Here is a 230686-nt window from a genome sequence, read left to right as displayed (position 1 = left end):
TGGGAATAAAGTCTGGATTGGCTTCATAGCCGAGCGAGTGGCGGCCCAAGTTTCTGGCGGCCAACGAAGTGGTGCCGCTACCGAGGAAGGGGTCAAGCACCACATCGCCCACGAAGGCGAACATTTTGATGAGCCGGTGCGGCAATTCTTCGGGAAACATTGCCAAATGATTGTCCTGCTTCGCGCCGCTGAAATTCCAGTGACCGCTGAAAAACTCGTTCCATTCTTCGACGGTCATTTTGGAAAGCTCTTTTTTCTCCCGGTCGGGTTTGGGCGCGTCGCCGTGTTTTTTGAAAATGAGGATAAACTCGTAGTCAATTTTCAAAATGCCGTTGCGCGGGTATGGAAAACTGCCCATAATCGTCGCGCCGCCGGTGGTGTTCGTGGTGGCGACTTTTTGCCAAATCACCGCGCCCATGTAGTCGAACCCGATGGACTCGCAGAATTTTATGATTTCCGTGCGAATCGGGATGACTTTGTAGCGACCATAATAGACCGAGCGCGCAAACTGGTCGCCAATATTGATGCACAGGCGGCAGCCTTTGTGCAACACACGATGACATTCTTTCCAAACCAAATTCAGGTGATTGATGTACGTCTCATAGTCGTCGTGAAAGCCGATTTGATTGTCCGTGCCGTAGTCTTTCAACTGCCAATATGGCGGCGAGGTGACGACAAGGTGAACACTCTCGTCGCGTACTTCCTTCATGTGGCGGCTGTCGCCCCGAACGATTTTGTGGTAGGTTTTGGTCATCTTTTGCCGTTTTCGAGGCGAAAATAAGGCATTTTAAATACCCTGATGAATTATTCGCGCGCCCTATGGAACGCGGCTTAATTCGCAAAAATCATCTGCCGCACATCCACCACCTGACCATCCACCACGAGCGCGTAGGCAAACGTGCCGCGCACGCCGTAGCCATGCGTGTACATAGTCTCGTTCAGCCCTTGCTTCAGCACGACGGGTATTTTTTCAATGACTCTGCCCTGCAAATCCACAATCTGCACCCATGCCGAGCGGTAGGTCGGCACCTCGTTCACCCAAAAAGAAATCCAAGTCGCCTCGTCGAAAGGATTGGGGCGGTTCTGAAACAATTGAATGTTGGGTGTCGGCTCTTCGTTTGGCTCATTGGTGGACACACTGGGCGCCACGAGTTTTTCTTCTGAAAAAAGACTTTCCACGCCGTGTAAGTCGAACGATGCCACGCTTGCGAACAGCCCCCCCGTGGGATTGCAGGGAAAAACGCCCGTCGTGGTGCCTATGAGGGTAAAAATAGAATCCCAGTCGTTCGTGGAGGTGCGCAAAGCCACGCGATACGCCCCTGTGCTAGTGGGGGTGATGTTCACGGTGAGTTGGTTGCCAACACGAGTGGCGGTGAAATCCGAGGGGGTGGGCACGTTGCGGGCAGCCATGGCAGCGGCATTGGCATTGATGACGGCATTGCGGGCCAAATAGTTGAAATCCACATAGAAAGAATCCACCTCTCCGTCGCCGTCCGTGTCGGCCCCCAACACATCGCCGGAGGTGTGCTGGCGGTCGGCGTAGTTGGCGTTGTTGCTCGCGTCGCCGTGTTCGTTGGCAGAAGTGAAACGCATGGCCGCGTAGTTGCGCTCACGGAATGGGATGTGGTCGCCGCCGCGCCCGGTGCGGTCTTCGGGCGACATGATGCGCACATTCATCGGCACGGATGCCTGCGGCAGGATGTTTTTCTGATATTGCAATTTGATGAATCGGGCGAGTTGCTTGTGTTTGGAATTGAATGCGCCAAACGAGAACAGCCGCACGCTCGTGGAGTCAACTTGGTCAAGTCCCGGGCAGGAGGGCGGCGACGACGTTTGGCCACATATAATGCCCCCTATGATGTCGTTGTTCAGCACCGCCCGCAGGGGGATATTTTTTTGCTGGATGTATGCGGCAAAAGCATTGGCCCCCAACAGCCCTTGCTCCTCGCCGATGGTCGCCATGAAAACGATGGTGTTTTCAAACGTGTAGGCCGACATGACGCGGGCCAGTTCCATTACCAGCGCGGTGCCGGTGGCATTGTCTTCGATGCCCTCTGCCACGCAAGCCGTGTCGCAAAGGACGTTGCATCGGCTGTCGAGGTGGCCCTCTATCAAGATGACACCGTTGTTCGATGGATTAGCCCCCGGCAACACGGCCATGATGTTGCGATGCTGCCCTACCCCGCAAATCGTTTGGTTGAATTGCAGGTAGGACACCACGAGCCGGTCTTCGTTTTCGGCTGAGAATGTCTCGAACTGCTCATGCACCCAACGCCGCGCGGCGCCAATGCCCGTGACGGGCGAAAGCGTGTCGGAGCCAGTGTTGCGGGTTTTGAACGTGCTCATTTTCAGAATGTATGACTTCAAACTATCCGGCGAGATGCGGGTGTTGAGCTCCGCCGCGATGATGGAGGGGACATTCACGATGGTCGAGGCCGCATAGTCGGCGGGGTCGTAGTTGCCCAATAGGATTTGCTCGGCGAGCGGGTTGGTCGTGAGAATGTTGGTTTGGGCGAAACAAAAATGCGTCCCGGCCATGAGGCAAAGGCAGGTGTGTATCAGACGGACCATGTGCGGAGATATTTTTTGACAAATGTAGCCATTTTCAAACTCTGACCGCTTGGCCGGGCAAGCCCTCGACCAATCCTAACCCTTAAAGTCAACCTTCCGATGCGAGCCGTCGCAGTAAGGCTTGTTGCTGGAAGCCCCGCAGCGGCAAAAGGCGGTGACTTTGTGCTTGCTCGTTTCGTTGCCTTCCGCATCCTTCACTTTGATATTGCCATAGACCATGAGCGGGCCGTTGGGGGTGGCTTCCACGATGGTTTCTACTTCCACGCGCGTTGGCTCGACTTCTTCCGCTTGATTGCGATGCCAACTGAGCGCCCCAGAGGGGCATTTTTCCACTTGAGCGATGATGGCTTCGGTATCGGCCCCGTCCATGTCAATCCAGGGGCGTCTGCGGGGGTCGAAAACCTTTATCAGACCGCGCCAACAGAGCGTGGAGTGAATGCACACGTCCGGCTTCCAGACGACGGTGATGTCATTGTTGGTGTAGTGTTTTTCCATGTTTTGTGCGCTATACAGAATTTTTTCAAAAATTATCTCCGAATGCAAAATCCGGCTGGCGCTCCGTCCATCTGCCGCGGGTGAAATCCGGGAACATTTGCGGGCTGCTGCCTGTGGCGATGCTGGCTTCGGAGAGCGGTGTGATGGCGAGCCATGTGGCCGCGTCGTAAACATCTATTTGTGGGGCGATGTTGCGTTTGGCGCACTCCACGAAATGGTGAAAAACGAAGAAGTCCATGCCGCCGTGCCCGGCGGTTTTGGCATCGTTGCCGTAGCGTTTCCACAGCGGGTGGTCGTAGCGGTCGAGCCAAGTTTTGGCTTCCTCCCAAGCGTGTGCTTTGGTGTGGCCGTCGAGCATGAGGCTTTTGTTCACGTCCATCCAGATTCCTTTGGTGCCTTGCACGCGGAACCCAAGCGAATAGGGGCGCGGCAGGTTGGTGTCGTGAGAGAGCAGCATGGTTTCGCCGTTGGAAGTTTTTATGAGGGTGGTCACCACGTCGCCGAGGTTGAATCGGGTTTTGGCGTTCGGGTGGCTGGGGCCGCCTTTGGGATGATTGACAATGTACTCGTGCAGCCCGCGTGGTTTGGAGGCGATGGAGGTGAGGAAGAGGAAGCGGTTGCCGCGATTGATATTGGTCATCATGGCCACCGGGCCGATGCCGTGTGTGGGATAGAGGTCGCCGTTGCGGTGCACGGAGTGTTTGGTGCGCCAACGGGCTTCGCTGAATGCCTTGTCGCCAAACTCCACGCCGGAATTGTAGGGTGTTTGGCCATCGTTGAATTTCACCCCGCGCAGGTCGTGTTGGTAGCCGCCTTCGAGGTGCATGAGCTCGCCGAACAATCCTTCGCGCACCATTTGCAACACGGCCATCACGTCGCGGCGGTAACAGACATTCTCCAAAAACATGAGGTGTCTGCCAGTGGCCTCGTGGGTGTTGACGAGTTGCCAGCACTCGTCGAGCGAGAATCCTCCCCCCACTTCGGTGGCCACATATTTGCCTGCTTGCATGGCGGCCACGCACTGCTGGGTGTGCCATTCCCAAGGGGTGGAAATGACCACCGCGTCAATGTTTTTGTCGTTCAGCAAATTGAGGTAATCATGGTCGCCTTTGTCATAGACGGCGGGTTTCTTTTTGCCTTTGTTGGCAATCATTTTCAGGGTATCGGCCACCATGCGCGGGTCGGGGTCGGCGATGGCGGCCACCTCGCAGTCGTCGCGCAGCAGGGCGAGTTCGACGTGGTTTTGCCCACGCAGACCGGTGCCGATGAAGCCGATGCGCAGACGCTCGTTGAGGATGGCTGTTCGGGGTTTGACAGTTTGGGGAGATTGCGCAAGGGAAATGTTCGGCACGGTGAGCGCGGCGCTGGCGAGGGTGGCATTTCGGAGAAAGGAGCGGCGGTCGAGTTGTTTTGCCATTGTAAAAAAAAATAAAAAATGTTCGGGGGGGAAAGGTCTGAAAAGTCTCCGCGTTTTTGTGCGAAAAAACTATTCTGACATGTCACGTCCGAACATTCTTTTGCTGCTGCTGCCGTTGTTGTGCCAACTGGCTTGCACCCCTCCCAGCCATTTTCCACGCGAACAAGGCGGCCCTGTACTGACCGAATCGCTCTTCGATTACAAGGAGCGCACCCTGAGCGAGGAGGACATTCGCCGCATCCTCGACGGCCACATCGAGCTGCGGGACACGCTGCGTTTGGCGGTGTTCAACTTTGGCGGGGCCATGTCGCGCCACAGCAATGTGTGGGGCGGCGCGTGGCGGTGGCACGATGAGGAAAGCATGAAGAGTCAACAGAGACTGATGGACACCTTGACGTACGCGCTGACGCGCTCGCCGCGCGTGCAGGAGGTGATGCTGTTGCCCATGATGGTGACGGGAGCGAAGCCCAACATTCATCAATTGCGGGAATCGGCGGTGCGGGTGCAGGCCGATATGTTGCTGATTTTTAGCTTGCACAGCGATATTTTTCAAAAATACCGCGCCTTCAAGAAGGATGAGGCGAAGGCTTTTGCCACTTGTGAGGTGGTGTTGATGGACATTCGCACGGGCGTGATTCCGCACACGAGCGTCGTGACCCGAAGTGCTCACACGAAGAAGGTGAAAGAAGATTATTCGGAGGTGGATATGCAAAACCGGGCGTTGCACGAAGCGGCGCTGACGACGCTGCTGGAGGCTGGCAACAAGGTGACGGCTTACTTGAACGGGCAGAAATAGTGTTCAGTCTTGTTGCCTGCCGTTGGGGGCCCATCGGCGGCTGGCTTTCTTCTCTGCGTGTTGTCGTTTTGCTTGGAGCCGGGCTGCTTTGGCGCCCTGAGGTATGCGGGTGACGATGCGTTTTTTTTGCTGATGCAGGGCTTTGGCAATGAGTTGCAGGAGTTTGGATTCGGCCAGTTGTTTGTTGGCCCATTGCGAGCGGGCGGTCTGGTCTGTGACGGAGAGGATGCCCTCGGCGGATATTTTGCTTGCCAATTTTTCCAAGACGAGGTGTTTTTCTGCCTCGCTCAAGGCTTCGGAGGCGGCCACGTCGAGCCGGGCTTCCACTTTGGTCTCCACTTTATTCACGTTTTGCCCGCCTTTGCCGCCGGAGCGGGCGGTTCGGTAGGCGATTTCGGATTTGAGCAGTTCGATGTCCATGACGCAAAATTGCTCCAAAGGTGCGCAAGGGGCCGATAAGTTCCATTGACCAAAAGAAAAACAATTTTCACTCCACCGCAGCCAGCTCCACCATTGGCAACGCCACCGTGTAATACTGTTGCGAGGTGATGACTCGCACCTCTTTGTCGGTCAACATTCGGTAGCGGTCTTTGATGTTTTGAAGGCCAACTCCCGTGGAGTCCATCACCTGATTTTTCTTTTGCAAGTTGTTGCGTACCACGAGGTGGCCGTTTTCGGCAAAAACCTCGATGTGAAGTGGCTTGTCGTTGGAAATGACGTTGTGCTTGATGGCGTTTTCAAACAACATCTGCAAGGCTAGGGGCACTACGACGGCCTCCCTTCTGTCGTCGAGCGGCTCGATTTCCACTTGTAGGTTTTCGCCAAAACGCTCTTTAAGCAGAAAGATATATGCCTGCAGGTAGTCGAGTTCTTCTGAAAGGGGGATAAGTTTGGCATCGCGGCTTTCCAGCACATATCGGTACACCTTGCTGAGCTGCTGCACGAAGCGCACGGCTTTTTCCGAATCTTCTGGGATGAGGTAGATGAGCGTGTTGAGGCTGTTGAAGAGGAAATGCGGATTCACCTGATTGCGCAAGCCTTCGAGCTGCGATTCGATGTTTTGGCGCTCGAGCTCGGCTTTTTCGGCGACGGTTCTTTGCAGTTGCACATAAAAGGAGGTCGCTTCGTAGAGCGTCATCACCAGTGCCGCCATGATGAGCGAAGAGATATAGGCCAACAATGGTTCCGGCTCATGGCCATCGTTTGGCTCGAATCCGTGCAGTATGGTTTTGAGGCTGAAGCTAATCAAAAAATAAAACAGATTGAAGGCCAAAAACACAATCACGAGCCGTTTGCCAATGTCTTTGGGCGCGGGAAAGCGCAATTTGAGATGTTTGTAGGTCCATCGCAGCGCGGACCAGTAGAGGGCCGTGTAGAGAAAAGATATAGGGATGCAAGTCCCCACCGTAGCCCAGTCGCCTTGTGCATACGACTCGCCGAAGAGCATCAGCGAAATCAAGATGCTCGCCAAGGGCAAGCCCACCAAAATGAGGTGGCGGTCGTTGAAACCGGCGATGTCTTGGAAACACGGGTGTTTTTTCATGGCTGCGAAGGTATAATTTGGTTGATGAGGGTTGATGAAAGTTGATAGCGTACGCTATCAACTTTCATCAACCCTCATCCACTCTTATTCTCAAAACTCAATTCTGTAGAGCAAATCCGGGAAAAACCCGATTTGGTCAATGCGGCCCACGTTGCCCCGCACCTCGTTGTAGCGCATGGCGAAGATATTGGCCTTGTTGGTGACGTTTTGGAAATCAAGGAAAAAAGTCTGCGACAGTTTGCGTTTGGCACTGTTGAGGCGGAAACCAACTTTCACGTCCCAGCGGAAGTAGTCGTCGAGGCGCAAGCTGAACGCTTGGTCGTCGTAGAGCACTTCTTCGCCTGCCGCTTGGCTGGCTTCGAGGTTGATGGGGGTGTAAGGGCGGCCTCCGGCGGCGGTCAGTTTGGTGTCCAGAGTCAGGAAGCGGCGGCCCGAATCGCCGAGCTTGAATTCCTTGCCCGCCAGCGCATTGAGCACATAGCCGCCGTCGAAGGCTGTGCTGCGCTCCACGCCGTCGGAGCCTTTGTATGTTGATTCAAAAAGGCTCACTGTCAGGAGGCTATACCAGCCTTGCGAGAAGAATTTTTCCACCGTCAATTCGGCACCTATGTTCCTGCCCGTGCCATTGTTCACGAGATTGTTTTTTTCTGGGAAAATAAAATCCGCGCCAGTGTTCAAAATCGAGAAGCTGGAAGATATGCTTTCCACGGGCACTTTTGAAAGGTCTTGGTAATAGGCTTCGGCTTTCACGCGCCACGAGGGGGCGGGTTTGAAATCATAGCCCAACACGAAATGCTGGTTGCGCGTGAAGCCGAGGTTGCTATTGGTCTCCACGAAAGAGCCGTCGGCTTGGCGCTCGCGGAAAAGGAACACGGGCAGGGGCTGCGTCTGGTTGTGCATGCCATAGCCGAGACTCAGGGTGTGCTTGGGGGCGAATTGCCAGTTGAGCGCGGCGCGAGGCTCCAACGCGAAGTCTTCGGTCTTGGCAAAATAAAGGGTGTGCAGCCCGGCGTTGAGCGTGAGCGTTTTGGTGAGGCGATATTGCGCCTGCGCGTATGCCTCCGATTGGTGGAACCACCCGTCGAAGTCGCGCTCGGTGAACCAATCGGGCAGCCCGTCGTCATCGAGGTCGGGTGTGTTGTTGCGGGTGCGCACTTGGGTGTTGAGTTGCTGCTGTTGCACAAGGATGCCCGAGCGGAGGGTCAATCGGCTGCTGGCTTTGAGATTGTAGTAGGAGGAGAGGCGATAGGTGTTGCCTGCGTCGCGCACGTCCCATATTTGGAAGGGCGTGCCGTTGTCGTCAATGGAGAGGTCGTCCGCCGTGTAGGTGTTCCCAGAATGAGAGGCCGACAATACGGTGCGGACGTATGAGCGGTCGTTGAGCAAAAGGTTGTGTTTTAGGCCGACGACGCCGAATTTTGAGACATTATAGGCGTTCTCGTTGGGGTTGGCAAACAAGTCGGTCGTGTCAATTTCAGCACCCAAGAAATCAATGGCGCTATGGCCGCCGATGCCGAATAGCGACCATTTGCCCGCCTTTCCGTTGCCAAAGTCAACGTTGAAGCTAAGGTCTTTGTAGCGTGGCGTGGCGGTGGTGCCGATATTCAGCCCGGCGGCGGATGCCAGTTCGGTGAATGAGTGGCGATAAGCCACCACGAATGAGCCATCGTGCTGTTTGTTGAGCGGCCCTTCCACCAAGGCTTCCAAGCCGGAGAAAGCGCCGAGTTGCACCATGTATTCCGGGCGCTCTTTGTTGCCCGTGCGCAGGTTGATGTCGAACACGCCCGCCAGCGCATTGCCGTATTCGGCGGGAAAAGCGCCGGTGAGAAAATCGGAATTGGCAATCATATTGGGGTTGAGCGCGGATACGGGGCCGCCCGTAGTGCCGAGCGTGCTAAAATGGTTGGGATTGGGAATGGGGATGCCTTCCAGCCGCCACAGCACGCCAGTGGGCGAGTTGCCGCGAATGACGATGTCGTTGCGGGCATCGTTGTTGGCTGCCACGCCCGCGAAGTTGGCCACGAGTTTGGCCACGTCGTTGCGGCCACCTGAGTAGCGCATCACCTCTTCGGTGTTGAACTGGCGTGCGGAAATAGTGGCCAAGTCGTTCATAGGCTTGTCTTTGTTAACTTGAGCAGTGATGACCACCTCGCCCATTTTGGTGAACGATTCTTCCAAGCGCACGTCCAATTGAGCTTCTTTGCCTGCCGTCACGAGGATATTAGGGATGGTTTGGGGTTCGTAGCCGAGATAGGTGACGCGCAGGGTCTGGCGTCCTACCGGGACGTTGGCGATGGTGAATTTGCCGTTCACATCGGTTGTCGCGCCCAAAGGGGCATCAGCTTCTGAGGTGGCGGCGCTGGCGAGCAGCACCACCGTGGCGCCGATGAGCGGGGTTTCGGCCTGTTTGTCGAGCACGACACCCCGCAGCGTGGAAGTTTGAGCGAAAATGGATGCGGTAGTGAGGAGGAGCATCAATGGGAGCAAAAAAGGATGTATTGATTTCATCGTCTCTTATTTTTTTAGTTGAAAAAATTTTTGACGATGCAAACATCTCGGCTCGCCCTCTGCGCCGAAAGTCGAAAGCCCTGAGCTGCCAACTGAAATCGGTGAATGGAAAAAATCGGGGCATGAACCGTCGTGCCTTTTTGTGGCTTGCGCCAAATTTTTACAATTAAACCCGCACCCTCTCCTCAACATCTTACGTTTGTTTGGTGTCTATACGGACTTCTTGGAAAACCGCTCATCAACTGATTTTTTCACACCAACCACTCACACAGACATGAAACTCCGCCTTGTTTACACTGCTTTTGTAGGCTTGCTCTTGCTCCTCGTTTCGCTTGGCAACAAAAATGGCCGCGCCTCCTCGCCCCCCGGCGCGGGCAACACCGGCGCTCCCGGCGACGAAGCCCTGCCTAACGGCACCCCGATTCTTTGTGTCAGCTGCCACACACCCAGCAACATTGTCTCCACGACTTCTATCAACATTCTCAATTCGGAAGGAGAAGCCGTGCTCCAATATATTCCCGGCCAGCAATACACTGCCCGCGTCACCGTCAACACGGTTCAGGGCAACCCGGTACGCTGGGGCTTTCAGATGATTGCGCTGAGAAACAACGGCAACACCGACCTCAAAGGCTTTTCTGACCAAAACCCCAACAACTACAAGCTAGCTACGGTCAACTCCACCAGCCGAACCTACGCCGAACACGACAACGCTTCCACCTCTAACGTCTTCAACGTGACATGGACGGCCCCCGCCGCAGGCACTGGCAACGTCACTTTCTATGCGGCTGGCAATGCGGTCAACAACAACGGCCTCAACAACGGCGACGGCGCTTCGGCCACCAGCCTTCAATTGACCGAGGGGGCTGCCTCTTCCGTCCAGAATCCCGATGCGGCACGCATCAGCCTACAAGTGTGGCCCAACCCAATCGGTTCGGTCGCCTACCTTTCGGCCACCTTGCCAGCGGCGGGCGAGTATCGCCTCATGGTGCATGATTTGTCGGGCCGACTGGTGTGGGAAACCACGCGGCAGCTGCCTGCCGGCGACTTCCGCCTCGATGTGCCTGCCGAAGATTGGTCGGCAGGCGTTCATTTCGTCAGCCTTTCGGGAGCAGGAATTTGGGCAAACATCAAGGCCATAAAATTTTAATGCACTCAAACGGCGCTGCCTCGAAAAAACGGGTTTAACTTCGCCCTAACACTAAAAAACTCATTTTGACAGTTACATTGGAAAGGAACGGCGTTACAATTGCGAACACATTGTTCCGAAGGCAATCAAACTCGACTTTAAAAATGAGAAATCTGTTTTTTCTGCTTCTGTTCGTCCCGGCCATTTCCTTTGGCCAGACCAACGCGAACCTCGAAGCCATCACCAGTGCCCTGAATACCGGCGATGCCGACGCGCTCTCCAAGTTCTTCTCTGCCAACGTGGAGATTTCCATTCAGGACAAAGAACAGGTGTATGCGAAAGCCAAAGCCCTTGAAGTGGTACGCAACTTCTTCGACGCGAACAAGCCCAAGGCGTTCAGCCAGATGCACAAGGGAACCAGCCGCGAAAACAGCGACCAGTACTGTATCGGCAACCTGAGTTCCGCCAACGGCAATTATCGGGTTTACCTTTACCTGAAGGTCAGCGGCAGCAACCTGAGCATCCAGGAAATGAGATTTGACAAAGAATAATCGGCCACTCGCCACAAAAAACATCAGCGACTCCGCGCTCACCGCGCGGGGTCGTTTTTATTTTCATCGAAATCGTACCTTTGCCCCTCTTTCGTTTCACTCATTTTCTCAACCAACATCTACCGAAATAATGGGTAAAGGTGATTTCAAAACCAAGCGCGGCAAAATCAGACGCGGTTCGCATGGCAACAACCGTCCGAAACTCAAAAAACTGAAAACTGTGCTGAAAAATCAGGCGGAAAACAAAACAACCGCCGCCTAACAACAACATGAGTCACCCCGATTGTTCGGTGGTGACTCATGCTGTTTCTTGCCAAAGGGAAGGATTGATACGAGTTGACAAACTGCTTACCGCCCCCCCCGTATCAGCTCGATGTAGCCGCTCAGGATGTCGGGCCGCAACACTTCCCCTCCCACACGACTTTCGTACACTTTGCAAACGTATAGATAGGTGCCTTCGGCCAAGTCTTTGCCGTCGAGGCTTTTGCCTTTCCATAAAATGGCGGGGTCTTGTGTGGCAAAGACAAGGTTGCCCCAGCGATTGAATATCTGCATATCCACGCGGCTGATGAATCGCCAGCCGGGGAAGGGGCGAAACTCGTCGTTGTGACCATCATCGTTGGGGGTGAATGCGTTGGGCAGTTCGTAATTGGGGCAGTTGTCCTTGCAAACGATGTTGCTGTAGGCGCTTTCATTGCCTACCGAATCCACCGCCGTCACGGCATAGCAGCCCGCCAAGCCAGTGTTGAGATTGTGTATGTACGAAGTGTTGTTGGCTCCTTCGAGCACCTCGACCAATGCAAATGGCTCATCCTCGTCGGGGGCATACCACACGCGATAGGTCGTCACATCGTCCGTTTCTGTGCACGCCACGTTGGGGTTCGACCACGAGAGGTTGTTCTTGAACGGAGGGCCGGGGTCGGCGCCTCCGATGCCATCACAAAGATTGTTGGCTGTCAGCACCGGCGGGCAGGGCGGAATCGTGTCGAGCGGGATGCCGCATTTTTCCTGCGAGTTGTTGAAAATGGGGTTCAGCACCCCACCAATGCTATAGGTGCCGACGCTCTTGATATAGTAGCAGTATTCCTCACCGTTGACGAGGCCCTTGTCGGCGTAGTTTCGAGCGGTGGTTTGCGCGATGGAATCAAACACGCCAGCGTCGTTTTTTCGATAGACAACGTAACTGTAATTGTTCCACGGCACGTTTTCCTCCCATGAGAGCAAGTTGGCCTCGTCAGTTGATTTGATGGAAAGAAAAACGGACGAGCCATTGTTCGTGGAGCCAAGAGGTGTGCTCAAGCCTTTCACATAAAAGTCAATCCGGTAGTGGTAAGGCTGGCCTTGCGTGTTTAGCCCTACATCGGTGAAGCAGGTGTCGTTGGCCTCCCAAAAATCATCGGCGACAAACGACGCGCCGGGTACCTCCTGCAAATTGCCGCCCGTCAAGCCAGGCGCGCGCAACACTTGATAACGATAAGGGCCATGATTGATGATGGTGTCGAGGTCTTCGGCAACAGGCTTTGACCAGCACACGCGCATTTCCCCCACGATTGGGCTGGTGACTTCGACGGAGGCATTGGTGATGAGTGGCAAATCGCGTGGCAACTGCACGCACACTTCCTCAGAGGGCAGGCTTTCCACCAGATTGTACGGGTAGCCCCCTGCGGATAAGCGAGCAAATTTTGCGATTACCCTGTAGCAATACGTTCGCCCTCGCTCCACATTGACATCCCGGAAAAAATAGCGCCCATTTTGCTCTTGTTTGGTCACAAAGGTCAATTCGGTATATCCCCTGCCAGCCAGTCCCGGCGTGCAGGAGTCGGGCATGAACGGGTTGCTGCCCTCGCGGCGCCACACCGAAAATCCATAGAAGTAGTTTTCCGCCGCGTTGTCGCACGAGTATGGTTTTTCCCATGAGACATCCACTTCGCCAAAGTTGGCATCTGCCTGCACATCCTTTGGCGGAGGCCCCACCACTTTTATTCTTACGGTCTTCAAATCAGCGAGTTGAGGCATGGTTTTGCTGATGGAGTCCACGGCCTTGAACACCACCGAATAAGGTTGGTTGGAGATGTGCTCGCACACGGTAGCCCAGCGGAAAGTGCCTTCCACGGGGGGCAAAGCCCAATCGCTTGGGCCATCGAATGTGGCAGGGCTATAAAGCGTGCTCATAGGCCCGCCCAAAGCGGTCACCCGCACAAAGTCGCCCGTATCGGGGTCAGTCGCTGTCACTTTGAATTCTACTGTGTCGCCCGCCACGACACATATATTGTCAATGGTGGCCACCCTTGGCGGGTTGTTTTCGCAAGTGGCCACAAAAATCTGCATATCGCGTATAGTAGTGTCAATAGGCACTCCTCCGCGCCATGAGACGATGATGAAGGCGAGGTTGTATTCACCTGCCGCCTGAGGGGTTTGCCAAAGAATGTCGCCCGTCACGGGGTTGAGCGACAATTGGTTGTTGATGCCGGGCAGCACTTGGTCGGGATAGCTGTAGTTGGGCACCTGAACGCCCAACGATTGCATGGGGACGATGAGTTGATACGAGAGACTGTCGCCGTCGGGGTCATAAGCGTTCGGGTTGTGTTTGAATGGCTTGCCCACGCAGGCGTTGTCAACAGGCGGTTGGAGTAGATAGGGGGTAGTGTTGACACCGCCGAACTGCGAGTTTTGAAACTCGTAAATCGTCTCGATGTGAAAAGGCACGTTGTCCGAGGAAGGCGGATTGAGATTCACGATGCCCGCGTTGCGGTTGGGGTCGGTCATTGAGATTCGGTAGCGGGCGGGCGCACCGTACTGATGCACTGCAACGTAGGTATTGTACTTGATATCGTTGGGCAGCACGATTCCTTTCGGGGGGCTGCCGGGGCCGTTGTTGCGGGCCACCTGTTGGCGAGTGCCATCGCCCCAGTCAAGCGTAAGCGTGTCGCGGTCGGCGTTCACGCTGCTCGCCTTCGTCCAAGTGATGATGGTGACGCGGATGGTCAGCGGGCCTATTTGCTCTACATGGATTTCCCCTGCGCGGTTGTGGGTGGAGAAAAGCACTAAGGGGCCACACAAAAACGCAAGGCTGGATAAGAGTAAGCGTAAGCGGAGTTTCATGCTAAATGTGTTTGGGCTAAATAATCGCAGTTCGGGAACGGGGTACAAGGTTAAATTATTTTTGCTGTAAAACGCCAAAAAACTTTGGTGTTTTGCCACATTTGCCAAAAAAGGAAAGAACCATGCTACTCTACAACGTCACCATCACCATTGACCTCGACATACACGAAGATTGGGTGCGCTGGATGCGCGAGACCCATATCCCCGATGTCATGTCCACCGGGATGTTTCTTTCCTATCGAATGTCGCGCCTTATGGGGCACGAGCATGTGGATTCCGAAATATACTCGATGCAATATCTGGTGAGAGACATGGCGCATCTGCGCCGCTATCAGGAAGAATTTGCGCCCGAACTCCAACGACAACACCGAGAGCGGTACGAGGGCAAATTCGCCGCTTTTCGCACGATGATGGAGGTAATAGACCACAACGAGAAAATGTGAATCAAAAAAAACATCCGGCCAGCCCTTGCGCGTTCGGATGTTTTTTTGAAATATTTGCATCACCGTACCGATACGATATTGCAAGCCTGAACGAAGAACTAACAACCATCAACCCCGTCCGAACGGATATTCGTCCGGGCGGGCCACAACTAAGAATATGCACACCGCCACCATCCGACTGCCCTACACCGATGCCCTGCACATATATCGCCAATTAAAGGGCGCGGCACCCTCGTGTTTGTTCGAGTCCGCCTCGCCGACCGACAAATCGAGCCGGATGTCGGTCGTTGGTTTTGAGCCGCCGTTGGAACTCGTCGGCAAAGAGGAGCGCCTCACCCTGCGCTTGCTTCACCCACGCGGCGCGGTTTTTTATGATTTTGTAAAAACGGAATTTGCCCAGTTTATCGAGCATGAAAAAGATGGGCGCCTTGTGCTGAACATCCCCAAACCACCATTTTTTGGCCCCGAAGACGAGCGCCTCGAACGGCAAAACATCGCCCAACCACTTCGTCGGCTGTTGGCCCATTTCAAAACGAGCGACAAAAACTTCATGGGTCTCTACGGAGCGTTGGGCTACCGATTCGTCTATCTGTTCGAGGACATACTCCACGAAAAGCCGTGCACAACGCCGGATTTCCACCTTTTTTTATTCGACAATCTTTTGTTGTTCAATCATTTGACCCAAGACCTGACTTTGTATGTCACGCGGGATAACGAGCATTTGGCTCGTACGGATTTGGAAGAAATAAAAGAACGAACAGCGACCTCGTCCGAACGAAGACTCGCCCGGGCAGGCGACACCCCTCAACCAACCATCGTCGGCCCATTCATTCAATCCCCCGACGACGAAACGTTCAAAAAGCAGGTGGAGCGCGGCATCCAACTTTGCAACGAGGGCGAACTCTTGGAAATCGTCCTGAGCCGCAAGCTCGTCGCTCCCGTTTCCGGCGACCTGCTGCCGCTCTATGAGAAATACAAGTCTATCAATCCCTCGCCCTACCTTTTTTACTTCGATTTCGGCGACGAGACTTTGCTCGGCGCAAGCCCCGAACTGATGCTCCGCCACGAAAATGGCCGCGCCACCCTGCGCCCCATCTCAGGTAGCGTTCGCCGCTCCGGCGACCCCATCGAAGACCACCACCTGATGATGGAACTGCTGAACTCGCCCAAGGAAAATTCCGAATTGGATATGCTCATTGACTTGGGGCGCAACGACTTGGCACGCATTTGCAAGCCCGGCATTCAGATTGACGACTACCGCATCATCGAAAAATACTCACACGTCACGCACACGGTCGCGCAGGTGAGCGGGGAGTTGGAGGCGCGTTATTCCGGCTTCGATGCGCTCATCGCAAGCCTCAATGCAGGCACGCTCACCGGTGCGCCAAAAATCGCCGCCATGCAACACATCGAACAAATCGAAACCCACACGCGCGGCTATTACGGCGGCTGCATCGGCTGGCTGCTCCTGAACGGCGACGTGAACACGGCCATCACCATCCGCACGGCCCATGTCCGCGACGGGCTGCTATCGTTCTCCGCCGGGGCGACACTGCTCTACGAGTCGGTGCCGGAGAGTGAGTTGAAGGAGACGCGGATAAAGGCTGGGGCGTTTTTGGCGGCGGTGGGGGAGTTGGGATGAGTACCCATGGGTTCATCGGTGGGAGGTAGCTATGTTCCATCCCTCTTCAATTGCCCTTTTGGCATCCAATTCCGCAGCCTCTTTTGCCCCGCCGATGAGGTGGGCCTTTATGCCTGCTTGCACGAGCGGCTCGTACAAATCGCGCAAGGGATTTTGCCCTGCGCAAATCACAACGTTTTCCACGTCAAGGGTTTGCGGCACGCCTTTCACGGTGATGTGCAGCCCTGCGTCGTCAATTTTCAGGTAGTTGACTTCCGACCACATTTGTACGCCTCGGTTTTTCAGGGTCAGGCGGTGCGCCCAGCCCGTCGTTTTGCCGAGCCGTGCGCCGATTTTGCCTTTGGAGCGTTGGAGCAGCCAGACTTGGCGGGGCGAGTGTTCGGGCTGAGGCTGGGTGATGCCGCCGCGGTGGGCGTAGGTCGGGTCAATGCCCCATTCGTGCCAATAGGTTGTTAGTTGTTGCCCGCCTGGACGAATATCCGTTCGGACGGGGTTATTGGTTGGTTGTTCGCTCGCACGGCTATCTGCCGTCAAAAAAGTCGCCACGTCGAACCCAATCCCCCCCGCGCCGATGATGGCGACCGTTTTTCCGACAGGTTTTTGGCGGAGCAAAACATCTATGTACGACAGCACTTTCGGGTGTTCGATGCCCTCGATGTTTGGCGTTCTGGGGGAAACGCCCGTTGCGACGACGACTTCCTCAAATTCTTCATTCTGTAAAAATCTTGCGTCAACGCGGGTGTTCAAATGAAGCCTAACCCCGTGTTTTTCTATCATTTTTCCAAAATAACGCAGCGTCTCGTAAAACTCCTCCTTGCCCGGAATCAGTTTGGCCATGTTGAATTGGCCGCCGATTTCGCCCGAAGCCTCGAACAGGTGAACCTCGTGCCCCAACGCCGCCAATTCCGTCGCGGCGGAAAGCCCGGCTGGCCCTGCGCCGACGACGGCGATTTTTCGTTGTTGGTTGTTCGCTGTTTGTTGTTCGTTGTTTGTTGTTCGTTGTTGGTTGGCAACAAGTAAAATTTCCCGACATGCGCGTGGATTCACGAGACACGACGCATCTTTTTTCTTGAAAACATGGTCGAGGCAAGCCTGATTGCAAGCGATGCAGGTGTTGATTTCCTCGGCCCGTTGCTCGAAAGCCTTTTGCATAAAATCCGGGTCGGCGAGGAAGGGTCGCGCCATGGAGACCATGTTGGCGAAGCCGTCGCGGAGGAGTTCCTCAGCTTTTTCAGGGGTATTGATGCGGTTGGTCGTGATGAGCGGGATGCGGAGCTTGCCCATGAGCCGCTTTGTCACCCAAGTGAATGCGCCGCGTGGCACGAGCGTGGCGATGGTCGGCACGGGGGCTTCGTGCCAACCGATGCCAGTGTTGAGCATGGTCGCGCCAGCGTCTTCGAGGGCAATGGCGAGTTGCTCCACTTCGTCCCAAGTGGAGCCTTCTTCCACGAGGTCGAGCATGGAAACCCGGAAGATGACGATGAAATCCGCGCCCGCTTTTTCCCGAACTTTTTGCATGATTTCGATTGGGAATCGAATGCGGTTCTCAAAAGAGCCGCCCCATTCGTCGGTGCGCTTGTTGGTGCGCGGCGCGATGAATTGGTTGATGAGATAGCCCTCGCTACCCATGATTTCCACCCCGTCGTATCCCGATTCGCGGGCGAGCGCGGCGCTTGAGGCAAAGTCGTTGATGGTGGCGCGTATGAGTCGTTGGCTCATTTCCCAGGGGCGGAATGGGGAGATGGGCGCTCGCAACGGCGAGGGGGCCACCAAGAAGGGGTGCATCCCGTAGCGCCCGGCGTGGAGGATTTGAAGACAAATTTTTCCGTCTTCGGCATGAACGGCCTCTGTCAAGTTGCGGTGTTTCGCGGCTTCACTGCGAGTTGCCAGTTTTGCCCCGAATGGTGCGAGCCAGCCCTGTCGATTGGGGGCGATGCCGCCCGTGACCATCAAACCCGCCCCGCCTCTGGCACGGGCCGCAAAGTAGGCCGCCAATGCTTTGAGGCCGTCCTTGCGTTCTTCCAGCCCGGTGTGCATAGAGCCCATGAGCGAGCGGTTTTTCAGGGTGGTGAATCCCAAATCGAGTGGGGAGAACAAATGGGGGTAAAGTGGGTGTGCGGACATGGCGTGTGAGTGCGGCAGTAAGAGACTTATTGCGGTGGAGGGCTTTGGCGAAGGGAAAGCCCTTTTTCCGACTGGCTTCGTTAAATTTTTCGCCGAATATACCCGATTTCGACTGCAAAATTTGCCTTGCCAGTCGAAAAAATGACAATCCCCTTCACTCAAAGCCCTCCACCGCAACAAGTCTAAGGAACTTGGACGGAGCTAGCTGAAAAACAACGGGGCGGCTTTGGTAGCCGCCCCGCCTAAATCAAGGAAGATTGTGCGCAAGTACTGGAATTAGAATTGCAAGACAGGGCTGCCCGACATTATTGGCGACTATTTCAGAACGCTTTGATTGAAGGACAAATAGGCTGCAAACATACAGGAAAAAATCGTTGGTTGTAGCTTATTACTGAAAAGCAGTATGGTATGGTAATTGCGGTTCGAACACCCAAATAACACACTTATCCCGCCATGCGATTCTTAAATATTTTGGTAGCCGACGACCATCCCATCTTTGTGGAAGGCCTGCAGTCCGTTTTGTCCCACTCCGGCGGGAAGTTTTCCTACCACATCAAGGGGGTGGCACGCACTGGCACTCAGGTGTCAAAACTGCTGAGCGAAAGCAAAGCGGATTTACTGCTCATGGATTTGAATTTGCCGGAAGCAGATGGGCTGAAGATTCTTCCGTCGGTAAAACAAGACTCCGCCAATACCCGTGTATTGGTGATGACCGTTTACGACGACCCGCGTCTGGTGAAGGCTGCTTTCAAAGCCGGAGCCGATGGTTATATGCTCAAATCAGGCACTAAGGACGAGCTTTTCGATGCTATCGAGAAAGTGATTGATGGACAGACGTATTTGGGCAGCGGCCTTGCGTTGGTAGAAAACCGGCACAGCAACGGCGCTGACGGCATCTCGCCCGACAAACGATTTGCCCGCAAATACGGGCTTACTCGCCGAGAAATGGAAGTGATGCGCCTTATTGGTCAGGCAATGAACAACAAAGAGATTGCCGAAAAACTATTTATCAGCGACCAAACCGTGAGCGTGCATCGCAAAAACATCATGCGCAAATTGGGGGTGAACAATACCGCCACCATGATTAAAATCGCCTTCGAGAACAATCTTGTTTGAGTGACAAAAGCAGACCGTGTCTTTAAAATACTGTATATAAGGTAACGCAAGGCTTGCAAAAGACCCTACTTTTGTGGGGTTTTGTGCCGCTATGTCACGGCCTTATCTTTTCTCTTGAAATGTTTGGGCATATATGCGGCACATTATACCTTTGAGGCGACTTCTGAACGAGTGTTTTAATCCAAATGGTAGTACTGTTTGTCTGATTGAACTACAAAAGGTACACCTCCGGCCAAATTCCGATTTTATCCCTGCCGAGAGAAAAGGTTCGTCGTTTGATGAACCTGCATTTCAATCCTCTTGTATTTCACTCCATTTTCAAGGTTGATATGGCAAACAGTTGGGATGTTTTTCCCTCCACTGCACTAATTTCATGCATTGTTGAAAACAAAAAAAATTAGCTCTTGAAGACCACCGCTTTTCGTTTTTGATTCACCACACATTTCGTTCAATCAAACTTTTTTTGTAATCTCATGAAAATAACGAATTCTACTTTATTTTCGATTCGATGGACTTGGCTTGCAATGTTGGTTTTTCTACTGGCCGCAAATGTGGAAACATCTGCCCAGTGTTCGATGGTTTGTAACAACCTCGTTCAGGTTTCTCTCAACCAAGATTGCGCCACCGAAATTCTCCCCGACATGATTCTGGAAGGCAACGGTTGCCCGAACGGCAACTTCCAAGTGCAAGCCAGAGTCAACAACGTATGGGTGCCTGCCAACGGCAACTTCGTGGCAACCTCTGCCCACATCAATCAAACGCTGCAAGTGCGGGTGCGCGACCTCATTTCCGGCAATATGTGCTGGGGCTACATCCATGTGGAGGACAAGCTGGCCCCAGTGCTTACTTGTCAGGACATCACCTTGTCGTGCGCTATCACTACCTACACGCCCGACTATCTTTTAAATGAGTTGGGCATTGGTGCTGCATATCCCGATGTGTATGAGAATTGCACCAATACCACCCAGACATACATTGACACTTGGTACGATTTGACATGTAGTGGCACTATCAATGGCCTGTCGAACATCAGTGCATACGTTCGGCGCATTTGGACGGTGGTGGATGCCAGCGGCAACGTGGCCAGCTGCACCCAATTCATCTATTTTGCTCGTCGCAACGTGTCGAGTGTGCTTTTCCCTCCCGATGTCACGGTCAGTTGCGAAAACCCTGTCTCCAACCCTTCCGCGACAGGAGTTCCTTATGTGTTGGACTTCGGCATCCAGTTTCCGATTTTCCCTGCGAATACTTTTTGCGAGCTGAATGCCACTTATACCGACCAGTTGCTGCCCATCTGCGATGGTTCTTACAAAATACTGCGCAAATGGACGGTTTATGACTGGTGTTTGCCGACCGTGCTGGGTTCCAATCCGAGGGAACACATCCAACTTATCAAGATTGAAGACAGCCAAGGGCCTGAGATAGAATGTCCTGAAGATATCACGGTAGGCACCAATCCCAATAATTGCTCCCGCGACCTCAATTTGCCTGATGTCATTGTGACCGATAATTGTTCAAGGCTCAAAACGATAGAGGCCGTGTGGCAGGTAGATGGCATTTGGAAATCGCTTTTCGGGCATTTCAGCAACTTTCCCGGCAACAACCTGTGGAATCCAGACACGCTGGGCGTGTTGGGCATAGCGAACAACCTGCCCATCGGTACCACCCTGATGACCTACATCATCACCGATGACTGCGGCAACAGCACGACTTGCACGTTCAATATCACGGTGGAAGACGATACGCCCCCAACAGTGGCCTGCACAGCCTATACACAAGTCTCGTTGGGCGTTGACGGCATGGTTTTCATCAATGCTTCCACGTTCAATCAAGGCTCTTACGACAATTGCTCCCCGATTTTCTTCAAAGTGCGGAGGATGGACCCCAACGCCTGCCAAGCAGTTGACCGCTTCTTTGACCAAGTCAAATTCTGCTGCGAAGACATTGGCGATACCATCACGGTCATCCTGCGCGTGTACGACGTGCCCGTGCAGCCGGGAGAAGTATCGCTCGACTATGAGGAATGGCACTCCAATGACTGCATGGTGCGTGTTTTTGTGGACGACAAGTTGAAACCCACCTGCACCCCCCCCAACAACGTGACGGTAAGCTGCGAGAACTTCGACCCTTCACTCTGGGCTTACGGGCAAGCAACCGCTACGGACAACTGCTGCATTGACACCATTATCACGACGGTCAACTACGCACTCTTCGACACGCTCTGCAACAGAGGTACCATCACGCGCACTTTCCGTGCGGTGGATTGCGGCGGGCAGACCAGCACCTGCACTCAGCGCATCGTGGTGAACTACAACCAGAACTACTTCATCAAGTTCCCCAACGATGTCATCGTGACACAATGCGACGGCAGTGGCAACTATGGTCAGCCAGTGTTCTTCGGTGGCCAAGATTGCGAGTTGCTCGGCATCTCGCATGAAGACCAAGTTTTCACAGTAGTGCCGGATGCGTGCTTTAAGATAGAGCGCACATGGACCATCATAAACTGGTGCACTTACAACCCGAACGGCGACTGCATCATAGTGCCCAACCCCGAACCCAACCCGAACTCTCTTAGTCCTCTAAACTTGCCCGGCCCAGTGGTGTCCGCTTGTGGCACTCCATCGCCGTGGAACGCTACCATCGTATCCGTAGCGCCTGGCCAGCCCGCTACGAACTTCTGCACTTTCTGGCAAGCCAATGCCAATTGCTACAAGTACAAGCAGATTATCAAAATCATTGACAATCAAAAGCCTGTCATCAGCAATTGCCCTGCCAGCCCAGTAGAATTTTGCGACTTGACGGCCAACAACCCGCAATTGTGGAACCAGTCATACTGGTGGGATGCGGTACACAGCCTCCACGATTTGTGCGAAGGCCCTGCCGACCTGACCATCACGGCTACCGATTCCTGCTCAGGAGCTAACATCAAATTCAGTTACCTGCTCTTCCTCGACCTCGACGGCGATGGCTCGATGGAAACGGTAGTGAACAGCAACGACCTTCCCACCACGCCAGGCATCGTCAATTTTGGCAATGCGGGCAACATCAACTATTCGGGTGGCACGCAGCGCGTTTTTGATGGCCGTCCTGTATCGGATAACCTCAAATATCGCTTTGCTTTGCACCAGACTGTGAGCGGCAACTCCCGCACAGCCAGTGTGCAGTGGAAAACGCAAGGGCAGCTGCCCACGCCCGCCAACCCATTTGGCCAGCCGGGCATCGCGCCAGAGCTGCCTTACGGCACCCACAAAATCAAGTGGCAAGTGTCGGATGGCTGCGGCAATGAACAGACCTGCGAATATATTTTCACCATCAAAGACTGCAAGGCTCCTACTGTGGTGTGCATACATGGACTGAGCGTGAATATCATGCCGACAGGCATGATTACGCTTTGGGCAACGGATTTCCTCCAATATGCCGAGGACAACTGCACACCACCCACCCCGACGGTGCCGGGGCCGAATCAACTGAAATTTGCCATTCGCAAAGCAGGGCAAGGCTCCGGCTTCCCGGTGGATGCTCTAGGCAACCCCATCGCGGACGTGACTTTCACTTGTGCAGAGTTGGGTAGCCAATTTGTTGAGTTGTGGGCGCAAGACGCAGCGGGCAACGCTGATTACTGCCTGACGGAAATCATTGTGCAAGACAACAACGACAATTGCTCGCCGGGGTCCCCCAAGATTGCAGGCTTCCTGAAAACAGAAATGAACGAGCCTTTGGAAGGAGCAACCGTCAATTTGCAAGGGCTCCCGCCCAACGGTGGAGCGCCGGTTGACATGACCTATATGACTGACGACTCCGGCCTCTTCTCCTTCAACAATATGTTGCCAATGGGGTCGGACTACACGCTCACGCCACTCATGGACGATAACCCGCTCAACGGTGTCTCGACTTTCGACCTCGTGCTCATCTCTAGACACATTCTTGGCTTGGAGCCTTTCAATAGCCCGTACAAAACGATAGCTGCCGACGCGAACAAATCCAACTCCGTCACGACGTTCGACATTGTGGAAATCCGCAAGCTGATTCTTGGCCTTTACGACGAGTTGCCCAACAACACCTCGTGGCGTTTTGTGGACAAAAAATATACGTTCCCCAATCCTGCCAACCCGTTCCAAGAGCAGTTTCCCGAAATCGTTTCGGTGTCGAATATGCAGACCAGCAGCTTCAACCACGACTTTGTCTCCATCAAAGTTGGCGACGTGAACGCCTCGGCTATTGCCAATAGCTTGATGTCGGCTGACGACCGCACCAACAGCACCCTCTACTTCGACGTGGACGACCGCTGGGTGAACGTTGGAGAGGAAATCGAAGTGAACTTCAAGGCTGCCGAGAGAATGGCAGGCTACCAATTCACGCTGAACACGCGCGGCCTAGATGTGGTGGCGGTAGTTCCGGGCGACCGCATGACGGCCAACAATTTCGCAGTATTCCACGACGCACTCACAGCTTCGGTGGATGGCGATGCTGGCGCGTTCGGCGTGAGATTCCGCGCAACGCAGTCGGGGACATTGAGCCAGATGCTTGCGTTCAGTCACCGCATCACCCGCGCCGAGGCATACAACGAGCAAGGCGAGCGCAGCGAGGTGGCACTTCGGTTAAACGGCCAGCAAGGAAGTGTGGTGGCAGGTGCCGAGTTTGAGTTGCTGCAAAACGTGCCGAACCCGGTGAGCAGCACGACCTACATTTCGTTCAACTTGCCGGAGGCTGCCGAAGCGACGCTGACCATCAGCAACGCCGAGGGCCGCATCGTGAAAATGGTGAAAGGTGCTTTTGCGAAGGGTCTCAACACGGTGGCACTCCATCGCGCAGACCTCACAGCAGGCATCCTTTTCTACCAACTCGACACACCCACGCACAGCGCCACGAAAAAAATGGTGGTCGTGGAATGACGTTTTTTCATGTAGTATAACGAAAACAGGCGAGCGGCCTTAAGAACCGCTCGCCTGTGTTTTTTGGGAGAAAAATAAATTTTCCCGGCTTAACCTTTGATTTTCAGACGGTTCAGGTAAAAAATTTACTCATTTAATGTGATGAGGCGTTTTTGGCCTGCTTTTTGAAAAATTGTTGGTACACTTTAATTGGCTGTCAAAAGCAGCCATTTTTTTTAATCCGCGACATCCACAAGGTTTTACATCTTACAAGTAATCCAAACCAATTGTTTCCATGAATCTTTGTGTACGCATTGCATTCATCAGCCTTTGGCTATTCCCAACATCTGCTCTTTCCGCACAAATTGGCCTCCTGCTTCCGGTAATCAACAACATAGAACCGAACGAAGTAGCCATTTTCAATGTCAGAGTGACGGGTTTCGACAGCATAGTGGGCATGCAGTTCAAGCTGCGCTGGGACCCTGAGGTGTTTGAATTCGTATCCACCAGCGGCTACAATCTCCCCGAATTGGGTGGCGAGGATTTTGGGACATCCGAGGCACAGGACAGTGGCTGGATTCGTTTGCTGTGGGACAACAGCAACTTGCTGGGCGGGGTGACGGTGGCTGATTCCACCGTGATTTTCAGGTTGCGATTGAGGGCGATTGGCCAAGTGAACGACGGCTCTCAAGTTTATTTCTCGCAAGATTTCCTCACGCCTTTTGATATAGTGAAAGCCAACAGCGATAGCTCGTTGACCTCATACAACATCCATCAAGTGGCCTTGGCTCAAGGCTTCGGTGCCATTGGCTACACGGTGGCCGCCGATGAACCATCCGCCCTTGATGATGATTCGCTCAAGATTTTTCCAAATCCTTTTTCCGAAAAAACAACGGTCAGTTTCGACCTGAAAATAAGCTCCGACGTAACCCTGCTCGTGACGGATGCCACGGGCCGCATTTTGCTTGAAAATAAGATGCCGCAGTTGCCTCCGGGTCACTATGGCACAGAAATTGCCTCCCCGCAAGTGCGGCAAAAAGGCACCTATTTCTTCACAATACGCGCCGGGATGCACACCTACACCCGGCTTCTTTCTGTGTTTTGACTGAAAAAAAATTCTTTCACCCTCATCCCTTTTCCGTGTTAAAGATGAAACCGATTATCTACACCTTTACAGCAGCGATGCTGCTTGTTGCTTCTCAGGTTTTCGGCCAGGCTGTTGTGACGAACTTTACACCCGCCACGGTAGACGCCCCTGTGGGCAGTACGGTTGACCTTCAATTGAGGGTCACGAACTTCACCAACATCAACTCGATTCAATTTCCCATTACCTACAACTCAACAGTGTTGAAATTCGACTCCATTTTCAACGCTGCGTTGCCGGGATTCAACAATGGAAACTACAATGTTCCCAACGCTGGTGCGATAAGGGTTACATGGTTCCCAGACCCCGGTTCTTATCCCAATGGTGTCACGGTTCCCGACAACTCCTCTATTTTCACTGTGCGTTTCAGTGTGCTGACCAATGGCACCTCTGCGGTGAACCTCGCCAATGTGGCACCGGGAATAGAAGTGATTAAGAACAATGCGCCCGTTAGCGTCAATTTCCAAAATGGCGGCTCCCAGGTGACGGCCAGCGGCGGCAGCGGCAACCCCATACAAGGGTTTGCCATCATCGCCAACACAATCTACATCCCGCAAGGCACCACAGGTTGTATGCCCGTGACGGTGAACGATTTTAACAGCATCGTCTCCATGCAATATGCCACGCACTGGGACCCCACTATCTTGGAGTTTCAAAACACAGCGGCATACAATCTGCCCGACTTGACGGCTGCCAGCTTTGGAGGCACACCGCTTTCGGGTCTTCAACTGGTTGGTTGGACAGACCCAAGTGCCGCAGGCGTGACACGCGCCAACGGCACCAAGATCTACGACGTGTGTTTCAAAGGCATTGGCCCGGTTGGCAGCAGCTCGTTGGTCACCATAGATGGGGTTGGCTTTCCGGCAGGCAGCGGCTCTGCGGAGGCTATCAACTCTTCCAGCCAAAATGTGTGGACAAGTACTTCTGGCGTAAAGGATACCATTTTCATCGTGGTGGGTGCTCCGCCACCCGGCGCGTTGATTTTTGCTGGCGGCACCGATACTGTCGGCACTGGCGAGCAAGCTTGTATTGAAGTTACAACCGAGAATTTTAATAGCATCATTTCGATGCAGTTTGGTGTTCTTTACGATGCCACCAAACTGGTGAATGCCGTCATCACGCACAATCCGGCTATACCCGGTTTGTCGGCGGCCAATTTTAACGCGAACACACCCGGCGAAATCAAGTTTTCATGGAGCGACCCGAACGTGGTCGGTTTGACATTGCCCTCTCCGACATGGTTGTTCACGGTTTGTTTTACTGTGGCTGCCCCAATGGGTGCGCTTCTTCCTATCAACTTTGGCAGCATCACCACATTCCCGCCCTTGACGGTGGAAGTCGTGAAGGAGCCTGATGGGCCAGTCAATCCCTTCTTCATTCCCGGACATGTGTTTGTAGGCACCCCCGTTGGGGTGAGCGCCTCCATTAATACCATTCAAAAGGCTTGCGGGGGCAGCACTGGCTCTCTGGATGCCAGCGGAACGGGTGGCGTGCCGAACAACTACAATTGGAGTGGCCCGGGTGGGTTTACCTCCAATCAGAAGACGATTACGAACTTGGCGGCAGGCACTTACACCGTCACGGTGACTTTCGTGGGCGGGCAAACGGCCACCTCAACCGAGACCCTGCAAGGCTCACCAGCCATCACCTTCACGCAGGAAAATGTTCAAAACATCAAGTGTCATGGCGAAACCAACGGCTCCATCTCCTTGACAACGGGTGGCGGCACGCCCTCGCTCACGCTTGCGTGGAGTGGCCCGGGTGGTTTCCAGAGCAGCAGCGAAGACATCACAGGGCTTGGTGCGGGTATCTATACCTTGCTTGTGACGGACAACATAGGCTGCACGTCTTCCAAGTCATACTCCATAGTTGACCCGCCCCAATTGAATTTAAACGTTGCGTCTTCTCAGAATGTCAAGTGCTTCGGTGCATCGGATGGTCAAATCAATATCAACTTGAATGGGGGTACCCCGACATTTACCTACAGATGGTACGATGCACAAGGAGAGCTGGTTTCAACGGTACCCAACCCCACCAATTTGCCTCCCGGAACTTACACCCCCACCATCACAGACATCAACGGTTGCACAGCGACCATACCCAACCCAGTCACCATCCAAGGCCCGAACAGCGCACTCACTTTTGCCACGCCGATTCAAAAAAATGACTTGTTGTGCTGGGGCAGTTCAGCAGGCTCTATCAACGTCAATATCAGTGGCGGGTGGGGCAGCTACGAAGTCGTATGGAACCCGCAACCCTACACGGGCGCAAACTTGACCAACATCCCTGGAGGCACTTACAACGGCACCATCACCGATGCTGGCGGATGCGCGGTCACGCTTCCTCCGGTGCAAGTAATTGAGCCATCTGCCGTTATTTTGCAAGGCGTGCAGGTAGTGAACAACATTTGCGCGAACGACGGTATTGGCAGCATCTCCGTTCAGTCAGTATCTGGCGGCAACGGTGGCCCGTATCAAGTGACGTGGACGGGAGGACTATCAGGCTTGAGCATCAACAACCTCGCTGGCGGTCTTTACATCCCGACCGTCACGGAACTGAATAGCACGGGTTGCACAGCGGTGCTGCCGGGTATTCAGGTGACCGAACCGGCACCGATTGACACGAGCAATGTTTTCGTCATCGCCCCGACCACGGGCATGAACGATGGCGCCATATTCCTGAATCTCGGCGGCGGCACCGCGCCATTGACCATTCAATGGTCAGGGCCGGGCGGATTTGTGGCGAACACGAAAGACATCGCCAGCCTCGCGCCGGGCTTGTATGTGCTCACCGTGAAAGATGCCAACAATTGCACCTTCACAGCAACCTTCACGGTAGGCGACGGATTGGTTGCGACTGCCTCCACCACGCCCTCATGTGGCGACGATGGTTGCATCAAACTACAAATCGGTTCGGGTATCCCGCCGTTCATCATTTCTTGGACAGGTCAAAGCAGCGGTTCAGCCGTCAATAGTAGCCTCTCTCCAGAAATATGCAATTTCGCACCCGGCTTCTACACGCTGACGATTGCGGACAATGCAGGCAATGTGTTCACATTCCCATCGCCGGTTCAGGTGGAGCAAAAGCAACCCGCAATTGTATTTAGCAACAAAAATGACCCCACTCAGGATTTGAGCAACGGCAACATTGGCCTTACGCCAGTGCCTGATAATATCCCCATGAGCTACAACTGGACGGGGCCTAATGGATTCACGTCCACTTCGAACATGATTACGGGGCTTGATTCAGGGCTTTACGTTGTTACTGTCACCAACCTGAACTCCGGTTGCACGTCCGTCATTCCGTTTACGCTCGTGAGACAGTGGCCGCCCCTTGTGTTCTCAACGCCCACGACGGTCAAGCCCAATTGCAACAACACGCTCGACGGCAGCATTGCTCCCGTCATCAACGGCGGCAATCCGCCCTACATCTATGCTTGGTCAGGCCCCAATGGGTACACGGCCAACACGAAAGACATCACGGGACTTTTGCCGGGCACCTACTCTCTGACCGTCACGGATGAAAATGGCACTACTTCAGTAGACCAGTACATTTTGGTCGCCAATTCGCAATTGGCCATATCCAACGTCAATGAAACCTCCAACTATGGCGGCTATCAGGTAAGTGGCGCCAATCAGTGCAATGGTGTGGCCAACGTGGTCATCTCGAATGCAGTCGGCGCACCCTCCATTTTGTGGAGCAACAACGTCACCACTATCCAAAACACCACCCTCTGCGCCGGCGCCTATTCGGTGACGGTAACAGATGGTCTGGGCTGCACAGCGGTATGGTCGGATAGCCTCACGTTCCCACCTGCCGTGACGCTCACTTCCACTGCGGTGAATGAGATTAGCTGCCACGGCGAGTGCGACGGGATTATTCGCGCCTTTGTAAACGGTGGCTTGGCACCCTACACAGTCAGGTGGTCAACGGGTCAAGTGGACCAATTGACCGTACAAGGCGGCTTCTCGCAGGCAGTCAACCTCTGTGGTGGCAACTACTCCGTGACGGTGACGGACAATCTCGGTGCGACCTACCAATTCGCCGTGCCGCTGCCGGAGCCGCCTCCATTGGAAGTGATTTTTGCGAGAATCACACCCACCACGTTCAATTCCTGCGATGGCGAGCTGCTCGTCGAAACACCGGGCGCCGTAGAACCCATCACTTACACTTGGTCGGGCAATCTGGGCCACAGCGGCAACACCCAACGCGCAGAGCGCCTTTGCGCAGGTGAAATCGTTCAATTCGTGGTGTACGATGGCAATGGTTGCATAGCCATCGCCACAGACACCGTCGCATATCCACCCGAAGATTGCTTCATGGTGCGACCAGTCATCACGCCGGGTCAGCAAGATGGCAAGAATGACTTTGTCATCATCACCTGCATCGAGGTGGACCCGAACAATTCCATTGAAATTTACAATCGTTGGGGGCAATTGGTGTTCCAAACGAAGGGATACGACAACGCCTCAAATGTGTGGCGCGGCACCAGCAAAAATGGTCAGCCACTTGCCGAAGGGGTTTATTTTTATGTGCTCAACGTCACCAGCCCGGTTTTGGGGCCATTGCAGAAAAAAGGACACATCAATTTGCTACGCTAATTTTTCAAGGTAGAAGTGGTTAGCGGGTTGGTTGCTTGGCGTTGTGTTCGTCGCCACCAACCTGCTAATCCGAAACCTTGCCCCGTCCGCGGGGTAAATGCAAGCCGAAACACATTCTCTTGTCAACCTTTACCACCTTCACGCCCAACTTTTCGATTACGATGAAAAAGACATTACTCTCCATCATATTCGGCGTTATCACCATCGCCGCCTTTGCTCAAGAACAAGCGGTTTACACGCACTACCAAGTGTTCCCCATTCTGGTGAACCCAGGTTACACTGGCTTCGAGGACGAACACCAATTTCTCGGCAACGCCCGCACCACTTGGACGGGATTCCCAGGCCGACCAGTCAATTTCACGGCCATCTATCATGGGCCTGTGGGCGAAAAACTCGCCCTCGGTGGCGGGCTTTTCTCTGAAAAAGTCGGTGATATGAACACCGTGAAGCTGAACTTCAACTATGCCTTCCGTTTTCGTATCCAAAAAGCGCGCATCGGCATTGGTCTTTCCACCGACTTCATCAACCGCCGCGTCAACCCTGACCTGCTGGGCAACCCGCTCGTGCAACCCAACGATGACGTGTTGGAAAACCTGAGCGACGGCCAGCAAATTTTTGATGCCTCGGCTGGAACGCACATCCTCTACGACGAGCGTTTCTTTGTCAGCATCACGCTGCCCAACATCGTGCGCGCTCGCCTCGACGAGGTGCCGATTGACCAGCGCTCGCAGCAGACTTCTCTGTTTGAGCACTATATTTTCCAAGTAGGGTACATCGTGGACGTGCCAAGTCAGAACTTCAAAATTATGCCCTCGCTGGCTTTCCGTCAAATCCGCGATACGCCCTTCCAAGTGGATGTGAACGTGCAAGGCCGCTTTCTCGATGAAAAACTCATCACCGGCCTCACTTATCGCCCCAGCAACAACGGTTCGGTGGGGTTCCTCATCGGCACCAAATACAAAGCATTGCAATTGGCTTACTCCTACGATGTGTCGTTCTCGAAGTTCCAACAGTTCAACACAGGCTCGCATGAATTGACCGCAGCCTTCAACCTGCCGCGCAAGACGCCCAAGCCTGTCTCTACCGACACCTCGGACTTGTATCAATAAAAAAGCAGGATTTTTAAAAAAGAAGAGCTCTGAATGTGCGCGCATCGCACACGTTAACCAATGTTGTTCCGGCCCTTGATTTGTGGCCAGAACAACACTTGGTTGAGAAATCGCTAGGGCGAGGGCTCTTGCGACCAAAGGGGTGCGAGTGCGCATTATAGCGTGCTTCGTCGCTTGCACTGTTTTTCAAAGTGGTTTTTTCAAAAAGTTGCTTTCCAGCCTCGAACGAGGTTTTTGGACGGGCTTTTGTGTTCGAACATCGCGCTCCGATGCTTTGGGGCGACGAACGATAGATGTCTTTAACAATTGGTTTTTGGGATGGCCTCTCTCCTCAAGTTGGAGGGGGGCTTTTTTGTTTTTGGCTATCCCCCTCAGCCAACCCTGATTTCCAGCCGATACCCTACACCGTGCACGTTGGCGATTTTCACCGTGTCGTCTTCTTTTAGGAGCTTCCGCAGACGCGACACAAACACATCCACGCTGCGTCCGACGATGATGCCTTCGTCTTCCCACACCGATTTCAAAATCACATCGCGTTCGAGCAGCTGATTGGCGTGTCGGCAAAACATTTGAAGCAACTTGGTTTCGCGGTAGGTGAGGTCTTTCGTCACACCATTGCATACAAGTTTCTGGTTGTCCACCCGGAGTGTCGAGTTGCCAAATCGAATGGGCGTTTGACCGTTTGGCGAAGATGTTGGAGCAGGCACTTCTGTTGCCAAGTGTTTCTTTTTCAAGAAAATAAAAAAATGATACGCGGAGAAAATCAGCAAGGCGGCAAAAACGGCGGCGAGTGAAACCCAACCGCTTTCATGCGGGAAAAACGAGGTTGCAGGGTCGGTAAAGGTGACTCGCAAATTGTAGCATCCCTTCGTTTGTTTGCGTCCTCCGCAGGGAATGTCGTGGCTTGGTTCAAGCGGATTGAACAAGTAACCCAGCATCAGCTCGCCCTTTTCGCAATCCACTACCGCTACGTTGTACGCTCCCCCGATGTGATGATTGGAAAAGGCTTTTTGCAACACGGACGGGAGGCCATCGTAGTCGAAATCGCGCTCCAAGCGCACGAGCCAAGCACCTTTTCCCACCCGTTGCACGGGAGCGATGGTGCTGATGCTGTCGCCCGCAATCACAAGCAGTTGGTGAGCGGTCTGTCGCAGGGCAAGGTTAACACGTTCTGCAAATTCGTGCTCGTTTTCCTTGAATGAGGGCAGGTGCCACGTCAGACGCGCAGCCATCAAGACCAGCAACACGAGCACCGTTGGAAAGACTATGCTAAGTTTCAATGTTCGGCTCATAGCCCCAAAAGTAAGAGGGCCGATTCATCCCAAAACACGTTTTACACTTCTTTTACACTGTTTTACAAGAGTTTAGCCTTGCCCTTTCCGCACGGACATAGTTTTGTATTCGATTCGAATCATCCCTATTTTTCATTTCACTAAGAGAATTCAAAAACATGAAGAAACAGCATCCTTTGCTTATCGCCTGCATCTGGCTCGTCGGCGCAACAAGCGCGACCGCCCAAGACAACGATTTCAACAACTGCGCAGCAGCGTTTTTAGGCAACCACATGATTGTCAACGAGTACTCTACGGAGGGAAAATGTGTGCTGGCGGCCACCTCGACTGGCGAACTGACGCTGCGCCCCGTCTTTCTGTCTGAAGGCAAAGCGCCACAGGCCAGCCCAAAAATTCCATTCAAAATCGCCATCCGGGATGGCGGCAGCAAAACGCTGATGCTTTTCTCGGACAAAACGCACACGGAGATTGACATTCAAAAAATTCTCCCGTCGTGCAAAAAGGACGACCGCATCGTGTTGCTCACGATGGAGCGAAATTGGGCGGTGCCGCACGGAGAGATTTTGGTGGAGTGAGCGCGATTTCGGTCAAAAGAAAAAAGTAGTTGGAGCATGGAAGTGTGCAGTTGTCGCCCTCTGTGCTCCAGATTTCCCCAATCGGGGGCATCCTATTGCAAAAGAACTTTAAAACCTGTTTGTTTTTTCGGCCTCGTCGAAGTACCTTTGCCCGCCTTTTTCAGGAAAGGTGTTCTTTTTTCATCAAAAATTTGATTTTCAATATGTTCGCAATTGTTTCCATTGCCGGTCAACAATTCAAAGTTGAGGAAGGTCAGCAGATCTTCGTCCACCGGCTGGCAGCCAATGAAGGCGACAAGGTCTCCTTCGATGCCGTGCATCTCATTGAGAACAACGGCAGCGTCACTATCGGCACCCCCAACATCTCAGGGGCAGGCATTCGCGCCAGTGTGCTGGGCCATGTAAAAGGCGATAAAGTCATCGTGTTTCACAAGAAGCGCCGCAAAGGCTATCGCAAGAAAAATGGTCACCGTCAGTCGTTCACGAAACTCCAAATTGACTCCATCGTCGGCTGACACCCCAAACCCCGCCTGTTCCGCTTGACCGGGCAATCCCTCAAACTCCTCAAACCATCCATTCACCATTCATCACACTCTTGAATCATGGCACACAAAAAAGGTGTAGGTAGTTCAGATAACGGCCGCGACAGTAAAAGTAAGCGTCTCGGCGTAAAACTCTACGGCGGCCAAATGGCCGTAGCAGGCAACGTGCTCGTGCGTCAGCGCGGCACAAGGTTTCACCCCGGCAACAATGTTTATATGGGGCGCGACCACACACTGCACGCAGCCATTGACGGCATCGTCGTGTTTACACGCGGCAGAAAAGACCGCAACTTTGTCAACATCGAGCCATACCGGAAAGAAGAGCCGCCCGTGACACCGCCGCCGCCCACCAAGCCGAGACCCGGCAGCGTGAAAAGCAAGCCCAACCCTTCTGACCTCGCGCAAGCTGATGCCCCCGCTACGAAAAAAGCCGCAGTGATGGAAGAAGCGCCCGTGGCAGTAGTCGAAGCAGCACCCGAAGTGATTGTCGAAGCGGAAACGAAGCCCGCTGAGAAAAAAAACACAGCGCCCAAAAAGGAAAAAGCGCCCAAGCTCGATGACCTGAAAATCATCGAAGGGGTGGGGCCTAAAATCGAGTCGCTGCTCAAAGAAGGCGGTATAAGCACTTGGTCGGCGCTCGCCGAGGCACCAGTGGAGCGTTTGAAAGAAATCCTCGACGCGGCAGGCTCCCGCTATCAAATGCACGACCCAAGCACTTGGCCTGCACAAGCCAAACTCGCCGCCGAAGGCAACTGGGACGAATTGAAATCGTACCAAGAGGCGCTTTCAGGTGGCCGCGAAGTGGCAGATTAAGTCTATATTGCGACAAAAAGAAAATGCCGTCTTGCACAGACGGCATTTTCTTTTTACACTTGCCCCGTGAAACGATGAAAGATGTTACGCTTGGGATTTTTGCCGTCATAACGACGCATCCCCACCAGTTTTGACAAAAGAAGTTTTTGTTTTCATAGCTTAATTTTTTAGTTGTTGCCCCGGCTGTAATGAGTCGGGGTTTTTTTGTGCCCCGCCGAAAAGCGTAGGGACATAAAGCAAGAGAGGCCGCCTCGCTCTTTCGCGGGCCGCCTCTCTTCGTTTGTTTTGTTTAATAAAAGTTTTCTGGTTTCAGGTTAGGATTTTACAGTTGTGGCAGAATTACCTTGTCAATAGCGTGCACCACACCGTTGGCGCTTTGCACATCGGTGACGACGATATTGGAAGTGCGGCCTTGTGCATCCACGATTTTCGCGCCGCCTGTCAAGTTGATAGTGAAGGTGCCGCCTTGGAAGGTGGTCACTTGCTGTCCGTTGGTGAGTTGGCTGGCGCGGACATTGGCACCACTCACCACATGGTATTGGAGCACTTTATTGAGCACATCAGCAGAAATGTCGTTGAGACCGCTTGCGCCGAGCTCGGTCAATAGGGCAGCGAAGGCCGCATTGGTGGGGGCAAACACCGTGAAGGGGCCGGCACCCGACAACACGTTCACATAGTCAACGCCGAGGTCGGAGCGCGTGAGGGCGGCCACGAGGATGCTGAAGTTGGGATTGTTGAGCGCTTGATTCACCACCGTGGGCGGCACAATCACTTTGTCAATGATATGTACCACGCCGTTTGAGGCAGCCACGTCGGCAGTGGTGACGCTGGAGCCACCCACTTTCACTCCGCTTGTGAGGTCCACATAATTGCTCAGATAGTTGGTCGAGTTGCCAAACGGGAGCAGGGTGTTCACATAGCCAGTGGTCAGGTCGGTCGAGCGCACATTGCCGCTGACGACATGGTTGAGCAAAATGTCGCGCAATGCGCTCACGGGCACATCCTCCAATTTGGAGAACCCAAGCGCGGCAAGCAGGTCGTTGAAGGCTTGGTTGGTGGGTGCAAACACGGTGAGGGGGCCGGGAGCCGAGAGTGCATCCACCAAACCGGCGCGTTGCACGGCAGCTACAAGGGTGCTGAGGTTGGTGTTGCCTTGCGCGAGTTGCACGATGTTTTGCTGCACCTGCGCGTCGTCATCGTTGTCTTTGCAGGCGGTGAATACAGTAGCAGCGCTCAATGCGATGAAAAGGCCAAGAACTAAGTTTTTCATGTTTAAATGTGTGTGTTTGAATTACAGTTTTGATTTGAAAACATGACCATAACGCTCGCTCTTTGGTTTTGTTTATCTTTTTTAAGTTTGAGTTTTGTAAAAATTAAACAAAATTGAAAAAACATAGTCTTCGGCACCAATTCTTTTTCTCCGAACATGGCTCTCATGGGCGGAGAGGCATAACCCAAAATGCCGAGCGCGGTGTTTGAAAATTGTCTCAAAAAAAATTTTAAAAATGCAAAAGCCGGAATCGTCCAAAAACGATTCCGGCTTTTCTACATTTGGCCGTTCTTCATTTCAATTCGAAATTCAACTTATCGCACACATGAGCAACATCAACCCTTCCCGACTTTTCAATGCCTCTTGCATGGCCTTGACGGTCACTTCCATGACTTTTGCCATTCGCGCCGGGATGCTGGTGCCCTTGGGGAAAGAGTTTAATTTGACAGACACGCAACTCGGCTGGATTGCGGGCATCGCTTTTTTTGGCTTCCCTGTGGCTACCACACTGGGTGGTTTTGTGGTGGACCAATTCGGCATGAAAAAACTGATGTGGGTCGCCTTTCTCTCACACTTAATCGGTCTGCTGCTGACCATTTTTGCCGGCGATTTTTGGACGCTGTTGATTTCCACATTTTTGGTGGGTTTTGCCAACGGTATGGTGGAGGCGGTGTGCAACCCGCTCGTGGCATCCATGTACCCCAAAAACAAAACCGTGATGCTCAACAAATTCCACGTTTGGTTTCCCGGCGGCTTGGTCATAGGGGCCTTGCTGGCGGCGGGCATGAAGTCACTGGATTGGGGCTGGCAGTGGCAGGTGGCTTTGATTCTGATTCCGACGCTCATCTACGGCTGGATGTTTTGGGGACAGCATTTCCCGCGCACCGAGCGGGTGGAGTCTGGAGTCTCGACGGCAGATATGTTCAAGTCGGTGTTGTCGCCACTGTTCCTTTTCATGGCTGTGTGTATGTTTTTCACGGCCAACACCGAGTTGAGCACGGGCCAATGGATTGACAAACTGTTGGGTAAGGCGGGCGCCAATGCCTTGCTGATTCTGGCTTTGGTGAATGGCATCATGGCCGTTGGGCGCTATTTTGGCGGGCCGCTCATTCATCGGCTCAACCCAACGGGCATTCTCTTGGGTTCGGCTATTGTGTCTGTTGCAGGGGTTTATTTGCTCCGCACCACCGAAGGCCCGGCGCTCTATGCGGCGGCGGTGGTTTTTGCGGTGGGCGTTTGCTATTTCTGGCCGACCATGCTGGGCTTCGTCAACGAGTACATCCCAAAAAGCGGCGCTCTGGGGCTGTCGCTCATGGGTGGCGTTGGGATGTTGGGCAACTGGGCGTTTCAGACGTTTTTCATCGGCCCAAGGCTTGATGCCGAAAAAGCGGCACTCGCTACCAGCGGCCTGCCTTCCGACGAGATTGAGCTGTTGGCCGGGCAGAGCGTGTTGAGCAGCATCAATTTGCTGCCTGTGTTTCTGGTGCTGGCGTTTGGGGCGCTGTGGTTTTATATGCGCGGTCGGAACAAGGAAGGTGGCGTGAGTCATTAGTGCCTCGTCCGGTCAATGGCCCATGAATGTGGCGGCCCAATTTTTCCTTCCTCTGCGTTGCTCGTCGGTTACAATATCCCGTATTGCGCCCTCCTCACGCCTTGATGAAGGAAATATTTGACTCCCCAATTCACGGGCCATTGACCGGACGAGGCACTAGGAATCTTGTGGGGCATTTCGCAACAATCTCCGCCCTGCTTGGTGAGAAGGCCAAGCGGGGCGGAGGTTGTTTATTGGGCGCAGCAGTCCGAGAGAACAGCGGCGTTTGAGGTGGCCATCGTGTACACTTTCCTACTGATGCTCGGTAGTCAAAGGCTTGTGGTGGATGAGCAAGGGCTCACAGTCTCAACCATGGGCCGATGGCGCTCTTGGGCGGCGATTCAAGTCGGATGTGATAAACACCCGGCGCCAAATGCCCCAATTGAAGAGTATGCAGCGATGACTTGCTTACATGGCGGTTGTAAACCTCACGGCCATTCAAATCAAACAAGCGAACCGTCCCCTCAAATGCGTCTTCGCCTTGAATGTGAAGCAACCCATCAACCGACGGATTGGGCCAAAATCGAAAACCCGTCTCATCACCCATCTCGAATGTGCCAACCATTGCGCAAGAGTCCTGCTGTTCGTACGCGCCCATGTCAACCGTGCCATAGCGTATCCGCGTGTTGCCGTCCAAATCGCTGGTCAGTCCGGCGGCAAGTGCAGCGGCGTTGTTTCCCTTGTTCACGGCGGGCGAGCAGGGCTTGAGCCTGAAATCGTGGCTTGCGGTATCCGCGAATTCCGGGTATTGACCAAAAATTAGCCCATCTTCAAACGCCTCCAGACTTCCCGGTATGCCGGTGCTGTCGCTCAGGCTCAGCAAGGTGTGGTTGATGTGGAAGCCATACATGGTAAAGTTGTCGGGGTTGTTGTTGTAAAACATTTTCACCATATCGGTCTCTGTTTCCCAAACAACGCAGTTGTCAATGAAAAAGTCGTTGTGATAGCTGTTAGGCTGACTGTACAGCGTGTCCCAACTCTTTAAGAAAATATACTCGTTGTTGTTATAGAATGTGCAATTAGTGACATTCGTTATGATATAATTCATTCGTCCGCCCTGCACTGCTATTCCGCCACCATTGTTGCTAAAAAGGCAGTTGTTGATTCGTGTCGTTACTTTATTGACTGCGCTTCCGCCGGAGGCTCCGCTATGTATCGCCAAGCATATTTTATCGTCCGAAATCCTGCTATGATTATTGAAAAATAAGCATTTTTCAAATGATACTTCCGTTTCACTACTAGAAACAGCGGCTACCGAAGTTGTAAAATTGCCCGATAATTCATTTTTAAAGACGCAATCGCTCACTTCTGTAGTCACCTTTCCTCCATAAGTTGCCAGCATAAGATAAGCCGAGCCGCTGGCAGAGGTGGCTTTGTTGCCATCAAAAACGCAATGTCGCATCCGACAATAAAATTGGACGCCCACTACTGAGGGGGTCAGGGGCCCGACGTAAAAAATGCCGCCGCCCTCCGGCGACACGTTGCTGCGAAAAACACATGAATCCAACACTAGTGTGGTGATGTTCATGGCGGGCGGAAGTCCCTGATAGTAGATGCCGCCGCCCAATTGCCCGGTGTCGCGCTCGAAAACACAAGAGGTCATGCGCGTATTGGAGTTGGCCGTTTGGTTGAAATAAATCCCGCCGCCCTCACCCAACAGGGCATTGTTGTCGGATATAATGCAACGTTCCAAGGTGAATGTGTCTGTCGTCGCACCGGAAGGGCTGTTGATGTACATGGCTCCACCATACAAATATGAGCGGTTGTGGCTGAACGTGCAGTTGCGGAGCACAGGGTTCACCGGGTTTTTCCCTTGAGCAGGGAACAAGGGGTCTTCCCAAGTCGTGCAGAGCGCTCCGCCCAGATAAGCGTAGTTGCGTTCAAAGCGACAGTTGGCAATGATAGGGCGCGAGTTGGCAAGTCCGGCCGAGCCTTCGAGCAGGATGCCCGCGCCCAATCCATCCAACGGGTTGGGGGTGAACTCTCCAAATGAATATCCCCCCGTGACGACGAACCCATCGAACACCGTGCTGTGGTCAAGTCCCTTTCCGCGCACCACATGGTACGAATTGTCGGTGCTCACCCCTGAGATGCCTATGTCGCCGCTCAACACGGTCTCATTTGTCATGGGATTGCGCTGAGCCAGCATCGTTTCCACACCCAAAAAACCGCCATATAGTTGAGTTCCGTTCACAAGGCTGAAGGATATGCCTCGATTGGTACCAGAGGTGGGTTTGTATGTGCCTTTTGCGACCCATATCGCGTCGCCAGACGACGCTATGGTAAGTGCCTGCTGGAGCTCGGGAAAGGCATTGGCCCAACTTGTTCCGTTTTGAGCACCTCCCGACACGTTCTGGTTCACATACCAAGTCGTTTGTGCGGATGCCGCATCGGGTAAGATTGGGCATAGCATGAAAAATAAGGCGTAGCGCATGGGATGTATGTTTTTGTGTTAAATAAAAGCCCCGTCCCGACAACGCCATTTGCCGCCGGGACGGGAATAGGAAAACTCATCAATTCTTTGTGATTTTGCCAGATGCTTGCTGCTGGCCTGCTTTTAAAGAATACCAGTACAGTCCGGATGGATAGCCCTTTGCTTCAGGTATATTTATCTGGTGGTAGCCTGCTGGCAAAGCGATATTTGTCTCAAAAAGAAGTTTGCCGGTAGGGTCGAATAGCGAAAGATTGGCCGTTTCTTTATCAGGCAATTCGAACGCAAAGATGATTTCAGAATTAAACGGAACGGGATAGACAAGTGCCTTGAAATCCGTTCTTGATTTCACTCGGTCCGATTCGGCTCTTTCGGAGGATGCTTCCTCCAGCCGTAGTGTGAGACCAACGCTGTCAATTACTTGGCCAGATTCATCGTAGAACCTCATATCCAATGCCCGGCTGTCCAACTTGAACACATCCTTTATGTCTCCAATGCTGATATTCGCTTCTACCAGAACTTCAAACAGCACTTTGCCATTAAGATTAACTGCATTTCCGTCAGTAGCATACCAAATGCTCCGGAGTATCCCATCATTGTTTCCGGCCAATGTCGGCGTTGAATAATAATAGTTTTCCTCGTCGAATGTGGTGCCAGTGTTTCCGGGCAGCACATTCAAAATGGTGAGAGAGTCCGATGCAAAGCGTGTTGCGAATTGCCAGGCAATCACCTCATTTGCAACAGATGCCACCACTTGTATTTTCTTGACATTACCCACGGCAATGCTTGTGGTTGAACCAGGTACTCTGAGATGCTGCTTGTGGCAATTGTTGGATGATTGCAACACGCTCAGCCGGAGAAAGTCCTGGCGGGCCACACTCAATCGTTTGTGCCTGCATGGCACTTGCCATCAGCAACAATAAAAATGCAAGTGTGTGTGTGTGTGTACAGTATCTTTTACTGCTACATTGAGAATTGGTTCCATGCGTAAATCGTGTTAGAAGATGAAAAAAGAGGGTGAGATATTACCGAAAAATAGTAAACCAATCAGCAACACAACGATAGAAATGCGCAAATTGAGTTCGGGGAGTATGAAATGTTAAAATTGGACACTTTGACTTTTTCCTTCCTTATTGGTAACATACGTCAATCGAGCCAGAAAGAGGTAAGCACATCCACTTTTAATCCACTTTTTATCGCTGCTTTTTGCGCCAATCCCGCATCTTAGCTTCGATATTTAAAAACCAAACTGACATGGCCAATCCTACCACTTACCCCAAGTCTTTTTTCCAATTCCTCGCGGCGCCATTTTCCGACCTTTCATTCGACAAAGCAGGTGGTTTTGTGCGCGGCAATCTTGTGTTCCTCATCTGGATTTTGATAGTGCCCCTGCTCATGTTTGGGGTGAAACAGGGCTGGGAACTCCTCTATGGCTTATTTGATGACAGGGGGCTGTACCCCGGCTTCCGTGCAGCCGCCATGCTGTTCATCTACTACTTGTTAGCCAAGGCTATCTGGCTGTTGCCGCTGCCTTTCTTTCGGAAAATCAATCCTGACACGGTGGAAGGCTTGGCAGAGCTCAACAAATTGCGCCCCGTGACGGCCAACAACCCCTACCGCGGCTTGCTGGTGAGTGCGCTGCCCATGATTTTCTACAGCGTGGCGATGATATGGGTGCAGTCCAAGCGCGATTTCAATGGCTGGTATTTTGCGCTCACGATGGCCACCATTTTGGGCGGCATCGGCTTGATGTGGTGGGTGATGGAGCGAAGCAAACTCAAACTGGGGCGTTTGCAGGAATTGATGTGCGCGAATTGGGGTTTGGTGTGCGTGCTGGTGTGGGTTGCAAAGGAAAACGACACCGTGTTCTGGAACTACTATTTTGTCGGAATCGGTATGTTGGTGCAAATGGCGTTGTTGGGCGGCATCATAAAGCACTTGGAGGAACGGCTTGACCCGGTGAACAAGCCCGGGCTTAACAAAACTCATCGGCGCTATTATCGGCTGGTGTTTGGGACCGTCGTCATCGGCACCTTGGTATTGTCTCTGCTCAGCAACCTGAATGTGCTGTCGCCCACCTTTGTCTTACTCGTCATCATCACTTTTTATGTGCTGCTCAATGATTTGTTGGTGGCCGTCTATGTGTTGAAAAAAGGCAAGTGGCTCAAATACGGCCTCACGACTGGGCTGGTACTGTTGGGTTGGTTCATATTTGTTCGCCCTTCCCCGATACACAACATCAATTACGTCCCTTCCGATTTGCGGGCGGCAGATGACCGTGTTGGGTTCGATGCCTATTTCGCTCTATGGTATCGCAACAACATCGCGCCGCACATTGACACTGCCAGCACCGATACCATTCCCATTTATTTGGTGGCTGCGCAGGGCGGAGGCAGCCGCGCAGGATTGTGGACGAGTGAGTTGCTCAACCGTCTGGAGATTAAGCACGGCTACCAGTTTCATCGCCATTTGTTCGCTATCACCTCCGCCTCCGGAGGCTCGGTGGGCACTGGCTCGACGCTGTCGCTGTGGCGCTATGTGCAGGACCATCCAACGCTCGATGACAGCACCAAAAAAAGCCTGCACCAGCATTTTGCCCCCCAGATGTTTGAGCGCAACTACCTGAGTTCGCAGTTCATGCAATTGTTTGTCAACGAAGTGGGCAAACGCTTCGTCTCCTTGTTCAAAAAAGAAGGGGTGCACGACCGGAATTTGGAACACCAACGGCATGAGGCATTGGGATTTGCCAACGCGGTTCGCTACGGCTTCGAGCAGAGCCATAAAAGCGACCTAAACCCGCTCAACCGCGTTGCCCAAACCTTTGTCAGCGGTGGCGGCGACAGCCTGCGCATCGGAAGCAAGCGCCCCAAAATCCCCAACTATCCCATGCAGCCCTATCTTTCCTATTGGTATTCGGCACCAAAACAAGCGGACACAAGGCTGCCGCTATATTTCCCCATCACGCTCAATATCCAAACGGGCAAACCGGGCTATGCCAGCCCCGTTGCGTGGGATTCGACGCTCTTCGTGGATGCCATTGACATCGTGCGCGACGCAGAGAAAAACTATCCCGGCAAAACACTCGCTATGGTGACGGCCACCAATCTGAGCCAACTGTTCCCTATCATGAATGCCTACACCTATATCAAAGACGTGGGCAACTTCATGGACGGCGGGCTTTTTGAAAATATGGGCTTGACCCTGATGAGCCGCATCCAAGAGCGCCTGAACGCACACATCGCTCAATCGCCCGACATTCCTGCATCGGTGAAACAGCGGCTCAAAATCAAAGTGTTCTTCTTCATCAACGACGACATCTCGACCCCCGAAGGAAAAAACTTCGAACGCCTCAACCAGACTACAGCGACCCTGAAAGCAGTGGCATCCTCTTCCATTCAGGGCAGAAATACTTGGTGGACAGCGTATTTCAACGATGTTTTGGTGAACGAAAAAAAGGAGGCCCTGCCCACTGTGTTGTTGCTGCAAGGCCACGAAACCAAACCAAAGGACAAAGTGCCACTGGGTCGCTGGCTCTCAAAACGCTCGGTGGAGTGGGTATGCGGAAGAGCCGAGGAGGAGATGAAAAAAGGTGGGGACTAAATTTTACACGAATAATGGGTTGAAATAGCCCCAGCGGGGCGGAATGTTGGAGTCCCCGCCAACAGGGGCAGAATAAATGCCGGAACAGCGTTCCGGCGTACGATAGCCACGATTTGAAATGTCCCTCTAACAACTTGCTATTCAAGCGGCCTGATATTGCAGTTCCAGATGGTGCAGCATATCCTTTGTCATCGCGTCGAGGTCGAATTCCGGCTTCCAGCCCCAGTCTTTGCGAGCGGCGGAGTCGTCAATGGAGGCTGGCCAGGAGTCGGCGATGGCTTGGCGAAAATCGGGCTTGTAGGTGATTTTGAAATTGGGCATCCTTTTTTTGATGCTCGCAGCCACCTCTGCCGGAGTGAAACTCATGCCCGCCAGATTGTAGCTGGTGCGCACCGAGAGGCGGTTGGCAGGAGCCTCCATCAATTCCAGCGTGGCGCGAATCGCGTCGGGCATATAGAGCATGGGCAAGCTCGTGTCCTGACTTAGGAAGCACTCGTAAGGTTTGGACTGGACGGCATAGTGATAAATATCCACCGCATAGTCGGTGGTGCCGCCGCCGGGCATGCTTTGGTAGCCGATGATGCCGGGGTAGCGCAGCGAGCGCACATCCACCCCATAGCGGCGATAGTAGTAGTTGGCCCAGTTCTCGCCCGCCACTTTGCTGATGCCATACACCGTTTCGGGAATCAGCACTTCGTATTGCGGCGTGTTGAGGTGTGCGGCCTCGCGGCCAAACACCGCGATGGACGAGGGAAAATAGACCTTCGCCAGATTGCGCTGCCGACTGATTTCGAGCACGTTGAACAGGCTGCGCATATTGATGTCCCACGCCTTCATCGGGTCTTTTTCCCCCGTGGCGCTCAGGATGGCGGCGAGGTGGTAGATTTGATTGACCCTCCATTTTTTCACCACTTCTTCCAGCGCGGCGGCATCGAGCGCATTGAGGACTTCAACTGGGCCATCTTGCGGGCCGAGGTCGCGCAAGTCGGATGCGATGACATTGTCGGCCTGATACACCTCGCGGAGTGCATCGGTAAGCACCGCGCCGATTTGTCCGCCGGCGCCTATGACGAGAATTCGGTCTTGCTTCATCAAACTACTTTGGTTAGGTACACATTGAGTTGACCCGCGAATGTAGAGCGAATGTTCAAACTGCTGGTTTCGGCCAAATTGTTTTTTTCTTGCGCTGCCAAAATCTGATTTTCCCGACAATTGTTTTCCCGTAAAAACACCTCATCGGGCAACCCGTGCTCCTCGCCCTGCGCCAATTTGCCCGAATCGCCAATCGTATTCTGACGGCTTATGAAGAATCCAATTTTTGCCCTTTTGCTTGCTTGTTTTGGTAGCTCCGCGCTGTTGGCACAGAGCTCCTTCACCATTCAGCGCGCCATCGAATGGGATGCCGTGCCCACCAAACATATTCTCTCCGGTGGCGGCGAACTCGAGTTCTGGCATTTCAAAGGCAGCATTTTTCACGACGATGCGCCTACCTTGCCCGTGTTCGCCGAACAATTCCCGCTCGCTGGTTTTTCCAAAATAGAGGTGGAAGTGGCGACGGTGCAATGGGAAACATTTCCCAAAAAGCCCTCGCCGGACGATGCGGCCTTGCGCAACGACCTCGCCTTGCAAACGTCGGTAGAGCAGGAACGTTCCAAATTCGTAGGCCGGGTGGCTTTCATCCCCATCCGACGCGCGGGCAGCGGCTTTGAACGGGCGGTGTCCGTCACGCTCAACGTGCGCGTCACCCCGGAGGCCCAGCCCGTGAAAGAGCGCGGCGGGCCATTCACGTACACCTCCGCCCTGAGCACAGGCACCGTCTATAAGTTCGGGGTCGCCAATTCGGGTGTTTACAGGCTTGACTATAATTTTTTGAAAACAACGCTGGGCATCACGAATCTGGACAACATAGACCCCCGCACCATTCGACTCTTCGGGAATGGCGGCGCTATGGTGCCGGAGCGCAACAGCGACCCGCGCCCCGACGATTTAATCGAGAATGCCATCCAAGTGGTGGGCGAGGCAGATGGAAAGTTCGACGCGGGCGACTACATCCTGTTTTACGCTGTCGGGCCCCGTCCTTGGAACTTTCGCGCCAACGCCAACGACCCCGAACTTACCGTGACCCAACACCTCTATGACCACCACGCATGGTATTTTATCAAAGTAGGCGACGGCAATGGCCTCCGTGTTACTGAACAAAGCCGCGTGAACGCTTCGTTTGTGACGGAGGAGTTCGACGATTTTCAACGACTTGAAGAAGACCGCGTGAACCTGTTGGACAATTTCGTGTCGGCGCAGGGGTCGGGCAAAAAATGGTTCGGCGATTATTTCCTGCAAACAAGGGCAAGGGATTATTCCTTCAGCTTCCCCAACCTCGTGCCGGGCAGCTCGGCGCGGTTGCGAGCGGAGTTTGCTGGCCGCTGCGCCGTTGGCACCACCGTGCGCCTCATCGTGGATGGCAACACGCTCACGCGCAACATCAACGGAGTGCAAGTGAGCGACAATGAAGCGACTTACGCGGCATTGGCGGTTTTTCAGACAAATTTCCAACCTACCGGCACCGACAGGGTAGGGGTCAGAATCGAATACCCGGAAATTGGTCAACAAAGCGAGGGCTGGCTCGACTTCATCGAAATCAACGCACGCCGCCGCTTGCAGATGACCGGGCAATTCATGGAATTCCGCGACAAACAAACCATCACGCAAGATGCCGCCACTTTCCGCATTTCGGGCGTGAACGGCAACCTATTGGTGTGGGACATCAGCAACCCTCAACGACCCTTTTTGCAACAAACACTCAAAAGCGGCAGCACGGTTGAATTCGGAGTCAACACCCTGTTCACCCTGCGGAATTTTGTCGCTTTTTATGAAAATGCCACCTTCCCCCGGCCAGAAGCGGTGGCCGGCAAAATAGCCACCCAAAACTTGCACGGCATCGACAACGTGCATTTAGCCATCGTGTATCACCCCGATTTGCAGGCCGATGCCGCTCGATTGGCCGAGCACCGCCGTCAATACAGCGGCCTCGATGTGGCACTGGTGGACGTGTTGCAGCTCTACAACGAATTTTCGTCCGGCGCGAAAGACCCCGGAGCCATCCGCGACTTCGCCGTCATGCTGCTGGAGCGCAACCCCAACAAGTTCAAATGGCTGTTGCTCTTCGGCGACGGCTCCTTCGACCCGCGCAACATCACCAATAGCCCGAACAACAAAGACCTCATCCCTGTGTACGAGACCGCCGAATCGTTCAACCCGATTCGCGCCTATCCTGCCGACGATTTCTTTGCCCTGCTCAGCCCGGAAGACGGCGGTTCGCTGAGCGGCAAACTCGACCTTGCCGTGGGGCGCATCACCGCGCGGTCGCCGCAAGAAGCGCAAGCGGTGGTGGATAAAATCATCGCCTACGACAGCGACCCTGCCACTTTGGGCGACTGGCAATTGCGCAACCTTTTCATCGCTGACGACGAGGATGCCAACGCGCACATCAATCAGACAGAAAATTTGGCAGCCATGACCGCCGCCGCCGCGCGTTTTTTTAACATCGAAAAAGTTTATTTCGACGCATACCAACAGGTGGCCACCTCCGCAGGCGACCGCTTCCCCGATGCCAAGGCGGCCATCAATGCCAACATTTTCAGAGGAAACCTCGTGACACAGTACATCGGTCACGGTGGCCCGCGAGGGTGGGCACAGGAGCGCGTGGTGGACAACAACGACATCGCAGGCTGGGACAACCCCAACCGCTATCCGCTTATCATCACCGCCACCTGCTCTTTTGGCGGCTACGACGACTACAAAACGCTCACTGGAGGCGAGCAGGCACTCATCAAAGTCAAGTCGGGCGCAATTGGGCTGTTCACCACCACGCGAGCCGTTTATATTTCCGATAACAACACGCTGACCAACGCCGTGCAAACATTCCTGTATCGCCGGGAAAACGGCCAATACCTGACCATCGGCGAAATACTGAGCGCGGCCAAAAACAGCATTTCCAGTGGGTTCGACAATTCGAGGAGATTCACCCTCCTCGGCGACCCCGCCATGTACCTCGCGCTGCCAGAATATCGCGTCGCCACCACCAAAATCAACGACAAGGATGTGGCGGACGGCCAGCCGGACACGCTCAAAGCCCTCATGCCCGTCAAACTCGAAGGCGTCGTGACTGACACATTGGGCAATCTCCTGAGCAACTTCAATGGAAGGGTGTTCGTGTCTGTGTACGACAAGGCGCAAAACCTTCAAACCCTCGGACAAGACCCGGGCAGTTTTGTGCGCTCGTTCAGCGTGCAGCGCAACATCATCTTCAAAGGAAGCGCCACCGTGCGGAACGGCCAGTTCCAAATTGAATTTGTGGTGCCAAAAGACATCAACTACACCTACGGCTTTGGCAAAATCAGCTATTACGCAGAAAACGGGACACCGCTCGACGCAGCGGGCGCCGACGAGAATATCGTGATTGGGGGCAACGCCAACTTGATTCAGGACGACCAGCCGCCCATCGTGACCCCCTACCTCAACACCGATGCCTTCGTGTTCGGTGGCATCACAGACAACTCCCCAAAAATACTCGTGAAATGCTCCGATGACTACGGCATGAACGTCAGCGGCGTGAGCCTTGGCCACGACCTCACCGCCGTGCTCGACGGCAACTTGCTGGAGACCATCGTCCTCAACGATTTTTACGAAAGCGAACTGGACAACTTCCGCAAAGGGCAAGCCATCTATCCGCTGCGCAACCTCAGCGTAGGCCGCCATACCCTGCATGTGAAAGGTTGGGACATCGCCAACAATTCGGGCGAGGGCTACACCGAATTTGTGGTGGCCGAAGACGGCAAAGCCGCGCTCGCCCATGTACTCAACTATCCCAACCCATTCACCACGAACACCTGGTTCCAATTCGAGCACAACCTCGCGGGTCAAGTGCTCGATGTGCAGATAAGCATCTTCACCGTGTCGGGCAAGCTGGTCAAGACCATCATCCACTCCACCCCCGCCGACGGCTACCGGGTGAACGACATCAACTGGAACGGCAAAGACGATTATGGCGACCAATTGGCGCGTGGCGTGTACCTTTACCGCGTGAAAGTACGCGGCACCGATGTGCTTGGCGCGCAAGTGACCGCCGAAAGCGATTTTGAAAAATTGGTGATTTTGAAATAGGCGCCGCCAACGCCCATGACCCATGCTCGACAAACTGCAAGCCCTTCGCGAGAAGTACATTTATCTTGAAGAACAACTCTCCGACCCCGGCATCGTGGCCGATATGGAGAAATCCAAAAAAGTCAACAAGGAGTACAAAAAACTCCAACCCATCGTGCAAGTGGCCGACCAATATGAAAAAGTATTGGCTGACCTCGACAGCGCCCGCGCCGTATTAAGCACCGAAACAGATGCCGAGATGCGCGAACTGGCCAAAGAAGAAATAGCCACGCTCGAACCCGAACTTGATACGTTGGAAACGGCGCTCAAAACCCTGCTCACTCCCAAAGACCCGGAAGATGAAAAGGACGTGATTTTTGAAATCCGCTCCGGCACCGGGGGCGACGAGGCCGCACTCTTCGCTGGCGACCTCTACCGAATGTACTCCAAGTATTTTGCCGAACAAGGCTGGGAAGTGGAAGTGGTGGATGAAAACCCCGGCACCGTGGGAGGCTACGCCAAAATCGTGCTCGAAGTGACAGGCGAAAACGTGTACGGCAAACTCAAGTTCGAGTCAGGCGCTCACCGAGTGCAGCGTGTGCCCGACACCGAAACCAAAGGCCGCGTCCACACCTCTGCCGCCACCGTAGCCGTGTTGCCCATCATGGAGCCAGAGGATATTGACATTCGCAAAGAAGACATCCGAACCGATGTGTTCCGCGCATCGGGGGCGGGCGGCCAGCACGTCAACCGAACCGAATCAGGGGTGCGTTTCACCCACTTGCCCACCGGAGTAGTAGCTGAGAGCACCGAAAGCCGCTCGCAACACAAAAACCGCGAAATCGCCATGGGGCGCCTCATCCAGCAAATACGAGAGGCCCAGCTCCAAAAAGAGGCTTCCGCGCTCGCGTCCGCTCGCAGGAGCCTCGTCGGCTCCGGCGACCGTTCCGAAAAAATACGCACCTACAACTGGCCACAAAATCGCGTGACCGACCACCGCTTGGAAGGCGACCACAAGAACTTCAACCTCGACAAGGTCATCGAAGGAGACTTGGCGCCGCTCATCGAGGCGCTCACTATCGCGGACAACGCCGCGAAATTGCAGGAGGGGTGAGGGTAAATGCCCTATGTCTATTTCGTGCGAGCAATGCCGATATCAGTTGTTGGGTATTGAAATGGGGCATCCATCTGCACTCATGCTAACCCCGCAGACCGACGTCTCGTGTCGTGCTGCCACGATGTACGGGTGGGAATAAAGTCTACGCAATCAACTCGGTTCGCTTATTTTTGCGTGAAACATTTTCTACCCGATGGATATGCCTGAAATTGGAATTCCGCAGATTGAATATCTGAAAGTAAAAAACTACCGGGCGCTTCAAAATATCGAGTTGAAGGCTATCACGCCACTTACAGTATTCTTAGGGCCAAATGGAAGCGGGAAGTCAACGATATTCGATGTGTTCGCCTTTTTGTCCGAATGTTTCAATACCGGGCTGAGAAAGGCTTGGGATAAACGAGGGAGGTTTAGAGAACTGCGCAGCCGGGGACAAAACGGCCCCATCGAATTTATGATAAAGTACCGGGAATATCGGGGTTCGCCGCTTATTACATACCACCTTGCCATAGACGAAGGGCCAAAGGGCCCACTTGTCTCTTCCGAATCACTTCGATGGAAACGAAGAGAAAAAAGCCAGCCCTTTTATTTTCTCCGTTTTCAAAATGGGAAAGGCGAAGTCGTCAGCGGCGATATGCCCGACGAGCACGACGAGCGCGTACGCGAAGAATTGTCGTCGCCCGATATGTTGGCAGTCAACACGCTGGGGCAATTGGCCAAACATCCCCGTGTCGGTGCGCTTCGCCGGTTTATCAGCGATTGGTACTTGTCCTACCTGTCGGCGGACAACACACGGGGCATCACCGAAGCTGGCCCTGTGGAACGGCTGTCACAAACTGGTGACAATCTGCCCAACGTCATTCAATTCCTGAAAGAAGAACACCCGGAACGTTTGGACGAGATACTGGCCACATTAAGTGACCGAATCCCGCGCTTAGAAAAAGTAGATGTGGGCATGATGCAGGACGGACGCCTACTGATGCAAATTAAGGATGCGCCATTCGAGCAGCCAGTGCTCGCCAAGTTCGCCTCTGACGGCACCCTTAAGATGCTGGCCTACCTCACCGTGCTGTACGACCCCAGCCCCCCCCAACTTATTGGCATAGAAGAACCGGAAAACCAGCTGCACCCACGCTTGCTTCCCGAACTCGCCGAAGAATGTCGCAAAGCATCCGGCAACTCACAACTGCTCGTCACGACACACTCGCCCTTTTTTGTAAACGGACTGAAACCTGAAGAAGTCTGGGTTATTTACCGCGATGTGGATGGATTTTCCAAGATGAGACGCTGCTCAGATATGCCCAGAATCAAAGAATTTATCAAACAGGGAGCACTGCTCGGCCACTTGTGGATGGAAGGACATTTTGACGTTGGCGACCCATTAAACCAAAAATAGACTATGACAAAAAGACATCTGGAAATCCTCACCGAGGAGCCTTCGGCTGAAGCCGCCCTGCGCTTGCTGCTTCCCCAAATCGTCGGCAACAGAGCGACTTGGAAAATCATCACCCACCAGGGCAAATACGACTTACTCAAACAGCTGCCTTTTCGCCTAAATGCTTACAAAAAAAGTTTGGCGGACAATGAGCGAATCATCATTTTGGTGGACAGAGATAAAGATGACTGCTTGCAACTCAAACAGCAAATGGAAACAGCTGCCGCACGGGCCGGACTGACCACCAAATCGGTTGCACAGGCCACAACCTTTCATTTGGTAAACCGGATTGCCATTGAGGAAATAGAATCTTGGTTTTTAGGTGATGAAGCGGCCATTTGCACTTCTTACCCCGCTTTGCGAGCCTTTCCGGGCTCGCTTCAAAAACGGATGCCCGATAACATCGCCAATAGTTGGGAAACGCTTGAAAAAACACTCAAAAACGCCGGGTATCGGTCTATTGGCGGCAAAATCGAGGTAGCCAAAAAAATTGCCCGGAATATGAACCCCAAGGCCAACCGCTCCAAAAGTTTTCGTGTGTTCGTAGAAGGTATTACTGCCTGCATTTCATGAATTTATGCCCTGATTCGCCAAGATTTATCGGATGCGCATGACCAATGTTCCCGATTTTGAATGAATCAGGACTTCGCTTCTGCTGAAAACTTGACTATGCGAAGCATATAGTCAACGCAAACCAGCCCCATCCGCTTCACTTGGCCGGGCAAGCCCCTGAGAACGGAGCCTGACAAGATGGTTTTGAACGAACGGCACTCGCAATCCTTTGAAAATCAAACAAATCAATCAAGTGCATCCCTGCCTTGCCAACGGGCAGGTCCAAATCCTCTTTAATCGGGGTACAAACTCGTTTTTCCTGCAAAAAATACCGGAAAACTATTCAACCAATCAGAGTAGGCTGATTGCCCCCAAAAGCTGTATTTCCCACGAATTCGCCACCATTCGCACCAAACCCCCACCGATTTCGTTCTTTTTGCCCAAACGGAAAAAACATGAATCGGAATTCTCTGCTGCTGTCGGTAGCCCTCTGCTTTTGCGTCGCCGCTGCGTTCGCCCAACCCACCTCCGTCCCTCCCTATTTCACAGTGGAAAGTGCGCCCAACAAAGCCAAAAACGCCTACAACGATGGGGTGAGCGAAGCTCGCAAAGGCAACACAGCCATCGCCATCGGTTTTTTTGAACGCGCCTTGAAAGAATCCCCCACCTTCATTGACGCGCAGCTGATGTGGGCTGATGCGCAGTACGAAAGCATGGATTTCGAGCGAGCGCGAGAAGGCTACAAAAAAGTGCTGGCCCTGGACGCCAGCTATGCCCCACGCGCACATTTTTATCTGGCCAACTGCTATTGGGGAGAAGACAGCTTTGAGAACGCCGCTTTTCACGCCGAGCAATACCTCGCTTCCAATCCACAAAACCCAAAGTCGCTGCGCGAGGCACGGCGTTTGGCGGAAAACGCCCGGTTCGCCGCCCATGCCGTCAAAAATCCGGTTCCATTCAAGCCCTTGTCAGTAGGCCCCGGCATCAATTCGCCCGCCGACGAATATCTCCCCTCGCTCACCGCCGACGGCCTCACCATGATATTCACACGGCGCGACGGCTACGACGAGAATTTTTACCAAAGCGAATGGAAAAACAATGCGTGGCAGAAAGCCGTGCCGCTGGTAGGGGTCAATACACCCATGAATGAAGGAGCGCAGCACATTAGCCCCGACGGCTCGTGGCTCGTGTTCACAGCCTGCAATCGCCGCGACGACGGCTCGCAGGGCAGTTGCGACCTCTATTGGTCGCAGTTCAAAAACTCGGCGTGGACCAAGCCCATGCCTTTCAGCGCGGCTATCAACTCGCGCGATTGGGAAGCCCAACCCTGCATCAGCGCCGACGGCAAGACCCTCTTTTTCAGCAGCACCCGACCCGGCGGCAAAGGCGGCAAAGACCTGTGGAGCACCACCCGCCAACCAAATGGTAAATGGAGCAAACCCGAAAACCTCGGAGACAACATCAACACGGAAGGCGACGAACAGACCCCCTTCCTGCACCCCGACGGCCAAACACTCTACTTCACCTCCGACGGGCTGCCCGGCATGGGACAAAACGACCTCTATTTCGCCCGCCGCCAACCCGACGGCACTTGGGGCAAGCCGCAGAATCTGGGTTTCCCCATCAACACAAAGGCCAGCGAAGGCACCCTGACCGTCAGCCTTGATGGGCGCACCGCTTATTTTGCGGCCAATCGGCCCGGAGGTCAGGGCGGCATTGATATCTACCAATTCGATTTGCCCGAACACGCTCGCCCACGCCCCGTCACCTACGCCCGCGCCCGCGTGAGAGATGCCGCGACGGGCAAACCCTTGGTGGCCAAAGTAGATTTCGTGGACTTGAAAACAGGACAATCCTATGTCTCCTCTTTTACCAAGAGCGACGGGGCCACACTGGTCTGTTTGCCCGCAGGCATGAACTACGCGCTCAATGTGAGCAAGGAGAAGTACCTGTTTTACTCCGAGAATTTCAACTTGGTAGATACTGCTACCTTCGCCGAGCCTTTTTTGCTAAACATTGACTTGCAACCCATTCCCCCCGATTCGGCAGCCCCCAGTGCTCAGCCCGTGGTGCTTCGAAACGTCTTCTTCGAAACAGGTTCCGCATCGCTGCGCCCCGAATCCTTCACGGAACTCGATCACCTCGTCGCCTTGCTCAACGAGGTGTCCACGCTGCGCATTCAGATCGGAGGGCACACCGACAACGTCGGCGACGATGCCAGCAACCAGCGCCTTTCGGAGGCGCGAGCCAAAGCGGTCTATGACTACCTGATTTCCAAAAGCATCGCACGCGAGCGCCTCCAATACAAGGGCTTCGGAAAAAACCATCCGCTAGCCCCCAACGATACGCCCGAAGGCAGGGCGAAAAATCGCCGCACGGAGTTTGTGGTGTGGTGAAAGCAGCCGTTGTCCGCAAATTTTTAGCAGCATAAATGGGCCATCGGCCAACCCGAAACACTCTACTTTTGTTTTTCCAAAAAAAATCGTAAAAACATAGTCAGCCTCCAAACGCAGAGGACTCGGACGACAGCCTTATATGTTTTTGACAGGATTTGCAGGATTTTTCGCAGCGAAGCCTCCTCATCTATCCTGTAAATCTTGTGAATCCTGTCAAAATTCAATGTCTGTTGTCCCGCCTAAGTTTTTCCAAAAAATTGCAGCACTTCCAATCAATCGGCTCATGGTCCCAACAAAAACTGTCAATCAGACGGGAGCGTGAGCCAACAAATCAACAAACGCCATGACAGCTACCCTTGCCTCTGCCACCCAAAAACTCGACCGACTGGGCTATCTCGACCTCGAAGTGGGCCCCGAACTTGACCTCGTGGCCGAAATCAACCGCCTGAAAAAAGAGAAAAACGCCATCATCCTGGCGCACTACTATCAAGAATCGGAAATTCAGGACGTGGCCGACTTCATCGGGGACTCGCTCGGCCTTTCGCAAAAAGCCGCCGCCACCGATGCCGACATCATCGTGTTCGCCGGGGTGCACTTCATGGCCGAGACCGCCAAAATGCTTTCGCCGCACAAAAAAGTGCTGCTGCCCGACCTTAAAGCAGGCTGTTCGTTGGCCGACTCCTGCCCGCCGCATTTGTTCAAAAAATTCAAGGAGAAATATCCCGACCATATCGTGGTGTCGTACATCAACTGCACGGCCGAACTCAAAACGCTGACCGACATTTGTTGCACTAGCACCAATGCGGTCGCCATCATCGAAAGCATCCCGAAAGACCAGCCCATCATTTTTGCGCCCGACAAAAACCTCGGCGCTTACCTCATCAAAAAAACCGGACGCGACATGGTGTTATGGAATGGGGCCTGCATGGTGCACGAGATATTCAGCCATGAGCGCATCGTCAAACTGAAAAACCGCCACCCCAACGCAAAATTTATCGCCCACCCCGAATGTGAGGCGCACATTCTCGACATGGCCGATTTTATCGGCAGCACCACCGGACTGCTCAAATACACCATCAACGATTCCGCACAAGAATACATCGTCGCCACCGAGTCGGGCATTTTGCATCAAATGCAGAAGGCCAGCCCGCACAAGACTTTCATCCCGGCACCGCCCAACAACAATTGCGCATGCAACGACTGCCCACACATGAAGCGCAACACGATGGAAAAACTCTACCTCTGCATGGAACACGAAATGCCCGAAATCACCCTGCCCCAATGGGTGATAGAGCAAGGGGTGAAGTCCATTGACCGGATGATGGAGATTTCGGAAAAAGCGGGGTTGGGGTTGAAGTAGGTGGCTCTTATGGGTTTTCAGCCAAACAAATCGTCCAAAAGGTCAGCACCTCTTCCACCAAGCCGATACTGTGGCTGTTGTGTTTAAGCCCGAAGGTGGTAAGCAAGGTGAGCATGAGATATTTTGAGCGTGTTCAGAAAGCTGTGTCATCCCAATGGAGACGATAAGAAAACACAGAGGCACGAAGGGCACAGAGTTTTGGTTTTCAATAATTTACATTCCTTTAAGCGCGGCGTGTATTGCGTAAAAAGAAAACACCCGGTATGGTTTGACACACTTTTCTGAACACTCTCGATATTTTTTTCGGGTATTCGTGACGGCTTGGAACACCGACATTTAGTGCCGCAATGCTTGGGCATCTGCCGCAGTCAGCGTGTATTCCGTATTTTAGAACTTGATTTCAAAAAGATTGATAATCTGGTCGTTGTGGTCAAGGACAAGGTCAATTTGCGCACCCTCCTCCGTCGTGTCCCCCCTTTGGATGAAAGCCGACGATGAGGCATAAACCCCCGAAATATCCAGTGCCTTTTTCACTTGCGGCAGGTGCTCGAAGCATACATTTTCACAGACATACCCAGCCCATATCTTGGCGGTCTGTGTTTGGCTGATGTGTTGCCATACGTTGTCTCTCTCGTTTTTGTTTTTTTTCTATGAAGCGCAGGTAGAAGTATGAGTATTCATCTGTCAGACGGAAAAGCATATCTTTCTTTTTTTGCCAAAAGGATAGTAAGAGGTCACAAATCCCGATTGTTCCAGTTCCTCCAACACACGCGAAGTGTTGCCGCCCTCAGGGAGCTTTCCTTTGCGCGCAATGTCGGCGCGACCCATGCCTTGACGTGATTGGGCCAGCATTCTCACTATCGCAGTGTGATTGTCGGCATTCGCAAAAAGCGATGGGTAGAGTCTCGGAAACGCGTCGCTGAGCAGTCCATTGGGCGCGAAACAATTATCCTTGATGTTCTGAACGGCACTTTTCCCTGCTTCCACTTCTTTGAGATAATGGGGGATGCCTCCCATTGCCATGTATGCCTTGATTCGCTAGGATTTGTTAGATGAACATGATTGATGTTCTTGATTTTTAGCAGATTGCGATTGCAGCCATGCTCAAAACCTAACGGCGCAAAGTATAAATCTGCACCATTTGATAATGGTTGTTCAGAAGGATTTGCTGCTCTTCAACACACCCAATAAGTAGTGCCTCGCTCATGCCCCAAATATATTATTGGCGAAATCGGGGGTAAATCTGCCAGATTCCGCCAGCAATACCTTCAAAAAAACGCACGGGGGGCGGAGCAACTCGCCTCCCATGCGCGAACGAAGAGTCATTGTGTTATTTGAAAAAATCTAGGAGGAGCAAGGTGTCAATGACTTGGGGCGGTCACTTTATCCGCTTGCCCTCAATTTCTTGGCCACCTTGAAACAGCGTCATCTTGTCCACTTTCCCATGCTCGTCGGGATAAAACTCGATGTCGGCTTGCACCACTTTTAGGAAAAAACGAGTAGGTGAAGCGGCAAATACCTCGAAGCGGGGTTGTCCCGTCGCTTGGCAAAACAGTTGAGCGCCCTCTCGCGTTACCGCGATATTGAAGCCGGGCATCAACTGGTACTCTCCGACGAACTTGTCGAGGTCTTGTTCCGACAACGTTATTTCGAGACGAGCGGCAGGCAGCGGCTTGTCTGTTCTTACCCAAAGGTTGTCAGCCGCCGTGCGGTCATTCACAATCGCCCTCGACACTTTTTTTTCGCCGCCTTTTTCGCGCTCGAAAGTGATGCGGGCAAATGACTCCTCGAAGAAAAACTGGTCAGTGCCATAAGGCACGATTTTGTACTTCTTTCCACCGGAACGTTGGGAGTGCAACTGCCCATTTTCCACAGTGATGAGGCGCTGTTCCTTTTTTTCATTTTCGTAGACACCCACATACTGCTCCAATGCATTGGTTTCCATGGCGATAGCGGTGGGTTGAAAGGGTTTTCCGACTGTTAGTGCCGCCAATTTAGCGGTCAAATCGTGCGGAGGCTCACAATCGCAATTAGTCAGAATCGCCACGCAAACTTCCTCTTTGGGCAAATAGACCAAATCGCTCAGGAAGCCGTGAATGCCGCCGCTGTGCTCCACCGTTGGGCTGCCGAGCAGGTTGCCCATTTGCAACCCATAGCCATAGTGCGTGTTGGTGCCGTCGGGCAGTATGTATGATTGGGTCATTTTTTTCAGTGATTCAGGTTTCACCACTTTACCGCCGTGCAAGGCTCTGGTCCAGATATGCAAATCCTCCACCGTGGAAAGCAGCGACCCCGCGGCGTAGGGCTGCGTCATGCTCAGGTAAGGTGCGTTTTGGTAGGTGCCTGCCACGTCGCTCTCCGAATAGCCCGCCGCTCGGTTTTTTATGACGGGTGCCACATCGCCGTAGTAGGAGTTGTTCATGCCGAGTGGCTTGAAAAAATGTTCGGTCACATACTCCGTGTAGGTTTGACCCGATGCCTTTTCGATGATGTAGCCGAGCAGGATGTAGCCGGAGTTGTTGTATTCCCACTTGGCATCCGGGTCAAAATCCATCGGCTGGTTTTTGAAATAATCAATCAACTCGCTGACCGTGAAATCCTTTCGGTGCACTTCGGGTGTCCATTCCTTCATGCCAGTGTAGCTTTTGATGCCCGATGTGTGGGTGAGCAAATGCTCCACGGTGATTTTTTTTCCGTGTGTGGGATAATCGGGGATGAACTTCGTCAAGTCATCCCGCAACGACAATTTGCCTTGCTCGGCCAGTCGCATGATGGCCGCGCCAGTGAACTGCTTGGTGACAGAGCCGATGCGAAAAACATGGTCGGTGCGCAGTGGTACCCCGAGTTCGAGGTTGGCCATGCCAAAAGCCTTGTGATAAATGATTTGACCTTTTTCCGACACCAATACCGCGGCTCCGGGGCCATCGGCTTTGAAGGCTTGGCCGAGCAGGTTGTCGAATGATTCAGTGAGATTTTGAGAAAAAACGTGAATGGAAAGGCTGAGGAATAAGCAAAAAAACAGACGGGATTTTAGTTTGACCATTATGTGGAGGTAGTTGCAATGATGAACGATTGGCGAAGAAGATAGGTCTTTTTGCGCGTTTGGCGAAAAGACATCAATCTGGCGGCACACGTTACATCGTTCCAAAAAAAAGATGCACGAAACGCTGCCCTTTCACCACGCGCCAAGGCAGGTGAATGGCGGGTTTTTCGATGTGGGCGGTATTGAGGGTGGGTTCGCCCGGTTTGGGCAGCGAGGGTCTCCGGCACCCGAGGAGCAGAAGACCCAAAAGCGAAAGCAGGATGAGCTTTGTTTTCATAGCAAGCAATTTTAATTGTTTATAGCCTAATTAACGGTCGTATTGGTGCAGGTCGTATCGCTCTATGATGCCGATGATTTTTTCGGCATAGCCTCGGTCGGTTGCGTAACCGATTGACTTCAAGCCATAAGCCCATTTCCGGTAATCTTTACCATGTCTTTTCAGACTGGCATAACGACCGGATGCCAGCAATTCGCTGTGTGCTCGCCAACTTTCCCATGGCGATTTGAATTTTCTGAAAAAATCCTTGTGCGAATCGTCGGTAAAGTTGGTGCAGTGCCCCTTCCTGCAATTGCGAGAGAAGCACTTGATACCAAAGTGGTTGTTGTTGTTCACGGCTAGTTTGCTGGTGCCGGCGCGGCTTTCTATCAACCCCTGCGCGAGGCTGATGGAAGCAGGAATGCCAAACTTCTGCATCTCACCAATCGCTATTTTGTGATACCGCTGGATGTAGTCGTTGGCTTGCTTGGCGAATAGCTCCGAGTGGCCGACCGGTGCGGCGCTGCTTTTTGGCTTGGTGGCAGGCTCGGCAGGTGCCGCCGATTTGGTGGGTTTGGGCTTGATGGCTGGCGCTTCGAGCGGCATTTTTTCCTCCTCGAGCGCGGTGATGACGGGTTCGTCCATGTATGTTTCGGGGGTTGAGGCCGATTGGCCCAAGTCGGTGAGCAGAAGCAGGTAAGCGCCGACGGCGAGCACACCGATTTTGATAAGGGTGTTGCGCTCGAAAACGCCCATAGTGTAGCGGTGTGCCTGAAACTTGAAGGCCACCCAAAAGCGCCTAAGTCTGTGCAGGACGAGTCGCCATTTGTTGACCCGTTGTCGCTTGTGGGTTGGTTCATCCACTATGCGCCCCGGAAGGTTTGTGCCTTGTCTGCGGCGCTGAGCAGTGGTGTTGGCCCGGCTTTTATGCTGCGGTTTATATGCTTCCGGTTCGGTGTAGTAACCTTTAGCGATACTCATGGCGGAAAGAGGAATAAGTGAAAAAAATGTTTGTTTGCATACCATCTGATTGGGCGGACAAATGTAAAACAAGAATTTTAATTTTAAAACAAGAAGTTTTTAAAAAGTTTTAAATTTGTCGTTTTTAATCGTTTTTATGAAATAAAATAAACAACGTTAAAAACGATTTTTAAAACAATTTTATGTCAATCAATGGCACCTCGAATGAGAAATTTGAGGTGTTGGCGCGACGCAGGCATCCTCGAAGAGCCTTTTCTCGCCAATAGGCAGCGTTTGACCGCGAACACTCGTTTCTACTGCACACGGGTGTCCGGTTTTGCCGAACAAACAAAACACAATAACTTTCCAACGGAAATCAACTCATGGATTTCGCCCTTAATTTGGAACGTGCCGAACATAACCTCGTCGCTGCGCTTGCCCGTCAGGAACGCTGGGCCCAACAAAAATTGTACGAAGAGCACTACGGCAAAATGATGGGTATCTGCTTGCGCTATGCAGGGTCGCGCGATGAGGCGCTTGACCTGCTGCACGAGGGTTTCATCAAGGTTTTTCAGAACATCGGACGATACCGCCCCGGCACCTCTCTACCCGCGTGGATTCGCACCATCATCGTGAACACTTGCATTGACTACTATCGCAAGACGATTCGCCGCCGCACCGAAGACCTCAACGATGCGCACTACCTTTCCGACGATGCGCCTGATGTGTTGAGCAATCTCACGGAACAGGAAATCCTCGCCGCCGTGCAAGAACTTTCACCTGCTTACAGGGCGGTTTTCAACCTCTATGTGGTGGAGGGCTACTCGCACAAGGAAATTGGCGATGCGTTGCAAATCACTGAAAGCACCTCGCGCAGCAACCTCGTGAAAGCAAGATTGAAACTTCAAGAGTATTTCGCCGCCCGACGTATGGAATTTGAGAAAGGGGAGGAATGAAACGGGGCGAAATGGATTCTAACTTTTTGAAATTAAGGCATTTGTGCCATGAACGATAATTTTTTTGATAAGCAAATAAAGACCACGCTCGACAATTTGGAGGCTCCATACGATGCCTCCACTTGGGCGATGCTGGAGCAACGACTGAACGCGCCGTTTGTGGAAGAACAGCCCGCAGCGGTGGATGCAGTGGACAAAGCAGTGTTCAGAACGTTGGAACGGTTGGAAGCGCCTTATCAGCCTGCGCACTGGAATATGCTCGCCAACCGAATGCAACAAACTTCGCTGGCCCGCAGGCGTGTGTGGGTGGCCAAGTTGCTTGAGGCGGCTATTTTCCTGTTGTTGTTGGCCAATTTAGAGGGCTTTTTGGGCAGCGGAGCATCGCGGCCACAGCGCCAACCAGAGAAACGGGCTTTGCCCCCCTCCGACCGTCCGCAAGCAGACAGGAATATGCCGCGTGGCAAACACAAAGCCGCGATGCACACGGTTGATGCGTTGAGCAACGCGCACGCAGCCTCTCGACTGTTGGATGCGGCGGCGATTCAGCACTTCGACGAGACGATTGCCGGTGCGCTTGGCTCGCCATCAGAAGAACAGCGCCATCAAAATTTGTTGGAATCGCTACCTACTCATTGGGCATCCATGAAGGATATGATGAGCCTTCCTGTGTTGCCGACCCACTCTGTGCGGCACTCGCAGTCCAGCCCAGTCGCGTTTGCAAAAGTCAAGGTGAAAGCACCCAAACAGCATCGTTTTTATGCGGCGACGTTCGCCCATTTTGAAAACAACAAGGTGAGGAGTGGCGACTACTCCAACACTTCAACGGGTCACGGTGGCGGCATGGCTATCGGCTACCGCATCGGGCAGTGGGGGGTGGAGGCGGGCCTCTCGTACAGCCGCCGACAGTTTGAGCCTAAGAAGCAAATTGAGATTTACGCTGGCAGCACAGTGCAGGGTTTTCATGGCTCTTTTGCCACCAATGTGGAGGCTGATGTGGTTGCTGTGCCGGTAAAAGTGACACGCCGCGTGGCAAAATTGGGTCAGGCAACTGCACATGCCGTGGGGGGCGTCACCACGAATTTTGCCGTGACCAAAAACTTCGATTACGGCTCCGTTTTTTACCCCGCGCCCTCGTCGTCGTCCGACCCCAATCCGCCTACCCAAGCGCCTAAATTGCGCAAGGATGGCAAAGGTGTGTTAGAAGGAGGGGGCTTGCGTGAAAATGTCTATGCCTCAGCCGACGTGGGTTTGCGCGTGGAGCATCCCATCGGCCAACGTTTTGCGGCGTTTGTGGAGCCAGCCTATCGAATGGCGCTCGGCAGCAAGGGCATTGGGCCTAACCCTGCTCGGCTTAACACGTTTGCGGTGCAAGCGGGCGTGTTGGCGACACTTTGAAAAAGACTGAGTTGGTTGATGCGTAAAAATGGGTTGAGGAGACAGCCTCCTCAACCCATTTTTCATGTAATTTGTAAAAACTTGGACAGGGCAGCCCTTGCGTAGATTTTTACTCTAAACCTCAGAAATCCATCCTCACTCGCAGGTTGATGCGCCGTCCCGTCAGGTAGTTGGGGATGGCGTATTGCACGTTCGTAATGGCTTTTATCCAAGTGTTGGAAGCCTCGTTTGCTACTTTCATGAGGTTGAAGACTTCGAGGCTTGCCCATGTGTTGCGGGTGAAGCGCAGAAAGTGCTGGGGGCGGCGTTCGAGCCATTCCTTTTTCCAGAGTTGAAACCCGAACCCGATGTCCACGCGGTGATAGGGGGTGAAGCGATATGGGTTCCGATACTCGATGTTGTTGTCGGGGATGCCAAAGGGCAGGCTCGTGCCCACCGTGAAATTGAGCTGCATCGTGATGTTTTTGTTTTTCCGAAGATAGTCTTGGAAATAGGTAGAGAGCGTGAAAAAGCGGTCGGTCGGGCGCGGCACGTCCTTTATGTCGCGCCCCTCGCGGTCGCCCAGTTTGCGGATTTTATGCTGCACGCCCGTGATGGCTTCGCGGGTGCGCAGTAGCGAGATGTTTATCCAGCTCTCTGCACCTTCCACGAATTCGCCGTTAAGCCTGATGTCAATGCCTGTGGCATAGCCGGTCGAGTTGTTCTCGCCTGCATATCGGATGCGCACGTTGTCGAGGTCGTAGGAGACCAAATCCCACAGCGACTTGTAATAAGCCTCCGTGATGAGGCGCATTTTCACGGGGCGGTATTTGCCCCAAAGAAAGTCGTAGGTGAAACCGGCTACCAGATGAGCCGATTTCTGTGCGGCCAAGTTGGTGTTCACGGTGCCGTCGGGTCTGCGCATTTCGCGGTAAAATGCGGGTTGGTAGTACAAGCCACTGGCCACCCGATAAGATATGTCGCGCTTGGTGTTAAGGGGTTTGTAGAGAAATTGCGCGCGAGGGGTGATGAACCAATCGCGATTCAAGGTCCAATACTGCCCCCGAAGGCCGCCGCTGAGTTGCAATTCGCGCTTGCCGTCTTTTCTCCATGTCCAAGTATCCTGAAAAAAGATGCTGAATCGGTCGCTTTGCAAGTTGTTGCGGGTTTTCAGCACGTTGCGGACGAATAAAAAATTGGTGTCGTAGGGCAGGGAGTAAAGCGCCGAGTCGAGGCGCTCCCACTCGTTGATTTTGTCGTTGATGCGTTCGTTTTGCCATTTGGCCGACCATTGCAAAAAGTGGCTTCGGGTCAATCCTTCGTCCGTCAAATCGCGCTGGAATTCGATGCCCCCCCGATATTCGGCGTTGAGCACATCGGCGGTGAGGTAGTTGCGAATCCAAGTCTGTTGGGTACCAGTGCCGAGTATGTTGACGATTTCGCCGAAGTTGTCGGAGCCGAGGTTTGATTCCAGTTCGCCCAAAATATAGTTGCCGATGATGTCGAATCGTTCGTTTTCCTGACTTCGCCAAGTGGAGGCCATGAACTTGTGGTAGAGTGGGTTGCGCTCGCGGTCGGGCAGGTAAGTGAGTGAGATGCCCCCCATGGCTTGCGTGAAATCATCCACTTCCTGTCCCTCGAAGGCTGTTCGGATTTGCAGGGCGTAGTCAATGAGGCCAAATGCTCGCACGAGACTTTCCGGTACATAGTTGTAGCGCGCTCGGTTGTAATTGCCGATGACCCCCAATTGCCAATCGCGGCTCAGGTCGTAAGTGAGGTAGGCCTGCACATCGGTGAAGTTGGGCACATATTCTCCCACCACATCGAGGCTGCCGAGCAGGAGGCGAGTTGTCTTGTAGCGTGTGCCCACGAGGTAGCGAAACGCGCGATACGAGTCTTTTTTTGATTTGACACTGCCCTCTATGTGCGCGGACGCGCCCAACAAACTACCGCTCGCACTGGCTCGCAGGCTATCGGGACGCTTGTATTTCACATCCAGCACGGACGATAGTTTGTCGCCGTATTTTGTCTGAAACCCACCACTGGAGAAGGACAAGTCGCGCACGAGGTCAATGTTGGGGAAGGTCAAGCCTTCTTGTTGGCCGGCGCGAATCAATTGTGGGCGATATATCTCAAAGTCATTGACATAGACAAGGTTTTCGTCGTAGTTGCCACCGCGCACTTGATATTGAGAGCTCAGTTCGCCGCCTGTGCCCATGTTGGTGCCCAGTGCGATATGGGGCAGCACGCTCTCCAAGTTGCCCGTCGTGCTGGGCAGCAGCTTGAGCGCCTCTAGATTTCTTTCTCGCACCATGCCGCCGTCGTCGAGCCTTCGTTCGCTGATGACCACTTCCAGGTTCGACTCGGTAGGTGCCAGCCGCACATCCAGCGCAAAACGCGCACCTGCCGGAAGGGGCAGTATGTCGGCGCTGCTTTCCTTGTAGGCCACGCGACGAAAACCCAGCGTGACGCGCTCGTTGGCAGGCACTTGAATGGCGAAGTTGCCGCGCTCGTCGGAGGTGACTGCCGTTCTGCCGCCTTTCACAAAAACGGTGACGAGTTCCACGGGTTGAGCGGTGGCGGCATCGGTGAGGCGACCGAAGACGGTGGCTGTTTGTTGCGCCCGAATCAAACACGGTGCAATGAGAAGCAAGATTAAGAGGAGTGTCTTTTGTTGGGACATGTATCAGTACATCCTTAGCAAGGTGCAAAATATACCCTGATTCGCCAAGATTTATCGAATGCTCAGGATTGAGGTCTCTGATTTTGAACGAACCAGAACTTTGCCCTTGCTGAAAACTTGACAACGCGAAGTATAACCGCAACTTCGTTTAAGAAAACTTCCACGAACGTTAAACAAACGAAGCGGCAAAGGCGTTACCGTGCATATTTTTTGTTTGTTTATAGTTCAGGGGGTGTTCTGCGCAATGCAGAGCGCCCCTATTCTGTCTTGCAGCAATGGAAAGGTGTTTTTCAGAAAGACCGACAGGCTACCTTCTTGCCTTTGCCGCGAGGCCAAAATTGGGAGGGCGAAGGTATCGCCCTTTTCTGAATGGTGATGTGCCAATGGGAAGTACGGTCGAATGCTGACACAATCATCCTGAAATATGGTAAGAATGTTCGGAGGTGAGAGGCGTGCTCCTATTCTGATGCGGCAGCCCATCAATCGTCGAAATCAAAAATTTCGGCCAGATACCCCTTGTTGTTTTTATCCGGGTAGCGAGGGGAGGCTTGTTGCCCTTTGGTGCTGTCGAATTGTGGAAAGTCGCTGTCTCGGTAGGCGTTTTGGGTGTAGTGTTGCGCGGCGCGGGCGATGATTTTGTCCAGTTCGCCACGGTCGAGCCAAACGCCTCTGCATTGTAGGCAATAGTCTATCTCAACGCCGTGGCGCTCAGCTGCTTGGAGCGGGATTTTGCAAAGTGGGCACAGCATAGTCTTGTGTTTTTAGTTTTTGCGATACACCAGCATGGGCACGTTGGTGGCGAAGGTGAACGCTTCGGAGCGGCTGGTGCTGAATAGTTTGTCGAACCAAGTTTGGTTGGTGTGCGTGAAGAAAACGACGAGCGAGGGTTTCGCTTGGTCAATCAGATTGCCCAACTGGTGCGCGAACCCATCCCCCACGTTGAATCGCTCCAGATAGACCCTGCCAACTTGCGGGTATTTTTTTTGCCACATCTCGGCCAACACCACGGGGTCCAATTTTATCTCGCTCGGATAGTAGAAATGCGCCAAATCCGACTTGATGCCTGCTGCTTGGGCAAAAGCGGTCACGATGGCCATTTCCTTGTCCAGATTCTCCAAGTCAGAGGCATAGAGCATCTTTTTGATGGGCTGTCTGCGCCAATTGTGTGGCACGACCAATACGGGCACCGCCGATTTGACGACGATGGTGCTTGTGTTGGTGCCGATGATTTTCCGCAAGGTGCCAGCGCCTCGTGTGCTGATGCACACATAGTCTATCTGATGCTGGTGCGCGTAGTCAAGTATCCCGGTGGTGGGGTTCAATTCTTCCACCGCCACGAAGGAGTGCGCGCCGGGTGTCACCTTCATGGATTTGTAGATGTCCGCAACGAACTTTTCCAGTTTGCTCCTGAATTTTTGTGTTTGCTCCACCAAAGCGTTGTCAATGCGTTCCCGATGAATCGTGGTGGGGATGAGTGCCTGAAAACAATGGATGAAAATCAGTTCGGCCCCTGTCTGCGATGCGAGTTGGATGGCAAAGCGAACGCCTGCCTTCGAGTGTGTGGAAAAATCGGTAGTGACGAGAATCTTTTTCATGAAGATGGTTTAGTGAAATGAGATATTGAGGCAATGTGCTGATTATCACATTGACGTGTTTGCCACAAAAGTCGCAGCATGGGGATGCCATGACCAATGACTTTCGTTAAGGGTGGCCATGACTTTTGCCAGTTGGTTCATTGGGGCATTCGTCAGCGACTATTCCATCAATTGGTACACGCCCGGCAGGTTGCGTCCTAAGCCTTCATAGTCGAGTCCATAGCCTACCACGAATTGATTTTCGATGTCGAAGCCCACCAAATCTACCGCTACGGGATATTCCGCTGCTTCGGGTTTTCTCAAAAATGCCACCGTGCAGATGGAGGCGGGGTTTTGCTGTCGAAGCAAATCAAGGAAAAAATGAAGCGTTCGGCCCGTGTCCACTATATCTTCCACCACGACGACGTGTCGCCCAGTCAGTTGCTTCTCAAGTCCCATCACGGTCTGAATGGAGCCGGAGGACTGAGTGCCTTGATAGGAGGCAAGCTTGACGAAACCTACCTCGCAGTCGTCGTCGTAGGCCCGAATCAAGTCGGAGGCAAACACGAATGCGCCACTCAAAATACTGATGAATAGAGGTGTTTGGCCCTCATATCGCGCCAACAGCGCCGCGCCGAGCTCGCCGACGCGCGTTTGTATCTGCTGCTCGGAAAGCAAGGGGACAAAAGTCAGGTCGTGGATGGCGACGGTTTGGGATGGCTGCATGGTTGAGCGACGTTTGCGGCAAAAGTAACCTGAAAGTCTGCTTACTTTTACCCCGATATGTCACTCTTGCCTTTTTATCATCCCGATTTGTTGGAAGCAGGCTGCGACGAGGCGGGGCGCGGTTGTTTGGCAGGGCCAGTGTTTGCGGCGGCGGTCGTGTTGCCCAAAGACTTTGGGCATCCAATGCTCAACGATTCCAAGCAATTGTCGGAATACCAGCGACTTGCCCTGCGCTCCGTCATTGAGCGGGAATCGGTGGTGTGGTCGGTGGCTTGGGTGGACGCGCCGGAGATTGACAGGGTCAACATCCTGAAAGCCTCGTTTCTCGCCATGCACCGGGCGCTCGACGGCCTACGCCAGCGCCCAGAGTTTATTCTGGTGGATGGCAATCGTTTTTTCCAATATGCAGCCGTGCCACACCTGTGCGTGGTGAAAGGCGACGGCAAATATGCCTCTATCGCCGCTGCCTCCATTTTGGCAAAGACGGCCCGCGACGAGTATATGTATCGGCTGCACGAAGAATGTCCGCAGTACGATTGGCGCTCTAACAAGGGATATCCGACCGAGGCCCACCGCGCCGCCATTCGCCGACACGGCATCAGCCCCTACCATAGGCGGTCGTTCCAGTTGTTGCCGCATGGGGAACAGTTGGAGTTGTTTTAGGGACGGGGCGATGTGTTAAATTTTGTGCGTGTTGAAAAAAAATTCCCTTGTTTTTTCTCGCAAAAGGAAGGGGCTGCAAGGCCTGTGACGCGGCGCGTCAAGCGTTCGTTTTTCCCAGTAAATGCGTTACCATTAGCTCGTGCAATCGCCTCGTTTGCTCATGGCTGTATGCCGTTCCCTCGCAAGCCCGCACCCATCGGATGCCTCGCGCGGCATTGGTGAAAAAGACCTCCCTAGCCTCCAGAATGGTGTCGCAATTGGCTGATTTTTCGGTGATTGCAAGACCCGATGCCTTAGTTAAGGCCAGCAATAAATCGCGGAGCACCCCTGTTACACAGCCGTCGGCAAGCGGGGGGGTGCAAAGTGTGCCGTCGCTCTCGAGCCAAAATATGTTGCTGCTGGTCGCTTCGCACACGCGCTCGTGCGCGTTGAGCAACACCGCATCGTCCCAGCCCCGAATCCTTGCCTCTTGCGCAGCCGCCACATATCGGGCGGCGTTGAGGGTTTTCCACCCCGACCACGCATCTATCGGCAATCTGACCGATTGACAAAAACCAACTTGAAGCCCCTCATCAGACCATTCGTACATACCTGATTCCAAAGGCTGCGCGGCTATGAGGAATTGGGGTTCATTGTTTTCTGGCAAATACAGCCCCCCCGGCGCTCGCCAAACGCTCAGCCGAACACGGGCGTTGGGCGGTGCCACGCGCAGGATTTCTTGTTCAAAAAAAACTGCCGACCAAAAGGAGGGGAGCGCATAACCCATCTGGCTCAAACCCTGCGAAAGCCGCTCCCAATGTGCCGCCATCAAAGGGATTTTCCCTTCAAAAACCCGAATGGTCTCGAACAAGGAATCCGCATAGAAAAGTCCCCGTTGTGCGAGCCACAAGCCTTCGGGAAGTTCTTTGATAAGTTGAGCATTCAGGTTGAACATTTGACAATTTCCGATTTTTCACTTTTTAATTTCTCTTGCACACTATGACCAGATTTTCTTTAATCGTACTTCGTTCCTTCGGCATAGCCTCTGTGCTTTGCTTGGTTTTTGCCTCCGCACTGCAAGGCCAGCAGGCGGGAAAGGTGGCAGAATGGCTGGAAAGTTACCGCCTTTCGGGAGATTTCCAGACAGTGCAGCCGCTCGTTGCCACAACTGACCGCAGCGCCCTGCAAACCGTGGTGGACAATGCCACCATCCTCGAAGCCGACTTGACCGCCCTGAACCAATTGCTGAAAACGGCCCCACTCACCCTCACTTTTTCTATCCCGAATGCTCATGGGGCAAATTTTGAACTCGAACTCGTAAAAGTTGACCTGCTTGCGCCCGATTTCAGCCTCGGCACGTTGGGTGCCAACGCTCAGGAAAACCACCCTTACCAACAGGGTGTTCATTATCGCGGCATCGCGCGCGGTAATCCTTATTCGCTGGCGGCCTTGAGCGTGTTCGACGACGGCATCATGGCTATGGTAAGCGACGAAAGCGGCACCTTTCAAGTCGGAAAAATGGAGGACGGCTCCGGTCAGCACATCCTCTACCGCAAAGAAGATTTGAAAGCCGACGTGCCTTTCGGCTGCTTTGCCGACGACGACGCGCTCATCCCCGACGACGAACCCAGTGCCGGGGATAGGGGCGTGGGCTGCAAGACCGTGCAAGTCTATTTTGAATGTGACTACAAGCTCTACACCGACAAAGGCTCCAACCTTGCCAACGCGACAAACTATGTGACTGGGCTTTTCAATCAAGTAGCCACCCTCTATGCCAACGAAAACGTGGGCATCGCCATTTCCCAAATATACATTTGGACTTCTCCCGACCCTTATCAGGGCTACAGCAGCACCAGCGCCGTGCTCAATGCTTTTCGCAACAACCGAGGCACCAATTTCAACGGCAATCTGGCGCATTTTCTTTCCACGCGCAACCTCGGCGGCGGTATCGCCTATCTTGATGTGATTTGTTTCAAAAGTTATGCTTATGGCGTGAGCGGCATCAGTGCCTCTTATCAAAACGTGCCCACCTACTCTTGGACGGTGGAAGTCGTGACCCATGAATTGGGGCACAATCTCGGCTCTTGGCACACGCACTCCTGCAACTGGCCCAATGGTGCGCTCGACAATTGCTATTCGCCCGAAGGCAACTGCTCCCCGGGCCCAGCCCCGAGCAATGGAGGCACTATCATGAGCTACTGCCACCTAAAAAGTTATGGCATCAATTTCAACAACGGCTTCGGCCCCGTGCCGGGCAATCGTATCCGCGACCGTGTGCTGGCAGCCACCTGCTTGCCATCGTCTGGCGCCATCCCCACTGGCCTCAACGCCACCAACATCACCGCTACTTCTGCCTCGTTGACTTGGGGGGGCGTAGCTGGTGCGACCAACTACACCGTGCAATACAAGACCTCCGCCTCCTCCACATGGCTCACCGCAGGCACTTCCACCACGCCAGCATACAACTTGACGGGGCTAACCGCCAACACGGCCTACAACTGGCGCGTGAAAACGGATTGCTCCGACTATTCCGCCACGGCCAATTTCACAACCAACAACAGTAGCGGCGGGGGCAATTCGTGTAGTGCTCCCACCGGACTGACAACTACCAACATCACCAGCTCTTCCGCCAAGCTCAATTGGAATGCCTCCGCGAGCGCCACGAGCTATACCGTGCAATTCAAAAGAAGCAGCGTGACAACTTGGTCAACCGCAGGCACCACCTCCTCCACGACATTCAACTTGAATAGCCTGCTTTCGGGAACCACCTACAACTGGCGGGTAAAAGCCAATTGCTCGGCGGACTACTCCGCACAGGCCACCTTTTCCACACTCAGCGGCGACGGTGGCGGCGGCACTGGCGCTTGCAACCCTCCCACCGTGTTGAACAACGTCAAAATCGGCCCTAACTCGGCACTCATCAACTGGACAGCGGTCAACGGGGCGAGCAGCTATACCTTGCAAATCAAATTTGCTACTTCCAACACATGGTACACACTCGGCACCGTGAGCGTGACACAGGTGACCATCAGCGGCTTGCAGCCCTCCACATCGTATCACTGGCGCGTAAAGGCCAACTGTTCGGGCTACTCGGCACAAAAACTACTGACCACCCCTGCGGGCATACAAGCGCCGGACGACACGGAGGCAATGCCCAACATGACGCTGACCTATTTCCAGCTTTATCCCAACCCGGTGGCGGAATCTCTTACGGTGAACTATACCGGCGACATTTTCTCTCAAAGCGAAATCACAGTGTCCGACATGGCGGGGCGCGTCGTGCTCAAACAATCGCTCACGCAGCCGCAGCAGCTGCTTGACGTGTCGCGCTTGCAAGCGGGAACGTATGTGCTTTCGCTGATGGAAGGGGAAACTCGAATCACGACCGAGCGGTTTGTGAAGATGTAGGGAGTTGAAGCAAATTTTAACACAGGGTCACAGAGCTCACAGAGTTTTATTCATCTAAAAATCAAACTTTATTTCTCTGTGCTCTCTGTGACTCTGTGTTAAAACAAATTTGTCTCACCATCCACGACAGACAGCCGAATCGTTGAAAAGCATCCGAATCAAGGATGCTCCAGATTTTTCTCAGCAAGCACAACAACCTCCGCCAGCCAGAAAAAAACTCTATCAAACCACCCCATCTTCAAACCACGCAAGCTTCCTACCTTTGCGACCATGAATGAAATACGCACCCTCAAACTCTACAACACCCTAAGCGGTAAGAAGGAAACATTTAAGTCCATCGTGCCCGGCCATGTCGGAATGTATGTGTGCGGCCCCACCGTCTATTACGATGCGCATTTGGGCAACTGCCGCACCTTCGTCAGTTTTGATGTGATATACCGCTACCTGCTCCACCTCGGCTACAAAGTCCGCTATGTGCGCAACATCACAGATGTGGGCCACTTGACCGACGACGGCGAAGACCGCATGGCAAAAGGTGCCAAAATCGCGCAATTGGAGCCTATGGAAGTGGCGCAGAAATTCACCGTTGGGTTCCATGAGATGATGCGGGTTTTCAACACCCTGCCGCCGAGCATAGAGCCGCGTGCCACAGGTCACATTCCAGAACAAATCGAGATGGTGCAGTCCATCCTCAGCCGTGGGTATGCCTATGAGCGCAACGGCTCGGTCTATTTCGACGTGCCAAAATTTGTCAATGAAAACCCCGGTGTTTATGGCTCAGTCAGCGGGCGAGTCTTGGAAGACCTCTATGCGGAAACCCGCGAACTCAAAAATCAGGACGAGAAAAATCACCCCGCCGATTTTGCTATATGGATGAAGGCCCGCCCGCAAGACCTGATGGTTTGGAAAAGCCCATGGTCGGTTGGCTTCCCCGGGTGGCATTTGGAGTGCAGCGCCATGAGCACCAAGTATTTGGGAAAAACCTTCGACATACACGGCGGCGGCAATGACTTGAAATTCCCACACCACGAAAACGAGGTGGCTCAAAATCACGGCTCCTGCGGCTGCTCCCCCGCCAACTATTGGCTTCACACCAATATGCTGCTTCTCAACGGCAAAAAGATGAGCAAATCGGACGGCAACTTCATCACCGCTGCCGAGTTGTTCAGCGGCGATAGCCCCTTGGTGTCGAAAGGCTACTCACCGATGGCGGTGAAATTTTTCATGCTCATGGCACACTACCGCAGCACCCTCGACATCACCGACGATGCCTTGCTCGCCGCCGAGAAAGGCTTCCGCAAACTGATGGAGACCCACAAGCTCCTCCAAAATATGCCTGTGGACCCACGCAACTTCGATGGCTCCGAGACGGACACCGACCGCGCCATACTCGCGCTCATCGAGAACGCCTATCAGGGCATGGACGACGACTTTAACACCGCAGTCGCCATCGCGGCGCTCAACGAGCTGGGTGGCTATGTGAACAAATTGGCCAACCAGCAACTTTCGCACAGCGAAGTGGCCCCGTGGGTGTTGGAGCGCCTGAAAACGGTGTTCACGACCTTCATCCACGATGTTTTTGGCCTAAAAGAAGAAGATGCCAACGAGGACAATAGCACCCTGGAAGGCTTGATGGAACTGCTCCTCGACATCAGAGCACAAGCACGCCAGCAAAAGGACTGGGCAACGAGCGATAAAATTCGAGACGCGCTCGCTGTGGTGGGCATCCAAGTAAAGGATGGGAAAGAAGGCGCTACTTGGAGCAAAACTTGACAACAGATTGAAAACCCCAAACTAAACGACAAAATATGCTTTCGGGCTTGACGCGACCCCGCGCTTTAGGAATGAGCCGTCGGGCGATACCGTGAGATATCCTGTCATCCGTTTGGGGTTTTTAGAGAATGGCGAATGAATTGCTATGAAGCAATCATTTGTAACTTGCCACGACACTGCCGCCCGAAGTCAGATGCAGTTGGTTGTCCGCAACTTTCCAACCGTCAATTTTCGACAGAACAGGCAAGTACTTGTCCTCCCATTCCATGTTCGGACACATTTTTTTGGTAGCTGCGCCATTGCCCAAGCTGAGGGATTTGCCTTTCAGCGTGAACTGGCCATTGTAATTGTTGCACGAAGCGGAGCCTCTGTAACGGGTGTTGTTCTGGTCGAACACAATCGTGATACGAGTGCCGGCAGGCACTTGTTGGCCATTGAGTTCGGTGAGTTCCCATTCTTTGCTGAACGGGAATTTTGATTTGCAGCTTTGGAGGCTTGTCAGCGCGACCAGCACGCACAGGGGAAGAAGGAATTGTTTCATGTGAAATTAGTTTTGTTTTGTGAAGAAAATGCGTCAAAATACGGAAGCAAAGATTGCAATAAACTGGTATTGAGATGCTTTTGGGCGAAAAAAATTATTGTGCTTGCTCGACATTGTTCACCCTTGGTTCTTCGGCGGGCGGAAATGCCATTTTGAAAATAGTACCTCCTTGTGCCGGGCTTTCCACTGACAGGCTCACTTGATGCAGTGTCAGGATGCTCTGTACCAACGAAAGGCCGATGCCCGTGCCTTTCAACTTTCGGTGGCGCGGGCTGCGGAAAAATGGCTCGAAGATGAGAGGCATCTCATCTGCCGGAATGCCCGGGCCGTTGTCGGCGACGATGATTTCATGCATGCCGCCGGAGCGGAAAGTAGTGGACACCTTTGCGCGATGGTCGGGCGAATACTTGCAGGCATTGTCCATGAGATTGAGAAACGCCGTGCGGAGCAATGCTTCGTTGGCGCGAACGAACAGCACCTGCTCGTCTTCGGGCATTTCGCCAAAATCAAGCCCCACCTTAAATGACGGGCGGCGTTTCCTCAATTGTTCTTTGGCCTGCCAGAGCAGCTCGTCTAAGCGCACGAGGGCAAAAGGGATGGCGGAGGGGTCGTTGTGTATGCGTGCCAATTGATGCAATTTTTCCTCTACTTCGGTCATGGCATCCACATCTTCGAGCACACTCCGAAGGGCAGCGCGGTAGGCTTCCGAGTCGCGCTCGCGCGAAAGGGACACGTCGAGTTGGGAGCGTATGGCTTGCAGTGGGTTTTTGAGTTCGTGGGAGACGTTGGACAAAAACATGCGCTGCATTCTGAACGCCTGCTCCACGCGGTCGAGCAGCCGATTGAACGTCGCGGCGAGGTGGGCAAGCTCGTCGCGGCTGTCGCCAATGTTCACCCGACGGCTGAGGTCGGAGGGCTGTATGCTTTCCACTTCTCGCACGATGCCCGACATGGGGGCGAGTGCCTGCCCTGCAAAGTACCAGCCTGACGCGGCAATGAGGGCCATGCCTAGGAAGAAGCCCACCAGCAGGATTTGGCGAAGTCGTTTTAATTGTGTTGGGTCGCAGTAGCCCTCCACCACCACCACGAAAGGACGGCCTTCCGCGCTGTTCACGACCTTGCCCAGCGCGTGCAGGTTGTAATGTCGGAAACGAGTCTCGCGCTGCGTGTAGATGTCCTGCAAGTCTTTTACCGATATGGGAGGCAGGTCTGAATGCATCGAAAAGACGCGCTCGTAGGCATCGTTGAACAGGCTGATATTGTCGCGGTAGGGGAGTGTGTCGGCATCGGGTGGCACCCAGTTGGGCGGCAAGGGGACGAGGCTGTTGGGGTTGCGCAGGGCTGTTTGCGCGGTCATTTCCGCTTTCGATTGCAAACCCTCGAAGAAAGCTTCCTTCGTGTTTTTTTCAAAAAGGAAGTAAACCGCGAGCAGCACTCCCGCCAAAATGCTCGCAGCGTTGAAAAGAAAAAGAAGGGTGAGCCGGGTTCGGATTTGCATGGCTTGATTGGGCGCCCTCATAACGAAAAAGCCGCCGATACTTGCGCATCGACGGCTAATAAACCCCAAAAAACCAAATGAAAACTGGGACAAATAACGGAACACTTCCTGAAAAGTTGTAGCTATCTGCCCAAAAAAATTTTGACTTTTTACCAACAATGATGCGTTGAGCCTTTGCAAAGGCTGGGTTTTTGAAGGCGCTACCGGCGAGCAATGGGTATGCATTTCCTTGAAAATGAACTATTCACAATAGCGCGTTTTTGACCACTCAACCACTATTCAGGCAGGGGTAGCGCCAAGAAATATGTTTTTCGGGGCGAAACCCCTCCACGAGATAATACCCAGCATCTCCTGCCGATTTTTCGGGGCGCTGCCCCTGCCTAAGTTTTTACCATATTTCTATAAATCTTTCGGGGACCTACCGCTGCCTGAATAGTGACGCCAATCAGAACTTTGCGCACCGCAAAAAAAATCGCCCCGTCCGGCATCCCGGATGGGGCGATTGAGAGAGGGTGTGATGCCTCGCTTAGGTCAATTATTCTTGGTCGGGTGTGGCCGCCGTGGAAGATGTTTTGGAAGCGCAGCAGGCTTTGCCGGAGGCGGCGGCGCCAGCGCATGCTTTTTTCTCAGAGGGGGAGCAGGAGGCTGCTTTTTTCGTGGATGCCTCTTTGTCTTCAACAGCGATAGTGGCTGATTTCGGAGCAACATTCACGAAGGTGCTGGAGGCCTCGTCGTACTGAACGCTGACAAATTTCACGTTGCCCTGAGTGTCGGTCTCTTTGCGCACATAAGATACGGTGCCGTCCTCTGCTTGGCGCTTTTCGATGGTGGCATCAGCGGCGGCGGCTTTAGCGGCTTTGTTGGCGCAGCAGGATTTGGAAGCGGAAGCGGCGCTGGAGCATGATTGAGCATTGGCAGCAGCGATACCGAGCACAAAGAAGAAAGACAGGAAGAAAATAGCTTTTTTCATGAGTGTCAAAATGTTTTGCGAGTGAAAAAATATCTGTTTTTAAAAGCAGCTTCAAATGTAGGCAGCGATTTTCGTATGGCGCATGATTTTGGGAAATCTTAACAAGGTGCCCTCCCGATTTATCGGCGCATAATCATTCTGAACCCTGGGCGCCCCGGTCCGCCCGGCCCGCCAAAGCTGTTGAGACTGTAGGTTAGTTTCAGCAATCCGTATCGCCCGAGCGATGCGATGCGGCGGTCTTCGATGAAGTTGAGGTTGGCGGTGCGGCGTATGCCTATGTTTCGGTTGAGCAAATCGCGCACGGAAAGGGTGAGTTGGAGGCGCTTGTTTTTCATCAAAAACTTGGAGACTGAGGCGTTCCAAATTGGGACGGCTTGGTCGTAGCCTTCCGAGAGGCCGCCGTTTACGGTCACGTCGAGGGCGGTATTGATGGAAAAATCGAGGGGCAGTTGCACATCCATTTCGGCATTGTAGGTCTGTATGAGGTAGTCTTGGTTGAAAGCCTTATCGAGGGAGTAGCGAGCGGTGTTCCAAGCAAGTTCGGCTCCGGCGTTGAACAAGAGCCAGTCTTTAGGGGTGAAATCCCACGAGGCGGACTGAGCGATTTGGAGGTTGGTGGTGAAGTTTTCCCGTTCGTTGATAAAATTCTGACCTCGCGCAAGGCCCGTCTCGGTGCGCAGGTTGAATCGGCTCTTGAGTTTTTTCCATGGCAAACCGAAAGCAAAGGTGCCGTTGAGGCGGTAGTCGGTGTCCACATTCAGAGGTTGGTAGATGCGCCGGAAGAGGGAATCCACCGTTTGCGCGTTCACGATACGGTCTTGTGTGTAGGTGAACGACAGGCCAGAGAAGAAGCTGCGCATGGTTTCTGGATGGAACGAGACGTAGTTCAATTGTAGGTTGTGGCCGTATTCGGGGCGCAAGTCGGGATTGCCCAACACGATATTCAGCGGGTCGCTCACATCGGGCACGGGTTGGAGTTGCTGCACGCTTGGGGCGTTGACATTGGAGGTGTAGTTGAAGCGGAGGTTGCGCGTGGGGCGGAACTGGTAGGCAAAATCCGCACGCGGCAGCAGGTGCCGGAAGGTTTGGCGCACGGGCTGTCCGGTGCCGGAAGTGACCTCGCCCTGCAAAGTGGCGGCCTGTGCGTCAATGCCCACGCTGCCGTTCCATGCCTTGCGGTTGAGGCGAAAGCCTACTCCCCCGCGGTGGTAGTTGAAGTTGTTGACGAAGGCGTTGGACAGTTGTGGGTTGAAATTGCTTTCGCCGCCCGACACGTCGTACACGTCTTTGTCCGCGCGATTTTCATTGGCGAAGTAGCCGTAGCTGACTTCCAAATAGCGCCGCTCACCCAGCGGCTCGGTGTAGGTGGCTTTTGCGCCCCAGTTGAGGATGTCGTTTTTGAAAAATTGGTTTTGGGCCACCGTGTCGGTCCGATTGGGTTGCTGGCTGTCGCCGAAAAAGCGGTTTTCCGAAAAACTGTTGCTTTCGGATTGGTTGTTGTTTAGGCCAAGATTGATGTTGGTGCTGAAAGTGCGGCCTTTTTTGGGGAATTTGTGGCGGTATAGGAGGTTGCTTGTCCAGTTGGCTGCGGTTGCGTCGGAGCGATAGTCGCGCCTGCCATCGTTTTGCAACAGTCCTTCGGCATCGAGATTTTGCGAAAAGGTATTGGAGGCGGTGCCTCGTTGGGTGTGGACGAAGGCCGAGGTAAGTTGCACAGTGTTGAATGAGTCAATCTTTTGGTCTAAGGTGACATTGAGCCGGTGGTTGTCGGTGAGATTCTCTTGTGCGGAACGGCTAAGGGTCGTGAAGGTGCCGTTGGGCAAAAACGATTGGGTGGCGCTTTCCGTCGCGTAGTCCTTGTCGGCGTTGCTGTAAAAATAACTGGTGTTGAGGTCGGTTTTGGTGCCGATTTCTTGATTGAAATTCAGCCCGCCTGCCCAAGTCCGCAGGAATCCTTCGTTGTTGCCCCCAAAGTCGAGCGGAATGTCGTTGTTGTCGGCATTGAATTGGAGCGTGACGCGCCCGCCCCCGCCGCTCATCATTTGGCGCATCGCGCCTGAGAAGGCCATGTAGTCGTCCACTGAGAAACCGGGTTGGTTGGCGTTGTTGCCCATGCCGAGCAATGAGATTTGCTGCTTGGGCTTGAATCGGTTGGCGCTTGCTTTGTTTTCGTAGCGAAACCCGCCGTTTTGCCCTGTCGTGAGGTTGGGATTGAGGTCGGAGCCTGCAGCGCCCGACAATCGGCCAAACCACCCGTTTTTCTTTTCGTCTTTTAGTTCGAGGTTGATGGATTTTTCGCGTTGTCCGTCGTCAATGCCGCTGAAGGTGGCCTGTTCTGATTTCTTGTCGAACACCTGTACTTTTTTCACCGCGTCGGCGGGCAGGTTTTGTGTGGCGAGTTTGGGGTCGTTGCCGAAGAATTTTTTTCCGTCAACGGTCACGTTTTTGACGGTTTCCCCTTGGGCGCGCACTGTGCCGTCGCGCTCCACCTCCACGCCGGGCAGCTTTTTCAGCAAATCCTCTACCATCGCGTTGTCCTTCACTTTGAACGATGCGGCGTTGAACTCGATGGTGTCGTTTTTGATGGTCACGGGATTGGCTTGTCCCGTTATTTCCACCGCGTCAAGCAGTTGCGATTTGGGTGTCATGGGCAAGATGCCCAAATCCACCTCCGTCGCGGTGCCTTCGAGGCGAATGTGTCGTTGAAAATTCTGATAGCCGAAGTAGGTGCAACGCAGCAGATATTCGCCCGCCGTTTGATTTTTGAGTTCAAAAACGCCGTCCTCGTTGGAGCGCGTGAAGGCCAGCAGCGAGCTGTCGGTAGGGGAGAGGAGCATGACGGTGCTGCCTGCCAAGGGGGCCGAGGTGGAGTCGGCCAACGCGCCGCGCAGGGTATATTTTTGAGAAAAAAGTAGGGCGGGCAAAAAGAGCGTCAAGAAAAAGGGAAAGAGGATTTTTGTCTTCATAATCAAATGCTGATGAATGATGGGGCAAAGGTATCGGGCGCGTTGGCGGGGGCAGGTTAACCGACCTTGAAGGAAGGTTAAAAAAGGTTAATGCGCTTGATGGTGCACTGTGCCGACGCTACCCTTTTTCGGCATATTTATTGACTGACGGATTCAGCAACTTTGTGCGTGATTCATACTGCCCCAAACCTGTTCCCGGCGAGCGATGCAGTTGGGTATGTCAACGAGTTGGTTTGGCCAAAAACAGGCGATATTTCGTCGGTATAGATTGTCCCATTAGCACATTACACTTATGAGTATCAAACAAAGGATTGCCATGCTTCGGGCGTTGCGCGTCGTCTTTATCTGCCTTATGATAGGGACTGGGTTCCTCCTGATAAAAAGTCTCTCTGCCTACTTTGGCTTCTCGGGCGATGGCCCCTTCATCAATGGTTGGGTGACGATGATAACGGAAGTGGAGCCTGTCAGCACTCGTCACCCTGACGGCACCTCCACTGTCACTTTGATTCACACGAACCACCATAAGTGGGTCAAGATAGAGTTTGATGAGATGGGGCTGATTTTTAAGGAAAAGTACTTGGCTTACATCGTCTTTCACATTTTGGCGTGGGTGCTGGGGGTTTTCATCCTTTACAGGATGTATCTGATAATCCGCAACATCGAGCAAGGGCAGATTTTTCAGCAGACAACGGTGCGCCATATCCGGCGCATTGCACTGGCTTTGCTGGGCATTCCATTGTTGCTGTATGTGTCCAGTTGGGCGTTGCAAGGCATAGCCTACACTTTTCATGGCCACCAATACGTCACGGAAATCCCAGACCTGCACCGCGAGCGCGTGATAATTGGTGCCTTCGCGGCGCTTTTGGTGTTTGCGCTGGGCGAGATATTTCGCACGGGTATGCATCTGAAAGAAGAACAGGAGGTGCCACAGTAGAGAGAGGTATGTTCCAAGCTACGTTTAAAAAAAGCGGGCTGCGCGACGTTCGATGTCGCGCAGCCCGCTCGATTTTTAGGGAAAAAACGATTCACGCATCAATCCGCGCATATTTCGCGTTCGCCTCGATGAAGGCGCGGCGCGGCGGCACTTCGTCGCCCATGAGCATGGAGAACATACGGTCGGCTTCGGCGGCATCGTCAATGGTCGCTTGTTTGAGGATGCGATTGACGGGGTCCATGGTGGTTTCCCAGAGCTGCTCGGCGTTCATTTCACCCAAGCCTTTGTAGCGTTGCACTTTCACGGAGTCGTCGTCTTCGCGGCCACCTGAGAATTCGAGTTGGGCTTCTTTGCGTTGTTTGTCGTTCCAAGCATAACGCTGGTTTTTGCCTTTTTTCACCAAATAAAGTGGTGGTTGGGCGATATAGACGTGACCTTTTTCAATCAGCTCGCGCATGTAGCGGAAAAAGAAGGTCAGGATGAGCGTGGTGATGTGCGAGCCATCCACGTCGGCATCGCACATGATGACGATTTTGTGGTAGCGCAGTTTGTCGGTCACGAGCACGCGGTGGCCTTCCTCGTTTTCACCGACTGACACGCCGAGGGCGGTGAAGATGTTTTTGATTTCCTCGTTCTCGTAGATTTTGTGTTCCAATGCCTTTTCCACGTTGAGGATTTTGCCGCGCAGGGGCAGGATGGCTTGCGTGTTGCGGTCGCGGCCTTGCTTGGCGGTGCCGCCGGCGGAGTCGCCCTCCACGAGGAAGATTTCGCTGTCCTCAGGATTGCGGCTTGCGCAGTCGGCCAATTTGCCGGGTAATCCTCCGCCCGAAAAAGCGCCTTTGCGCTGCACCATCTCACGGGCTTTGCGGGCGGCGTTGCGGGCGGTGGCGGCCAGCACCACTTTCTCGATGATGCGTTTTGATTGGTTGGGGTTTTCCTCCAAAAATACTTTGAGGGCATCGCCCACGCAGCGGCTCACGATGCCGAGCACTTCGGAGTTGCCCAGTTCGCCTTTTGTTTGGCCCTTGAACTGCGGCTCTGGCACTTTTACCGACACGATGGCGGTGAGGCCCTCCATGAAGTCTTCGCCCGAGATGGAAAAGTTGAGTTTTTTGAAAAAACCGCCGTCTTCACCATATTTTTTGAATTCGCGGGTGAGCGCCCTGCGGAAACCGCTGACGTGTGTGCCGCCGTCGCGGGTCGAGATGTTGTTGACGAACGAAATGACATTCTCGGAATAGGAAGTGTTGTAGCTCATCGCTACTTCTACCTCTACTCCTTCTTCTTTGGCTGTGATATGGATGGGTTTGTCAATGAGTTTTTGTTTGGCTTCGTCGAGCCAAAGCACGAATTCTTGAAGGCCCCCCTCGGAGTAGAATTCCTCTTGTTTGAAGCTGCCATTCTCTGGTTCGCGCTCGTCGGTAAGACGGAGGGTAAGCCCCCTGTTGAGGAAGGCCAGTTCGCGCAGACGATGTGCCAGCACGTCGAATTTGTACTCGTCCGTCTCGAAAATTTCCGGGTCGGGCAAGAAAGTGATGATAGTGCCGCGGTCGTCGGTGGTGCCGATTTCGCGCACATCGTAGAGCGGTTTGCCTTGTTTGTATTCCTGCTCGAACTTTTTGCCCTCGCGGTGTACCTCGGCGCGGAGGTGGATGGAGAGCGCGTTGACGCAGGAAACACCCACCCCGTGGAGGCCACCCGACACCTTGTAGGAGTCTTTGTCAAATTTGCCGCCTGCGTGCAACACGGTCATTACCACCTCAAGGGCGGATTTTTTGAGTTTGGGGTGCATGCCGGTGGGGATGCCGCGCCCGTCGTCTTTGACGGTGATGCTGTTGTTGGCATGGATGGTGACCTCCACATAAGTGCAGTGTCCAGCAAGGTGTTCGTCAATGGAGTTGTCCACCACTTCCCACACAAGGTGGTGCAGGCCTTTGGTGTCGGTGCTGCCAATATACATGCCGGGGCGCTTGCGCACAGCCTCCAGCCCTTCGAGCGCGGTGATGCTATCAGCCCCATACTCATTGTTGTTGGGGAGGTTTTCAGCCTGGTAATCTTGTGGGTCGAGGTTTTTTTCGTCTTTTTCTTCTTTCATCTTAGCTATTTCCTTGTGCATGGGCGCGGCGTGTGGCACCGCATTTTCAATCCTTCAAAAAAGTGTGCAAAGATACGATTTAATACTCGCTTAAAGAAGGAAATCCAGCCCCTTCTTCGAGGCTTTTGCCATGCGCGGGTCTTGTGACCTCGCAAACGATACTCCGCAACATTGCCGTGCCAAACCACCCACTGCCATGTGGGGTCATAAGACCCGTTCACGGCAGAAATCCCACAGGCGGCGGATGTTTTGAAAACTCGGAAAGTCTTGCGAGCCATCTTTGCGCCTTTGTGTCAAAAATCGAATCGCCGCATTGTCGCTATCATTTGCATCAATGGTCGGTTCAAGACAATCAAACCACCTGCGGGCAGGTGCGACAAAAATGCGAAGGCAGCTGGGCGTACTTCCCGCACCGCTTTTTCGTTAACTTTGCACGTCGTTTTTCAAAAACTCCCGCGCTATGAACCTGACAAAAAATGTACGTATGCTCTTGGTTGCCAACCTCTGCATGATGGGCGGTTTGGCGCTCCTTTTCGTTTCTTCTTTCAAAGGCGACGACGACAAGAACAGTCGCCCCGCGTACCCTCCGCAAACGGTACGTTCCATCAACCTCGACAAAGACTTTAGCTTTTGTGGGGAAAAATTCCCGATGGACAACTGGGATGTGCGCCAGCGCCTCGATGCCGAGTTGTTGCGCAATGTCTATTTTCATTCGCAGACCATATTGGCCATCAAAAGAGCCAACGCGCTTTTTCCCGTGATAGAGCCGATATTGAAGGAAGAGGGTGTGCCGAACGACTTGAAGTATCTGGCAGTGGCAGAAAGCGCCCTTTCCAACGCCGTGTCGCCAGCCGGCGCGCGGGGGGTGTGGCAATTCATGAAAAGTGCCGCCGACGGCTACGGCTTGGAGGTAAACAGCGAGGTGGACGAGCGGTATCATCTGGAAAAAGCCACCCGCGCTGCGTGCAAATACCTGAAAAGAGAAAAGGAGCGTCTTGGCTCATGGGTGCTTGCCGCCGCCGCTTACAACGGCGGCCCTGGGCGCATCGCCGAGGAAATGGAAAAACAACGCGCCAAATCATTCTTCGACCTCAACCTTGCTGCCGACGAGACGATGCGCTACCCCTTCCGCATCGTGGCCATCAAAGAGGTGATGTCGAACCCCGCACAATACGAATACGTCATCGAAGACGACCACCTCTATCCACCACTCTCCGAAGCCCGCGTCGTGGAGGTCAGCGGCGCTGTGGCCAACTGGGGCGATTTCGCCCGCCAGAACGGAACCAGTTACCGGATGCTCAAACTCTACAATCCGTGGCTGGTGGATAGCAAACTCACCAACAAGACTGGCAAGACCTACAAGATTCGACTGCCGAAGTAGTGCTTGGCGGGTGCGGCTTCGCCCTGCTAATATGCGGCGAACGGCCCGTCGAATTTGGGTTTCCAAGTCTCGGCTATTGCCCAAGCGCGGAATTTGGCATCGTCGGCCACTGGACCAGTGAAATGTTCGTCCACCGTGGCCTGAAAGAGCGACAACCAACGGTCGAAGTGTTCGGCTTTTAGCGGATGCTTTTGGTGCAAATCAACATGCTTTTGAATCGGGTTGCCGCGATAAGCATCGGCATTGCCCAGCAGCAGAAATTCCCAGAAGGCATACATGATGGGCAAGTGGTGTGGCCAATTCACCTGTGCCACCTCGTTGAAAATATGCCCCAACACATCGTCGGCTTGCACCTTGGCGTAGAAGGCATCAATGAGTGTCTTGATATCGGCAGGCGAGGAAATATCCATTCCTTGGGTTTGAAGGTTTGAGGGTTTGAAGGGGGCTCATTGTGTTTGTCATGCTGTAAACATCCGTGCGCTATAAGTGCGAGTACACCGCGATTTTTCCCCGTAGTGCGGACGGATAGAGGGTGCCCACAAAACTGTGTCGCCCCAATTGGGGCGATGAGAAAACACAGAGACACGGGGGCACAGAGTTTGGGTTTTCACTAATTTATACTCCTTTGAGTGCAGCGTTCGCCGTGTAAAAAAACATACAGGAAGGTTTGACACGCTTTTCTAAGCAGTCTCAAAGTCTCTCTGTCCAGTAGGGTGGGCCGCCAAGCACATACCCCCAAACCCCGTCCGTTCCGCTTGGCCGGCCAAGCCTTCACCCCCCCCCCAAACTCAATACTTCACCACCATTTCCTGAAACAATTCGTTCTGAGGGCCGCGTATTTGCATGGTGACGACGGGTTTGTCGTTCACCCAATAAATTTTCAGGATGCCAAAATTGCGCTTCAAAATCATGTCGCCCACCCGATAGCGATTGGCTTCGCTGGTGCCGCTGCGAATATGGGTGAGGCCGCTTGAGGTGAAGTCATAAAGCGGATAGGGCAATCCTTGGATTTCCATTTTCGAGATTTCGGCCATGTGGCGGTCGCCGGAAAGAATCATCAAATTTTTTGGCTTGGTTTGGGCGATGAGGTTGAGCAAGCGTTTGCGTTCGTTGGGGAAGTTGCCCCATTTTTCGTGAGGGTGCTCGTCAGAAAGCACTTGCACGCTGGAACAGAGGAAATTGAGGTTGGCTTTAGTGGTGCGGAGTTCGTTTTCAAGCCATTTCCACTGCTCCTCTCCCAAGATAGTGCCTTCCAAGTTTGGGACGTAGCGCCTTTTCTTTTCCGGGTCAGGCTCGAGCGCGTCGCGGAAATAGCGCGTGTCCAGCATGATAATTTTGATGCGTTGCTCGCCCTTGCCAAAAGTGTACGACGTGTAGGCACCCTCGCGTTTGCGCACCGGACTGTTCATCGGAACATCGAGAAAATCCATGAGACATTTTTTAGCGCCCTTTTTGGTTGGGTGGTCTTTTCCGCCGTCGTTTAGCCCGTAGTCGTGGTCGTCGTAGATGCCGATAATTTGCGCTTTGGAGCGAAGTTTTTTGTATTCGGGGTTGGTTTTTAGGCGTTTGTAGTGCGCAGCAAGTGCCTTCGTGTCGGTGGTGTCAGCGTAGATGATGTCGCCGAGCCAAATCCACAGATTGGGATTGTTGGCGTTTATTTCGGTCCAAAGCTGAGGCATGTGTATCTTGTTGCAGGAGCCGAAAGCGATGGTGGCCAAGCCTTGCATGGTATCGAGCGGTCGGGGCGAGTACGCCTCTCTGTCAAGCACTTCGATATCTTCCGCGATGTCGGGGATGACTTTGCCTGTTTTTTCTTGCAACACATCATTTTTAGGGTGTTGTCCGGGTTTGTCTTGTTGTGAAAACACCGGGCAGGCAAAAACGGCCCCTGCTAAGAACATGACCAGCAAACGTGCTTTTCTCATAAGTTGGGAAAAAGAAATTTTAGAGGATTGAAAGAAAGGAAGTTCGTTTCAAACGCCGCTATTACGAAAATCGTACAGACATTGGGCACGAGAGCCGAAAATCCGCGCCGCGTTGCTGTCCAAATACGGGGCGAAATGCTCGCTTCTGACGCGCAAAATGTCGCCAGGTTTCAAAAACAAATCGCAATACAACTGCAAATGCCACATTTGCGCCACTATATTTACCAAAACAAAAAAACAGGGCATGAACACAAAACTGCCATCCATACTGCTACTCTTGTTGTTTGCTGCTTGCAATTATACCATCAAGATAAAAGACGGCCCCACCGCCTTCGACCGCAAGCAATACGCCGTCGCCATACCGTTGCTGCAAAAGGAATTTGAAAAAGCCAAAACACGCACCGAAAAAGGCAAAATCGCTTTCCAACTCGCCGAATCGCTGCGGCAGACCGGGCAAGACGAAAAATCGCTCCAGTGGTACAGAACCGCCTACGACAACAACTACGGCGCGGATGCCCTGCAAGGCTATGCCTACACCCTGAAAAAATTGGAGCGATACGCGGAAGCCCGCGAGGCTTTCAAAAACCTCGGCATCGAAATTGGCTCGCCCTACGAATATCGAAAAGAAATAACCGCCTGCACCGTGTCGGAGGGATGGCTCAAAGAAGCCCCCAGCAACGGGTGGAAAACAGAGCCGGCAGCCTTCAACAGCCCGCAAAACGACTTTGCCCCCGTGTTCTACCGCGATGGGCGGCTCGTGTTCACCAGCGACCGCGCCATGAGCAAAAGCGAAGGCTCCTACGCATGGACGGGACACAAATTCATGGACATCTTCATCGTGGAGCCAGACGGAGCCAGCGCCCAAGTGTTCGACAACTTTCTCAACTCCAACGACAACGAAGGCACGCCCTCTTTCAACAGCCTCGGCACAGAGATTTTTTTCGTGCGTGCCAGAGGAGCCTACAAAGGCGACGATGCCTTTTGCAAAATCTACGTTTCCGAAAAATATGTGGCCGATGGCACATGGAGCGAGCCGAAACCACTGCCTTTTCAAAGAGAAAAAATCAACTACCTGCACCCCGCCCTGAGTGCCGACGGCAACACGCTCTACTTCTCCTGCAACGACCCCGAAGGCTGGGGCGGCTACGACCTCTATGCCGTGCAGCGCAACACCCGCACCGAAAGTGGCTGGGACGACCCCAAGCTGCTCAGCCGGAACATCAACACGCCGGGCAACGAAGCCTTCCCAACCCTCGATGCCGATACCCTCTACTTTGCTTCCGATGGATTGCCGGGCATGGGCGGTTTCGATATTTTCCGCACCTACAAATCCGAGCGCAACGCATGGGCACCCCCTATCAACCTCAAGTCGCCCATCAACAGTGGCGCGGATGATTTTGGGTTCATCATAGACCGCCGCGCCACCGCCAACAATGGCTCCAAGCCCAACAACCCCGGCGACCTCATCAAGTCAGGCTTTTTCACCAGCAATCGCCCCGGCAGCCGGGGCGACGACATATACCGCTTCGAACAGCGTGTGCCACCGCCCGCCCCGCCCAAACTCGATACCACACCTGCCCAGACAGTAGCGCACAAACTCGTGCTCGAAGGATATGTGCTGGAAAAAATCTTCTCCAATCCCGCCGACCCGAATAGCAAGATATTGGGTAGGAAACCACTCGCCGGCGCTGCGGTACAAGCTGCTTTTGGCAACAAAAAACAACCCTTCACAGTAAAAGACGACGGCTATTTCAGCATGGAACTGGAAGAAAACATGGACTACAATTTCGTCGCTTCGATGAGCGGCTACCTCTCCAACAGCGCGAAATTCTCCACACGGGGCATCGCCAAAGACCCCGCAAACCCTGTGCAGACCTTTGAAATCGAAATCGTGCTCGACAAGATATTCCGCGACCGCGAAATCGTGCTCGAAAACATCTACTACGATTACGACAAGTGGGACATCCGCCCCGATGCCGAGCCAACGCTCAACCGATTGGCCGAAGTGCTCAAACAAAACCCCGCCATTCGTATCCAAATGGGTAGCCATACCGACTGCCGGGGCAACGACAACTACAACGAGAGCCTCTCCCAGCGACGCGCCCAAAGCGCCGTCAACTACCTGATAACGCGCGGCATCGAGGCCGACCGCCTGTCTGCTTTGGGCTATGGCGAGCGCCAACCCGCCGTCAACTGCCCGTGTTCGCGCTGCACCGAGGCCGAGCATCAGGCCAACCGCCGCACCACCTTCAAAATCCTTGAGTAAGTTTTTTAGTTAAAACCAACCATTGAAACCGCAGATGCGTCTTAACCATTGTTAAATTTTTAGTAAAGTAGGCGGCGACCGAAGCGCATCACTTGGGGCACGCTCTAACTTTCGGAGGTCTTTCCCTCGCCACACTCAAGAAAAAGAATTTTGTTTTTGACAAAAAACGCTAAACCAGACAGCGCGAAAGCCATTACATTTGTTCTACTGATTGCCCCGCTGCCGAATGAGACGAAAAACACTTCATACTTTCACCCATCACAAAAAGACTTGGAGCCATGAAAAAAATCAGAACTGCTCTTGCTTTTTTCGGCGCTTTGATGCTGGCGGCAGCGTGCAACAAAAAAGCTGATTTCGACTTCTACTACTATGACCCGGAAGATTACGCATTGCTACAGCAATACCTTAGCTTGCCTGACCTCCCAGACGACTACACGGCCAATTTCCCTACTCACCTGCGCAACGCGGGGCTATTCCCGCGCCCAGTGGAGCGCGACAAAGCGGTGTTGGGCCGTGTGTTGTTCTATGACAAATCACTTTCAAAGGATGGAACCGTGTCCTGCGCGAGCTGCCACAAGCAAGAACTTGGCTTCGGCGACGACGTGGCCTTCAGCCGGGGCGTTTTCGACCGCTCCACCGAGCGCAACTCCATCGCACTGACCTCGGTCTCCAACTTCTCCGCCTACTATGGCACCGACCTCAACGGCTCGCAGGCCATCCGGTTCTTCTGGGACAACCGCGCCGAGACCGCAGCCGAACAAAGCCAAGCATCGCTCACCAACCCCAGAGAGATGAACATGCACATGGACGAAGTGGTATCCGCGGTGCAATCGCAGCCCTACTACGCGCCGCTGTTCAAAAAAGCCTACGGCGATGATTTCGTGACTGCCAACCGCGTGAAAGAATCCATTTCCAACTTCGTGAACGCGATGGGTTCCTATCAAAGCAAATTCGACGCGGAGGCAGCGAAAGTAACAGGCTTTGGCGCCACTTCTTACGCAAACTTCGCAGGCTTCAATGTCCAACAAAATCGCGGCTTGCAAATTTACCAAGCCAATTGCGCCTCTTGCCACAGCCCCATCATGGGTCGCCCCATGCTCTTTAACGCCAGCAACGGCCTCGACGCAGTGACGCACCCCGACGACCGAGGCGTGGGGCCCGTGACCAACATTCCTGCCGACGAAGGCACCTTCAAAGTGCCTACGCTGCGCAACATCGCACTCTCGGCACCCTATATGCACGATGGCCGCTTCCAGACTTTGGAAGAAGTCGTGGACTTTTACAGCACCGGTATTCAGGCGCACCCGAACCTGCACAGCAACCTGAAAAGCAACGGGCAGCCCAGACGCTTCAACTATTCCAACGAGGACAAACAGGCGCTTATCGCCTTCTTGCACACTCTCACCGACGACCAAGCTCGCAAAGACCAGCGGTTTGCCAACCCGTTCAAACGGTAATGCCTGCCGCCTCGAAGAAGTAGTCATATCGTCATTTGTTCATTGAAAATTGGACATTGCTCATTGAGCATTCAAGTTTTGAATTTCAAATTCAGAAATGATTGTCAGTAACGTGCAATGTTCAATTTTCAATCAGCAATGCTCAATGAATCGTGAGAAGCGCTCTTTGTCATCCATCCCCACCAAAATCCTGTGCTACACCATGCTGCGACTTGCCCTGCTTCTGTTTGCCTTTGTCTTCTATGCTGGCCAACACGCTTGCGCTCAGCATTTCTACTATGCTCCCAACAGCGTACATATCCCAGTTTTGGGACAAAAAGGCGACGGCGACGCTGGCATAGGGATGTCGTGGGGCAGCAATTATTTTGCAATGGAGGCAGTGGGGGTTTACAGCCCTAAGCAACATTGGGCGCTCATGGTCAACGCCCTGACCACAATGACAGGCGAGGTGCGTCGGAAAGAGGATGTGGGGACGGTGATACGGTTCTTGGAATTGGGCTTGGGGGCATATCAATCATTTGAGCGCGGTGCCGGCAGTATTTTCGCCGGGGTAGGGCAGGGCAACCTTTTCAGCCACTACGGGGGGGGCAATTTCTCGCAATTCACCATCCGTCGCTATTTCGTGCAGCCGGGTCTGATGTATGAAGACCAAATGTTTCGCTGCGGCCTCGCATTGCGTTTGTCGCGTCTTTCCTACCCCAAGGGCGAGTCGTCGTTCGATATTGACGTGAACGAATTGAATGCCATTCGCAAAATCGAGGCAGATGCCCCGTTTTTCTTGCCAGAACTGGGTCTTACCGGGGGCATCGTAATAGCGCCTTGTGTGCTGGCAATTCAACTTGCCTCCGTTTTCCCCGATGTGCCCGGCCTCAATTTTTCCCGATTCAACATGAACCTGACCCTGACCTATGATTTCGGATTGGTGCGGCGCGTGCCAAGCAAATCGAAATGATAACCCGCTGCAAATCGCTGGCGGAGTTTCGGAGGGTGGGGCAGAGCCTTCATTCCGCCGCACCAATCTTGAAAACCAGCCCACCCGCATTGCGCGGTTTTGCATCGCCCGGGCATTTGATGCGAATGTCGTCAATAAACACTGCACCGCCGTCTGTCTCTAGAAGGTTAAACATTTTCATGACCTCGTCGGAGAATTGGCCACCTTTGACTACCCTCATAACGGGGTCGCTATTTTTGCTCAAAACCGTCAGTTCGTAGCCCTCCACTTCGCAGGTCGCGTCGAACAGAAAGTTTTCCAGCACCACTTCCACGCCACCCATTTCTTTCAAGTTGCTGAGTGAAATGTTTCGGCTGGTATATTGCCCGCCCAACTTTGGTGTCGGGTCGGGGATGCGCTTCGCTCGGTATGTTTCCTCGCTGAGCAGGGTCTCTTGCTCGCCTTGTTTTCGATATACTTGCACCACTACTTCTCCCAGATCGGTCACTCGCACCACATAGTCACCATGGCTGCCCGATATGGAGCCTGCCCCCACCAATCGAGGCACCAACTCATCGGCGGGCACGCCCGACGCGGCGATGCGCAAGGGGTTATCCACCCCGATATAAAACACATTCAACTTCAAGGGAGCCGCCGCGACCACTACGGATGGCCCGCTTGGCGGCACCGTGTCGGCAAGGGCCGTCAGGCTTTGCGCGACAGCCGAGACAGGTCGGGCAGGAACGTCCTCGTTTCGCAATGGCACACTGGGGCGAGGAGCAGCCCTAAACGGCTCAACCAAAGTGTGAGCGAGTGGCGCGGAGGAAGCTTCCACCCGCTCCGCAGGCCACCACACCGTTAGAAAAGCAAACAAGGGCAACGACGTGAGAAACCACCATGCGGAGGGCGCGGAACGCCGTGGCGTGATACCCACAATGCGCAGGATTCGTTCGGCAAAATGACTTCTTCCGGTAGATTTCATAGCAAAATTGTTGAGAGAGTGGACGAGGGTGTGTTGCAGGTCTGCCAAGGTTTGGGCATAGACGAGCGGGTTGGAAGTGTGGCGTAGCACCACGCCGTCGCAGCAAAACTCGCGGCGAGCACGCGCTTCCCCTGAAAGCAGCCAAAACATGGGGTGATAAAAAAAGCAGGCCTCCAACATGAGTTGGAGCAAATTGACCACATAGTCGTGGCGGCGAATGTGGGCGAGTTCGTGGAGCAAAAGCGCCTCCGCCTGCGCGGGGGAAAGTCGAGCAAACATCCCGACTGGAAACAAAATGACAGGTTTCCAAAATCCGAGCGTGAGCGGTTCCGCCACACGCGCCGACTCCAACAATTGCACAGAACGACCGATGCCCAAATGACGCGCCCACGTTGCGCAGATGTTTTGAAAATGCGCGTCAGGAGGCATGGCATCGTGTCGCCTCAAGCGTTGCAGCAACAACCAACCGCCCAACAAGCGCAACCACAAAAGAGATGCGCACAACAACCAAACCCAGCCGATAGGTGCCGCGTGACGCTCTAACCAACGCAGCCCAGTGGCGAGCCAATGCGTCGAGGAGGCTTGCTTGGCAACAGGCTGCGCGAGCAATTCGCCTGCTTCGGAGCTCGCCGACGGCAAAAGGCGCTCTTCAAAAACGGCGGCCACAGCCGCCTCGCGCAGCCGTCCGTATTCTGTGGAGAACGTCGCGGCGGCCCATGCCAACGCTCCCAGCATAGCGCACAATGCCAATAGGTAAACCGTGTCGTTGTGCCGTTGCAAACGCCAAGTCAGGGCTTTGAAGAGCAGCCACAGCAAAGTGATTTGCCAAAGAGAGTTGGCAAGGGCGAGGCCAAGCGCCTGCGCGACGATGGAGCATGAATCGAATGGTGTCATGGCTTTGCAATTTGTTGGTCAAGCCAGCTTTTGAGTTCCTGCAATTCTTCGGGCGAAGCCTTCTGGGTGCCAAGCGCGTGCATCATCATCTGTAGCGCCGAGCCGCCAAACGCGGCATGGAGCATTTTGTCCACGAGCAACTGTTTCACCGCTTGCTCCCGCACCACGGCGCGATAGAGGTGGGTGCCATCTGCTGACACTTCTTTTTCGAGCACCCCTTTTTCGACGAGGCGCTGCACCTGTTTGAGCACAGTGGTGTAGCCGACATCCCTGGTCGCCGTGATGCGTTCGTGGAGTGTGCGCACGGCGACCGGTTCAAGTTTCCAGACGAAGTTGAGGATTTCGAGTTCGGCCTCGCTGGGCTGATAAGGTTGGTCTGCTGATTTTTTTTGCATGGTGAGGTGGTCGGTTTGTGTGCCGACCATGCGGCAAAGGTATACGACATTTGTCGTAAGTGCAAATTGTTTTACGACAAATGTCGTAGGGGTGTGAAAATTTAACATTCACCATATCTCCTTATCTCGCTAACAGCCACATAACGAATGTTTTAAGGAACTGAAAGGCTTCATGCTTTGACATAGCCAAAAACACGCCCAATGCCGCATAAAAAAACTCTTTTGCAAATTGAGTGTTTTAATCCCTAAATTTGCGACATCGGTATTTCAACCTTCGTCGCCATGCACAGAAAAGAATTTCTTCAATCACTGGCCTTGTTGCCGCTATTTGCCTGCAAAATGAAACTTCAGGATTTTCCCAAAATGACCGAAACCCTGCCCCACACCGAAAAGATGCCTGTACTATTCGTCGGGCACGGCAGCCCGATGAACGCTTTGGAGGACAACGCTTTCACGCGCAGTCTCAAAAAGCTCGGCGAACAATTCAAACAGGAAGGCAAAAAACCAGCGGCCATTCTGGTCGTGTCGGCGCATTGGCTCACGCGCGGCAGTCATGTGAACATTGCACCTAAGCCGGAGACGATTCACGACTTCGGCGGCTTCCCGCAGGCGCTGTTCGATGCCCAATATCCCGCGCCCGGCTCACCCGAACTGGCAAAAGAAACCGCCAAACTCTCCGCCCTCATCCACGAGACCGACACTTGGGGTCTCGACCACGGGGCATGGACAATTCTCATGCACCTGTTCCCCGAAGCCGATGTGCCAGTGTTCCAGTTGAGCATTGACTACTATCAGCCCCTCCAATATCACCTTGATTTGGCGAAAGAGCTGAGCGCCTTGCGCGAAAAAGGCGTGCTCATCATCGGCAGCGGCAATATCGTGCACAACCTGCGCATGAGCATGGCCCGTCTGCGCGAGGGTGACACCCGCCCCTACGACTGGGCCATCGAATTCGACCAATGGGTGACGGAAAAAATCGTCGAACGCGACTTCCAACGCCTCGTGGCCTATGAGCAAGCGGGTGAAGCGGGCAAGCTCTCCGTGCCGACCACCGACCACTACATCCCCATGCTCTATAGCCTCGGCCTCGCAGGCGAAAAAGAGGAAATCCGGCAGGCTTACGAAGAAGTGACGTTCGGGGGTATCAGTATGCGTACTTTTCAGGTGGGGTGAGCGGCTCGTCTTGCAGGGCGCAAACGGTGGAAAAGTGGCTTGCGAAAAATGCTGCTCAGAATCCTTGAAACCCTATTTTTGCCCCATTCTACCCTCTCTCGCCTGCATTATGTACATAGAACGGCACTACGGTTATTGGACCACCATCAATTGGTCGCGCAAGGGATTTTTCTTTGGATTGGTCACTGGCACCCTTGCGTTGATTTGTTATTTCACCCTTGGCTCCAAGTGTTTTTTTGTGCCGTGGCAGCCAGTATTGCTGGTCGGCACGGCGCTGGCTTTTTATCTCGGTTTCAAGAACAACGCCTCTTACGACCGCCTCTGGGAAGCCCGCAAAATCTGGGGAGCCATCGTCAACAACTCACGGTCGTTCGCGGCGGCGGTGTTTGGCTTTGTGAGTGCCCCCGACCAGACGGATGCCGAATTGCACGACATCCGGCGACGCTTGATTTTGAGGCATCTGGCTTGGCTCACCTGTCTGCGCTACCAATTGCGCACCCCGCGCCAATGGGAGCACACAAAGGAAGCCGAGCAATTCAACCAATACTTTCCCGACCTGAAAACACCGGAGCGCCACGAGAAGATGGACGACGTGTTGAAGGGACTGCTTTCAGAAGAGGAAAGAAAGGCGCTGGAGGGCTACAGCAACAAGGCGACGCAGGTGCTGAAACGCCAAACGCTCGACATCGGCGAGCTGCACGGCAAGGGTCTGCTCAACGACTTCCAACACATCGAGCTGCAAAAACTTGTCGGCATGATGTACGATGAGCAGGGCAAGAGCGAGCGCATCAAAAATTTTCCGTTCCCGCGCCAGTATGCCACCATACCCATGTTGCTCATCAAGTTGATGTCGTTGCTGTTGCCGTTTGCGCTGGTGGCGGAGTTCGAGAAAATTGGCCTTCACTACGTCTGGATGACCATCCCGTTCAACGGTGTCGTGACATGGGTGTTTATCCTGATGGAGATGATTGGCGATTACAGCGAAAACCCATTCGAGGGCACTTACAATGATGTCCCGATTTCGAGTATCAGCCGCACCATCGAGATTGACCTGAAAGAGATGTTGAACGAACCGAATGTGCCTGCCCCCTTGCAGCCTGTGGAGGGGATGCTGATGTGAACAAGAGGGCGAATGAATGGGCGAAGTGCGATGTGAGGTTAGAGGTGATGTTCACGGAACCGTTGCTTAGGATATTAGCCTAAACGTGGGAATCGGAATCCCTCGCTTTTTCATCTCTTCCACCAATTTTTTGGGCAGTTCGCGGCGGCAGGAGCAGTTTTTCAAATGCTCCAGATGCCAAGCGACTCGCTGCTCGAACGTCGCGTTTTTCGGCATGGGGTTTTGTTCGTGCCATTCTTTGTTGATTTTCATTGTATGCAGTTCATTTTATGCGATTCAGGACAAAACTTCCAATCGAGGAAGATAATTTTGAAAGTTCGGTGGTGTCGGTACCTTTCGGTGTTGGCTGTGTTCGTTTGCAGCAATTTTTATCTCAAATGTTCGGCAACTGCGCCGACACCTTTTCCCAAAACTCGTCGTCGAGCAGCCGTGCGCTGCCAATCAGGGCTGCATTTTCCAACAGTTTGGACGGCGCGACTTTAAGCGAAACACCCGCTTTTTTCAAGTCGTTTTTAAAAACTTCCTCGAACAAGGGCAGCGCACGGGCGATGTTGCCGCCGATGACGAGGACTTCCGCGCCGAAACTTCTGAGCCACGGAGCGAGGCACTCCGCGAGGTTGTGGCCGAATTGCGCGAACAGTTTTTGAGCCACCTCGTCCGTCCCGTTTTTTTCCATCAAATCCTTCACGCCCTCGATTTTTCCCCCAGTCTGTTTTTCATACTCACGGACGAACCATTTCGTGGCAAAATAGTCGTCGGCGATGTTGTTTTTGAAAGGCAAGTGCCACAGGCAGCCTTCCTTCGGCACATCCGCCCGCACTACCACCGGCGCACCGCCGTCAATGAATGCCGAGCCGAAACCCGTGCCGAGCGTGATGACCACGACTTTTTGAAACCCCTTGCCTTCGCCAAGCCAAGCCTCGCCCACCGCAAAAGCCGAGGCATCGTTCAGGAAGCGCATGGGTAGATTTTCAAGCAAACTTTCCGAAAGTTGGAAGCTTTCGGAAAGTTGATTCCGCAGCGCCGTTGGGATGTGGATGTCGTACAAGTTTGGAAACTTGTGCTTCATTTTTGAAATGCCGTTTCGGTAGTCAAAAGGGCCGGGAATGGCAAAGCCGATGCCCGCCAACTGCGTTGCATCCACTTTTGAAATGGTGTCGTTCAGCGCAGTTGCCCAACTGTGCAGGATGACCGCCGCCGCGTCTTCGTGGCCGTATGCCACCCGCGAAAGCGTTTTTTCGAGCAATTTGCCCGCCGTCATTTCGACCGCCGCGCAGGTGATGTGCGTACCGCCGATGTCCACGCCGATGGAGAGGTTTTTTTGCGCCATGATTTTTATCGTTTCAAGATTTCCAATAAAAGCCGGTTCGTCTCTTCGGGTCGTTCCATGTTCGGCGTGTGCCCCGTGTTTTCCAAAACGGTGATTTGAATGTGCGGGATTTTTTGCCGCGCCAATTTCACGGAGCGTTCATAGTTGCACAACGGCTCCCCTGTGCCAACGATGAGGTAGGTTGGCATTTCTATTTTGAACAAATCCTCGTCGGAATAGACATAGGGAAACAACATCTCCACCGTGCAATAATTGCGGACGTGTTCCATCAGGTCGGCGAATAGCGGCTCCGGCTCGAAGCCTTTGAACGCCTGCATTTTCAGGGTTTTGACGGCGTGAGGGCCAGTGCCGGGTCGCCCGGTGAATTTGAGCATCAATCGCAGATACCAGCGAATCGGGACGTGGGTGGCGACGGGCGATAGCAAAATCAGTTTTTCCACCCGTTCGGGATGCGCGATGGCAAATCCCGCCGCGAAAAAACCGCCGATGGAGTGGCCGAGCAACGCAGGTTTTTCCAATCGAAATGCGTCGAGAATTTGCCGTAGCATCAGGATGTAGTCGCCGATGTTTAAGGGCAATTTGCGGAGCTCGCTTTTCCCCGCGTCGCCCGGCGTGTCCACCGCGTACAAATGATAATCCCGCCCCAATGCCTCAAAATTGGCGTACCATTCGGCAGCACTGCACCCCGCCGCATGGAGGAGCACGAGGGGTTTGCCCGCCGGGTTGCCAGTCTCGATGACGTGCGCCTTGCCCAAGTGGGTTTCCACCCAATGGTCGTTGGCCGCGATGCCGTATTTTTTCAAAACAGCATCGTAGGCGTTGAAATAGAGAGAGCGGGCGGCATCAGTAATAAAAAGCGGCTTGGCGGGGGGAGCGGCATTTTGCATAGCAAGGAGATTCGGCTTCAATGGCCGAGCGCAAAATTCCCTTGCGTCACATTCCTTTTCAATGACTTTTGTCACGAAAGGAGGTGCTTCCGCTCAAGACAACCCTTTGACAAGATGGCGTGTTGAGCCACCCGGCCACAAGTAGCCTCCGATTGCCTGAACAGCAGCGGGGCATTCCATTTCGCCCTGCTTGGTGTTTTCACCAAGCAGAAGCGGTGGAGTGCAGGGCCTCGGCTTGGCATCTCGCGGGAGTGCGCTTGGTGAGAACACCAAGCGCGGCAGGAAACACACTCTAGGTTTTTACGAAGAATCAAGTACCTATGGTAGCAAAAATCAACTTTTGGGCTTGTAACGCTCCACAGGATTTTTGATGGTCGGCACGGTTTGCAAGTAGGCCCAAATAGCATTCACTTCACCATCCGTAAGGGCAGTATGCGGGAGCATGGGGTAGTACAGCGGCCCTCCGCGAGGGTTTTTGCCGTATTTGACAGCTTCCAAAAACTGCTCGCTGGTAAAATTGGCGATACCGGTTTCTTTGTCCATCGTCAGGTTTGCGGAGTGAACTACCTCCCCTTCGAGGTTGAGCATCGGGTTGCCGCCGCCGTAAAATCCAAGACTTTTATCTGGTTGGAGAATGTCCATTTTGGCAAAGTCGGCAGAATGGCAGGCATAGCAGGCACAAAGCGCATCCGCCACATAGCGGCCAAAAGCAATGCGGTCGGTGCTGTCCGGGATGGTGATGGAGGATTCGGGCAGCGGAGGCGGGAAGAAGGCGATATTTGCCAAAAACTTGATGAATAGGTTGTACTTGTTTGGTGGGTATTCGCGGCTGTCGGCTGCCAAAGACGGCTCATCGGAGCGCAGCCAAGCGATGATGCTGTATAAGTCCTCGTCGGCCATGAGCGGGAACTTGGGCATGAACGGTGGCGCCCAGGAGCCGTTCTTCCGTATGCCGGTCCGCAGGAAATAGTACAGCTCGCCGTCCGTCCATGCGCCTATACCGTGCACGGAGTCGTTGGTGATATTCAGCGAATGCACCTTGCCGAATTCGGGGGGCATATCGAGCATGACCTCGCCGGTCAGTCGTTGGGTTTTGTTGTCCCTGTGGCACTCATTGCACAGCAAGGTGGCGATTTTTGCGCCGCGGGCCACCCGGTTGCTGTCGGGGGCTACTTTCAGGTTGAGGATATCGGGGCCAGGCTTGTATTCGTAGTTGGGAATGCCTTTGACATAAATAAACGATGCGGCAAGAGCGGCCAACAGAGCGATACCGAGCAAGCTAAAGGTGAGTATTTTGAAAAATCGTTTCATAGGTGAGCCACTTGATTTGTTCGTGAAAAGGGTGCTTGAGTGCAAGGACCCACCGGGCACTTTTTACGGCGCCCGGTGGAATCACCCGTTCTAAAATTTCAAGTTATATTCACTTTTGCACCGACCGTTCCGCTCTTTGCGCTATGAGCAAAAGCGGCACATCGTCGTGCATCCCCGATAGTTTGAGCTGATTGTCGTGCTGCGCGTAATGCATCTTTAGCAGCTTGCCCTTATCCCCTGTGAAGGTGATTTCAAGCAGAGATTTGTTGATTTCGTAGCTGCCGGTTATGTTTTCGGAGGCATCATTATCGTGATATACGATGCTCCATTCAAATCTGCCGTTGGAATCGGATGAGCCGGGGCGGAAATGGAGATTGGACGAAACCACTACTTTGTCCTTTATCTCGGCGCCATCATGTTGAAAAGACGTTACTTGCCATTGGCCGGCCCATCGGTTTTCAAGGGATGAAGTGACCTCAATGGGTTCGGCCTGACAACCGAGCAAGGCGATAGAGACGATTGCCCCCCAAAAGGAGATGGCCAATACATGCTTTTTGAAAAAGAAAGTTATCATGTCGAGTTAAGTTGTGTTGTTTTAGTTGCCCGGCACTAAGCCAAGTTGTTCAAAGAAATCGAGATTGTCCTGCACACCGAGGTGCTTGTATGCCTTTCCCGCTGCATTGAACCAAATGATATCCACCGTATCCAATTTGAAAGATTTGCCGGTGGGTTTCATGCCCATAAATTCGCCCTTCATGGTGCCGCTCATCACGAGATAGGCGAGAAGGGTTTGGTCATCTGCGAGCACATTTTTCAATTCAAATTTCAGGTCGGGGAAGGCGGTAAACAAACTTTGTAACAATGCTTTGGAAGCAGCCAGGCCTTTCAATCCGGTCGCTTCTGAAAAGCCCGGAGGTAAATTATCCTGAAAATCCTCCGTGCAGTGTTGTTCGAGCGCAGCGAAATTTTGGGCGTTCATGCCTTCCATGACTTTGAGATAATTGGCTTTGTTTTGTTCCGCCCTTGTTTGTGCGGAAGCGAGGGTAGTGGCGAGCGCTGCTACAAGCAGCAAGGTGAGACGTATGTTTTTCATAGTGTGAAATGTGATTTTGGCTATTGTTTTAAAGTTTTAGTTTCGCCTACTCTGTTCGGTTTTCGGCCTCCCCGTTTGTTTTATTTTGTCGAAACCAATTTTTGGTAGGCCATTTTGTGGTTGGTTGCGCACTGCCTCATTGGCACGACAAAAGTGACGTGCCCCGACTTGGGCGGTCTTCACCCGGCTTGCAAAAGGCTGGACTGTGCTTGCGCAGGGGTAGAAAAAGGTAGCACCCGGATTGCGCGGGCAGAAGGCGGGCTTGTCTTATTTTATTGAAAACCAATCCATCGCGCATTGCGCGAGTAAGCGAAAAGCCAAGTAAGAGCGTGTATAGAAATCAGCCCCGTGCCTCGCTCGGCGGCATCCCAAATTCCTCGCTGAAGCTCCGCGAGAAGTAGTTCGGGTCGGAAAAACCGACCTCGTAGGCAATTTCCGAGACGTTCAGGTCGGTCGTTTTCAGCAACTGCATGGCCCGCTGCAGGCGCAGGCTGCGGATGTAGAGCGTTGGATTTTGGCCCGTCAAGGCTTTCATCTTGCGGAAAACTTGTGTGTGCGAAAGGTGGGTAGCCCGACACAGATGGACGATGCCGAGCTCGGGGTCGTTTATTTTGTCTTCAATGGCCTGTCTGATTTTTTGGAGGAAACGCTCGTCTATAGTCGGCTCGGGGCGCTGAGCGCCTTGTTCGCTCAAGACCGTTTGTGCGTTGTGCCGCATTTGCAGTTTTTGCCGCAGTTCTATCAGTTTTTCCATGCGCACGAGCAGTTCCGCCTTGTCAAAGGGCTTTTGCAAATAAGCGTCTGCCCCGACGCGCAGCCCCGTCACCTTGTCGTCCTGCGCCGCTTTAGCCGTGAGCAGTATGATGGGGATATGGCTGGTACGCTCGTCGTTCTTGAGGGTCGCGCACACCTCGTAGCCGTCTTTTTCCGGCATCATCACATCGCTGATGATGATGTCAGGCACCGTCGCGAAGGCGATTTCCATGCCTTCCCTGCCGTTGGCAGCCGTCTGGATTTGGTACCCGCTTTTCAAAATCGCCGCGATGTACGCCACCACGTCGGAGTTGTCTTCGATGACCAGAACGGTGGGCAATAGAGGCGTGGCGGTGAACAGAGGCTGGGTTGCGGCCACAGGCAAATCGGCCTCGGGACGGGCCTGCGCAGGATAGGGCTTGTCCTCGTGCGGCGAAGCTATTGGCTTGTTTTCGTCCGGTATTTCCACCTCATCGGAGGTCGGCCGCATCGCACAAGGCAGCAGGACCGTAAATACGGTACCCTTGCCCGGCTCGCTCTCTACTGAAATGGCGCCGCCGAGCAACCCGACCAACTCTTTGACCAAGGCCAAGCCGATACCCGTGCCCTCTCCCGGGCGTGTGTTCGAGTTGTCGGCTTGATAAAAACGGTCGAATATGTGCGGCAACTGCTCGGGGGTTATGCCCTGACCCGTGTCTTGGATTTTCAACTGGAGAAAGGCGGGCATCGCACCCGGCTCGCCATGCAACGCCTTGGCGTGAAAAACCACTTTGCCTCCGGCGCTCGTGAATTTCAGGGCATTGGAAAGCAGGTTATACACAATGTCCTGCAGTTTTTCCTCGTCGAAATCCACGACGAGACTGGGCGTTTCCGGGTAAAAAATCAAGCGGATTTCTCGCTCACTCGCCATTGAGTAAAAACTTTCGGTGAGGTACTGCAAGTAGCCGATTACATCGGCGCGGACGTAGTGGGGCTGCATCGCTCCGGATTCGATTTTGGAGAGGTCGAGCAGTTGATTGATGAGCCGAAGCAGGTTTTTGCCGTTGCGCTGTATGAGCGCCAACCCATTTTTTAGTTCGCTCGCAGAGCGTCGGAAGCCCTCCTCGTCCAGACGCTCGGAGATGCCCAGAATGACCGTCAGCGGCGTGCGAAACTCGTGGGTGATGTTGGTATAGAGCCTTGAGCGGAGCTGCTCGATTTCGCGGATGCGGCGGTTTTCGGCCAGGTCGAGCTGGTGGCGGACGCGGTTTTTGTAAAAAACATAAAGCAACAGGCCCATCGTCAACACGAGCAAAACGAAGAACCACACAGACTTGTACCAGAACTCGCGCACTTCTATGAGCAGGACGCGCTCGTTTTGGCTCCAGATACCGGTCGGATTAGCGGCGCGGACGCGTAAGCGGTATTTCCCGGCGGGCAGATAATGGAACGTAATTTCGTTGTTGGTTCCGCTGAGGCGCCAATCCTTGTCGTGGCCTTCAAGTTTCCAGGAGAAGCGGTTGGCTTCGGGTTGCAGGTAGTTGGCTAAGGCAAGTTGGATGTTGCAAAAACGGTTGTCAGGCGGCAGCGTGATGCGAACCACGCCGTCCAACCCGAAAATCTGTTCTTGTCGCGTTTTGCCGTCGGCAGCAAACCATGAAATCTGGGATATCAGCAGCGAGTCGTAGCCCTGCAAGAAGGAGGCGAGCACTTCTTCCGGCTGGAAGTAATTGACTCCGTGCAGCCCGCCGAAAAACAGGGCGCTGTTCGTGTCCCTGAAAAAAGAGAACCGGTTGAACTCGTTGTGGGTCAGGCCATTGGAGACAAAGAAGTTGGTGAACAATTTTGCTTGTGGCTGAAGAAAGCTCAGCCCTTCCCAAGTGGATATCCAGAGGTTCTGGTCATCGTCGGGCAAGATGCCGGCTATCTTGTTGGCAGGCAGGCCGTTCGCCATCGTGAAAACTTCCCATTGGCCGCTTTGCAAGTCCAATTTGCGTAGCCCGCCGCCGAGCGAGCCGCACCAAAGCGTTTCGTTTTGCAAAAAGAGCACTGCTATGGGGTACTCGTGCGCCGTAGGTGTGTCGCCCGGGAAGGGGAGGAAATGCCGTTTTTCGGGGTCGAACAAGGCCAGACCTTCGTTGCCCGCGACCCAGATTTTCCCTTGTTCGTTTTCCAAAAAGAACAAGGGTGCGGTTTTGAATTTTTCGTTTTCGCCTGCTTCGGCGCAGGTTTCAAATCGGCGTGTCGCGGGGTCGAACAGGACGAGTCTGGCTGTTTTTTCGTCTCTGGCGGCGAGCAAGATTTTGCCGTTTTTCAATATCAGGAACGACGCAATAGAGTGTTTTTCGAGGTGAAACGTGTCGGCAAGTCCCGTTGTCGGGTCAAAGCGGTACAGGTTTGGGGTTTCGATGCTGTTTCGGGCTGCCCACAGGTACCCGGCGGCATCAACCTGAAGATTGACGGCATTCTGGGTGGAGAACCTCTTTTGGGTGTTTTTTTCCACTGGTATGGCACGCTCCACAGAGCCGTCGGGGCGCATCCGAAACAGCCCTATCATTTCGCCCGCCATCCAGATGTTGCCCAAGCGGTCGGCTGCGATGCCTCGAAACGCGGCGTTTGGAAAATCCAACTGGTCTTTTTTGGTTGGGACAAACTGCCGGAAAAGTGGCTTCTCAAAATTGACGCGCAAGACGCCCTCCATGGTGGCGAAGTGTATCTGCCTCGAAAAGTCGCTGCCCACACAGAATTGATAATTCAAATCGGGCAGCATCGATGCCAGGTCTAACCAAGTGCCATCGGGTCGGCGCAGCCAAAAGCTGTTGGCCCCTTGGTCTTGTTTTCGGAAAATGAGGGCACCTTTTTGGTCTTCTCCTATCAGCACCAAGCCTGGCAACTTCCCGGGGTAGCGGGTGTCCTTTTCAAATTGCTGCGCCTGCTCGTTCCAAGTCCACAATGTGTTGCTGGCGCCCAAACAAACACGCAGAGGCAAGCCTGACGCATTGGTCATGCGCACCACCACATCCAATGGAGCGGCGGTTTCGAGCAACGCAAAAGCCTCTGTACGACCCGTTTCGAGCTGTACGCGCTGTACCTCGTTGGGTTTTCCGAGTATGTTGGCGGAGAGCCAGAGTTGGGCGCGCTTTTCGTCGAAATACCCATCGAATTTGGGGCGATGGCTGGGCAACTTATCGCCCAATAAAGCGGAGGTATGCAGTCGGTGCAACAGTTGCGTCGTGAAATCGGGGAAAAGCCGCCACACTTCGAACACCGTGTTGGGTACGGCTTCGATGCCCAAAAAGATGGCGGTGTCCTGCGACCAAGCGGCTACCAATTCTCCTTTCAACTGAGGGAATTGCTCAAGCGTCCGCGTGGTTTTCCTCCCCGAAACAGGGTCGAAAACGGACAGGATTCGCTCGCTGCGATAGTGCCAGATAACGATTTCGCCACGCGCGTTTTCAGCTATGCCGTTGTTGTCGGGCATTTTTTCCCAAACGGTCTGAAAACGGTAGCCGTCGAAGCGGCAAAGCTCGTTGGTGGTGACAGCCCAGCGGAAAGGGCTTTTTCGTGTTTCGAGCAAATGGACGACCTTGTTGTCGGGAAGCCCGTCGCGGGCGTTGAACAGGCGAATGGCAAACAGGGGGTGATGTGGCTCAGCTTGTGCCAGCAAGGCGCTGTTCGGCCACAAAAAGCAAGCAAGCGCCACACAGGCCGAACGCAACAGAAGTATGCCACAGGGACACAAGGTGCAATCGAGACGACACATTTTTTTCGCGGGCTAAGGTAAGCTTCTGCTTCGTTTGCCCTAATAATTTCCCGACCGCGACCCAAACATCAAAACAAGTACCCAAAGGATATCATGACACTCGGCACGTTGAGGATGCCGGAAGTGGAGCTTGAGGTGCCGTTTTCGTAATTGACCACACGCGACAGGATGTGCTTCTCTGAAAAAGTCGTCCTGAAAATCCCGCGCAAAGTGATGACGAAACGCGGGTTGATGGTGAAATCGTTGTCAATGCCAAAGTTGAACAAAATAGCCTCGGCGCGGTGTGTGTCGTTCACCCTTTGCTCTATGATGCCCCGGTTGATGAAAAGTGTCTTTGGGTAACGGAGAACGGCCTGCCCCGCGCTAACGCCTGCCCCGAGTTTGAGCGCATACTTTTCCCCCACGCTCAAGACGCGCCCGCGCAGCCCCAAATCCACATAGAGGAATTGCTCGGAATAGTTGTATTTGTAGGAATTGTCCCACGTCATGCCGCCTGAGGAGCCTTGCGAACGACCGCGAGACGTAAAGAAATCGCCATTGATGCCAGCTGAGGCAAACACCGAAAGCCCTGAGCCGAGCAGGCGCTCATATTGCAGTTCGCCACCGATGCCAAGTGTGCCTTCGTAGGCGACACCGCCCAGCCCGATGCCGAGTTTCAGGATGTTGTTTTGTGCGTTGGTGAGCGTGGCCAACGACATGAGCGCGATGAGCGAGAAGAGTTGAGTTTTTTTCATTTGAATCAAAAAAAGTTTGTGCAAAGATGTTGGTTGGAAAAATAGAGGTGGGCTTTCTGATGGGTTACTCACGTTAGTCTAAATTACAGCGGCATGGGTTTTTTTGTTCAATGGCGTTCAAGAAATCATCGCGCAGGTGGGTTGTATTTCAAATTGTCGCGGAACGTATCGTGGAATGATGTTCCGCACGCCCCGTCATCTCCGATAGTAGAAGGCAATTTCCCTTTCCCCGATTTCGTAGCGCGTGCTGGAGGCTTGTTGCGCGTGCACGGTCTGCGCCACGAATTCCAGTATTTCCTGTCGGCTGCTCAGCGGTGCGCCGGTGCGTGCTTCCCATTCCTGCGCTGTGGGTATGTCAATGTAGAACATACAGTTGCCGCCGCCCATCTCGTGGCAGAATCGGATGTGGCGCTCGTTGTCAATGTATATCACTTCGCCAGCGCGGAAATTGCCTATGTATTCGATGCGGCGAACAAATTTGTTCGTGATTTGGCGCAGCGCTTTTTCGCGCAGTATGAGGTCTTCGTCGGGGATTACGTTGCCAAAACCGTCGCGGTAGATGATGGGCGCGGACGGTTTCGATTCAGTTTCAGGAGGTGTCTCAATGGCAGGTTTTTCAACAGGAACTTCCTCGTTTTCGTGGTACTTTTTGAAGAAAAACCGGTGTTGCCAATCTTCGGGATGGTCAATCTCAACCACATATTCGCCCGGCGCGACGTCGAGTGTGTCCCAGAGCAACTGTATGCTGCCGCTGAGTTTGTTGGTGACGGGGTGTTCCAATACGACCTGTTTGGTTTGCAGGTCAATCAATCGCATGGAGCCGTAATCGCGCCCGTATTTAGGCAGCCAGACAATCAGTTGCTGGCAATCGGGATAGTGCACAAACTTGGTGGTGACGACGGCCACTGTGTCGCCTTTTTCGCCCATGTTTTCGATGGTGCCGAGTGTGATGATGCCGAAATGTTGTTGCATGAATAAGGGATGTTTGAACGGCGCGGTAAAAATCCTAAAAAAATATGGATAGATTTTTCAGTTTCAAATACTTTGAAAATCCGAGCGATTCAAACACCTGTTGGAACATCTTTCACAACCCGTTCAAAAACCGCTTGGCGATATTGAGCGGACGGAACAAGTAGCGTTTCTTCGCATGATGCCCGCCGCTGCGTTGCAGGATGTCGCGCAGCGTGGCCAGCACGGTGAGCAGGTATTTTCCCTTGTTGAGCATGACGCACTCGGCCTGTGCGGCAAGGGCAGCGTCGGTGACTTCGGAGCGGGTGGCGATGCCGCGTTTGTTGAGGGTGTCGAGCACTTGAGTCGCCCAGATGACCGGGACATGGGCGGCTTCGCAGAGCCAGAGGATTTCTTCCTGAATTTCGCTCAACCGCTCGAAACCGATTTCCACAGCCAAGTCGCCGCGTGCTATCATCACGCCGAACATGGGCTGCGCCATGCCTTGCAACAACAAAGCGGGGAGATTTTGAACGGCCTCATAAGTCTCAATTTTGAGCACGATGGGCAGGTCGGGGCGCTTGTTTTTCCGCAGTAGCGATTGCAGCTCGGCCACGTCTGCGGGAGAGCGCACAAAAGAGAAGCCCAACAGGTCGGCGTGTTGCAGCGCGAAAGGCAGCACGGACTTGTCGAAATCGGTCAGGCTGCTCACGGAGAGTTCGGTGTCGGGGAAGTTGATGCCCTTTTCGGGTTTGAGGCGGGGTTTGGCAGCGGAGATGCGGGTCATGCGCAGGGTGGCGATGTTTGCGCCGGGTGCCTCCACCACTGCCTCGAAAAGGCCGTCGTCGAACAGTACGCGAGCGCCTTTTTGCAAATCCTTCACCACACCGGGCAAGGTGCAGCCCACCACTTTTTCTTTTTTGTCAAAAACGGCATTGGCCTCGGCGAGGAAAAACACATCCTGCTCTTTCACCTTGAGCTGGTCTTTGTGCCGGCCTTTGCCCAAGAGTGTGGTACGGATTTTTGGCCCTGCCAAGTCGAGGTATATTTTGCAGCGATGCCCGGTGGTGTGGGTGGCCCTGCGCACGTTTTCAATCATTTTGAGCCACTTGTCGGGAGCGTCGTGGGCGCAGTTGATGCGGGCGATGTTCATGCCTGCTTTCAGCAGGGCTTTCACGGCTTTGTAGTCGTTGGCCAAGCCGGAGTCGAACGTCACCATCAGGTGCGGGATGGTTGAGTCTTCTTTCTTTTTGCCAAATAAATTGTTGGCGCGGTGGCGTATCAACTGTGTGCCGGCGGCGGCATCGAACTCGGACAAGGTTTCTTTTGAAAAATTGATGTCAAGCCACTGCATCAACACCTGCACTTGCCGCATCGCATGACTTTCGGAGCTGGCCAAAGAAGAAAGCCCAATATCGTGCAAGGCATCCTGCACGTCGCGCAGGTCAGTGCGGCGCAGCGCGAGATAATGGATGAGGTTGGTGGCGCTGCGACGCTGCTCCGGGTGCACGCTTTCGATGAGTTTGGCAGCTTTTGTTTCGAAGGCGAGCATATCGCGGTATCTGCGTGCGATGCCAATCTGCGCAAGAGAAAAAGATTTGTCCATGGCTGGCGCAAAAGTGCGAAATAGAGCGGTGTCGAACGCTGAGAAACGGCATCATACACCAGTAGATGGTTTTTATACCGTGATTCGCTATGGTTTGCAGATGGCTGTGGTTGATGTTTTTGAATTTGAGCAGAATGCGTTTTTAGTCATGCCGGTGGGCAGCCCCTTTCTTTTTCAGTCAAAATCAATCTCCGTGTTGTCGCCTATGTTGAGGCTTAGGTTCATCCCCCGGATGCTTGCGTCGCTGCCGATGACGGAGCGTTTGAGCACCACGTCTTCGAGTGAGGCAAAGTTGCCTATGATGCTATCGCGCACGATGGAATGATTGATGGTCACGTTGTCGCCCACCGTGACGTGGGGGCCGATGATGCTGTTGGCGATTTGACAATTGACACCGACGGCTACCGGATGTATGAAGATGGTGTTGTCGTATTCCGGCAGGTTAAAATCGTCGGTGGCATAGCCCCGGCGACTGAGCAACATGGCGTTGGTTTCGAGCAGGACTTCTTTGCGCCCGCAGTCGAACCAATTGATGACTGGCAAGGTCTGAATGCAGATGCCTTGTTCGAGCAATATCTGGAGGGCGTCGGTCAGTTGAAACTCGCCCACTGTGCGTTGTTCGCTTTGAATCATGGAGCCGATGGCTCTCAGCAGCGCCGGCACTTCCTTCAGCTTGTAAAGCCCCACAATGGCCATGTTCGATTTGGGGATGCGCGGCTTTTCCACCATGCGCGTGGCAAAACCCGCCTCGTCAATCTCCGCCACGCCAAACTCGCGCGGGTCGCTCACTTTTTTCACCCCGATGCAGGAGTGCTGGCAGTCGAGCATTTGTTTCAAATCCACATCGAAAATCGTGTCGCCAAACGCGATAAAAATCTCTTCTTCGTCTTCTATTGCCTCGCGGGCGGTCCAGATGGCGTGGGCGGAGCCTTCTCTGTGTTCCTGATAGACAAACTCGGTTTGCAGGTTCGGGTAGGTCTGCTCGATGTAGTCGCGGACTTTGTCGCCCAGATAGCCAATCACGAACACAAAATCCGTCATGCCTACTTCCACCAATTTATCCACGATGAATCGGATAATCGGCTTGCCCGCCACTGGCATGAGCGGCTTGGGTTGGGTGTAAGTGTGGGGGCGGAGGCGCGTTCCGGCGCCAGCAACGGGGATGACGACTTTCATGTTTTCCAGTGGGACAAAGGTAAAGGATTTGCGGTGCGCGATTTTTTCATTTTCCAAAAACACTTGATGCGTCTTTCTGGTTGTCTTGCCATCTTTTTAAAAAATGCCAGCACTCAAATCTCTTCGAATGCGCCTCAAGCGCCTGACGCGCCAGCTTATGTTGATTTTTTCCGTATTGCTTGTCGCGTGGATAGTGGCTGTGCAGGCGGGTTGTTTCGCCATGCGCACGCCTGATGGCGAATGGGCAGAAAAGATGAAAAGTCGCGGGCAGACGCTTGCCCCTGTGTTTTTGGATGTGCCGGACGGCGGCGGGCGCATGATTCATGCCGTGTATGTGGCTGCATCGGACAGTCTGCCCTTGGTGGTGCTGGTGCATGGCTCACCCGGCTCGGCAGACAATTATCTGGATTATCTGGCCGATACCATGCTGACCCGTGTCGCTCGTTTGGTGGCGATTGACCGCCCGGGGTTTGGCTACACGCAGGGTTTCGGCAGGGCGGAGCCTTCTCAGGCGGCGCAGGCGGCGGCGGTGTGGGCGGTGGTGCGGCATCTGTCTCCTCGTGGAAAGGTTTGGTTGGTGGGTCATTCGCTCGGTGGCCCGGTGATTGCTCGGTTTGCCATGGACTACCCGGAGCAAACGGCAGGGCTGGTGTTGGTAGCGGCTTCCATTGACCCGGGGCAGGAGGAGCACCCTTGGTGGCAGTCGGCCATTCACCCGCCGCCTTTGAAGTGGGTGATTCCAAAAAGTCTGTGGGCCAGCAATGCCGAAATAAAACCATTGGAGGGCGAATTGAGAAAAATGCTGCCACTTTGGGAACGGGTTGTTTGCCCGGTGCGCGTCGTCCATGCGCTCGATGACCGACTTGTGCCGGTGGCCAATGCCGACTTTGCCCAAAGGGTGCTTCAGAACAGCCCTGATGTGACGTTGAGGATACTGCCCGACGGCGACCACTTCATTTTGTGGAATCGCTACGCCACGGTGAAACAAGAGTTGTTGGAGGGGTTGGGGCATTGAAAAACCGAAATCATGGAGGGGCACTCGACATTATACTATGGTTCGCTAGGGTTTGTCAGTTTACCATGCTCGCTCTTCCTGATTTTTTTTGCAGATTGCGATTTTAGCCATGCCAAAAACTTGGCGGCGCGAGGTATATTAGACTTGTTGCGGTTGAGGCCTTTGGCAAAGGGAAAGCCCTTTTTCCGACTGGCTTCGTTAAATTTTTCGCCGAATATGCCCGATTTCGATTGCAAAATTTGCCTTGCCAGTCGAAAAAATGACAATCCCCTTCACTCAAAGCCCTCCACCGCAACAAGTCTATTCAGGCGGTGATTTGATGATTTGAAATCACCGCCTGAATAGTTCGCGTTTTCGACATTTTCCCTCGACCTCTCCCGATAAATTCTCTCCTCCCCCTCAAATCACCTCTACCCACTTGCCGGGTATCGTTGCTCGAATGCGATTGTCGTACATGGCTTCGCAGGCCACCGTCGGGAGGTAGTAGCGCCCGGCATAGGCGGCGTTGAGTTGGATTCGATAGACGCGGGTGTCTGATTGATTCTGATTGTGGGGGCGGGGCAGGTTGAAATAAGTATAGACCCGGTCGTCGCGGATGTCCTGATAATCCGATGGGCTGTTTGCCAGACCGGAGACGCTGTTCATGCGGGCGTTGAGGATTTCCCAGCCAGAGGGGAAGGTTTGGGAGAGGGCGAGTTCGGTGAAAGGGAAGCTAAAGTCTGAGTTGCGTCGCACTGTCACCTCTGCCACGAAGTCGGTGCCTTGTGGCAGGCGGCCGATGTCAATGGGGTTGCCCTTTGAGTCGGTGTAGCGGATGCTGAGGGCGATGTTGCTGGCCGTTGCTTGTTCCTCGCCCACGACGGGGCGAGCACTGACGATGAGGCGGGTGTATAGTTTTGCCTTGCCGTTGTTTTTCACTGCTGCCGAGGTGCTGTTGTCCGCGAGATTCACCGTGCTGATGGGTCTGCTGCTGTCGCCGTTTTTCCAGCCGTTACCGTTGATGCGATAGGCAAATGAGGCTCCTTCCTTGAAGTTTTTGCTTACATATTTTGAAAGGGCCCGCAGTGAGGTGGCTAGGCTTTGGGTGTTCCAATACGAGCCGTTTTCTTTGCCGAGTTCATTGCAGACGAGGTTGGCTGTTGTTTGTGCGCGGGCCACGTCGCCGATGGCCGTGTAGGTTTCGAGCATGAGCGCACGGTCGCGGAGGTCGCTGCCGTAGGTGCGGCCCCACCAGTTGTAGCGCCAGTCGTCGCGCCATTTGGTGGCGATGATTTCTTTGGCTGCTTCGGGCTTGCCTGCTTGGGCATAAGCGGCGGCGAGCAGGGAGGCCGATTGGGCGTATTGGTCTTTTTTCTCGCGGAGGCGATTCATGCCGGCGAGGTCTGGCTTGCTGGCCAGCGCCAGTGTGTAGAGGCGATAAGCTTGGGTGAGGTCGTTGTCGTAGTAGTCGGTGCTGCTGCTGTTCCAGCGTCGGCTGGTGTTGGTTTGGTAGGCGAGCCATTTGTCCAAAATGCCTGCCGGAATCGAATATCCTTTGTTTTTGGCTTCCAGCAAAAAATGCCCTGCGTAGGTGCTGCTCCAATCGTTCACGTCGGCCTCGCCGGGCCAGTAGGAGAAGCTGCCGCCCGGTTGCTGAAAATTGCGGAGTGTCTCGATGGCTGCGGTGATGTTGCGTGTCACCTCGTTTTTTTGTTTCTCCGAAAGTGGTGCAAGCAAATCCACATAGAGTTGTGGGAACGCGCTTGAAGTGACCTGTTCCACACAGCCGTGTGGGTATTGAATCAGGTATTGCAAATGCTGGCTCAGGTTGATGGCGGGCAGGGCGCTGACTTCCAGCACCGTGGAGGCGACATCGGTGAATCGGCTGGGGTCGAATGTCTGCGACCACTCTTGGCCGGGTTCGACGGTGCCTTCCCACACGGTGGACACGATGGGGTTGGGGTTTCTGACCATAATCTCGATGTCCTGCGAGACCGTCTCCCCGCCTCCCTGTGCCGTGATGGTGAATTTGGCGGCGCCGGTTTTGTTGCCCACTTTCAAATCGAAATAGGTCATTTGCTCGCCGGGCTGGCTGAACGTGAGCGCATTGGAGCCATCGCCTTGCACTGCGACGAGGCCGGTTTTTTCCGCGACCCGCACGGTCGCGTTTTTCACCTTGCTCTCCATGGCAAACACGTCCACAGGTAGTTTGAGTGACTCGCCGGGACCAAGCACGCGCGGCAGGGTGGGCAGAATCATGAGTGGCTTGCGCACGGGGCAGGTTTTTTCGGCCATGCCATAAGCGCCTTTGCTGTTGGCGGCGGGGGCCGAACAGACGAGCATGGCACGCACGGAGCCGACATAATTGTCGAGTTTCAGGGTGTGTTTGGCCGTTTTGCCTTTTTCCAAATAGAAAGGCCCGATGTGGACGACGGCGGGCTTGAAACGGTTGACCTGCGCGGCATTTTTGGCTTTTTGGTTGATGGCATCGCCACCGACGGCCAGTATGCGCTCCAATTCGGCACCATAAGCGCCGAGCACATAGTCGTAGATGTCCCACGTTTTCACGCCGAGGGCTTCGCGGGCGTAGAAGGTGTTCCACGGGTTGGGTGTCTCGAATCGAGTGAGGTCGAGCAGGCCCTCGTCCACGATGGCAAGGGTGTAGGCGCAGGCTTTTCCGCTGCTTTCGCTGACGCTGACGGTGAAGGTTTCGCCGGGCTTCAGCACGTCGGGCATGGCCAATTTGGGCTGGAGATGTGTCTGCGGGTTTTCCACGTTGACGGGCATCACGCCGTACATCCGAATGGGGAGGTCGTTTTTGGTTTGGGCGTGGGGTTGCAGCAAGCTGACGTGGGCGTAAATTGTCGGGGCCATTTCTTCCGTCGTCTTGAATTTGAGGAGATTGTCGCCGGATTTGGCATCGAACCACAGGTGGCGGGCGACGCGGGTGCCGTTTTCGAGGGTGAGCAGGATGCGCCCGTTTTCGCTGGCAGGCACTTTGAGCACCACCTCCTCGCCTACCGCATATTTTTCTTTTTCTACCGAAAAAGCCAGCATGGCGGCGGCGTTTCGGCTCTTGATATCATCAAGTTGGGCGGGGTAGCCGCTCCAAAAAAAATCTCCCCCTGCATGGCCGCCTTGGGGGTCAACGGCGCGGATGAGGTAGCGACCCCAGTTGCCTGGGCGGACTTTCCATTTGGCAAGCCCGCGCGCGTCGGTGACGAGGGTGGCTTTTTCGACGGCGTTGACGTGGTTGGCGGAGTTGTATTGGGCGACGTTGGCGGAGCGGTCTTCATCCCACCACCAGCGCCAGTCGCAGCGGTAGAGGCCGACCTCGATTTTTTTGTTGGGCTGTGGGCGACCATCTTTGCTCACCACGGCGAACTGCACCTCGCCTCCGTCCTGACTGAGCTCTTTGGAGCCCCAACGATTGACCGGGATGGCCACGCCCACGAATTGGTCGTAGGGGAAATAGTCGAGCGCAAAATTGTCGGTGCTGAAATCGCCGCTTTTCTCGAAGGCGCGTATGCGGAAATTTGCCACCAACTTGCCGGGGGCTTGGTCGCTGTGACCGAGTTGGAGCGGCACGTTGGCCTGGCCGCTTTCGTCGGTGCTGCCATCGAACAGCACTTGCGGTTCGCTGTAAAAATCGCGTGCGGGGTCGTCGAACACAAAGTCTTTGAAGTTGGGAAACCGGGTTTGGGTCGTGCGCATTTCCATTTCCACTTTGGCTTTCAGGTTGCTTGCGGTGGCGCCGTGAAGCCATTTGACCATGAGTTTGCCATTCAGGTTTCGGTCGTTGCTCGACAGTTCTTTTTTCCCAAAATTCAAGTCAAGTTTCAGTCGGTTGGGTTTTACGGTCTCTATTTTCAGTTGCTTGGTGAAGGTCGCGCCGCCGACTTGCACTTTGGCTGTCCAATTGCCCGTTGGGGCATCGGGGCGGGTGGCGCAGTGCAGCGGATAGACGCCGCCCGTGCTTTGGGTGGACACGACGCGATATTGCAGCGACCCGCGCGGGTCGGTGAGTTCGAGCGTGATGGGGTGCTCGTTGGGCAGCGTGCCCAATTTGTCTTCCAGCACGAAATTGAGGAAGAGCGAGTCGCCCGGTCGCCACACGCCGCGTTCGCCATAGAGGTAGCCCTTCAAGCCTTTTTGTGCTTCGGTGCCTGCCACGTCGAAGCGGCTGAGCGAGAGGGTGCTGCCGTCGGCCATGCGCAAATAGCCGCGGCTGCCGCCGCGTGTCGCCACGGCCACGAAGGGCACCTCGCGCAGCCCTTCCACCACGACTGTGCCGGAGGCGTCGGTGCGTGTTTTGGCGAGGGGTTGCAGCTGGTAGTTGAAGAGTTCCACATCCACGTTGCTCACTGGCGCGGTGGTGTGGAGGTTGGTGACGGCTACGAAGAGCGAATTGTCCTTGCCGCGCTTGGCGGTGATGCCCAAATCGCTGACAAGGGCGTTGCGCTTGACGAAGCGCTGATAGTTGTAGTATTCGCGGGTGCAGGGGTTCTCTCGATTGCCCCACTCGTAGCCTTCGTCGTCGTACCAATCGCTACTGAAGTAGATGCCGCGATAACCGCCAAGGATGCTGGTCAGCTGGCCGTTGTCGTCGAGCTGGCCGATGCGAGCGATGCCATCGGCGTCTGCCCAATCCTCACCTGAGGCTTGGGGTGTCTGGTCGGCGCTGTTGCTTTCGTTGGGGCTGCAAGTGTAGGTGGTGTAGCCACGTCGGAAAGCGAGACGCACCTGATATATGGCGCTTGGGTCTTGCTGCACGATGTCTTTTAGGTCGAGGGCATAACGTTGCCAAGCGGAGCTGCTGGCTCTGGGGTTGAGTTCGCTAAGGGAGATTTTTTTCTGCAAAATAATTTTCCCGACGCGCTCGAGTTCGTAGTCTCCTTCCAATTCGTTGACTTGCAAATACTGGAGAATGTTGGGGTTGTAAATTTTGAACACTTCGACGTCCACCGCACGCAGGCCGACGGCTTCAAAGGGGAAAATGATGCTTCCGTCGGTGTTTTGGGGGATGATGGCGCCGCGCCCGACCAACCGCACGGAAGGTTTTAGGTCTTCAAACACCAGCGCCCAGTCGCTGCGTCCTTTCATGGAGGCCCCTGCGATGTTTCTGATGCCTGCCTCCACGCGCAAGTTCTTGTCGCCCACCACGCGGCTGCCGGGATAGACGCGCACGAAATTGCCATCCACGTTGAAAGTCAAATTGCCGGTGTAATCGTCTAGCCGAATCAGCCCGCTCAAATCCTGTTTGGTAGCGATGGGGTCGGAAAAATTGAGCACGACGTGCGGGATTTCGGTTTGCACGACTTTGGCGCTGAGCACGACAAACTCATCGAGCGCCGGCACCATTTGCTCCATTTTGTCTTTTTTGTTGATGCCGATGGGGTCGCCCGTCCACGACAGCTCCACTTTGGAGCGGACGTTGCCGCGTTCTACGTTGTTGACATAAAACTCGTGGGTGCGGTTGTTGTCTTTGTGTACCCAACTGATGGGGAGGGCTTTGTTGCCTTGTCTGGCCGAAAGCATTTTTTCCACCGGGCCTGCCTCGACGGATTCGCTGGTGAAGATGCTACCCGTGAGCTGCTGCAAGTGCAAGTTGGAAGCATCCTGTGTGCGCAACCCGTCGGTGATGACCTCAAAAGCGAGCTCGCGAATGTTGAAGTCGAACTCAAAGGCTTGTACGTTGCTCGGCACATCCTTGAAAATTTTTCCCAACGCTACCTTGCCGACGTATTTTTTGCCGTACGGCAAGGGTTCGGTGGGCTGAAACAGAATGGTGCGGTCGTCTTCCCAGACCGCGTCGCCTGCGATGGCCGGGGACACGGAGAAAAACTTTGATGCCACCTGTTTGCCGACTTGGTCGGTGCCGACTGCCGGATGGACGAATCGCACGCGAATGGCGTCGGTGCGCCCGATGGCACCGCTTGTGTAAGCATATACATACTTCGACACTGCCAAATGATAGGCTTCGTCTTTGTTGATTTTGCTGCAAGCGTTGAACAGGATAAGGGGATAGAGCAGGGATAGGGCGAAAAATGTGAGATGCTTCCGCATGGGTATGAAAGTGTGGATAGTAAGTGAGTCGGTTCTTTCTTGGGATAAAAGTAGGGGGAAATCCAATTCAATAACCAGATTGAAAAGGATTTGAAAATAGGCTTGTAGCGGTGGAGGGCTTTGAGTGAAGGGGATGGTCATTTTTTCGACCGCCGAGGCAAATTTTGCAGTCGAAATCGGGCATATTCGGCGAAAAATTTGCCTCGGCGGTCGGAAAAAGAGCTTTCCCTTCGCCAAAGGCCTCCGCCGCGACAAGTCTAATGTCCTTGATTGGTTGGAGTGGTTTTCACGCGGTGGCAAGCATCGTTCGCTCAAAACCATATAGCGTTGACTCTATTAGCGCCCTTTTTCAAGGGCATATTAAGTTTTTGTGACTGACCAAACATGGGGCGCGATTGCCTACTTTTGCCGACACATACCTAAAACTCAGTCACCATGCACAAGCCCAAGTTGAAAGTCTTGACCATTGACGGCGGCGGTATTCGAGGCATCCTCCCCTGCGCCATTTTGGCCGAACTCGAGCGGCGCCTCGGCAAGCCTATTGCCGAAACGTTTGACCTGATTGCCGGCACCTCCACGGGTGGCATCATTGCCTGCGGCCTCAACGTGCCGCACCCCACCACAGCAGGCAAGCCGAAATTCTCCGCCGCGCAATTGGGCGAGCTGTACGAAAAAAACGGGGCCGACATTTTCAAAAAAAGGGGCGGCATCTTTTCCGGCGTGACCAAACTGTTCGGAAAATCATTTGCCCACGATGGGCTGGAAACCTTGCTTCGTGATTATTTCGGCGACGCGCAACTGAACCAAACCTTCTCCGAACTGCTCGTCACCTCCTACGACATCGAGCACCGCAAGCCTTTTTACTTCCTTTCACGGCTGGCCAAACAAAACCCCCAAGCGGAGAATTTTCCCCTGCTCGACATCGCTCGCTCCACTTCGGCGGCGCCTACCTACTTCGAGCCGAACGCCCTGCCGTGGGTCAACGGTGACAAACTGACGCTTGTGGACGGCGGCGTGTTTGCCAACAACCCCTCCATGCTCGCATACGCGGAAGCGACAGAAATGCTTCGCGCCAAACCTTCGGCAGTGGCAGCAGCGACCACCGCCTCGGAGCAGCATGATGTTGTGGATGACTTGGATTTGGAAGCGTTTGTCCCGACGGTCAGCACTGGCGCGTCCGACATTTTCATGCTCTCGCTCGGCACCGGGCGCGTGGTGCGCCCCTATCGCTACGAAAGTGCCAAATCCTGGGGCATGGCTCAATGGATTCGGCCCATCATTGACATTCTGATGCAAGGTGTGTCGGAAAGCGTTGACTATCAGATGAACTATGTGTTGCCGCCTCATGCTGACGGGACCAAGCACTATGTTCGCATCAACCCTGTGATTCCCGAAGAGTGTTCCGAGATGTCGGACGTGTCGGAAAAGAACATCCAAGGCTTGCAAGCAGTCGCCCGCCAAGCCGTTGAGGAAAATGAGGCGTTGATAGAAGAGGTGTGCAGGGTGCTGGCATAAATCTGCCGGCATGGGTAGGTGTGGCATGGCCGCGCTTGGGAATTTTGATGAGGCTGTCTCAAAAGGTTGATAAAGTTGATACGGTTGATGAAAGTTGATATGTGGAGTGAAAAACGGCATGAATCTCTGCCTTTCCGAATCAAAACGTCAACCTTCATAAACTTTGATAAACCCTCGTCAACCTTTTGGGACAGCAGCGGTGGAGCGAGGTGCTGGTGCCAACCACTTGTCCCACCGTTTCTTGTTGGCGAGGATGCCAACAAGGGCAAAATTCGAAGAAATTGATGGCGTTGATAAAACTCCAATAACGCAACCTTCCGGTTGGCGAGCGCCCAGTAACGCTGACAAAAAAATCTGGTCCACCACCCGTTGGTCGCCAGTAGTGGGCTAATCGTTCTTCGTCTTACTTCGGCTTCACAATCCTTGTGTGTACTCTTCCATTGGTGAATACAATCGTGTCGGGGTAATTTGGAGAATTGTTTGAAGAGCCTTTCACAAATGCTACCTGAAACTCCGCCCAGATTTGGTCGCCTTTTATCTGAGTGATTTCAATGTAGTTGTCAACAACTCCTTCGAGGAGGGAGTAAGCATCGCCTAAAACATCACCATCATCCAATACCGTGAAAAATTTTGCGCCAACGAGAGAATCTATGTCGCGTGCGTCTGTTTTGGATAATGGATATTTGCCAACTTGTTCTGGAATTTTATAGATGAATATTCTTTCTCGCTGAAAGCCTTTTTTGTTGAATTTGTGAATCAAAACATCTATTCCCTGTTTGTAAGGGGCATTAACGATGGCGTACGGATTAGCCTCCCAAGCACCAGTGTTGAATCTGGCATAAGCGGTTCCCCAATAGTAACCATCTGGCCCTTCCTTAGAACAAGAAAAAAGAAAAACAAGGGCTATTGTTGAAATTGAAATGAGTTGTCGCATGGTAAAAAGAAATTGGCCCACCACCCGCTGGCTACAGGTGGCGGGCGGGTTTGAATCCTTGAGTTTTACTCCGGCTTGAAGATTTTCGTGTGAATCTTCCCATTAGAAAGGATGATAGTGTCGGGATAGCTGGACACGGTACCCACAATCTGTCGCACAAACGCCACCTGAAATTCCGCCCAAATTTGGTCGCCTTCTATTTTGTTGATTTCCAGATAGTTGTCGGCACCTCCCTTATGGAGACGATAGACATCTCCCAGAACATCGACATCATCCATTGTGAAAAATTTCGCCCCGATGAGGGAGTCTATATCGCGAACCTCTGTGTCAGACAATGGATATTTGCCTGTCGTTGACGGGAGTTTGTAAAGAAAAAGAATCTCTTTTACATAACCACTTTTGCCCTGCCTTTCGATTACAATATCTATGCCTTGCATATAGGGTTTGTTGACTGAAGCCCGAGGTTTCGCCAGCCATGAGTCTCCATTGAACTTGGCGCTTGCCGTTCCCCAATAGTAGTCGTTTGACTCTTCCTTAGAGCATGAAAAAACAAAAATGACGAGTGATATGAAAATGAGTTGTCGCATGGTAAAAAGAAATTGGCCCACTATCGGCAATCAGCCAATAGTGGGCAAGTTTATTAATCTTGTTAGTTTTTGACAAATTTTTGAGAAATCAAGCGGTCGCCTACCCGGACTTGCAAGAAGTAAACACTGGGAGGTAAGGCTGAGGTGTCCAAACGGCGTTGGGTTTGTCCTTTTTCAACCGGAAATGATTGTTGGCTCAGCAACCGGCCCACCGCGTCGTTCAGGCTGAAGGCAACGTTGGCTGCTGAAGGCGACTGTATAGTAAGCAGGACGGCCTCGCCAGCAGGGTTGGGCATTAGCGTCACAAATTCCTCTTGTGTGTTCGCGACCCTGTTGTTTCGGTCGCAATTGCTTGGAAAGCCGGGGTCTATCGCAACGACATAAGTGAACGCCTCGTGAGTCTGGTTGTCGGAAGAAATACCCTTGACCTTTATGTGCAGGTTAGCCCCCGGCGTACATGGGGCGTTCACGCTAAACACGCTGCCTACCCCTTGCAAAGTGCCGTAAGTAAACCCATCGGTGCTGGTGTACCATTCGAATTGATATGGCCCGGGGCCGCCTCCCACGCCTGAGGCATAAAAGGTGGTGTATGCGCACGGGCAAGCTTCTTGGTCGCTGCTTGGGATGACTTTGAATGGCGAACTCACATCGTCGGTTCTGAATGCTGCCACCGTGCAAGCATTGGTGCGCAGCTGTCGTGCATTGTTCTCATATTCTTCCGTGCCAGTTGATTCTTTCTTGTAGTACACATCAGGGTTGGAAAAATACGGTATCCTTTGAGGCGAAACGGGGACATACATAACTGTTTTTTGCTTATCCCTGAAAGGCCAGCAGCCAGTTTTGAAGATGTGTCCGTGTTCAAAATCGCCGTTTGGGTCGTCATAGATGTCGTGCCGACAACCCAGCAAGTGTGCCATCTCATGAGCCGTGGTGTGGAGAGACTCGCCAACCCGGTTCACGATACATAAGGCTGAGCCAGATGAAGGACCTAAAGCCCCTGCTACTCCCCATAGACTATACTCTCCATCTGTGTACACTACTACGAGGTCTGCCCGTGTATCATCACGCATTTGCGCCACCACAGTATCGCTTACTAACGTGGTAACATCATTCTGAATGTTATCAGTTTCTTCAAAATCAAATGGTTGGATACTATTCAAAATAAAGGTCAACTCATTGGGCGTAACCTTGCTGTTTCGAAGGATTTGATTTGCGTTGACGAAGGCTGTCACTATCCTGTCTTCCAAGCCTGCGGCGGCGGCTTCGGCATTGGGAGTGTAGAGCGCGAGCACTCTGACGGGGCAATTCCCTTCTGTCCTGTCTTGAGCCATGGCTTCGGCCACGATTTTGCCGCCGGAGTCGGGCATGGCACATTCCAGCACATTATTGGTGTAATCTCTCCGCGCCAAAACTCTTTTCCCTCCGCCCAACTCATGAAGGCTCCAATGGTCGTCGTCAATGTGAACCGAGCCAAACACGCGCCCGGCGCGAGAAATGACGGTGACCGAGCCGTTGTAACATTCGCATTCTTCTTCTGTCTCGCCGTCTTCTTTTTCCACTTCGCCGTACCAGTAATAGTCGCCGTTGCTGTATGCCTCTATTGTCTTGGCTTTGACTTGGGCAGTACAATCTTTGCCGGGCATTTGGAGGTTGATTACTCCTCCTTGTTGAAGGTCTTTGACGAAAGCGACCTGCACAAATTGAGTGGAAGCAGTCGTGCTTTCCTGCTGAATTTTGCCGAGTTTCATCTGTTGTTCAGAGCTGAGTTCTCCGCTGCCGACGGAGACTACGGTGAAAAATTGCCCCCCCCCCCTGTGCAAAAGCAAGGTTAGTGGCGAGCGTGAAAAAAGTGGCTGACAGGAGCCAAAAAGCGGTCATCGAATTCTTGTTTTTCATTGAAATCAAGTTTTGAAAAGCGTGAAAAGAAAGTAATAGTGGTTGGAAAGTAGGGGAGCGCAAGCAAATGTAACAAAATTGCAACATTCGCACAAATTCAATTTTTAAACAGCCTATTCTGCCTGAATGGGGAGATAAATCTATCTTTACTTTGATGCTGCTGTTGGCGAGGATGCCAACAAGGGCATAACTTCGCCTGAACAAAACACCGTTGCCTTGCCGTCACAGAACAACCATCTCACAGGTCTCTCCCCCGAAGAAGTCGTCCGAAGTCGCGCCCAGCATGGGAGCAACCGCCTCTATGTGCGTCCCACGCGCCACCTGTTCCGTATGTTGAGAGAAATCGCGGTAGAGCCGATGTTCGTGCTGTTGGTATTGGCGTGCGCGCTCTATTTTGCCATTGGCGACCGGGCGGATGCTTGGCTGATGGCAGGAGCCATTGTTTTTGTCACCTTGATTGAAATTGTGCAGGAATTGCGCAGCGAGAAAGCCCTCAGCGCCTTGCAGGAGCTTTCGCAGCCGCGTGTGGTCGTCATCCGTGAGGGCGAGCGGCGCGAGGTGCCGGTGGAGGAAATCGTGGTGGGCGACTTGGTGGCCTTTTCCGAAGGTCAGCGCGTCCCTGCCGATGGCATATTGGTGCAACAAAACGACTTGAGCGTGGACGAGGCGATACTCACAGGGGAATCGCTGCCCGCAAGCAAAAGTATCAACGAGGGCAACAACCTGCTTTACCAAGGCACCACCGTCGCATCGGGCGCGGGCGTGGCGCGTGTGCAAGCGGTGGGCGCTCGCACGGAGTTGGGCAAATTGGGCAAATCCATCGAGACCATTGAGACCACTCCCACACCCTTGCAGGTGCAAATTGACCGCTTTGTGCGCCAGATGCTGCTGGCTGGTTTGGTTGCGTTTCTCATGGTTTTCGCCATCAACTACGCCTACGCGGGGGCTTTTCTGACCGCGCTGTTGTTTTCATTGGCCTTCGCCATGGCCTTGGTGCCGGAAGAGATTCCGGTGGCTTTCACCACCTTCATGGCGCTCGGCGCATATCGCATGACGCGGCAAAAGGTGCTGGTAAAACAACCCAAGACCGTCGAGAGCCTCGGCGCGGCCACCGTGATTTGCCTCGACAAAACTGGCACCATCACCGAAAACCGAATGTCCGTGGCTGCGGTACGCGATTTTTCGGGCAAAGGGCGCGTGCTCGAATACGCGATGTGGGCCAGCGAGCCGGAGCCATTCGACGCGATGGAAAAAGCCATTCACGCTGTGTATGAGCAAGAAACCGACCAAGCCCGGCGCTCCAATGTCGAAATGGTGCACGAGTACCCACTGAGCGGCATCCCGCCTATGATGACTCATGTGTATCGCCCCACCACGCGCCCCGGCGACACGGGGGCTGACCTCATCGCTACCAAAGGCGCAGTGGAGCGCATTCTCCGGGTTTGCGGCGTGGACGACGAGCAGGAGCGCGTCATTTTGGAACAAACCAAAGAAATGGCGCGAAAGGGCTATCGCGTATTGGGCGTGGCAAGCGCCGAATGGAACGATGCGGCATACCCCATGGAACAAGATGATTTCCCGTGGCAGTTTGAAGGCTTGGTGGCACTCTACGACCCGCCCAAACCCAATATCCAACAAGTCATCAATCAATTTTATGAGGCGGGCATCGCGGTGAAAATGGTGACAGGCGACTATCCAGAAACCGCCCTGAATATCGCACAAGAAAGCGGCATCCGAATAGAGGGAACACCTGTGACAGGCGAAGCCGTGATGCAGATGAGCGACGCGCAATTGGGTGAGGCCGCTGCGCGCGTCTCGGTATTTGCGCGGATGTTTCCCGATGCCAAATTGCGCGTGGTGGAGGCGCTCAAGGCCAATGGCGAAGTGGTGGCCATGACGGGCGACGGAGTGAACGACGGCCCCGCGCTGCGAGCCGCGCAAGTAGGGGTGGCGATGGGGCGCCGCGGCACCGAAATCGCCAAAGGCGCGGCCTCCATGGTGCTGCTCGACGACGACCTCGCCCGCATGGTGGAAGCCATCCGTACCGGGCGGCGCATCTACTACAACCTGCGCAAGGCCATCCGCTACATCATTTCGATTCACCTGCCCATCGTGTTGGCGGTCTTGCTGCCCCTGTTGTTCGGCTGGCCCTATTTGCACATCCTGATGCCCGTGCACGTCATTTTCCTCGAACTCATCATGGGGCCTACCTGTGCCATTGCCTACGAAAACGAACCCGCTGAACCCAATGTGCTGAACAAACTGCCGCACGCGGCCACCACCAGCCTATTTTCGTGGCGCGAGCTCTCGCTCAGCCTTGTGCAGGGGCTGGCCATCACCGTTGGGGTCTTTGTCATGTATCATTACGCCATTGCGTTGGGCAAGGACGAAGCGACCACGCGCTCTTTCGTGTTCATCACCATGTTGTTTGCCAATATCTTCCTGACATTGGCCAATCGCTCGTTTGAATACACGTTCGTGCGCACTATTTTTTACCGCAATTGGCTGCTATGGGGCATGGTGGGAGTGTCGGTGGCGCTATCCATGTCGGTGCTGTGGGTGCCGTGGATGCGGGAGATGTTCCGATTGGGCACGCTCTCCACTGCCGAAGTAGGCTGGTGCCTGCTCGCAGCCTTGGCCTCGGTCGGCTGGTTTGAACTGTGGAAGGCGGTGAGAAAGGTTGAGCCGGTTGAGAAAAAACGAGAAGGCGCAAAAGAGCATGACAGCGACTAAAAAAGTTGATAACGCGAATGAGAGGTTGCAGCTATTCTCGGTTTGTGAGAGGTGTCGTCATTTGAGGAGCTAAACAGGAGGCCTCTCGGCTGTTTTTGAGATGTCACCCCTCCATTCTTTCGGGATGACACCTCCGAACCCGACAAAGCGAGAATCGCTGGAGGGGTTGAAGTAAAGTGTTGAAAATGCCCCCTGTGCCCCTGTGCCTCTGTGTTTTCTTATTGTTCCCACTAGAATGACACAGTTTTACGAACACTCTCGACGAATCAGGCTCAAACCCTGCAACTTGCCTTGCCAGTCGAAAAAATGGCCATTCCCTCACCCAAACCCCTCCACCGCAACAACGCTATTCTATTGACAAAGCCACAATCATGCAACACTCCACCCACACCCTCATCATTGGCGCTGGCCCGGCCGGCCTCGCCGTCGCCGGAAGGCTTGCTAAAATGGGTTTGCCACATATCTTGTTGGAAAAAGGCACTCGCGTGTCGGCCTCGTGGCATCAGCACTACGAGCGGCTTTGCCTCCACACCGTGAAGGAACATTCCGACTTGCCGCATTGGCCCATGCCCGCCGAATATCCCTTGTATGTGCCGCGTCTGGGCATGATTGCTTATTGGGAAAATTATGTGCAAACCATGAACCTCGCGCCACAGTTTGGCCAAGAGGCGATAAGCGTGCGGCGAACAAATGGGGAATGGGTGACCACAACCCGAACAGATGTCTTCACCTCCCCAAACGTGGTCGTGGCGACAGGCTACAACCGCGTGCCTCACCAGCCAACATGGCCCGCCCAAGCGCAATTCAAAGGCACCTTGATGCACAGCTGCGCATATCGAAATGCCGCGCCTTTCAAGGGGCAGCGGGTACTCATCGTCGGCATCGGCAACACAGGTGCCGAATTGGCGCTCGACCTGCATGAAAACGGTGCCTTCCCCGCTATTTCAGTTCGTGGGCCAGTCAATTTTATCCGGCGCGATATAGCCGGTCGGCCTGCTCAACGAACCGCGATTATGCTGGGCCGACTGCCCAATTGGGCCTACGACTTCATCGCCCGGATGGTGCAAAAATGGTCGGTTGGCGATTTGACCCCTTACGGCCTGCCAGCCTCCCCCTACGCGCCTTCCGAGCAATTGCGGCGCTTTGGCAAAGTGCCAGTCATTGACATCGGCACCATTGACCTGATTAAACAACGAAAAGTGAAAATACTGCCAGGCATCCAACAGTTCAACGAAAACTCGGTCACCTTCACAAACGGCCAAACCGAACCTTTCGACACCGTCATCGCCTGCACGGGCTATCGGGCACAAGTGGAGGATTTTGTCGAAAACGCCCAGCCCCTCCTGAACGAAAGGGGCTACCCACGCAGTTTGTGGTTCGACGACGAAGCATACAAAGGGCTTTATTTCTGCGGGTTCTCCACGCCTTTGAGCGGCATTTTGCGAAATATCAAAATGGATTCGGAGCGCATCGCGGCGCATATTCAGAGGGCATAGGAGCAGTCGCTCCAACTTACGGGCGTTATTTCCATTTTGCGGGCACGCCCCCAAGGGGCTGTATCCACGCTTACTAGACATTGTTTTTGTGCTGCAAAGATGCAGAGGCACAAAATGTGGCAAATCAATGCGTATTTTGCTTCGCGTCTTTGTGACTTCGTCGCAAATTTGAAAATGCCCTGTAGTGTGGGCCGTATCACAAGGTTAAGTTTCAACAGGATTGACACGATTGACAGGATTTTTTCCCCGAAAAACGGCGCGAATCCTGTCAGCCTCGTCAATCCTGTCAACAAACATCGCTTATGGGACACCCGCTCACTGCCTCCCGCTGAACCACCCGAACCGAAAAGTCAGGTTCAGCACCGGAGCGTTCAGGTCTTTTTTGCCGTAGGAACCCCAACCCTCGAACCCACTCACGAATCGGTAGCCGACGGAACCACCCACCCGCATCCAGCGAGCCACGTTGACTTCAACGCCAGCCTCCGGGATGGCCACGAAAGTGAGGTCTTCCCAATTGTGTTCGTCGGGCCAGTCATCCTTAAAATTGGTGACACCCACGCTGCCACCCGCCAGTTTGGCGGAAAGGTAAGCGTGCACCAACTTGTGCGAAGGCGTGGTGACACCCAGCCACAAGCCGCCGTAGCCAGTGGCAAGTTGTGGCTGGCCAATGGTGACGTTCTCAAAGGTCTCGGCCATGCCGAACAACCCGATGAAAAACTGCTCGAACACCACGCCGCCGCCACCGCCGACCCCATAGCCAGTTCTGTTGTTGGTGTGGCTCCACGATACGATAGGGCCGCCAAAACCACCCACCACGCGGGCGTTGCGAAAAAGTATCTGCTCCTCTTTTTGAGCGAAAACGGGTGCTGCCAGCAGCAGCACAAGGGCAAACAAGGACAATTCTTTGTGCATGGCAATTGTGTTTTTGTTAAGCTTTGGCCTGAGACACCCATGCATGACTTTTACCCTTACGCGGAGTGGATATTTTTTTAAAAAACGTGAGTTCGGAGATATTTGACCTAAGAAACCATTTTAAAACGCCATTGAATGAGGCTGTCTCACAAGTTCAAATTTCGACAGGCTTTACAGGATTATCGCCTTTATTTTTGGAAAAAACCTGTAAATTTTGTCAATCCTGTCAACAACTATCGCTTGTGAGACAGCCTGACGCAATGAAGTTTTTAACGTACGAGACTTTTCCAACCGTTGGACAGCGCCCACCCCAAAACCTTTATCAAAACAACGCAACCTCCTCAAAACACAAGCGCCCCGCCCAGCCTGAAATTGACCGCAGGGGAGTTTTTTGCGGAAAACCCGTTGAGCAAGTTGTCGGAAAGCACATACACCTGCAAGGGGCCGGGGTTGAGCAGGAGGTGAAACCCAAGGTTGCCGGGGGTGCGGCTGTTGGCGCTGTACATCCCGCCCAGCGAGACCCACCTGAGCACCTGCCAGCGGGCGCTCACGCCCAGCGCGGTGTTGGTGCGGTTGGCCAGGCTTTGGTACATGGCGCTAAAGCCAAGTGACCACCGTTCGGTGAGTTGGTAGTTGCCGCCCGCGAAGATGCGCAGGGGCAATTCCGATTTGAATGCGCGGTCGGGCGTGCTTTTTTCAAACTGGAAAATGTCGTTCAGTGTGTCGAGTTTGGCATCGAAATCAAGGTTGTCGGAGCCGTTGATGATGTCAATGCCGGGGATATTGGCGCCTTCGTAGAAGTACTGATTGCTGCTGGTGAAGGCCGACACGTTTTCCTTCCATTCGATGCTGCCGCCGAGATTGAGCGCTGAGGCGTGTATGGACAGGTGTTCCGACAGCTGTGCGCGGAAGCCCACATCGAAGGCCATGCCTGCGTTTTGAAAAGACGGCTGCCCGCCAAAGGAGTTGGTTCGGAACTTATACCCGTATCCTGCTGTGTCCACTGCTTCCACGATGGAAGAGGAATAGAAGACGTAGTCCGTTTTGAGTGTGAGTTGATAAATATCGGGGTCGGTGTAGATGCTCATCAAGGTGCGGTTTTCGTCGGTTTGCAACGAACCAGCCCCCGTCAGGAACTTGAATCTCGCGCCGATGTCGAGCTGGCCGAAGCGCCGCGAAAGCCCGACGCTCCACTCGTGCCAGTCGAAAATGTCGGCTTTCGGGCCGATTTCCAATGTTTGCCCGATGTAGGGCGCGTTGCCGTACCAAAGCACTTCGGCCAGCGATTTGGGATACTTGCCCCAACCGCTTGTCACGATGGCATGGCCGATTTGCAGGCCCCAGTTGTCGTTTTTGGAGCGGATGCCGAGCGACACGGTCTCGATGCGCTGGTCGAAGAAAACTTCGTTCTCGGGGTCGAGTTTGTTGATGACGTTGCCGAGGTCAATGAGTGTGCGATTGCCGTCTTTGCGGAAAATGTCGCCATAAGCCACTTTGCTCGAATGGGCGGCATCCAGCGAATAGGCTGGCCCGCCGATGAAGAAGCGTTTGCCTGCGGGGAAAATCGCGGGGTTGATGCTGTTGCTGTGCCACAAATCGGGCATGGACGAGAGCATGAGTTCCTGTTGGGCCGTCATTTCACCTGCCAAAAGGAGGCACAACAGGAGGGATTTATATTTGCTAATGTGCATTGATGTCGAATGTTGAAGGAATGGAAAGGGAGTTATTGGAATCGCATTTTGGCTTTGATGCCCATTTTCACGGTCACGTTGTCGCTCGCCAAAAGTCGCACCGACACGGCCCCATCTTGGGCGGTGGTGAAAGCGGTGGAGAGGTATGCCTGCTTGGTTTGCCGCACGCGCTCGAAGCGGGCGGCGGGCATGGTGACGAAATGCTCGGTGCGCGTGACGCCAATGGCGGCCCCCTCGCTGTTGACGGGCGCGGCTCGGATGATGAACTGCGCCCCGTTGTCGAACAGGGAATCCACCGCCACCCCGGCTTCGTCGAGGAAGTAGAGCTGGAGATTGGACGAAATGGGCGAGCCGTTTTCGCTCACGATTTTGAACTCGACGGACTCCAATTTGCTGGTGTCGAGGTCGGTGAGGCCGCCGAAGTTCAGGTCGAGCGTTTGTTCCGCGCCGAAGTTTCGGGCGGAGCCTTCGAGCAGGAGCTCGACGCGCATATTGAGGCTAATGTTGCTGCTATCGGTGAGGAACCCGACGATGCTCTGGTCGTTTTGAGCGTTCGAGATGCCGTCCACCTCGTAGATGAGGCGCGTGGGTTGCGAGTTGAAAATCTGCGCGATGTTGGAGTTGGTCTCGTCGAGGGTGATGTCGGTGAATTTCGTTTGACCGACCTCTCCGAGCGCGAAAGAGGGATAGTTGAAATCAACGGCGCTGTCCACGAACACGCTGCTGGTCAGCGGTATTTCCTCGCCGTTGCGGCCGATGAAGCTGAGGTATTTCACCACGCCTCGGGTAGGGAAGCCCCAGGAGTTGGCGATGCGCATGGTGACTTGGGGGTTTTTGATATACACATCGCCCACAAGGTTTGTTTGGTTGATGTCAATCTCGATGGTGTCGCGTATGAGCTCGTACCGCTGGTTGGCCCAATATCCTTGCAGATAACTGAATTCCAGATTTTCAAACTGGACAAAAATGCCGGGGAAGCCGGGTGCTATTTCCACTTTCACCCGTTCGCCAGTGGGCTTGTAGGCTTCGTAGATAAACTCCAACACGTTGTTGTTGGACTGCAGGATGTAGCCCGCCACCGGAATCGGGGTGGCATTGTTGGCGCCCGGGCTGGCCACAAAAGGATAGACGAAGACGTTGCCGTCCTTTGTCATTTGCGGGATGCGGATGTGGCCCGTCAGCGTATCCTGCGAGCCATTGAAAATGCCGAAGTAGATGGTGCCTTTCGACAAATCGGCTCTCGAAACGGACACGCCCGGCAAGTTGTCAATCGGCCCGTACGACACGGTGTCCGTGAGCGGGAACAGTCCCCCTGCAAAGTCTTTGAAAATATCGGTAGCGGGTTTTTCTGCCACTTTGCCCGAGTAGTAGAGCGTCATGGTGCCATCGGGGTTGACCAAGATGGTGTCGTTGCTGAGCGAGTCGCTGAGGACTTTCAGCATCAGGTCTTTCAGGTTGAGCGTGGTGGAAAACAGCGGGAAAGCGAATTCGGAGGTGCGTTCTGCCAGTTCAGGGTCTTCAAACTCGTTTTTTTGGCAGGCAGGCCAAGCCACAAACGAAACGAAAAGGACTGGCACGAGGGAGCGCAGCAGTGTTTTGTAGTGCATCAGTAAGGACATCGGTTGGTTGATAAATCAGTCGGATGAACGAATGCGAGGCGGGCAAAATTCTGCATTTGGGGGGAATGGCAAAGTGGTTGAGGGGGCGAAGGTAAGCGTTTGTATGAAAATGGCGCAAAATAAGCGGGGGGCGATGCGTGGGTCTTGCGCCCTATTCGATTGTCAATCCTGTCAGCAAATGCCTCTTGTGAGCCATCTTTGTCTGGGCATCAATGCTTGAGCGGAAGGATGAAGGCGCTGTTGTCGCCTCTTCTATACTGCCTGTCGTCAGGAATGCTTTCGATGGGGGTTCCCTTTTGCTTTAGGATGGTAAACATCTCATCCCATGATTCAAGGATTTCCCGCTCGATGTGGTCGTGTACTTGGGCGCTCGCCACGCTCACTCCATATTGGCCGGAGTACCATTTCAGAGCGAAATTTTCGTCGAGCAATATCAGGAAGTCGTAGTTCAGCTCTCTCACGTCGTGTTGTGAAAGGTATTTTGCCTCGATTTTGTACTTCTTCATGTTTTCGATTGCCTTTGCGTAGTCTTTTGAGGCTGTTTTTTCTTTTCCAATCAATATGCGCACGATGCGCCCCCCGGCTTCGCAGAATTTTTGCTGCGCCGTGAGCAATCGGCGGGTCATTTCTTTGTATTTTGGATGCTCTTCGGTCCAGATATGGATGCTGTTGGAGTGTATGACCCTTGCGATGAGCGCTGGCTCATTGTGGAGTCTTCTCTTTTCTTGCAATTCGGTCAGGTATTTCCAGATTTGCTCCGAAATGTAAAGTGCCAGCCCCTCGCCTCTGATGTGAAAGCCGTCCGACCGAATGCTGAAATCTTGAAAATAGAAGTTGAGCATTTGGTTGCCGAGCTCTTTCATTATCGGGGAGGCTCGCTTCAAGCGCAGAATCAGGTCTTTGGCCTTTTCGTTTTGTTCGCTGATGACTTTGTAAAGGCCCATGTCAACTTGGTTCTGTTGTTCCAGTTGACTCACTTTTTTTGAAAGCGCATCTATCTCACTTTGAAGCGTTTCTTGGACTTTGGCGTTCTCACGCACGACGGCGAATTTCAACTCCTCGGCGGGGTCAATGCCTTTTGTCCTCAAAATAAAATATAGGGTGGGAAATGCAATCAGCGCGGTTATCAGGCTGGGTATGATGCTTTTTGCCAAATCGGCAAGTTTAGGGTATGCGCACTCGTCGAGTTGGGGTATTGCGAGGTAAACAAAAATCAAGGCTATCGCCAAGGCAAGACACAGTAAGGCTAACAAGTATTTTCGCTTATGGCTTTCGTCCAACATGGTTATTTTTCTTTTTCGCAAAGGTATATTCACCACGAAAATGTTGCGAAAGAGTTTTGTTACCAAAAAATCATATTGGAAACGCACGTCGGCTACAATTTGATGCCGCTGTTGAAATTCTCTCCAACAAGGGCATAAAGCGCGATAAAATATAGCTATTGGTACCCCACAGCCATGCTTGCTTTCAACTGTTTTTTATATTTCGCGCCGTTAGGTTTTGGACATGGCCGCAATCGCAATCTGCTAAAAATCAAGAACATCAATCATGTTCATCTAACAAATCCTAGCGAATCAAGGTATAAAACCCGAGGGGTCAGGGCAAATGCGTCAAAATCGCGCAGGCTTCGAATAAGTCAAATTTTGGTAGAATGCCATAGACATTTGACCTCTCCGAGGTCGTGGTAACTGTCACAAAAACACGCGATTTCTACCAATATCAAACCTCTCCGAGGTCGGTTGTATTTAGATGCGTTTGCCCTGTTAATGACCCTCCTAATGCCCCCCAATGACCCTCCTAATGACTCCTAATGACCCCTCATGACCCTCCTAATGACTCCTAATGACCCCTCATGACTCCTAATGACCCCCAATGACCCCTCATGACTCCTAATGACCCCTCATGACTCCTAATGACTCCTCATGACTCCTAATGACTCCTAATGACCCTCCTAATGACCCCTAATGACCCCTCAATTTGGCTCAAAGCGTGATTTGATAAGTTTGCCCGTTGACGGTGATGGTCGCTTTGTTGTCGCAAGTGCCGTCGCCATAGTCCACCGCGACGGGCAGGCCGTTGAGGTCGAGCAGGCCCGTGCCGGCACTGACCCAGTAGCAGTTGTTGGCTTTCACGAGTGGCGTTTGGATGGTCCAGTTCACCGTCTCGCCATTGGTCAGCACCGAGCTGATGGAACCCGTGATGCCATACACGTCGTCGGCCCAGTCCCACCAAGTGGGGTGGCCTGCCGTTTGGGTGAAGGTCTGCACGGCATCGTAGGCGATGGAGAAGCCATTGGCATCGGCGGCTTGGACATTTTCGGCGACGACGACGAAAATGCCTGCGTTTTGGGTACTTTTGTTCTGGAGCGTGAATTTGCCACTGAGCGATGCCCCATCCTCCTTGTAGTTGTCGTATTCGATGGAGACCTCGGAATTGGGTTCCCAGATTTTACCGACTGTGAGGATTACTTTCCCGGCTTTGAATTTGCCGTCGTTGTCGGTGCAGCCTGTGCCGAAGTCCACCGCGATGACTTTTGGGAAGGCGTTGGGTGTGGCGGGCGTGATGGTGATGGAGCCGCAGCGGTCGTCCGCGCTGTCGTCCAGCAGTCCGTTGGCTTTTTCAGCGCCGCGCAGGGCCACCCCGAACGAAGAGTTGACAAGTTGTTGGCTGCGGAGCGCCTGTTTGGCGGATTCGACTGCCGGGTCGGTGGGCGCGTTGTCGTCTTTTTTGCAGCCAGTGATGGCGAGCAGTGCAATGCCTGATACAAGAAGCAAGGCGGACAAAAGTTGTTTTTGCATAGTTGGAAACAAGTTTGTGGAATGGAAAGATGAATAGACTTATTGTGGTGGAGGCCTTTGGCGAAGGGAAAGCCCTCCACCGCTACAAGTCTAATTGATTTTGTGCTGCAAAGTTTTTCGCGCAACGTGTGGAAGTGCAATTGACCTGCGTCAAGAAAAAGACGATTATTCTCGTCGCGCTCTCATCCGGCTCAAGGTCTCTGGTCGGATGCGCAAAAACGCCGCGATGTGGCGCTGAGAGACTAATTGCATGGTTTGTGGGAAACGCTCCGTGAAATAGCGGTATTTCTCCCTTGCCGAATTTAACTTGTGGAAATGGGTGCGCTCTGCCATGAGCAGTATATACCGCTCCGCCAACCGGCGGCCCACGATGTTCCACGTCGCGCTTTCGGCGTAGAGCGCTTCCAAGTCGGCGCGGGAAAGTGAGAGAAACGCGCAAGCGACGGTGCATTTCATGTATTGCTGCGTCGGGATGCGCTGAAAGAAGCTGACGATTTCGACGGCGATTTCGCCGGGCTGCGCTATCCAGCCCACCTGCTCCAATTGGGTTTCCTCGTCCAACCCGTCGTAGTATATCACCGCGCCTTGATGCAGGAAACGGAGGTGGTCGCAGGTTTTGCCGGGCTGAAGCAGCAAGGTGCCTTTGGGGCAGGTTTCCCAATGCACCCTGTTCTGGAACAACATCCAATCCCGTTCTTCCAGTGAATGTATTTCCTGAATCTGTTGGCGCAAGTTGGCCAAGGCAGTAATTGGGTGGGCGCCCGCCTCGGCTGATGCGAGATGCGTTTGAAAGTGTTGATAGGTCACGGAGGCAAATAGGTTTGTGATGAACGATGTCAGCCAGACGATGCCCCGTTTGGGTAAGTTACGAGCGGTGCTGTTTTGGTCGGGTTAAAAAAAATTGGCAAAATGTTATGGCCATGTCGCTTGTCACGCATTTCGCCACCGCTCGTTGCGGATTGGACGGAGAAGGTTATAATTCACACCGCCAAGTTTTGGGCATGGCTAAAAGCGCAATCTGTTCAAAATCATGGTCATCAATCATGGTCATCTGGCAAATCCCAGCGAATCAAGGTGTAAAAGCGCGGCGTGTCACGCCCCCCGCTTCGGCATTCGCATATTGGCCGCCACCCAAGCCGGCACCACCACTGCCCCCAACAGCAGGTAGCCGTAGTACGCCATGCCACGCCACAGCAGCGCCACCACAAGCCCAATGCCCGCCGGCACATAGTCGGAGATGAATCCCACCAACGCCACCTCCGCCAACCCTGCGCCGCCCGGCGTTGGGCTGAAAGCCATGATGATGAACATGGCCACCATGCGGGCGTAGATGAATGCTTGTGTCGCGCCGTCCACGGGCGTGGAGGGCATGATGGCGATGATGAGGCAATTTATCATGATGAATTTGCTCGTCCATGCGCCCACCGTGCCGACGATGACCTTGAGGTGGTAGCGCCAGTCGCGGCGGTGGATTTCCTCGGCGGCCAAGGCGAATTCCTCGCCGAGCAAATGAAGCCTCGCCGACCATTTTTTCAAAAAAGGCAGGCTAGCCAGCGCCCCCAATGCTTTTTTGGCGTAGCGAGGTTTTATCAGCAACAAAAAAACGATGAACGACCAGTAGGTGAGCATCAGGCCGTAGGTGACAAAAAACGTCCCGCTGGCCAGCCCCACGTCGCTGTAGCTTTTCATGCCCGGATAGAGCATCGGCGGCCCGTAGAGCAGCAGCAGGATGGGCAAGGTGACGACGAAGAACCCCGAATCGAGCACCATCGTGTAGAGCACGGCAGCGGCAGTGCGCCCGGCTGCGAGCTTTTCTTTGGTCAGCACGAAGAGCATGACGAAAGGGCCGCCTTTGCTCGTGGGCGTGAGGGCGGCGCTGAATTCCCACAGCACCACGAGCTCGAGGCATTTGCGCCAAGAAAACACATCGCCCGTGATGGTGCGCAGCCGGAGCGTGTAGAACAGGTGCCTGACCACCAATATCAGGAAAGCCAACCCTATCCACGCAAACGCTCGCCCCGTCCATTCGATGCTGCGGAACTGCTCAAGGTCGAACTGGTAGTAAAACAAGAAGCCTACGGCGGTGATGCCCAGCGCGATGGGCAGAATCATGCGGCGAAGGCGAAAGGAACGCACCACGCGCCGGCCTTCGGCTTCGATGGTGGGCAGGGGCTGGGTTTGTTCTTCTGACACGATATGAGCGATTTTTATTGGCGGGCAAATTTCGTAGGATTGAGTAACAACCGATTGCGCGTTTCGACTACTTTTAAGCGCACTTTTTTTCAGGCTAATTTTTTTCCCGCCTTTCATTGCCTGCCTGTCACAAAATACTACTTCGCTTCTTTCTCATCTTTTCTCGCTTTTCATTCAGATTTCCCCGCCCGGCACGACTAATCCAAGTCGCTTGCTCTCATCCTCTTTTCTCGCTTCTCATCGGTTCATTGGGCTTTTTTTAACCATTGTGTCACCTAAAACTTTTTCAACGATGAGATTACTCAACTGCATCCTCTGCGCACTTGTGTTGCTTGTGTCCAGTAAGCAGTTGTCTCGCCCATATTTCTGAACACACCACCGGGAGGCCACGCTATCACGCTCGCCTCTCGGTGTTTGTCGGCTTCGGGCAGTCGTTTTTTGGCCTTGCCTGCAACTTTCCCTTGCTTGCTCCCATCTATGGAAACTGCGCCGCCCACCGCGGCACCACGTCATGAAAGCAAAAACACTTCCGACAGCCCTCGCGCTGCTTGCCCTCCTATCGGCAGGGCTTCAGACCGCTCACGGCCAGCATCAAGTCGTAGGCTCCATCAGAGATGCCGCCGGCCAACCGCTCCCCGCCGCCACCGTACTGCTGCTCCAAGCGACAGACTCCACGCTCTCAAAAGGCCAAATTGGCGGTGCGGACGGCTCCTATTCCTTCGACCAAGTCGCTCCCGGCGACTACTTGCTCCGCATCGCCATGCTAGGTTTTGTGGACTACTTTTCCGAGACTTTTTCCCTGACAAATCGGTCGGGCAAGACAGACCTGGGCATAGCCGTGATGCGCGAGAACACCGCCCAACTCAACGAGGTAAGCGTCGTGGCCAAAAAGCCCCTGTTCGAGCAGCAGATAGACCGCATGGTGGTCAATGTCGCCAACAGCATCACCTCCGCCGGTGCCACTGCGCTCGAGGTGCTGCAACGCTCGCCTGGCGTGGTGGTCAATCGTCAGGCGAACTCCCTTTCCATGAACGGGAAAGACGGCGTGGTGGTGATGCTCAATGGCAAAATCAGCTGGATGCCCATTTCCGCGCTGGTGCAGATGCTCGACGGCATGAGCTCCGACAACATCGAGCGCATCGAGCTCATCCATACCCCGCCTGCCAATTTCGACGCGGAGGGCAATGCCGGCATCATTCACATTGTTTTGAAAAAAAATGCGGACGATGGGCTGAACGGCTCTTTTGCCACCCACGTTGGCTATGGTTTGAAAGAAAAAGCGGGCGCAAGCGTCAATTTCAACTGGCATCGGGAAAAGGTCAATTTTTTCGGCGACTACTCGTGGGCCTACAACAACAACCCGCAACTGTTCACCAACTACCGCAGCGTCAGCAAAGGTGGCAACATGTTGGAAACCGATACCAAAAGCGACCGTGACCCAACCCGCACGCATACCCAAAACGCACGGCTTGGCCTCGATTATCGTTTGAATGAAAAAACAATAGTGGGTGTGCTCGGCGGCTGGATGGACCGCCACTGGACGATGGATGCCGTCAACGATGTCACGCTGTCGGAAAACGGCGTGCCGACGGGCTTTGTCGAAATTCCCAATCACGAACTCAATCACTGGCAACACGGATTCGGCAACCTCAACCTGCAACACCGCTTTACCCAAAAGCAAATGCTCAACGTGGACGTGGACTACGCCCGCTACCTGAACAACAACCCCAGCGACTATACCAATCGCTTCTTCGATGCCGAACGCAACCCCACACAAGAGCAGATGCTGCGCGTGAGCAAAAACACGCCTATTGATATTTGGGCCGCCAAGGCCGATTACACTTGGGACCTCGGACAACACATGAAGTGGGAAGCAGGGGTGAAGGCCGCGCTGTCGAAATTCGACAACGACATTCGGGTGGAAAACCTCGTGCAGGGGGCGTGGACACCCGATGCGAGATATACCGCCGATTATGCGCTGCGAGAGGAAATAGGCGCAGCCTACACGGCATTTTCCATGAAATTGGGCACCAACACCGACTTGAAAGCCGGTCTTCGCTACGAGTACACCCAATCGAATCTCGGCACCTCCGAGCAGCCCAACATCGTGGATAGACAATACGGCAACTTTTTCCCAAGCCTTTTCGTGTCGCGCAAAATCAACGACAACCACCAAGTGAACATCGCCTACAGCCGCCGCATCCAGCGCCCAGACTTCACCCAAATGGCACCTTTCGTCATCTTTTTCGACCCCAACACTTTCATGACGGGCAACACCGCGCTGCAGCCCTCCATCACCGATGCCGTGAGCACCTCCTACCGATACAAGTCGTGGCAACTTTCCTTGCAATATAGTCACGAAAACGGCCCTATCGCTTGGCTGCCCAAGGTCAACCCCGAAACCAACCAGCAACTGAACATACCCGAAAACTTCGATAACGCCCACACGCTGTCGGCCACGCTGTCGCTGCCTTTTCACCCGACCGAGTGGTGGGAAATGCAAAACAACCTTACCGCCCAATGGCAGCGAACCAACGCAACGCTCGACGGAACGGCGGTGCAAATCAGCCAACCCAACTGGAATTTCAACGGCTCTCAAACGTTTCGACTGCCCCAAAAATTCACCCTCGAACTCTCTGGGTTTTATTTTCCAAAATCCTTGTTTGGTATCATCACGAACCGCCCACTCGGGACACTCGACATCGGTTTGCAAAAAGAATTGTCTCATCATCGCGGCAACCTCAGATTCAGCGTGACCGATGTGTTTTTCACCGCCAACTGGTCCGCCACTGCCAACCAACCCGACCTGAACCTAAAGTGGGAGGGGCTTTTCAGGTTCAGCGAGCGGGTGTTTCGCATCAGTTATGCACGCAATTTTGGCAGCAACAAGGTGAGCGCCGCCCGTCAGCGTGGCACGGGTTCGGAAGAGGAGCGGAGAAGGGTGAATTGAGGATTTTTGATTGCCGATTTACATGAGTTCGGAGATTACTTCTTTGAAAATCAATTTTATAGAATGTAAATGCCCGCACTACTGGACATTTTCAAATTTGCCGGGAAGTCACAAAGACGCAAAGCAAAACACTCATTGATTTGCCGCATTCTGTGCCTTTGTGTCTAGTAGTGTGTGGTGATGGCCTCTGGTTCACTGCCTTATGAAATGCACCTCTACCCGGCGCTGAAGCTGCTGATTGAGCAGGGGGTCTTTGGAAAGGATATCGCCCTCTGCCGGGCGGGTGGAGCCAAAGCCCTGATGCTTCAAGCGGTCGGCGGCGATGCCTTTCGACAAGAGATAGTCATAGATTTTTTGGGCGCGGCGTTGCGACACATCGCCCGAGGGGTCGTCGCTTGCGTCAGCGGTGTGGCCAGAAATCTGGGCTTTCAGGCTGGGGTCTTTTTTGAGGATTTCCACGATTTCGTCGAGCGTTTCGTCGGAGGTTCTGTACCAAGTGTCCTGCGAGGAGCGGAAATAAACAGCCTTGTCGGGAGGTGGCAGGGCAGGGCAGCCTTTTTGCTCTGGTATGCCAGCCACATCGGGACATTTGTCGTCCTTGTCAGGTATGCCGTCGCCGTCGCGGTCGGGGCAGCCGCCGAGTTCGACTGGGCCGGGCGCGTCAGGGCAGCGGTCGTCGCCGTCCGCAAGGCCATCGCCGTCGCGGTCGGGTGGTGGGCAGCCACGGTAAGCCGCCAGCCCCGGCTCGTCGGGGCATTTGTCGTCCTTGTCGGGTATGCCGTCGTCGTCGGTGTCGGGGCAACCCGCGAATTCGGCCATTCCCGGCTCGTCGGGGCATTTGTCGTTTCCGTCGGCGATGCCGTCGCCGTCGCGGTCGGGGCAGCCTCTCAGGCTTCTCAGGCCCGGCACGGTAGGGCAATCGTCGTCGGTGTCCAGCACCCCGTCTTTGTCGCTGTCGGCAAAAAGGTCTCTGTTTTTCAGTGGAGGCGGTTCCTTTTTTTCGTCTTTTTTGGCGATAGGCTTGTTTTTCGTCTTGTTCTTGTCGAAAGGATAGCTGAACCCAATTTGGGCGGTGAAAAACCAGTCCGGCTTGTTGGGATTGGCCGCAAGGCTCACGCCATCGAGATAGTCGGAATAAGTGGGGCGCAGGGCTGCTTCCAGTCCAAAAGTGCTGTGGTCTTTGAGCAAGAAGCGCAACCCGACGCCGACTGGCGTGACGATGTGCGCCCGTTTGGTTTTTGCGTTTTTGTCTTTTGCCACGAGCTCGGCGTTGATGTGTTCGTTGCCGTTCGAGTCGTTCCAGTCCACCACCGGGTCCACAAAAGCCCAGCCCGCACCCACTATGATGTAGGGCGACACCACCCGCCGCGCCCGCAGGTTTTTGACACCCGAAGGGTACATTCCAAGTGGATAGTATTCGCCTAGCACGGTGAATTCCAGCAATTTGCTTTCGAAGTAAAGGCCGCGCAACGGGCGCCATTCCGGCTCGGTGAAGTTTTTGTCGTCGCCCGCCAATTTCCCCGCGAGCATATTGAACCGCACCGCGAAGTTGTTGCTCAGGTTGCGGCGCAAATAACCTGCGGCGGAAAAGTGAATCTCCCGAAAGCCAGCGTTGACTTTGAGCGCGTCCAAATCGCCTTGATAAGAGGTAATGCCGAGCGAGCCACCAAAATCCCAATTGAACGGCACTTGAGCGGATAAGTCAAAAAATAGCAGTAGATAAAAAATAGGTAAGCATTTTTTCATGGCAGTCATTGTGAAGGTGCCTGCAAGATTAAGGCAGGCATTTTTGCGGGAAATGAAGCTGTTTTTTTGTGATGCTGGCAGGTCAAAAAGTCTGCCATGTTGTATCGTTTTGAAAACAGAAGAGCGCAATTTCGGATTGTTCTCGCAATTTGTCCAAAAAATGAAAAAGAGGCACAAGCAGCCCCTGCTTTTGTATGTTCGATGGCGCTTCTTTAATCCCCGTTAACTTTTTTAAACAGCCGCTCTACGGTCGGATGTCGTAGTTTTGCCCCTGTTTTCCCGATTTTTTTATTGAAATAACATCCGATTTTTTAATTCAGATATGAAAAAACGACTCCTCCCGCTTTTCTTGCTACTCGCTCATTTCTCTTTTGCGCAGCAAGCCACCAAAACCTCCGCCAAAGCCAACACGCCCGCCACTGGGCAAATCTCGCTCGTCTGCAAAATTGTGGATATGCCCCCCGGTGTGGACAGCATCAGCCTCTACGAATACGCTGGCCTTGCCAATCGCGTCGTGGCGCGTGCGGGCCGCCGCCTTCCCGACAGCGCGTTTGTGTTCACGCTGCCCACCTCCAAGGCTCGCTACTATGGGGTCGGCTTGGCCGAAAACGCCTTGGCCAAAGTGGTGCTCGGCGAGGAAAAAGACGTGACCCTGTGGGCCAACGCCAACTACCTCGACAAAGGCCGCACGGTCAACTCCGCCGCCAACAAAGCCCGCGAACAGGTCGCCAGACAAATAGAAGCCTTCCAAGCTGAAAGCAACGAGCTCCGCGACCTGTTTTTCAATACCCTCCAAACCACCGACCGCAAAACCATCGAAGACCGCGCCGCTCAACTCAACCAGCAAAAGAAACGCTTCCTCGACTCGCTCCAAACCGCCAACCCCATGTTCTGGCGCTCCGCAAGCCTTCAAGTAGCACCAGAGTTCGTGGCCGAAAAAAACGCCGCCCGCACCGAACTAGATTTCATCGCCGCCAACCACTTCCGCTACGCCGACCTCACCGACAAGGCATACGAGGAAATCCCCGACGTGTACAATGCCTTTGAGCAATACGTCATCCTTCTCGCCCAACGCGGCGCCAACGAATCCTTCCTCAAATCCGCCATCGAGCAACAATTGGCCAAAGTGCCCGCCAGCACCAAAACCTATCGGCTGGCCCTGGGTGGCATCATCTCTGGCCTCAAAACACTTAACAGCCCCAGTGCATCGGCATACACCGGCAAATACCTCGACCTCTATCGCAACGACACCTGGGGCGAAATAGGCCGCCTCGACTACGAGATGAAAAAAGCGGGCACCCACATACCCGGCCACGAAGCCCCCGACCTCGTGGGCATGACCCCCGACAGCACCAGCTGGTCGCTTAAGCAAATGCGCGGCAAAATCGTCCTCATTGACTTCTGGGCCAGCTGGTGCGGCCCCTGCCGCAAGGAAAACCCCAACGTGGTGGCACAATACAACAAGTACAAAAACAAAGGCTTCGACATACTCGGCGTGAGCCTCGACCGCGACTACAACGCTTGGCTGAGAGCCATCGAGCAGGACGGCCTCCCCTGGCGCCACATCAGCGACCTCAAAGGCTGGCAAAGCGCCCACGCGGCCCTTTATTCCGTCACCTCCATCCCACAGACGCTGCTGGTGGACCGCGAAGGCAAAATCATCGCCCGCAACCTGCGCGGCGAGCAGCTGGGGCAAAAACTGCAAGAGATTTTTGGGGAATAACGGTTGACGGTTGACGGAACACGGTGTGCCGCCAACCGTGTTCCGTCAACCATGTACCGTGCACCGTCAAACCGCACATGAGCAAACTACTCCACAACCGCGTCAACCGCCGCGAACTCAAAGAGCGCCTGCGCCAAAGCAACGAGCGCCGCGTCACGCTTTCCTTTTACAAATATGTGCAACTGCCCGACCCGGCGGCTTTCCGCGACGAGCTGTTTTTGACCTACGAAAACCTGGGCGTGCTGGGCCGCATCTACGTCGCGCGCGAAGGCGTGAACGCGCAGCTCTCCGTGCCGGAGCAACGGTTTGAAGCCTTCAAGACGGCCATGAACCGCTGGGATTTCTTCCAAAACCTGCGCCTCAACGTCGCGGTGGAAGCCGAGGGCAAATCATTTTTCGCACTCATCATCAAAGTCCGCGACAAAATCGTGGCCGACGGCATCGAAGACCCCGCCTTCGACCCCTCCGACACTGGCATCCACCTCAATGCCGAAAACTGGAACCGCCTCTCCGATGCTCCCGATGCCATCGTGGTGGATATGCGCAACCACTACGAAAGCGAGGTCGGCCATTTTGAAAACGCCCTCACCCCCGACGCGGCCACTTTTCGTGAAGAGCTCCCGATGGTGGCCGAGATGCTCGCCGACCAAAAAGACAAGAAGATACTGATGTACTGCACGGGCGGTATTCGCTGCGAAAAGGCGAGCGCCTATCTGAAATACCGAGGCTTCGAAAACGTGTTCCAACTCGAAGGCGGCATCATCGAGTACGCCCGGCAGGTGCAGGCCAAAGGCTTGAAAAACAAATTTTTGGGCAAAAACTTCGTCTTCGACGAGCGCCTTGGCGAGCGCATCAGCCCCGATGTCATCGCCCGCTGTCATCAGTGCGGACAACCCGCCGACTCGCACACCAACTGCGCCAACGAGTTCTGCCACATCCTCTTCATCCAGTGCGACGAGTGCCGCGAAAAGTACGAAGGCTGCTGCTCCGACAAATGCCGCGACTTTCACCACTTGCCGCACGAAGAGCAAAAAGAGCGCGCCCACACGGAGACCTTCAACGGCTCCTCATTCGGAAAAGGCGTTTACAAGGCTTTTCGGAAGTCGGCGCAGGCTTTGCCGCAGATGGGGCACTGAAAAAATCGAAAAGCCGATACCACCGAAGTTTTTCAGGCGAAGTCTATCCCCGCCATACGCCTAAACGTAAAGTAGAGCGCCCCGTCAGTAAATTTTACTGACGGGGCGCTCTACTTTTTTCAAGGTCGCAATCCCTATTTGAGTGGAGAGTGGTTGAAAAGGGTTTTCTGAGACAAACGTTTGTAATTCAGGGCAAAAGCTAGAAAAAATCCCTGCGTCGCTGCAAAGCAAAATTTGAAAAAAATTTCGCTTGCCCCAATTTTTTTTCTTTAAAAGGTGAAAAAACCAATTTGGTCTGAAAAACAGGGGCGGTTTCCCGCGTCGTAACAAAATGACAGCCAATGCGTTGCACGGTTTTTTGAGGGCGTTTTCAAAAAAAGGGGCTGCAGAAGGTCTTTTCGGGCAAGTTATACCTTGATTCGCTAGGATTTGTTAGATGAACATGATTGATGTTCTTGATTTTTAGCAGATTGCGATTGCAGCCATGCCCAAAACCTAACGGCGCGAAGTATATGTATGGCGATTTTTCATGCGCCAGCCCCGCCTTTCCTTATCCAAACCCAGTCACAAGGTAAGCTTTTGCCGGGCGCACCCAAAGGGGAAGGGCATAGACTTTCCGCGTCCTGAAAGAATTTTCTGTCGTGCGGGGGGGCTCAGGGCAAACGCATCAAAATGGCACAAACCTCGGAGAGGTCAAATGTTGGTAGAAACGCCCCATTTTCGCGGTGTGTACGACCCCAGCGGGGGCGAATATTGGTGACCTGTTTGCTGCGATAGACATTTGACCTCTCCGAGGTCGTGATAATTATCACAAAAACACACCATTTCTACCAACATTTGACCTCTCCGAGGTCGGTTGTATTTTGATGCGTTTGCCCTGCTCACAACCCCCAACCCAAGTTTTTTCTTCACCACACACATTTTTGCCATGAAACGCTACGCTCTTACTGTTTTGATTTGTCTGCCCTTTTGCGCCCTCCTGTTCCAAGCCTGCCAAAACTGCTGCACCGACCCACTCGTCGTCAAAATCCCGAACAACGATGCCACTCCGCCATCGCTGCGCTGGGAAGTCGCCGTGTTGTCACAAACGCCATCCGGCCCCATCAGCAGCATGAATATGTACACGGAGGCGGTCACCAATATCTCGGTGAAAACCACCGACAAAGTGGATGTGTATCTGGTGGCTCGCGACGACGAGAGCGGCATCAAAAAAGCAAGCATGAAAGGAGGCTTTGGCTACACCTGCATCCCGCCGGGCGGCGGCACCGCTATCGCGGTGGATGGTTTTGTGCCTGAGCGCTCCATGGATTTTTCCATGCTGACCACCTGCGGCCTCAAGGAGTGGAAAATTGCCCTCGAGGCGCTCAACGTGTCGCTTTCATGCCCCAACAACGGCGCTTTGAGCGGTGCCATGATAGGCATCACGGGCAATGGGGAAAACTTCAAGGGCGGCACTTCGAGCCTGACGCTGAATGTGAACGTGACACAATAGTGCCGATGACCTCAGCGGTTGAGGAAATATGTTTTGAAGTGTTCCAACTTCGCGAGTTCTGCTTCCACAAATTTTTGAAAAACTTTGTCGCCTACCTGCGAACGCAGGGCGGAGATGCCCACGTCTATCAGGCGAATGCCTTGCGGGGTGAGAAAGATATTAGACTTGTTGCGGTGGAGGCCTTTGGCGAAGGGAAAGCCCTTTTTCCGACTGGCTTCGTTAAATTTTTCGCCGAATATGCCCGATTTCGACTGCAAAATTTGCCTTTCCAGTCGAAAAAATGACAATCCCCTTCACTCAAATCCCTCCACCGCAACAAGTCTATTGTCGAAACGGTCGCCGGGTTCGTTGGAAGGGCGGCGCAAATCGCGGTGGGCAAACCCTGCTTGATGGAGCGTTTGCAACTCATCCTCAAAGACGGAAAAAATCACCTCGCGTTTTTCAAACTCTAGACTTCGATAGTCCATCGGGTAGAGGCGCTCCATCACGAGCATTTCCCAATCGTGTTCCTCGTCGTAATCTATGCGCCGAAATTTCACCACGAGTTCATTGACGGCATTGGCAAACTTCATCTTTTCTGCCTCTGAGCCAATGTCGGAGCGTGTGTCGCCCGTGTATATTTTGGCGGCCTCCGTGTCGCTCAGGGCGATCACAATGTTGTTGGCCCCTGCTGAAAGCTGACGTGCGTTTGGTCAACATGGATTTCAAGATATTAGGCAAAGGTAAGCCGTAAAGCAGTATTGCTATCGCCGGATTTTTTGCTCAAAGCCCGCGGCATCCAGCGCGTTCAGGCAATGGGCTGCCGTCAACGCTCCTTTGCGTGCCACCATCACCCCGTAGCGGACATCATGCACCCCGTCTTTGCTGTGCGCGTCGGGGTTGATGCTGATAGGGATGCCGTGCCCCACAGCCTCCGGGATAAGCGTCCAGTCGAGGTCGAGGCGGTAGGGGTTGGCGTTTAGTTCTATGGCGACGTGGTGGCGGGCGCAAGCCTCAAACACTTTTTCCCAGTCGAGCGGGTAGCCTTCGCGGCTCAGCAGCAATCGCCCGGTCGGGTGGCCGAGGATGGTGGTGTGAGGGTTTTCAATAGCACGCAAGATGCGAGATGTGGCTTTTTCCTTGCTCATTTTCAGGTTGGAGTGCACCGATGCGATGACGAAATCAAATCGCCTCAAAACATCTTCCTCGTAGTCCAAGGAGCCGTCGTTCAGGATGTCGCTTTCGATGCCTTTGAAAATGTGGAAGGGGGCGAGTTCCTCATTCAGTCTGTCAATCTCCTCCCACTGCGCCAACACCCTGTCGGGCTTCAGCCCATTGGCATAAAACGCTGCTTGGCTGTGGTCGGTGATGCCGATGTAGGCATAGCCGAGTGAGCGAACGTGTTCGCACATCTCGCGCAGGCTGTGCAGCCCGTCGCTCCAAGTGGTGTGGACGTGGAGGATGCCTTTGAGGTCGTGGTCTTCGATCAATTCCTCATGGCGTCCTTTGGCAGGGGAGGGGGGTAGGGTGGTCTCGCGCAACTCTGGAGCGACGTAGGGTTGTCCGGCTTTTTCAAACACCTGTTCCTCGTGTTCCAGATTTTTGAAGTCAATGCCGGGATGCGCCTTTGCGAACGTCTCCACAAAAGCGGGGCTGCCTGTGTGCTTGAACATTTTGGAGCCAAATTCGGAAGGCTCGCATCGGTGGATAAAGGCGCTTGTGTTGTTTTCCAGACGCACTTGCCAAGTGGTGTCTTTTTGATGTTCCAGTGTCAAGGTGGCCCCATCCAGCGCGGGAGAGAGGTCGCCGGCATAGCCAACCAATATTTCCAGTTTTTCGATGACTGGGCAGCGACGGCGCAACTCGCCGACGGGGGCCACGCGGGCACCGGGCAGCTTGCCGACGAGCCACGCGCCGATAAAATCGGCTTCCTCCTCGGCAGCGTCCAGATGGATTTTGTCGCGGCTTTTGAGGAAGTATTCAAGCTTGTTTTTGAGGTCTTCCTGCGTTTTCAGGCCAAAACCCTTGTACTCGATGAGGCGGTTTTCGTTGCAGGCATACCACAGTTCCCCGACGGTCTCGATGCCCATTTCTTGCCACACGACGCGCACTTTTTTGGGGCCAAAGCCATTGACTTCCAGCATTTCCATCACGCCGGGCGGGGTTTTTTCCCGATATTTTTCCAACGTCGCCATCTGGCCGTTTGTCACCAGCTCGCGGATTTTCCCGGCGATGGCCGGGCCAACTCCCTTGATTGCTTTGATTTCGGCATCCGACATTTCGGCGAGCGGGCGGTCGAGTTTGCGCAGGTTCAGGTAGGCGTTGCGGTAAGAGCGGATGCGAAAGTCGTCTTCCTCATGGAGTTCCATGAGGTTGGCGAGTTCGTCGAAGGCGTTGGCGATTTGTTTGTTTGTCATTTTTTCCCAAAATAATCAAAATAATCAAGCACGAGGTAGCAAAAGGCACGCACGCCGAGTTTTAGCCCGCTTTCGTCAATGTAAAAATCGGGTGTGTGATGGGCGGCGGCCTCTTCTTTCTTTTGGCCGATGGGCATGCCGCCGAGGAAAAAGTAGAGCGACGGCACTTTCTGCGCGAAAAATCCAAAGTCTTCCGCGCCCGTGCGGGCTTTTATCTCCACCACTTTTTCCACGCCTGCTGCTTCGCGGAGGGAGGGCAGCATTCTGGTTGTCAGGGCGGGGTCGTTGAAGGTGATGGGCGTTTTGTTTTCGATGCGGACTTCGGCTCGTGCGCCTGCGCTTTCGGCTATTTTTTCGGCGGTCAATTTTATTTTGTGATGAATGAGGCGTTGCATGGCGGTGTCGAGCGTGCGGATGGTGCCCACCATCTCGGCCAATTCGGGAATGATGTTGGCCCGCACGCCGCTTGTGATTTTGCCGACCGTGACCACCGCCGGCTGCTCGGTCAAATCTATTTGACGGCTCACGATGGTCTGCAACCCTTGTATGATTTCTGCCGAAACGACGATAGGGTCCACGCCGCTCCACGGCTGTGAGCCGTGCGATTGTTTGCCGTGAACAGTGACGTAAAACCAATCGGAGGCCGCCATGATGCCGCCGGAACGATAGCCGATTTTGCCCACTTCCGTCTGCGAGTTGATGTGCAGGCCAAACATGGCTTCGATTTTCGGATGGTCGAGCACCCCTTCCTTTATCATGAGCGGGGCGCCGCCTTCCTCGCCTTCCGGCGGGCCTTCCTCGGCGGGTTGGAACACAAACACCACCGTGCCGGCAAGGTCGTTTTTCATGGCAGTCAGTATTTCGGCTACCGCCATCATGATGGCCACATGCGTGTCGTGGCCGCAGGCGTGCATCACGCCCACCTCCTCGCCATTGTAGGCGGATTTTGCGAGCGATTTGAAAGGCAAATCCACGCGCTCCACTACCGGGAGTGCATCCATGTCGGCACGCAGGCCGATGATGGGGCCGGGTTTTCCGCCTTTCAACACGCCCACCACACCCGTGTGGGCAATGCCCGTGCGCACCTCCAAGCCCAGATCTCGCAGGTGGGCAGCGACTTTTTCGGCGGTTCTGAATTCGTGGTTCGACAGTTCGGGGTATTGGTGAAAGTCGCGGCGCCACTCAATGAGTTTTGCCTCCAGTTGGTCGGCCAGTTGGTCGGCTTGTTTTTTGAGTTGCGGCTGGGAGAAAAGTATTTCTGCGAGCAATAGAGCGGCAAGTGTGGCAATCCAGATTTTCATATCACGCATTGATTAGTAGCGGGCAAAGTGGAGCGATTTTCAGATAGTGGTTCCCACAAAATACATCTCGATTTCCCCGACGTGCTTGGCTGGGAAACGCCCCCGGTAAATGCACTCAAACGCATCTTTCACATGGTGGTAGGTGGCTTCCGAGATGTTGATTTTGTCCGGCTCGCAGGTTTGTTCCATGCGGGCGGCGATGTTGACCGTCTCGCCCCAGATGTCGTAGGCAATTTTGCTGCTTCCCACCACGCCCGCCATCACCGGGCCAGTGTGGATGCCGATGCGAATGTCGAAAGGGTAGCCGAATTGTGCCAATTTTTCCTCACGTTGCTCTACGACGAACTGGCGAATCTCCAGCGCGGCTTTCAACACCGCGGCGGCGTGGTCGGGGCGGGGCGTAGGGATGCCGCCCGCGCACATATAGCTGTCGCCAATGGTCTTTATTTTTTCCAAACCATGTCGGGTGATGATTTCGTCGAAGGCACTGAAGTAAAAGTCAATTTGCTCCACCAAAGCCTCGGCACTAAGGGTGCGGGCAAAAGCGGAGAAGCCTACAAAATCAGTAAACATGACCGTGGCTGCGGGGTAACTTTTGGCCGACACCGAGCCTTTCTCCATGAGTTCCCTTGCTGTCTCTTCCGGGAAAATGTTGAGCAACAATCGGTCAGCCATCTCGTGCTCGTCCTTGACGAGTTTGATTAAAGCCGCTTTATTCTTCAAAAAACCTTCCATGAGAAAATAAGCAACGGCGGCGGTGAAGGCAAAATTGAACTCGAAAAACAACAGATGCACCTCTGGCGGCAAGTTGTTGGGGTCAGGGCGGGCGATGTATTCCCACACGCCAGCTACCAACAAGGCAAAAAGGTAAGCAAAAAAAGTGCGCCGCGCCGTCTTGATTTGAGCAAACATCAGTGTGCCGAGCGGCGCGAGAAATGCCGCCAATACCACGCCGCTGCCACCAGTGAAGCCCCCGTGCGTGATTTGGGCCACAAGCGGCAACATGATGGTCAGCACAATCTGTATGTTGCGAAAACGACGAAAATTGCCACGCTTCTTGAACACCCAAAGATTCACCGTGCTGATGAAAAAGTAGGAAAACGTCGTCCACCAAGTGAAGCGGCCACCGAATAGGTAGAAAGCCAGATTGTAGGTAAAATCCAGCAACGTGATAAGCACAATAATCGTCAGCGCAAGCGTGCGATGTTCGATTTCTTCGGGCGTAAGGTGCTGAAACCCAAAGTGGCGGCTAAAAATCTTATTCAAGTGGGCCGGCAACATTGTGCAAACTTACTCATTCCTCAAAAATCCAACCCATAGGTTTGCGACCTCAAAGCCTTTACCCCCGTCCAATACCGTCGCAACTACCCTCCACCCTCTACCTAAGTTTTCACCTTTTCCCGAACATTGCCCCCCGAATCTGGTTATGCCAATCCCTTCCCAAAAACAATCGGGCAGGGAAGGCACCAATACTCGCGCACCATGACAGGTATCCTCATCGTCAATCTCGGCACCCCCGATGCGCCCACGCGTTCGGCTGTGTATCGCTACCTCAAACAGTTTTTGCTCGACCCCCGCGTCATTGACATCAACCCCATCGCTCGCAACCTGCTGGTGCGAGGCATCATCGCCCCATTTCGCTCAGGCAAATCTGCCCAAGCCTATCGCGAGCTCTGGACGGAAAATGGCTCACCGTTGAAATTCTACGGCGAAAACCTCGTGGCGCAAGTGCGACAATTGCTCGGGCCTAAATATGCCGTCGAACTCGCCATGCGCTACCAAAACCCCTCCATCGAATCGGCCATACAGCGCCTCATGCAGGTCAAAGTGTCGAAAATCAAGGTCTTCACCCTGTTTCCCCAATACGCCAGCGCCACCACCGGCTCCGTGCACGAGGAAGTGATGCGCGTGCTGTCGCGGCAGCAGATTATCCCTGCGGCGGAGTTTGTGAGTGCCTACCCGACTTGGCAACCGATGATAGATTTATTTGTGAAAAACGCGGCGAAATTCGACCTCTCCACCTACGACCATGTCCTGTTCAGTTATCACGGTCTGCCGCAGCGCCAATTGCGCAAAGCAGATGCGTTTAGCTATTGCCTGCAAAAAGCGGATTGTTGTCAAACCCTCACACCCGTCAATCAGTTTTGCTATTCCGCCCAATGTTACGCCACCACCCAAGCGATTGCTGGGCAGTTGAAATTGAAGCCCGAACAATACACCGTTTGTTTCCAAAGCCGCCTCGGGCGCGACCCCTGGACGCAACCCTACACTGTGCAAGTCATTGAAAAACTGGCAAAAAGCGGTGCCAAGCGCCTACTGGTTTTTTGCCCCGCCTTCACCGCCGACTGCCTCGAAACGACCATCGAAATCGGCGAGGAATATCGCGAGGACTTCCTCAAATGGGGCGGCGAGCAACTCGACTTGGTCGAAAGCCTCAACGCTCAACCCGCTTGGGCAGCGGCGGTGGCGGATTATTTGCGTGATTAACCCCCCCCATCACTCACACCCGCAGAATCTGTCCGCGAGGTTCCTCACCCGAAAGTTGAGGCATCCGTGCTCGCGGGCTGCTGGGAGGGGCGACTGCGGTGAGCACTCACGATACTGACAATTAGCGCCATCTTCAAGAAACGACCTCATGCCCTTGCTCCCTTCTATTTCACTAACGTCGCAAACCCTCGAAACTCAAATGGCTCGCCACGCGGCCCTGTGAAGGTGACGAGATAGACATAAACTCCGGCGGGCGACATGCCGCCAGTGTTTTGGGCGCGTCCGTTCCATTCCTCGTAGGGATTGTTGGTCTCGAACACCAGCTCGCCCCAGCGGTTCCAAATTGTCATGCGGAAGTTGGTGGCGCCGTCGAGAAACCCTTTGCCGAGGAAGCCTTCGTTCCGCCCGTCGCCGTTCGGGGTGAAGGCGTTGGGCATGTGCCATAGCACTTCGGGGCGGATGTCGAGATATTTTATCATAGAGTCTTTGCAGCCCTCAGCGTGCGTCACGACGAGGCGCACCTTCATCAGCCCCGTGTCGGGGAAAGTGAAGGTGGGGTTTTGTTCGATGGTGGTTTTGAAGCGGTCAAACTGCCAGTTCCAACGTGCCGCGTCCACCGATTTGTCTATGAAACGGACCGTGTTGTTGAAATTGGTCAGGCCTGTGCTGGGGTCACATTCAAAGTCAGCGATGGGCGAAGGCTCCACTCGAATAAGGTCCGGAAAGGTGGCTGAGATGAAACAACCGATGGGCGAGGTGATGCCCACGCTCACGGTGTAAGAACCCGGCTCCGTGTAGAGATGTGTGGGGCTGATGGTGTCGGTCAGGATGGTGCCGTCGCCAAAATCCCACACGATGTCGTACGTTTCGTCAATCGGGGTGGAGAGATTGTCGAAGAAAATAAGTGCCGGGGCGCAACCCAGATAGCTGCTTGGCTCCACGATGATGAGCGGCGGCACCGGGAACCAATTGATGACCTGCACGGTGTCGTCGGAGCAGATGTTTTTGTCCACCACGCGCAGTCGAACGGGATGATTGCCGGGGATGGGATAAAGGAAGTCGGGGTTTTGCAGGCTCGATTGGCCGCCGGGCACCCCAAAACGCCAGTCCCACTTGGTGATTTGCGCATCGCCGAAGGACAGGTCGGTGAAGGAGACGGGGCCTGCCACGCAGGTGTCGTAGGCATACTCGAAGCTGGCTGTCACTTTGGGGTATATCTGCACCAAGATGTGGGCCGTGTCGTTGCACACGGAGTTGGGGTTCAGTATCAGGGTGCCGACGTAGGAACCCGTGTCAGGGAAAGGCACGGTGGCGTTCCAGTTTTGGTTTTCGGTGAAGATGGTGCCATTTTGCAAGTCGAAGCGCCACTCCCAGCCCGTGATTTTGGACTGGTCCACGCTCAAATTTTTAAATTCTATGGTGTTTTGGCCGCAGGATTTGATGGCAAAACGTTTGGAGCCGACCACTTGGATGGAGTCTGTGGAGATGTTGGCCAACACGTTAGGTTTGCAATCAGCCACGTTGAACTGGAAGTCGCGTCGAATTTCGGAAAGCAACACCCCGTTGCGAAATTCGCGCACCTGCACCCCCACCACGAATTGCCCTTGCATATTCGGCGTGCCTGAAATGAGGCCGGAACTGGTGTTGATGGTGACGGGCGGGTTGCCGCCCAAGGGGTTGTTGAACGAATAGGGGGGCGCGTATATCACGTTGTTGAAAGGCGGCGCGCAAGGCGGGGTAGGCACTGCGCCATTGCAGGAAGTGACGGCGGGCGCTTGCAGCAACGGGCCGCCGCCTTGCAGTGGCGCCACGAAGCTATACACCAATTGGTCTCCGTCGGAGTCGATGGCGGAGTGGTCGAAATCGAGGAAAAAGTCTTTGCAGATGATGATGGGGGGGAAGTTCTTGAACACCGGGCTGTTGTTGCAGGCGTTTTGTGCGGCGGCGGTCAGTTCCACCGAATAAGTGGCCCCCACATCGCCCGGAGTGATGAGGTTTGAAATCGTCAGGTTGCGGCAGCAGCGTTGATAGACAACGTAATAGCTCTCGCCCGTCAGGATGGGCAAGGTGCGTTCAAACACATACACGCCCTGCTGCACGCACACGTTGGGGATTTGCGAGATGCACTCTGGCGGCACGGGCGGGATGGTGGTCACCAAGGGATTGGAGAGCTGGAAGTTCTGGTGCATGGTGAAGCTCCCGCTGCCTGGCACTCCCCTGTAGATGGCCATTTGGGCGGGGTTGTCGAAGTAGGCGCCGCTACTGTTGCAGTCGCGGTAAATTTTCATGGTAAACTTATAGCGCCTGCTGTTGCCAGGGCCGTCGCCGAGACATTCATAAGTGATTTCCCCGCCAATGATGTGCATGGCGAAATGGCTCGCCGGGAAAAAAACAACGGACAACAAGAGTGCAAATAATCCTCGCAAATTCATGGTGTGGTGTGTGTTTACTCGAAAGTAGGTTTTGATGGGCGCATTTTAAACTGTCGCTTTTGTGCGTCGCAAAGCTGTTCAGGCATATATTCGGAACAGCGTTCTGTTTTACTTGCGACAATTTGAAATGAACCCGTTTTGATGTCGAAAAAATCAGACTTTTGCCTTCCCAAAAATACAGTCACTAACGTTTCAAAAAAGCCTATTGTTGGCAATGTTCCTGCTACGCGACGACATTTCAGAAATTGCACGCCTGCTCGAAGGCGGTAAAATCATCTGCTACCCGACCGATACCATCTGGGGTATTGGCTGTGATGCCACCAACGAGGCCGCCGTGGCCCGCGTCTCCGAACTCAAAGGGCGTGCGCCCGACAAGGGCTATGTGCTGCTCGTGTCGAGCGTTGAGATGCTGAAACAATATGTGCCAAAGATACATCCGCGTTTGGAAACGCTCTTGTCTTATCACCAGCGCCCGCTTACCATGATATATGAGCGTTGTGTTGGGTTGCCCGATGTCGTCAAAGCACCTGATGGCTCTGTGGCTATTCGGGTCGCGCAGGACGAGTTCTGTCAGGAGCTTATCGCTGCTTTTGGCAAGCCGCTCGTGAGCACTTCCGCGAATGTGAGTGGGGAGCCGTATCCGCCTACTTTCGGCGGCATCAGCAGTGAAATCCTCGGCGGGGTGGATTATGTGGTCAAATACAGGCAAGACGACAAAGAGCCGGGCGAGCCTTCAGCCATCGCAAAGTTGGACAGGCATCACGAACTGGAATTTATTCGCGAATGAACGATTGCGGGAACGCCGCTATGAGTTGTCGCAAATATGCGCTTTCCGGCCTTTCATAAATATCTTCGGGAAAACCCAGAGCTTCCGTTTTCCCCGCCCGCATCACCAGCAGACGGTCGCACATTTGCTTCACCACGCTGAGGTCGTGCGAAATAAACAAGTAGGTGAGGCCGAGTTGCTCCCGCAAATCCAGCAGCAGGTTCAACACGGTGGCTTGCACCGACACGTCGAGCGACGACACTATCTCATCGCACACCAGCACTTTGGGTTCCACTGCCAGCGCCCTTGCCACACACACGCGCTGCCGCTGGCCTCCGGAGAACTCGCGTGGGTAGCGCCCGAAATGCTCGGCTTGTAGCCCGACGGTTTCCAGCAATGCCATCGCCTTTTCGCGGCGTGTCTTTTCGTCTTGATGCAACCGATGCACCCGCATCGGCTCCACGATGGCCTCGCCGACGGTCAGGCGCGGGTTCAGCGAAGCGTAAGGGTCTTGGAACACGACTTGTATCTCGCGGCGATATGGCTGGAAGGCTTCGGGAGCGAGTGCAAGCAGGTCGGTGTTGTTCCAAGCGACGGAGCCGGCGTGGGCATCGGTCAGCCGGGCCAGCGCCTTGCCAAGCGTTGTTTTGCCACATCCCGACTCTCCGGCAAGGCCAAATGTCTCACCCGGAAACACGTCGAAGCTCACGTCGTCCACCGCATGGAGCCATGTGTTGGGTTCGCCGCGCCAATTCTTGCTGGCGGGGTAGCGGACGAGCAGGTTTTTTATTTTCAACAAAGGCTCTTGCGCGTACAGCGCCGCGCGGCGGGCGGCGGTGTCGGAGGCCGACACGACCCGCGCCTCATGGTGTTTTTTTTCAAAAAAATCCGAAATGGTGGGCATTCGGTGCAATTGGCGGTGCAGCGAAGGACGACAAGCAACCAGTCCTTTGGTGTAGGGATGCGCCGGAGACGTGAGCACTTGTTTTACTGGGCCTTCTTCCACGATGTTGCCTTGCGACATGACCGCTACTCGGTCGCAGATTTCCGCGACGACACCCAAGTCGTGGCTGATGAACAGCATAGAAAGGCGGTGTTCTTCCTTCAGTTCGCGCATCAATTCGAGAATGGCTTTTTGCACCGTTACGTCGAGCGCTGTGGTAGGCTCGTCGGCAAGCAGGATGCTAGGCTGGCACGACATGGCCATCGCAATCATCACCCGTTGCTTTTGCCCACCGCTGAGCTGGTGGGGAAAAGATTGGAAAATGCGCTTGGTGTCGGGCAGGCGAACACGCTCAAGCCACTGCATGGCGCGTTCCTCGGCCTCCCGAGTGCTGACTTTTTGGTGTAGCCGAATGGACTCCGTCACTTGCTCGCCGCATCTGAACACGGGATTGAGCGAGGTCATCGGTTCTTGGAAAATCATGGCGATTTCGGCACCCCTGAACTTTGGAAGCTCGGAAGGCGGAAGGGCGAGCAGGTTTGTTTTGGATTCCGATGGTTGGGTGCTGGATTGATAAAGGATTTCGCCCGACGCGATTTTGCCCGTCGCTGGCAAGAGCCGCATGACCGAGAGCGCCGTGACCGATTTTCCCGAACCAGACTCGCCGACGATGCCGAGCGTCTCGCCTTTGTTCAATCGAAGGGAAAGGCTGCTCACCGCTCGCACCGTGCGGTTGGTGGAAGGGAATTCGATGGTTAAGTCCTTGATTTCGAGCATAGGTAGCACCAGCCTTTGGTTGGTTTTGGTAGAAAGTGTCGCCAATCGGAGGTTGGCGTTACATGGTCAATTTGCAAAAGCCCTCGCTCCATTCCACCTCGATTTTTTCGCCCTTCACGAGCCATTCCACCAGTTCGCGGCCAAGCAGTGCCGCTCGCCAGCCTGTCAATAGCGATTGGTCGAAGTCGTCGCTGCCTGCTTTGAGGCGGTTAAAGTCGCCTTTGGGGAGCAGGAGCGCGGCGCTGATTTCATGCTCGAGGCATTGTTTTTTTACAAAATGGTAGAGGAGTTCCATTGTCCATTCGCGTTCGGGGTCTTCGGGAACGGGCTTGGGCAGCCCGTTCAGAAATTCCTTTTCCTCGTCGTTGGGTTTTCTGCGCCAGAGTTCTTGCCAAGCCTCCAGGTTTTTTTTCCACACGTTTTCCGGCAAGGTGCGGTTGGCGCGGAAGGCGTTGGGGCCGTCTTTGGTGGCGCGTAGCACGGTGCTGACAAAACGGCTTTGGAGCACCTGCTCTTTGGGGATGTTCAGTTCCATCGCTCGTTCCAAGCGCCAACGGTAGATCCGCATGAGGAACACTTGTTCTTGGAGGTTTAGCTGGTGCACGAAATCGTTGGAGAGCAGTTCCTTATTGGGGTCAACGGTGTAGCAATCGGGGGTTTCCCATTTGCGGTTTTCTTCGCGTGCCCAGGGTTCGCGCTGGTGGCGGGCAAGTTTTCGGGTGAGCCGTTCGTGCAGGGCGGGCAGGTATTTGACGTCCTCTACCGCGTAGTCAATCGCTTTGGCATCGAGCGGGCGAGCGGCCCAGTCGGTGACGGTGTGGCTTTTGGCGAGGGCGACGCGGAGCTCGCGCTCCACGATTTTGGCAAAGCCCGCGGGATAGTTGTAGCCTACAAACCCGGCAGCGATTTGAGTGTCGAAGGTGTTTTGTGGCACCGTGCCGTAGAGGGTGTTGAGCAGCCGGTAGTCGTTATCGCCTGCGTGGGTGATTTTCAGCACCGTTGGGTCGGTCACGATGTCGAGAAATTTTCGGAGGTCGTGGATGCGGAGGGTATCAATGAGATAGATGTCGTTTTCGGCGACGACTTGGATGAGGCACAGCACGGGTATGTAGGTTTTTTCGCCGACAAATTCGGTGTCGAACCCAATCCATTCGGCTCCCGCCAAGGCATCCATGACGCGCTCGAAGTCGTGCTGTCTTTCGAGGAAGTGTACGCGGTAATTCATCGGGTAAAGGTAAATAAGGTTTCAAGGTTTTTGATTTTCCGTCCGTTCGCGTTCCTTGCCCCAAAATTTGGGTTATTGGTTGTTGGGGATAGCGCTGGCATATATTTTCAAATATCGCTTCGCCACCGCTTCGTGGGTGTATTCGAGCTCCACTTTTCGCCGTGCGGCCTCCCGGTAAGCTGCCAAGGGCGACTTGCCTGCCAAAATTTCGACAAGCCCTGTTGCCAAGGCTTGGCTGTCGCCTTGTGGCGCGACGAACCCTTCTTTCAAATGCCCCACCATTTCTGGGATGCCGCCAGTGGCAAATCCGGCGACCGGGGTGCCGCAGGCCAGCGATTCCATCACCGTGTTGGGCAGATTGTCTTCCAGCGACGGTATGGCGAACACGTCCGCTGCGCCATAGGCCTGCACCAATTTTGCCTGTTCGCTCACCAAGCCCAACGAATGGACGGGGTAGGGGAGGGCCGCCAAAGTCTCTGTCTCGGATTTGCCCAACACCAGTATTTCCAGCCTAATATCCGGGCATTGTGCTTTGAGCGTTTGCAAGGCTTCGAGGAGAAACCGGAAGCCTTTGCGCTCTTCGCTGATTTTCATGGCGGCAAAGAGCAAGACGTGTGCGTCGGGCGAGATGCCACGCTCTGTGCGGAACGTCTGCCTTTGTGCTGCCGTGGAGGGTTTGAAAACTGCCGTGTCAATCGGGTTGGGGATGGCCGTCACCGGGTAGTCTTTCAGCAGCCTGCTCGAACGCGCCACTTCCGCCAGCCATTCGCTGCAAGTGACGAAATGGATGTTTTTGGGAAACAAAGCCTTTTTGCGATGCCACACGCGGTTCGACAAATCGTTGGGCGCGGGATGTTTCAAAAAAGGGCATTGGCCACACGTTTGTTTGAAACGTTCGCATCCCCTGCTGTAATGACAGCCGCCCGTGAATGCCCACATATCGTGCAGCGTCCAGACGATGGGCTTGCCCAGTTGGGCCAATTGATGAATGTTTTTCAGCGACAGCAATCCCTGATTCACCCAGTGCAGGTGCAGCACGTCGGCTTGACGCACCAACGGGTGTCGCGAGAGGTTTTTCCCAAAATTGGCCAAGGAAAACGCAAACCGCACCGATGGGTCGCGTTCGAACGGGACGAAAGAAAGCCGTTCGGCATAGAAGGGCCAACGACGGCCGACATCGCTGGCTGTCAATAGATTAGCGGTGATGCCGGAGGCCTGCAACGCTGTTTGCAGCCTTCGGCAAGCCACGCCCGCTCCGCCTTGCGTATATGTGTTGAGGAGCAGGATGTTTGGAGGGGTTGGAACCAGAGACATTGTTTGCACAAAAAATAGTCTTTATTTCGCCCCAAAAGTCATGCTTTTTTGTTGGTTCATCCGAATCAACGAAAACGCTGTCCGAATCCCGAACAAATGGACTTGTTGCGGTGGAGGGCTTTCCCTTCGCCAAAGGCCTCCACCGCAACAAGTCTCGTACTTCTGCCCTCAATTCAGATAAACATGAACTACATCGTGTATGACCTTGAAGCCACTTGTTGGGAAAACCCACCGCCGGGCTATGTGCAGGAAATCATTGAAATCGGGGCGTTCCGAATCAATCCTTATGGGGAGGTGCGCGGCAAGTTCAATCGCTTTGTCCGTCCGAAGGTGCATCCCGTGTTGTCCCAATTCTGTCGCCAACTGACTGGTATCGAACAGGTTGACGTGAATCGTGCGCGACCTTTCCCGGAGGTGATTCAAGAGTTTTTGGATTGGGGGCGCATCGAGGAGGAGGACTATGTACTGTGTTCTTGGGGCAACTTCGACCGACGGATGTTTGCCCACGACTGCCGCCTTCATCGCATAGACGCGGAGTGGACGGAGCGCCACGCCAACTTGAAAGAACAGTATAAGCATATGAAACGGATGCGGCGCGGCATCGGCCTGCGCAAAGCGGTGGAAGGCGAGGGCATCCTGTTCACGGGGCAACACCACCGCGGCATCTCGGACGCGGAGAACCTGACCAAACTGTTTTTGAAGTATTTGGGGAGCTGGAGCCTGTGACAATCAAGCGCTTTGCAGGCTCTTCCACAACTTCATTTCCCCCATCAAAATGAGGCCAATTGCGGCCAAAATCACCAAACCCGCCCCTTGAAACAACATTCCGGCAGGAAAATTGATGAACAAAGGCAGCAGCACCGCCAGCGCGAAAGCGCCGAGCACGATGTAAATCCCCGTCTGCACTTCCCTTAGTCCTTCGGCCTTGGTCTTGTAATGCTTGTATGGAAAGAGGCGCTTGTCGAGATAGACGAACAGTCGGTCTTGCAGGATGCCAATGAGGATGATGAGCAACAACACGGCAAACACTTTGTCGGTCTTGTCGCGGCGTGCCAGCCAGTAGATGAGCGAGCCGAGGCCGCCCGTGTTGTTGAGTATTTCGGCGATGATGATGTAAGTCCAAGAGATGGCGGTGAGCACGCGCAGGTCTTCGGTGAATTTTGAAAAAACGGAGGGGATATAGACGGAGCGCATGGTCTGCCAGCCAGTGGCGCCGAGGGTATGGGTTGTTTGCAAATGCACGTTCTCCGTCTCGCGGATGCGCTGCACTATCACCGGAATCATATAGACCAAAATGCCAAAGGCCAGAAAAGCGACTTTCATGCCATCGCCAAGACCAAACCACAACATGAACAAGCCCGTCAGTGCCGATATGGGCAAATAGCGCAAGGCATCCACGGGTTTGGAGAACAAGCCATTGAACAGCGGGATGAACCCAATGAGGCCGCCGATGAGCAAAGAAAGGACGATGGCCCAGAAATAGCCATTGAGATTGAGCCAAATGGAGTGAAAAGTGTGCTTGGCGAGCGCGTCTTCATGGGTGAGTTTCGGGTATGCTTGGAGGACGTGAAGCGGTGTGGGCAGTATTTTATAGATTTTGCCTACTTGCTTGGCATTGGCGAATTGGATGCTGTCGGCCAAGAGCAGCGAGTCGCGGTTGAGGTTTTGGAGGGAAGGGTCGTCAAGATTGGGGGCGCGATAGTCGAGCGCGGGCACGGCGAGCATTTCGGCGAGCAGCCACCACAGCCCGATGAGCAATGCCGCGCCAGCGATGCCGAGGGTAAGGCTTTGGGTGCGTGAGAGTTGTCCTTGAAGATTGAACATAAAAGATATTAAGATGGAAAGTTATTTTCTTCTTAAACCAGCGGTAAAAATACAAGCGCGGTCGTCATTCCGTCATTTTGGGCATCGCAAAGTTGTTGAATTTCCGAACCGTTTTGTGAGAACACGAGTTTTCATGTAGGTTTGCCATCCATTCACCCCCCTCCGAGAACGAATCTGACTTTATGCGCCAGTCCACCCAAATCGGTCTTTTGTTGCTGCTGCTCTTGGCGGTCGGGCCTTTGTCCGCCCAAAACGACCTTGTGGCAGACACGCTCAGCACACGCTTTACCTTGCTCACGCAGTTGTTGCAGGCGGGCAACTACGAACAGGCGCAAATAGAAGCCGAAGGCTACCGTGATTTTTTGCGACGCAACCGCTTGGCCATATCGCCGACGGCACTCGTTTTGATTTCCAATGTTTACAAGGCCAATAGTGACGAGCGCAGCGCCACTCGTCTGCTCGCCGATGCCGAACTGGATGCCCGCAAAGACCCTAACTACGAAACAAAGGTCGCGCTGTTAGATAAGCTGGTGGCAGAATACCGCAGATGGGATTTGCCCGACCAAGCCCTGACTTGCCATAAGCTTCTTACCATCGCGCAAGACACCATCGCGGCGCGTCAGCGTCGGGCAGAACACAACAATATCAAGGTCAAACTCGACTCCATCTCGCGCGTGCGCGAGCAAGAGATGCTCGAATACAACGACTACTTCCACATCGAGCGAAGCAAGGGGATGCTCTGGGCCGGCATTGTGGCTTTGATGTTTGTCGCCTTGCTGGTGGCTTACTATCTCAACACCGACCGTTGGCGCAAGCACTTGGAGCGAAAAGAATTGGAGTGGGACATGATGCGCACCAATCTTCGCCGCGAAGCAGAGGAGCAGGCCATCGCACAGGCAGTGGAGGCCGCCCAAACCGCCGTGGCCGTCCCTCCACCCCCCGACCCATACCAACTTTATCAAGGCCCGAAGCCCGAGCAAGTGGCGCTGCTGATAGAGCCTAACCGCCAAGTGGTGCTTTATATGAAGTCGCTTTTATCCGACCGTTTTCAAATAGAAACGGCCGCGTCGCCCAATGAAGGACTACAAATGGCCAACGACCTCCTGCCCGACCTAATCGTATGCGACGCGGTACTCAATGGTCGCACGGGCATCGAAATCGCGCGGCAAATCAAACTCTCCGAACGCACCAACCACATCCCGGTGGTGCTTTTGACCGATAAATTTGGCAACGAAGGCAAGCTCGACGCCTTGCGGGCTGGCGCGGATGTGTGGTTCACCCGCCCGGTCATTGACAATGAGTTCGATGCTTCCGTGCAGCGCCTGCTCGATGCTCGCAAGGTGAAGCACGAGCAGTTCAACCGCTTCATGCAGCTTTATTTCACCGAAAACCGCATCCCCATCGAAGACCCCTTCTTGCTGCGTTCGGTGCAGATGATTGAGCACAATCTCGCCGCTCCCGATTTCATGGCCGACGACATTGCGCGTAAGTTGCAGATGACCAAGGCGCATTTTGCCAAGAAACTGAAGGTGCTGACGGGCAAAGAACCCGTGCAGTTCATCCGTGAGATGCGATTGGAAAAAGCCAAAGTATTGTTGGAAAAACGGGCGGGCAACCCTCAGGCCATTGCCGAGTTGGTGGGGTTCACAAGTCCGGGCACTTTTGCGCTCGCCTTTAAAGAGTATTTTGGAGAGAACACCTTGTTGCTCTATGTGCCGCCGCCGCAAAATCGGCTCTATTGAAGCGGAATACCTCGCTCGTGCAAGTCAAGCGTTGAACTTTTTTTTGCGTCAGATGCTCAAGCATTTTTCTGGCGGCGACCTCAAATCGCCCCCCGAGCAGCGCCCGTTTTCAGCATTTTATACCTTGATTCGATGGGATTTGTCGGATGGCCATGTTTGCTCTCCCCGATTTTGAGCAGATTGCGCTTTTGGCCATGCCCAAAAACAGGTGACACGAAGTGTATCTCAATCCCTAATTCGCATCAATCGTATTTTTGAGTCATCCAGTACATTCCTCCCGTTGGCAGCACATTGTTTTGGAAATCAAAAAACGTGGCATGTTCCTGATGCGAGCCTTGCCCCCATTGGGTCCAGCAGGGCGAGGAAACCCACGCAGGCTCCCAATAAATGACACCGATTCCGCCGCGTTTCATGACTTCTTTGGTCAAATCCACAAGCCATTTTTGCTGGTTGGCAGGGCTGGCGGGCGAATAGTTGGGATGCACCTCGCTGATGATATTGTTCGCCGCGTCGTTCGATTGAGTGGTCCAGATGTAGCCCGTTTCAAAAATCATCACGTCCTTGCCGGGGTATTTTTGACGCAACTCCGCTACGACGCTGCCAGCCTCTGTGATGGTCGTGGGTTTGTGCCAAGCCCAATAATAGGACAAGCCAATCAAGTCGAAATCCCTCACTCCGGCATTCCAAAAACCTTCCGTGAGCCATTTTGCCTCTGCTGGAGCAGCGACGTGCAGCGCCACTTTTACCTTTTTGCCGACGGTTTGTTCCACGCTGCGCACGGCGCTAATGGCGGTGTTGAACAATTGGCTGTTTCTGCTCCAATCCAACGACCATCCTGCGTTGTTGACCTGCGGCGAAAGCAGGATGCCCCGGTTGGTTTCGTTGCCGATTTGCACCATTTCGGGCAGCAGTCCCTCGGCGTTCAGTTGTAGGAGTGTCTGTGAGATGTAGTTGAAGAGCGAGTCTTTCAGCACGGGCAAGTTGTCCACCACGGGTTCCCATGCTTTTGGCACCAACTGGCGGCTGGGGTCGGCCCAAGTATCGGAAAGGTGGAAATCGAGCAACACGGCCATACCGAGGTCTTTGGCACGCCGGATGCTCTTTTTCACATCCTGAAAATCGGAGTAGCGTTTGCCCGCGTTCAGCGTGTCGTGCCAAGAGGGAGTGTGCCAAAGTCTCAGCCGGACGAGGTTGCAATTGTTGTCGGCAAAAATGCGGTAAGGGTCTTTGGCAGTGCCGTTTTCCTTGTAAACCACGCCGCAGTCCTCCATTTCGTTGACGTATGACAGGTCTGCGCCAAAGAAAAAGTTTTTGCTGGTCGTGTCCTGAGCGGGTGGGTCAATATCTGTGAGGCTTGATTGCTTTTTGCAGTTTGAAAAAAGGAAAAGCGGGGTGAGCAGCAGAAGGCAAGCGAGTCTGAATTTCATTGAGCAAAGTGTTTGTGTGCTTCTGTCTTTTACTCACTGACAGGTGATTTTTCATTGAAAGGATTGACAAGGTTTACTGGGTTGATTTTGTTTTCAAAATCGAATAAATTTTGTCCAAAAAACTCAAAAAACTGTCGGCCGGAGCGAGAAATGGCGAGATGAACGCAGCGCCTATCGCAGCCTTCCCAACACATTTTTCATCCGTTTGATGGCCTCGCGCAGCTGTGCCTCTGAGGCGGCGTAGCTCAGCCGGAAGCAGTTGGGGTCGCCGAATGCCGTGCCAGATACGAGGCCGACGTAGGCGTTGGACATCACATAATCGCAGAAGTCGTCGGCGTTGCGAATCGTGGTGTGGCCATCCGTTTTTCCAAAAAAGGCACTGATGTCTGGGAAAATATAAAAAGCGCCGTCGGGGTGGTTGGTCTTGATGCCGGGTATTTCTTCGAGCATCGAAATCACGATGTCGCGGCGCTCGCGGAATGCCTCGCGCATGGTCTCGGTAGGCGCGAGGTCGCTCATGAGCGCGACTGCGCCCGCTTTTTGGCCAAACGACGAAGCGCCGCTCGTCACCTGCCCCTGTATTTTGGAGCATGCATCGGCGAGGTATTTTGGCGCGCCCATGTAGCCAAGTCGCCAGCCCGTCATGGCGAACCCTTTGGCAAAACCATTGATGGTGACGGTGCGGTCTTTCACGTTGGGAAAAGAGCCGATGCTGACGTGTTCGTGGGTGAAGTTGATATATTCGTAAATCTCGTCGCTCACGATGAGGACGTGCTTGTGCGGCGCGATGGCATCCGCGTAGGCCTGCAGCTCGTCGCGGTCGAACACCGTGCCGGTGGGGTTGCAGGGCGAGGAGAACAGCACAAACTTGGTGCGCTCGGTGATGGCATCCGCAATCTGCTGCGGCGTGGGTTTGAAATCGCGCTCCACGCCTGCGTAAACGGGCACTGGCACGCCACCGGAAAGTTTCACGATTTCCCAGTAGGAGACCCAGTAGGGTGCCAGCACCACCACCTCGTCGCCGGGGTTGAGCAGGGCTTGGCAGAGGTTATAGACCGTTTGTTTGGCACCGTTGCTCACCACGATTTGTTCGGGGCGGTAGTCCAAGTCGTTGTCACGCTTGAATTTTTCGCTGATGGCCTTCGTCAGTTCTGGCAAACCCGCGACGGGCGTGTATTTGGTGTAGCCGTCTTTGAGGGCTTGGTAGGCTGCTTCCTTGATATGGTCTGGGGTGTCGAAATCAGGCTCGCCGAGGCTGAGGCTGATGACATCGTGGCCGAGTGCGCGGAGCTCGCGTGCCATGCGGGCCATTTTGAGGGTTTCGGATTCGGCGAGGTGGAGGACGCGGTCAGAGAGAATGCTTTGTTGCGTTGTGGCAGTCATTTATCGGACAATGTTTACATGATTGACAGGTGAAGGGCAGGCACCCAGCGAGTTAGTCGGTTTAGAAACGAGTGCGAAGGTAGAGAGAAAAGGCCTTTGTTAGTTTTGAGCCATGCGTTGCTTTTGATATATGGATTTTCCTTTCGTCCGTCGGTTCGTCGTGCTACTCGAAAATTCTTGCCGCTGTTTTCCGGTTTTGTTCCAATTTTGTAGCGCCTTTTTAGGGCACTAACAAATCGAAACATTCAATTTTCACCAAAACAAGAGAAATCCATACCATGGCACGATTGACCACTTTTTCCCGATTGCTGATTACGCTCGCCATCGTGGCAGGCATCTTCTTCGGCGTGCGCCACTTCTTTCCCGACCTCGGGCTTGGCGGCTCCGATGTTGGCTCTTCGACTACCGAGCAACCCGCCACTTCCGCGCCACCTGCCAGTTCAGGTGCCCCGACCGGCTCGAGCTCCTCTTGGGGCAAACCCGGCAACACTTTCACCCCTACTCCTTTCAGTTACACAGCGCCCATGCCGTCAGGAGGCAAGCTGAAAGGCGTGGTCGAGTTGGGTGCCACGGGTTTCAATTCCTTCATTATCAGGGTTGACGACAAGAAAAACTGGAAATTGGAAAAGGCAGAGTTTGGCGTGAGCCTCGTCAAGGAAAACCTTGCCACCGATGAGGATATCAAAAGCGGCCTAAAACGCTTCATCGCTGACATGGTGAGTTTTGGGGTGGGCGCACGCGACATCCACTTCGTCATCAGCTCGGGGGCAACCAAAGAACCCGTGACGCAAAAAATCAGCGCCGCCCTCAAAGGAATGGGCTATTTCGTCAATGAAGTTACCCCACAACAAGAAGCAAAGCTCGCCCTGCGAGCAGCTTTGCCCGCAGCTTTCCAAAGCAAGGCGTTCGTAGTGGATATTGGCTCTGGCAACACCAAAATATCGTGGCTGCCCAATGGCGCGCTCGAATCGTATGGCGCCAAGTACTATCAGGACAACCTAAGCGATGCTACCGCGTATCAAGATGTGAAAAACAAGGCGAGCCAAGTTCCTTCCAATTTGCGCGGCACTTGTTTCATCATCGGCGGGGTGCCTTATGAGCTGGCCAAGCAAGTGCGCAACGGCAAGGAGCGATATACGCTGTTGAAAGCCCCTGCCGACTATACGCCAGATGGTGCCAAGCAAAAATCGGGTCTCAACATCTATCAAGCCATCGCCGACGCGACGGGCTGCAAACAGTTCGTGTTCGACTGGGATGCCAATTTCACGATTGGCTTTTTGCTGAATCTGTGAGGCCACTTGAATGCTCCGAAAAAAAGCGCCTGCCCTCGCAAGAAGACAGGCGCTTTTTTTCACTTCATCATTAGACTTGTTGCGCTGAAAACACAAGTGAAGGAAAACATCGGCAACCGGCACCAAAGACCGTTTGCGTGTCCTTTTTGGCGCCACCAATCGCTAGAGTTGACCTACAAAGCTGGCAAGATGGGCGTGTGAAATATCGTCAGTTGCAACCTGCGGCAGAATCTTTCATCGCCTCCACTTGCGCCAAAGCCAACGCGATATTGTCGGAAACCGATTGCCATTCCCTGCTCAACAACGCATTGCGGGTGTGTTCAAGGCAGATAAGCGCCGCCTCCGTCACTCTTTCACAGCCTAAAAGTCCTTTGGAAAGCACCTCCGTGTCGCGTAGCACGCGCTCTGCGTGTTCCAATTTCTGCGCGAGAATGTGAAAGTCTTTGGAGGCCAGCCCATCCGTCAGGTCGAGCCGAACGACGGATGAGTTGGACTGCAAAATATCGGAAGGCTTGAAGGAGGTGGATGGTGTGTCTTTGTCTTGTTCGAGCAAGCAGACAGCGGCGGCGTTGGCCATACGGCGAGCTTGTAGGCGTGCTTCCGTGGCGCGCACGATGACGGAATTCAAGTCGTTCCCCTCTGTGAAGGAATTGAGCCAGTTGCAATAGTAGCGGCCCAGCTCGGCGGCACTGCGGGCTTCGTGGCAATATAGCCCGGCAAAAGCCACAGACTCAAACTCCTCGTTCATTTGCATCAGTTTAGTCAGCAGGTAGGCCCAATCATTGGTGTTGATGGCATCGTTGAGCGTTTTTTCGATTTTGCTTGCAGTGCGGCGCACCCATTCGAGGGTCTCCGGGCTGTCGCTGTTGTTGGCAAAAACGCTGTGTGGTTCGAACGCGAATATCAATATGAAAAGAAAAAGCCAGTGTTTCATGTTGCGCTATTTTTAAGGTGAGAGATGATTAAGTATTAACTCTCACGCGAAAAGATAGTTTGAAAAAAGAGGCTATTCCCCGAGTGATTTTTTTCAGAAACCAGCGGGATTACGCTGTTCGAGGCAGGGCCTTGCTGGGATGGATTTGACGCGCAATATCATCGCCACAAAAGGTGCGCTGGCGGCAGGCTTGGGCAAATTCACTTGCTCGTTTTTTTCCAGCGTCCATTCTGTCTGGAAAAATCGAAAAGCATACCCAGAACGGAAACCGACAAACAGGTTTTTCCCAAACACCTTAAAACCTTGCTCAAAGCTGACCCCCGTCTCAAACGAGAACGGAATGTAGGTGAAGCGGCGATTGAGACTGTTCAATGCATCGGTACTCGATGGGCCCGCGTCGAAGGATTCCGACGAGCGGGTGCGCAACACTTGATAGCTGACGCTCAGGCCAGCGAAAGGTAGGATTTTGCTCATGCGGTTGCGGCGGAAGATGTCGAACATCAGGCGAGATTGCAAGGCGTAGTCGCGAAATGTCACGGAATGACGATTTCCCAGATTGTTCCTGTTCGACGAGCCAAAAGCGTATTTGACACCGGATTCCATCACCAAATAGCGCCACGAGAAGGAAGTGCGCAGCATCAGGTCGAGGCACGAAACGGGTGATTCGAGGCCGGGCAATTCGGCTGCGTCCAAGGCTCGATTCATGTCCTCAAAATCCAAAAAACTGAATCGTGCGCCAGCGCCAAAATCCCAGTTGTCGTTGAGATTGAGCAACTTGCAGACCGGATGCAGCGTGTCTTGCTGCGCTGCCAGCATCTGGACGAAGAGTACAAAGAGGAGAGGAGTAAAAACGGCCTTGGCCATTGCGATTATCGGTTTGTGCCTGCTGAATAATTCTTGGATGTGCGAAAAATAGAAAGAAAAACCACGCTGCGGATTTTTTTAACAAAATCAATGTGTGCCAACCAACAGTCGTGCCATCTTTCGTTGCGAGCTCAGCGCAGCAAGGAGGCTTCCTTGCGGTGCAAGGGCAGCCGCGCCACTTTTTGACCCACTATTTTGCCGAGCCGCAATCCTTCCTCGCAATCCATCCGATAATGGACACCCAAAAACACCCGCGAGGCCGCATTTTCCTTTGCCATTTCCATAAAAGACTGATAGGTGCGCGGCTTGCCGACAAACTCCTGCCGATGTTCGTGTGTGCGGTCGGTAAGCTCGAATCGCTCGCCCAACTCGGAAGTCAGCACTTCTGCTGCTGCTGCGCCAAAGGCCGAGTGCCCGCTTGGATAAGCCGGGAATGGAGGATTTTCGTGAAGGGAAGTCCAGTCGGATTTGATGTTTCGTTGGATGTAAGCTTCGGGGCGTTCCACGTTGTAGGCATACTTGGCTTGCCAAGTCACGATGCCGACATCACAAACGGCCCATGCGACTTTGAGATAGGTCTCTGCGACAATGAGGTAGGGTGGTCTCGCTTGTTCGATGGCTTGATTGGCAATGGCAATCCAACGCCCTGCTGGCGTGACGGTGAGGCCGGGCAAGTCGTCGCTCCACAACTCGGCAATCCAGTGGCTTTCCCGGCTCAATGGTTGCGACACGGAGAAAACCTCCATCGCCTCGGTGAAAAACGGGGAGCCAGGTGTCTCGTCGAAAGAAGCGGGAGGCGTTGTTTGCACATCACCCTGCCGAATGACAAACCCCCGCACATCGCCCCAGTTGGGCAGCAAGGCTGGCATCGGATGCCGCTTGTCGGGTTGCCAACAACCCTTGCAGTTCGGCGCGACGTAGTTTTTGTCAAAATTGAACAAAAAAGCGTTGTGCCCCTCCTCGTCGGTCGCCGACCACCGCCACACGGCATCAGCGACAGCCCTGCCATACGCCGCCGAATGCTCAAGATGCTCAACTTTCGCTTGCTTGGAGCAGACTTGGTCAAAATGCGCTTCCAGCTGGTCCACCTTATCCCGCCATTTTTTGGGGGCATCCGGGAAAAAATACCGCATCATTTGAGCATAAGCGGCATTGAGACCCGTTGGCAAAAAATAACTGCCGCCTTGCGAGCGAAATGAGGGCGACTCATAACCAGCACAATATCTCGACAGGGAAATGTAATCGTTCAAGGCGGGCAGCGAGGCCTCATAGCCTGCCATCGCGATGTAAGCAAACGCGCGGGCGCTGACGGGGGGGCGATAGCCTTTGGTGTGGCGCTCCAAATGCAGCATCATGCGATTCCATTCGAGCGCCACATCGGTGGCAAGGCGATAATCTGCGGGTTCTTCCGCGCTTTCGCTTGTGCAATGCTGCATGACAACGCCACAAAAAACGACCATTATAAGCAGCAAAGCCTTTTTTGGAATTAGTTTTCTCATTGTCGTGGTTTGGTTTTGAAAATCTACTGCATAGCCGGGAAACTGAGTTTGAAAGTGGTGCCTCGCCCCTGTGCCGATGTCACATCAAGCCCGACGCGGTGTAGCCGCATGATGCTGTCCACCAATGAAAGGCCGATGCCAGAGCCTCTGACATGAATGTTCTGCGAGCTGCGATAGAAAGGCTGGAAAATAAGTTGCAAGTCTTTGGCCGGGATGCCGGGGCCTTGGTCGGCGATTTCGACATGGTGTTTGCCAGCCGGGTCGAACCAAATTTTCACCTCCACCTTCTTGTCGGGCGAAAATTTGCAACCGTTGTCCATCAGGTTTTGAAATGCCGAGCGGAGCAGCGGCTCGTTGCCCAACACGCAAAGCTGCTCCTCGTCGTCCGGGAAGCCCACGATGTCGAACGCGATATGGTAGTCCGGGTGAAGTCGCAGCAAAGTGGCACGGGTTTGAAGCATGATTTCGTCGAGCCGCACCCGCTCGAAGGCAATGTTGGCTCCTTCCGAATGGACACGGGCGAGCTGGAGCAGCTTCTCCGTCACGCTGTTGAGTTCGCGGGTGTCTTCCAGCACGGAGGCGAGCGTGTCGCGATATTCCTCTGTGCTACGTTTTTGGCGGTCGAGCGAGATTTCCAACTGCGAGATGATGACGGAGAGCGGGTTTTTCAGCTCGTGCGACACGTTGGAAATGAAGCTTTTTTGCATCCGAAAAGCGAATTGGATGCGGTCGAGTAGGCGGTTGAAGGTGAGCACGAGGCGCGATATCTCGTCGTGGTTGTTGGGCGCATCCAAGCGGGCGCTCAGGTCGGAAGGCAATATGTGGTCCACTTGATTGACGATACGTGCCACAGGTGACATTGCCTGCCCCGCATAGAACCATCCCCCGATGGCCACGATGCCTATACACAAGAAAAAACTCAGGATGAGAATGTTGCGAAGGTTTTTCAGCTCCTCGGGGTTGAACACTGCCTCCGCCACGATGAAGTATTCCCGCCCGCTTTTGCTCGTGTGTCGCAGCCCCAGCACATGGAAGTCGCCCCGCATGAAGCGGCTTTCGCTACACGTTCTCAGGTTTTGCAATGTTTTGTTTGATACCGGTGGGGCTGCACGATTGAAGGCAAAAACGCGCTTATAAGCGGCGTTGTAAATCACCACGTTCTCGCGGAAGGGCAGCACAGGTTCTTCTTCCGCCCTGTGGTCGCCCAAAGGTGCTATTTTTTCCTCGTCGTGCAAGACCATCTCGGCGGTCATGAGCGCCTTGGAGCGCAGCCCGTTGTAGAACTCATCCTCCGTCATTCGCTGGAATTTGATATAGATGATGAAGAGCGACAGCAACAAGATGCCCGCCACGAGCACGATGAATTGCAAGGTGAGTTTGGTGCGTATTTGCATATTTTATACCTTGATTCGCTAGGATTTGTCAGATGAACATGATTGATGCCCCTGATTTTGGGCAGATTGCGATTGCAGCTATGCCCAAAACTTGGCGGCGCGAGGTATATAGGTTCGCGGGTTGACTGGTTCGCGGATTGACAGGCTGCTAATGCCCAATCGCCTCTGCTTTTAGCACATAACCTATTTTGAACTGCGTGTGAATCAGCTTATGGGGGAATCCTTTGTCCACTTTTTTTCTTAAAAAATTGACATACACCTCTACCACGTTTGTGCCCGTGTCGAAATGGAGGTTCCACACGCGCTCGGAAATTTCGGTTTTTGAAATGACTCGACCGGGGTTGCGGAGAAAATACTCCATCAGGGCAAACTCGCGGGGGGTGAGTTGGATGGATTGGCCGCCACGGAAAAACGCTTTGTTGTCGAGGTGCATTTCTACATCGGCATAGCGCAGCACGGGCGAAGGTTGGTAGGTACTAATCGGGCGGCGGGCCAGAGCTCGAATACGTACGAGCAATTCCTTGAACTCAAACGGCTTGGTCAGGTAATCGTCGGCACCTGCCTCGAAGCCCGTCACCTTGTCGTCCGTTTGGTCGAGCGCAGTGAGCAGGATGACAGGGGTTTGATTGCCCTGCTCACGCAGCTGGCGCAGCAACTCAAGACCGCTCATTTCAGGCATCATCACGTCCGAAATGATGACAGCGTACTCGTTGCGCTCGGCGAGCTGGCTGCCCAGTGTGCCATTGGCTGCCGCATCCACTTCGATGCGATGCTCCTCCAGCCCTTTTTTCAGCGAGCGCACCATTTTAGGCTCGTCTTCGATTAAAAGTACTTTCATCGCAAAAAATGTGTTCAAAAATACTGCTAAAACGTGTTCGGAAATGTCAGAAATACGAAATACCCGATTTTTTTAAGCAGTTTTTAAGCAAAATTCAGACCACGATTGGAATAATGGCGGGTTCTTTGCAATGTCATTGCTTAATGACGATTTGCCCCCCCGGTAGAATTAAAATGTTTAACTAACAAAGTTTTCACTCATGCGATTTTTGAAAAACTACACCTTCATTGCTTTGGCATTTTTGGCAGCGGGCTTGTTCATCCATTCTTGCAAGGATGTCACCGTTAACGAGGCAAACCTCGTGAGCAAGTATGATTACAAGGTAGTGCACGCTTGGAACGAGCTGTTCCTCGATATCGAGCGCTATGCTGCCGGCTATCGACCCGGCCCTGCGCCGCGCGCATTGGCTTATCTCGGCCTGTCCGCCTACGAAGCCTGCATCAGCGGGATGCCCTCGTTCAACTCGCTCGCCAATTTGTACCCCGGCTTGAGCATTCCAGCCCCCGACAAAGATGTCCCATATCACTGGCCTACGGTGGTGAATGCGTCTTATGCCCACCTCATGCCGCTCTTTTTCCCCGCGGCATCCAATGACCACAAACTGAAAATGACCGCTCTGGACAATTTCAATTTCGACAAAGGGGTGGCTGAAGTGGGTCAGGACATTGCCAACCGTTCGAGAGAGTACGGAAGGGCTGTGGCTGCCGCAGTGTGGGCCTATGCCATCACCGACCCCATCGGCCACGACCACTACAAAGACCCCTTCCAAGGGTATGATTGGCAGGCCAACTTCAAAAAAGACGGCGATTGGAAGCCGACTTTCCCAGGGCCGGGCCTTCCCATGGGCGGCATCTGGGGCGGTGCCCGCACTTTCGCCATCACGCAGAACGACAAAATCTGCCGTCTTCCTTTGCCCTACTCGGACAGCGACACCTCCAAACTCTTCTCACAAGCCTTGGAAGTATATGCTCAAAACACGCCCACGCTTTCTTACGAAGATGAGTGGATTGGTGAGTTTTGGAGCGACGACTTGCTGAACCTCACATTCAGCCCCGGCCCGCGTTGGATTGCCATCGGCAACCAAATTCTGGTGCACCAAAATAGCAGCTTGGAGACCGCTGTGTACATGAGCGCAAAAGTGGGCATGGCGTTGAACGACTCTGCCGTGGGTTGCTGGTACTCCAAATACTACTACAACGTGGAGCGCCCGCAGACGTACATCAATCGGGTAATGGACCCAACTTGGAAACCCGCTCTTTACAACCCGCTCACGGGAGAAGAGGGTGTGACCCCGTCCTTCCCCGCGTACCCATCTGGCCACTCCACCATGGGCGCTGCGGGCGCCGAGGCGCTGGCCAGCATTTTTGGCTATGCCTACGGCATGACCGACCTCTGTCACCAAGACCGCACGGAGTTTGAAGGCAAGCCACGCACCTTTGGCAGCCTTTTCGAGATGGCGCAAGAAAACGCTTGGTCTCGCGTGCCGCTGGGCGTTCACTTCCGCATGGACTGCGAAGAGGGCGTGCGCTACGGCACCGTCATTGGCCGCAAAGTGAACGACCTGCCGTGGAAGAAATAAGTTGAGGATGTAGAGAGGGATGAAGGGCGATTGTTGCTGATTTGAACATCCTCGCCCACAGTGATTTGCCAAGTGGCAAAAAATAAATGATTAGAAACAACATGAGTCATCGCCGAAAATTCGGGATGGCTCATGTTTTTAAATCCACACTTTTGAGTGCCAACAACGATATTGCCGCCCCATACAACTTTTCCCGAAACCCCATCAGCACATTTCCGAATTAGCACATAAGCACATTGCACTCATGCGCATCCAACACCTCTATTTTTCATTTTTATTCATCTCGCTCATGGCACAGGGTTGCCAGCAGAAATCCGAACAAAAAACCTATGAGCGCATCGAGCGGGTTGAGAGCGGCGCCATCACTCGCCGCGTCCAGATTGTCAACGGAAAAAAGGAAGGCAAAATGACCGACTACTATCCCGACGGCAAGCTCCGAGGCGAGCGCTGGTTTGAAAACGACCTCCAGACAGGGCGCACCGTGCTGTATCACCCCAACGGTCAGGTCATGGAGGTACAATACTATGCGGAAGGCAAGAAACAAGGCGGCGACACGCTCTGGTACGACAATGGCCAGGTGCAATTCACCACTTGGTTTGAGGGCGGCAAGATGGATGGGTACCTCCGCAAATGGTCGCCCGAAGGCCAGCTTATTTTTGAGGCACTCTACCAGATGGACTCGCTTGTGGAAGTGAGAGGCAAAACGGTGGGGCAGAAAAGCAAGACTGAAAATTGATTTTAATGAGTTTTTAAGCCTCAAAGCTGCGACGTGGCAACTGAAACTCTCGTCCTTTGTAGCTGTTTTTTAAAAAATACGAACCGATGAACTTTTGTAGAATAGTGTGTCTCGCGGGTACCTTGCTCGCGAGCGATTGCCTTCTATCCCAAACATCGCCCCTCGACAGCCTCAATGAGCGCCGACTTCAAGCAGTCGAAATATCGGTGCAGCGCGACAACATCACGCGACTGCCTCAAACACAAGGGGCTTTCCTCTGGTCGGGCAAAAAAAGCGAGGTCATCAGCCTCGAAAACGTGGATGCCAACATCGCGGAAAAAACGCCGCGCCAAGTGTTCGCCAAAGTGCCCGGCGTGTTTGTCTATGACATGGACGGCACGGGCAATCAGACCAACATCAGCACGCGCGGCCTCGACCCGCACCGGGGCTGGGAATTCAATATCCGCACCGACGGCATCATCACGAATTCAGACATTTATGGATACCCGGCAAGCCATTTCAGTCTCCCCTTCGAGGCCGTAGGGCGTATCGAACTCGTCCGCGGCACGGGAGCGCTTCAATACGGTGCCCAATTCGGCGGAATGCTCAATTACTCGCTGAAGCAGCCCGACACGACCAAGGCCGTCGGTATTGAAACGGTCAATTCCATCGGCTCATTCGGCTTGCTCAGCACCTACAACGCCGTCGGCGGCAAAGTCGGCAAGGTGCAGTACTATGCCTTTTACAGCAAGCGCGTGAGCGATGGCTACCGCGACAACGCAGCATCCGACTACGACGGACAGGGGCTGGTGCTGAAATATATGCCTTCCGACAATTTCTCCATAAAAGCCGAACTGCTGCGCTCCAATTACCTCTATCGCATCCCCGGCCCGCTGACGGACGCCATGTTTGCCGAAAACCCGCGCCAAGCCACGCGCTCGCGCAACTATTTCAACCCTGAAATCTACATCCCCTCCCTAACGGCGGAATGGAACATCAGCCCGCATACCCGCCTGCAATGGACGGCCTCCGCCGTTTTGGGCGAGCGCAGCAGCGTCCGCAACGACAACCCTGCTAATGTGCCAGACACCATCAATGCCGCGACTTTGACTTACAACCCTCGCGCGGTGGATATTGACCGCTTCAACAGCCGCACCAGCGAATTGCGTCTTTTGCAAGAATATCATTTTTTTGGAAAAAAATCGCTCTTAGCCGCTGGTGCTCAATACTTTAACAACGACTTGCACCGGCGATTCACACCCAATGGGGGCTCTACGGGCAGCGATTACAATGTGTCTATTGACCCAGCCAAAGGATGGTTGCGCGATTTGCATTTCAAAACCCAAAGCGTGGCGTTTTTTGCCGAAAACAAATTTCAAATCACGTCCAAACTTTCCGTCACGCCCGGTCTGCGCTACGAAATTGGCGACTCCAAAATGACGGGTACACTCGCTTACTACGACCCTGAAGATTTGCCCACGACCATCAAACACAATTTTCCCTTGTTCGGCGTGAGTGCCGAGTACGTCCTCAGCGACAGGCAAAACCTGTACGCGGGCTGGTCACAGGCATACCGCCCTGTCATTTTCAAAGACATTATCCCGGGCAATGCCTTCGAGCGCACCGACGACAACCTCAAAAATGCCGATGGCTACAACGCCGAAATCGGCTGGCGCGGCGCGGCGGGCGGCTTCAAATGGGATGTGAGCGCCTTCCGAATGCAATACAACAATCGCCTCGGCAGCGTCTCGGTGGATGAGGGCGGCGCGTTTTATGTGTTGCGCACCAACATTGGCAACTCACTCACGCATGGGTTAGAAATCTTCGGCGAATATGCTTTCCGCGTGGCAGGGCAACTCCGCGCCAGCCTGTTCACCTCTACCGCCTTTTTTGATGCCAAATACCAAGATGCGCAGTTTCGCGTCGGCACTGAAAACCGCGACATTGACGGCAACCGCGTGGAAAGCGTGCCGGAATGGATTACCCGCAACGGCTTGAATCTCAAATACAAAGACTTGAGCGTGTCGTTCCTGTACAGTTACACGGGCGAGACTTTTGCCGACCCATTGAACACGGTGGAGCCTTCCGCGACCGGTGCGGTTGGGCTTGTGCCGTCTTATGGTTTGCTGGATTTGAATGCGTCATATCGAGTTCGCAATCTCTTGTTCCGCCTGAGCGTGAACAACCTGACCGACGAGCAATATTTCACCAAACGCCCCTCGTTTTATCCCGGCCCCGGCGTGTGGCCGTCGGACGGGCGGAGTGTGGTACTGACGGTGGGAGTGCGGATTTGAGAAAAGGAAGTAGAAAATGTGGTTGTTTCGGAAGGTTGTTATACATTTGAACAATGTATTACCTAAGCACAGCTTTATGAAACAGTTTTTCCTCTCCGCCTCCATTTCTCTACTTTCTTGTCTCATAGGGTTCTCCTGCAAAAAAGAAGAGCCCCCTCACCCCGATAGGCATCACTTTGGTGAAGAAGACTGGCCCTTTTACCTCGCTGCCGACTTTGGCTGCGCAGGTATTACCTCTGAGCAGTATTTTGTTTGCAAATTGGACGGAAAAGAGTTTTGCCGAAATGCTACTGGCACTGACACGTCTTTTGCAGCTAAAAGTTTAGTCATTATCACGGACGGCCCGACACTTGTAATCGGCGGCCCCAACAATGCTGCCGGGCATTGTTATACATTAGGCATCAAAGATAAAGACCATATACCAATCAGCGGGTCTTATCATAACCACGACCAAAAAGACGAAAGCACCTTAGGGCTTCATGTGAGCTATTTCAGCAAATACGATATTTCATGGGGGTATTATTTAGATGAAATTGTTCAACCGGCTACTGACCTTTTATTCAGTCAAAGTAAGCCAGGTTTTGGTTCTGATACTGTGGGGTTTTTGGTAAATGTTTTATTGGTCTGCGAGTCAAGACCCGGCCAGGGTGGTACTGCACTAGTGGACTTCACCAGCGCCGGCCCCCAGCCCTCCACCTCCTACCTGCGCTGCACGGAAAAAATCCGCAAAGACCAAGGCGACCACTATCTGTATTTCCTGACTTTCGAGTTTGCCTGCGACCTCTACTCCGACAACAAGGGCGAGCGGCTATGGCGCACACTGGAGGATGGCGTGATGACAATCAAAGTGCGTGTGAACAAATAAAACCTGATTCCTTATGCGAAATACGATGTAAAAACTTAGGCAGGGGCAGCGCCCCGAGAAATCGGTAGGAGATGCTGGGTATTATCTTGTGGAGGGGCAGCGCCCCGGAATACGTTTCGGGGCGCTGCCCTGTCTAAGGAGCCACATTTGTAAAAACTTAGCGTGTCAACCCCACATTTTTCTTTAAAACTATGAAGAATGTTACTTTCAGGACTTCCTGCATTTCACTGCTGATATGCCTCGCGGTTCTCTCCTGCAAAAAAGAAGAGCCCCCTCACCCCGATAAAAGGCATATCGCAGAAGTAGATTGGCCTTGCTATATTGCTTCAGACTTCGGTTGCAACGGCATTTCTGCCGAGCAATATTTTTATTGCAAACTGAATGACAGCGAATTCTGCATCAACGCATCCGGGCCTGACACGAGCTTTATCACGAAAGCCCAAGTTATTGTCACAGATGTTCCATACATTTCTGTCGGCGGCAATAACTCTGTCGCAGGTTATCTCTACAATATGGGAATGGGAGACAAAGACCTTCTTTTCTTGAGCGATAAGTTTAGTGATGATGGAATTTCGGACAGCAGACCCTTCGTGAAAATAGGTTATTTTGGCAGAGAGGATGTTTCTTGGGGGTATGTGATGGACAGCATTGTAAAAACAGGTATTCCGCTTGACTTTTTAAAATCTGACTACGATAGCAGCAGCATTTCGGGATTTTTGATTGTAATAGACTTACAATGCGATACAAGAACTAATTCTCAGGGCACCATGGCAACAGGTCTTGACTTCACCAGCGCCGGCCCCCAGCCCTCCACCTCCTACCTGCGCTGCACGGAAAAAATCCGCAAAGACCAAGGCGACCACTACCTGTATTTCCTGACTTTCGAGTTTGCCTGCGACCTCTACTCCGACAACAGGGGCGAGCGGCTCTGGCGCACACTAGAAGATGGCGTGATGACAATCAAAGTGCGTGTGAACAAATAAAACCTGATTCCTTATGCGAAATACGATTTTTTGCCTCCTTTTCCTATTCGCTTTGCATCAAGAGTCATCGGCGCAGTTGAAAACAATCGAATCCAAAAAGAATTTCTGGACAGGCACCCGCTATTACATGGGCGGCGAACGGCTGCGCGTACCAGAAGTACAGTTGCATTTGGACAAATATGCACCCGAAGCGGGCAAGGCTTTTCAGCGCGGGAAAGCACCGGCCACTTGGGGTTATATTTTTATCGGTGCCGCCAATGCCACTGCAATCTACACGCTCGTCAATATCAAAAATTTAGACTCGGGCACGCGAAATGCACTAGGTTGGACCACATTCGGTCTGGCCATGACTTCTGGCTGGGTTTTCATAAACACGTCGAACAAAAGGCGGCAAAAGGCTTTGGACACTTACAACGGGATGGTGCGGCAGTGATAAACGATGCCCAGTCGCTGATTTGAGTCGGTTTTTGGCAGGATTTACAAGCTCGTCAGGTTTTTTGAACATCAACATCTTGTTTATCCTGTAAATCCTGTCAAAAACCCTCAATGCCCACAAACACACTTCGCCTCATGGCAGGTGTGTGTCATGCCCGCACCACTCGTCTGGCTACCCGGCTGCTCGAACCAGAATTTCGAGCGTTTCCGGTCGTAATTTCCAATCTCATTCAGAGTCTCCGATTCGTACAAACGTCCGTTGACCATGACGTAACGGATGGATTCCGAGTTGCGAATGTCGTCTAACGGGTTTTTGTCCAACACAATCAGGTCGGCCAATTTGCCGGGCGCGAGCGAGCCGATTTCCTTGTCCATGCCGATATGCTTGGCACCGTTGATGGTCGCGCATTTCAGGGCTTGCAGGTTGCTCATGCCACCCTGTTGGAGCATCCAGAGTTCCCAGTGCGCGCCGAGTCCGTTGAGTTGGCCGTGTGCCCCGAGGTTGATGTTCACACCTGCGTTTTGAAGTTTGGTGCAGGATTGCGACACGAGGATGTGGCCGTTTTGATACTCTTCTTCTGGCACCATGGTGCGGTGGCGGCTACGCTCGTCGAGGACGTGTTTGGGGGTGAAATTCAGGAGCGGCTTTTTTGCCCAGACTTCGCTTTTTTGATAAAACTCGTACTCGCCGTTGAGGCCGCCATAGTTGACGATGAGCGTCGGTGTGTTGTGCGCGTTCGTTTTGCTCCAAAGTGAAATCACGTCGTTGTAGAGCGGTGCGACGGGTAGGTTGTGCTCCACACCCGTGTGGCCGTCAACGACTTGCGTGAGATTGTGATGGAAAAACGACCCGCCTTCCGGCACCACGAGCATACCCAGTTCGCGGGCGGCGGCGATGACTTGCTGGCGTTGTTCGCGGCGCGGCTGGTTGTAACTCTTCACCGAAAATGCGCCCCAAGCCTTCGTCCGCCGCAAGGCCGAGCGCGCGTCGTCGAGCGAGTTGATGGGTGCTTTGAAATCGCCGTCCGCGCCATAGAGAATCGTGCCGGTGGCATACAAACGAGGGCCGACCATGCGCCCTGCTTTGAGCATTTCGGCGTTGGAAAAAGCCATTTCGGAATTCACCGACGGGTCGTGCTGGGTCGTCACGCCGTAGGCGAGTTGGGCGTAGTATTCCCATTGTTTTTGCGGGTTGAGGCCGAAGCGAAAATTGCCGGGGTGCGCGTGTACGTCAATGATGCCGGGCATGATGGTTTTGCCTTGACAGTCAATGAATTTGACTGGTGCGGCGCGTTTTACTTTTTTGCTTTCGTATTCTTCTTTTGTTTCGATGGATTCGATTTTATTTTGAAAAACAACGACTGCTCCACCCTCAATGACGCGGTCACCCTCCATCGTGATAATGCGGGCATTTTCAAAAATAACCGTCCCCTCCGGCACGTCGGTTTTCAAAGTCAAACCAATTTTCAGCCCGACGGAATCCACGGGCGGTAGGCTGTCGGGCGCGCCGGGCAGGAAGGCAAAACGCTGAGTCAGGTCAATGTTGAAATACTCGTCGCCGAGCGTGTAGTGGAGTTTTTTCGAGTCGGCGCTCCAATGCAGGTTGTAGCCCGCGTCGCGGCTGACCTGCGTGACGGGGATGGCTTTGGTGTCGGCGCTGAGGTCAATTGTTTTGCCAGTTTGGGGGAACGCGCAGATGTATGTTTTGTGCAATTCGATGAAAGCCAGCCATTTGCCGTCGGGCGAAGGCGTGAAGGAGTGGCCGTATTTTGATTTAAAATGTACTTTTTCGTCCTTGCCGTTGAGGTCGTAGGATTTGAAAGATTTGTCCAAAGGGCCGAACAGCGAGCCGCCCGTGCTGACGTAGATGCGTTTTCCGTCGGGGGAGAATTTTGGGTTTTCGCCGCTCTCCGTCACGAAGCGCATATTTTTCCCGTCGGCGTCCATGATGTAGATGCCTGGCTTGTCGGTCATGCCGGGGCCGAGCTCATCGTCGCCTGATTGGATGCGGAAGACGATTTGTTTGCCGTCAGGGGAGAAGGATGGGGTGCGGTAGATGGCGGTGAGCGGTTTGAGGGTTTCGGGTTTTAGGGTTGCGAGGTTAAGTTTGGCGATGGCGCCTTTTTGTTCGTCGTTCCAAGTGACGAACAAGAGCGATTTGCCGTCGGGCGAAAAAGAAGGCTCGAAGGCCAGATTTTTGTCGTCGCCTGCGAGGTGTTCCACCCTTCCATTGTCCAAGTTTTTCCGGTACAAATAACCTGCAGCGTTGAAAACCAGCCATTTGCCATCCGGGCTTGTCACCGCTTGCCGAATGGCTTTCGCCGTAAATTCATTTTCAAAAACCTTGTTCTCAAACTTCAAAGTCTCGGCGACCTTGGTTTTGACATTGCAGGTGAAGGGGATTTCACTGACAGAAACTTGTGGCTTGTCGGCAATCGTGTTGCGGTCGTCTGGAGCGATTTTGGTCCAATTGAAATTGATTTTTTGAAATTTTCCTTTTGCCCAGATGACAATGCCCTGCATCGCTCCGGCGCGGCTGGGTTGTTCTGGCTGCCACGCAAACCCCGGATAACACCCGAACGTCGTCCACGCTTCCTGCTGGTCTTTGTCGAGGCCGTCGTAAATCGGGTATTCTTGGCCTGTTGCCAAATTCCTGACACACAACACCGTTTTCGTGTATTCGCGTCGCACGAAAGCGAGCCATTGGCCGTCGCGGGAAACCTGCGGGCGACAAGCGCCGCCGGAGCCGCCGGTCACGTCCTCTATTTTTCCTTCCTCGCGGTCGTAGCGGCGGATGGCAAAAATCTGCGTATTGGGGTTTTTGTTGTACTGGAAAAAACCACCGGGATACATGTCCTCGCTGAAATAAATGTAGCGTCCGTCGGGGCTGACGCTCGGCTCGTTCACGTCCTGCTGGTCGTTTTTGCGCTTGGTAAGTTGAAGCCCTTCGCCGCCGCTGAGGTGGTAGAGCCAGAGCTCGCCCGCGCCGAGCGAGCGGCTGCTGGTGAAGTGTTTGCGGGCTACGATATATTCATTGTCAACCCAAACGGCATTGTTGAGCAGCCGGAAACTTTCTTTGGTGACTTGCTTTGGGTTTTTGCCATCGGCATCCATCACCCAGATGTTGTCGCCGCCGCCCGCGTCGCTGGTGAACAAGATTTTTTTTCCGTCGGGCGAAAAACGCGGCTGCACCTCCCAGGCCAAGCCTTGCCGCAGCGGGGTCGCTGTACCGCCTGTAATGGGCATCGAATAAATGTCGCCGAGCAGAGCGAACACGATGGTTTTGCCGTCGGGCGATATGTCGAGGCACATCCAGGTGCCTTCGGAGGTGGTGAATTCCACGTCTTTGTGTGGCACGCCGCCGGGGGGATTGACAACATCCCATTTGGGTTTTTCTTGGGAAAAAAGAGAGCGTGCGGAAATGAAAAGAGCAAAAATGGAAATGGTCAGGCGAACGAACATCATGTTGTATGCTGTGAGTGATTGGATAGTTGTGTGTTATCAGACTCGTTGCGGTGGAGGCCTTTGGCGAAGGGAAAGCCCTTTTTCCAACTGGCTTCGTTAAATTTTTCGCCGAATATGCCCGATTTCGACTGCAAAATTTGCCTTGTCAGTCGAAAAAATGACAATCCCCTTCACTCAAAGCCTTCCACCGCAACGAATCTATTCTTGCGCGGGTGCTTTTTTCTTGCGAGCCTCCCACGCTCGTTTGGGGTCGGACTTGAAGCGAAGCAAGAAAGCCGCGAAAGGAACGCCTGCGCCGGGCTTCGACAAATCGGTCAGCACATCGCCGTCCAAGGCCCAGTCCGACCACAGGACGTTGTAGGTGTACCCGCCGCGCAAGCCGATGAAGAAATCGCCACTTTTGCCCCTGAACCCTTGCTCCAGCCCAAGCCCGATTTCGAGTGGCATGGAGCTGTTTCCGAACTTATACCGCCGCACGTCTTGATTGACGGTTGAGACAAAACTGCCGTTGCCGGGAATGTTGCTGTAAGTGTTCAGCGAACGATAGGTATTGCCCAGCCCCGCAAAGGGATACAGTTTTGTCAGGTTTGCCGGGTCGGATACATGATAAAGGACGCGCAGGCGCAGGGAAAAATCCCTGTAAACGACGGCAGCCCCATTGATAGCGTTGCCATCGTTGGAGCGGCTCGAAGTGGCATCAAACGAAAACTCGCCCACCCATCGGCTTGTTGCGGAGGGGGTTCGCAAGGCAAAAAAACCGCCATAGCCCGTGGTGCCCAATTCCGGCAGGTTTGCTTGCCTCAACATTCCGTTCAAATCGTCGAAGTTGTAAAAATCGAACCGCCCGCCGCCAGACAGGTCAATCAATGCCGAGCGTTTGTAGAACTCGTATTCGAGGTCGAGCGAATCGGAGCGTTGGGTGCTGGCAATGGTGGTGCAAGCCATCGATAAACAAATGATAAAGAGCGTTTTCTTCATGGTCTCGTCATTTTGATTGTTAAAACGTTAGGACTTTTCAACTGGCAAATTACCGACAAAATATGCGATGGAGGGGTGTGTTTTTGGAAAAAATGAACAGCTGCTCTACGTCGTTTCGAAAAAAGGCCAGATGTTTGGCAACGTTATGCACTCCACTGATATACTCGACAATTTTGACTTCGACGAAAACGTGCAGCCCGGCCTCGCCGAGGAAGGCGAGGTAGTGGCCAAGTTTTTTTCCCTGATGGAAGCGGAAGTGGCGGCTGCGAGGCTTCGCGCCGAGGGCATCCATTGTTTTCTTGCCAACACGACCTCGCAAAGCGTGCTGCCGCATCTGCAAGCCATCGTGCGGCTGCACGTCCGCCCGATAGATTCGGCTCGCGCGCGCGAAATCCTCCAAGAGGCAGCCATCGAGACGGTTGGCCCCAGCGGCAATTCGGCTGGCAGGGGAGCCTTGATTGCGTTGGCAGTGCTCATCGGCCTCATCCTGGCGGCCTTCCTCGTGCGGGCGCTCACGTTGTTTCGGTAATGTGCTAATTTGATAATCCCGCTGCGCTTGGCCGGGCAAACCTTCAAACTCCGTCCGCTCCGCATGGCCGGACAAGCCTTCAAACCCTCAACCCCCCTATTATTCATGCACACCCTCGTTTTTGCTACCAACAACCCCCACAAAGCCCGCGAAGTAGAGCAAATCCTCGGCGGTCAATTCCAAGTGAAAACGCTGCGCGACATTGGCTGCCTCGAAGAAATAGAGGAGACCGAATCCACGCTCGAAGGCAACGCGCTGCTCAAGGCGCGATACGTCAAGGAAAAATACGGCTACGACTGCTTCTCCGAAGACACCGGTCTCGAAGTAGAGGCGCTCGATGGGGCGCCGGGCGTCCACACGGCTCGCTATGCGGGTGCCTCGCGCGACCCCGACGCGAATATCGCCTTGCTCTTAGCAAATTTAGAAGGGAAAGAAAATCGTCGCGCTCGATTCCGCACGAGCATTGCCCTCATTTTTGAGGGGAAAGAAACGCTGCTCGAAGGCATTTGTGAAGGCCGCATCGCCACGCAAAAAAGCGGGACTGGCGGTTTTGGCTACGACCCGGTTTTTATCCCCGATGGCTACGGACAAACGTTCGCGGAATTGGGCGAGGACGTGAAAAACAAAATCAGCCACCGGGCGAAGGCGATGGCGAAATTGGTGGAGGTGTTGCGGGAGACATGACCTTGAACGGCTCTGTTTCCAGCGGCGAATCGACATCCGTGTAAAACAATGTAAAAAGATGTAAAAGACGTGTAGCCGTTTTTGCTGCGATGCCGCAATACGCAACCTTTGCTCTCACCAATTGACTTTTACCGAAACTTTGGCTCAGCCATTTGCAACGAAAACTTTGTTTCTCGCACCAATATGGCGACGAACAGCATCCAACATCTCTGCGTCAACGTTCGCCGCCGATTCCATCGCATTAGTCTAAGCGTCCGAGACCGTTTGCGATAGCCCCATAATTTCGACCTCGAAAAATCTCCAATTCCCACTTTCCGCCCATTTCAAATTTATGCAAAAACACTTCTTCCTTCTCGCCCTCTTGCTGCTTTGCAATCTTCTTTCCGCCCAAAACCCTTCCCGCATCACCATCAAAGGCATCGTGATTGATTCGACTGGCGAGGAGATTGTGATGCCGACCGTCATGCTCCTCAACCCCACCGACTCCGCGTTGGTCAATTTTACACGCGGTGATGACAAAGGCGTTTTCCAATTAAAAAATGTCAAGAACGAGCCTTATTTGCTCAAAATCTCTTACGTCGGGTATTTGCCCCTTCAAGTGCGCATCGAGCCGTCGGCATCGGCAGTCCACGATTTGGGCGAGTTGACCATCAAACCCATCACCAGCGAACTGCTCGAAGTCGTCGTGAAAGCCGCCAAAGCGACGCTGAGCATTCGCGGCGACACCATCGAATACGACGCATCCTCCTTCAAAGTGCCGCCCGGCTCCACGGTCGAGGACTTGTTGCGCCGGCTGCCCGGCATCGAAGTAGATGCCGACGGCAACATCAAGGCGCAGGGGCGTGATGTGCGGCGCGTCTATGTGGACGGGAAAACCTTCTTCGGCGACGACCCAAAGGCTGCCACCAAAAACCTCGGCGCAGAGACGCTTAGCAAGGTGCAGGTGTACAACGAAGCCTCCGAGCAGTCGAGACTAACGGGCGTGGACGACGGCAAGCGCGAAAAGGCGATGAATCTGGAATTGAAGGAAGAATTCAAAAAAGGCTCGTTCGGCAAAATAACAGGGGCAGTCGGCACCGAAGAGCGATGGGCCGCCCGGGGCAACTACAACCGATTCAACCAGAAAGAGCAACTCTCCTTTATCGGCTATGGCAACAACATCAACCAGACGGGGGTGAACTGGGAGGACTACGGCGAGTTCAAGGGTCAAAGCTCTTTCAGCGATTTCGACAACGGCGACTTTGGCTTCAGCAGTGGTGGCGGGCGCATCTTCTACTTCGGCGGCGGCGATGACTCGCCCCTCAACAACTTCGACGGACGCGGATTCACCGAAAACTTCGGCGGCGGCGCGAACTACAATTTTGACAACAAAAAAACCAAACTCAACACCAGCTACTTCTACAACCAAACCAAGCTCTTCCTCGACCAATTCACCGACCGCCAGACCTTCGTGGAGGGCAATTCGTTTTTCAACTCCGACACCACGACAAAGGTGGAGCTTCGCCAAAACCACAGCCTCAACACCCGTTTTGAAAAAGACCTCGACTCCAACAACCTCCTCATCGTGAAAGCCAATGGCCGATTCAGCCACAACGATGCCACCACTCGACAATCCCAACTTTTCTACCTCGAAGACGGCACGACGACCAATCGTCTCAACATGGACAACGGCAACGACCTCAACTCTTGGCGGGTGAACAGCGCCGCCATATTCCGCCACCGGTTCAAGAAAAAAGGCCGTTCGCTGGCCGCCAGCGCCGGCTTCAACCTCAATCAGACGGATGCCTCAGAGCAACTTTTCTCCCTCAACCAGTTCTTCAACGCAGGTTCCTTCACCGAGCAAATCCGGCAGATGAACGCCAACGACACCCGCGCCATGCAAGCCAAGTCGAGCCTCCTGTTCACCGAGCCGCTCTCGAAAAAATGGTATTGGGAAACATTCTACAACTTCAGCACCACCCAAAACGAGGTGGACAGACAAGTGGCCGACCCCGAAAACAGCGGCCAACGCATTGACAGCCTCAGCATCTATTACGACTACGACATCCTCTACAACCGCCTCGGCTCCAGCATCCGTTTTTCCAACGAGGGACTCAACGTGTCGGTGGGCGTGGCCGCCCAACAACTCGACCTGCGCGGCGAGTATTCCCGCGCCCGCAACACCCCCCTGCTCGTGCCGCCCATCGACAGGCAATTCCTCAACGTCATACCCAATGTGGATTTGTCGTACGAGCTGAAAGGCGCGGGCAGGACGTGGCTCAATTTCGGATATGGATACAACGTGCGCGAGCCTCAACCCAACGACCTCCAGCCCGTGCCCAACCAAAACAACCCGCTTTTCCGCTCGGAAGGCAACCCCGAACTCGACCCCGAACGCAATCACAGCTTCAACCTCAACCTCAACAACTGGAACCCCGCCTCGCTCAGCAATGTGGGCATCGGCGCCAATTTCGACCTTTTCGACAGCCAAATCGTTTACAACCAAACCGTCGAAGCCATTGACAGCATCGGCATCCGCACCACCTCGCGCCCCGAAAACCTCTCCGGCGGTCAGCGACTCAACACCTACCTGTGGTCCAATTTCCCCATCGTGAAAACAAAACTGACCATGAACCTCAACGGCAGCCTCAATTTCAGCAACACGCCCTCCTTCGTCAATGGTCAGGAAAACGAAACGCGCAACCGCGGCTATCGCCTCAACGCGGGTTTCAACTTCACACCCGGCACCAAACTCATCCTGAGCGCAGGCGCCTCCATCAACCCCAACAACATCACCTATTCCATCAGCCGCGAACAAAACCAGAAAATCAGGAACTACGGCGTGAACGCAGCCACCAAGTGGCAGTTCGCCGACAAGTTTTTCTTGGAAAGCAATTTCAGTTACAACATTTATCGCAACGACAGATTCAACTTCAACCAAGACGTGCCCATCTGGAACGCATCCGTGCGCAGGCTATTGGGGCGGGAAAATCGCCTCGAGGTACGGCTCGCCGCTTTCGACCTCCTCAACCGCCGCGTCAGCATCACCCAAAACGGCACCCAAAACTTCGTCACGCGCAACATAGCCCCCACGCTGGCGCGTTACTTCATGCTAAGCGTCAGTTACAACGTGCGCGGCTACGAAAACAAATTGAACAAAAACAATTGGTGGTGACGACCAGCCCCGTAGAGACGTTATACATGGGCCGCCCCTGCGGGGCTTATTGCAACACTCATTTTCAATTTTTATGAAAAAAACACTGCTCCTCCTCGCCCTTTTCATCTCGCTCTCGGCCATTGCACAAGAGCAACCCCCTCTCGAAGGCCGCATTCGCTACCTCGTCGTCCACGACTGGGCCAAAAAAATGGCGGCGGTGGACTACCTCAGCAAGCAGCGCAAAGAGCGCATCGCCTACATGTGGGGCAACCGCTCCGAATGGAAACTATACACCCAAATGTTTTTCAACGCCACCGAAACACGTTACGAAGACTCTGAGGAGCGTGCCGAACCCGACGACGAGGGCTATTCATGGCGCAAGGATGTCTATCAAATCAAGCGAAACTTTGAGGAAAACACCCAGTATGACGTGATGGAAATGCTCGGCAAAACATACATCATCGAAGACTCGCTCCATTCGCCCGAGTGGAAAATCCACAACGACCTCAAGGAAGTGGCTGGTCATATATGCATGAAAGCCGTCTGGGAAGATACCGTGAAACGCCAAAAAGTGGTCGCGTGGTTTGCGCAAGACATCCCGCACAGCGGCGGCCCGGAGCGTTTCTCCGGCTTGCCCGGCATGATACTCGAAGTGGACGTGAACAACGGCGCAATGGTCATCACCGCTGACTTAATCGAACAGAAAAAACTCGACAAGCAGCTGAACCTGCCCAAAAAGTACAAGGGCAAAAAAATAACGGAAGCCGAATATCAAGACATCGTGAAAAAATACATCGAGGAAAAGACGAAGGCCGAAGAGCCGTATTTTTGGGGGATGCGATATTGAGTTTTGCTTTTCCTCCCACATTGCGAAGGATTCCAACTTTGTAAAAACTTAGGCACCTAACCCAAGTCCATGTAAAACTGTTTTAGCGAGCAAATCTGGTTGATGAAGTTATCGAATGACATATCGGTATTGAAGGATTTGGTCATGGCCTTGCTTGCCAAGGTGGAGGCATTGGGAATCCGAGAACGCCGCCCTGACGGCCAACGCTGGCATATACAAAGCCCTTGAGCCGATTGAGGAGCAAATCAAAACGGCGGTTTTGGCCTCCGATGTGGTTCATTTTGATGAAACGGGCATGCGGGTCAGGGCAAACGCATCAAAATACAACCGACCTCGGAGAGGTCAAATGTTGGTAGAGATGGTGTGTTTTTGTGATAATTATCACGACCTCGGAGAGGTCGAATGTCTATCGCAGCAAAGAGGTCTCCAACATTCGACCCCGCTGGGGTCGTACACACCGCGAAAATGGGGCGTTTCTACCAACGTTTGACCTCTCCGAGGTTTGTGCCATTTTGATGCGTTTGCCCTGGGCATGCGGGTGGAGAAAAAACTCCACTGGTTTCATGTCGCCTCCACCGCGTGGTTCACCTACCTGTTCGTCCATAAAAAACGGGGCAGGGAGGCGCTGGAGAGCGAGGATTCGCTGCGCAAGGATTTTCAGAACCGAGCCGTGCACGACTGCTGGGAGCCTTACTTCGGCTTCAAGCAGTGCCAACATGCCCTGTGCGGCGCCCACCTGCTGCGCGAACTGACCAACCTGATGGAAAACGGCTCCAAATGGGCAACCCAGATGCACCGGTTCCTGCTCGACCTTTATCGTGACAGCCAAAAAGCGCTCGCCATAGTGGCCGACAGGCAAAGCTGGGAGCGGGAGTTCCGGCATATCTGCCAGTTGGCCGAACGGGAAGAACCGCCGCCCAAGCAGGGCAAGAGGGGCAAGCCCAAGAACTCGAAAGGCCGAAACCTGCCCAACCGCCTGCTCGAACACCAGGACAGGTGGCTTGCCTTTGCCTTTGTCGAAGGCGTCCCGTTTTCCAACAATCAGGCCGAGCGCGACATCCGCTGCCTGAAAACCAAGCAGAAGGTCGCTACCAATTTCCAGACCTTCAAAGGTGCGCAGCACTATGCGCGCATCCAATCCTTCACCTCAACCCTTCGCAAACATTCAATGAACGTTTTCCAGAACCTGATTCATGCTTTTGATAGAAATCCTATCGTCTTTCAGGCTGGCTAAGTTTTTACCCAACTTTTTTTGAAAGTACGAATTATGTAGAGCCGCTCGGCGAGACGCATTCTCGCCGAGCGGCTTGTTTTTGCGTCGTTCCCACTTTTCCCCACCTGCGTTGCTTATTTGAAGCAGCAGTTTCCACTTCTTACCACTATGTTGCCCTGAAATCGTTTTTGGATAAAAATTACCCTTCAATGTATCTGTTTTTCCCTCCTTGAGTCCGCCATAATTTTCATAAATCTTCCTCAAAAATTCGCTCAGCCAACTTTTTCTCAAATTTTAACACATTTTATAGTCGTCATAAATTGTTGATAAACAGTGTTTTGAAATTTTATTCAAAAAAATTTGACAAAAATTTGAAAAAAAAATGTCAGTTTGTGGGAAAATGTGGGAAAGTAGTTTACATTTGTGGCGGTGAATTGTAGGCGAGTTCCCACAAACAAGCGCCTGTAAGGCTCACCGAGCAGAAATAATTTTCAATGTGCCAATGAGAAAATGTGCCAATGCGATACCTAAAAAAAGCGCATCATCACATTGACAAAATGGCGCATTGAGCAGTCCCACACTCAATGATGCAACTCATAGGCGAATATCCCGTCGCCCTCGATGAAAAGGGGCGTATGCGTTTGCCGACAGCGCTGCTTCGTCAGTTGTCCAGCCAAACAGGCGACAACGGCGACGGTGCAGGACATGAGTTTGTGGTCAACCGGGGGTTTGAGAAGTGCCTCACACTTTACCCCAAACCGGTCTGGGACGGTATTACTGCCAAGTTGAGCCGTCTCAATCGCTTCAATGACCGGAACCGCGCCTTTATTCGCTCCTTCTACCTAGGTGCGTACCCAATCGCGACCGACAGCGCGGACAGAATTCTCTTGCAAAAACCTTTGATGGATTACGCCGGCCTCTCGAAAGAAGCGGTACTCGTCGCCATGGACGACCGCATCGAGATATGGTCGCCGGAAGAGCATGCCCGCGTGGCCGCTATGGACTATGGCTCGTTCGCCGACCTCGCCAACGACGTGATGGGCGGCGGCTTGGATGGGGTAGGGGATTTTGAAACGGTTATGAGTGACAAGTGATAACTGCCGCCAAGCGCGCAGTATCCACAACTCATAATTCATAACTCGAAAAGGTGTATCACGAAAGTGTCCTCTTGCGCGAATCCATTGAAAATCTGCGGGTTGTGCCCGGCGGGATTTATGTGGATGCCACATTTGGCGGCGGCGGGCACTCACGCTTGATACTCGAAAAACTGGGTGGCAAAGGCCATCTGTACGCCTTCGACCAAGACGAAGACGCGAAGCGAAACACCGAACAGCAGCCATTTTCAGCAAACCCCTCCTTCACGTTCGTCCACTCGAATTTCAGGCATTTGAAAAGACAGTTGAGAGCCGAGGTCGTGCGACCCGGCACCGTTAACGGCATCATGGCCGACCTCGGCGTGAGCAGCTATCAGTTCGACACGCCAACGCGCGGCTTCAGCTATCGCCACGAGGCAGCATTGGATATGCGCATGAACGTGCAGGATGGGCAAACAGCGGCAGACGTATTGAATGAATATGGCGCGGACGAATTGCAGCGCGTGTTCAGCGAGCTCGGCGAAGTGCGCAACTCCAAAACGCTGGCACAAGCAGCCGTCCGCCTTCGGGAGCAAAAGCCCTTTCGCACCACAGGCGACTTGGTGGAATTGTGTGGCAAAAACCTCATGGGCGAGCGGATGCGCTACTTGTCGCAAGTGTTTCAAGCCCTGCGCATGGAAGTGAACGACGAACTCGGCGCGTTGGAGGATTTTTTGAAAGATGCCCACGAAATGCTTGCCCCGGGAGGGCGATTGGCCATCATCACCTTCCACTCGCTCGAAGACCGCATAGTGAAGCACTTTTTAAAAACAGGAAACACGACAGGCGAATTGGAAAAAGATTTCTATGGCAACATCACGCGACCTTTTAAATTGGTGACAAAAAAACCCATCGAACCCTCCGACGAAGAAATCAGCCAAAACCCCCGCGCCCGCAGCGCAAAACTTAGAGTGGGGCAGAAGCTCGAAAATTGAAACAATCTCTTTTTCAAATACAACAAAACTTAACCGTCTCGCAAGAGACACAAACTTTGGTAAAATGCGAACATTCCTTTCTTCTGCTTTCATCCTGCTGCTCGTAGCAGCCTGCAATCAAAAAAATGCCGATGTCGTCAAAACCATCTATGTCAACAGCAAAATGGTGGATTGCACGGGCGTGGCACCCATGCGTTGCCTCCAATACCGCGAAACCCCCGACGGCGACTGGAAAAACTGGTATTCCGGCATTGAAGGTTTCAACTTCGAGGATGGCTACTTCTACACCCTCGAAGTGAAAGAAACCAAAATCGCCAACCCGCCCGCCGACGGCTCCTCCATCAAATGGACCTTGGTGAAAGAAGTGAAAAAAGAAAAAGACCCCGAGTTCGGCGCCGGAGAATTTGGCATACCCGACCTCGCAAGCGCGGAGAACATTGACAAATACCGCGAAATCATGCTCACCGGGTTTGATGACTATCAGAAAAAAGATGCCGAAATCAACCGCGGCGACAACAAGATGAAAGTCACCACCGTCACCGACAACAACGGACAGCCGCGCATGATAAAAGCCGAATCAACCGCCAAAGGCCCCATCACCACATGGGAGTACTATCTGGCAGGAGGCAAAGTCGTGATGCTGCGCGAGACCATCATGGGCAAAACCAACACCGAAAACCGCTTCTACTACGCAGGCGGCCAATTAGTGAAAGCGATGGGCAAAGACGTGCCCGGTCGCATGGCACCAGACGGTGTGCCTTTCAAAGACTATGTGAGCAAAACACCCGACACAGACTTCCGCCTGAAATACGACGAAGTGCAAAAGTCGGCAGATGACTTTCTGGCAGGCAAATAAACATGATTAGCGAGTGTCAGGAGCCATCAACACCAGCAAGCATGACTCCTGACACTCCCCCTTACGACCTTAAAAACACAAGTCATGGCCAACAAACTCCTATCCGCGCTCAACGTCAGCCAGCACACGACCAACCTCGTGTTTGGCAACTTCTCCTATTTGATGTTCCTCGGATTTCTCGGCATCATCTACATCGCCAATGCCCACTTTGCGGAAAAAGGAGTGCGACGCATTCAACTGCTACAAAGAGAAATCAGAGAACTCAAATGGGAATACACCTCCATAAAAAGCCAAACAATGTATAAATCCATGCAAAGCCAGATAGATGCCAGCCTCCAACCAGTCGGGCTGGATTTGGAAAACAAAGGCCCAAAAGTGATAGTGGTGAAATAGTCCTCGGTGCCCGATTCCCAAGCATTGGCCCAAAAGTGAGAACAAACAACCACCAACGAACAACAAACAACGAACAACGAACAACGAACAACCACCAACCACCAACGAACAACAAACAACAAACAACGAACAACAAACAACAAACAACCACCAACAAACAACGAACAACGAACAACAAACAACCACCAACCACCAACAAACAACGAACAACCACCAACCACCAACCACCAACGAACAACGAACAACAAACAACCACCAACGAACAACCACCAACAAACAACCACCAACCACCAACCACCAACCACCAACGAACAACAAACAACCACCAACGAACAACGAACAACAAACAACAAACAACCACCAACGAACAACCACCAACGAACAACCACCAACCACCAACCACCAACCACCAACGAACAACCACCAACAAACAACAAACAACAAACAACAAACAGCGTCATGTTAAATGTCAAAAACGAAGTCCTAGTCCGAGTGTATCTGGTGGCAGCCATGATACTGGTGGCAGCGTTTGTGATATTCTGGCGCTTGTTGCAGCTAAGTGTAGTCGAAGCTCCAGTGTGGCGCGAAAAAGCCAAAAACCTCTACATGAAGTGGGTGGATGTGCAAGCCGACCGCGGCAACATCTTGGCCGACGACGGCAGTTTGTTGGCTACCTCGCTGCCTTTTTTCAACGTCCATTGGGACGCGAAAGCAGAAGGACTGACCGACGAGGTTTTCAACACGCAGGCAGTGGACAGCCTCGCATGGCTGTTGTCCACCCACGTTGACCAACAATACACGCCCGGCGCATACCGAGATTGGCTGGTCGAACTGCGCAACGCGCCCAAAGACACACGCGGCATTCGCTATGTGCCGATTGCAAAAGACCTGCCCTACAACAAGGCGCTGCTCGTCAAAACCTTCCCCATCTTCCGCGAAGGGCGCTACAAAGGCGGCTTCATCTTGGAGCAAAACCCGCGTCGGGAGCGGCCATTCAAAATACTGGCACAGCGCACCATCGGCTACACCCGCGAGGGCGCGTTGCCAGTCGGATTGGAAGGCAGTTTCGACAAAGTGCTCGGCGGCTCGCTCGGCAAGCAGCTTCGCATCCGTGTGCCCGGCGATGTCTATATCCCCGTCAATGATTTGGCCGAAATAGAGCCAGAGGCTGGTGCCGACGTAGTCACCACGCTTGATATCAACATACAAGACGTGACCGAAAATGCCCTGCTCAATGCCTGCCGCACCCACAATGCCGACCACGGGTGCGCCATCGTGATGGAGGTGAAAACCGGGAAAATCCGTGCCGTTGCCAACATAGGCCGCACACCCGAAGGCTGGTGGGAAACCTACAACTACGCCATTGGCGAGCGCGTGGAACCGGGTTCCATGTTCAAACTGGCCTCATTCATGGCCATGCTCGAAGATGGGTTCATCAACAACTTCGAGGAACCCGTGCCAGTGTATGGCGGCAAGGTGAAAATTTACAAAGAAGAGTTGGTGGATGCCGTGCCGCATGGCATGGACACCATGACCATCAAGCAAGTTTTCGCTATGTCGTCGAACGTCGGCACCGCCACCTTGGTGCAGCAACATTATGGAAAAGGAAGAGCGCCCAATTTCGTGGAGCGCCTCAAAAGTTTCGGACTTGATTTGCCCACCAATATCGAGGTAGGCGGTGAGGAAGCCCCCATCCTCAAAAACCCCAACGACCCCAAGAGCGACTGGTCAGGCACCACACTCCCTTGGATGAGCATCGGCTACGAGATGTTGCTCACGCCCCTGCAAATGCTTGCTTTTTACAACGCGGTGGCCAACGACGGGCGCATGATGAAACCATACCTCGTGCAGCGCACCGAACGCTACGGCGAAGTGCTCAAAGAGTTCCGCCCGACCGTGGTCAAACGCAGCATCGCATCCAAAACAACCATCGCAAAAGCCAAGGAACTCCTCAAATCAGTAGTGGAAAAAGGCGGGACGGCCCATGGGATTCAGTCGCCCTACTACACCATCGCCGGGAAAACAGGTACCGCCCAGCTGAATTATCACAAATTCAAAGCCAGCAAAGGCATACGTCACCAAGCGAGTTTCTGCGGCTTTTTCCCAGCTGACAACCCCGTTTATTCCTGCATCGTAGTCATCAGCGAGCCACAGCGCGGTGGCTATCACGGCGCGGAAGTGGCGGCCCCCGTGTTTCGCCAAATCGCGGACAAATGCTTCGCCATGAAACCCGAACTCCACGAGCCTATCAATGCCCAAAAACCCGAGAAGCTGAAAACACACCAGTTGCCCACCTACGATGCGGGCAGCACTGCCGATATGCAAAACGCCCTTCGTCGCCTCGGCTTGGACTATCTTCTCGAAGGCGAGCTGACCGATTGGACAGTCGTCACCGCAGCAAGCGGCGATTCCTTGGTATTGCGCCATCGAGCCGTGTCAGACAACACCGTGCCCTCCGTCATCGGCATGGGGCTGAAAGACGCGATTTATCTGCTCGAAAACAGGGGCTGCAAAGTGAAAGCGGTCGGTATAGGCAAAGTGCGGCGGCAGAGTCTGGCGGTGGGGACGCGGGCGAGCGGGCAGACGTGTGTGTTGTATTTGGAGTAAATGTTACGCCACCGTTTCAAAGGAAACGTTGCGGTAAATTTTTGATAGCGGAACCTTCACATCAATGCTTTGGAAATGAACCTCGCTGTCCAAACCAGAGACGACGGAGGGTTGCCAAATGCTATCGGAATTGCGAAAGTGAACATTGACTTGGGCTTTGTCTTGGTGAATCAGGGCGTACTCGCAGAAAGAGGGCAGGGTTTTGTACTCAGCGATTTTTTGGCCCTCATCAAACTCGGCAGCGGAGTCCGACAGCACTTCGACAATGAGGATAGGATTCAGGATTGCGCCGATTTCTTTGCTGGCAAACTCGGGTTTTTCCGGCCATCACGAGCGCATCAGGATAGTAGTAGTAATTAAATCGAGGGAGGTAGATTTTGGTTTCGCTGTTGAAAACTTCGTAATCCACTCTGTTCTCCAAAGCATTGTAAAGTTGACCGAATACATTGCCAGAAATGCGAAGGTGGGGAGGTTTTGCGCCAGCCATAAGATAAATGAGACCGTTGATAAAAATATGCCTTTGATTGGTTTTGCGCTCGATTTCGAGGTATCCCTCTACCGAGTAGCGGCATTGCAAAACTTGGGCTGGTGCGGTTGCCGGAATTGCTGCGGCGGTCATTTTGAAAAAATTAGAATACAAAAATACAAAAATGCGCTTAAACCAACTGCTCAAAAACGTGCAAGTCCACGAATCACACGGCAACCTCGCCGTCGAAGTCGGCCAAATCCGCTTCGACTCGCGGCAGGTGCAGCCCGGCGATGTGTTCGTGGCAGTTCGGGGAGCGCAGGTGGACGGCCATCAGTTCATTGACAAAGCAATAGAAAAGGGAGCCGTGGCGGTCATTAGCGAGCAGTCATTAAAGTCATTGGAGTCATTAAAGTCATTAAAAGTCATTGCGGTGCAAGTCGAAGATTCTGCCGAAGCTTTGGGAATAATGGCCTCCAATTACTTTAATGACCCCTCAAATGACCTTCAATTACTCGGCATAACCGGCACCAACGGCAAAACCACCGTCGTCACCCTGTTGTGGCAGCTTTTCACCCGTCTGGGCTACAAATGTGGCCTCATCGGTACAGTGGAAAACAGGGTAGGGGAGAAGGTGGTTGAAGCCACCCACACCACGCCCGACGCGGTGCAACTGCACGGCCTGCTCCGTCAAATGGCCGACGCCGGATGTTCGCACGTGTTCATGGAAGTCAGCAGTCACGCCGTGCACCAACGACGCATTGCCGGCGCAAAATTCGCGGGCGGCGTGTTCACCAACCTCACCCACGACCACCTCGACTACCACAAGACCTTCGCCAACTATCGCGATGCGAAAAAGAAGTTCTTCGACGATTTACCCCAAACTGCCTTTGCCCTCACCAACACCGACGACAAAAACGGCGCGGTGATGCTCCAAAACACCCGAGCAGCCAAATACACCTACGGCCTCAAAAAAGCGGCGGACTTCAAGGCCAAAATCATTGAGAACAGCCTGAGCGGCCTACACATGGAACTGGACGGCACAGAAATCCACGCCCGCATGATAGGCGAGTTCAACGCATACAACCTGATGGCGGCATACTCGGTGGCGATGCTCACGACGGCCAACCCTATGGCCAAGTTTACTAAACCTCAAAGGTTGAGTAAACTTGACATCCTCGCCGCCCTCACCGATTTGCGCGGCGCAGAAGGCCGATTCGATTACATCAACCACCCCACAAAACCCGGCTGCGTCGGCATCGTGGATTATGCCCACACACCCGATGCGCTCGAAAAAGTGCTCGAAACCATCCAAAAACTCAAGAAAAAAAGCGCTCGCGTCATCACCGTCACCGGTGCAGGAGGCGACCGCGACAAAACCAAAAGACCCCTCATGGCGCAAGTAAGCGCACGACTAAGTGACCAACTCATACTGACCTCCGACAATCCCCGCACCGAAGACCCCGCCGCCATCCTTCGAGACATGGAAGCAGGGCTGGATGCCGAAGGGCAAAAAAAAACGCTCGTGATTCAAGACCGCGAACAAGCCATCAAAACCGCCGTCCGGCTTGCTGGGCGAAATGACGTGATTCTAGTGGCAGGCAAAGGCCACGAAAAATATCAAGACATCAACGGGGTGAAACACCCTTTCGATGACAAGCAAGTTCTTTTGAAAGCGATGAGTTAAAAAGTAATGAGTTATGGACTTCATAACCCATCTCTCATAACTCAATAAGACATAATAGTGGAGGGACTATTATTTTGAGCAGGTTGGGGGGCGATGCAATATCGCCCCACAGCCGATTTTGAAAACAGCTATAGTGCATAATCGCAACAACCGAATCAATCGAATCAACCGAATCAATCGAAAATACCATGCTCTACTATCTTTTTGATTATTTGGACAGAGAATTCGACCTGCCGGGAGCAGGTTTGTTTCAGTACATCTCGTTCCGGGCGGGCATGGCCTTGATATTGTCGCTGGTAATTTCCATCATTATCGGCAAACACATTATCAACTGGTTGCGCTCTATGCAGATAGGGGAGACAGTGCGCGAGCTTGGTTTGGCTGGTCAAACCTCCAAAGCAGGCACCCCAACCATGGGCGGCATCATCATAGTGGCGGCTACCCTGATTCCCTGCCTATTGTTGGCACAGCTGGACAACATCTACATACTCCTCATGCTGGTCAGCACAGTGTGGATGTTCACAATAGGTTTTTTGGACGATTACATAAAAGTGTTCAAGAAAGATAAAGAAGGGCTGAAAGGAAAATTCAAGATAGCAGGTCAGGTAGGTTTGGGGTTAATCGTAGGCATCACGATGTTGGTGAATGATGAAGTGGTGGTGCGCATGGACCCGGCTTTGGCGACACAGCGCGGCTATGAGGTGACACAATCACTATTTGTGAAAGACAAAGAAAAACCCAATACATACAAAGAAGTGGTGTATGTGAAAGCACCTATCACCAACGTGCCTTTTTTTAAGGACAATGAGTTGGACTATTCGCGCATACTCTGGTTCTTGGGTGATAATGCTCGCGGCTTGAGTTCTATATTGTTTGTGGTGATGGCAGTGTTCGTGATTGCTGCGGTCAGCAATGGAGCCAATCTGACCGACGGTTTGGACGGGCAAGCGGCGGGGGTGTCAGCTATTGTCATTGCCGCATTGGGGGTAATGGCTTATACGAGTGGCAACTCTCTGGCGGCTGATTTTCTTCGCATATTTTATATCCCTTACAGTGGAGAATTGGTCATTTATATTGCGTGTTTGCTGGGAGGTTGTCTCGGGTTTTTGTGGTACAATGTATTCCCCGCTCGTGTTTTTATGGGTGACACAGGTAGTCTGACCTTAGGAGGCATCATCGCTGCGTTAGCTATTGTTGTTCGAAAGGAGTTATTGATACCAGTATTGTGCGGTGTGTTTTTGATTGAAAATTTATCTGTCATCATACAGGTTTGGTATTTCAAAAAGACGAAGAAAAAATACGGGGAAGGGCGCAGGGTGTTTCTCATGGCGCCTTTGCACCATCACTATCAAAAAAAAGGCTACCACGAGGTCACGATTTCTATCCGCTTTTGGATTGTGCAAATTCTGTTGGCGGTGTTGGCTGTAATAACCTTGAAAATCAGATAAAGTATAACGAAACGCTGTTCCGTTGCCTACATAAAAACATGAAAAAACGCATCGTCATACTCGGCTCCGGTGAATCCGGCACAGGCGCGGCTCTTTTGGCCCAACGTCAGGGTTTCGATGTGTTTGTGTCAGACAAAGGCGTCATTAAAGAAGAATACAAAAAACAACTTGATGCGCACGGCATCGCCTGGGAAGAAGGACAGCATACCCTCGATAAAATTCTGAAAGCCAGTGAAATTATCAAAAGCCCGGGCATCCCGGAAAAGAGCGAAGTGATGCAGGCGGTGAGAGCAAAAGGCATCAACGTGATTGGCGAAATTGAGTTTGGATGGCGCTATGCGGGCAAGTGCACAATCGTTGCTATTACTGGCTCAAATGGCAAGACCACCACTACTGAGTTGACATATCACCTGTTGAAACACGCAGGCTTGAACGTTCGCATGGGTGGCAACGTGGGAAACAGTTTTGCGACGATGGTTTATAGTGATTTGGAACACGGAGACATGGGGGCGCAGAGGATTTTCGTATTAGAAGTGTCGAGTTTTCAATTGGACGACATTCAGAGGTTTCGACCGAACATCGCTATGTTGCTGAACATCACTCCCGACCATTTGGACAGGTATGACTATAAATTAGAGAATTATGCCCGTGCGAAGTTTCGGATTACAATGAATCAAAAACGCGGCGACCTTTTTATCACTAATTACAATGACCCAAACATCGCCGATTATCTGAAAATGCACCCGGAGGCAATAAAATGCCGCATGGAGCGGGTGCGTAAAAGCGAACTGAAGAACGGATATGCCCGTATTGGCCGGCACTTGGCTTTCGACATTGCGAGCACACCGCTGAAAGGCCCGCACAATGCTTTCAATGCCGCGTGCGCTATTCGAGCCGCATTGCGGCTGGGTGTGGGGCCAGAGGTGATAGAAGAGGGATTGTACTATTTCACGCCGCCGCCGCACCGCATGGAAAAGGTAGCCGAAGTCAACGGCGTGACCTACATCAACGACTCCAAGGCCACCAACGTGGACTCAGTTTATTATGCCTTGCAAGCGATGGACGCGCCGATTGTTTGGATAGTGGGAGGTACGGATAAGGGCAATGATTATAGTCCATTGTTCAAACTAGTTCGCAAAAAAGTAAAAGCCATCGTGTGCATGGGCGTGGACAACTCTAAGATTATCAAGGCTTTTAAAAAGTTCAAAAAGCCGATGACGGAAACACGCAGCGCAGAGGAGGCGATAATAACGGCAGCGAGTTTTGCAGAAGAAGGAGATACCGTTTTGTTAAGCCCGGCTTGTGCGAGTTTTGATTTGTTTAAAAATTATGAGGATAGGGGCGAGCAGTTTCGGGAAGCAGTTTTGAAACTAAAAAATTGATTTTTAACCAACAACCAGCAACCAACAACCAGCAACCAACAACCAGCAACCAACAACCAGCAACCAACAACCAGCAACCAACAACCAGCAACCAACAACCAACAACGAAAAAAATGTCACTCGGCAACCGCATTGCAGCAGAATTAAGAGGCGACCGCACCATCTGGATGATTATCGCCGTGCTGAGCCTCTTCAGCCTGCTGGCCGTGTATTCGGCCTCGGGGTGGGAGGCATGGCGCTCGCGCGGTGGCAACACGACGGTGATGTTCGTGTCGCACCTCGTGCGGCTGGCGTTCGGGTTGTTCATCATCTATATGTGCCATTTGCTGCACTATCGGCAGTATCAGCGTGTGGCACCGATATTGATTTTAGCCGCCATTCCCCTATTGACATTTACCTTATTCTATGGTGAAAACATCAATGATGCCAATCGTTGGCTCAACATCGCTGGGTTTAGTTTTCAACCTTCCGAGTTTGCCAAAATTGCGTTGCTCATCTATATCGCCAAAGAACTGACACGCAAGCAAGACTACATCAGCAGTTTCAAACAAGCCTTTTTGCCGATCATCGTCCCGGTGTTGATTGTCTGCGGGCTAATTGCTCCCGCTAACCTTAGCACTGCCGTGTTATTGTTTTTCACTTGTTTGTTGTTGATGTTTATAGGGCGAGTGAGCTGGAAGTACATTTTTCTATTGGGTCTATTGGGGATGGTTGTGTTTGCTGGTTTGCTTGCAGTGGGCAAGCTCTATCCCGATTCCGGCCTCGTACGGGTGGACACTTGGGTATCGAGGGTGCAAGAATTTCTGCATAGCGAGGACGGCGGCTTTCAGGTGCAACAAGCCAAAATCGCCATTGCCAAAGGTGGGGTCATCGGCGAAGGCCCCGGCAATAGCATCATTCGCAATTTTTTGCCATACGCCCATGCCGACTTCATCTATGCGATTATCTGCGAGGAGTATGGGCTGTTGGGTGGCACCGTCGTACTTGTGCTCTATGTGATGTTGTTTCTGCGGAATGTGAAGCTCGTGACCCAAAGCCCCAAGGCATTCGGTGCTTTTCTCGCTATTGGTCTTAGCCTGATGCTGACTGTGCAAGCATTGGCCAATATAGCCGTCAATGTCAATCTCGTGCCAGCCACTGGCCTCACGCTGCCTTTGATTTCTATGGGTGGCACCAGTATGCTGTTCACCTGTGTGGCGCTTGGGATGATATTGAGCGTGAGCAAGTACATAGAATCTTTGGAGTAAATGATAAATGATGAACTTTTTTTAATGACCCTCAATGCCCCTCAATGACCTTAATGACGAATGACGAAATGACGAATAACAATAAACAACTGCGAATTTTAATCACTGGCGGCGGCACGGGAGGCCATGTGTTCCCGGCTATCGCTATCGCGGACGCTATCAAAAAGTTGCGACCCAATGCGGAGTTTCTATTCGTCGGTGCGAACGGGAAAATGGAAATGGAGCGCGTGCCACAAGCCGGCTATGCCATAGAGGGATTGAGCATAGCAGGGTTTCAAAGAAACCTGAGTGTCAGGAACTTGGCCTTCCCCTTCAAACTACTGACAAGCCTGTGGAAAGCACGCAAAATTGTTCGTCATTTCCAGCCTGATGTAGTGATAGGAACAGGTGGGTATGCCAGTGGCCCAGTAATGCGAGCTGCACAACGGGCAAGCATCCCGACGCTGATACAAGAGCAAAATTCATATGCGGGCATCACCAATAAAATTTTGGGTAAAAAAGCCTCCGCAATTTGTGTGGCCTACGACAAGATGGAGCAGTTTTTCCCTGCGGAGAAAATCGTGTTCACGGGAAACCCGGTGCGCTCCGATATTTTGGATTTGAATGGCAAGCGTGAGGAAGGCCTGAAGCACTACGGGCTTGACGCCACCAAAAAGACGCTCGCCGTCATTGGAGGCAGTTTGGGCGCGCGGACACTGAACGAAGCCATGCGCGACAACACCAAGTTTTTGGAAAAATACGATGGCATTCAAGTGCTGTGGCAATGCGGCAAGTTCTACGAATACGAGTTTGGCGAAAGCGATACGGCGAAGCTGCCCAACGTCCAACTCCGCACCTTCATTGACCGGATGGATTTGCTCTACGCGGCGGCAGATGTCATCGTTTCTCGTGCAGGCGCACTGACCATCAGCGAATTGTGTCTTGTCGGGAAACCAGCAGTGCTCGTCCCGTCGCCCAACGTGGCGGAAGACCACCAGACCAAAAACGCCCTCGCACTCGTGGAAAAAGGCGCCGCCCGCCTCGTCCGCGACGCCGAGGCAAACGAGAAAATGCTGCAAGAAGCCCTTTTGATTTTGGAAAACGAAGCCCTCGCCTTCAGCCTCAGCGAAAGCATCCGGCAATTGGGCCGGCCCAACGCGGCGGAGGCGATAGCGCGGGAGGTCATAAAATTGGTTGATAAAAGTTGATGAGGGTTGATAAGGGTTGATGACGTAGAGTGTACGCGATATATCAACCTTCATAAACCTTATCAACTCTAATCAACAAAAAAATAAAAACATGAAAATCAAACTCTTAATTCTCTTTTCCATCGTCGCGATGGCTGCCTGCCAACCCGCCAACGACAAAAACCCCGCCCTGCTTGGCCAATGGCAAGGCACGGAGTGGCTCATCTTCGACAAGCCTTCGGGCATGGATGCTTCACAAGTGCATTTTGAATTCAAAGACGACGGCACTTACACGGCCTCTTTTGGCAATCAAAATCAAAGCGGCGTTTGGCGCACCGAGAAAGACAAACTCTACACCACCGAAACAGGCAAAAAAGAAATCATGGTAAAACTCCTCAACGCTGACGGCGCAAGCCTTGACTTCGAAATGAATCGCGGCGGGCAAAAAGAGACTTTGAAACTGGTGAAAAAATAGGTTGATAAGGGTTTATGAAGTTGATAAAGGTTGATAACGTAGAGTACGCTGTGAATTATCAACCTTCATCAACCTAATAAACCTTCATAAACAGAAGCAAATGAATTTCGACGACATAAAACGCATCTACTTCATCGGCATCGGCGGCATCGGAATGTCGGCACTGGCGCGCTACTTCAAAATGCACGGCGCGGAAGTGCATGGCTACGACCGCTCCGAAACCGACCTGACCCGCGCGCTGGCCGCCGAAGGGATGCACGTGCATTATGACGACGATGTGAGTTTTATTCCCGACCATGTTGATTTAGTGGTGTTTACCCCCGCCGTGCCGAAAGACCATGCCGAGTTGAACTGGTTTTTGGAACACGGATTTCCAGTGAAAAAACGCGCCGAAGTGCTCGGCATCATCAGCCAAGCGAAACGCTGCATCGCCATCGCCGGCACGCACGGCAAGACGACCACGAGCACCATGACCGCACACCTGCTCCGTGCTTGCGGCGTGGACGCGACGGCCTTCGTGGGCGGTATTTCGCTCAATCTCGGCAGCAATTTCGTGGAAGGCGCCAGCGATTGGGTCGTGGTGGAAGCCGATGAGTACGACCGCTCGTTCCTGCACCTGCATCCCGAAGTCGCCGTGTTGAACTCGCTCGACCCCGACCACTTGGACATCTACGGCACGCCGGAAGCAGTGGTGGAATCGTACAAGCAATTCGTCCGCCAAATCAAACCCGGCGGCAAGCTCATTTACCGGCACGGCCTCCCGCTCGACGATGTGGCGAGGGAACTCGTCGCCAGCGGTCGCCATGTGTTCACCTTCGGCATCGAAGAAGGTTACTACGAAGCCTACAACGTCCATGTCGCGGATGGGCAGATGGCCTTCGGCCTCAAGTCGAGCATCGTGGACTGGAGCGATTTGCGACTCAATTACCCCGGCCTGCACAATGTGCTGAATGCGACGGCAGCCATCGCGGCCACGCTCGCGGCAGGCGGTTTTACGCCGGAGTTACCCGTCGCGTTGGCCGATTTTAAAGGCGTGAAGCGCCGCTTCGAGACCATTTTCAAAAATGAAAAAACAGTGTACGTGGACGATTACGCCCACCATCCCGCCGAACTCGAAGCCGTTATCGGCGCAGCCAAGATGCTCTGGCCAACGCGCAAAGTCACTGGCATTTTCCAACCGCACCTCTACACCCGTACCCGCGATTTTGCCGAAGGCTTTGCAGCGGCATTGGACAGGCTGGACGAATGCATCCTGCTCGACATTTATCCTGCCCGCGAACTGCCGATTCCCGGCGTGACGTCGGCGATGATTGCAGGTTTGATGAAAAACAAAAACGTGACCCTGACCAGCAAAGCCGAATTGCTGAATGTCCTGAAAACCAAAGATTTGGAAGTGTTGATGACAATGGGCGCGGGGGATATTGATACGATGATTGAACCGATAAAATCACTTGTTTCCCACCGATAAATCGGTGGGCTGAAAATAAAAATGAAGTCTGCAGGACTTTTTCAAAGAAGAAAACGACAAAATGCTAAAAGTGCCACATCTCCGCTACGACCGCATCGCTTGGGTGGTTTTCATCTTGGTGGTCGTCCTCGTGCTCTTCTCGGCCATCCGCCGGAAGAAGGATGCCTTTGCCGAAGGGCTGCGGGTGGAAGTGGTGCCGTTGGCGAGTGGCGACAAACTGATTAGCGAGCGCGACGTGCGGCAGGCGCTGTTGCTGGCTTTTGGCAATACTCTTGAAAACACCGAACTCAGCCGACTCGAAGTGGAACGCATGGAGCGTGTGCTGGAGCAAGACCCCTTCATTCTGGATGCCGAGACCTACATAGACCAAAAGAACATACTGCACATCAAAGTGAAACAGCGCGAACCCGTGGTGCGTGTGCTCGACAACAACGGCGGCAACTATTACATGGATAAAAACGGCGTGAAAATGCCGCCCTCCAAAAACTTCGCCGCCCGAGTGCTGGTGGCCACTGGCAACGTGTCGCCATACACCCCCAAGTTTTGGGAAGGCAAGCGCAGCACCCTCAAAGACCTTTTTGCCCTGACCCAAACCCTGCTGGCCGACGAGTTTTTGGCATCGTTCATCCAGCAAATCCACGTCAACAACGCGGGCGAATTCATCCTCGTGCCGCTTGTGGGCGACCAAAGAATCGAACTGGGAAGTACGCGGAAATTGGACGACAAACTGCGGCGACTGAAGATTTTTTACCAAGAAGGAATGCCATACGCAGGGTGGCGGGTGTATGAAACAATTAATTTGAAATATAATGGGCAGGTGGTGTGTCGGCGGTAGTTGATAAGAGTTGATGAAGGTTTATGAGGTTGATAACGTAGAGTACACCGCGATTCATAAACATATTGAAAGGTTGATAAGAGTTGATGAAGGTTTATGAGGTTGATAACGTAGAGTACACCGCGATTCATAAACATATTGAAACGTTGATAAGAGTTGATGAAGGTTTATGAGGTTGATAACGTAGAGTACACCGCGATTCATAAACTTTTATCAACCCTCATCAACCCTCATCAACCCTCATCAACCCTCATCAACCCTCATCAACCCTCATCAACGCTCATCAACGCTCATCAACGCTCATCAACCCTCATCAACCCTCATCAACGCTCATCAACCCTCATCAACCCTCATCAACCCTCATCAACCTTTTTTCATCAACAAAAAATTTTAACACGATGCAATATACCTATGCCTTCGAAAAAATGACCGTCTGGCAAATCGCGCGGCAGGTGGTGAAATTGATTTATTTAAAAACAAAAAATTTCCCAAAAGAAGAACTGTTTGGCGCGACCAGCCAGATTCGACGAGCCGGAATTTCCATCTGCTGCAATTTGGCAGAAGGCAGCGCGAGAATCAACCCGCCCGACCAAAACCGTTTTTACGAAATCGCCTTCGGAAGTGCGGTGGAGGTTGTCAACTTGTTGATTATCTGCAATGATTTGGAGTACCTCTCTGACGAAGATTACGCTTTGGTTCGCACCGAGACGGAAAAATTAACTTATCAAATCAACAACCTCAGCGGAAAAAAGCCACCGGGCTGATGAAAGTTGATAAAGGGTTTATGAAGGTTAATGATGACGTAGAATACACCGCGATTTATCAACCTTTATAAACCTTCATCAACATTTTTATCAACAATTTTTTTTGAAACAAAAATTTTAAAAATACCTTTGCTGACGGAAAAGAGTTTCGTGCCGGGAGCGAAGGGTTGAGAAAACAAACCGAGACTCAAACAATCTAGGATTGGTCGGTAGAAATTTGAAAAAAGTCAGGAAGGGCAAGTGAATCAACCCTTATCAACTTTTATCAACCTTCATCAACCTTTTCCAACCACTTAAACAGAAACGTTATGACGGAATTACTCCCACAACCCCATGATGTTGTAGTTGCCCTCGACATTGGCACCACAAAAGTCTGCTGCCTCGCAGGCCGCAAAAACACACACGGCAAACTCGAGATCATCGGCATCGGCAAAGTCGAAAGCGCAGGCGTGCTGCGCGGCGTGGTCTCGAACATCGAAAAAACCGTGAACGCCATCCGCGAAGCCGTCGAAATCTGCGAGCGCAACGCCCGCATGAAATTTCGCTCGGTTCATGTCGGCATCGCAGGCCAGCACATCAAAAGCCTCCAGCACCGGGGCATCCTCACCCGCGAGAGCGACCACACCGAAATCGCCCGCCGCGACATTGACCGGCTGGTGAACGACATGTTCAAACTCGTGCTGCCGCCCGGCGACAAAATCATTCACGTCTTCCCGCAAGAGTTCACCGTGGACTCCGAGCAGGGCATCACCGACCCCGTCGGGATGTGCGGCGTGCGATTGGAAGCCAACTTCCACATCATCACCGGCCAAATCACGGCCATCAACAACATCTACCGCTGCATCGAGAAAGTCGGCCTCAAAGTCGCCGACCTCACCCTCGAACCCATCGCCAGCGCCGACGCCACCCTCTCCGAAGAGGAAAAACAGGCAGGCGTGGCGCTCGTGGACATCGGCGGCGGCACCACCGACATCACGATTTTCCACGAAGGCATCATCCGCCACACGGCGGTCATCCCCTTCGGCGGCAACGTCATCACAGCCGACATCAAAGAAGGCTGCACCGTGATGCAGCCGCAGGCCGAAAAACTTAAAGTCAAATTCGGCTCCGCCCTCGCCAACGAGGTGTTCGACAACCGCATCATCACCATCCCCGGCCTCAAAGGGCGCGACCACAAGGAAATCAGCGAGAAAAACCTCGCCCGCATCATCCAAGCGCGCATGGAGGAGGTGCTCGACTATGTGCTTTGGGAAATCCGGCGCAGCGGCTACGAACGCAAACTCATCGGCGGCATCGTGCTCACCGGCGGCGGCGCGCTCATGGCGCACTCTGAAAAACTCACCGAATTCCACACCGGCATGACCTGCCGCATCGGTGTCCCGGTGGAGCATCTCGCGCACGGCTACCACGAAAAAGTCAACAGCCCGATTTTCAGCACAGGCATCGGCCTGCTGCTGCGCGGCTTGCAGGACATCGAGCCGGGCAACGGCCAACCCGCTGACGGACAACCCGTTTCCGACGACAACAGCGAACTGTCCAATGTTTCAGAAGAAAAAGGCCCGTCGTGGTTCGACACCGTTTTCAAAAAGACCAAGGAGTGGTTCGAGGCCGAACCCGATTTGGATTTTGAAAGAAAAAAATAAGTTGATGAAGGTTGATAAAGGTTTATAAGAGTTGATAAACGCGGCACACTCTACGCTTATCAACCTTCATAAACCCTCATCAACCCTCATCAACTCAAATTTGATAACTCACTCAAATTCAAAATATCATGTTATTTGATCTTCCGAAGGATGAACCTTCAATCATAAAAATCATCGGCGTAGGCGGCGGCGGTTCGAACGCAGTCACCCACATGTACAAACAAGGCATCGTTGGCGTGGACTACGCCATTTGCAATACCGACGCACAGGCCATGAATCTCAGCCCCGTGCCGACCAAAATCTCGCTCGGCCAACTCCTCACCGAAGGACGCGGCGCGGGCAGCAAACCCTCAGTGGGCAAACAAGCCTGCATCGAGAGCCTCGACGAAATCAAACGTTTCCTCGAAGACGGCACCAAGATGGTGTTCATCACCGCAGGCATGGGCGGCGGCACCGGCACCGGCGCGGCGCCCATCATCGCCAAAGCGGCTCAGGAACTCGGCATTTTGACCGTCGGCATTTGCACTTTACCCTTCACGTTTGAGGGCAAAATCCGTGTCGGCAACGGCATGGAAGGCTTGGAAGAATTGCGCAAAAACGTTGATTGCCTTGTCATTATCTCCAACGACAAACTGCGCGACATCTTCGGCAACCTCAGCATTTCGGCGGCTTTCGCCGAGGCGGACAACATCCTCTGCACCGCCGCCAAAGGCATCGCCGAAATCATCACCGTGCCCGGCTACGTCAACGTGGACTTCGAGGATGTGAACACCACGATGCGCGGCTCCGGCGTCGCTATCATGGGCACGGCCTGCATCGAAGGTGAGAACCGCGCCTTCCGCGCCGCCGACGAAGCCCTGCGTTCGCCGCTGTTGGAGGACAACGACATCTACGGCGCGAAAAACATTCTGGTCAATATCACCTCCGGCGCGAAAGAGGCGACGATGGACGAGATTTTTGAAATTACGCAATTTGTGCAGGAAAAAGCGGGCGAAAACGCCAACCTCATCTGGGGCAACTGCTTCGACGAGCGTCTGGGCGAAAAACTCGCCGTCACCATCATCGCCACAGGCTTTGAGGTGAGCGAGCGCCGTGTGCCCGGCCAAGTAACGCCGCTGCGTCAGGCCAATCCGCACGAGCGCCAAGTCGTTCACCTCGACGATGAGGCTTCTGGAAAAAAGAACCAGCCTTCTCTCTTTACGATTACGTCCGATGAGCCGTACGCCCCGGTGGACGAGAAGGCTGCCAGCGCGCTCGAATTCGAGTTCGACAACATCCGGGAGACGGTGGACAAAATCCGCCGCACGACACCTGTCAACAGCGACCCCTACCTCCGCCAGCCGGAGGACGACGAAATATCGCCGGAAGAACGCCGCCGCCGCATCGAAGAGGCGCAGCGTCGCCGCCAAGAGGCGCTCAACCGCCCCATCAACGTGGTGAAACTCAATTCGCCGCAGACGATTATCGAACTGGAAAATCAACCGGCTTACCTCCGCAAGAGCATCAATCTCGACGATGTGCCTGATTCGGAGCAGCCCGAAATGTCCAACTGGACCATTTCACTCGAAGAAGAAGGCGAAATCCGCGTGGGCGGGAATTCGTATTTGCACGATAATGTGGATTAAAAGGTTGCAGGGTTACAAGGTTTCATGGTTTCAGGGTTGGGGACAACCTTGTAACCTTGAAACCCTGCAACCTTGAAACCTCAAAAAGATTATTTCTGCTAAGTGGTAGCGGCCTCGGTGTGTGGGACACCGGGCCGCTTTTTGTTTGTACAGAACATTTTATTCCCGTTTTTTTACAAAAATAGTTATCCTTGCCGTGACAACTCATTAACCAAGTCGCCAGATTTCCCGTGTCTCCCGCATCGTATTTTATACCTGCTGTATGCCTGATTTTTAATGCTGCGATGACGCTCCATGCGCAGCACCAGTTTCGCCATGCCGAAATATTTGGTAAAGAAACCGGGCTTGATGGAGTAAGCAGTATTGCACAGGACAACGAGGGGTTCTTTTGGGTTGGTACTTGGGATGGCCTGTGCCGGTTCGATGGCCTTCACGCCCGGAAGGTTTATTTTAAGCCGGAGGAAAACCTGATTTTCAACTCTATCTCCGCCCTTGTTTTTGATACGGCCGCCAATACACTTTGGATCTGCTCCGGAGAGGGCATCTGTTGGTATAACCTGCATACCAAAGCTGTGGAGTGTTTCGACCCGACCCAATATTTTCCCCCTAATGAAGTGGACAGAGGCAATGAATGTATTTTTCAGGACAGACAAGGCGACTGGTGGGGAGATTTTAATTCGATGGGCTTAACACGTTTTATGCACCGTGAGAAAAAAGCAGAGCGATTTGTGGTCTCCCAGTCGCAATTGCCGGTCGCCGGTATTTTTTCACTTGCCAATACCGTGATGTCTGTGACGCAGGACGCGCTGCACGACTCTATCATTTGGGCGGGGACCAGACACGGCTTAATTCGGGTGAACAAGTTCGCCAATACCATGCAGTATTTCAGGTATGAATCTCCGAATGTCGCGCTGGAAGAGGTCTCTAATGCGATGATATGCCTCTTGTCGCATGCCAACGGGCGGCTCTATATCGGAACCTGGAATGGCGGATTGCTCGAATTCAATCCGGCTACCCGTCAATTCCGGCAGTATTTACCCGATGCGGGCAAATTTGACCTGAACAATCGCAACAACAGAATTTATAGTTTGCTCGATGACGGCCCTGCTGCAATATGGGTTGGTAGTGGAATCGGGATTTGCAGATTCGATATTTCGAAAGGAGAGTTTGTCCTTGTAAAAAAAGACGCTGCATTGCATTATCGGGATAAAAAGGGCAATTATTGGGGCTTCAAACAAGGTTTGTTTCGTTATGACAGGTTCAAAAATCAGGTGCCCGTCATACCTACTCCTCCCGGCGAGATTAAAAAAATCAGGACGGATAACGAGGGGAAGGAGACTTATCTGAAAAAATATGGCCAGCCGGGAGTGCTGGCATTGGACCCGGTCAGGCAAAATATCCGGGAGCTTCCTTTCCCTCAAAACAAGGGAACACCTACGGACGGCTCGGTGCTGGAGTTGACATCTATGGGTTTGCTGGCCAACGACATGGAGCAACTATATCTTTTGCCAAAAGGCGCTAACAGCTTCGTGGCCATGGACTTTCAACTGCCTGCGGATGCGGGGTGGTTCAATTCCATGGCGCTGCCCGACGGTGGGGCAGTGATTAGCGGTATGCGTGGGTTTCTCATACATTTTAAGCCGGGTAATAGCAAACCGGATGTGTATCCCCCGGAAGTGGTTGGTGGAGGGGCGACGGGATTATCGGACGAATTTTACGTATGTGCCACTGACCAATGGGGGCGTGTGTGGTCGCGTGCTTCGGGCGGATTTGTCATTTTCGATGCACGCACCCGCCAATTTCATCGTATTGCTTATCAAAATATACCCGACAAAATTTTTTCCGATATCCGGGATTTTTGCTCCGATAATAAAGGACGTATGTGGTGCATCAGCCCAACGGAGCTGGGCTGGCTGGATGTTGCGCACCCGGAGCTGGGCATTCAAAAAAGGTACGACGCTTCCAATGGTTTCAGATTTAATGGAAACAGGTGTCTGCTTGTTCATCAGGACGGGTCAGTTTGGTTTCATTGTCCCAAAGGGTTGGTCCGGTTCTCTCCTGACGACGAGACGTATAAAATTTTTCCGACTGGCAGCAGTGTCATGGGGTTCTTAACCGATGGGAAGCTGTGTTTTCGAGCTCACAGCGCAGGGATAAGCATTGTTCACCCTGATTCCCTTCGCGCTGACACGTCGCCGCCCTGTCCTTACGCCGCCTGGTTCAAAGTTCTGGACAAAGAAAAACCTCTTTTGGGCAATCTTTTCACTCCCAATGAGATACGCCTTGCTTCGCACGAAAACTTCATTTCCATTGGGTTCTCTGCGCTCGGCTTTTTTAGGCAAGCGGACTACCAGTTTGCTTATCAACTCGTGGGCGTGAACGACGATTGGGTGAATGCCGATGCCGACAATTTGGTGGCGGCTTATACTGCACTCGATGGCGGCGACTATGTGTTTCGCCTGAAAGTCCGCGACGCTACCGGACGCTGGAGCGAGCAGCCTTACGAGCTGCGAATCCATATCGCCACGCCCTGGTATCGCAGCTGGCCAGCCTGGCTTTTGTACGCCGGCCTGATGGCGCTGGCTGCCCGGCTTTGGCTGCGCAACCGCGACCGGCAATTGCTCATGCAACAAAAACTCCGCGAGGAAAAGCGCGAAGCGGAACGGCTGAAAGAACTGGACAATTTCAAAAACCAGTTTTTCACAAACATCACCCACGAATTCCGCACACCGCTCACGGTGATTCTCGGTATGGCAGGAGAATTGGAAGCGGAGACAAAAATGGGTCAAACCGCGCAGGAACTGCAATCGGCCATACAACGCTCCTTAGCTCCCATCCGACGCAACGGGCAGCGATTGCTCGAGCTGGTCAATCAAATGTTGGCCCTCGCCCGACTCGATGCAGGCAATTTGCCCGTGCAGATGCTGCGCGGCGATCTGATGAACCACTTGCACATATTCGTAGAAGCCTTCCATTCGTACGCTGTGTCGCAAAAAATCGGACTTCAGGTCCATACCGACCCAGAGTCTTTTGAGATGGATTTCGACCCCGAATTATTGCAGCGCATTGTCAGCAACCTGATTTCCAATGCCTTGAAATTTACGGAAGAATATGGCAACGTGCTTGTCACTGCCAAAGCGGTAACGGAACAGGGACAGGGAGAACAACTGCTGTTGGAAGTGCGCGACACTGGCACAGGTATTCCCGCGGAACAAATCCCGCACATTTTCGACCGCTTTTATCAGGGCAACGCTGCGCCTTTGCGGGGAGAAGAAAGTTCGGGTATCGGCCTGGCACTGGTGAAAGAAATTGTCACACTACTGCACGGTCGTATCGAGGTAGCCAGCAAAGTCGGGCGCGGCAGCATTTTCCGGGTTTGGCTGCCAGTGACGCGGAACGCGGAACCAGAAGCCGGGCCTCAAATCTCCATGCTCATTCCTCCTGTTGCCCTCAGCCTGCTAAAAGAAGCCGACGAAATGGCTGAAAGCGCCAAGCCGCTCGCGTTGGTCATAGAAGACAACGCCGACGTGTTGGATTATATCCGCGCTTGCCTGCTCCCGGCGTGGGAGGTGGTCACTGCCCGGAACGGAACGACGGGGCTCGCGCTCGCTCAGGAAAAATTGCCCGACGTGATTATCAGCGACGTGATGATGCCCGGCATGGATGGCTTTGCGCTGACCGAAGCGCTCAAATCGGATTTACGCACGAGCCACATCCCGATTTTGTTGCTCACGGCAAAATCTACACGGGCGGATATTCTCGAAGGTCTTTCAAAAGGCGCGGACGATTACCTCGTAAAGCCTTTTGACAAAGCCGAATTGTTATTCCGTTTGCGCAATTTTCATTTGCAACAACTGCGCTGGCAAAATCGCCCCGCCGAACCCGAAGCCCCCGACCCGCTCCCCCCTACCGAACGGGCTTTTTTGAATAAAGTGGATGCTGCCATCGAAACGCACTTGGATGAAACAGATTTCAGGTCTGAACATTTGGCGCGTGCCGTGACGATGAGCCGGGTGCAGCTGCACCGCAAACTGACAGCGCTGGCTGGCATTTCCACTGGTCTGTACATTCGCCGCTACCGGCTGCTACGGGCGAAACATTTCTTGACTACGACAGATTTGACGGTTTCCGAAGTCGCATGGAAAGTTGGTTTTGAAAACCTGTCGTGGTTTTCTCAAGCCTACCGGGAAGAGTTTGGAGAAAGCCCGCGTGATGCTCGCAAACAGTAGCATCTCTTATTCACGCAACACACAAGAACCTGTTTTTCAATCTCTTGCAGCGCACTATTTCATCGTTGATGTAACAATGCCCACACTTTTTTTTGTCGGAACTAAAGTTTATGAAATCCTGACTAAATTCGAGGGGATAGGCCGGGGAATACATTTGAGCCATATTTATACTTCGCGCCACCAAGTTCTGGGCATGGCTGCAATCGCAATCTGTTCAAAATCTGGGAGAGCAATCATGAGCATCTGACAAATCCCGAAGAATCAAGGTATAATTTCATCACAAAATCTGGCCTATGAAACATTCTTTCACCTTTCTCATCCTCTGCCTTTCGCTCGCCCTCAAAGCCCAAAACGACACCTGGGCCTACTTCGCCCCTTCGCCCAACCCGACCTGCCAAGCGGCACGAGGCAACAACATCCTCGTAGGAACCATCGGTGCAGGCATCGTGCGTTTCGATACGCTGGGCAACCGCACTGTACTGAACACCGCCAATTCGGCCTTGCCATCTGACACCATCACTTACCTCGTCATAGACGCCGCGGAAAACTGGTGGATGATTCAAGCCAACGGCATCAGTCGTTTTGACGGGGTCAACGTACAAACCTGGACACCGGAGCAAATGGGGTTGTCCGCCTTTACATTGATACGCGAAATGAAAGCCGCGCCCGACAGCAGTATGTATGCTGTTACCGACAACGGTGTGGCGATTTTCAAGAACGGCGCTTGGTCGGTATTGAATACCTCCAATTCGGGACTGCCGACCAACAACGTCTGGGATGTGGCTTTCGGCCCCGACGGAAAACGCTATTTCGCCACAACTGGTAGCGGGGTCGTTATTCAAGATGGCAGCAACTGGACTTCCTATACCACGGCCAATACTGGAATTACCCTTTTTAATAACGTATTTTCTGTGGCATTTACAACGGAAGGGGTCCTTTGGGCTGTCGGGGGGACAGCGCCTTTTACCGCAATCCGGCTCGCTAAATTTGAAGCCGGGACCTGGTCAGCTCTTACGCCTGCCAATATCGGTATGACTCCGCCGGTGATTTTTAGAAAACTGACAGCCGGTAGCGCAGGCCAGCTTTTTATGACTACTTCTTCCACCGTTTCCATCTTGAAGCAAGGCACCTGGACACATTATCGTGAGCAGGAAATCGGTTGTGTTAAAAGTTCAGAGATTGCACCGGTCGAGGACGGGGCAGGACGTATATGGGTGCACACCACCTGTCAGTTGGCCCGCTTCGACGGTCAAACATGGCAAGGATTGAGTTTGGGTTTGCCCGGCCCGCCCGATGGCATCCTGTTCGACGGTATCGCCGAGGGCACTGACGGCAGCATCTGGTTCGGCACCTACGAAGGAGGATATATCACACGCCTGAAAAACGACGATTCCTGGGAGCAATTCCACCCTACAAATTATGGCACAACCAATCGCAATGTGACCAGCGTACAGGCCGCTCCCGGCGGACAGATGTGGTTTGGTCTCGAAAATAGCGAAATACTGCGTTATGTCAACGGCGAATGGACCTTTTTCGACACCTGTGCTGTCCAATTCCCCGGCCATTTTGTCGTTAACGCAGCCGCTGCGCCCAACGGCGACCAATGGTTCTCCTTCGCGCTATTGTCAGGGCAAGGCTTCTTCGGCTTAGCTCGTTACAGCGCTGATGGACAGTGGCAATTCTTTTCTGCTGCGAATGCTCCTTTGACCAATTGTTATATTCGGAAAATAATTTTTGAAGCCGACGGGACGGCGTGGTTTGCCACCACCTATAACGGAATACTTCGCTATAACGGCGCTGTCTGGGAATCCCTCACCGTCAGCAACTCCGGGCTGCCCAGCAACAAGGTTTATTACATAGACCAAGCGCCTGATGGCGCCATCTGGGCTTGTACGGAGTCTGGCCTGGCCCGCTACGATGGTCAAAACTGGACTACGCTCAACAGCGCCAATTCAGGCTTGCCTTCCGATGTGATATCGAGGGTCGCTTTCGACAAGGCTGGCGGTATGTACGTGGGTTATCCCCGCCCCGGTTTGCTCCCGACTGTAGCCGAATTGCGCGGCGGCACCTGGACTGAACTGATGCCGCTCATGCTGCTTCCCGGGCAAAATTTCAGTTACAATGAACCGGATGCCTTTATCGTGGACAGCCAAAACCGGCTCTGGTTTTCCGAGTTCTTCAATCCCGGAGTATTTCGCTACGACCCGATGCTGGTGAACACCGACGACATGTTTTCATCGAAAAAGCAAATTCATATTTTTCCCAATCCTGCTTCCAGTGTGATTTATCTGGAAATATCCGATTGGGAAAACCAACAAATTCAACTCCGCGTGACGGACACTTTTGGACGGCTAATATTCCATCAAAAACCAACTTCAAATGCCGGTGTGCTGACGCTCGAACTGCCGACCGACTGGCCTACGGGCATTTATTGCCTCGAAGCCCTGAACGAAAAAGGCGAGCGTCGAATCGGGCGTTTTGTGCGTGCGGCGAAGTGATGTTTTTTCTTTTCCCCAAAATGAAAGTGGCTTCCGTGTCATACGCGGAGGCCGCTTTTTTGTGCCGCCAACCTTTAGTTGGTGATTTGTGTAACACCAACTTTTTTTCGCCCTGCTTGGTCTTCCCCCGCCTTCCCGAAGTCTCGGGATGTCTTTTGACCAAGCGCCCGCCGCGTGAGATGTTTCAAAAAAACCTATTTTTGCACAAAATCGAACAAATGACCCAAGGCGAACGGGAATAACTTGAACGAGACTACGCGCTTTGCCTTTATCTGCTGGATTATTACGCCAAAAATAGGGAGGCCATCAAAAGCATGACCGACAAAGAACACCAGGAGCACATTGACGCGATTTTGGACGAGATAATCCACCTCAGGAAATTGTTGGAAGAAGATAACAAAAACACAAAAAAATGACCGCTCAACAAGAACTCCAGACATGGCTCGAACAGCACCGCCAACTCGACAGCGAGGCTGCGCGGGAGCAGTTTTATCAAAATCTCCTCGCTACCCTCGGTGAGAAAGACAGCGACGACCTTCGCGAAGGATTGCTCGCGCTTAAAGAGTCGGTGCGAGCCAGCCGAATCAAGGCAGAAAAAATGTCGCAAACCCAACTGGCCGGGTCGTTGCAGGTTTTTCCCAAAAACCGCGAAGAGCAACAACTTCTTCAAACGCTGCTGGAACGCATGGACATTCCTTTCAAAATGAGCGCTTAACCGCCAAAGACAACCTGCCAGGAGCAAATCCCTGATCCTTGCCCCCCCTCTTCCTTTTCGCTCCCCTCTTTTCTGCCGTTGTTGGCGTCCTTCTGCCGTTGTTGGCGTCCTCGCCAACAACAAGCGGCGGAGCTCGAAGCCCAGCAAAGGAGCTCGCTTTTCGCCGGGCCTCCCGCGCGAGGTGTCGTTGGCGGGGACGCCAACAACGGCGATGAAGCAACCTCCGCCGACAAGGATTGGGACGAGAAAGGCTACACCGCTGAGCAATTCAAAAAAGAACATACGCATCGCAATGACCTACACTGAAGTAGATTCCTCCATGATAGACCTCGTCGGCTACGACGAAAAAGAACAAGCGCAGGAAGTACGCTTTGTCACTTCCGGTCTCACCTACCGCTACTACGACGTGCCGAAAGAGAAATACGAGGGGCTGATGAACGCTTCCTCCAAAGGCAGCTATATGCGCGGCTGCATCATTGATTTTTACGACTACGCCAAAGTGAGGGGCGGAAAACGGCGACGGTGGTGAGCCACATCACCGCGCCACCACCATTTTCCGCGTGAAAACTTGATGGCCTATCACGACCGATATGTAATAGGTGCCGGGGGTATGGGCGCTCAAATCAATCGGGAGGCTCAGCGTGCTGGTGGTCGCTTCAGGTACTGCCCAAAGCAAGCGTCCTGCCGCGTCGCTCGCCGTCACCCGCACGAGCGCAGGCCGATGCAGTTGAATCAGCAACAAGGCACGTCCGTCCGTTGGGTTGGGCGAGAGCGCGAACTGCTGGAAAACGAGCGCTTCGAGCGTGCTGACGAGGGTTTCCACCGTGATGGAAGCGGTGTAAGTGCATTGCCCCGCGTCGGTAATGATGACGGAGTAAGTGCCGCCGGGTATGTTCAGCAGGTGCTGAGAAGTCGCGCCATTGCTCCAAAGAAAAGTGAAAGGCGGGTTGCCCCCCGCGATGCTCAATTGGATGGCGCCGTCGTTCGCACCGGGTGCGGATTCAGGTGTGCCAGTGATGGAAACAATGCCGTCGGTGGGCGCTTGCGTCACCTCGAAGGGGAACGTGGTGGTGCAGCCATTTGGCCCGGTGGCGATGTATGTGTAGTTGCCCGCCTCGCACACCACGACCGAGTCAGCTGTCAATTCAGGAAAAAGCTGGTAAAAGAAAGCCGTCACGCAGGGGTGTTCGCAGTCTAATTGTCCGTAAGGCTCCAAAATGACCAGCGGGCCAATCGTGTCAATAGTGACCATCGCCGCTGCTTGCGCGCTGCACCCGTTGGGCGAAGTCACTGTCAGCAGGTATGTTCCCGGCATCGTCGTGCTTGGGTCTTCCAGCGAGGAGGTGAAGCCGCTCGGTCCTGTCCACAGGAACGTGCTTCCGGGTGTGGAAGAGCCGCCGGCAAGTTGCACGGTTGGGTTGTTGCAGGTGATAGAGCCGCCTGCGGCGGTTATATCGGGCAGCGTTCCGTCGCCTTCTATGGCAATGGAAGTGGTGGTGGTGCATCCGTTGCTTGGATTGACCGCCATCAAGAAATAAGTGCCGGGTATGGTGATTGCCACGTTGGAAGCATTGGAATGAAAAGCGCCGGGGCCTGACCAAGTGTAGAGTGTGCCGGGCACGGACGAGGTGGCCATCAAGGCGATAGTTGGCGAACTGCAAGTGATGAGTCCAATCCCTGCTATGCTGATGAGCGGCGAGATGGTGTCGGCGGCAATTTCGAGCGGTTGGCTCGCGGAGCAGCCATTGAGTTTTGATTGGGCGAGCAAAGTGTAGGAGCCTGCTGCACAGAGGCTAAATGGGGATGTGCCGGGCAACAGTACACTATCCAAATAGTATTCGATTTCGGGAAAATCGGGAAGATGAAGCGCAACGCATGGGTTGTTGCAATCAACAACGAGGTCAGGAAAGGGTGGAATCACCGGGATACTGTAATCACCCAAAATGGAGACCTCGTCGAATTGAACACAGCCGTCGGGAAAAGTAGCGGCCACCGTGTAAATGCCCGTCGTGTCAATCAAGACACTTTGGCCGCTCGCGGCAAAATTATTGGGGCCTGACCATTGAAACGCCGCACTGGTTGAGTCACTAAAAGCCGTCAGGGTTATTTCCGGGGTGGCGCAATTCAAGGTATTTGTTTCACTAACAATGCTCACGGTTGGCGGCGTATATGAAGGCGAGAAGACGGATGCCCTCACCCCTGTGCTATTGTTCCAATAAACGCCACCACCCGGCGAGGTTTGCGATTTGATAGCTCGAACCTGATAGTGCAGCGTATCCGTTGAGGGGTTATCGTCCGTGAATGTCGTGGCGGCGATGGCCTCTGTTGTAAGGCGCGTGTAGGCTCCGTGTTTTTCCTTAGAGCGATAGATGTGGTAGCCCACCACGTCGTCGTCAGGCGAGGGCTTCCACTCCAACGATACCTTGCCGCACGCGGCGACGGCGCTCACGTTCGAGGGTGGAGCCACGATGTGTGCTCGCACGGTGGGGTCGCCGAGCAGCGCGACATGGGCGCCGCTCCTGCCAAAAGTGTTGAAATAGGCGTTGTTGAACTGCGCGTTTTGGGTTTCCTTCATGCAATAGCCCATGGTCTCGCCCGAAGCCAGCGCCTGATAGAAATGGTGAGGCCGACCCGCCCATGCACAAGTGAGAATGCCGCCCCGCGAGGCCAGTGCCGCAGGCATGAGCGGGTTGGTTTCGTAGTCCCAGTCGCCGTGATAGCTCCCAAAGATGTTGGAGAAAACGATGTTCACTGTGTCATTGGCAAAATTCCCGCTATTGCCCACGCCTCCTGCGCTGGTGTATGTGCCGGGGCCAGTTCCGTAGCCCATCAAATAACGCTGCGGGTGCGTGTCGTCAAAGAAATCCGCACTCGACACATTGGCCGCCCCCACCAATGGATAAGCATTTCTGAACCCGTTGGCAGCGAATGCTTCGCCGCTGAAATAGCCAAAATTGTCGTCCACCAATGCCTTTTGTTCCACCGTGTAGGCTCCTGTGCGCCAGTCATGGTTTTTATTCAAATACCGTCGGAGCAAGTCGGTGGTGGAAGCACCAAAAGTCCCCATAGTCAAGCGCCGAAAATCCACCCGACCTACTTCCAGTTCCACTGCCGAGGGAATGATGCTCTGGTCGAATTTGCCATCGCCGGGCACATTTTTGTTGGCTGCGCGTGTGGGCGAGCTGTTGTTCACCGCGATGTCGGTCCATGTGCCATCCACGTCGGCGTAGTAGGCATCGGCGGGCCAAGCGCCGGAGTGGTCGGAGTGGCCGTCCCAAGCGGAATTGCCCGAATAAGGCACGGGTATTTTGCCCAACAGCAACACGGCTCTCACCTCGGCGGGATTTGTGTTGAAGTCGGCAACGATGAGGTTTTTCACCGATTGCACCGTGGCGGTGCCATCCACGAAGTGTTCTTTTATGCGCCAGCCATCGCCCGAAAGGTCGTCGCGCAGGCGTTCCAGTTCAGCAGCCAGCGGCACTGCGAGGTCGGCATCCACCAGAAGCAAGAGCGTGCCGCGATGGTCTGTCACAGGCGCTTCCACGGCGACGTGCGCGTAGCCGTGCGCGGCGATGTTGGTGGTGCGTGCTATCCGGTACTCATAGGTTTGGCCAATTGCCACGTTGTTGTCTGACAAAGTGTTTTGAGTGCTGTTGGTCGCGCTGAGCAGCTGCACCCATTGGTTGCCTGCCTGTCCTTTGGTGCGGCGCTGAATGAGCAACGTGGAGGCGGTGGGGTTTTCCCAATTCAGGGTAATGTTGGCAGGGTTTGTGCTGACAGTAGCTGTCAGTGGAACGGTGGCGTCTTTCGGTGTTTGCGCGTTCGCGGTTCCGATTTTCAAAATAAAAACCAGGCAGGCGAGGGGGAATGTTGTGTTCATGGCCGTTGCAGATGAAACAAAGTGGAAATTGAATGCAAGATTCAACTTTAAGCGGTATTTGCTGCCCACCGAGCGCGTTATTTTTCAAAACACATAGCCGCCGAGAATTTTAAAATCCGCACTTTCGCGCCTCGAAAACAACACTCGCACAGCGCGACAAATAATCATCATCATGTCCCACATTGTCAAACTATCCAATGCCGACATTAGCCAACAAGATGGCAACGTCGTGCTGGAAAACATCAATCTCACCATCGGAGAAGGAGAATTCACCTATCTTATAGGCAAAACAGGGAGCGGAAAAACCAGCCTGCTCAAGACACTCTATGGCGCGCTGCCGCTGACGAAAGGATTTGGCGAAGTCGCTGGCTTCGACTTGCGGAGCCTCCATCGCGGCAATATGCACCTGCTGCGCCGCAAACTCGGCATCGTCTTTCAGGACTTCAACTTGCTGACGGATAGGAATGTGGAAGAGAACCTGCTCTTCGTGTTGCGCGCCACGGGATGGACCGACGCAGGCCTGATGAATCAACGTGTGACGGAGGTGCTGGAAGGAACAGGGCTGCCAGCCAAACGATATGCCATGCCTTACGAACTTTCCGGCGGCGAGCAACAGCGCGTGGTCATCGCCCGTGCCTTGCTCAACAAACCCGCGCTGCTCATCGCCGACGAGCCTACGGGCAACCTCGACCCTGAGACCAGCGACGATGTGCTGGTGTTGATGCGCAACCTCGCCCGGCAAAACCACACCGCCGTGTTCTGCGCCACGCACGACTACCGCATTCTGCAAAATTTTCCTGCGCGTATCATTCGCATCCAACACGGCAAGCTGATTGACGATGAGGGAGTGGCGATAAAATAAGTGGGGTGCGAGGGCAAGCGGGTTTTTGAATTTGCGTACCCTACCCGCATACGAAACCCTCCGTTTCATGCCATTCTGGCTAAAGGTTTTTTTGGAGAATTGTTATTTTGACAGCCTGCCAGCTGATGGGCAGGCTGTCAAAGTGATACAAGAACCAATCCTTGTCAATCAAACCGCTTCCAACTGTGCCAATTTTACTGACATACGCTTTCGACGCACTGTTTCCATGGGTTTGCGATGTTCCGTCTGAGCACGAAACCCTGTGGTGAACACATCGGACTTGCAAGCGGCGGCATACTCCACATGGTCGGCAAGGCGAGTGAGCGCCACGAGCACTATTGCTTCTTTTTCGCGGATGGCATCGGTGCGTTCCTTGCGCTTGAGTTCGGAATCGTCGAGCACGTTGCGCAGCTCGATGGATGCGTCGCGGAGGTTTTCCCACAATGTTTGCGGCTTGGGCAGATATGGATTCTGGTGTGTGTCGCGGAGAACGCGCTCGGCGAAGACGGCGAGTTTGGAGCCGTGCAGAAATAGAAAGTGGCGGTCGATATTCAACTTAGCGTGCATGACAAAACACATTTTTTTGAAAATTGGCAAACGGCAAATTCTGTTCCACAGTTTTGCCACAGTTAGCCATTTCGGGAAAAAAATATTCGGGAAAGTCTCGCAATCCAAGAATTTAACTTTTCTGCCTGCGCCGTTTGTTGTTCTGAAAAATATGCCCACAAAACCTGCCAGTTGCGAAATCGCCTTACTTTTGGCCGCTACTCATTTTCACCATTCGCTACTTACCATTTTCAAACATGAATCTGCACGAATATCAGGGAAAAGAACTGCTTAAGTCCTTCGGCGTAAAAATTCAGGAAGGCATCGTCGCATACAACGCGGCAGAGGCCGTGGAAGCTGCCAAAAAATTGAAAGAACTCCACAACTCCGATTGGTGCGTGGTCAAAGCCCAAGTGCACGCAGGCGGCCGCGGTAAAGGAGGTGGCGTGAAGCTGGCCAAAAGCCCTGAGCAAGCGGGCGAAATAGCAGGAAATATGCTCGGGATGCGCCTCGTCACCCCGCAGACCTCTGCCGAAGGCAAATTGGTGCGCAAGGTGCTGGTCGCGCAAGATGTGTTTTATCCCGGCCCCAGCGAACACAAAGAATTTTACATCAGCATCCTCACCGACCGCGGGCGTGGCGGCAACGTCATCATGTACTCTCCCGACGGCGGCATGGATATCGAAAAAGTGGCGGAAGAAACACCCGACCGCGTGTTCTTTGAGCCAGTAGACCCTCTGTTGGGCTTGCGCCCATTCCAAGCGCAAAAAGTCGCTTTCAACCTCGGGCTAAGTGGCCAAGCTTTCAAGGAAATGGTGGATTTTGTGCAAAAGCTCTACGCAGCTTTTGTTGGCTCCGATGCCAGTTTGTTTGAAATAAACCCTTGTCTGAAAACCTCCGACGACCGCATCATCGCCGTAGATGCCAAGGTGACGCTCGACGACAACGCCCTTTTCCGCCACAAAGACCTCGAAGCCATGCGCGACAAGGACGAGGAAGACCCCGCCGATGTGGAGGCGCAGGAATATGACCTCAACTACGTCAAACTCGACGGCAACGTGGGCTGCATGGTGAATGGTGCCGGCCTTGCCATGGCTACCATGGACTTGATAAAACTTTACGGCGGCGAGCCTGCCAACTTCCTCGATGTGGGCGGCACCGCAGACGCGGAACGGGTGGAGAACGCTATGCGGTTTATCCTAAAAGACCCGAATGTAAAGGCCATTCTCATCAACATCTTTGGGGGCATCGTGCGCTGCGACCGCGTGGCGCAGGGCGTGGTGGATGCGTACAAAAAAATCGGCGATATCCCAGTGCCGGTCATTGTCCGACTACAAGGCACCAACGCCGACATTGCCAAAAAAATCATTGACGAATCCGGCCTGAAAGTAATGGGCGCGGTGGAGTTCCAAGAAGCGGCGGATTTGGTGGCAGAGGTGTTGAAAAAGTGACAAGGCGCGAGCATCGCGCTGACAGGTATGAAGCCAAGGTGCCATCCCCAAAGGGATGGCACCTTTTTTTGAACACGCTCACGAAAAACCTGAATCCGCGCCCTCCGGCTTCCACCTTTCACACTCCCTGAGTTTGCCGCAAGCGCCTACAGGTTCCCCCTTTTCAACTCCTCTACTGCCCAATTTGCTGCCCGCGCCGTGAGCGCCATATAGGTGAGCGAGGGATTTACTACCCCGTTGGAAGTCATGCAAGCGCCGTCGGTGACAAACACGTTGGGGCAAGCATGGATTTGGTTCCATCCGTTGAGCACCGAAGTCTTGGGGTCGCGCCCCATGCGAGCCGTGCCCATTTCGTGGATACAGAAGCCGGGGGCAGGGTTGGAGTCGTAGGTGTTGACGTTTTTCAGGCCGGCGGCCTCGAGCATCTCGGCGGCATCGTTGGCCATGTCCACGCGCATTTTGCGTTCATTCTCCTTGAACTCGCAATCAATATCGAGCGTCGGCAGTCCCCATTTGTCTTTTTTGTAGTGATTGAGCGTCACCTTGTTTTCATAGTAAGGCAAGTGTTCGCCCCAAGCGCCCACGCCGAAGCCCCATTTGCCTGCTTCGGTGAGCGCCTGTTTGAAGTCCGCGCCGATGCCCTCGTCTATGGATGCGCGGCCACGGCTTGCGCCACCCTGATAGCCGAATCCGCGCAGGTAGTCGCGTTTGTCGGCATCATTCACATTGCGGAAGCGGGGGATGTAGGTGCCGTTGGGTCTTCTGCCGAAATAGTAAAATTCCTGAAAATCGTCAGTGTCGCCATAAGCGCCCACGCCGTAGTGGTGGTCCATGAGGTTGTGGCCGAGTTGTTCGCTGTCGTTGCCGAGGCCATTGGGGAAGCGGCGCGAGGTCGAGTGGAGCAGGATGGCCGCCGTGCCGAGGGTGGAAGCGTTGCAAAAGATGATTTTGGCAAAATAGTCGTAGGTCTGCATGGTCTCGGTGTCCACGATTTTTACGCCGATGGCGCGACCTTTTTGTTCGTCATAAATAATGGAATGAACATTGGAAAAGGGTCGAATCGTCAGTTTGCCAGTAGCCTTTGCGGCAGGGAGGGTAGCCGAGTTGCTGCTAAAATAGGCTCCAAAGGGGCAGCCGCGCTCGCAGCGGTTGCGAAACTGACAGGACCCGCGCCCATTGTGAGGCACTGTCAGATGTGCCACTCGACCGATAATCATGCGGCGTGCTCCTTTGTAGTGTTCCTCTATGCGCTTGGCCACATGTTTTTCCAGCACGTTCATTTCCATCGGGGGCAGGAATTCGCTGTCGGGCAGCACAGGGATGTTTTCTGTGGAGCCGCTGATGCCCGCGAATTTTTCCACATAACTGTACCAGGGCGCGAGGTCGGCATAACGAATGGGCCAATCCACTCCGTATCCGTCTTTGGCATTGGCTTCAAAGTCGAGGTCGCTCCAGCGATAGGTCTGTTTGCCCCAAAGGATGGAGCGCCCGCCGACGTGGTAGCCGCGAATCCAATCGAAGGGCTTGACTTGATTGTAGGGGTTGTCCACGTCGCGCACAAAAAAGTGTTTACTGGCCTCTCCGTAGTTGTACACCTTGCTTTGGATGGGAGATTCGCGGCGGTCGGCGGGGGTGACGCTGCCGCGATATTTCATTTCCCAGGGGTTGAGGTTGGCGGTGGGGTAGTCGGTGACGTGTTCCACCATTCGACCACGCTCGAGCACGAGGGTTTTCAAGCCTCTTTCCGTCAATTCTTTGGCAGCCCAGCCGCCGCTGATGCCGGATCCGATGACGATGGCATCGTAGGTGTTCTCAAGGGTAGCGCGTAGATTTAAGTTCATTTTCAGAATGTTATACCTTGATTCGCTATGATTTGTCAGATGCTCAGTATTGCTCTCCTTGGTTTCGCGCGGATTGTGTTTGTGGCCATGCCCAAAATTTGGCAGCGCGAGGCATAGAAGCTTTTTTTAACGCTGCGTTGGGTTCATTTCGCTTTTGGCAATTTCACGGTGAAGGTTGTTCCTTTCCCGATTTCAGATTGTTTCACGAAGATTTTTCCACTATGGTATTCCTCCACTATTCGCTTGGAGAGAGAAAGGCCAAGTCCCCAGCCGCGTGTTTTGGTGGAATAGCCGGGCTTGAAGACGGTTCCGAATTTGCCGGGCGGAATGCCCTTGCCAGTGTCGGTGATGTCCAAGCAGACATACCTGCCCTCTTCATAGACTTGGGCTGTTATTTTTCCCATCCCGCCTTCTAATGCGTCAATCGCGTTGCGGAGCAAGTTTTCGACGACCCAATCGAACAAGGGCGCATTGATGCCGACCATGAGTGGCGAATGTTCCGATGGTGCCGGAAAATCGAACTCGACCCTTCGGGGCGCGCGTCGCTGCATATAGTCACGGTTTTTTTCCAACTGCTCAAACACATTGGTGGGGGTCAAATCGGGGGCGGCACCAATTTTTGAAAAGCGGTCTGCCACCAGTTCAAGGCGGGTCACGTCGTTGCGCAGCTCGTCGAGCATCTCTTGGTTGTCGGGGCGCTCTTCGTTGACGGCTTTGAGCGTCTCTATCCAGCCGAGAATGGCCGTGATGGGTGTGCCCAACTGATGGGCGGTCTCTTTGGCCATGCCGAGCCACACCTGATTTTGCTCGGCCCGACGTGCCGTGCTGAAGCCGATATAGCCCAACGCAATGAAGGCTGCTATGAGCAGCAATTGTACGACGGGGTACAGCTCTAGCCACCACAGCAGGCGAGAGTGGGTGTAAATCAGTGTTTTGTGGATGTCGGGTGGCAAATGGATTTCGATTCTCCCTGTGTCTTGTTTCGTCATCCGGTCGAGCGCCTTTCGCACTTCCTCTATTTCCATGGTGTCCAAGTTGCGCTCGTCAATGTTGCGATATGCCTCGATTTCGCCTTTTTCATTGAGCATGACAATGGGGATGGTGGTGTTTTGCTCAATGATTTTGAGATGCAGGGTGAGGTCTTCATAGTTGGCGAGCGTGTCTGTTCGGGTTTTGGTCAACATACGCATGGCCTCGGCAAATTGTTCGGCCTGCTGTTTCTCTCGCTCGATGAGTTGGTCGGCCAGAAATCGGGTATAAAAAAGCGAGATGATGATAATGAGTACACCTCCTGCGGCCAAGTACCACTTCCAATATGATGTGCGGGTGTAGATGTCCATTTTGCTCGATAGAATGGGCGAAAGTATGATTTCGATGAAAAACGCCTCGCAAAGATTTTTAGCGTTTGGGGTGACGATTGTGCGAACTTTACCGAACTGATAAGCCGCCTATGTCCGTATATTTTGTTTTACGAAGCGAAAGTTGTTTAACTTTTTGGCTTGTGTTCGTTTTTTGTTTAAACAAAACGACTTCGTTCGTGTTTGAGCGGCTTGTAATGTTGGTCAAGTAAAAAAAGTCCATGTCGAAAAAAGTAATAGTCATCGGTTCTGGTTTTTCTGGGTTGTCTGCTGCGTGCAATTTGGCTGCTGAGGGCTTTGATGTCACCGTTTTGGAAAAAAACGAAGTGCCGGGCGGTCGTGCGCGCCAATACGAAGCGGAGGGTTTTGTGTTCGACATGGGGCCGTCGTGGTATTGGATGCCCGATGTGTTTGAGCAGTTTTTCGCCCGCTTTGGCAAGAAGGTTTCGGACTACTACGAATTGAAAAGGCTCAGCCCATCATACTCGGTTTGGTTCGGCGAAAACGAGCGGCTCGATGTGCCAGCCTCTATGGACGAGTTGGAGGCCATGTTCGAGCGGCTCGAGCCGGGTAGCTCGCCCAATTTGCGCAAATTCCTAAAAGAGGCGGCATATAAGTATCGGGTGGGGATGACGGAATTTGTGCACAAGCCCAGCGATTCTATCATGGAGTTTGCGGATTGGCGTATCGCGGCCAGTTTGTTGCGGTTGCAGATGTTTACCTCGCTTTCGAGACACGTTCGGAGTTTGTTTCGCAACGAAAAGCTCATCCAGCTGCTCGAATTTCCGGTACTTTTTCTGGGAGCCACGCCACAAAAAACACCCGCGCTCTACAGTTTGATGAACTATGCCGATATGGCGCTCGGCACTTGGTATCCGCTCGGCGGAATGTTCAAAATCGTGGAAGGCATGGTATCGCTGGCACGCGAGCTGGGGGTGGCATTCGAGTTGGGGCAAGAAGTGTCGCATATCTACGTCCCGAACGGCCACGCTACGCGGGTCAGCACCAAACAAGGCCGCGAATATCAGGCGGATGTGATAGTGGGGGGCGCTGATTATCACCACATAGACACTCAGTTGCTCGCTCCTCACGCACGCAATTATTCCGAAAAATATTGGGAAAAGCGCACGCTCGCGCCTTCGTGTTTGCTTTATTATATTGGGGTGAACAAGCGCCTTGGCAATTTGGAACATCATAATCTTTTCTTCGACGAGGACTTCGGCCAACATGCCAAAGAGATTTACGAAAGTCCCCAATGGCCTTCCAAGCCGCTTTTTTACGTCAGCGCCCCTTCTCAAACTGACCCTTCGGTCGCGCCAGCAGGGTGTGAGAACCTGTTTTTGCTCGTTCCCGTAGCGCCGGGTCTGAACGACACGCCTGAAATCCGCGAGCGCTATTATCACCTCACAATGGAGCGATTGGAACGACTGACGGGGCAAAACATCCGCGCTCATGTGGTTTACAAACGCTCCTACGCACATTCCGACTTTGTAAACGACTATCACGCTTTCAAAGGAAACGCTTACGGCTTAGCCAACACTTTGCTCCAAACTGCCTTTTTGAAACCAAAAATGAAAAGCAAACGAGTCAAAAATCTCTTTTACACGGGTCAGCTGACCGTGCCGGGACCGGGGGTGCCGCCCTCGCTCATCAGCGGTCAAGTGGTGGCGAAAGAAATTGCCAAAAGATTCCTGTGAGCCCCTACATCCGCAAAAAACGGCCCGCTCCGCTTGGCCGGACAAGCCTTCAAACCAGAAACCTTCAAACCTTTCCTTTGCATGAACCATCTCCAACTTTATCACAACACTTGCTTTGAGTGCAGCAGCCTGATTACCCGAAGGTATTCCACCTCGTTTTCGATGGGGATTCGACTGTTCCACCCGCGATTCCGGTCGCCCATTTACGGCATTTATGGTTTCGTGCGCTTTGCCGACGAAATCGTGGACACCTTTCACGACTACCCCAAGGAGGCATTGTTGAAGCGTTTCCGCGACGACACTTGGCGAGCTATCGAGGAGCGCATCAGCCTCAACCCTGTGCTACATTCGTTTCAACAGGTGGTGCATCAGTATCACATCGAGGCCGAGCTGATTGATGCGTTTTTGCGCAGCATGGAAATGGACCTCACCAATGCAACCTATGATTCGGAAGGCTACGACGAGTATATCTATGGCTCGGCAGAGGTGGTGGGCTTGATGTGTCTGAGGGTGTTTTGCGAAGGCAATGAGGCTCAATATCAGAGTTTGAAAGAACCCGCCCGACGTTTGGGCGCGGCATTTCAGAAAATCAATTTCTTGCGCGACATCAAAAGCGATTTCGATGAGCGCGGTCGGGTTTATTTCCCCGGCGTGGACTTTCAGCGCTTCACCAACGAGGAAAAAAAACGCATCGAAGCAGACATCAAAGCCGACTTTGATGCTGCCTTGGAGGGTATTCGCAGGCTGCCACGCGGGGCGCGATTCGGGGTCTATCTGGCATACAAATACTACACACAGCTGTTCGCCAAAATCAAAAGCGCCCCTGCGCAACGAGTGGCACAAGAGCGCTTCCGAGTGTCGGACAAGCGAAAAGTCTATTTGCTGTTCAGTTCAGCCGTGCGGCACCAACTGAATTTTTTGTGACCTAACAATGCTTTGCCGTATCAATCGGCGTATCCGACAAAACGATACGAACTATGACTATGGCCCGTGTGCGTGCACACGGGCCTTTTTTGTGTCTCAAGGCTTCAGATTGGCTAGCCAGTTGGCGATTTTGTCCATGTCGGCCTTTGGCACTTTTTGGGCGGCCATTGGCACATAACCCGGCCAGTTGGAGGGTTCGGGCTTGGCGACTAATTGGGCGATGCGCTTGGCGGAATATTTTTTGGCGGCAATGTCCGTCCAAAGCGGGCCGACGAGTTTGCGGGTCATGGAGTGGCAAGCGGCGCAGCCGTGTTTGTCTAAAAGCGCCTGAACGTCAGCGGGAATCTCTGGTGGGGTGGCGGGGCGCTCGGCGGGTTTGAAAGCTGCGAGCAGCAACAAGAAGGGGAGGAACGCGAGTGTTTTTTTCATATAAAAACTTGATTTGGAAATATCAGACGCAAAAGTTCAAAGAATATTCGAGGCGCATAGATAACGTATTTCAAACAATATCAAAATGGGTTTGGGATTGCTCACATTCCTACTTCATTCGCCAAGGGCCGCTCTTTTTCAAAATCCGTGATGTTTTGCAAGGTCACGGTGGCGATTTCAGACAGCGCCTCGTCGGTGAAAAAAGCCTGATGCGCCGTGATGAGCACATTGGGGAACGACATCAAACGCAGGATGAGCTCGTCTTGAATGATGGTCTCCGAATGGTCCTGAAAAAACAGGTGTTCTTCCTGCTCGTACACATCAAGGCCAAGGTGGCCCAAGCGTCCCGATTTTAGCGCGGCCACCACTGATTTGGTATCAATCAACGCGCCGCGCCCGGTGTTGATGAGCATGGCGCCGTGTTTCATCTTTTTCAACGAGTCGGTATTGATAAGGTGGCGTGTTTGCTCGTTGAGCGGGCAGTGGAGCGATACAATGTCGGCGGCAGCAAGCAATTCATCGAGCGCGACATAGCGAGCGCCCTCACCGACGAGCGCAGCGTTTTCATGCACATCAAAAGCCAACACGCGGCAGCCAAAACCAAGCATGATTTGGGCGAAGACGGAGCCTATTTTCCCGGTGCCGACCACGCCTACTGTTTTTCCGTACAAGTCGAAACCCGTCAGCCTGTCGAGCGAAAAATTGCCTTCGCGCACCCGGTTGTAGGCTTTGTGCGTCTTGCGGTTGAGCGTGAGGATGAGCGCGACCGTGTGCTCCGCCACTGCATGGGGCGAATAGGCAGGCACACGCACCACTGGGATGCCATGCGCTTTTGCGGCGGCTATATCCACGTTGTTGAAACCCGCACAGCGCAAGGCAATGAGCCGTATTCCTTTCTCTTTCAGGATTTTAATCACTTCTGCATTGCATTGGTCATTGACAAAAATGCAGACCGCTTTGCATCCGGCGACCAATGTCGCGGTTTGCTCGTTGAGCGGTGTTTCCAAAAAAAGCAAGCGGTGGCCAGCACCAGCATTGAACCGCTCGAAGTAGGCGCGGTCGTAGGTTTGGGTGGAAAAGAAGGCGACGGTCATGGGCTTCCATCGTTATGTTTGAGAAAGTATTGGAGCAACTTCGGGGGGCGGGGTTGCGTGATTAGCAGCATATGTCGCGCCGCCAAATTTTGGGCATGGTTATACTTCGCGTCGTCAAGTGTCGAAGTCCTGATTCATTCAAAATCAGGGAGGGCAATCACATCTATTCTCGGTTTGTAAGAGATGTCATCTTTTGAGGAACGAAAAAGGAGACATCTCGGCCTGTCCTTGCGGTGTCACCCCTCCATTCTTATGGGATGACCCCTCAGAACCCGACAAAGCGAGCATCGTCGGAGCAATCACGGTCACTGTACAAATCCTAACGAATCCAGGTGTGATTCCCTGCGGGACTGCTTCTTCACAAGTTCCGTTTCTTCATCTCTTTCACCGCAAAATCCGCCGCTCTCGCCGTCAGCGCCATATAGGTGATGGAGGGGTTCTGCGCTGCGCCCGAGGTCATGCACGAGCCATCGGTGACGAACACATTGGGCACGGCATGGAGTTGGTTGTTTGCGTTGAGCATGGAGGTTTTGGGGTCGCGTCCCATGCGAGCAGTGCCCATTTCGTGGATGCCTCGTCCGGGTGGTTCGTGCGAGTCGTCGGCGCGAATGTTTTTGAAACCAGCCGCTTCGAGCATTTCCTGTCCTGTAGCCAGCATATCCTTCACCATCGCTTCTTCATTTTCTCGCCATTGGCAGTCAATATCGAGCGTCGGCAGGCCCCAGGCATCGCGCAAGTCCCGATTGAGCGTCACTTTGTTGTCGAAATGAGGCAGGCACTCTCCCATGCCAAACAAGCCGCCGCCCCAGAGGCCGGGCCGTGTCATCGCTTTTTTGAACTCTGCCCCAAAGCCGTCTTGCCCCGCGCCGCCGTAGAACGCAGGTCCGCGCTCCACGCTACCGCCGAAGGCATAGCCGCGTGTAAACGCCGTTTGTTTGTCGTTGGCAAAATTGCGGAAGCGTGGCACATAGAATCCCACGGGTCGCCGCCCTTTGTGGTAGTGGTCGAGGTAGCCCTCGTACTCTCCCGACACGCGGGCGCGGTAGCAGTGGTCCATCAAGTAGTGGCCAAGCGTGCCAGAGTCGTTGCCCAGCCCCTCGGGGAAACGGGCGCTCACGCTGTTGAGCAAAATCTGGGTGGTGGGCAGGGTGCCTGCGTTGAGGAAAATGATTTTTGCCTGATATTCAATGACTTCTTTGGTGTTGGCATCTATCACGCGCACCCCCGTCGCGCGGTTTTTCTTTTCATCAAAAATAACGGACTCCACGATGCTGAATGGCCGCAGCGTCATTTTCCCGGTCTTTGCTGCCGCAGGGAGCGTCACCCCATTGCTGCTGAAATAGGCCCCATAAGGGCACCCTCGATGGCATAGGTGTCGGAACTGACAGGGAGTGCGCCCATGGATGCTTTGGGTAAGATTGGCGCTGCGCCCATGCACGAGCGTGCGTCCGGGAAAGTTGCGCTGAATCGCGTCGCGCAGGTGTCGTTCGGCAATGGTCAATTCGATGGGCGGCAGGAACTCGCCATCGGGAATCTGGCGCAGCCCGTCGCGGTTGCCGTTGATGCCTGCAAAACGCTCGACATAACTGTACCACGGCGCAATGTCCTCATAGCGAATCGGCCAGTCCACCCCGTGGCCGTCCTGCAAATTGCTTTCAAAATCAAAATCTGCCCAACGGTACGTCTGCCGCGCCCACATGAGCGATTTGCCGCCGACATGGTAGCCTTTTATCCATTCAAAAGGCTTCACCTGCGTGTAGGGATGCTCGGAGTCTTTGGCCCACAGGTGTTTGGTGCCTTCGTTGAAAGCGTAGCAGACGGACTGAATGGGGTAGTCCTTTTTCACATCGTCGTGCGGCACCCGATTGCGGTGCGGGAACTCCCACGGGTCGGTCAGGGCGGTCGTGTAGCCGCTGATGTGTTCGAGTGGCCGACCGCGTTCGAGCACGAGGGTGCGCAGGCCTTTTTCGCAGAGTTCCTTGGCGGCCCAGCCGCCGGAGATGCCGGAGCCAACCACGATAGCGTCGTATTTTCGTTTTTTGGCAGCGTTGATATGCTGATTCATGGGTTGTTTTTTTAAAAAAATGATTAAGGTTTTGTCATTTCGATGAAGAATCGGGAACCGTCCGCTCTGTGTTTTTTGTCATCCTGTCGGCAACGGTCCGCTTTGCGAGGGCAATCGCGCTTAGTTTTCTCACCGTAGATTGGGCGGTTCCCG

At 53.6% G+C, this 230686-nt stretch carries 168 protein-coding genes (1 of these 168 only partly in view); 83 read left to right on the top strand and 85 right to left on the bottom strand.

Annotated features, from left to right (window positions below; genetic code table 11):
• The 4 genes from KIS77_08470 to KIS77_08455 all read right to left on the bottom strand — a co-directional run.
• Nucleotides 1-754 carry the 5' portion of a thermonuclease family protein gene (locus tag KIS77_08470; protein ID MCW5922363.1) on the bottom strand. It extends 539 nt beyond the left edge of the window, so the window shows 754 of its 1293 coding nt (coding positions 1-754); it begins with the start codon at nt 752-754; its stop codon lies beyond the left edge, outside the window.
• 77 nt (nt 755-831) lie between these two features.
• Nucleotides 832-2571, bottom strand: a complete 1740-nt coding sequence (locus KIS77_08465; protein MCW5922362.1) for a M28 family peptidase — start codon at nt 2569-2571, stop codon at nt 832-834.
• 75 nt (nt 2572-2646) lie between these two features.
• A complete protein-coding gene (locus KIS77_08460) occupies nt 2647-3066 on the bottom strand; it encodes a (4Fe-4S)-binding protein (protein MCW5922361.1) in 420 nt (139 codons plus the stop codon).
• Between the two features lie 25 nt (nt 3067-3091).
• Nucleotides 3092-4483 carry a Gfo/Idh/MocA family oxidoreductase gene (locus KIS77_08455; protein MCW5922360.1) on the bottom strand — a complete coding sequence of 464 codons (1392 nt, stop codon included), beginning with the start codon at nt 4481-4483 and terminating at the stop codon, nt 3092-3094.
• Between the two features lie 79 nt (nt 4484-4562).
• Here KIS77_08455 and KIS77_08450 point away from each other — a divergent pair, with 79 nt between their 5' ends.
• Nucleotides 4563-5279 carry a hypothetical protein gene (locus KIS77_08450; protein MCW5922359.1) on the top strand — a complete coding sequence of 239 codons (717 nt, stop codon included), beginning with the start codon at nt 4563-4565 and terminating at the stop codon, nt 5277-5279.
• A 3-nt stretch (nt 5280-5282) separates the two neighbouring features.
• On the opposite strand, the gene arfB is transcribed toward KIS77_08450, so the two are convergent.
• From arfB to KIS77_08435, 3 genes are all read right to left on the bottom strand, one after another.
• On the bottom strand, nt 5283-5699 hold the full coding sequence (arfB, locus tag KIS77_08445) for an aminoacyl-tRNA hydrolase (GenBank protein MCW5922358.1): 417 nt from the start codon (nt 5697-5699) through the stop codon (nt 5283-5285).
• Between the two features lie 67 nt (nt 5700-5766).
• Nucleotides 5767-6822 (bottom strand): histidine kinase, encoded by a 1056-nt coding sequence (locus KIS77_08440; GenBank protein ID MCW5922357.1) that lies wholly within the window; start codon nt 6820-6822, stop codon nt 5767-5769.
• A 90-nt stretch (nt 6823-6912) separates the two neighbouring features.
• Nucleotides 6913-9330 (bottom strand): carboxypeptidase regulatory-like domain-containing protein, encoded by a 2418-nt coding sequence (locus KIS77_08435; protein ID MCW5922356.1) that lies wholly within the window; start codon nt 9328-9330, stop codon nt 6913-6915.
• Between the two features lie 274 nt (nt 9331-9604).
• Between KIS77_08435 and KIS77_08430 the strand changes: the two genes are divergently transcribed.
• The 3 genes from KIS77_08430 to KIS77_08420 all read left to right on the top strand — a co-directional run bounded on the left by KIS77_08430 (nt 9605) and on the right by KIS77_08420 (nt 11269).
• On the top strand, nt 9605-10477 hold the full coding sequence (locus KIS77_08430) for a hypothetical protein (GenBank protein ID MCW5922355.1): 873 nt from the start codon (nt 9605-9607) through the stop codon (nt 10475-10477).
• Between the two features lie 143 nt (nt 10478-10620).
• On the top strand, nt 10621-11007 hold the full coding sequence (locus tag KIS77_08425; protein ID MCW5922354.1) for a DUF4783 domain-containing protein: 387 nt from the start codon (nt 10621-10623) through the stop codon (nt 11005-11007).
• A gap of 130 nt (nt 11008-11137) precedes the next feature.
• On the top strand, nt 11138-11269 hold the full coding sequence (locus KIS77_08420) for a 30S ribosomal protein THX (protein MCW5922353.1): 132 nt from the start codon (nt 11138-11140) through the stop codon (nt 11267-11269).
• An 86-nt stretch (nt 11270-11355) separates the two neighbouring features.
• Here KIS77_08420 and KIS77_08415 read toward each other — a convergent pair whose 3' ends face one another.
• Nucleotides 11356-14139, bottom strand: coding sequence for a gliding motility-associated C-terminal domain-containing protein (locus KIS77_08415; protein ID MCW5922352.1), 2784 nt, complete (start codon nt 14137-14139; stop codon nt 11356-11358).
• Between the two features lie 92 nt (nt 14140-14231).
• On the opposite strand from KIS77_08415, the gene KIS77_08410 reads away from it, so the two are divergent.
• Together KIS77_08410 and KIS77_08405 are read left to right on the top strand one after the other, a co-directional pair.
• On the top strand, nt 14232-14552 hold the full coding sequence (locus KIS77_08410) for a DUF4286 family protein (protein MCW5922351.1): 321 nt from the start codon (nt 14232-14234) through the stop codon (nt 14550-14552).
• Between the two features lie 157 nt (nt 14553-14709).
• Entirely contained in the window at nt 14710-16194 is a 1485-nt protein-coding gene (locus KIS77_08405) for an anthranilate synthase component I family protein (GenBank protein ID MCW5922350.1), read from the top strand.
• A gap of 12 nt (nt 16195-16206) precedes the next feature.
• On the opposite strand, the gene KIS77_08400 is transcribed toward KIS77_08405, so the two are convergent.
• Nucleotides 16207-18318, bottom strand: a complete 2112-nt coding sequence (locus KIS77_08400; GenBank protein ID MCW5922349.1) for an FAD-dependent oxidoreductase — start codon at nt 18316-18318, stop codon at nt 16207-16209.
• Nucleotides 18319-18771: 453 nt separating this feature from the next.
• Between KIS77_08400 and KIS77_08395 the strand changes: the two genes are divergently transcribed.
• From KIS77_08395 to KIS77_08375, 5 genes are all read left to right on the top strand, one after another.
• Nucleotides 18772-19434: a response regulator transcription factor gene (locus KIS77_08395; protein ID MCW5922348.1), complete on the top strand. Its 663-nt coding sequence runs from the start codon at nt 18772-18774 to the stop codon at nt 19432-19434.
• Between the two features lie 473 nt (nt 19435-19907).
• Nucleotides 19908-24326 carry an HYR domain-containing protein gene (locus KIS77_08390; protein MCW5922347.1) on the top strand — a complete coding sequence of 1473 codons (4419 nt, stop codon included), beginning with the start codon at nt 19908-19910 and terminating at the stop codon, nt 24324-24326.
• 274 nt (nt 24327-24600) lie between these two features.
• Entirely contained in the window at nt 24601-25410 is an 810-nt protein-coding gene (locus KIS77_08385) for a T9SS type A sorting domain-containing protein (protein MCW5922346.1), read from the top strand.
• Nucleotides 25411-25454: 44 nt separating this feature from the next.
• Complete coding sequence (locus tag KIS77_08380; protein MCW5922345.1) at nt 25455-30050, top strand: gliding motility-associated C-terminal domain-containing protein; 4596 nt, start codon at nt 25455-25457, stop codon at nt 30048-30050.
• A gap of 161 nt (nt 30051-30211) precedes the next feature.
• Nucleotides 30212-31159: a PorP/SprF family type IX secretion system membrane protein gene (locus tag KIS77_08375; GenBank protein ID MCW5922344.1), complete on the top strand. Its 948-nt coding sequence runs from the start codon at nt 30212-30214 to the stop codon at nt 31157-31159.
• 371 nt (nt 31160-31530) lie between these two features.
• Here the strand turns inward: KIS77_08375 and KIS77_08370 are convergent, their stop codons facing one another.
• Nucleotides 31531-32439: a winged helix-turn-helix domain-containing protein gene (locus KIS77_08370; GenBank protein ID MCW5922343.1), complete on the bottom strand. Its 909-nt coding sequence runs from the start codon at nt 32437-32439 to the stop codon at nt 31531-31533.
• 170 nt (nt 32440-32609) lie between these two features.
• On the opposite strand from KIS77_08370, the gene KIS77_08365 reads away from it, so the two are divergent.
• From KIS77_08365 to rpmA, 3 genes are all read left to right on the top strand, one after another.
• The gene (locus KIS77_08365) at nt 32610-33026 is read left to right on the top strand and encodes a hypothetical protein (protein MCW5922342.1); all 417 of its coding nucleotides are present in this window, start codon (nt 32610-32612) and stop codon (nt 33024-33026) included.
• 203 nt (nt 33027-33229) lie between these two features.
• Nucleotides 33230-33541: a 50S ribosomal protein L21 gene (gene rplU, locus KIS77_08360; protein ID MCW5922341.1), complete on the top strand. Its 312-nt coding sequence runs from the start codon at nt 33230-33232 to the stop codon at nt 33539-33541.
• Nucleotides 33542-33628: 87 nt separating this feature from the next.
• Entirely contained in the window at nt 33629-34381 is a 753-nt protein-coding gene (rpmA, locus tag KIS77_08355) for a 50S ribosomal protein L27 (protein ID MCW5922340.1), read from the top strand.
• A 322-nt stretch (nt 34382-34703) separates the two neighbouring features.
• On the opposite strand, the gene KIS77_08350 is transcribed toward rpmA, so the two are convergent.
• Nucleotides 34704-35651 (bottom strand): fasciclin domain-containing protein, encoded by a 948-nt coding sequence (locus KIS77_08350; protein ID MCW5922339.1) that lies wholly within the window; start codon nt 35649-35651, stop codon nt 34704-34706.
• 325 nt (nt 35652-35976) lie between these two features.
• On the opposite strand from KIS77_08350, the gene KIS77_08345 reads away from it, so the two are divergent.
• On the top strand, nt 35977-37203 hold the full coding sequence (locus tag KIS77_08345; protein MCW5922338.1) for an MFS transporter: 1227 nt from the start codon (nt 35977-35979) through the stop codon (nt 37201-37203).
• 337 nt (nt 37204-37540) lie between these two features.
• Here KIS77_08345 and KIS77_08340 read toward each other — a convergent pair whose 3' ends face one another.
• Both KIS77_08340 and KIS77_08335 read right to left on the bottom strand, forming a co-directional pair.
• Nucleotides 37541-39676: a T9SS type A sorting domain-containing protein gene (locus tag KIS77_08340; protein ID MCW5922337.1), complete on the bottom strand. Its 2136-nt coding sequence runs from the start codon at nt 39674-39676 to the stop codon at nt 37541-37543.
• A gap of 79 nt (nt 39677-39755) precedes the next feature.
• Nucleotides 39756-40550, bottom strand: coding sequence for a T9SS type A sorting domain-containing protein (locus tag KIS77_08335; GenBank protein ID MCW5922336.1), 795 nt, complete (start codon nt 40548-40550; stop codon nt 39756-39758).
• A 377-nt stretch (nt 40551-40927) separates the two neighbouring features.
• Between KIS77_08335 and KIS77_08330 the strand changes: the two genes are divergently transcribed.
• Nucleotides 40928-43273: a hypothetical protein gene (locus KIS77_08330; GenBank protein ID MCW5922335.1), complete on the top strand. Its 2346-nt coding sequence runs from the start codon at nt 40928-40930 to the stop codon at nt 43271-43273.
• A 141-nt stretch (nt 43274-43414) separates the two neighbouring features.
• Here the strand turns inward: KIS77_08330 and KIS77_08325 are convergent, their stop codons facing one another.
• Nucleotides 43415-44365, bottom strand: coding sequence for an NAD-dependent epimerase/dehydratase family protein (locus KIS77_08325; protein MCW5922334.1), 951 nt, complete (start codon nt 44363-44365; stop codon nt 43415-43417).
• Nucleotides 44366-44575: 210 nt separating this feature from the next.
• Here KIS77_08325 and porU point away from each other — a divergent pair, with 210 nt between their 5' ends.
• The 6 genes from porU (at nt 44576) to nadA (ending at nt 55269) form a co-directional block, all read left to right on the top strand.
• Complete coding sequence (porU, locus tag KIS77_08320; protein MCW5922333.1) at nt 44576-48433, top strand: type IX secretion system sortase PorU; 3858 nt, start codon at nt 44576-44578, stop codon at nt 48431-48433.
• Nucleotides 48434-48455: 22 nt separating this feature from the next.
• Nucleotides 48456-49526: a peptide chain release factor 1 gene (gene prfA / locus KIS77_08315; GenBank protein ID MCW5922332.1), complete on the top strand. Its 1071-nt coding sequence runs from the start codon at nt 48456-48458 to the stop codon at nt 49524-49526.
• A gap of 196 nt (nt 49527-49722) precedes the next feature.
• A complete protein-coding gene (locus KIS77_08310; protein ID MCW5922331.1) occupies nt 49723-50922 on the top strand; it encodes an AAA family ATPase in 1200 nt (399 codons plus the stop codon).
• Nucleotides 50923-50925: 3 nt separating this feature from the next.
• Nucleotides 50926-51534, top strand: coding sequence for a DUF4276 family protein (locus tag KIS77_08305; protein ID MCW5922330.1), 609 nt, complete (start codon nt 50926-50928; stop codon nt 51532-51534).
• A gap of 434 nt (nt 51535-51968) precedes the next feature.
• A complete protein-coding gene (locus tag KIS77_08300; protein MCW5922329.1) occupies nt 51969-53909 on the top strand; it encodes a PD40 domain-containing protein in 1941 nt (646 codons plus the stop codon).
• Nucleotides 53910-54252: 343 nt separating this feature from the next.
• Complete coding sequence (gene nadA, locus KIS77_08295) at nt 54253-55269, top strand: quinolinate synthase NadA (GenBank protein MCW5922328.1); 1017 nt, start codon at nt 54253-54255, stop codon at nt 55267-55269.
• Nucleotides 55270-55656: 387 nt separating this feature from the next.
• Here the strand turns inward: nadA and KIS77_08290 are convergent, their stop codons facing one another.
• The 5 genes from KIS77_08290 to KIS77_08270 all read right to left on the bottom strand — a co-directional run bounded on the left by KIS77_08290 (nt 55657) and on the right by KIS77_08270 (nt 59549).
• Nucleotides 55657-55803: a hypothetical protein gene (locus KIS77_08290; GenBank protein ID MCW5922327.1), complete on the bottom strand. Its 147-nt coding sequence runs from the start codon at nt 55801-55803 to the stop codon at nt 55657-55659.
• Nucleotides 55804-55953: 150 nt separating this feature from the next.
• Nucleotides 55954-56292 carry a hypothetical protein gene (locus KIS77_08285; protein ID MCW5922326.1) on the bottom strand — a complete coding sequence of 113 codons (339 nt, stop codon included), beginning with the start codon at nt 56290-56292 and terminating at the stop codon, nt 55954-55956.
• A 355-nt stretch (nt 56293-56647) separates the two neighbouring features.
• A complete protein-coding gene (locus tag KIS77_08280) occupies nt 56648-58312 on the bottom strand; it encodes a serine hydrolase (GenBank protein ID MCW5922325.1) in 1665 nt (554 codons plus the stop codon).
• A 91-nt stretch (nt 58313-58403) separates the two neighbouring features.
• A complete protein-coding gene (locus tag KIS77_08275) occupies nt 58404-58589 on the bottom strand; it encodes a hypothetical protein (protein ID MCW5922324.1) in 186 nt (61 codons plus the stop codon).
• Nucleotides 58590-58619: 30 nt separating this feature from the next.
• The gene (locus KIS77_08270) at nt 58620-59549 is read right to left on the bottom strand and encodes a glucosaminidase domain-containing protein (GenBank protein MCW5922323.1); all 930 of its coding nucleotides are present in this window, start codon (nt 59547-59549) and stop codon (nt 58620-58622) included.
• Nucleotides 59550-59911: 362 nt separating this feature from the next.
• Between KIS77_08270 and KIS77_08265 the strand changes: the two genes are divergently transcribed.
• Together KIS77_08265 and KIS77_08260 are read left to right on the top strand one after the other, a co-directional pair.
• Nucleotides 59912-60484, top strand: coding sequence for an RNA polymerase sigma factor (locus KIS77_08265; protein ID MCW5922322.1), 573 nt, complete (start codon nt 59912-59914; stop codon nt 60482-60484).
• A gap of 48 nt (nt 60485-60532) precedes the next feature.
• Nucleotides 60533-61879: a hypothetical protein gene (locus KIS77_08260; GenBank protein ID MCW5922321.1), complete on the top strand. Its 1347-nt coding sequence runs from the start codon at nt 60533-60535 to the stop codon at nt 61877-61879.
• Between the two features lie 121 nt (nt 61880-62000).
• On the opposite strand, the gene KIS77_08255 is transcribed toward KIS77_08260, so the two are convergent.
• The 4 genes from KIS77_08255 to hpt all read right to left on the bottom strand — a co-directional run bounded on the left by KIS77_08255 (nt 62001) and on the right by hpt (nt 66841).
• On the bottom strand, nt 62001-64541 hold the full coding sequence (locus KIS77_08255) for a carboxypeptidase-like regulatory domain-containing protein (protein MCW5922320.1): 2541 nt from the start codon (nt 64539-64541) through the stop codon (nt 62001-62003).
• A 479-nt stretch (nt 64542-65020) separates the two neighbouring features.
• Nucleotides 65021-65290, bottom strand: coding sequence for a zf-TFIIB domain-containing protein (locus tag KIS77_08250; GenBank protein MCW5922319.1), 270 nt, complete (start codon nt 65288-65290; stop codon nt 65021-65023).
• A 12-nt stretch (nt 65291-65302) separates the two neighbouring features.
• Nucleotides 65303-66136 carry a universal stress protein gene (locus tag KIS77_08245; GenBank protein ID MCW5922318.1) on the bottom strand — a complete coding sequence of 278 codons (834 nt, stop codon included), beginning with the start codon at nt 66134-66136 and terminating at the stop codon, nt 65303-65305.
• A gap of 159 nt (nt 66137-66295) precedes the next feature.
• Entirely contained in the window at nt 66296-66841 is a 546-nt protein-coding gene (hpt, locus tag KIS77_08240; GenBank protein ID MCW5922317.1) for a hypoxanthine phosphoribosyltransferase, read from the bottom strand.
• A gap of 57 nt (nt 66842-66898) precedes the next feature.
• On the opposite strand from hpt, the gene KIS77_08235 reads away from it, so the two are divergent.
• Nucleotides 66899-67504, top strand: coding sequence for a ribonuclease HII (locus tag KIS77_08235; protein ID MCW5922316.1), 606 nt, complete (start codon nt 66899-66901; stop codon nt 67502-67504).
• Nucleotides 67505-67601: 97 nt separating this feature from the next.
• On the opposite strand, the gene KIS77_08230 is transcribed toward KIS77_08235, so the two are convergent.
• Nucleotides 67602-68438 (bottom strand): aminotransferase class IV family protein, encoded by an 837-nt coding sequence (locus KIS77_08230; protein ID MCW5922315.1) that lies wholly within the window; start codon nt 68436-68438, stop codon nt 67602-67604.
• A 44-nt stretch (nt 68439-68482) separates the two neighbouring features.
• Here KIS77_08230 and KIS77_08225 point away from each other — a divergent pair, with 44 nt between their 5' ends.
• Both KIS77_08225 and cysS read left to right on the top strand, forming a co-directional pair.
• Nucleotides 68483-70891 carry a fibronectin type III domain-containing protein gene (locus tag KIS77_08225; protein ID MCW5922314.1) on the top strand — a complete coding sequence of 803 codons (2409 nt, stop codon included), beginning with the start codon at nt 68483-68485 and terminating at the stop codon, nt 70889-70891.
• Between the two features lie 270 nt (nt 70892-71161).
• Nucleotides 71162-72664, top strand: a complete 1503-nt coding sequence (gene cysS, locus KIS77_08220; GenBank protein ID MCW5922313.1) for a cysteine--tRNA ligase — start codon at nt 71162-71164, stop codon at nt 72662-72664.
• 154 nt (nt 72665-72818) lie between these two features.
• Here cysS and KIS77_08215 read toward each other — a convergent pair whose 3' ends face one another.
• The 4 genes from KIS77_08215 to KIS77_08200 all read right to left on the bottom strand — a co-directional run bounded on the left by KIS77_08215 (nt 72819) and on the right by KIS77_08200 (nt 78639).
• Nucleotides 72819-73205 carry an META domain-containing protein gene (locus KIS77_08215; GenBank protein ID MCW5922312.1) on the bottom strand — a complete coding sequence of 129 codons (387 nt, stop codon included), beginning with the start codon at nt 73203-73205 and terminating at the stop codon, nt 72819-72821.
• A gap of 94 nt (nt 73206-73299) precedes the next feature.
• Entirely contained in the window at nt 73300-74703 is a 1404-nt protein-coding gene (locus KIS77_08210; GenBank protein MCW5922311.1) for a HAMP domain-containing protein, read from the bottom strand.
• Nucleotides 74704-75238: 535 nt separating this feature from the next.
• The gene (locus KIS77_08205) at nt 75239-75673 is read right to left on the bottom strand and encodes a hypothetical protein (GenBank protein MCW5922310.1); all 435 of its coding nucleotides are present in this window, start codon (nt 75671-75673) and stop codon (nt 75239-75241) included.
• Between the two features lie 119 nt (nt 75674-75792).
• Nucleotides 75793-78639, bottom strand: coding sequence for a TonB-dependent receptor (locus KIS77_08200; GenBank protein MCW5922309.1), 2847 nt, complete (start codon nt 78637-78639; stop codon nt 75793-75795).
• A gap of 292 nt (nt 78640-78931) precedes the next feature.
• On the opposite strand from KIS77_08200, the gene KIS77_08195 reads away from it, so the two are divergent.
• Nucleotides 78932-79573 carry a DUF2975 domain-containing protein gene (locus KIS77_08195; protein MCW5922308.1) on the top strand — a complete coding sequence of 214 codons (642 nt, stop codon included), beginning with the start codon at nt 78932-78934 and terminating at the stop codon, nt 79571-79573.
• A gap of 91 nt (nt 79574-79664) precedes the next feature.
• Here the strand turns inward: KIS77_08195 and gyrB are convergent, their stop codons facing one another.
• Nucleotides 79665-81668 carry a DNA topoisomerase (ATP-hydrolyzing) subunit B gene (gyrB, locus tag KIS77_08190; GenBank protein ID MCW5922307.1) on the bottom strand — a complete coding sequence of 668 codons (2004 nt, stop codon included), beginning with the start codon at nt 81666-81668 and terminating at the stop codon, nt 79665-79667.
• A 460-nt stretch (nt 81669-82128) separates the two neighbouring features.
• Here gyrB and KIS77_08185 point away from each other — a divergent pair, with 460 nt between their 5' ends.
• On the top strand, nt 82129-83049 hold the full coding sequence (locus KIS77_08185) for a lytic transglycosylase domain-containing protein (protein MCW5922306.1): 921 nt from the start codon (nt 82129-82131) through the stop codon (nt 83047-83049).
• A gap of 26 nt (nt 83050-83075) precedes the next feature.
• Here KIS77_08185 and KIS77_08180 read toward each other — a convergent pair whose 3' ends face one another.
• Together KIS77_08180 and KIS77_08175 are read right to left on the bottom strand one after the other, a co-directional pair.
• A complete protein-coding gene (locus KIS77_08180) occupies nt 83076-83459 on the bottom strand; it encodes a group III truncated hemoglobin (protein MCW5922305.1) in 384 nt (127 codons plus the stop codon).
• Between the two features lie 378 nt (nt 83460-83837).
• Nucleotides 83838-84974, bottom strand: a complete 1137-nt coding sequence (locus tag KIS77_08175; GenBank protein ID MCW5922304.1) for an alkaline phosphatase family protein — start codon at nt 84972-84974, stop codon at nt 83838-83840.
• A 244-nt stretch (nt 84975-85218) separates the two neighbouring features.
• Here KIS77_08175 and KIS77_08170 point away from each other — a divergent pair, with 244 nt between their 5' ends.
• From KIS77_08170 to KIS77_08160, 3 genes are all read left to right on the top strand, one after another.
• On the top strand, nt 85219-87240 hold the full coding sequence (locus KIS77_08170; GenBank protein ID MCW5922303.1) for an OmpA family protein: 2022 nt from the start codon (nt 85219-85221) through the stop codon (nt 87238-87240).
• Nucleotides 87241-87518: 278 nt separating this feature from the next.
• Complete coding sequence (locus KIS77_08165; protein MCW5922302.1) at nt 87519-88697, top strand: c-type cytochrome; 1179 nt, start codon at nt 87519-87521, stop codon at nt 88695-88697.
• Between the two features lie 145 nt (nt 88698-88842).
• Entirely contained in the window at nt 88843-89649 is an 807-nt protein-coding gene (locus KIS77_08160) for a hypothetical protein (protein MCW5922301.1), read from the top strand.
• A gap of 49 nt (nt 89650-89698) precedes the next feature.
• Here the strand turns inward: KIS77_08160 and KIS77_08155 are convergent, their stop codons facing one another.
• Together KIS77_08155 and KIS77_08150 are read right to left on the bottom strand one after the other, a co-directional pair.
• Complete coding sequence (locus KIS77_08155; protein ID MCW5922300.1) at nt 89699-91504, bottom strand: hypothetical protein; 1806 nt, start codon at nt 91502-91504, stop codon at nt 89699-89701.
• Nucleotides 91501-91899: a BlaI/MecI/CopY family transcriptional regulator gene (locus tag KIS77_08150; GenBank protein MCW5922299.1), complete on the bottom strand. Its 399-nt coding sequence runs from the start codon at nt 91897-91899 to the stop codon at nt 91501-91503. The genes KIS77_08155 and KIS77_08150 overlap by 4 nt, the downstream gene beginning before the upstream one ends.
• Nucleotides 91900-92181: 282 nt before the next feature.
• Between KIS77_08150 and ygiD the strand changes: the two genes are divergently transcribed.
• Together ygiD and KIS77_08140 are read left to right on the top strand one after the other, a co-directional pair.
• Nucleotides 92182-93072, top strand: a complete 891-nt coding sequence (ygiD, locus tag KIS77_08145; GenBank protein MCW5922298.1) for a 4,5-DOPA dioxygenase extradiol — start codon at nt 92182-92184, stop codon at nt 93070-93072.
• Between the two features lie 64 nt (nt 93073-93136).
• Nucleotides 93137-94192: a hypothetical protein gene (locus KIS77_08140; GenBank protein ID MCW5922297.1), complete on the top strand. Its 1056-nt coding sequence runs from the start codon at nt 93137-93139 to the stop codon at nt 94190-94192.
• 66 nt (nt 94193-94258) lie between these two features.
• Here the strand turns inward: KIS77_08140 and KIS77_08135 are convergent, their stop codons facing one another.
• The 11 genes from KIS77_08135 to KIS77_08085 all read right to left on the bottom strand — a co-directional run bounded on the left by KIS77_08135 (nt 94259) and on the right by KIS77_08085 (nt 107772).
• Nucleotides 94259-94444: a hypothetical protein gene (locus tag KIS77_08135; GenBank protein ID MCW5922296.1), complete on the bottom strand. Its 186-nt coding sequence runs from the start codon at nt 94442-94444 to the stop codon at nt 94259-94261.
• A gap of 121 nt (nt 94445-94565) precedes the next feature.
• Complete coding sequence (locus KIS77_08130; protein ID MCW5922295.1) at nt 94566-95522, bottom strand: ROK family protein; 957 nt, start codon at nt 95520-95522, stop codon at nt 94566-94568.
• 5 nt (nt 95523-95527) lie between these two features.
• Nucleotides 95528-96409: an alpha/beta hydrolase gene (locus KIS77_08125; protein ID MCW5922294.1), complete on the bottom strand. Its 882-nt coding sequence runs from the start codon at nt 96407-96409 to the stop codon at nt 95528-95530.
• A gap of 333 nt (nt 96410-96742) precedes the next feature.
• On the bottom strand, nt 96743-97720 hold the full coding sequence (locus tag KIS77_08120) for a hypothetical protein (GenBank protein ID MCW5922293.1): 978 nt from the start codon (nt 97718-97720) through the stop codon (nt 96743-96745).
• Nucleotides 97721-97829: 109 nt separating this feature from the next.
• Entirely contained in the window at nt 97830-98294 is a 465-nt protein-coding gene (locus KIS77_08115) for a hypothetical protein (GenBank protein MCW5922292.1), read from the bottom strand.
• A 21-nt stretch (nt 98295-98315) separates the two neighbouring features.
• The gene (locus KIS77_08110) at nt 98316-98813 is read right to left on the bottom strand and encodes an ester cyclase (protein MCW5922291.1); all 498 of its coding nucleotides are present in this window, start codon (nt 98811-98813) and stop codon (nt 98316-98318) included.
• Nucleotides 98814-99153: 340 nt separating this feature from the next.
• Nucleotides 99154-103308, bottom strand: coding sequence for a response regulator (locus KIS77_08105; GenBank protein ID MCW5922290.1), 4155 nt, complete (start codon nt 103306-103308; stop codon nt 99154-99156).
• Between the two features lie 68 nt (nt 103309-103376).
• On the bottom strand, nt 103377-104042 hold the full coding sequence (locus KIS77_08100) for a hypothetical protein (GenBank protein ID MCW5922289.1): 666 nt from the start codon (nt 104040-104042) through the stop codon (nt 103377-103379).
• 195 nt (nt 104043-104237) lie between these two features.
• Entirely contained in the window at nt 104238-105014 is a 777-nt protein-coding gene (locus KIS77_08095) for a hypothetical protein (protein ID MCW5922288.1), read from the bottom strand.
• A 112-nt stretch (nt 105015-105126) separates the two neighbouring features.
• A complete protein-coding gene (locus tag KIS77_08090; GenBank protein ID MCW5922287.1) occupies nt 105127-106596 on the bottom strand; it encodes a pyruvate kinase in 1470 nt (489 codons plus the stop codon).
• A 174-nt stretch (nt 106597-106770) separates the two neighbouring features.
• Complete coding sequence (locus KIS77_08085) at nt 106771-107772, bottom strand: NTP transferase domain-containing protein (GenBank protein ID MCW5922286.1); 1002 nt, start codon at nt 107770-107772, stop codon at nt 106771-106773.
• Between the two features lie 103 nt (nt 107773-107875).
• Here KIS77_08085 and KIS77_08080 point away from each other — a divergent pair, with 103 nt between their 5' ends.
• Nucleotides 107876-108787, top strand: a complete 912-nt coding sequence (locus KIS77_08080) for an alpha/beta hydrolase (protein ID MCW5922285.1) — start codon at nt 107876-107878, stop codon at nt 108785-108787.
• Nucleotides 108788-109186: 399 nt separating this feature from the next.
• Here the strand turns inward: KIS77_08080 and KIS77_08075 are convergent, their stop codons facing one another.
• Nucleotides 109187-114832 (bottom strand): alpha-2-macroglobulin, encoded by a 5646-nt coding sequence (locus KIS77_08075; GenBank protein ID MCW5922284.1) that lies wholly within the window; start codon nt 114830-114832, stop codon nt 109187-109189.
• 435 nt (nt 114833-115267) lie between these two features.
• Here KIS77_08075 and KIS77_08070 point away from each other — a divergent pair, with 435 nt between their 5' ends.
• The gene (locus tag KIS77_08070) at nt 115268-116347 is read left to right on the top strand and encodes a patatin-like phospholipase family protein (protein ID MCW5922283.1); all 1080 of its coding nucleotides are present in this window, start codon (nt 115268-115270) and stop codon (nt 116345-116347) included.
• Between the two features lie 403 nt (nt 116348-116750).
• On the opposite strand, the gene KIS77_08065 is transcribed toward KIS77_08070, so the two are convergent.
• The 3 genes from KIS77_08065 to KIS77_08055 form a co-directional block, all read right to left on the bottom strand.
• Nucleotides 116751-117281, bottom strand: a complete 531-nt coding sequence (locus KIS77_08065) for a hypothetical protein (GenBank protein MCW5922282.1) — start codon at nt 117279-117281, stop codon at nt 116751-116753.
• Between the two features lie 65 nt (nt 117282-117346).
• Entirely contained in the window at nt 117347-117868 is a 522-nt protein-coding gene (locus KIS77_08060) for a hypothetical protein (GenBank protein ID MCW5922281.1), read from the bottom strand.
• A 62-nt stretch (nt 117869-117930) separates the two neighbouring features.
• Nucleotides 117931-119694 carry a zinc-dependent metalloprotease gene (locus KIS77_08055; protein ID MCW5922280.1) on the bottom strand — a complete coding sequence of 588 codons (1764 nt, stop codon included), beginning with the start codon at nt 119692-119694 and terminating at the stop codon, nt 117931-117933.
• A gap of 286 nt (nt 119695-119980) precedes the next feature.
• On the opposite strand from KIS77_08055, the gene KIS77_08050 reads away from it, so the two are divergent.
• Together KIS77_08050 and KIS77_08045 are read left to right on the top strand one after the other, a co-directional pair.
• Nucleotides 119981-122497 (top strand): cation-translocating P-type ATPase, encoded by a 2517-nt coding sequence (locus KIS77_08050; protein MCW5922279.1) that lies wholly within the window; start codon nt 119981-119983, stop codon nt 122495-122497.
• 371 nt (nt 122498-122868) lie between these two features.
• A complete protein-coding gene (locus tag KIS77_08045) occupies nt 122869-123993 on the top strand; it encodes an NAD(P)/FAD-dependent oxidoreductase (protein MCW5922278.1) in 1125 nt (374 codons plus the stop codon).
• 315 nt (nt 123994-124308) lie between these two features.
• Here KIS77_08045 and KIS77_08040 read toward each other — a convergent pair whose 3' ends face one another.
• From KIS77_08040 to KIS77_08010, 7 genes are all read right to left on the bottom strand, one after another.
• Nucleotides 124309-124905, bottom strand: a complete 597-nt coding sequence (locus KIS77_08040) for a hypothetical protein (protein MCW5922277.1) — start codon at nt 124903-124905, stop codon at nt 124309-124311.
• A gap of 341 nt (nt 124906-125246) precedes the next feature.
• Complete coding sequence (locus tag KIS77_08035) at nt 125247-126596, bottom strand: hypothetical protein (GenBank protein ID MCW5922276.1); 1350 nt, start codon at nt 126594-126596, stop codon at nt 125247-125249.
• Between the two features lie 32 nt (nt 126597-126628).
• On the bottom strand, nt 126629-128203 hold the full coding sequence (locus tag KIS77_08030; protein MCW5922275.1) for a hypothetical protein: 1575 nt from the start codon (nt 128201-128203) through the stop codon (nt 126629-126631).
• A 221-nt stretch (nt 128204-128424) separates the two neighbouring features.
• Complete coding sequence (locus KIS77_08025; protein ID MCW5922274.1) at nt 128425-129498, bottom strand: hypothetical protein; 1074 nt, start codon at nt 129496-129498, stop codon at nt 128425-128427.
• A gap of 699 nt (nt 129499-130197) precedes the next feature.
• Complete coding sequence (locus tag KIS77_08020) at nt 130198-131013, bottom strand: hypothetical protein (protein MCW5922273.1); 816 nt, start codon at nt 131011-131013, stop codon at nt 130198-130200.
• 165 nt (nt 131014-131178) lie between these two features.
• Nucleotides 131179-131820 (bottom strand): Crp/Fnr family transcriptional regulator, encoded by a 642-nt coding sequence (locus KIS77_08015; protein MCW5922272.1) that lies wholly within the window; start codon nt 131818-131820, stop codon nt 131179-131181.
• 285 nt (nt 131821-132105) lie between these two features.
• The gene (locus KIS77_08010; GenBank protein MCW5922271.1) at nt 132106-133206 is read right to left on the bottom strand and encodes a flippase-like domain-containing protein; all 1101 of its coding nucleotides are present in this window, start codon (nt 133204-133206) and stop codon (nt 132106-132108) included.
• A 511-nt stretch (nt 133207-133717) separates the two neighbouring features.
• Here KIS77_08010 and KIS77_08005 point away from each other — a divergent pair.
• On the top strand, nt 133718-136156 hold the full coding sequence (locus KIS77_08005; protein ID MCW5922270.1) for a TonB-dependent receptor: 2439 nt from the start codon (nt 133718-133720) through the stop codon (nt 136154-136156).
• 192 nt (nt 136157-136348) lie between these two features.
• Here KIS77_08005 and KIS77_08000 read toward each other — a convergent pair whose 3' ends face one another.
• Nucleotides 136349-137902, bottom strand: coding sequence for an OmpA family protein (locus KIS77_08000; protein MCW5922269.1), 1554 nt, complete (start codon nt 137900-137902; stop codon nt 136349-136351).
• A gap of 322 nt (nt 137903-138224) precedes the next feature.
• Here KIS77_08000 and KIS77_07995 point away from each other — a divergent pair, with 322 nt between their 5' ends.
• From KIS77_07995 to KIS77_07985, 3 genes are all read left to right on the top strand, one after another.
• Nucleotides 138225-139625, top strand: a complete 1401-nt coding sequence (locus tag KIS77_07995; GenBank protein MCW5922268.1) for a TlpA family protein disulfide reductase — start codon at nt 138225-138227, stop codon at nt 139623-139625.
• Between the two features lie 77 nt (nt 139626-139702).
• On the top strand, nt 139703-140761 hold the full coding sequence (locus KIS77_07990) for a rhodanese-related sulfurtransferase (protein MCW5922267.1): 1059 nt from the start codon (nt 139703-139705) through the stop codon (nt 140759-140761).
• A gap of 928 nt (nt 140762-141689) precedes the next feature.
• Complete coding sequence (locus tag KIS77_07985) at nt 141690-142253, top strand: hypothetical protein (protein ID MCW5922266.1); 564 nt, start codon at nt 141690-141692, stop codon at nt 142251-142253.
• A gap of 11 nt (nt 142254-142264) precedes the next feature.
• Here the strand turns inward: KIS77_07985 and KIS77_07980 are convergent, their stop codons facing one another.
• The 5 genes from KIS77_07980 to KIS77_07960 form a co-directional block, all read right to left on the bottom strand.
• Nucleotides 142265-142510, bottom strand: coding sequence for a hypothetical protein (locus KIS77_07980; GenBank protein MCW5922265.1), 246 nt, complete (start codon nt 142508-142510; stop codon nt 142265-142267).
• Between the two features lie 36 nt (nt 142511-142546).
• The gene (locus tag KIS77_07975) at nt 142547-142906 is read right to left on the bottom strand and encodes a hypothetical protein (protein ID MCW5922264.1); all 360 of its coding nucleotides are present in this window, start codon (nt 142904-142906) and stop codon (nt 142547-142549) included.
• A gap of 90 nt (nt 142907-142996) precedes the next feature.
• Nucleotides 142997-144649, bottom strand: coding sequence for a DNA polymerase/3'-5' exonuclease PolX (locus KIS77_07970; GenBank protein ID MCW5922263.1), 1653 nt, complete (start codon nt 144647-144649; stop codon nt 142997-142999).
• The gene (locus KIS77_07965; GenBank protein MCW5922262.1) at nt 144646-145950 is read right to left on the bottom strand and encodes an amidohydrolase; all 1305 of its coding nucleotides are present in this window, start codon (nt 145948-145950) and stop codon (nt 144646-144648) included. Before KIS77_07965 ends, KIS77_07970 begins: the two co-directional genes overlap by 4 nt.
• 39 nt (nt 145951-145989) lie before the next feature.
• Entirely contained in the window at nt 145990-147216 is a 1227-nt protein-coding gene (locus KIS77_07960; GenBank protein ID MCW5922261.1) for an adenylate/guanylate cyclase domain-containing protein, read from the bottom strand.
• Between the two features lie 216 nt (nt 147217-147432).
• Between KIS77_07960 and hemH the strand changes: the two genes are divergently transcribed.
• A complete protein-coding gene (hemH, locus tag KIS77_07955) occupies nt 147433-148437 on the top strand; it encodes a ferrochelatase (protein MCW5922260.1) in 1005 nt (334 codons plus the stop codon).
• A gap of 164 nt (nt 148438-148601) precedes the next feature.
• Here hemH and KIS77_07950 read toward each other — a convergent pair whose 3' ends face one another.
• Entirely contained in the window at nt 148602-150869 is a 2268-nt protein-coding gene (locus KIS77_07950; protein MCW5922259.1) for a gliding motility-associated C-terminal domain-containing protein, read from the bottom strand.
• Nucleotides 150870-151083: 214 nt separating this feature from the next.
• On the opposite strand from KIS77_07950, the gene KIS77_07945 reads away from it, so the two are divergent.
• Nucleotides 151084-151656, top strand: coding sequence for a threonylcarbamoyl-AMP synthase (locus tag KIS77_07945; protein ID MCW5922258.1), 573 nt, complete (start codon nt 151084-151086; stop codon nt 151654-151656).
• Here the strand turns inward: KIS77_07945 and KIS77_07940 are convergent.
• From KIS77_07940 to KIS77_07930, 3 genes are all read right to left on the bottom strand, one after another.
• Nucleotides 151643-153364 carry an ABC transporter ATP-binding protein gene (locus KIS77_07940; GenBank protein ID MCW5922257.1) on the bottom strand — a complete coding sequence of 574 codons (1722 nt, stop codon included), beginning with the start codon at nt 153362-153364 and terminating at the stop codon, nt 151643-151645. The two genes, KIS77_07945 and KIS77_07940, sit on opposite strands and share 14 nt — an antisense overlap.
• Before the next feature lie 49 nt (nt 153365-153413).
• Nucleotides 153414-154580, bottom strand: a complete 1167-nt coding sequence (locus KIS77_07935) for a ribonuclease D (GenBank protein ID MCW5922256.1) — start codon at nt 154578-154580, stop codon at nt 153414-153416.
• Between the two features lie 72 nt (nt 154581-154652).
• Nucleotides 154653-155894 (bottom strand): glycosyltransferase family 4 protein, encoded by a 1242-nt coding sequence (locus KIS77_07930; GenBank protein ID MCW5922255.1) that lies wholly within the window; start codon nt 155892-155894, stop codon nt 154653-154655.
• Nucleotides 155895-156077: 183 nt separating this feature from the next.
• Here KIS77_07930 and KIS77_07925 point away from each other — a divergent pair, with 183 nt between their 5' ends.
• The gene (locus tag KIS77_07925; GenBank protein MCW5922254.1) at nt 156078-156620 is read left to right on the top strand and encodes an exonuclease domain-containing protein; all 543 of its coding nucleotides are present in this window, start codon (nt 156078-156080) and stop codon (nt 156618-156620) included.
• Between the two features lie 3 nt (nt 156621-156623).
• Here the strand turns inward: KIS77_07925 and KIS77_07920 are convergent, their stop codons facing one another.
• Complete coding sequence (locus tag KIS77_07920; protein MCW5922253.1) at nt 156624-157718, bottom strand: ABC transporter permease subunit; 1095 nt, start codon at nt 157716-157718, stop codon at nt 156624-156626.
• 182 nt (nt 157719-157900) lie between these two features.
• Here KIS77_07920 and KIS77_07915 point away from each other — a divergent pair, with 182 nt between their 5' ends.
• On the top strand, nt 157901-159460 hold the full coding sequence (locus tag KIS77_07915) for a response regulator transcription factor (protein MCW5922252.1): 1560 nt from the start codon (nt 157901-157903) through the stop codon (nt 159458-159460).
• Between the two features lie 242 nt (nt 159461-159702).
• Here the strand turns inward: KIS77_07915 and KIS77_07910 are convergent, their stop codons facing one another.
• Both KIS77_07910 and KIS77_07905 read right to left on the bottom strand, forming a co-directional pair.
• Nucleotides 159703-160887, bottom strand: a complete 1185-nt coding sequence (locus tag KIS77_07910) for a glycosyl hydrolase 53 family protein (GenBank protein ID MCW5922251.1) — start codon at nt 160885-160887, stop codon at nt 159703-159705.
• A gap of 171 nt (nt 160888-161058) precedes the next feature.
• Nucleotides 161059-162198: a pyridoxal phosphate-dependent aminotransferase gene (locus KIS77_07905; protein MCW5922250.1), complete on the bottom strand. Its 1140-nt coding sequence runs from the start codon at nt 162196-162198 to the stop codon at nt 161059-161061.
• Nucleotides 162199-162548: 350 nt separating this feature from the next.
• Between KIS77_07905 and KIS77_07900 the strand changes: the two genes are divergently transcribed.
• Nucleotides 162549-163562: a hypothetical protein gene (locus KIS77_07900; GenBank protein ID MCW5922249.1), complete on the top strand. Its 1014-nt coding sequence runs from the start codon at nt 162549-162551 to the stop codon at nt 163560-163562.
• A 208-nt stretch (nt 163563-163770) separates the two neighbouring features.
• On the opposite strand, the gene KIS77_07895 is transcribed toward KIS77_07900, so the two are convergent.
• From KIS77_07895 to KIS77_07875, 5 genes are all read right to left on the bottom strand, one after another.
• The gene (locus KIS77_07895) at nt 163771-164496 is read right to left on the bottom strand and encodes a hypothetical protein (protein MCW5922248.1); all 726 of its coding nucleotides are present in this window, start codon (nt 164494-164496) and stop codon (nt 163771-163773) included.
• A gap of 93 nt (nt 164497-164589) precedes the next feature.
• Nucleotides 164590-165360 carry a hypothetical protein gene (locus tag KIS77_07890; protein ID MCW5922247.1) on the bottom strand — a complete coding sequence of 257 codons (771 nt, stop codon included), beginning with the start codon at nt 165358-165360 and terminating at the stop codon, nt 164590-164592.
• Between the two features lie 131 nt (nt 165361-165491).
• Nucleotides 165492-166859 carry a phosphatase PAP2 family protein gene (locus KIS77_07885; GenBank protein ID MCW5922246.1) on the bottom strand — a complete coding sequence of 456 codons (1368 nt, stop codon included), beginning with the start codon at nt 166857-166859 and terminating at the stop codon, nt 165492-165494.
• Nucleotides 166860-166882: 23 nt separating this feature from the next.
• Complete coding sequence (locus tag KIS77_07880; GenBank protein ID MCW5922245.1) at nt 166883-168253, bottom strand: HAMP domain-containing histidine kinase; 1371 nt, start codon at nt 168251-168253, stop codon at nt 166883-166885.
• Between the two features lie 148 nt (nt 168254-168401).
• Nucleotides 168402-169091 (bottom strand): response regulator transcription factor, encoded by a 690-nt coding sequence (locus tag KIS77_07875; protein ID MCW5922244.1) that lies wholly within the window; start codon nt 169089-169091, stop codon nt 168402-168404.
• Nucleotides 169092-169290: 199 nt separating this feature from the next.
• Here KIS77_07875 and KIS77_07870 point away from each other — a divergent pair, with 199 nt between their 5' ends.
• The 6 genes from KIS77_07870 to KIS77_07845 all read left to right on the top strand — a co-directional run bounded on the left by KIS77_07870 (nt 169291) and on the right by KIS77_07845 (nt 175960).
• The gene (locus KIS77_07870; protein MCW5922243.1) at nt 169291-170670 is read left to right on the top strand and encodes a vanadium-dependent haloperoxidase; all 1380 of its coding nucleotides are present in this window, start codon (nt 169291-169293) and stop codon (nt 170668-170670) included.
• A 244-nt stretch (nt 170671-170914) separates the two neighbouring features.
• Nucleotides 170915-171406, top strand: a complete 492-nt coding sequence (locus KIS77_07865; protein MCW5922242.1) for a hypothetical protein — start codon at nt 170915-170917, stop codon at nt 171404-171406.
• An 86-nt stretch (nt 171407-171492) separates the two neighbouring features.
• On the top strand, nt 171493-173679 hold the full coding sequence (locus KIS77_07860) for a TonB-dependent receptor (GenBank protein ID MCW5922241.1): 2187 nt from the start codon (nt 171493-171495) through the stop codon (nt 173677-173679).
• Between the two features lie 76 nt (nt 173680-173755).
• Nucleotides 173756-174544, top strand: coding sequence for a hypothetical protein (locus KIS77_07855; GenBank protein ID MCW5922240.1), 789 nt, complete (start codon nt 173756-173758; stop codon nt 174542-174544).
• Nucleotides 174545-174735: 191 nt separating this feature from the next.
• Complete coding sequence (locus KIS77_07850) at nt 174736-175527, top strand: hypothetical protein (GenBank protein MCW5922239.1); 792 nt, start codon at nt 174736-174738, stop codon at nt 175525-175527.
• A gap of 13 nt (nt 175528-175540) precedes the next feature.
• Nucleotides 175541-175960, top strand: a complete 420-nt coding sequence (locus KIS77_07845; GenBank protein MCW5922238.1) for a hypothetical protein — start codon at nt 175541-175543, stop codon at nt 175958-175960.
• 110 nt (nt 175961-176070) lie between these two features.
• Here KIS77_07845 and KIS77_07840 read toward each other — a convergent pair whose 3' ends face one another.
• Both KIS77_07840 and KIS77_07835 read right to left on the bottom strand, forming a co-directional pair.
• Nucleotides 176071-179427, bottom strand: a complete 3357-nt coding sequence (locus KIS77_07840; GenBank protein ID MCW5922237.1) for a PD40 domain-containing protein — start codon at nt 179425-179427, stop codon at nt 176071-176073.
• A 198-nt stretch (nt 179428-179625) separates the two neighbouring features.
• Entirely contained in the window at nt 179626-180405 is a 780-nt protein-coding gene (locus tag KIS77_07835) for a hypothetical protein (GenBank protein MCW5922236.1), read from the bottom strand.
• A gap of 130 nt (nt 180406-180535) precedes the next feature.
• Between KIS77_07835 and KIS77_07830 the strand changes: the two genes are divergently transcribed.
• The 11 genes from KIS77_07830 to KIS77_07780 all read left to right on the top strand — a co-directional run bounded on the left by KIS77_07830 (nt 180536) and on the right by KIS77_07780 (nt 192738).
• Nucleotides 180536-180934, top strand: a complete 399-nt coding sequence (locus tag KIS77_07830) for a DUF2007 domain-containing protein (protein ID MCW5922235.1) — start codon at nt 180536-180538, stop codon at nt 180932-180934.
• A gap of 105 nt (nt 180935-181039) precedes the next feature.
• On the top strand, nt 181040-181618 hold the full coding sequence (locus KIS77_07825) for a non-canonical purine NTP diphosphatase (GenBank protein MCW5922234.1): 579 nt from the start codon (nt 181040-181042) through the stop codon (nt 181616-181618).
• 331 nt (nt 181619-181949) lie between these two features.
• Nucleotides 181950-184772, top strand: a complete 2823-nt coding sequence (locus KIS77_07820) for a TonB-dependent receptor (protein ID MCW5922233.1) — start codon at nt 181950-181952, stop codon at nt 184770-184772.
• Between the two features lie 73 nt (nt 184773-184845).
• Nucleotides 184846-185601 (top strand): GLPGLI family protein, encoded by a 756-nt coding sequence (locus tag KIS77_07815; GenBank protein MCW5922232.1) that lies wholly within the window; start codon nt 184846-184848, stop codon nt 185599-185601.
• A 154-nt stretch (nt 185602-185755) separates the two neighbouring features.
• Nucleotides 185756-186091 (top strand): transposase, encoded by a 336-nt coding sequence (locus KIS77_07810; GenBank protein ID MCW5922231.1) that lies wholly within the window; start codon nt 185756-185758, stop codon nt 186089-186091.
• Nucleotides 186092-186139: 48 nt separating this feature from the next.
• Nucleotides 186140-186835 carry a transposase gene (locus tag KIS77_07805; GenBank protein MCW5922230.1) on the top strand — a complete coding sequence of 232 codons (696 nt, stop codon included), beginning with the start codon at nt 186140-186142 and terminating at the stop codon, nt 186833-186835.
• 563 nt (nt 186836-187398) lie between these two features.
• Entirely contained in the window at nt 187399-187908 is a 510-nt protein-coding gene (locus tag KIS77_07800; protein ID MCW5922229.1) for a division/cell wall cluster transcriptional repressor MraZ, read from the top strand.
• Nucleotides 187909-187961: 53 nt separating this feature from the next.
• Nucleotides 187962-188882, top strand: coding sequence for a 16S rRNA (cytosine(1402)-N(4))-methyltransferase RsmH (gene rsmH, locus KIS77_07795; protein ID MCW5922228.1), 921 nt, complete (start codon nt 187962-187964; stop codon nt 188880-188882).
• 64 nt (nt 188883-188946) lie between these two features.
• Nucleotides 188947-189738, top strand: coding sequence for a DUF4377 domain-containing protein (locus KIS77_07790; GenBank protein ID MCW5922227.1), 792 nt, complete (start codon nt 188947-188949; stop codon nt 189736-189738).
• An 84-nt stretch (nt 189739-189822) separates the two neighbouring features.
• Nucleotides 189823-190131, top strand: a complete 309-nt coding sequence (locus KIS77_07785) for a hypothetical protein (GenBank protein ID MCW5922226.1) — start codon at nt 189823-189825, stop codon at nt 190129-190131.
• A 459-nt stretch (nt 190132-190590) separates the two neighbouring features.
• Nucleotides 190591-192738, top strand: coding sequence for a transpeptidase family protein (locus tag KIS77_07780; GenBank protein MCW5922225.1), 2148 nt, complete (start codon nt 190591-190593; stop codon nt 192736-192738).
• 3 nt (nt 192739-192741) lie between these two features.
• On the opposite strand, the gene KIS77_07775 is transcribed toward KIS77_07780, so the two are convergent.
• Entirely contained in the window at nt 192742-192996 is a 255-nt protein-coding gene (locus KIS77_07775; GenBank protein ID MCW5922224.1) for a Uma2 family endonuclease, read from the bottom strand.
• The gene (locus tag KIS77_07770) at nt 192968-193357 is read right to left on the bottom strand and encodes a Uma2 family endonuclease (protein ID MCW5922223.1); all 390 of its coding nucleotides are present in this window, start codon (nt 193355-193357) and stop codon (nt 192968-192970) included. The genes KIS77_07775 and KIS77_07770 overlap by 29 nt, the downstream gene beginning before the upstream one ends.
• Nucleotides 193358-193388: 31 nt before the next feature.
• On the opposite strand from KIS77_07770, the gene KIS77_07765 reads away from it, so the two are divergent.
• The 11 genes from KIS77_07765 to ftsZ all read left to right on the top strand — a co-directional run bounded on the left by KIS77_07765 (nt 193389) and on the right by ftsZ (nt 206944).
• Nucleotides 193389-194891 carry a UDP-N-acetylmuramoyl-L-alanyl-D-glutamate--2,6-diaminopimelate ligase gene (locus KIS77_07765; protein MCW5922222.1) on the top strand — a complete coding sequence of 501 codons (1503 nt, stop codon included), beginning with the start codon at nt 193389-193391 and terminating at the stop codon, nt 194889-194891.
• A gap of 188 nt (nt 194892-195079) precedes the next feature.
• Entirely contained in the window at nt 195080-196339 is a 1260-nt protein-coding gene (gene mraY, locus KIS77_07760) for a phospho-N-acetylmuramoyl-pentapeptide-transferase (GenBank protein ID MCW5922221.1), read from the top strand.
• Nucleotides 196340-196377: 38 nt separating this feature from the next.
• The gene (murD, locus tag KIS77_07755) at nt 196378-197721 is read left to right on the top strand and encodes a UDP-N-acetylmuramoyl-L-alanine--D-glutamate ligase (GenBank protein MCW5922220.1); all 1344 of its coding nucleotides are present in this window, start codon (nt 196378-196380) and stop codon (nt 197719-197721) included.
• 113 nt (nt 197722-197834) lie between these two features.
• On the top strand, nt 197835-198968 hold the full coding sequence (locus KIS77_07750) for an FtsW/RodA/SpoVE family cell cycle protein (GenBank protein ID MCW5922219.1): 1134 nt from the start codon (nt 197835-197837) through the stop codon (nt 198966-198968).
• 68 nt (nt 198969-199036) lie between these two features.
• Nucleotides 199037-200155, top strand: coding sequence for an undecaprenyldiphospho-muramoylpentapeptide beta-N-acetylglucosaminyltransferase (murG, locus tag KIS77_07745; GenBank protein ID MCW5922218.1), 1119 nt, complete (start codon nt 199037-199039; stop codon nt 200153-200155).
• A gap of 91 nt (nt 200156-200246) precedes the next feature.
• Nucleotides 200247-200609 (top strand): lipocalin family protein, encoded by a 363-nt coding sequence (locus tag KIS77_07740; GenBank protein MCW5922217.1) that lies wholly within the window; start codon nt 200247-200249, stop codon nt 200607-200609.
• Between the two features lie 100 nt (nt 200610-200709).
• Nucleotides 200710-202077 (top strand): UDP-N-acetylmuramate--L-alanine ligase, encoded by a 1368-nt coding sequence (locus tag KIS77_07735; protein MCW5922216.1) that lies wholly within the window; start codon nt 200710-200712, stop codon nt 202075-202077.
• 61 nt (nt 202078-202138) lie between these two features.
• Nucleotides 202139-202912 carry a hypothetical protein gene (locus KIS77_07730; protein ID MCW5922215.1) on the top strand — a complete coding sequence of 258 codons (774 nt, stop codon included), beginning with the start codon at nt 202139-202141 and terminating at the stop codon, nt 202910-202912.
• 398 nt (nt 202913-203310) lie between these two features.
• Nucleotides 203311-203676 (top strand): four helix bundle protein, encoded by a 366-nt coding sequence (locus KIS77_07725; protein ID MCW5922214.1) that lies wholly within the window; start codon nt 203311-203313, stop codon nt 203674-203676.
• A 308-nt stretch (nt 203677-203984) separates the two neighbouring features.
• Nucleotides 203985-205319 carry a cell division protein FtsA gene (gene ftsA, locus KIS77_07720; protein ID MCW5922213.1) on the top strand — a complete coding sequence of 445 codons (1335 nt, stop codon included), beginning with the start codon at nt 203985-203987 and terminating at the stop codon, nt 205317-205319.
• Between the two features lie 128 nt (nt 205320-205447).
• Nucleotides 205448-206944 carry a cell division protein FtsZ gene (ftsZ, locus tag KIS77_07715; protein ID MCW5922212.1) on the top strand — a complete coding sequence of 499 codons (1497 nt, stop codon included), beginning with the start codon at nt 205448-205450 and terminating at the stop codon, nt 206942-206944.
• A 185-nt stretch (nt 206945-207129) separates the two neighbouring features.
• Here ftsZ and KIS77_07710 read toward each other — a convergent pair whose 3' ends face one another.
• Nucleotides 207130-207597, bottom strand: a complete 468-nt coding sequence (locus KIS77_07710; GenBank protein ID MCW5922211.1) for a hypothetical protein — start codon at nt 207595-207597, stop codon at nt 207130-207132.
• Nucleotides 207598-207642: 45 nt separating this feature from the next.
• Here KIS77_07710 and KIS77_07705 point away from each other — a divergent pair, with 45 nt between their 5' ends.
• The 4 genes from KIS77_07705 (at nt 207643) to KIS77_07690 (ending at nt 214915) form a co-directional block, all read left to right on the top strand.
• Nucleotides 207643-211173 carry a response regulator gene (locus KIS77_07705; protein ID MCW5922210.1) on the top strand — a complete coding sequence of 1177 codons (3531 nt, stop codon included), beginning with the start codon at nt 207643-207645 and terminating at the stop codon, nt 211171-211173.
• A gap of 293 nt (nt 211174-211466) precedes the next feature.
• The gene (locus tag KIS77_07700; protein MCW5922209.1) at nt 211467-213671 is read left to right on the top strand and encodes a T9SS type A sorting domain-containing protein; all 2205 of its coding nucleotides are present in this window, start codon (nt 211467-211469) and stop codon (nt 213669-213671) included.
• Nucleotides 213672-214083: 412 nt separating this feature from the next.
• Nucleotides 214084-214386: a hypothetical protein gene (locus tag KIS77_07695; GenBank protein MCW5922208.1), complete on the top strand. Its 303-nt coding sequence runs from the start codon at nt 214084-214086 to the stop codon at nt 214384-214386.
• A 292-nt stretch (nt 214387-214678) separates the two neighbouring features.
• Entirely contained in the window at nt 214679-214915 is a 237-nt protein-coding gene (locus KIS77_07690; protein MCW5922207.1) for a KTSC domain-containing protein, read from the top strand.
• 6 nt (nt 214916-214921) lie between these two features.
• Here the strand turns inward: KIS77_07690 and KIS77_07685 are convergent, their stop codons facing one another.
• Entirely contained in the window at nt 214922-218266 is a 3345-nt protein-coding gene (locus KIS77_07685; protein MCW5922206.1) for a T9SS type A sorting domain-containing protein, read from the bottom strand.
• Between the two features lie 169 nt (nt 218267-218435).
• On the opposite strand from KIS77_07685, the gene KIS77_07680 reads away from it, so the two are divergent.
• A complete protein-coding gene (locus KIS77_07680; GenBank protein MCW5922205.1) occupies nt 218436-219128 on the top strand; it encodes an ATP-binding cassette domain-containing protein in 693 nt (230 codons plus the stop codon).
• A gap of 168 nt (nt 219129-219296) precedes the next feature.
• On the opposite strand, the gene KIS77_07675 is transcribed toward KIS77_07680, so the two are convergent.
• A complete protein-coding gene (locus tag KIS77_07675; GenBank protein ID MCW5922204.1) occupies nt 219297-219695 on the bottom strand; it encodes a hypothetical protein in 399 nt (132 codons plus the stop codon).
• Nucleotides 219696-219931: 236 nt separating this feature from the next.
• Here KIS77_07675 and sucC point away from each other — a divergent pair, with 236 nt between their 5' ends.
• Nucleotides 219932-221125, top strand: a complete 1194-nt coding sequence (gene sucC, locus KIS77_07670; GenBank protein MCW5922203.1) for an ADP-forming succinate--CoA ligase subunit beta — start codon at nt 219932-219934, stop codon at nt 221123-221125.
• Between the two features lie 146 nt (nt 221126-221271).
• Here sucC and KIS77_07665 read toward each other — a convergent pair whose 3' ends face one another.
• Both KIS77_07665 and KIS77_07660 read right to left on the bottom strand, forming a co-directional pair.
• Nucleotides 221272-222966, bottom strand: coding sequence for a GMC family oxidoreductase (locus KIS77_07665; GenBank protein ID MCW5922202.1), 1695 nt, complete (start codon nt 222964-222966; stop codon nt 221272-221274).
• A 143-nt stretch (nt 222967-223109) separates the two neighbouring features.
• Nucleotides 223110-224306, bottom strand: coding sequence for a HAMP domain-containing histidine kinase (locus KIS77_07660; GenBank protein ID MCW5922201.1), 1197 nt, complete (start codon nt 224304-224306; stop codon nt 223110-223112).
• Between the two features lie 239 nt (nt 224307-224545).
• On the opposite strand from KIS77_07660, the gene crtI reads away from it, so the two are divergent.
• The gene (gene crtI, locus KIS77_07655; protein ID MCW5922200.1) at nt 224546-226021 is read left to right on the top strand and encodes a phytoene desaturase; all 1476 of its coding nucleotides are present in this window, start codon (nt 224546-224548) and stop codon (nt 226019-226021) included.
• 81 nt (nt 226022-226102) lie between these two features.
• Nucleotides 226103-226945, top strand: a complete 843-nt coding sequence (locus tag KIS77_07650; GenBank protein ID MCW5922199.1) for a phytoene/squalene synthase family protein — start codon at nt 226103-226105, stop codon at nt 226943-226945.
• Between the two features lie 96 nt (nt 226946-227041).
• On the opposite strand, the gene KIS77_07645 is transcribed toward KIS77_07650, so the two are convergent.
• From KIS77_07645 to KIS77_07635, 3 genes are all read right to left on the bottom strand, one after another.
• Nucleotides 227042-227374: a c-type cytochrome gene (locus KIS77_07645; GenBank protein MCW5922198.1), complete on the bottom strand. Its 333-nt coding sequence runs from the start codon at nt 227372-227374 to the stop codon at nt 227042-227044.
• Nucleotides 227375-227475: 101 nt separating this feature from the next.
• Entirely contained in the window at nt 227476-228468 is a 993-nt protein-coding gene (locus tag KIS77_07640; protein MCW5922197.1) for a 2-hydroxyacid dehydrogenase, read from the bottom strand.
• A gap of 358 nt (nt 228469-228826) precedes the next feature.
• Nucleotides 228827-230533 (bottom strand): GMC family oxidoreductase, encoded by a 1707-nt coding sequence (locus KIS77_07635; protein ID MCW5922196.1) that lies wholly within the window; start codon nt 230531-230533, stop codon nt 228827-228829.
• Nucleotides 230534-230686 lie beyond the last annotated feature (153 nt).

The organism is Saprospiraceae bacterium, assembly GCA_026129545.1.
Lineage (GTDB): Bacteria > Bacteroidota > Bacteroidia > Chitinophagales > Saprospiraceae > M3007.
This window is presented reverse-complemented; position numbering and strand designations above follow the sequence as displayed.

Bases quoted from the DNA above. Each gene is read 5' to 3' on its own strand.
- KIS77_08465 (MCW5922362.1), bottom strand. From the start codon at position 2,571: ATGGTCCGTCTGATACACACCTGCCTTTGCCTCATGGCCGGGACGCAT.
- KIS77_08460 (MCW5922361.1), bottom strand. From the start codon at position 3,066: ATGGAAAAACACTACACCAACAATGACATCACCGTCGTCTGGAAGCCG.
- KIS77_08455 (MCW5922360.1), bottom strand. From the start codon at position 4,483: ATGGCAAAACAACTCGACCGCCGCTCCTTTCTCCGAAATGCCACCCTC.
- KIS77_08450 (MCW5922359.1), top strand. From the start codon at position 4,563: ATGTCACGTCCGAACATTCTTTTGCTGCTGCTGCCGTTGTTGTGCCAA.
- arfB (MCW5922358.1), bottom strand. From the start codon at position 5,699: ATGGACATCGAACTGCTCAAATCCGAAATCGCCTACCGAACCGCCCGC.
- KIS77_08440 (MCW5922357.1), bottom strand. From the start codon at position 6,822: ATGAAAAAACACCCGTGTTTCCAAGACATCGCCGGTTTCAACGACCGC.
- KIS77_08435 (MCW5922356.1), bottom strand. From the start codon at position 9,330: ATGAAATCAATACATCCTTTTTTGCTCCCATTGATGCTCCTCCTCACT.
- KIS77_08430 (MCW5922355.1), top strand. From the start codon at position 9,605: ATGAAACTCCGCCTTGTTTACACTGCTTTTGTAGGCTTGCTCTTGCTC.
- KIS77_08425 (MCW5922354.1), top strand. From the start codon at position 10,621: ATGAGAAATCTGTTTTTTCTGCTTCTGTTCGTCCCGGCCATTTCCTTT.
- KIS77_08420 (MCW5922353.1), top strand. From the start codon at position 11,138: ATGGGTAAAGGTGATTTCAAAACCAAGCGCGGCAAAATCAGACGCGGT.
- KIS77_08410 (MCW5922351.1), top strand. From the start codon at position 14,232: ATGCTACTCTACAACGTCACCATCACCATTGACCTCGACATACACGAA.
- KIS77_08405 (MCW5922350.1), top strand. From the start codon at position 14,710: ATGCACACCGCCACCATCCGACTGCCCTACACCGATGCCCTGCACATA.
- KIS77_08400 (MCW5922349.1), bottom strand. From the start codon at position 18,318: ATGTCCGCACACCCACTTTACCCCCATTTGTTCTCCCCACTCGATTTG.
- KIS77_08395 (MCW5922348.1), top strand. From the start codon at position 18,772: ATGCGATTCTTAAATATTTTGGTAGCCGACGACCATCCCATCTTTGTG.
- KIS77_08390 (MCW5922347.1), top strand. From the start codon at position 19,908: ATGAAAATAACGAATTCTACTTTATTTTCGATTCGATGGACTTGGCTT.
- KIS77_08385 (MCW5922346.1), top strand. From the start codon at position 24,601: ATGAATCTTTGTGTACGCATTGCATTCATCAGCCTTTGGCTATTCCCA.
- KIS77_08380 (MCW5922345.1), top strand. From the start codon at position 25,455: ATGAAACCGATTATCTACACCTTTACAGCAGCGATGCTGCTTGTTGCT.
- KIS77_08375 (MCW5922344.1), top strand. From the start codon at position 30,212: ATGAAAAAGACATTACTCTCCATCATATTCGGCGTTATCACCATCGCC.
- KIS77_08365 (MCW5922342.1), top strand. From the start codon at position 32,610: ATGAAGAAACAGCATCCTTTGCTTATCGCCTGCATCTGGCTCGTCGGC.
- rplU (MCW5922341.1), top strand. From the start codon at position 33,230: ATGTTCGCAATTGTTTCCATTGCCGGTCAACAATTCAAAGTTGAGGAA.
- rpmA (MCW5922340.1), top strand. From the start codon at position 33,629: ATGGCACACAAAAAAGGTGTAGGTAGTTCAGATAACGGCCGCGACAGT.
- KIS77_08350 (MCW5922339.1), bottom strand. From the start codon at position 35,651: ATGAAAAACTTAGTTCTTGGCCTTTTCATCGCATTGAGCGCTGCTACT.
- KIS77_08345 (MCW5922338.1), top strand. From the start codon at position 35,977: ATGAGCAACATCAACCCTTCCCGACTTTTCAATGCCTCTTGCATGGCC.
- KIS77_08340 (MCW5922337.1), bottom strand. From the start codon at position 39,676: ATGCGCTACGCCTTATTTTTCATGCTATGCCCAATCTTACCCGATGCG.
- KIS77_08330 (MCW5922335.1), top strand. From the start codon at position 40,928: ATGGCCAATCCTACCACTTACCCCAAGTCTTTTTTCCAATTCCTCGCG.
- KIS77_08325 (MCW5922334.1), bottom strand. From the start codon at position 44,365: ATGAAGCAAGACCGAATTCTCGTCATAGGCGCCGGCGGACAAATCGGC.
- porU (MCW5922333.1), top strand. From the start codon at position 44,576: ATGAAGAATCCAATTTTTGCCCTTTTGCTTGCTTGTTTTGGTAGCTCC.
- prfA (MCW5922332.1), top strand. From the start codon at position 48,456: ATGCTCGACAAACTGCAAGCCCTTCGCGAGAAGTACATTTATCTTGAA.
- KIS77_08310 (MCW5922331.1), top strand. From the start codon at position 49,723: ATGGATATGCCTGAAATTGGAATTCCGCAGATTGAATATCTGAAAGTA.
- KIS77_08305 (MCW5922330.1), top strand. From the start codon at position 50,926: ATGACAAAAAGACATCTGGAAATCCTCACCGAGGAGCCTTCGGCTGAA.
- KIS77_08300 (MCW5922329.1), top strand. From the start codon at position 51,969: ATGAATCGGAATTCTCTGCTGCTGTCGGTAGCCCTCTGCTTTTGCGTC.
- nadA (MCW5922328.1), top strand. From the start codon at position 54,253: ATGACAGCTACCCTTGCCTCTGCCACCCAAAAACTCGACCGACTGGGC.
- KIS77_08285 (MCW5922326.1), bottom strand. From the start codon at position 56,292: ATGGCAATGGGAGGCATCCCCCATTATCTCAAAGAAGTGGAAGCAGGG.
- KIS77_08280 (MCW5922325.1), bottom strand. From the start codon at position 58,312: ATGGTCAAACTAAAATCCCGTCTGTTTTTTTGCTTATTCCTCAGCCTT.
- KIS77_08275 (MCW5922324.1), bottom strand. From the start codon at position 58,589: ATGAAAACAAAGCTCATCCTGCTTTCGCTTTTGGGTCTTCTGCTCCTC.
- KIS77_08270 (MCW5922323.1), bottom strand. From the start codon at position 59,549: ATGAGTATCGCTAAAGGTTACTACACCGAACCGGAAGCATATAAACCG.
- KIS77_08265 (MCW5922322.1), top strand. From the start codon at position 59,912: ATGGATTTCGCCCTTAATTTGGAACGTGCCGAACATAACCTCGTCGCT.
- KIS77_08260 (MCW5922321.1), top strand. From the start codon at position 60,533: ATGAACGATAATTTTTTTGATAAGCAAATAAAGACCACGCTCGACAAT.
- KIS77_08255 (MCW5922320.1), bottom strand. From the start codon at position 64,541: ATGTCCCAACAAAAGACACTCCTCTTAATCTTGCTTCTCATTGCACCG.
- KIS77_08250 (MCW5922319.1), bottom strand. From the start codon at position 65,290: ATGCTGTGCCCACTTTGCAAAATCCCGCTCCAAGCAGCTGAGCGCCAC.
- KIS77_08245 (MCW5922318.1), bottom strand. From the start codon at position 66,136: ATGAAAAAGATTCTCGTCACTACCGATTTTTCCACACACTCGAAGGCA.
- hpt (MCW5922317.1), bottom strand. From the start codon at position 66,841: ATGCAGCCATCCCAAACCGTCGCCATCCACGACCTGACTTTTGTCCCC.
- KIS77_08235 (MCW5922316.1), top strand. From the start codon at position 66,899: ATGTCACTCTTGCCTTTTTATCATCCCGATTTGTTGGAAGCAGGCTGC.
- KIS77_08230 (MCW5922315.1), bottom strand. From the start codon at position 68,438: ATGTTCAACCTGAATGCTCAACTTATCAAAGAACTTCCCGAAGGCTTG.
- KIS77_08225 (MCW5922314.1), top strand. From the start codon at position 68,483: ATGACCAGATTTTCTTTAATCGTACTTCGTTCCTTCGGCATAGCCTCT.
- cysS (MCW5922313.1), top strand. From the start codon at position 71,162: ATGAATGAAATACGCACCCTCAAACTCTACAACACCCTAAGCGGTAAG.
- KIS77_08215 (MCW5922312.1), bottom strand. From the start codon at position 73,205: ATGAAACAATTCCTTCTTCCCCTGTGCGTGCTGGTCGCGCTGACAAGC.
- KIS77_08210 (MCW5922311.1), bottom strand. From the start codon at position 74,703: ATGCAAATCCGAACCCGGCTCACCCTTCTTTTTCTTTTCAACGCTGCG.
- KIS77_08205 (MCW5922310.1), bottom strand. From the start codon at position 75,673: ATGAAAAAAGCTATTTTCTTCCTGTCTTTCTTCTTTGTGCTCGGTATC.
- KIS77_08200 (MCW5922309.1), bottom strand. From the start codon at position 78,639: ATGAAGACAAAAATCCTCTTTCCCTTTTTCTTGACGCTCTTTTTGCCC.
- KIS77_08195 (MCW5922308.1), top strand. From the start codon at position 78,932: ATGAGTATCAAACAAAGGATTGCCATGCTTCGGGCGTTGCGCGTCGTC.
- gyrB (MCW5922307.1), bottom strand. From the start codon at position 81,668: ATGAAAGAAGAAAAAGACGAAAAAAACCTCGACCCACAAGATTACCAG.
- KIS77_08185 (MCW5922306.1), top strand. From the start codon at position 82,129: ATGAACCTGACAAAAAATGTACGTATGCTCTTGGTTGCCAACCTCTGC.
- KIS77_08180 (MCW5922305.1), bottom strand. From the start codon at position 83,459: ATGGATATTTCCTCGCCTGCCGATATCAAGACACTCATTGATGCCTTC.
- KIS77_08175 (MCW5922304.1), bottom strand. From the start codon at position 84,974: ATGAGAAAAGCACGTTTGCTGGTCATGTTCTTAGCAGGGGCCGTTTTT.
- KIS77_08170 (MCW5922303.1), top strand. From the start codon at position 85,219: ATGAACACAAAACTGCCATCCATACTGCTACTCTTGTTGTTTGCTGCT.
- KIS77_08165 (MCW5922302.1), top strand. From the start codon at position 87,519: ATGAAAAAAATCAGAACTGCTCTTGCTTTTTTCGGCGCTTTGATGCTG.
- KIS77_08160 (MCW5922301.1), top strand. From the start codon at position 88,843: ATGAATCGTGAGAAGCGCTCTTTGTCATCCATCCCCACCAAAATCCTG.
- KIS77_08155 (MCW5922300.1), bottom strand. From the start codon at position 91,504: ATGACACCATTCGATTCATGCTCCATCGTCGCGCAGGCGCTTGGCCTC.
- KIS77_08150 (MCW5922299.1), bottom strand. From the start codon at position 91,899: ATGCAAAAAAAATCAGCAGACCAACCTTATCAGCCCAGCGAGGCCGAA.
- ygiD (MCW5922298.1), top strand. From the start codon at position 92,182: ATGCACAGAAAAGAATTTCTTCAATCACTGGCCTTGTTGCCGCTATTT.
- KIS77_08135 (MCW5922296.1), bottom strand. From the start codon at position 94,444: ATGAAAATCAACAAAGAATGGCACGAACAAAACCCCATGCCGAAAAAC.
- KIS77_08130 (MCW5922295.1), bottom strand. From the start codon at position 95,522: ATGGCGCAAAAAAACCTCTCCATCGGCGTGGACATCGGCGGTACGCAC.
- KIS77_08125 (MCW5922294.1), bottom strand. From the start codon at position 96,409: ATGCAAAATGCCGCTCCCCCCGCCAAGCCGCTTTTTATTACTGATGCC.
- KIS77_08120 (MCW5922293.1), bottom strand. From the start codon at position 97,720: ATGAAACGATTTTTCAAAATACTCACCTTTAGCTTGCTCGGTATCGCT.
- KIS77_08115 (MCW5922292.1), bottom strand. From the start codon at position 98,294: ATGATAACTTTCTTTTTCAAAAAGCATGTATTGGCCATCTCCTTTTGG.
- KIS77_08110 (MCW5922291.1), bottom strand. From the start codon at position 98,813: ATGAAAAACATACGTCTCACCTTGCTGCTTGTAGCAGCGCTCGCCACT.
- KIS77_08105 (MCW5922290.1), bottom strand. From the start codon at position 103,308: ATGTGTCGTCTCGATTGCACCTTGTGTCCCTGTGGCATACTTCTGTTG.
- KIS77_08100 (MCW5922289.1), bottom strand. From the start codon at position 104,042: ATGAAAAAAACTCAACTCTTCTCGCTCATCGCGCTCATGTCGTTGGCC.
- KIS77_08095 (MCW5922288.1), bottom strand. From the start codon at position 105,014: ATGCAACAACATTTCGGCATCATCACACTCGGCACCATCGAAAACATG.
- KIS77_08090 (MCW5922287.1), bottom strand. From the start codon at position 106,596: ATGGACAAATCTTTTTCTCTTGCGCAGATTGGCATCGCACGCAGATAC.
- KIS77_08085 (MCW5922286.1), bottom strand. From the start codon at position 107,772: ATGAAAGTCGTCATCCCCGTTGCTGGCGCCGGAACGCGCCTCCGCCCC.
- KIS77_08080 (MCW5922285.1), top strand. From the start codon at position 107,876: ATGCCAGCACTCAAATCTCTTCGAATGCGCCTCAAGCGCCTGACGCGC.
- KIS77_08075 (MCW5922284.1), bottom strand. From the start codon at position 114,832: ATGCGGAAGCATCTCACATTTTTCGCCCTATCCCTGCTCTATCCCCTT.
- KIS77_08070 (MCW5922283.1), top strand. From the start codon at position 115,268: ATGCACAAGCCCAAGTTGAAAGTCTTGACCATTGACGGCGGCGGTATT.
- KIS77_08065 (MCW5922282.1), bottom strand. From the start codon at position 117,281: ATGCGACAACTCATTTCAATTTCAACAATAGCCCTTGTTTTTCTTTTT.
- KIS77_08060 (MCW5922281.1), bottom strand. From the start codon at position 117,868: ATGCGACAACTCATTTTCATATCACTCGTCATTTTTGTTTTTTCATGC.
- KIS77_08045 (MCW5922278.1), top strand. From the start codon at position 122,869: ATGCAACACTCCACCCACACCCTCATCATTGGCGCTGGCCCGGCCGGC.
- KIS77_08040 (MCW5922277.1), bottom strand. From the start codon at position 124,905: ATGCACAAAGAATTGTCCTTGTTTGCCCTTGTGCTGCTGCTGGCAGCA.
- KIS77_08035 (MCW5922276.1), bottom strand. From the start codon at position 126,596: ATGCACATTAGCAAATATAAATCCCTCCTGTTGTGCCTCCTTTTGGCA.
- KIS77_08030 (MCW5922275.1), bottom strand. From the start codon at position 128,203: ATGCACTACAAAACACTGCTGCGCTCCCTCGTGCCAGTCCTTTTCGTT.
- KIS77_08025 (MCW5922274.1), bottom strand. From the start codon at position 129,498: ATGTTGGACGAAAGCCATAAGCGAAAATACTTGTTAGCCTTACTGTGT.
- KIS77_08020 (MCW5922273.1), bottom strand. From the start codon at position 131,013: ATGCAAAAACAACTTTTGTCCGCCTTGCTTCTTGTATCAGGCATTGCA.
- KIS77_08005 (MCW5922270.1), top strand. From the start codon at position 133,718: ATGAAAGCAAAAACACTTCCGACAGCCCTCGCGCTGCTTGCCCTCCTA.
- KIS77_08000 (MCW5922269.1), bottom strand. From the start codon at position 137,902: ATGAAAAAATGCTTACCTATTTTTTATCTACTGCTATTTTTTGACTTA.
- KIS77_07995 (MCW5922268.1), top strand. From the start codon at position 138,225: ATGAAAAAACGACTCCTCCCGCTTTTCTTGCTACTCGCTCATTTCTCT.
- KIS77_07990 (MCW5922267.1), top strand. From the start codon at position 139,703: ATGAGCAAACTACTCCACAACCGCGTCAACCGCCGCGAACTCAAAGAG.
- KIS77_07985 (MCW5922266.1), top strand. From the start codon at position 141,690: ATGAAACGCTACGCTCTTACTGTTTTGATTTGTCTGCCCTTTTGCGCC.
- KIS77_07970 (MCW5922263.1), bottom strand. From the start codon at position 144,649: ATGACAAACAAACAAATCGCCAACGCCTTCGACGAACTCGCCAACCTC.
- KIS77_07965 (MCW5922262.1), bottom strand. From the start codon at position 145,950: ATGAAAATCTGGATTGCCACACTTGCCGCTCTATTGCTCGCAGAAATA.
- hemH (MCW5922260.1), top strand. From the start codon at position 147,433: ATGACAGGTATCCTCATCGTCAATCTCGGCACCCCCGATGCGCCCACG.
- KIS77_07950 (MCW5922259.1), bottom strand. From the start codon at position 150,869: ATGAATTTGCGAGGATTATTTGCACTCTTGTTGTCCGTTGTTTTTTTC.
- KIS77_07945 (MCW5922258.1), top strand. From the start codon at position 151,084: ATGTTCCTGCTACGCGACGACATTTCAGAAATTGCACGCCTGCTCGAA.
- KIS77_07935 (MCW5922256.1), bottom strand. From the start codon at position 154,580: ATGAATTACCGCGTACACTTCCTCGAAAGACAGCACGACTTCGAGCGC.
- KIS77_07930 (MCW5922255.1), bottom strand. From the start codon at position 155,894: ATGTCTCTGGTTCCAACCCCTCCAAACATCCTGCTCCTCAACACATAT.
- KIS77_07925 (MCW5922254.1), top strand. From the start codon at position 156,078: ATGAACTACATCGTGTATGACCTTGAAGCCACTTGTTGGGAAAACCCA.
- KIS77_07920 (MCW5922253.1), bottom strand. From the start codon at position 157,718: ATGTTCAATCTTCAAGGACAACTCTCACGCACCCAAAGCCTTACCCTC.
- KIS77_07915 (MCW5922252.1), top strand. From the start codon at position 157,901: ATGCGCCAGTCCACCCAAATCGGTCTTTTGTTGCTGCTGCTCTTGGCG.
- KIS77_07910 (MCW5922251.1), bottom strand. From the start codon at position 160,887: ATGAAATTCAGACTCGCTTGCCTTCTGCTGCTCACCCCGCTTTTCCTT.
- KIS77_07905 (MCW5922250.1), bottom strand. From the start codon at position 162,198: ATGGCCCGCATGGCACGCGAGCTCCGCGCACTCGGCCACGATGTCATC.
- KIS77_07900 (MCW5922249.1), top strand. From the start codon at position 162,549: ATGGCACGATTGACCACTTTTTCCCGATTGCTGATTACGCTCGCCATC.
- KIS77_07895 (MCW5922248.1), bottom strand. From the start codon at position 164,496: ATGAAACACTGGCTTTTTCTTTTCATATTGATATTCGCGTTCGAACCA.
- KIS77_07890 (MCW5922247.1), bottom strand. From the start codon at position 165,360: ATGGCCAAGGCCGTTTTTACTCCTCTCCTCTTTGTACTCTTCGTCCAG.
- KIS77_07885 (MCW5922246.1), bottom strand. From the start codon at position 166,859: ATGAGAAAACTAATTCCAAAAAAGGCTTTGCTGCTTATAATGGTCGTT.
- KIS77_07880 (MCW5922245.1), bottom strand. From the start codon at position 168,253: ATGCAAATACGCACCAAACTCACCTTGCAATTCATCGTGCTCGTGGCG.
- KIS77_07875 (MCW5922244.1), bottom strand. From the start codon at position 169,091: ATGAAAGTACTTTTAATCGAAGACGAGCCTAAAATGGTGCGCTCGCTG.
- KIS77_07870 (MCW5922243.1), top strand. From the start codon at position 169,291: ATGCGATTTTTGAAAAACTACACCTTCATTGCTTTGGCATTTTTGGCA.
- KIS77_07865 (MCW5922242.1), top strand. From the start codon at position 170,915: ATGCGCATCCAACACCTCTATTTTTCATTTTTATTCATCTCGCTCATG.
- KIS77_07860 (MCW5922241.1), top strand. From the start codon at position 171,493: ATGAACTTTTGTAGAATAGTGTGTCTCGCGGGTACCTTGCTCGCGAGC.
- KIS77_07855 (MCW5922240.1), top strand. From the start codon at position 173,756: ATGAAACAGTTTTTCCTCTCCGCCTCCATTTCTCTACTTTCTTGTCTC.
- KIS77_07850 (MCW5922239.1), top strand. From the start codon at position 174,736: ATGAAGAATGTTACTTTCAGGACTTCCTGCATTTCACTGCTGATATGC.
- KIS77_07845 (MCW5922238.1), top strand. From the start codon at position 175,541: ATGCGAAATACGATTTTTTGCCTCCTTTTCCTATTCGCTTTGCATCAA.
- KIS77_07840 (MCW5922237.1), bottom strand. From the start codon at position 179,427: ATGATGTTCGTTCGCCTGACCATTTCCATTTTTGCTCTTTTCATTTCC.
- KIS77_07835 (MCW5922236.1), bottom strand. From the start codon at position 180,405: ATGAAGAAAACGCTCTTTATCATTTGTTTATCGATGGCTTGCACCACC.
- KIS77_07830 (MCW5922235.1), top strand. From the start codon at position 180,536: ATGTTTGGCAACGTTATGCACTCCACTGATATACTCGACAATTTTGAC.
- KIS77_07825 (MCW5922234.1), top strand. From the start codon at position 181,040: ATGCACACCCTCGTTTTTGCTACCAACAACCCCCACAAAGCCCGCGAA.
- KIS77_07820 (MCW5922233.1), top strand. From the start codon at position 181,950: ATGCAAAAACACTTCTTCCTTCTCGCCCTCTTGCTGCTTTGCAATCTT.
- KIS77_07815 (MCW5922232.1), top strand. From the start codon at position 184,846: ATGAAAAAAACACTGCTCCTCCTCGCCCTTTTCATCTCGCTCTCGGCC.
- KIS77_07800 (MCW5922229.1), top strand. From the start codon at position 187,399: ATGATGCAACTCATAGGCGAATATCCCGTCGCCCTCGATGAAAAGGGG.
- KIS77_07790 (MCW5922227.1), top strand. From the start codon at position 188,947: ATGCGAACATTCCTTTCTTCTGCTTTCATCCTGCTGCTCGTAGCAGCC.
- KIS77_07785 (MCW5922226.1), top strand. From the start codon at position 189,823: ATGGCCAACAAACTCCTATCCGCGCTCAACGTCAGCCAGCACACGACC.
- KIS77_07780 (MCW5922225.1), top strand. From the start codon at position 190,591: ATGTTAAATGTCAAAAACGAAGTCCTAGTCCGAGTGTATCTGGTGGCA.
- KIS77_07770 (MCW5922223.1), bottom strand. From the start codon at position 193,357: ATGACCGCCGCAGCAATTCCGGCAACCGCACCAGCCCAAGTTTTGCAA.
- KIS77_07765 (MCW5922222.1), top strand. From the start codon at position 193,389: ATGCGCTTAAACCAACTGCTCAAAAACGTGCAAGTCCACGAATCACAC.
- mraY (MCW5922221.1), top strand. From the start codon at position 195,080: ATGCTCTACTATCTTTTTGATTATTTGGACAGAGAATTCGACCTGCCG.
- murD (MCW5922220.1), top strand. From the start codon at position 196,378: ATGAAAAAACGCATCGTCATACTCGGCTCCGGTGAATCCGGCACAGGC.
- KIS77_07750 (MCW5922219.1), top strand. From the start codon at position 197,835: ATGTCACTCGGCAACCGCATTGCAGCAGAATTAAGAGGCGACCGCACC.
- murG (MCW5922218.1), top strand. From the start codon at position 199,037: ATGACGAATAACAATAAACAACTGCGAATTTTAATCACTGGCGGCGGC.
- KIS77_07740 (MCW5922217.1), top strand. From the start codon at position 200,247: ATGAAAATCAAACTCTTAATTCTCTTTTCCATCGTCGCGATGGCTGCC.
- KIS77_07735 (MCW5922216.1), top strand. From the start codon at position 200,710: ATGAATTTCGACGACATAAAACGCATCTACTTCATCGGCATCGGCGGC.
- KIS77_07730 (MCW5922215.1), top strand. From the start codon at position 202,139: ATGCTAAAAGTGCCACATCTCCGCTACGACCGCATCGCTTGGGTGGTT.
- KIS77_07725 (MCW5922214.1), top strand. From the start codon at position 203,311: ATGCAATATACCTATGCCTTCGAAAAAATGACCGTCTGGCAAATCGCG.
- ftsA (MCW5922213.1), top strand. From the start codon at position 203,985: ATGACGGAATTACTCCCACAACCCCATGATGTTGTAGTTGCCCTCGAC.
- ftsZ (MCW5922212.1), top strand. From the start codon at position 205,448: ATGTTATTTGATCTTCCGAAGGATGAACCTTCAATCATAAAAATCATC.
- KIS77_07705 (MCW5922210.1), top strand. From the start codon at position 207,643: ATGCACCGTGAGAAAAAAGCAGAGCGATTTGTGGTCTCCCAGTCGCAA.
- KIS77_07700 (MCW5922209.1), top strand. From the start codon at position 211,467: ATGAAACATTCTTTCACCTTTCTCATCCTCTGCCTTTCGCTCGCCCTC.
- KIS77_07695 (MCW5922208.1), top strand. From the start codon at position 214,084: ATGACCGCTCAACAAGAACTCCAGACATGGCTCGAACAGCACCGCCAA.
- KIS77_07690 (MCW5922207.1), top strand. From the start codon at position 214,679: ATGACCTACACTGAAGTAGATTCCTCCATGATAGACCTCGTCGGCTAC.
- KIS77_07685 (MCW5922206.1), bottom strand. From the start codon at position 218,266: ATGAACACAACATTCCCCCTCGCCTGCCTGGTTTTTATTTTGAAAATC.
- KIS77_07675 (MCW5922204.1), bottom strand. From the start codon at position 219,695: ATGCACGCTAAGTTGAATATCGACCGCCACTTTCTATTTCTGCACGGC.
- sucC (MCW5922203.1), top strand. From the start codon at position 219,932: ATGAATCTGCACGAATATCAGGGAAAAGAACTGCTTAAGTCCTTCGGC.
- KIS77_07665 (MCW5922202.1), bottom strand. From the start codon at position 222,966: ATGAACTTAAATCTACGCGCTACCCTTGAGAACACCTACGATGCCATC.
- KIS77_07660 (MCW5922201.1), bottom strand. From the start codon at position 224,306: ATGGACATCTACACCCGCACATCATATTGGAAGTGGTACTTGGCCGCA.
- crtI (MCW5922200.1), top strand. From the start codon at position 224,546: ATGTCGAAAAAAGTAATAGTCATCGGTTCTGGTTTTTCTGGGTTGTCT.
- KIS77_07650 (MCW5922199.1), top strand. From the start codon at position 226,103: ATGAACCATCTCCAACTTTATCACAACACTTGCTTTGAGTGCAGCAGC.
- KIS77_07645 (MCW5922198.1), bottom strand. From the start codon at position 227,374: ATGAAAAAAACACTCGCGTTCCTCCCCTTCTTGTTGCTGCTCGCAGCT.
- KIS77_07640 (MCW5922197.1), bottom strand. From the start codon at position 228,468: ATGACCGTCGCCTTCTTTTCCACCCAAACCTACGACCGCGCCTACTTC.
- KIS77_07635 (MCW5922196.1), bottom strand. From the start codon at position 230,533: ATGAATCAGCATATCAACGCTGCCAAAAAACGAAAATACGACGCTATC.